A 222,705-nucleotide genomic window follows, 5' to 3' on the forward strand; every position below is an offset into this window, starting at 1 on the left:
ACGACCTGCCGCGCGCGGCCGCGTACTACGACACTTTGCTCGCGCTCATCGGCGGAAAGCGCGAGATGGAGCAGCCCGGCTACTTCATCGCCTACGGCACCGGCGGACACGGCGCCGGCCTCGGCGTCACCGTGCCGTTCGACAAGAACGCCGCGACCGTCGGCAATGGCGTGATGGTCGCGCTGGAAGCGAAGGACCGTGCGCAGGTCGACGCGGTGCATGCGAAGGCGCTGGAACTCGGCGGCACCGACGAAGGCGCGCCGGGCGAGCGCTTCCCCGGCTTCTACGCCGGCTACTTCCGCGACCTCGACGGCAACAAGCTCAACATCTGCCACATGACGTTCGACCAGTCGGATCACGCGCCGGCCGCGTGACCGTCGATACGTCGTCGCCCGAAGGCGTCGCGACTTGCGGCGCCTTCGTCGTTTCCGGGACTGACCGGCCGTCGACATGTGCGCTGCCAGCCTTCGTGCAGGAGGCGGCCATGCACACGAAGAAGCTCAGGTTCGGCGAAGGGTTCCGCGTCGCGTTCGAAGTCCGCCGCGCGCAGTGCGCGGAGATGGTGCTGGCGCCGGGCGACACCGAAGGTGGCGATGACAACTATCACCGCGGCGCGGATCAGTGGCTGTACGTGGTCGACGGCCGTGGTGTGGCGACGGTGGAAGTCGACGGACGCAAGCGTCGCATCACGCTGGAGCCGGGCCGACTGCTTGTCATCGAGAAGGGCGAGCGCCACGAGGTGCGCAATACCGGCAGCGGACTGCTGCGCACGCTCAACTTCTACTACCCGCCAGCGTTCGCGCGCGACGGCGATCCGAAAGGCCCCGGCCGCAAGCGCGGCTGAGGCTCAGTCCACCGCGCCCTTGGCTTCCGATGCGGCGAGCATCTCCGGATGCTCGATGCGACGCAGCCGATGCAGCAGCGGATACGCCAGCACCGCGCCGAGGATGATCGCCACGCCCGCATAGAACGTAATGCTCAACTGGCGCTGCTCGCCTAGCAGCACGATCGCCAGCACGATCGCGTACACCGGCTCCAGGTTCACCGCGAGCTGCGCCGCGAACGCGCTCATGTGCCGCAGCGCGACCAGCGACAACGCGTACGGCACCAGCGTGCAGCCGATCGACAGCACCAGCAGCAGCCCGATATCGCGCAGCGGGGGCAGGGCGAGTGCGAGCCCTTCGCCCGGCATCAGAACGCTTATGAGCGGCGACAGCAGGGTCAGCGCGACCGTGCCCGCGGCAAGTTCGATCGCCGTCACCGTCAATGCATCGCCATGCTCGACGAGTCGCTTGTTGAGCGAACCGAACAGCGCGACCAGCAACGCCGACAACGTGCCGACTGCGACACCCGCACGCATGCCATGCGGAATGCCTCCAACGACGAGTGCGACGCCCGGCAGCACCGCGACGCCGAGCAGGAAATCACGCGGCTGGAAGCGTGTGCGCGCGAGCCACGGCTCGACCATCGCGGTGAATACTGTGCCGAGCGCGATGCAGGTCGCGCCCACCGATGCGTTCGACAACTTGATCGAGCCGTAGAACGTCAGCCAGTGCAGCGACACCAGCACGCCGATCCCGCCGTACGCGGCGATGAGGCGGCCCGGCATCGCACGCAGGCCGCGCCACACGCGCGGCACGCAGGCGAGCACCGCGACCACGAACAACATGCGCCACCACACCAGCGGCAGCGCGCGCAGGCTGATCAGCTTTCCGAGGATGGCAGTGAAGCCCCATAGCACCACGCAAGAGTGGATCTGCAGGAAGGCGCGGCGGGTTTCGGGTGTCGACATCGCGCCATTATCGACGCTGCATGCGTCGACGCCGCGCCGCGGTCGTCACGGAACACGCGGCTCAGCCGGTGTGTGTGCGAGCTTCGTCGATCACCCAGTCGACGAACGTCTGCGCGGCGGGGCGCAGGCGGCGATGCGTCGGCGTCACCACGTAGTACGCCCAGCGCGCGGTAAGCGACGGTCCCGGCAGCTGCACCAGTCGGCCGCTGGCGAGATAGGGCGCGACGATGTGCTCGCGTGCGAGCACCGCGCCTAGCCCCGTCGCCGAGGCTTCGAGCGCACCGGTGGAATCGGTGAAGCGGAAGCGCTCGTCCGGCGTAATGCCCAGCACCTTCGCCGCGCGGAACCAGTCGTGCCAGCCCTGGCGTGCGTTGTCGGCGACCAGCGGAAGGCTGGCGACGTCGCGCGCCGTCTTGGTTTCCGCGATGCCGGGCATCGTCGGTGCGGCGACGGGGAAGAGATGTTCGTCCATCAGCTTCGTGGCCTGCGCGCCGGGCCACTGGCCGCCGCCGTGACGGATCGCGAGGTCCGGCCCGCTGTCGTCGAAGCGGGCAAGGGCGAAGCCGGTTTCGATGCTGAGGCGTACACCGGGGTGCATCGCGGCGAAGCGCGGCAGCCGCGGCATCAGCCAGGCGCAGGTGAAGGAATGCAGCGTCGCGATGCGCACGATGTCGTGGTCCTCGCTCGACGCCTTGAGCCCGCGCAGCACGTCCTCGAGGTCGGCCAGCGAACTGCTCGCCGCGTCGGCCAGCTGGCGCCCGGCCGCGGTCAGCGCCACGCCGCGCGCATGGCGCTGGAACAGCGGCAGCCCGAGCCGCGATTCCAGCTTGCGCACGTGGTGGCTCACCGCGCTGGCGGTGAGGTGCAGCTCCTCGCCGGCGTGGGCGAAGTTCTGGTGGCGCGCTGCCGATTCGAAGGCGGCCAGCGCCGACAGCCATTCCGCGCGGGTACTCATGCGAGCCTCAAGCCAGATTTGGGTCGGACCTCGAAAGTATGCGCTTGTGCCGCCCCGCGTCGCACGGACAATAGGCTTCGACACCAACTTCGCTCGTGGCCAGTGGTGCGCAAGACGCGGATAGCGTCGACGCCGCACCGGGCCCAGCCTGCGCTTTCCGGAGGAAACGCCATGTCCGCCAATGCATCCGCCACCGCCAATGCGGTCCCATCCGCCGCGTCCTGGGTGACGCCGCTGGAGATCGGTGTGCTCGGCGCGATCTGGGGCGCGTCCTTCCTGTTCATGCGTGTCGCCGCATCGGAGTTCGGGCCGGCCGCGCTGGTCGAGCTGCGTCTCGCGCTCGGCGCGATCGTGCTGATGCCGTTCCTGTGGAAGGCGCGGGCATCCTTCCCGCTGCGCATGTGGCCGAAGCTCGCGGTGATCGGCGCGATCAACTCGGCGATCCCGTTCCTGTTGTTTGCGTGGGGTGCCGAACGCGCGCCGGCGGGCGTCGGCGCCATCTGCAATGCGATGACCGTCCTGTTCACCGCGCTGGTCGGCGCGATGTTCTTCCGCGAAAAGATCGGCTTGGCGCGCAGCGTGACGCTAGCGACCGGTTTCGCCGGCGTGGTCGTACTGGCGAGCGGTCGCATCGCCGGCGCCGACATCGGCCCTGCGGTGATGGCGGGTTCGGCCGCCGCGTTGCTCTACGGCGTCGGCATCAACCTCGTGCGTCGACACCTGACCGGCCTACCGGCCAGTGCGGTCGCGCCGGCGACGCTGCTGTGTAGCTCGATCCTCGTCGCGCCGTTCGGCATGGCGCAATGGCCGTCGCGGATGCCGTCCGCGCATGCGTGGCTGTCGGTGATCCTGCTCGGCGTGATGTGCACCGGCATCGCCTTCGTCATGTACTACCGGTTGATTGCGCGCATCGGCGCGGGCCGCGCGTCGACAGTGACCTACCTCGTTCCGCTGTTCGGCGTGGCATGGGCGTGGATGCTGCTCGGCGAAGTGCCGACGCTGCGGATGGTGATCGCGGGTGCGCTCATCCTCGGTAGCGTGGCGATGAGCCAGCGCGCGAACTGATGTCGACGTTCGCGGCTGCGTATCTCGCGTCGCGTTACGGCACCGCGGAGCAGCTTGCGGCGGATCGCGGGACCAGCATCGCGACTTGATTCATTCGATCGGTGCATACGCGAACGCGGCGATAAGGTTCGCGTCCGCCAGTATGCGTCGAGCAGTCATTGTCGATCGGGCGAGGACTTGGCCGCAATCGTTCGGTCAACGCCCGCGATGACCCTCGCGAAACATCCAAGATTCACCACGGAGCTTTCCGATGGCAGTACATAAGGATCTCGTCGCTCTTGCCTCGACGCTGCCAGAAGCGTGGTGTTCGACCGTCGTCGGTCGCGCCGCGGGCGCCAACGTCAAGGTGACGCGCATGGACGGCCGTGCCTATCCGAACGAGTCGCATGCGGTCGACGAAGCGTTGCTGGTGCTGGAAGGACAGATGAACCTTGAGATCGGGGGCGCGATCACCCACGTGCGCGCCGGCGAGGTGTACATCGTTCCTGCCAACGTTCCGCATGCGGTTGCTGAAGGCAGCCACGGCACACTGGTGATCATCGACGCCTGACGGCTCGTCGAAGCGCGGTCGTTACGCGGCTCTAGTGGATGTCGGGTAGTGCAGCGATCGCCCATGTGCGGCGGTGACGCGGCGACGTTTAGGCGTTGCAGGTCAGCGACGCAGCAACCGCGAGATCATCGCCATGCCCGCAGCCGGATTGCGCTGCTTCGCACCGCCGATGAAGTAGACATAGACCTCGCGCTTTCCCAGCAGCGTTGCCGGTTCGACGAGATGCGGCACGTCGCTCGGCTCTTCGCCACGCGCCCATTCGCGCGCGCGCTCGAGCCAGGTATCGAGTTCCGCACCTTCATAGCCTTCGGCGAGATCGACGCGCGAGCGCATCAGTCGCAGGTAGACGATGCGACCGGTCACGTCGCCGAACACCGGCATGTCGGGCGCGTCGGTGAATACGGTGCCGGCGCCGAAGCCGCGTGCGATCTCGATGAAGCGCGGGTCGACGAAACTCGGATGACCCGGTTCGATGACATGACGCAACGGTCGCCCGTCCAGCGTGCGCGGCAGCAGGTCGAGGAATGCAGCGAGATCGTCGGCGTCGAACAATCGGCTCGGCGGCATGTGCCAGAGCACGGGGCCGAGTCGATCGCCGAGTTCGGCGAGTCCACCATTGAGGAACGCCCACGCGGCCTTGCCGCATTTCGCCAGCGGCCCGCGCTGCGTTATGTGCTGCGGCGCCTTGACCGAGAACACGAAGCCTTCCGGCGTCTGCTCGCGCCACTGCGCGTACTCGGATGCACGACGCGCACCGTAGAACGTGCCGTTGATTTCGACGGTCGAAAAACGGCGGCTCGCATATTCGAGTTCGCGACGCGTCACCAGACCCGGCGGATAGAACGTGTGCCGCCACGGCGCGTACGTCCAGCCACCGATGCCGATGCGAATGCCGTCGACGGCGGGCACGCCGCTACCGAACATCGCGGGTGCGCCGGGCAGATACGTGCTCGTCCGCGGAGAGAGGTCCGACAGCAGCGCTTCGTGCAGCCGGCCTTGCATGATCAGGCTCCCGTCGGGCCGTGGACGCGCGCGGGCTCACGCACCATCGTGCGCGGGCTCGTCATTCGCATCAGGGGCGCGACACGGGGCATCGTTCGCTCAGCTGTTCCAGTCGTTGTCGTTCTCGAACTCGACCATCACGTCGAGGTCGTGGGCCAATGCTTCAACGGCATCGCGCACGCGCTGCACGGTGTAGTCGTTGCCAGCTTCGACTTCGAGTTCGTGCACGCCGGGGCCCTGGTCGTCGGGCAGGCCTGCTGAACTCGAATCGTCGTCGTCGGCATGCGGCATCAGATCCGCCACTTCTTCGACGTGCTCGATGCCGTCGATGCTCTGCAGCAGATTGCCGATGGCGCGGGCGTGGTGGTCGCTGCCTGTCACTCGCATACGCATCACGGGCATGGCATTTACGTCCGGTGTTTGGGGCGATTTCGAGGCTAGGCACGCAGCGGCAAAGGCCGTGTGATGGGCTGCGCCCTGCAGCTGAGCGGTTCATCGCGTAGACGGGGTGACGCGTCCCGGCTAGATTCCGCGCGGGGGATCACTTCTTGGGGAAACACAGATGCAGGGACACTCGATCGACCATCCGCGTCGCGCCGTTCTGAGTTCGACGATCGCCGTCGTGCTCGCGCTCGCCGCCATGCCGAACGCATACGCACAGGACGCGACCACCGCACCTGCCGACGCCGCCACGCCGCAGCTCGACACCGTGAGCATCGTCGGCTCGCGCCGCGTGCAGCGCTCGTCCGAAACCACCACGCCGGTGCCGGTGGACGTGCTGCCGATGCAACGCCAGGCCGAGACCGGTGCGCAGTTCGACCTCGCGCAGTCCCTGCAGGCCACGGTGCCGTCCCTGATTTCCACGCGCCAGACCGGTGCCGATGGTGCCGACCTCGTCGACGGTGCCGCGCTTCGCGGCTTGGGTTCCGACCAGACGCTCGTGCTCGTCAACGGCAAGCGCCACCACACGGTGTCGCTGGTGAACATCTACGGCGCGCGCAACCGCGGCAACACGGGTACCGACCTCAATTCGGTCCCGGTGATGGCGATCGACCGCATCGAAGTCCTGCGCGATGGCGCGGCGGCGCAGTACGGCTCCGACGCGATCGCCGGCGTCATGAACATCGCGCTCAAGCGCCGCGAAGGCTGCGAAACCGCGCTCGGCTGGGGGCAGTACTCGCGCGGGGACGGCGAGAACTGGCTGGCGTCCGCGTACTGCGGCATGAAGCTCGCGACCGGTGGCACGCTGGCTGTGACCGGTGAATGGCAGGACCGCGGCCGTTCCAATCGCGCCACCGCCGAGAACCCGCTGCGCATCATCGGCGACTCGCAGGTGATCAACCGCACGCTGTTCTTGAACGGCGACCAGCCGCTGGGCGACGCTGCGACCGTCTACTTCACCGCCGGCATCCAAAGCCGCGCCGCGTCGTCGGCCGCGTTCGCGCGCGGGGGCGTTGGCAGCGACGACATCCCGTCGCGCAACTCGCCCGACATGTACCCCGATGGCTTCGTGCCCTTCATCGATGCCGACATCGAGGACCGCTTCGGCATCCTGGGCGTGCGCGGTGATGCCGGGCTCTGGCATTGGGACCTGTCGCAGACGCATGGCTACAACGAGCTGCGCTACGACATCAACCACACGCTCAACGCGTCGATCGCCAATGCCGAGGCCACCGCGGGCCGCCCGGCGATCAGCCCGTCGCGCTTCGACGCCGGCGGCTTCTCGTTCGAGCAGAACACCACCAACCTCGACTTCTCGCGCTTCTACGACGGCGTGCTCGACGGCATGAACCTCGCGTTCGGCGCCGAGCATCGCGACGAGCGCTACCGCATCCGCGCGGGCGAACCGAATTCGTACCGCGATGCGGACGGCGCGGGCGTCGGCGGCAACGCGGGCAGCCAGGGCTTCCCGGGCTTCCAGCCGGCCGACGTCACCAACCGCACGCGTTCAAGCGATGCGCTATACGCCGACGTCGAGCTCGACCTGTCGCCGCGCTGGACCACCGACCTCGCCGTGCGCTGGGAAGACTTCAGCGACTTCGGCTCGACCGTCGACGGCAAGATCGCCGCCGCGTTCAAGGCCACCGACACGTTGCTGCTGCGTGGCTCGTACAGCACCGGCTTCCGCGCGCCGTCGCTGCAGCAGAAGTACTTCTCGTCGACGATCACCGACTTCATCAGCGGCCAGCCGGTCGACATCGTGATCGCGTCGAACGACAGCCCGCTCGCGCAGGCCGCGGGCATTCCGGCGCTGACCGAAGAGAAGTCCAAGAGCGGCACGCTCGGCCTGACGTGGACGCCGTCGCGCGCGCTGTCGCTCACCGTCGACGCCTACCGTATCGACATCAGCAACCGCATCATCCTCACCGGCGAGTTCGGCACCGACGATCCGAACATCGGCGCCATCCTCGAGGCACGCGACGTGGGCGTGGCGCGCTTCTTCGTCAACGCGGTCGACACCAAGACCACCGGGCTCGACGTCACCATGTCGAACCACGCCACGCTGTGGGGCGGTGCGCTCGACACGTTCCTCGCCGCGAACTTCAACCGCACCGAAGTGACGCAGGTGAACGCGCCGGCATCGCTGGCCGGTCGCGAAGACACGCTGCTGCCGGAGCGTGATCGCCTGTTCGTCGAGAACGGCGCGCCGCGTCGCAAGGCGGTGCTCGGTTTCGACTGGACGCGTGCGCAGTGGAACGCGAACCTGAAGATCATCCACTTCGGCCCGCAGGAACTCGGCACGTTCTCCGGCACCGAGGCCGGCGTTCCGAACCAGCACTACGACGCCAAGACCTCGGCCGATATCAGCGGCACCTACTCGTTCACGCCGAAGGCCAAGCTCACGCTCGGCGTCACCAACCTGTTCGACGTGTTCCCGACGCGGCAGGACCCGAACGAGACCGACAACGGCCACATCTACGAGAGCGTGCAGTTCGGCCTGAATGGCCGCGCCTACTTCGCGAGGATGTGGTTCGCCTTCTGATCCAACTCGTACCTGTGATGCGAAAACGCCCGCGCGATGCGGGCGTTTTCGTTTGCGGCGGTCGCGGCGTCAGTCGACCCGGTTGTCGCGCGGCTGCCAGTCGGCATTCGGCGGCGAGCTGGAAAACCCGCTGCCCGGCTGGTTCAGGCCGCTGCGCACCGCGCCGCCCGTGCCGAACGAAGCGACGCCGTTGTCGACGCGGATGCGGTTCTCGACCTCGGCCACGCCGCGGACGGAATCGGCGATGTCCTCGGCGCGATGCTTCATCCAGCGCTGCGGCACTTCGCCGGTCAGCAGCACGCGGCCGCTGTCGACGCTGATGAGGATCTCCGACGCGTCGAGCAGTTCGTCGTGCATGAAGCGCTCGTTGAGTTCCTCGGTGAGCGTCGAGTCCGAGCGGCTGGCGTTCTTCGGCCCGCGACGCGCGTGCATGGGCGCGGTGCGTCGACCGGGTCAGCGCGCGGTCCTCGTCGCTCTGCACGTCGCGGCCGTAGCGTGGTTCCTCGGGGCCGCCGATCTCGGGCGGGCCGAACGAGTCGTCGGCGCGGCCGGTGTCGGCATCGCCACGGTCGGTGATCGAGGGCATGTCCTCGTACAGGCGGGCGCCGGCGTCGCGGTTGCGGCCGTGCTGCGGGGTGGTGGGATTCATGGCGTGCTCCTGCGGGGTCCGGCCCCGATGCTGGCCGCGCGGGCGTGACCGAAGCGCCAACACGAAGCGGCCGTAATGCGACGCAGGCCCCGCGCCACGGCCGCTTTGCTCAAGATCGCCGGGCCATCGCCGATACGGTCGGTGTCGAATCCGCCGCGTCGGGAGCAAACACGGATGTATCTGATCATCGGCGCCGTCGTCGTTCTCGCCAGCGTGCTCGGCGGCTTCACGATGGTGGGCGGGAAGCTGCTCGCGTTGTGGCACCTCAACGAAATCATCGTGATCGTCGGCTGCGCCGCCGGTTCGTGGGTGGTCGCGACCCCGATCAAGGTGATCAAGGCCTCGCTCGCCGGCGTCAAGGGCGTGATGAAGGGCCCGAAGTACAAGCGCGAGGACTACGTCGACCTGCTCAAGCTCATCTACGAGCTGCTGGTGAAGATGCGTCGCGAAGGCATGATGGCCATCGAAGCGCACATCGAGCAGCCGCAGGACAGCTCGATCTTCCAGAAGTATCCGAAGGTCCTCGCGGACCATCACATCCTCGACTTCATCACCGACTGCCTGCGCCTGATCGTCGGCGGCAACATGGCACCGCATGAACTCGAGTCGCTGCTCGAGTACGAACTCGAGACGCACCACCACGAATCGCTCGAGCCCGCGCATTCCATGCAGAAGGTGGGCGACGCGTTGCCGGGCTTCGGCATCGTCGCGGCCGTGCTCGGCATCATCAATACGATGTCGATCGTCGGCAGCGCATCGCCCGCGGAGATCGGCGAGAAGGTCGCGTCGGCGCTGGTCGGTACGTTCCTCGGCATCCTCGTGTCGTACGGTTTCGTCGGCCCGATCGCCAGCGCGATGGAAAACCGCGCGCACGAAGACGGCAAAGCGTTCGAAGTGGTGAAGATGGCACTGATCGCGTCGCTGCGCGGCTACGCGCCGAGCGTGGCGATCGAATTCGCACGCAAGCTTCTGTTCTCCGACGTGCGCCCGACGTTCCAAGACCTCGAAGCCGACCTCAAGGCCGCGAAGGGCTGATCGATGTCGGCGCAACCGGCTCCCATCATCATCGTCCGACGTCGCAAGAAGAGCGGCGGCGGGCATCACGGCGGTTCGTGGAAGGTGGCGTACGCCGACTTCGTGACCGCGATGATGGCGTTCTTCATGGTGATGTGGCTCGTCGCGCAGATGCCGCAGGAACAACTCGGCGGCATCGCGGATTACTTCAAGAACCCCAGCGCCGTGCAGGGCCGCACCAGCACGATGGTGCAGGGACGCATGGGCCCCGGTGGGGCTGGCGACACGCCGATCAAGATGTTCTCGCAGGTGCGCAATCCGCCCGGCGCGGGCGCTGCGAAAGTTCCAGGTCTGGGCAACGGCAAGAATGCCGACGAAGCCGCACGCAAGGCGCTCGAACAGGCGGACAAGAAGAAGCTCGAACTGCTGAAGCAGCAACTCGAGAAGGCGATCGCGCAGAGCCAGGCGCTCAAGCCGTTCAAGGATCAGCTGCTGATCGACATCACGCCCGAAGGCCTGCGCATCCAGATCATCGATGCGATGAACCGCCCGATGTTCGACTCGGGCTCGCCCGAGCTGAAGGGCTACACGAAGCAGATCCTGGTCGAGCTCGCGAAGTACGTCGACCAGGTGCCGAACCGCGTCGCGATCACCGGCCACACCGACACCGCGCAGTACGCCGCGAAGATCGGTTACAGCAACTGGGAACTGTCGGCCGAGCGCGCCAATGCCGCACGTCGCGCACTCATCGAAGGCGGCATGCGCGAGGAGAAGCTCGCACGCGTCGTCGGTCTGTCGTCGTCGGTGCCGTTCAATCGCAATGATCCGGCGGATGCGCGCAATCGCCGCATCTCGCTGGTGGTGCTGAGCCAGGAAGCCGAACGCATCGCCGCGGAAAGCGATGAGCCGCGCCTCGCCGGCGATGGTCGGCCGAACGATCCACCGCCGGTGCCGCGTTCTATGGATGCTGGCCCGCTCAGGCCGCGCACGACGGGCGTCGCATCGAACGTTACGCCCGACATCGTGCCGATTCCGGGCGTTGCGACCGCACCCAAGAATGCGACGACGAAAACCGACGGCGCGACTTCGGCCGCGGAGGCCGCGCTCAAAATCGCGAACGACCACCCGACGCAACCGGCGGCGCGCGCCAGCGTCGCGCCGCCGATGATCACGCGCTGATCGTTACTTCTTCGCTTCGCGCGAAGGCAGCGGCACGTTGCACAGGTCGATGTGGTGCGCCTGCACCTTGTAGAACGCGTCGCGACGATTGCGGCGCGATTCGACCAGTTCCTTGAACAGCGGCGAATCGGTGCGCATCAGCTCGATGTTGGTGCGCTCGCTCGCCGGCACGTCGGATGCAAGCCGGATCGACGTGATGCCGACGCGCTGTTCGGGCTTCTCGAAGAAGCCGAGCGCGCCAGTGCCGCGCGGAATCGTCGACAGCCATTCCATGCCCTGCACGACGCGGCCGACCATCGACATGTTGCGATCGAGTTGTCGCGGCGATTGCCCGGTCACGACATAAAGCTCGGTGGCGTCGCTGGAATCGGCTTCATTGTTGCGGCCCGCGCCGACCGCGCCATAGCAATGCGCCATCCAGTACGTGCCGGCCTTGGGGTCGTGACCGACCGGCATGCCATCGGCGAAGCCCACCTGCGGCGCCCAGCCGTCGACGTCGGGAAGTCGCGTCCATGTCTTCGTCAACGATGCGTCGCGACTGGTGAACTCCGCCGGCAACTTCGCCTTCGCGCTGCCGATCGGCTTGCGCTTGGCGGCGTCCTCTTCCGGATCGCCCCACTGCACGACGAAGTTGTCCTGCGAACGCACGATGCTCAGCCCGTTCCAGTAGCCCTCCTTCGCGAACGTGCGCACGTTGCCGACGTGCTGCGGCGAGAAGTGCGGCGCGAGTTCGATGACGACGCGGTGCCCGTTCGCGAGATCCATGTACAGCGCGTTCTGCGGATCCAGCGCGCGCCAGTCGGACGGCTTGGACGCGTCGATGATTTCCTGCATCGAACGCACCGCCGCGGGCTTGGCGGGCGTCGCGGCCTGCGTGGCGAGCGCACAGCAGGCGAGGGCGATGGACAGCGAGAGGGCGAGCGGGCGCGACGTCGGCATGGCGGGTTTCCCGGAGTGGTCGGCCGATTCTGGCGCAGCGGCCGCTTCGAGGGTGGGCCGACCCCTGTCTTCGGTCCGCATGACCTCCGGCAGGTTCGCTATAGCGGAGTTCGCACTAGATTGAACTCGACACCAGGCCGAGCCTCCGTCATGTCCGCCCAACCCGACATCGATCCCGACATCCACCTGCGCAAATTCCAGAAGGAGCTCAGCGCCGGAACCGTCTCGCTGGCGCTGCTGGCCGTGCTCGCGGACGCCACCGAGCCTATGTACGGCTACCAGATCGCCAAGCGGCTGGAGCAGCTCGAGGGCGTGCTGTCCGGCAAGCAGAGCGCGTTGTACCCGGTGCTGCGCGGGCTGGAGGGCAGCGGGCTGCTCGAGAGCTTCGTCGAGCCGTCCGTGTCCGGCCCGCCGCGCCGCTACTACCGCATCAATGACGCCGGCCGCTCCGTGCTCATGCGCTGGGCCGACGCCTGGCGCGGCACGCGCGATTCGGTCGACGCCGTGCTCGGGCCGCTCGCCCGCGCGACTTCCACTTCCACTTTCCCGTCCGTCTCCCGGGGAGACCTCGCATGAACGCCGCCCACTCCTTCACCGACCTGCGCGCGCCGGCCACCATCGCCGAATACCTCGAACGCCTGCGTGCCGCGCTCGCCGGCGCCGACCCGGCGCTGATCCAGGACGCGCTCTACGACGCCGAGGATTACCTGCGCTCGGAAATGGCCGCGAACCCCGGTCGCTCCGAGGCCGAAGTGATCGCGGATGTCGCCGGCAGTTACGGCGCACCGTCGGAAGTCGCGGACATCTATCGCGACACTGAGGTGCGCGTGCAGACCGCGCTGCAGCCGCCGAAGGTGGTCAAACGACGCACCGCGCTCGGCCGGTTCTTCGGCGTCGCCGCCGAACCACGCACGTACGCGGCGCTGTTCTACATGCTGCTCTCGCTCGCCACCGGCATCTTCTACTTCACGTGGGTGGTGACCGGGCTGTCGATGACGGCCGGCATGTCCATCCTCATCATCGGTATTCCGCTGGCGATCCTCTTCTTCGGATCCGTGCGGGTGCTCTCGCTGGTGGAAGGGCGACTGGTCGAAGTGATGCTCGGCGAACGCATGCCGCGTCGCCCGCGTTACATCACGAAAGACGCGCCGCTTCTGGAGCGCATCCGCACCATGTTCACCGACCCGCGCACGTGGAGCACGATGGCGTACATGCTGCTGATGCTGCCGATCGGCATCGTCTACTTCACCCTCGCAGTGACGCTGCTGTCGCTCTCCGCAGGCTTCATCGCTGCACCGGTGGTCGCCGCGCTCGCATGGTTCGGCTGGGTGCCGTTCAACGAGGTGCAGGTCAACGGCATCGATGCATGGGGCCTGCCGTTCGTGTTCGTCGGTGGCGTGTTCCTGCTATTCGCGACGCTGCACCTGGCGCGTGGCGTCGGCCGCCTGCACGGGCAGATCGCCAAGCACATGCTGGTCGAATCCTCGACGACCGCCTGACGCATCACCGTCGTGAAAACAAAACGGGCGCCTCGAAGGCGCCCGTTTTTCATTGCGATATCGCGATCAGTTCGTCGAATACTTCGCGAAGAAGTCGCGCACCTTCGGATACACCTGCGTGCGCCAGCGACGCCCGCTGAAGATGCCGTAATGCCCGGCGCCCTCGACGACGAGGTGCTGGCGGTCCGCTTCCGGAATTCCCGTGCACAGCTTCTGCGCCGCGCGCGTCTGGCCGCGGCCGGAAATGTCGTCCAGCTCGCCTTCGATGGTGAGCAGCGCGATGTTGTGGATTTTCGACGGATCCACGCGCTGGCCGCGCACTTCCCACTCGCCCTTCGGCAGCAGGTGTTCCTTGAACACGACGCGCACGGTGTCGAGGTAGTACTCGGCCGGCATGTCGAGCACCGCGTTGTACTCGTCGTAGAAACGGCGATGCGATTCGGCGTCTTCGAGATCCCCTTGCAGCAGATTCTCGTAGAAGTCCCAGTGCGACTGGAAATGCCGCTCCGGATTCATCGCGACGAAACCCATGTGCTGCAGGAAGCCCGGATACACGCGACGCCCGGCACCCGGAAACGGCGGCGGCACCGGATGGATGAGCTGCGATTCGAACCACCACATCGGCTTGTGCGTGGCGAGGTCGTTGACCTGCGTCGGGTTCTCGCGCGTGTCGATCGGGCCGCCCATCATCACCAGCGACTTCGGCGTCGGCTCACCGCGCGCAGCCATCAGCGACACGGCGGCAAGGACCGGCACGGTCGGCTGGCACACGCTGATCACGTGCAGGTTGCCGGTGCCGATGTGGCGGATGAACTCCTCCACGTACAGCACGTAGTCGTCGAGATGGAACGGGCCTTCGGAGGCCGGCACCATGCGTGCGTCGACCCAGTCGGTGATGTAGACGTCGTGGTCGCGCAGCAGCGTGCGCACGGTGTCGCGCAGCAGCGTGGCGTGGTGGCCGGACAGCGGCGCCACAACCAGCACCTTCGGCGACGCTGCGAGCGTCTGCACGCCGGCGACGTCGTCGGCGAAGCGCTTGAAGTGCAGCAGCCTGCAGAACGGCTTGCGCAGCGACTCGCGCTCCATCACCGAATACACGCGGCCGTCGACTTCGACGTCGTGGATATCGAATTCGGGCTTCTCGTAGTCCTTGCCGAGCCGGTAGAACAGCTCGTAGCCGGCGGACAACTGCGACGAGCCGGGCATGCCGTGCAACCAGCTGCCGGGTGCGCCGAAGGCCTTGCTCATCGCGTCGGCCCAATAGGTCATCGGCGCGAGCCAGGCGCGGCCGAGTTCATGCATCTGATAGAGCATTTATTCCCCCTGTCGCAGCGCAGCATAGCGCAGGGGCTTGACGGCAGAATGTGAAGCGTGTCCGCCTCGTTCAGCCCGGAATTTCCAGCGCCGCGGCCTGGTCGGCGAGGGCCGGCGACAGCCACAGGTGCGAGGCGAGCTGCACGAATCCGGCGCCTTCCAGCCGCGCGCGATAGAAGCGCGCCGGTCGACGACGGAAGCCCGCGGTGTCGCCTTCCACCTCGTCCTCGCGGGTGAAGGTTTCGAGAAACGCGACGCCGCCGCACAGCTCGGCCAAGCCGGGTAGCCCCGCATCGAGTTCGCGCGCTTCGAGGTAGTGCATGACATCGCTGCAGACGACGAGGTCGGCCGGCGCGCAGGGGCGCAGCGACGCGAAATCACCGAACGACGCGAGATGCAGGTTGCGGCGGCGACCGAAGCGTTCAATCGCATACGCGCTGCTGTCGAAGCCGATGTAACTCGCCTTCGGCCGCAGCTTTTTGACGGCCGGCTGCCACGCGCCTTCGCCGCAGCCCACGTCGAGCACGCTGCGCAGCGGACGTTCGAGCCAGTACTCGGCGGTGGCGACCGCCAGCGCCACCTTGCGCGACAGCCGCGCGGCGCCGCCGATCGCCTCGCGCTTGAGCACGGGGTCGCGGTACCAGCGTTCGAAATAGTCGCGGTCGTAGTGCTTGGTCATTTCGCTGCTCGTCGATCGGCGCGTGATGCGCGTGGCATCCTACCGGCCCCGCCCGAACCGTGATGCGCCATGGCCTATCTCTGGATCAAGACCGCCCACGTCGTGTTCGTCATGGCGTGGATGGCGTCGGTGTTCTACCTGCCGCGCATCCTCGTCAACATCGCCGAAGCCGGCGACAACGCCGCCGTGCGCGAGCGCCTGGTGCTGATGGGACGCAGGCTCTATCGCTTCGGCCACACGATGTTCGGCATCGCGTTGGTGCTCGGCCTGCTGCTCGCGTTGGCAGGCAAATTCATCGCGGGCGCGCCGGTGTGGTTCGCGCCGGGCAACGGCTGGCTGCACGCGAAGATCGGTGCCGTCGTGCTGATGCTCGTGTTCTTCATCATGAGCGGGCGCTGGCTCAAGCGCGCCGCGGCCGGCGACGCGATTCCGTCGTCGCGCACGCTGCGCATGGTCAACGAGCTGCCGGTGCTGCTGCTCGTCGCGATCGTCTACCTGGTGCTCGCCAAGCCGTTCTGATCGACGACGGCGGCATCGCGCCGCCGTCGTGGTGCATCGTCAGTGCGATGGAACGAGCGATGCTGGCATCGACACCGGCACCCCGTGTGCATCGCAGCCGCCGGCCTTGCACACCGCGTTGCGGAGCCGCGGCGTGGCCTGCAGCAGGATGTGGAAGATCGAGTTCTCTTCAAGGCTTCCGCGCACCGCTTCGCTGCCCGGCCCGCGCGCCCAGATGCCGACGTCGTCGCCACCGTGCGTTTCCGACGCCATCGGCACCAGCGCTTCCTGCATGTAGTTCGGTAATGCGGTATCGACGTGGGTCAGGTCGGGTCGGCCCTCTTTCGCGTCCTGCGCGCCGCTGACCAGATGCGGGTAGTGCTTGATGCCTTCGGGCTGCTGGTCGGTCGCGCCGACGTAGCCCGGCCCGTTGCTGTAATTGAGCGTGGTGTACGGATGCCCGGCGGCGTCGAGCGCGTATTCCGTCTTGCCGTCGCCTTCGCCGCTGCTGCCTTTCACCTTGCCGAGGATGGGATTTCCGCGCACCGGATAACCGACGAAGCTCAGCGTGTGCGAGTGGTCGGCGGTGACGAGGATCAGCGTGTCGTCGGCGGATGTCGCGTTCATCGCGGCACGCACCGCATCGCTGAATTCGACGGTTTCGGTCAGCGCGCGATACGCGTTGCCTTCGTGGTGCGCGTGGTCGATGCGCCCACCTTCGACGAGCAGCACGTAACCGTCGCGACTCTTCGACAGGCGCGAGATCGCGGCCAGCGTCATCGTCGGCAGATCTGGCTCGCCAGCTGCATCACTGGCGCGATCGGTGACGTAATGCATGTGGCTGGGATCGAACAAGCCGAGCAGCGGCGCGTCCGCCGGCGCCTGCGCGAGTTGCTTCGCATTCCACACGTAGGCGCCACCGGGATGGCGCTGCGACCATTCGTTGACGAGGTCGCGGCCGTCGAGTCGCAGGCCATGCTTGTCGGCATATTCCGGATCTTCATCCGCGGCAGGCAGGAAGTTCGAACGTCCGCCGCCCATCAGCACTTTGACGTGGCCGGCGAGCGGCGATTCCACGAGCTGCCGCGCGATGTCGATGCAGCCCGCAGCCAGCGCGTCCTGCGGCATCTCCTCGTCGACTTCCCAGTTGCGATCGGGCACGTGCGTGAACGTTGCGGCCGGCGTCGCATGCGTGACGCGCGTGGTGGTGACGATGCCGACGTCCATGCCCTGCGACGCGGCGACTTCCCACAGCGTCGTCGTCGGATGCAGCTTGGCCTGCTCGCAGTTGCCGCGCGGCACTTCCGGGCCGACCGAGATCACGCCGATGCGCGTTTTCACGCCCGTCGCGATCGCACTCATCGTGCCGGCCGAATCGGGCGTCTGCGAATCGGTGTTGTAGGTCTTGCTGAGCGCGGTGTACGGGAAGTCTTCCCAGCTCAGGCGGTTTTCCTCGCCGGGATGACCGCGGCGCTGGCCTTCGAGAATGCGCGCGGCCGCGACCGTCGGCAGGCTCATGCCGTCGCCAAGGAATACGATGACGTTCTTCGCATGCCCACCCATCGCGCCGCGCGCGGCGGCCTGCGAGGCGCCATTGCGGAACCACCATGCGCTGGTTTCGCCGGTCGGGCGGTCGATGGCGGGAACGTCGACGGTGTACTGCGGAGCGGTGGTCGAGGTGGTGGAGCAGGCGGCGCAGAAAAGCGTGGCGGCGAGCGAGAGGCCCGCGGGCAGGAGACGGTGCATGGACGGAACGGCAGTCGTGAGGCGGCCGATTATGCCGACGCGACTTGTCGATTCGTGTCGGCCGGACGGATGCGTGCGGTCGGTCACGCCAGCGGGACGCTGAGGCGTCATCGGGAGCATCGTTCCACGACGCGCACTTCGCTATGGTGCGGTTCTGACCTTTCCGGCCCGCCCCATGTCCCTTGTCCACGCCTGGCTGAAGATCCGCTTCTGGAAGCGCGTGCTGCTCGGCTTCGTGCTGGGCGCGTTCGCCGGCTGGGCGATGGGCCCGGCCGCCGCGACCTGGTTCGGGCCGCTCGGTGATGTCTACGTCCGCCTGATCAAGATGATCGCGGTGCCGCTGGTGTTCTTCGCGGTGGTCAACGCCGTCGCAGCGCTGAGCGGGCAGAAGTCGATGGCCAAGCTCGGCGGGCGCACGTTCCTGTGGTTCGCGCTGACGGCGATCATCGCGGTCGGCATCGGGCTGGGCGTCGGCACGATCATGCAGCCGGGCGTCGGCGTCGCGCATCTGGCCGTCGACCCCGATTACGTGCCGAAGGACGTGCCGAGCGTCGCCAACGTTCTGCTGTCGGTGGTGCCGGACAACCCGTTCGCGGCGATGACCGGCATCGGCGAGAAGAAGAACGCGGCGGGCGAAGTGGTGCTCGCGCTCGGCAAGGGTTCGATCCTTCCGGTGATCTTCTGGGCCGGCCTGCTCGGCTTCGCGATGGTGAAGCTGGGCGACCGCGTGCCGCGCATGCGCGAGCTGATGGGCGAGGGCCGCGACCTGATGGTGCAGGTCACCCGCTTCGTGCTCGAGATGACGCCAGTCGGCACGTTCGGCCTGATCGCCGCGCTTGTCGGCGAGTTTGGGTTCTCGAAGCTGCTGCCGCTCGGCAACTTCGTGCTCGCGCTGTACATCGCCTGCGCGCTGCACATCGTCGTCAGCTACAGCGGGCTGCTGCTCGCGCATCGGCTCAATCCGCTGCGATTCTTCAAGGGCGCGTTCCCGGCGATGCAGGTCGCGTTCGTCAGCTCGTCGAGCTTCGCTGCGATGCCGGCGTCGCTCAATGCGGCCACGCGCAACCTCGGCGTCGACAAGGATTACGCGGCGTTCGCGGTGCCGCTCGGTGCGTCGATCAAGATGGACGGCTGCGGCGCGATCTATCCGGCGCTGTGCGCGCTCTTCATCTCGCAATACACCGGTACGCCGCTCAGCGCGGATCAGTACTTCATCGTGCTCATCGCATCGGTGCTCGGCAGCTTCGGCACCGCGGGCGTTCCGGGCACGGCGGTCGTGATGGCGACGGTGGTGCTGAGTGCCGCGGGTCTGCCGCTCGAAGTCATCGGCTACCTGTATGCGATCGACCGCGTGCTCGACATGATGCGCACGATGACCAACGTGACCGGGCAGGTGCTGGTGCCGGTGCTCGTCGCGCGCGCGAAACCGGTCTGCTCGACATCGACGTCTACAACGCCGGGCGTTCGGACGTCAGCAATCTCGGCGCGGACACCGAAGCGGCCTGATCGCAGCGGCTGTGCTACACAGGCGCGCATGAGAGATCGCGAACTGACGCTGCGCTTCCTCGCGCAGCCCACCGACGTCAACTACGGCGGCAAGGTCCACGGTGGCGCCGTGATGAAGTGGATCGACCAGGCCGGTTACGCCGCGGCGGTCGCATGGAGCGGGCACTACTCCGTGACGGTCGCGGTCGGCGGCATCCGCTTCCTCGCGCCGATCCGCATCTCCGATCTCGTCACCCTGCAGGCCAAGCTGGTGCACACCGGCACGACGAGCATGCATTTCGCCGTCGAGGTGCGCGCACGCGACCCGAAGGACCCTGAAACCGGCGATCGCCTGTGCACGCACTGCGTGATCGTGTTCGTCGCGCTCGATGCGCCCGAAGGCAAGCCGGTGCCGGTGCCGTCGTGGACGCCGACCGACGAGGAAGACCGGCGGCTGGCGGAGTATGCGGAGCAGGTGATGGCGCTGAGTCGCGGCATCGAACCGCTGCTCGAAGACGTGCTGGGCGCGCCCGCGAAGCCCTGAAAGCAGAAGGCCGCCCGGAGGCGGCCTTCGTAACGATCACTTCGCGCGGATCAGATGCCGGCGACGCGGCGCGCCTGCACGAACTTGCCGTTCCAGTAGCCCGTGTCGAGCTCGGAGACGGTGACGTCGCGACCGGTGCGCGGCGCATGCAGGAACTTGCCGTTGCCGATGTAGATGCCGACGTGGTCGACGCCGCTGCTGTGCGTGCTGAAGAAGACGAGGTCGCCGGCGGTGAGCTGGCTGCGATCGACCATCGTGCCGGTCTGCGCCTGGTCGCGGGCAACGCGCGGCAGTTCGACACCGAGGGCGTTACGGAAGACGTAGCCGACCAGACCCGAGCAATCGAAGCCTTCAGTCGACGTGCCGCCCCAGCGGTACGGCGTGCCGAGCAGGGCGAACGCGCGGGCCAGCACGCTCTGCGCACGGCCGGTAACCGGGGTGGCAGTGGCGCTGGTGCTGCGCGAGCCCGGAACGATCAGGCGGTTGATGTCCGAGGCGAGCATGAGCGCGCGATCGGAGAGGGACATCGAATCGGGAAGCGCTGCGCGCGAGTCGGCCGGCGCGTCGGCGCTGTCCGCACCCATGCCCACGGTGGTCGCCGGGTCGGCGAACGCCGGGGCCGCCGCCAGCGCCAAAAGGGCAGCCAGGGCAGCGCGAGTGAAGGAGCGGTCGAAAATGTTTCCGGTCATCACCGGGGCCTCACTAGTTCGTCACGGGGGCATCATGCCCGCCGAACGGACCCGTTTGGTTAGTAAGACGTTAGCTGCCCGTTAATTCGCGGGGCCCGTGTCCCAGAAACGGACTTCAGCGTTGTGATGGCGGCAGTAACGGAAGAATCGCTTCCCGCCGCTTGGCTTTCACATCAGGACGCGTCGCGCCCCGCGGAAATGGTCCCGCCAGTAGGGGCCATCCAGCCGGTCCAGGCGCACCGTTCCGCCCGTGCTCGGCGCGTGCACGAAGCGGCCTTCGCCCACATAGATGCCGACGTGGCTGACGCTGGCAGTGTCACCGAAGACCACGAGGTCGCCGGTCGCCATGCGGTCGAAACCGACGCCTTGGCCGAGGCGTGCGAGGTCGCCCGAATTGCGCGGCAGCTGCTGCGCGAGCGTGTCGTGGAAGACGTAGCCGACCAGACCGCTGCAGTCGAAGCCGGCGTCCGGCGTATTGCCGCCGTAGCGATATGGCGTGCCGACCAGCGACAACGCGCGCATGAGCACGGCATTCGCGGCGTCGGGATTATCAGGCGTGGTGGTCGGCCAGACCGCGGGAAACACGACGTGCGGGAGCGAGGCACGGCGGACCACCGGCGCTGTTCCGCCGCAGGCGGCCAGCAGCAAGGGCAGCAGCAGCGCCACGCTCGCTGGCGCGAGCAAACGCTTGCCGGGATAATGCGGCGGTTTCATTGTCGGCAAGCTTGACGGCTCATTCACGCCGCTTCAATGCCGCTCGTCCCGCCAGCCGCCGCGCCCACGCGCGGGCCGCCGGCTTCGCTCCCTTCCGCCGCCGGCGGGTTCCAGGATTTCCATGAAGATCGAGAAGAACAGCGTCGTCCGCTTCCACTACACCGTCTCCGAGCAGGGCCAGGAGTCGATCGAGTCGTCCGAGGGCCGCGAGCCGCTGGCCATCATGACCGGCCACGGCAACATCATCCCGGGCCTCGAAGAAGCCATGATGGGTCACGAGGACGGCGACAAGTTCGACGTCGACGTGCCGGCCGCGCAGGCCTATGGCGAGCGTCGCGATGGCCTGAGCCAGCGCATCCCGAAGAAGCATTTCGAAGGCCAGCCGCTGCAGCCCGGCATGCAGGTCGTGCTCAACACGAACTTCGGCCCGCGCGCGGTGACGATCCAGAAGGTCGGCATGACCGTGGTCGACGTCGACCTCAACCATCCGATGGCGGGCAAGGACCTGCACTTCGCGATCGAGATCGTCGACGTGCGCGAAGCGACCGCGGAAGAGCTCGAGCACGGCCACGTGCACGGCGAGGGCGGTCACCAGCACTGAGCCACCGCACTCATATATATATGTGTGCAAACGAAAGGCCCGCCAAGGCGGGCCTTTCGCGTTTCCGGCGCCGGGATCAGCGGGTGGACGAGGTGACGTTAGCCCCGGCCCAGGCGCGGTTGACCGCGTTGTACTCCGGCGAGCTCGCGCCGTAGAGGTCGCGCGCGGCGTTGAGCGTGTAGGTGCGCGCCTGCGCGTAGGTGGTGCCGGAGGTGAAGTACACGTCCATCGCGCGGTACCAGATGGCGGCCGCCTTGGTCCGGCCGATGCCGACGATGCCGGTGTCCGCATTGCAGACCAGCGACGCCGGCGTCAGGTTGTAGCTGGTGCCCGCGCCGAAGCCTGCCGGCACCACCGCGCCTTCGGCCAACAGATAGAAGAAGCGATTGGCGACGCCCGAGGTGTAGTGCGGGTCGTCGAAGAAGGTGAAGCGGCGGTTGCGCGGATAGCAGGCGTACGACGCGCCATCCATGTCCTGCTTGAACATGCGGCGCAGCGCCTTGGTGTTGTCGGGATTCGAGTTGTAGATCTTCTCGCCGATCAGGTAGTCGCCCGCATCGTTCGGATTGGCGACCGAGAACTCGACCATCGTGCCCATGATGTCGGACGAGCCTTCGTTGAGGCCGCCGGCATCGCGCGAGTACGCGAGGCCGTTGACCGAACTCGTCACGCCGTGCGTCATCTCGTGGCCGGCGACGTCGAGCGCGACCAGCGGGCGGTACGTCGTGCCGTCGCCATCGCCGTAGCGCATGCAGAAGCAGGAGTCGTCCCAGGACGCGTTGACCCAGTTCGTGCCGACATGCACGAGGCTCTTCGCGCCCTTGCCGTCGTTCTTGATGCCGTTGCGGCCGAACGTGTTCTTGTAGAAGTCCCAGGTCGCGGCGACGCCGTAGTGCGCATCGACCGCCGCGCTTGTGCGATCGCTTACCGCGCCATTGCCCCATGCGTTGTCGGCGTCGCTGAAGATGGTGCCGGTGGTCGAGCTCGTCGAGCCGTTGTGATTGTCGAGCGTCGTGCCGCCGCCGCGCACCGTGTCGCGCAACTCGTAGCCGCCGGTAACCGAATCCGTATTGATGGACACGCTGCCCAGCGTCAGCGAATTGCCGGTGCCGACGGCTGCGGCGGTTTCAATGGCGTCCCAGCGATCGAGCATGCGACCGGTGCGCGCGTCGACCACGTAATGCATTTCGGTCGGCGTGTTGTCGGGCTTCAGGCCGCGCATGACGACTTCCCAGCCCAGCGACGGCAGCGCGTCGCGTGCGAACACGACCTTGCGCGCGGTCGGCATGCCCTGGAAACCGGTGCCGAAGTCGCCGCCGGCGATGACCATGGCGTCCTGCGAGCTGATGCGTGCGGCGATGTCAGGGCGAAGCGTCGTCGACAGCGTCAGCGATGCGGCCTGCAGCTGGCCGTTGCGCGAATGCGTCACAAAGTCGCCGCCGATCACGGGCAGGCCGAGGTAGCTGCGGGTGAACCGCACGTGCTCGGTGCCGTCGCGGTCGACGATGACGTTGCGTACCGCGAACTCGTCGCCATCGGTGGCGGCGATCGCGGCGTGGTGGCTGTCGAGCAGCGCGCGTGCGCGGCTGGCGACGGGCGAGGAGTCGGCCGCGACGACGGCCCGCGTGGAGGCGCCGAGCACTGCGACGACCGCAAGGCAGAGGAGGGACGGGCTGTTCGACATGGCAGGCACCTGTGGGTTCGGGGGAGGCCGCGCAAGGCGGAACGCGCCGGCCTCCATGGCCGGCACGGCGACAGTCCCGAACAGGCGTCCTGCGACCGACCTGCGCGGAAACATCCATGTGCTTCCGATCCGCGCAGGCCCGGACGAACGATCCGGGAATGTGACGCGCGTCAAAAAATAACCCGATCGCGGGTGCAGCGGGTCGGTCCCGGCCGCATTTGCGGGCCCGTTCGTCGGACGCCGCACCAACGAAAACGGCCCGCCGAAGCGGGCCGTTCCGGAACTGCCGACGTGGGCGGATCAGTTGACGCTGGTGGCCGTCCAGGCGCGGGCGACCGCGTTGTACTCGGGCGAGTTGAGGCCGTACAGGTCCTTGGCGGCGTTGAGCGTCGCCGTGCGGGCCTGCGGGTAGGTCGTGCTGGAGGTGAAGTACACGTCCATCGCGCGGTACCAGATGGCCGCGGCCTTGGTGCGGCCGATGCCGGTCACGCCGGTGTCGCCATTGCAGACCAGCGAGGCCGGCGTGAGGTTGTAGCTGGTGCCCGCACCGAACCCGGCCGGAACCACCGCACCTTCCGCGAGCAGGTAGAAGAACCGGTTGGCCACGCCCGACGTGTAATGCGGATCGTCGCGACGGGTAAACCCACGGGCCGTGTAGCAGACGTACGACGCGCCATCGAGGTTCTGCTTGAACATCCGGCGCAGCGCCTTCGTGCCGTCGTTGACGTTGTAGATCTCTTCGCCGATCAGGTAATCGCCCGGATCGTTCGGGTTGGCGACCGACCACTCGACCATCGTGCCCATGATGTCGGACGAGCCTTCGTTGAGGCCGCCGGCGTCGCCCGAATACGCGAGCCCGTTCACCGCGCTGGTCACGCCGTGGGTCATTTCGTGGCCGGCGACGTCGAGCGCGACCAGCGGCTTGTACGTCGCGCCGTCGCCATCGCCGTAGCGCATGCAGAAGCACGCGTCCGACCACGACGCATTGACCCAGTTCGTGCCGACGTGCACCAGGCTCAGCGCACCCTTGCCGTCGTTCTTGATGCCGTTACGGCCGAACGTGTTCTTGTAGTAATCCCACGTGGCTGCGACGCCGTACGCCGCATCGACCGCCGCCGTCGCGCGATCGCTGTTGCTGCCGTTGCCCCAGGTGTTGTCGGCATCGGTGTAGATCGTGCCGGTGGTCGAGGTCGTCGCGCCGTTGTGGTTGTCCTCGCTCAGGCCGCCACCGCGCACGGTGTCGCGCATCTCGTAGCCGCCGGTGATCGAGTTGGTGTTGATCGACACGGTGCCGAGCGTCAGCGAGTTGCCGGTGCCGGTTGCCGCGGCGGTTTCCACCGCGTCCCAGCTGTCGAGGATGCGGCCGTTGTTGGCGTCGACGAAGTAGTGCATCTCGGTTGGCGTCTGGTCGCGCTTGGCGCCGCTCATCACGACTTCCCATGCCAGCACCGGCGCAGCAGCGCGTGCGTACACGACCTTGCGTGCGGTCGGCATGCCCTGGAAGCCGATGCCGAATTCGGAACCCGCCGCGACGATCGCATCGTCGGAGCTGATGCGGGCGGCGATGTTCGGACGCAGCGTCGAGCGGAAGCTCATGGTCGCGCCGCGCATCTGGCCGTTGTGCGAATGGGTGACGAAGTCGCCGCCGATCACCGGCAGGCCCAGGTAGGTGCGGTTGAAGCGGACGTGCTCGGTGCCGTCGCGGTCGACGACCACGTTGCGAACCGTGTAGTTGTCGCCATCGGCGCCGGCGACGAGCGCGCGGTTGCTATCGACCAGACCACGCGCGCGATCGGCAGCGGGCGAGGTGCCGGTGGCGGCGATGGAGTAGGCGGAGACACCGAGCGCGGCCAGGACGGCAGCGGCGAGGACGCGGGACTTCGTATTCGACATGGAAACCCTCGGGAGAACGGGAGAGAGATGAGTCGTACGCACCGCAGCACGCTGCGGGTCACCTCACGGGTCGGCGGCGTCCTGTCGGCGCGGCGCATGGGCTAACGTCGAACATATGAAAACCGGACGCGTGACCAGCCCCGATTTTTCGAAGTTGTGACCGCCGTCGAACAAGCTGGCTGAAGCGGACAGCGTGCGCGGTCCGAACCGGTTCCGAACGTTGTTCCGCGTCACGAAATTCGCGGCATCGGCGGCCGACGAAAGCGCGTGAAGCGCATGCGAAGGCGCGATTCGGGCATGGAACGGGCCGGTGCGCAGGCCGCGGCGGTGCATGTCGAACGCCATGCGAGACTTGCCGCACGGTTCGGCGGGACGCCAACCGGTTCCGCGATCAGCTGCCCCAGGACCCGACCTTTCGTGACCGACGCGACGCCGACCTCGACCGACATTCTGATCATCGGCGGCGGCGTCATCGGGCTGGCCTCCGCTCTGGCCGTGGCCGAAAGCGGACGCGCGGTGCGGGTGATCGACGCGGGCCGCATCGGCGGCGGCAGCTCGCACGGCAACTGCGGAACGATCACGCCGAGTCATGCGCCACCACTCGCGGCGCCCGGCATGGTCCGGCGCGCGCTGTCGATGATGCTGACGCCCGACGCGCCGCTCTACATCCGTCCACGCGTCGATCCGGCGTTGTGGCGCTGGCTGTGGGCGCTGCGTGGGCGCTGCAACCCCGCGCACTGGCGCGAGAGTGCGGTCGCCAAAGCCGCGCTGCTCGACGATTCGCGTCATCGCCTCGAGGAATGGGTGACGCGATACGGGCTCGACTGCGAGTTCCAGCCGACCGGCGAGGACTACGTCTTCCGCGATGCGCGCCGGTTCGAAGACGGCCAACACGAAGTACCGCTGCTGCGCGAATTCGGCATCGACGTCACCCTGCTCGACGGTGCGGACTACGAACGCGACGAGCCGTCGATGCTTCCCGGCGTTGCAGGCGCGATTCGTTTCGATGGCGATGCGGCGTTGCGGCCCGATCGTTATGTCGCGGAACTCGCACGCGTTGCGCGCCAACGCGGTGTCGTGATTGACGAGCATCGCGCACTGACGGGACTGATCGATGGCGCGAACGGTTACGTCGCACGCACGGCGAATGGCGACATCGAAGCACGCGAAGTCGTGGTCGCGACCGGCGCGTGGTCGCCACGACTCGCGGAGTCGCTCGGCCTGCGCTGGCTCGCACGCACCATCCAGCCCGGCAAGGGCTATTCGATCACCTACGACCCGCCGGCACTCGTGCCGCGTCGGCCGCTGGTGCTGCGCGAACGCGCGGTCTGCGTGACGGCGTGGGCGAGCGGCTACCGGCTCGGCAGCACGATGGAATTCTCCGGTTACGACGAACGCCTCGACGAGCGACGCCTCGGTGCGCTCGAACGCGGCGCGCGCGAATACCTGCGGGATCCGGTCGGCCCGCGAGTGCGCGAACGCTGGTTCGGCTGGCGGCCGATGTCGCTCGACGATGTGCCGATGATCGGCGCAGTGCCGGGGCGTCGCGGCCTCTGGCTTGCGACTGGGCACGGCATGATGGGCGTCGGCATGAGCGCCGGCACCGGCCAGCTGCTCGCCGACCTCGTCAGTGGCCGCGCGACCGCGATCGATCCCGCGCCGTATCGCCCGGACCGCTTCGTGCGTTGAACGACCGCAGCGACGTAACGCGCGTCGCGGCCTAATGCGCGTCCACTTCTAGCGAGAACACCATGACCGACACGCCCGCACGCACCGACTTCGACCTGATCGTGATCGGTGGCGGCTCGGGCGGGCTCGCGGGTGCATTCCGCGCGGCCGAGCACGGCGCGCGCGTCGCGCTGCTCGAGCCGAACGCGCTCGGCGGCACCTGCGTCAATGTCGGTTGCGTACCGAAGAAGGCCATGTGGCTCGCCGCGAACGTCGCCAGCACGTTGCGTCACGCCGAATCGCTCGGTTTCGAATCAGCCTCGTGCACGCTCGACTGGCCGACCTTCATCGCGCATCGCGAGCGCTACATCGAAGGCATCCACGCAAGCTATCGACGTCGCCTCGACGCAGCTGGCATCGCGCTCATGCCGGTGCGCGGCACGATGCTCGACGCACGCCGCGTGCGCACGTCCGACGGTGTCGTGCTCACCGCGTCGCACGTGCTGATCGCGACGGGCGGTCGACCGGTGAAGCCCGACATTCCGGGCGCGGAACTCGGCGGCGTGTCGGACGACTTCTTCGCATGGCGCGCACCGCCGGCAAGCGTCGCGGTGATCGGCGGCGGCTACATCGCGGTGGAACTCGCCGGCGTGCTGCAGGCGCTGGGCAGCCACGTCACCCTGCGCGTGCGCGGCCGACTGCTCGAGAGCTTCGACGACGAGATCACCGCGCAGCTCGTCGAGGATTACCGGCATCTCGGCGTCGACGTACATCTATCGACGACGACGACCGCGCTGGAGCGCGTCGAAGGCGGCATTCGCCTGCGCAACGCCGACGGTTCATTGACCCATCCGGTCGAACAGGTGCTGTTCGCAACCGGTCGTTCGCCGAACGTCGAAGGACTCGGTCTCGACGCGGCAGGCATCGAGCTCGACGCGCGGGGCTTCGTTCCGGTCGATGCGTACAACCACACGATCGTCGAAGGGATATTCGCGGTCGGCGATGTCACGCCGTCGCCCGCACTCACGCCGGTTGCGATCGCTGCGGCGCGTCGACTGATGGATCGTGTGTTCGGCGGACGCACGCGCGCGCCGCTCGACCTGGTCGACGTGCCCACCGTCGTGTTCTCGCATCCGCCGATCGGGCGCATCGGTCTATCCGAGCGCGCGGCACGCGACACCTACGGTAATGACGTGCACGTGCTGCGCGCCGGTTTCCGCCCGATGTTGAACGCGCTCGCCGAATCGCCGCAGCGCAGCCTGTTCAAGATCATCTGCACGGGCGAGGAGCGGCGCGTCGTCGGCCTGCATCTGCTTGGCGATGCTGCCGACGAAATGCTGCAGGGCTTCGGCGTCGCGATGCGTCGCGGCCTGACGCTCGACGACGTGCACGATACGATCGCCATCCATCCGACCAGCGCCGAGGAAGTCGTGCTGATGCGTTGAGCATCGCGCGGATCGATCATGAGCGACGACGTCCTGACCACCGACACGTTCACCCTGTATCGCGGCCGCGCGCCCTTGCTGGTGAGCCTTCCGCACGACGGCAGCGCGATTCCTCCGGAGCTCGCTGCGCGCATGACCGAGGAAGCACGTCGCGCGCCCGACACCGACTGGCACGTCTCGCGTCTCTACGCGTTCGCACGCGATGAACTCGGTGCGTCCGTACTGGTTCCACGCTATTCGCGCTACGTCGTCGACCTCAATCGGCCGCCGGATGACACGTCGCTGTATCCCGGGCAGAACACGACGGGGTTATGCCCGACGCGACGGTTCACCGGTCATGACGTGTATCTCGACGGCGCGCAACCGGACGAGGCCGAAGTGCACTCGCGTGTCGACACGTACTGGCGTCCGTACCACGACGCGTTGCAGTCGGAACTCGCGCGACTGCGCGCTGTGCATGGTCGCGTCGTGCTCTGGGACGGCCATTCAATTCGCGGCGACAGGCTGCCGTTCCTGTTCGAAGGTCGGTTGCCCGATCTGAATCTCGGAACATCCGGCGGTGTGAGTTGCGCGCCCGAATTGCAATCGTCACTGGAAGACGTGCTCACCAAACAGCCCGCATTCGACTGGGTCGCGAATGGACGTTTCCGCGGCGGATACATCACGCGTCACTACGGGCAACCGGCGGACGGCGTGGATGCCGTGCAGCTGGAAACCAGCCAGCGCACCTACATGGACGAAGACAGCTTCGCCTACGACGACGTCAAGTCGCTCGCGTTGCAGACGGTGCTGGAACGGCTCCTGCGCGCTGCGCTCGACCACGCGCGGCGCTGAGCCTCACCACAGACAATCCTTGCAACGCTTCTCGACGTTAGAGACGACGCGCTTGAGGCCATCGACCGTACGTATCAGGTCGCGCGGCTTGCCGTGCAGCGTGGGGTCTTCCGTATCCAGCCACTCGTCCATGCGCTCGGTCGAACCGTAGACGTCACCCAGCCCGCGGTGCAGGCGCACGAGCAACAACATGCGCGTCGCCGCGGGATCGGTGCCCGGCGGGATGCGCGCGCTGCCGGCCTGGATCTTCGCGACCGTGTCGCGATCCACGTCCAGCAGTTCGCTTACTTCACCCGCACCGAAGCCCAGCGCCGTGATCGCACGACGCGCGTCGAGCGCGAGTGCTTCCGTTGATGAACGGGCGTCGCCGGGGCTGACGTCGACGGCGTGATGGTGGGAGTTGGCAGTGCCCATGGCGTCACCCTCCATGAAGCGGCATGACGGGGAGGTACAGGCTGCATCCCGACCGTCATGTCCCGGCGCAACAATCGTCACGTATCCGTCGCGCTGAGCGACGGAGCGCGGGCGCTTTGGACCGCCCGCGCTCAATTTCGGCGGTCGCAATAGCTACGGCGAAGGGAGATGCTTCGACAGAAAGTCTTCGAGGCGCCGGTACAGCTCCGCCTGCGAGTCGGGGCTGTAGAAGCCGTGGCCTTCGCCGGCGACCACGTATGTCTCTGGAACGTTGCCTGCGGCGGTAAGGGCGTCGAGCATCGCCTTGTACTGATCGAAGTGCGCGGTCTGGTCATCCTTGCCGTGAATCAGGAAGACCGGGACCTTCACATCGGACGCGTGGCGTGCCGGCGAAACGCGCGCGAGCTCCGCGTCGTCGGCGCCCATCGTTCGCGCGAAGAAGCGCTTGGATGCGACGTTGGTGACCTGCTTCTGATCGAGCGGGAGGTCATAGACGCCGGCGTATCCGATCGCGCACTTGAACAGTGTCGGCGCAACGCGTACGGCCTGCAGCGCTGCGTATCCGCCGTAGCTGGCGCCATACACGCATGCGTCTCCGGGTTCCGTCAGTTTCTGCGTTGCGGCCCACTTGACGCCGTCGACCATGTCGTCAATGAGGCGCCCGCCCCACTGGCGCCAGCCTTCTCGTTGGAACGCCGTTCCCCGATCGCCGGAACCTCGGTAGTTGACCTGGAGGACGCCGTAGCCGCGACTCGCGAGGAACTGTGCGTCCGCGTCGTAACCCCAGCGGTCGGCGATGCCGAACGGCCCACCATGCGGGTAAAGCACCAGCGGTCGCGGACCGTCCCCGCTAGCGGTATAGAAGCCGTAGATCTTCCGGCCGTCGCGCGCCGCGAACTCGATGGGCACCGTCGTCGCCATGGCGTCGGGCGCGATCCATGGCTTCGTTTCGCCGATGAGCATGACCTTGTTGGCGGTGCGATCCATGACGTAGTAGGCGCCGGGGTGACGATCGGACATCACCGTAAATAGCAACCGCTTGCCGTCCCGGCTGACGTCGCGAATGTCCACCAGCTGCCCCGGGAATGCCTTTAGCAGTCCCGCGTGGAGCCGTGCCCATTCGGAGGTTGGATCAAAATATTTAATCGACGGCTTTCCGGCCGTGTAGATCACGCCGAACGGGTCGCCGGTGTCACCGACGCGCAGCAATACCGAGTGCTCAAGTTCGGGGTTCGACGTCACGAACGTGCGCGTCCCATTCTTGAAGTCCACCCGATAGAACTTCGGTGGCTCGCCTGCGTCGCTGATCTCCAGGAATGCGATGTCAGGATTCGAGGTGAATGCGCCGCCGGATACGCGATAACCGGCGATCGACTTCGGCATCGGCTGCCAATCAGCACCAGGCGTGGGGCGATAGGCAAGCACGGGCTCGTCCTGTGCGTCCCGTGTCGTACGCACGCGGGCGCGACCACCGGCGTCGAAGATGAAGGCCCCGGGTCCCTCGGACCGCTCGATCTCGGATCGTTCGCCGGTCACGCTGTCGACCTTGTAGATCGTGCTATCGGGTTCGTCGCCGCAGTTCCAGCAATTGAAGCGCACCAGGATCTTGCCCGGCTCGGCGGGAAGCACCGTCTCGACGCTGGCAAACCCTTGGTCCTTGCGCCGGCCCGGATAGTTCATGCCGTCGGGCTGGTACCCGAACAGCAAGTCCTGGTTCTTGCCGTGAATGTCGGTAGTGAGCAGCTCTCCGTAGCTCGTCGGCAGCGGCTGGAAGGGAAACGTGCGAGCCCGGGACATCACGATCTGTTCGTCGGAGGTCCAGAAGATGTTGATGACGTGCTGCTTCTGCGGGAACCGCAGCACCTGTGTCTTACCCGTGCCATCGAGCTTGAGAATTTCGAGCTGCGTCTCGCGTCCGTCCTGCGACGGCACGGCCAGCGCGACGTAGTCGCCGTTCGGAGACAGGCTTGCCTCGTTCAACTCGGCGTGGCGGGCGAGATCTTCGATCCGTATCGGATCGGCAGATGCGTGAAAGCTCAACAAGAGCGCCACAGCGATGGCGCATCGACCCCACGTCGACATAGTGCTTCCCCGTTTGTTGGAAAAATCCCCACGTCGAGTCTAAACGGGGCCGCGGGCGGCGTCAGCGTGCGTGGTCGAGGCGCTCAGACAATCAGGTGGATACGCGGTTTGCCGTTTGCTGGCGAGGCGATTCAGCAGGGGCGCAAAAGGAAGGCCCGCCGAAGCGGGCCTTGAACGCCGAGTTGCCGATGACGTCAGACCTCGAGCGTCGCCAGGTCGCCCTTGCTCTCCAGCCACGCTTTCCGATCGGAGGCACGCTTCTTCGCGAGCAGCATGTCCATCAGCGCCGAGGTGGCGTCCTGGTCATCCACGGTGAGCTGCACCAGGCGGCGCGTATCGGGATGCATGGTGGACTCGCGCAGCTGCTCCGGATTCATCTCGCCGAGGCCCTTGAAGCGGGTGACGGAGATGGCGCCCGTTGGCGTGCCCTTCTTCTTGGCCGCGCGATCACGCTCGATGCGATCGATGAGGATGCGCTTCTCTTCTTCGTCGAGCGCATAGAACACCTGCTTGCCCACGTCGACGCGGAACAGCGGCGGCATCGCCACGAAAACATGACCGGCAGCGACGAGCGACGGGAAATGCTTGAGGAACAGTGCTGCGAGCAGCGTCGCGATGTGCAGGCCGTCGGAGTCGGCGTCGGCGAGGATCACGACCTTGCCGTAGCGCAGGCCCGCGAGATCGTCCTTGCCCGGATCGCAACCGATGGCGACGGCGAGGTCGTGCACTTCCTGCGACGCGAGCACGCCGCTCGACGCGACCTCCCACGTGTTGAGGATCTTGCCGCGCAGCGGAAGGATGGCCTGGAAGTCTTTCTCGCGTGCCTGACGCGCGCTGCCGCCTGCCGAATCGCCTTCGACAAGAAAGAGTTCCGTGCGCGAAAGATCCTGCGATGCACAGTCGGCGAGCTTGCCGGGCAGCGCCGGACCCTGCGTCACCTTCTTGCGCAGAACAATCTTCTCGGTCTTCAGGCGCGCCGCAGCGCGTTCGATCGCGAGCTGCGCGATGCGCGTGCCTAGTTCGACGTGCTGGTTGAGCCACAGCGAGAACGCATCGTGCGCGGCGGATTCGACGAAGCCCGCGGCCTGTCGCGACGACAACCGTTCCTTGGTCTGGCCTGAAAACTGCGGGTCCGTCATCTTGATGGACAGCACGAACGCGACGCGGTCCCACACGTCTTCCGGCGCCAGCTTCACGCCGCGCGGCAACAGGTTTCGGAAGTCGCAGAACTCGCGCAGCGCGTCGGTGAAGCCGGTACGCAGCCCGTTGACGTGCGTGCCGTGCTGCGCGGTCGGGATCAGGTTGACGTAGCTCTCTTGCACCAGTTCGCCTTCCGGCACCCAGGCAGCGGCCCAGTCGACCACTTCGGTTTCCTTCGACAACGAACCCGAGAACAGATTCGGCGGCAGCAGTTCGCGTTCGCCGAGTTCGCCCTTCAGGTAATCGCGCAGGCCGTTCTCGAAGTACCACTCGTCGCGCTCGCCGGTCGCTTCGTCGAACAGGCGAACGGTCAGGCCCGGGCAGAGCACGGCTTTCGCGCGCAGCAGATGACGCAGCGCGCGGATGTTGAACTTCGCGGTGTCGAAGTAGCTCGCGTCAGGCCAGAAGTGCACGCGCGTTCCGGTGTTCTTCTTGCCGACCGTGCCGATCACTTCGAGCGGCGAATCGCGGAAGCCGTCCTTGAACGTCATCCGGTATTCGTTGCCGTCGCGCTTGATGCGCACGTCGACCTTGGTGCTCAGCGCGTTGACCACGCTGACGCCGACGCCGTGCAGGCCGCCGGAGAACGTGTAGTTGTTGCCGCTGAACTTACCGCCGGCGTGCAGGCGGGTGAGGATCAGCTCGACGCCCGGAATCTTCTCTTCAGGATGGATGTCGACCGGCATGCCGCGGCCGTCATCGGAGACCGATGCGGAGCCGTCGCTGTGCAGCGTGACCTCGATGGTCCGCGCATGGCCGCCGAGGGCCTCGTCGACGGAGTTGTCGATGACCTCCTGCGCCAAGTGGTTGGGGCGGGCGGTGTCCGTGTACATGCCCGGGCGGCGCTTGACCGGGTCCAGCCCGGAGAGCACCTCGATGTCGGCGGCGTTATATCGCTTGTTCATTAGTCGAAATGCTAACAGAGCGCGTCGCAGAGGCTTGGACGGCTGAATCCTGAACGACCGAACGCGGCCTTAGCGCCGTTTTCACGAGCGGCCCACGTAGGCCGCCAGTAGGGTCGCGGGCCGGATGACGGCACTCCCCCGAGCCGTCCCGGTTTCCCTTATGGAGGCTCCATGAAGAAGCGAATCCTCGCCCTTTCGATCCTGGCCACGATGGCCATCCCCGCATTCGCGCAGGTGTCGGTGCCGCCGGTGTCCGTCCCGGCAACCCCGGTCACGACGCCGACCGTCCCGACCACCACCGGCTCCGCGACGGGTGGCGTCACCGGTTCGGTGACCGACTCCACCACGCTCCCCGCCGGCAAGGCGCGCAGCAGCGCGGTCCACACCGCGAAGACCACCGCCCGCAAGGCGGGTGACAAGGTCGGCCCGGCCGTCAGCGACGCGGCGCATGCGCCGATCAACGCGACCACCGGCGCCGGCGTCGATGGCAGCGTGACCGCCGGCACCTCGGGCGTCGACTCGTCGGGTTCGGTGTCGGGCAACGTCGCCGCCTCGACCGCGGGCACGTCCGCCACGGGTTCGACCGGTGCGACCGCCGGCGCGACCGCGCCGGCGCTGCCGGTCGCCGGCGCCACCAACGCCGCGACCAATGCCGTCAACGCCGTCTCCGGCAACGCCAACGCCGCAACGCACTCGGCCGTCACCGCCGGCAAGACGGCGACCTCGACCGCCACCACGGCGACCGACGACGCGCTCGCCGGCACCGGCCAGATGACGGACGACGCGCAGGTCAGCGCCGACGCCAAGGCCGATGCGAAGGCCGAGGCGGATGCGCGCAAGGCCAAGCGCGACGCGCACAAGCGCAAGTAATCGTTCGCGGCTGATCCAACCAGCGCCCCGGCTAGTCCGGGGCGCTTCTTTTGTGCATGGCGCGCAGGTCGATTCGCGGGACGCGCGTCACGCCTGTAAACTACGACTTTCCAGCGCACCCCACGCCCATGACTTCCGCAAGCCATGTAACGCCGCTCGTGTTCGTCACCGGCGGCGTGGTGTCCTCGCTCGGCAAGGGCATCGCGGCGGCATCGCTCGCGGCCATCCTCGAATCGCGCGGCCTGCGCGTCACGATGATGAAGCTCGATCCGTACATCAACGTCGATCCGGGCACCATGAGCCCGTTCCAGCACGGCGAGGTGTACGTCACCGACGACGGCGCCGAAACCGACCTCGACCTCGGCCATTACGAGCGTTACGTCCGCACGCGGCTGTCGCGCAAGAACTCGATCACCACCGGCCGCATCTACGAGTCGGTGATCCGCAAGGAACGGCGCGGCGACTACCTCGGCGGCACCGTGCAGGTCATTCCGCACATCACCGACGAGATCAAGCGCTGCATCGTCGACGCCACCGACGGCTACGACATCGGCATGGTGGAAGTCGGCGGCACGGTAGGTGACATCGAATCGCTGCCGTTCCTCGAGGCGATCCGCCAGCTGCGCAGCGAGCGCGGCCCCGAATCCACGTTGTTCATGCACCTCACGCTGGTGCCGTGGATCGCGGCGGCCGGCGAGCTAAAGACCAAGCCGACGCAGCACTCCGTCAAGGAACTGCGCTCGATCGGTATCCAGCCCGACATCCTGCTCTGCCGCAGCGAACAACCGCTGCCGGATTCCGATCGTCGCAAGATCGCGCTGTTCACCAACGTGCCCGAGCGCGCGGTGATCTCGGCCGTCGACCTCGACAACATCTACAAGCTGCCGCGCTTCTTCCACGAGCAGGGCCTGGACGACATCGTCATCCGTCGCCTCGGCCTGCAGGCCGGTCCGGCCGATCTGTCGGAATGGGATGCGGTGCTGGATGCCAGCGAACATCCGGTCGACGAAGTCACGATCGGCGTGGTTGGCAAGTACGTCGATCATCAGGACGCATACAAGTCCGTCGCCGAAGCCCTCAAGCACGGCGGCCTGCGCCAACGCACGCGCGTCAACTTGAAGTGGCTCGAATCTAGCGATGTCGAGAAGCAGGGCGTGTCCGCGCTCGATGGCGTCGACGGCATCCTCGTGCCCGGCGGCTTCGGTGATCGCGGTTTCGAAGGCAAGGTTGCGACGTCGAAGTTCGCACGCGAACATGGCATTCCGTACTTCGGCATCTGCTACGGCATGCAGGCCGCGGTGGTCGACTACGCGCGCAATGTCTGTGGCCTCGACGGCGCGAACAGCACCGAGAACGACAAGGCGACGCCGCATCCGGTCATCGGCCTGATCACCGAATGGCGCACGCAGACGGGCGACGTCGAGCGTCGCAGCGAAGCCAGCGACCTCGGCGGCACCATGCGCCTGGGGCTGCAGGACCAGCGCCTCAAGCCCGGCACGCTCGCGCGCGAAACCTACGGCCGCGACGTCGTCGGCGAACGCCATCGACATCGCTACGAGTTCAACAACCGCTACCGCACGCAGCTCGAGGACGCGGGTCTCGTCGTGTCCGGCAAATCGATGGACGACCTACTCGTCGAGATGGTCGAACTCAAGCGCGACGCGCATCCGTGGTTCCTCGCCTGCCAGGCGCATCCCGAATTCCTGTCGACCCCGCGCGACGGACATCCGCTTTTCATCGGCTTCATCCGTGCCGCGCGCGAACACAAGGCGCAGGCGGGTGGTCGATTGCTGAAGGAAGTGCGCAACTGATGCGTGCTGCGCCTTCGTCGTCTCGAGTGATGCGCGAACCGCGCGTCGCCTCGCTTTGGAGTACCCCATGAAACTCTGCGGATTCGAGGTCGGCCTCGACAAGCCGTTCTTCCTGATCGCCGGCCCCTGCGTGATCGAGTCGATGGAGCTCCAGATGGAGACCGCCGGCAAGCTCAAGGAAATCACGACCGAACTCGGCATTCCCTTCATCTTCAAGTCGAGCTTCGACAAGGCGAATCGCACCTCGCTCAACGGCTTTCGTGGTCCGGGCGTCGAGGAAGGTTTGAAGGTGCTGTCGGAAGTGAAGCGCCAGCTCGGCCTGCCGGTATTGACCGACGTGCACGAGTACACGCCGATCGACGAAGTCGCGAGCGTGGTCGACGTGCTGCAGACGCCGGCCTTCCTCGTGCGCCAGACCGACTTCATCACCAAGGTCTGCAGCGCCGGCAAGCCGGTCAACATCAAGAAGGGCCAGTTCCTCGCACCGTGGGACATGAAGCCGGTCGTCGAGAAAGCGAAGTCGACCGGCAACAACGACATCATGGTCTGCGAGCGCGGCGCGAGCTTCGGTTACAAACAACCTCGTGAGCGACATGCGCTCGCTCGCGGTGATGCGCGAAACCGGTTGCCCGGTCGTGTTCGACGCGACGCATTCGGTGCAGCTGCCGGGTGGGCAGGGCTCGTCGAGTGGCGGCCAGCGCCAGCACGTGCCGGTGCTTGCGCGCGCGGCGATCGCAGTCGGCATCGACGGCATCTTCATGGAAACGCATCCCGATCCGTCGAAGGCGTTGTCCGACGGCCCGAACGCTTGGCCGCTGCCGAAGATGCGCGCGCTTCTCGAAACGCTGAAGGCGCTCGACGAAGTGACCAAGCGCAACGGCTTCCTCGAATCCACTGTCTAAGGACGACGTTCCAACGATGACCACGATCGCCAAGATCCACGCCCGCGAAATCCTCGACAGCCGCGGCAATCCCACGCTCGAAGCGGAAGTCACGCTCGCCGACGGCAGCTTCGGCCGCGCGATGGTGCCGTCGGGCGCGTCCACCGGCACGAAGGAAGCCGTGGAGCTGCGCGACGGCGACAAGACGCGCTACCTCGGCAAGGGCGTCACGCACGCGGTTGCGAACGTCAACACGACAATCGCGCAGGCGCTTGTCGGTTTCGACGCGAACGACCAGGCCGGCCTCGATCGTCGACTGATCGATCTCGACGGCACCGACAACAAGGGACGTCTTGGCGCGAACGCGCTGCTCGGCGTTTCGATGGCGAATGCGCACGTGGTCGCGGCGTCGAAGAAGATGCCGCTGTGGCAGCACCTCGCGAACGGTCGCGACGTGTCGCTGCCGGTGCCGATGATGAACATCATCAACGGCGGTGCGCATGCCGACAACAATGTCGACCTGCAGGAATTCATGGTGTTGCCGGTCGGCTTCGACAGCTTCCGCGAAGCGCTGCGTGCCGGCACCGAGATCTTCCACGCGCTCAAGAGTGTGCTGAAGGGTCGTGGCCTGAGCACGGCGGTCGGTGACGAAGGCGGCTTCGCGCCGGACCTTCGCAGCAACGAGGAAGCGCTGGAAACCATCCTCGAAGCGATCGGCAAGGCCGGTTATCGCGCGGGTGAGGATGTGCTGCTCGGTCTCGACGTCGCGTCCAGCGAGTTTTTCGAGAACGGCAAGTACAACCTCACTGGCGAGGGCAAGCGCCTGACCAGCGAGCAGTTCGTCGACTTCCTCGCCGACTGGACGCAGCGCTACCCGATCATCACGATCGAAGATGGCATGGGCGAGCACGACTGGGCCGGCTGGAAGCTGCTCACCGAGCGCGTCGGCAACAAGGTGCAGCTGGTCGGCGACGACCTGTTCGTCACCAATCCGAAGATCTTCCGCGAAGGCATCGACCAGAACGTCGCGAACGCGATCCTGATCAAGGTCAACCAGATCGGCACGCTGACCGAAACGCTGGAAGCCATCGCGATGGCGGATGCCGCCCGCTATGCGGCAATCGTGTCGCACCGTTCGGGCGAAACCGAGGACACGACGATCGCCGACATCGCGGTCGCGACGACGGCGACGCAGATCAAGACCGGCTCGCTCTGCCGCAGCGATCGCGTCGCCAAGTACAACCAGCTGCTGCGCATCGAAGAGCAGCTCGGCAGCGCCGCGCGTTACGCCGGCCGCGACGCGTTCGTCTCGCTGGCGCGCTGACCGATGGCGCGAACGCGCTACGGCCTGCTGATCCTGATCGGCCTGCTGGCGATGCTGCTGGCAGTGCTGCAGGTGCGGCTGTGGCGCGGTGAAGGCGGGCGTGAAGCGGTCGGTACGCTGCAGCTGCAGGTCGACGCGCTCGCACACGACAACGGCGGTCTGCAGCAGCGCAATGCCGCGCTGGCCGCTGAAGTCGAAGACCTGAAGTCGGGCGAGGCCGCGGTCGAGGATCGCGCTCGCAGCGAGCTCGGCATGATCAAGCCCGGCGAAGTGTTCTATCGCGTGGTCGAGAACACGCGGCCCGTGCAGAAGCCGGCCGACGCGCCGGCCGCGCCCGCGACGCCATGACGCGCATCTGGGCCGTCGTGCCCGCCGCCGGCACCGGCAGCCGTTTCGGTGGCGAGGTTCCCAAGCAATACCTCGACGTCGCGGGCAAGCCGCTGATCGCGCATGCGCTGGATGCATTGCTGCGTCATCCGCGCGTCGAAGGCGCGATGGCCGCGATCGCGGAAGACGACCCGCACTGGCCGGGCTGGGCTTCGCTGCACGGCAAGCCGGTGCTGACCTGCACCGGACGTGCTGATCGCGCCGGGTCCGTGCTCGCGGCGCTGGACGCGCTGGCGGCGCACCTTGATTACGACGACAGTGTCTTGGTGCTCGTGCACGACGCGGCGCGTCCGAACCTGGACGCAGCGGATCTCGAGCGTCTCATCACCGCCGCGTCCGACAGCGACGACGGCGCGCTGCTCGCCGCCCCGGTACGCGATACGCTGAAGCGCACCGACAGCCACGGATGCAGCGCGGGAACCGAGCCACGCGAGCGGTTGTGGCGCGCGTTCACACCACAGGCGGCGCGCCTGCACGTATTGCGCGATGCCCTCGTCGCGGCGCACGCCGCACGCGTCAATGTCACGGATGAATCAATGGCGCTCGAACTCGCGGGCTGTCGGCCGCGTCTGGTCGAGGGACGCGAGGACAACATCAAAGTGACGACGCGCGCGGATCTTGCGCTCGTCGAATTCCTGCTGTCGCGCCGGTCGAGCGAGGTCAATGCATGACGGTCCGTATCGGACAGGGTTTCGACGTGCACGCCTTCGGTGATGGTGACCACGTGATGCTCGGCGGCGTGCGTGTTCCGCATTCGCACGGGGTCGTGGCGCACTCGGATGGCGACGTCGTGCTGCACGCGCTGTGCGACGCGATTCTCGGCGCGCTCGCGCTCGGCGACATCGGTCGCCATTTCCCGCCGAGCGATCCGACATGGCGTGACGCCGACAGCCGCACTTTCGTGCGTCACTGCGTCGCGCTCGCTGCGGACCGCGGCTTTCGCGTCGTCAACATCGATGCCACCGTGATGGCGGAGCGCCCGAAAGTCGGGCCGCATGCGCAGGCCATGCGCGCATGCATCGCGCAGGATCTCGGCGTCGACATTGACGCGGTCAGCGTCAAGGCAACCACCACCGAGCGACTGGGCTTCGCCGGGCGCGAAGAAGGCATCGCTGCGATGGCGGTCTGCCTGCTCGAGTCGCTGGCATGACGACATCGCTGCCGCGTGCGCACGGCGATGCCGTGCTGACCGCCACGTTCCGTGCGCGCCCGGAGGATTTCGTCGTCGAGGAGATCGCGGGTTTCGAACCGACGGGTACGGGCGAGCACCTACTGCTCGAGATCGAGAAGCGCGGGATGAACACCGCGTTCGCCGCGCGACGCATCGCCGAGTGGGCGGGCGTCAAGGACGTCGCGATCGGCTATGCGGGCCTCAAGGATCGACACGCGGTGACGCGACAGCGCTTCACCGTGCATCTGCCGGGTCGTGAATCGCCCGACATCGCGACGCTCGAAAACGATTCCCTGCGCGTCCTGTCGTCCACGCGGCACGCGCGCAAGCTGCCGCGCGGTGCGCTCGCCGGCAATCGTTTCGTCATCACCCTGCGCGATGTCGAGGGCGATGCCGCGGCGATCGATGCGCGCCTCGAAGCGATCGCGGCACGCGGCGTACCGAACTACTTCGGCGAGCAGCGTTTCGGTCGCGCCGGCGACAACGTCGAGCAGGCGCTCGCGATGTTCGCGGGGCGTCGCGTGCGTCGCGAGGAACGCAGCCTGTTGCTGTCGGCTGCGCGTTCGGAGCTGTTCAATCGCGTGCTTGCAGAACGCGTTCGTCGCGGCTGCTGGGACACTCCACTCGACGGTGAGGTATGGATGCTCGACGGCCGCCGCAGCGTGTTCGGCCCCGAGCCATTCAACGACGCACTCGCGCAGCGGCTCGCCGAGTTCGACATCCATCCGACCGGGCCGCTGTGGGGCCGCGGCGAATTGCGCAGCGCAGGCGACTGTCGGGAGCTGGAAGGAGCCTGCATGGCCGTGGACAACGGTCCGGCGCTGCAGGCCGGGCTCGAACGGGCAGGGCTCGAGCAGGAACGTCGCGCGTTGCGATTGCGGCCGTCGGCGCTGACGTGGCTTCGTCCGGATAAAACGTCACTGGAGCTCACGTTCGGCCTGCCGCCGGGCGCTTATGCGACCTGCGTTCTGGAAGCGTTGGGCGACGTGCGATCGACGGCCGGGCGGCTGGACTGACCGTTCGTCGAACGGCCCGCGAATCGCGCGAAACGCATTCAGTGGCGGGCGTATAAGGAAGTCGACGCCCGCCATGGGGGCGGATGTCGATCGACGTCCGAAGGAGGGTTTATGTCCGCAATGCGTTCCGCATTCCTGGTCGTTCTCCTCGCAGGCGCTGCCACTGGCTGCGCGAGCATGCACGATTCGTCTTCAACCACGTATGTAGCGCCGCGCGCCTCCAGCTCTGTTCTGGGGCAGCAGGACGGCGAGTTCATCGCGCGGATCAATCAGCAGGCTGTCGCACGCGGGATCCATGTGGAGTGGGTGAATCCGCCACTGAAGCACGCAGCTACGAAGACTCCGCGCTAACGCTTCGCCAGCAACACCACGACCGCGCCCGTCCCGCCTTGTGCGGGCGGCGCGGAATGGAAGCCCAGCACGTCCGCGCGGTGTCTAAGCACGCGGTCGACGAGATTCTTGAGCACCGGCGCGCCGCTGCTGTCGAGTTCGTCCGCACCGCGGCCCTTGCCGTGGATCACGCGCACGCAGCCGATGCCATGACGCCGCGCATCCGCAAGGAATTCGCGCAGCAGTGACTGCGCCTGGCGCGCATCCAGGCCGTGCAGGTCGATCTCTTCCTGCGCGGACAGCTCGCCGCGCTTGAGCCGCTGGAAGGTGTGCGGCGGCAGGCGCTCGGTGCGATGACTGAGCACGTCGCCCGCGCCCAGCAGCTGCTCGTCCAACGCCAACCTGAACTCGGTCGCTGCCGCGGCTTCGTCGCGTTCGGCCATGCGCGCGCGCGGCTTCGGCTTCGGTGCCGCGGGCGGCAGCGGTTGGGCATCGACCGGGCGCACGGGTCCCACGGCCTGCCGGAACAGTTCGAGGTCCTCGTCGCGCGGATCGTTGTCGCCCATGCGGCCAGCGTAACGGGACGGCGTGCGCATCGTTGCGACAGCGTCTTCATTGCGCGAATGGGCGCCCTGATCGTTCGGCTATCATGAGTGCCCGCCGTCGCCGGCGGTTCCTCCACACCGGCGCAACGACCCCGAATGCGAGTTCTTGTCAGTAACGACGACGGCGTCGACGCGCCGGGCATCCGCGTCCTCGCGGACCACCTGCGCGCCGCCGGCCATAGCGTCATCACCGTCGCGCCCGACCGCGACCGCTCCGGCGCGAGCAATTCCCTGACCCTCGACATGCCCGTGCGCGTGGTGCAGCGGGACAACGAGACGTTCCGCGTGTTCGGCACGCCGACCGACTGCGTGCACGTCGCGCTGACCGGCATGCTCGACGAGGAGCCGGACATCGTGGTGTCAGGCATCAACAACACCGCGAACCTCGGCGACGACGTCATCTATTCCGGCACCGTCGCCGCGGCGATGGAAGGCCGCTTCCTCGGGTTGCCGGCGATCGCCGTGTCGCTGGCGACCGTCGACCACGTCGGGCGTCATTACGAGACAGCCGCCCGTGCGGCGGTCGAGTTGGTCGCGCGTCTGGCGGTGGATCCGTTGCCTGCCGACACCATCCTTAACGTCAACGTGCCCGACGTGCCGTGGGACGAACTCGCGGGCTTCGAAGTCGGGCGCCTCGGTAACCGCCATCGCGCCGAAGCCTGCGTCTCGCAGGTCGATCCGCGCGGCCGCCAGTGGTACTGGATCGGCGCCGCCGGCCCCGAGCAGGACGCCGGCCCCGGCACCGATTTCCATGCGATCCGCCGAGGCTGCGTTTCGATCACGCCGATCCACGTCGACCTGACGCGCTTCCAGGCGCTGGAGCAGGTCGCCGGCTGGGTGGGTGGTCTCGCCGACACGCTGCGCCTGCGGACGGAGTCCTGACGGTGCGCATGCATCTCAAACCCGAGGCGACGGGCAGCGGGCTCACCTCGCAGCGCGTGCGTGACCGCTTGGTTGAACGCCTGCGCGCGAACGGCATCGTCGACGAACGCGTGCTCAATGCGATCCGCACGGTGCCGCGCCACCTGTTCGTCGACGAAGTGCTTGCGACGCGTGCGTACGAGGACACCGCGCTGCCGATCGGTCACGGGCAGACCATCTCGCAGCCATGGGTCGTCGCGCGGATGACCGAAGCGCTCATCGAAACGAACCCGAAGAAGGTGCTGGAGATCGGCACCGGTTCCGGCTATCAGGCTGCGGTGCTCGCGGCGCTGGGTCTCGAAGTGCACACGGTGGAGCGCATCGGCGAACTGCTGCGCATCGCGCGCAAGCGCCTTCGCCAGCTCGGCCTGACAGTCCGAACGAAGCATGACGACGGTCGCATCGGCTGGCCCGAGAACGCGCCGTTCGATGCCATCCTCGTGACCGCTGGCGCACCCGCGCTGGTCGATGCGTTGAAAGCGCAGCTGGTTCCGGGCGGCACGCTGATCGCGCCGGTCGGCCCGGCGAACGCGCAGTCGCTGGTGCGTATCCGCCAGCGCGAAGACGGCACGTTCGACGAGCAGGTGCTGGCGCCGGTCGTGTTCGTGCCGCTGCTGTCGGGCATCGTGGATTGAGACGGAGAACCGCTTGAAGCTTTTCGCCCCGCTGTACGACCGCGCGATCGGATGGGCCCGTCATAAACATGCGGTGCGTTACCTCGCAGCGTTGAGTTTCTTCGAGGCGATCATCTTTCCCGTCATGCCCGAAGTGATGCTGGCGCCGATGTGCGTCGCCGAGCCGCGTCGCGCATTCCGCTACGCGGGGTTGAGCCTCGCGTTCTCGCTGCTCGGCTCGCTCGTCGGCTACGCGCTGGGTCATTACGCGTTCGAAGCGATCAAACCGTTGTTCGCCGCGATGGGCATGCTTCCGGCGATCGAATCGGGCATCCACACGGTGCAAGCGAAAGTCGCCGAATCGCCGTGGGCGGTATTTACGTTCCTCGTGCTGGGCGGTTTCATGCCGATCCCGATGAAGATCTTCACCTGGGCGTCGGGCATCGTCGGCGTACCGATGCTGCAATTCATCCTTGCGATGGCGATCGGGCGAGGCAAGCGCGTGTTCCTGGTCGCCGCGGTGATCCGCGTAGGCGGCGAGCGTGCGGAAGCGACGCTGCGTCGCTACATCGAACCGATCGGCTGGGTGGCGATGGTGCTCGTCGCGGTCGGCATCGGCGTGCTGGTCTGGAGGGCGCACGGCGCATGAATCGTCTTGGCATTCGTTCCCTGATGGCGATGAGCGCTGTTGCGCTGATCGCCGGTTGCTCGAGCACGGTGGTGCGCGAGTCGTCCGGGTCGCGCACGTCGAGTGCACCGCACGTGTCGACGGGGAAGCCCGGCGGGACCACGATCGTGCAGCGCGGCGAGACGCTTTATTCGATCGCCACGCGCAACGGCATCAGCGTGCTCGACCTCGCGTCGTGGAATGCATTGCCGCCGCCGTACACGATTTATCCAGGCCAGCGTTTGCGCCTGTATCCGGGCGGCACCCGCGCGCCGTCGGTTCCAACGCCAGCGCCCTCGCGCGGCACGACCGCACATACGCCGACCACGCCACCGCCGGTTGTGCATGACACGCGTCCGGTGCCGCCGCCCGTCGTGGTCGCGCCACCTGCGAGCGGGTTCGCATGGAAATGGCCGGCGGATGGATCGCTCGTCGGTCGCTTCGTGCCCGGCGAGCCGACGAAGCAGGGCGTCGACATCGGCGGCAGCGAAGGCGCACCGGTGCGTGCTGCAGCGGATGGCACCGTCGTGTATTCCGGCGCCGGGCTGGTCGGTTATGGCGAGCTGGTGATCATCAAGCACAACGAACAATGGCTGTCCGCGTACGGACACAACCGGCGTCGACTGGTGAACGAAGGTCAGCTGGTGAAGGCGGGCGACGCGATCGCCGAAATGGGCCACAGCGGCGCACCGCGCGACATGCTGCACTTCGAGATCCGCTACACCGGCAAGCCGGTCGATCCGCTGCTGTACCTGCCGGCGCGCTGATCGATCGTTCGGCGCCTACGTCGGCGCGAGCGCGAATCAGCTGCCCAGAATGAATCCCGCGACGACGCGCCGGCCTTCGCCCGCCAGCACGCTGTAGGTGCGCGCCGCGGCATCGTTCCCCATCACTTCGAAGCCGACGCCCGCCTGCAGGCAGGCGGCCTGCGTCGCCGCCGGCGCGAACGCCTGACGGCCACCGCTGCCGATCACGATGACGTCCGGCTTCAGCGCGAGCAGCGGTTCCAGCAGCTCAGGCGTCAATAGCCCGACCGCGACCACCGGCCATTCCTCGATCAGCGTGTCGGGCGAGACGGCGAAGCTCGTCGTCAGGCGCCGGTCGTTGACCAGCGCCGAGCTGCCGTCGGCGCTGCGCAGCACGTAAGCGTGTTCAGGGGTTTCGAGCGTCAATTGCATGCCGGCTCCTCGTTACGACGAGTGTCGACGCGCCGCCGTCGGGGCGGCGTCAGGCGCGGGGAAGGACGATCTGCCGCTTTTCCTGGCTCTGGCGGAAGAGCACGGCGGTATGGCCGATGCGCTGAACCAGTGCGGCGCCGGCGCTGTCGGCGAGCGCGTCGATCAATGCATCGCGCGCCTCGCGATCCTCGGCGGCGACCTTCACCTTGATCAGCTCGTGGTCCTCGAGCGCCTGCGCGACTTCGGCGATGACCGCGGGCGTCACGCCCTTGCCTCCGACCTGCAACATCGCCTTGAGGCCGTGGGCCTGCCCGCGGAGAAAACGGATCTGGGCATTCGTAAGGCGGGGCGCGGTCAAGCGGAGGTACCGGGAGCGTGGGGAGGCGCAGGGTATCATGCGGCCTTGCGCCGCCTTTTCCGGCGCGTGCACACGACGATGCCGACGCGCAGCAAGTCCAGCCAACGCTGGCTCAAGGAACATTTCTCCGACCCGTACGTGAAGAAAGCGAAGGCCGAGGGCCTGCGCTCGCGTGCCGCGTACAAGCTCGAGGAGCTCGTCGAGCGTGACCGCCTGCTCAAACCCGGCATGGTCGTCGTCGACCTCGGCGCCGCGCCCGGTGGCTGGTCGCAGTGGGTCCGCCAGGCGATGGGCGACAAGGGCCGCGTGATCGCGCTCGACATCCTCGAGATGCCCACGCTGGCCGGCGTCGAATTCCTGCTGGGCGACTTCCGCGAAGACGAAGTCCTCGCCCGGCTCGAAGCCTCGCTCAACGGACTGCCGGTAGACCTTGTGCTGTCGGACATGGCCCCCAACATGAGCGGTATGGACGCGGTGGATCTGCCGCGTTCCATGCACCTGGCGGAGCTCGCCATGGATTTCGCCGACCGGCACCTGCGTGTCGGCGGCAACTTCCTGATCAAGCTGTTCCAGGGCGTGGGGTTCGACGAATACGTGAAGGAGCTGCGGCGGCGCTACGACAAGGTCGTGATCCGCAAGCCGGCAGCGTCGCGCAAACGGTCGCCGGAGGTCTATGCGCTCGCGCAGGGTCGACGATCGGAGATGAAGTAAGGTGGCTCGAGGCCGTTAATGGCCGAAGGCAGGCGCCGCGGAAACGTGGCGATGCGATCGCGGTGCAGCAAGCGGCCGTTGTCGATCCGGGTCCGATGTGATCCGTGCTTGAAGGCGCGTACAGGATGTGCGTGCTTCAATGACACACAAGGTATGAAGATGAACGACTTGGCCAAGAATCTTTTGCTGTGGGTGGTGGTCGCCGTCGTATTGATGGTGGTCTTCCAGGCCTTCGGGCCGCGCAGCGCGCAGACGGAAACGCTGGCCTACGACCAGTTCATCCAGCAGGTGCAGTCCGACCGCGTCCAGAAGGTGCAGATCGCCGAGGACCGCACGACGATCGCCGGCGAGCGCAAGGACGGCACGAAATTCGTGACCTACGCGCCCGAAGACAGCGGCCTGATGTACGACCTGCTGCACCACCGCGTGTCCGTCGCCCAGCAGCCGCCGCAGAACGGCCCGTCGATGTGGGCGATCCTGCTCAACTTCCTTCCCATCCTGCTGATCGTCGGCGCGTGGATTTTCGTCATGCGGCAGATGCAGCAGGGCGGCAGCAAGGGTGCGATGAGCTTCGGTAAATCGCGCGCGAAGATGCAGGGCGAGGACCAGGTCAAGGTCACGCTGGCGGACGTCGCCGGTTGCGACGAGGCCAAGCAGGAAGTCGGCGAACTCGTCGAGTTCCTGCGCGATCCCACGCGCTTCCAGAAGCTCGGCGGCAAGATTCCGCGCGGCGTGCTGATGGTCGGCCCGCCGGGTACCGGCAAGACGCTACTCGCACGCGCCATTGCCGGTGAAGCCAAGGTGCCGTTCTTCTCGATCTCCGGTTCGGACTTCGTCGAGATGTTCGTCGGCGTCGGCGCGAGCCGCGTGCGCGACATGTTCGACCAGGCGAAGAAGCACGCGCCCTGCATCATCTTCATCGACGAAATCGATGCGGTCGGTCGTCATCGCGGCGCCGGTCTCGGCGGCGGTCATGACGAACGCGAGCAGACGCTCAACCAGCTGCTCGTCGAGATGGACGGTTTCGAAGGCGGCGAAGGCGTGATCGTGATCGCCGCGACGAATCGTCCCGACGTGCTGGATCCCGCGCTGCTGCGCCCGGGCCGTTTCGACCGTCAGGTGACGGTCGGCCTGCCGGACGTGCGCGGTCGCGACCAGATTCTGAAAGTGCACATGAAGAAGCTGCCGCTCGGCGACGACGTCGACGCGATGGTGGTGGCACGCGGCACGCCGGGCTTCTCGGGCGCCGACCTCGCGAACCTCTGCAACGAGGCCGCGCTGTTCGCCGCGCGCGACAACGCCAAGCAGGTGCACATGGAGCACTTCGACAAGGCGCGCGACAAGATCCTGATGGGCGCCGAGCGCCGCTCGATGGCGATGAGCCTCGAGGAAAAGACCAACACCGCGTACCACGAAGCGGGCCACGCGATCGTCGGTCGCCTCGTGCCGGAACACGATCCCGTCTACAAGGTGACGATCATTCCGCGCGGCCGCGCCCTCGGCGTGACCATGTACCTGCCCGAAGGCGACCGCTACAGCTACAACCGCACGATCATCGAGTCGCAGCTGTGCTCGCTGTACGGCGGCCGCGTCGCCGAAGAGCTGATCTTCGGTGCGGGCAAGGTCACCACTGGTGCGTCGAACGACATCGAGCGCGCGACGAAGATGGCCCGCAACATGGTCACCAAGTGGGGCCTGTCGGAACTCGGCCCGATCACGTTCGGCGAGGAAGAGGACGAGGTGTTCCTCGGTCGCTCGGTCACGCAGCACAAGAACGTGTCCGACGAGACCGCTCGCAAGATCGACGAAGTGGTGCGCGGCATCCTCGACAATGCCTACGCCCGTTCGGTGAAGATCCTCACCGACAACGTCGACAAGCTGCACGCGATGGCGAAGGCGCTGCTCGAGTACGAGACCATCGACGCGACGCAGATCGACGCAATCATGGAAGGCCGCGATCCACCGCCGCCGTCCGGGTGGGGCCGTGGCGGCCCGGCGAACGAGGAGCCCAAGCGCCTCACGCTCGGCGGCCCCCAGCCCACCGGCACCTGATCCGCGTTGCCAGCGACACCCGAAAAGGCCAGAGTCCGCTCTGGCCTTTTTTGTTGGGTGACGCATGAAGCAGTCGGGTCGGATGGGCGCCTTTCTCGCCATTGGTATCGCCGTCGGCGTGGGGATCGGTGTGGCGATGCACCAGGTCGCCATGGGCGTGGCGCTCGGCGTCGCGTTCGGTGTGGTGCTGAGTCGTATCGCGGCACGCCGGGGCCAGCCCTGATGTTCGACATCGCGCCGTCACTCGACTGCGGCGGCCGTCGCCTCGTGCTCGATCGGCCGCGCGTGATGGGCATCGTCAACGTCACGCCGGATTCGTTTTCGGATGGCGGTCAGCATTTCGATCTCGAAGCCGCGGTCGCGCACGGGCGGAAGCTGGTCGACGAAGGCGCGGACCTGCTCGACATCGGCGGCGAATCGACGCGTCCCGGTGCGGATGAAGTGGATGCGGACGAAGAGATCCGCCGCGTCGTGCCCGTCATCGAACGGCTCGTGCGCGAGACCGGTGTGCCCGTCGGCGTCGACACATCGAAGCCCGAGGTGATGCGCGCGGCCGTCGCCGCGGGCGCGGGTTTGATCAACGACGTGTATGCATTGCGGCGCGAAGGCGCGCTCGATACCGCGGCGTCGTTGGGCGTGCCCGTCGTGCTGATGCACATGCTCGGCGAGCCGCGTTCGATGCAGGACGATCCGCGCTATGACGACGTCGTCGCGGACGTGCATCGTTTTCTCGCAGAACGCATTTTCGCCGCGGAAATGTCGGGCATCGACAAGAAGCGCATCGTCGTCGATCCCGGCTTCGGCTTCGGCAAGATGCGCGATCACAACCTGCATCTGCTCGCGAATTTCGACCGCTTCACCGATCTCGGCGTTCCGGTGCTGGCCGGCCTCTCGCGCAAGCGCACGATCGGTGACATCACGGGTCGCGACAAACCTGCGGAACGAATTTTCGGTTCCGTCGCCGCGCACCTGATCGCGGTGCAACACGGCGCGCGCATCGTGCGCACGCATGACGTCGCTGCGACCGTCGATGCGATCAAGGTGTGGAGCGCGGTGGACTCGCAGCCACGACCGAAGGCACGTAGCGCGGCACCGACGATCCGCTGGCCGGACGAGGATTGAGGCGACGATCCCGTCGTCCACGCACGTCGCGAGACTGCGCAGCGACTGTCCGCGCCGGACATCCGCGCGCGACATCGACACCGACGAGATCGCTTCTTCGTATTGACTTTCGGCACCACGCAACATCGCGCCGAACGGGCGCGACGCCGCTTACCCACACATGCTGTGGATAACCTGCGGGAGTCGATTGTGGATAAGCATGCGAAGCCGCATGGCGTCGGGGCTGCGCCCCACCATGGCGAAATTTTGACCGCGGCGGCGGGCGCATCGCATCGCGGTCGCGCTTGCTCCACACTTCGGCGATCGTTCGCCGCCCCGAGGCATGCATGTCGACCTGGCTCCGTCGCAAGGACATCGATCGCATCACCGTGCACGAGGAGGGGCGTCGCCTCGTCCGGACGCTGAGCTGGCCGCACCTGGTCGCGCTCGGCATCGGCGCGATCGTCGGCACCGGCATCTACACGCTGGTCGGTGTCGCGGCGAATCTCGCCGGCCCGGCGGTGCTGCTGTCGTTCGTGGTCGCCGGCGTGGTCTGCGCCTGCGCCGCGCTCGCGTACGCCGAGATGGCGACGATGATGCCGGCCGCCGGCAGCGCCTATACGTACAGCTATGCGGTGCTGGGCGAGAGCATCGCCTGGGTCGTCGGCTGGAGCCTGATCCTCGAGTACTCGCTGGTGGTAAGCGCGGTGGCGGTCGGGTGGTCCGGCTCCGTCGTCGAGTTCCTGCGCGGGCTCGGCGTCGCGCTGCCGCAGGCATTGATCGCCGGGCCGCACGCGGGCGGCATCGTGAATCTTCCGGCGGTGCTGATCGTGTTCGTCGTCGCCGGCCTGCTGATGGTCGGCACGCGCGAAAGCGCGACGCTCAACGCTATCCTGGTCGCGGTGAAAGTCGTCGCGCTCGGCGTGTTCGTCGCGATCGCGATGCCGCATTTCGACGCGAGCAACCTGCATCCATTCATGCCGTACGGCTTCGAGAAGTCGGCGGGGCCGGATGGCGTCGAACGCGGCGTGATGGCTGCGGCCGCGATCATCTTCTTCGCGTTCTATGGTTTCGACGCCATCTCGACGGCCGCGGAAGAAGCGAAGAATCCGGGACGCGACCTGTCGATCGGCATCGTCGGTTCGATGATCGGCTGCACCGTGATCTACCTGCTCGTCGCGGTGGCCGCAGTCGGCGCGATGCACTACACGGTGTTCGCGCAGAGCCCGGCGCCGCTGGCGCTGATCATGCGCGAACTGGGGCAGGGCGCTGCGGCGAAGATCGTCGCGGGTGCGGCGGTGGTTGCGCTGCCGACGGTGCTGCTCGCGTTCTTCTACGGGCAGAGCCGCATCTTCTTCGTCATGTCGCGCGACGGTCTGTTTCCGCGCGCGCTGTCGAAGGTCAATCCGCGCACCGGCACGCCAGTTGCGATCACGTTGTTCACCGCGGTGATCGTCGCGGCGCTTGCGGGCATCGCGCGACTGGACGAGATCGCTGCGCTCGCGAATGCCGGCACGCTCGCTGCGTTCGTCGCGGTCGCGACCTGCCTGCTGGTGTTGCGACGCCGCGATCCGCAGCGCCCGCGTGTATTCCGCACGCCGGCGGCGTGGCTCGTCGGGCCGGTCGCGATCCTCGGCTGCCTGTATCTGTTCTACAGCCTGCCGCATCGCACGCAGTACTGGTTCCTGATCTGGAACGCGATCGGCGTGGTCGTGTACCTGCTGTTCGGTCGACGCGGCAGCGTGCTGGCGCGCGGCGAACACGCCTGACGTCGCGACGTCGTCGATGGCCGACCCGCGCCCGCTCGCAATCGCATTGATGGGCCCGACCGCGTCGGGCAAGACCGCGCTCGCGGTCGAGTGGGCGCAGCGGTTGGGCGGCGAAGTGGTGAGCGTCGATTCGGCGCTCGTGTATCGCGGGCTCGACATCGGCGCGGCGAAACCCACTGCGGAGGAACGCGGCGGCGTCGCGCATCACCTCGTCGACGTGCGCGAGCCGTGGCAGCCGTATTCGGCGGCGGAGTTCGCGACGGATGCGCTCGCAGCCGTCGAGGACATCCTCGCGCGCGGTCGGCTGCCGATCCTCGCGGGCGGCACCGGTCTGTACTTCCACGCGCTGCTTCGTGGCCTTGCGCCGATGCCGGAAGCCGATGCCGACGTCCGCGCGACGCTCGAAACCGAAGCCGCCGAGCGCGGCTGGGCGATGCTGCACGCCGAACTCGCGACGGTCGACCCCGAAGCGGCGTCGCGCATCCACGTGACCGACGCGCAGCGCATCCAGCGCGCGCTCGAGGTCTGGCGCATCAGCGGCCGCACGATTTCCGACTGGCGCCGCGAACGGCCCGCGCATCGTTTTCCGTGTCGCGTGCTGAAGCTCGTTGTCGCACCGCCGTCGCGCGAGGTGCTGCACGACCGCATCGCGCGTCGCTTCGACGCCATGCTCGACGCCGGCTTCCTCGACGAAGTCCGCCGCCTTCGCGCCTTGCCGGAACTCGCCACGCACCCGCGTCCGCTCGACCTGCCGGCCATGCGCGCGGTCGGCTATCGCCAGGCTTGGGAACACCTCGACGGCCAGTTCGACGCGGCGACGCTGCGCGACCGCGGCGTCTTCGCCACGCGCCAGCTCGCGAAGCGGCAGCTCACCTGGCTGCGCGGCGAGCTCGACGCGCTGTGGGGCGACCCGCTGGCTGGCCGCGCCCGGCTCGACCGACTCGTGACGGACTTCGTCGAACGGCGCTGATCGTCGCGTTCGTCCACGCCGTCGCCACGGGAAATCAGCCACTTTGCGATACCATCGGGCCGTCGCTGCCGTGGGGACAACCGCGGCGACACGGCCTGCATCAGCGGGCCGCCCAATAACAACAAGAGCAAAAGGTGGGGAACAGCAATGTCGAAGGGGCAATCTCTCCAGGACCCGTTCCTGAACGCACTGCGCCGCGAGCGCGTGCCGGTGTCGGTGTACCTGGTCAACGGCATCAAGCTGCAGGGGACCATCGAGTCCTTCGACCAGTTCGTGGTGCTGCTGCGCAATACCGTGAGCCAGATGGTCTACAAGCACGCCATTTCGACCGTGGTGCCGGCCCGCAATGTGCGCGTGGGCCCGGGCGGCGGCTACGTGCAGCCGGGCGATGGCGACGTGTCGTCGGAGCCGGTATCGGAATGACCGAACTGCGGTTGGAGGTGCGGAGTGTTTGAACGCTCACGCGGGGGCGAGAACGCGCTGCTGATCCAGCCGCATGCCGGCCCGCTCGACGAGGCGGTGCTGGAGGAGTTCCAGGAACTCGCGCGGTCGGCCGGGGCGACCGTCGCCACGGTGCTGACCGCGCGCATCGATCGCCCGAACGCGGCGACGCTGATCGGCAGCGGCAAGCTCGAGGAAGTGCTCGCCGCGGCGGAAGCCAGCGGCGCCGACCTGATCCTCGTCAACCATTCGTTGTCGCCGGGCCAGGAACGCAATCTCGAGAAGCTGCTCAAGCGTCGCGTGGTCGACCGCACCGGGCTGATCCTTGACATCTTCGCCCAGCGCGCGCGCAGCCACGAAGGCAAGTTGCAGGTCGAACTCGCGCAGCTGCGGCACATGGCCACGCGCCTCGTGCGCGGCTGGACGCACCTGGAGCGCCAGCGCGGTGGTTCGATCGGCCTGCGCGGCCCGGGTGAAACGCAGCTGGAAACCGACCGCCGCCTGCTGCAGAAGCGGCTCGAACAATTGTCCAAGAAGCTCGACAAGGTCGAAGTGCAGCGCACGCAGATGCGCCGCGCGCGCACCAAGGGCGAGCTGCCCCGCGTCGCGCTGGTCGGCTACACCAACGCCGGCAAGTCGACGCTGTTCAATTCATTGACCGGTGCGGAGGCCTACGCCGCCGACCAGCTGTTCGCGACGCTGGATCCGACCGTGCGTCGCATCGATGTCGCCGGTGGCGGCGTCGTGCTGGCGGACACCGTCGGCTTCGTGCGCGACCTGCCGCACGACCTCGTCGCCGCCTTCCGCTCGACGCTGTCCGAAGCGCGCGAAGCCGACCTTCTGCTGCACGTCATCGACGCCGCCGACCCGCTGCGCACCGATCGCATCGCGCAGGTCGACGCCGTGCTCAAGGACATCGGCGCCAGCGACATCCCGCAGCTGCTGGTGTTTAACAAGATCGACCGGCTCGAGGACATGGCGCCGCGTTACGACCGCTTCGTCGAGGAACGCCCGCGCGTGTGGTTGTCGGCGCGCGACGGTACCGGCCTCGACCTGCTGGGCGAAGCGCTCGGCCAGATGCTCGGGCTCGAACGCGTTACCGGGCGCATCCACCTGCCCAGCGCATCGGCGCGCCTTCGTGGCCGCCTGTACGAACTGGGTGCGATCCGCGCCGAGCGCATCGAGGACGACGGCTGGTCGCTGGACGTCGACCTTCCGCAGGTCGATGCGCGCCGAATCGCCGACAGCGCGGGCGGTCATCCGCTGGCGCCGCTGCTGCCGCCGCCGACGGACGCCTCGCCCCTTGGTTGAGGCGGCCGGACCCCCCACCTAGAATCCGAACATCCCCGCGCCGGCAGTTGCCGCCCGCGAAGGCGCGATCGACGCGCCCGCGGCGGCCCGCAGGTGCACCCCTCAGGAGTCCGCATGGCCTGGAACACGCCCGGCAGTGACAACGGCGACCGCGAGCCGCGATCGCGCGGCCCGCGCCGTGGTTTCGCGCCGAACGATCTGCTCGACCGGCTGCGCGGCATGGCCGACGGCAACGGCCCGGCGCGCTGGGTCGCGCTGGTGCTCGGCGCATGGCTGGTGTTCTCGACGTTCACGCTGATCTCCGAGCAGCAGCGCGGCGTGGTGCTGCGCTTCGGACAGTTCGCGCGCGTGCTCACGCCCGGCCCGCACCTGAAGATGCCGTGGCCGATCGAGAGCGTGACCAAGGTCAATGCGACCGAGATCAAGACATTCACGCAGACCGTCCCGGTGCTTACGTCGGACGAGAACATCGTCTACGTCGACTTGAACGTGCAGTACCGCATCGCCGATGCGCAGCAGTACCTGTTCGGCACGCGCGATGCCGATGAAGTGCTGAAGGAAGCGTCGCTGTCGACGGTGCGCGAGATGGTCGGCCGTTCGAACCTCGATACGGTGCTCGGTTCGCGCAACCAGCTCGCGGTCGCCGCACGCACGCGTCTCGAGAAGTCGCTGCTTGCGTATCGCACCGGCCTGACGGTCACCGAACTCAACCTGCCGAATGCGCGTCCGCCGGAAGAAGTGAAACCCGCGTTCGACGACGTCAACAGCGCGCAGCAGGACAAGGATCGCGTGATCAGCGAAGCGCGCGCGTACGCCGCCAAGGTGATCCCCGAAGCGCGCGGCGATGCCGCACGCGTTCGCGCGACGGCCGAAGGCGAGAAGGCATCGGCGATCGCGCGTGCGACCGGCGATGCGAACCGCTTCTCCCTGCTCGTCGAGCAATACAAGGCCGCGCCGGATGTCACCCGCAAGCGCCTTTGGCTGGAAACCGTGCAGCGCGTGCTGTCGGAGAACCGCACGATCGTCGGCGGCGATTCGCGCCAGCTGATCTACGTGCCGATGTCCGATGCGAACACGACGCAGCCGACCGTGCCGCCGTTGCTCGCGCAGCCGCAGGCGCAGACGGCGCCATCGATCATTCCCGACGTGATGTCGCCGGTCACCGCATCGGGTGATTCGGGCGCGAACGCCGGTCGCGGACCGCGTTCACCGCGTGAGCCGCGCAGCGCAGGAGCCGAACGATGAGATATCCCGTCCTGATCGCACTGGTCGTCGCCACGCTGCTCGCGCTGATGGGTTCGGTGTTTATCGTGCCCGAAGGCCATAGCGCGATCGTGCTCAACCTCGGTCGCCTTGCGCGCACCGATCTCGGCCCGGGCCTGCACTTCAAGTTCCCGCTGGTCGAAAGCCAACTGGTGTTCGACCGTCGACTCAACGTGCTTCCCGCGGAACCGGAGCGTTACCTGACGTCCGAGCGCAAGGACATCAGCGTCGACTTCTTCGGCGTCGGCCGCATCGAGAACCTGCGCGCGTTCTACCGCGCGACGGGCGGCGATGAATCCGTTGCGATCGAACGCCTCGCGCCGATCATCAAGGACGCGCTGCGCAACGAGATCAATACGCGCACGTTGTCGGAAGTGGTGTCGGGCGATCGCAGCCGCATCGTTGCGGCGCAGCTGGCAGCGATCAACACCGGCGCGTCGACGCTGGGTGTTCGCATCCTCGACCTGCGCATCAAGCAGATCGACCTGCCGACCGACAGCAAGGTGATCGCCGACGTCTACAGTCGCATGAGCGCGCAGCGCAAGCAGGTCGCGAGCCAGTTGCGCGCGGAAGGTGCCGAAGCCGCGCAGCGCATCAAGGCCGATGCCGACCGCGACGCCGCGGTGATCGTCGCCGAAGCCGAGCGCGATGCGCAGGAACAGCGTGGCCAGGGTGATGCACAGGCCGCGCGCCTGTACGCCGATGCCGCACAGAAGGATCCGGGCTTCTACGCGTTCCAGCGCAGCCTCGAGGCGTATCGCAACGCGTTCGGCACCGGCCAGACGGTGATCGTCGTCGACAAGAACGATCCGTTCCTGCAGTACCTCAAGTCCGACCATTGATGGCGAGGGAGTTGCTGTCGGCACTGTGCCTGGTGGCGGTGCTCGAAGGCCTGTTCCTGTTCCTGACGCCCGAGGGCTGGAAGCGCACGGTGGAGCGGCTGTACGTGCTGACGACGCCGCAACTGCGTGCGTTCGGCGCCGCGATCGTCATCGTCGGACTGCTTTCGCTGTGGGCCGTGCGCGCCTGAACGACAGGCGGGGTGGCCCCGCTGTACCGAAACCCGGATAATGCACAAAAGCCGGACGGGGACACCCGCCGGCTTTTTCCATGTCTGCGATCCGCCACGGTGGATCGGTCGGCCGGAGTGCGCCCGAGGGCGCCATCACGCGCGCTGCCGCGTGCCGCCGATGTCGCGTGTCCACGCGGCCGGACGTCTGCATGCAGCGCATCTGGAGAGCGGTAATGGGTCAGTCGGTGGTGGTGTTGGGCGCCCAGTGGGGCGACGAAGGCAAGGGCAAGATCGTCGACCTGCTGACGCAGGACATCGGCGCCGTCGTGCGCTTCCAGGGCGGCCACAACGCCGGCCACACGCTGGTCATCGGCGGCAAGAAGACCGTGCTGCACCTGATCCCGTCGGGCGTGCTGCGTCCCGATGCGCTGTGCCTGATCGGCAACGGCGTGGTGCTGCATCCCGGCGCGCTGCAGAAGGAAATCGCGGAACTCGAAGGCAACGGCGTCGAAGTGCGTTCGCGCCTGAAGATCAGCCCGGCGACGCCGGTGATCATGCCGTACCACATCGCGCTGGATCAGGCGCGCGAGAAGGCCGCCGGCGGCAAGGCGATCGGCACCACCGGTCGCGGCATCGGCCCGGCCTACGAGGACAAGGTGGCGCGTCGCGGCATCCGCATCGCCGACCTGCATTACCCGCAGGAAATGGCCGAGAAGCTGCGCGCGGCGCTGGACTATCACAACTTCGTGCTGACCAAGTATCTCGGCGTCGACGGTGTGGACTACCAGCAGACGCTCGACGAAGCGCTCGCGTTCGGCGAATACGTCGAGCCGATGAAGGCCGACGTCGCGGGCATCCTTCACGAGCTGCGCAAGCAGGGCAAGCGCGTGCTGTTCGAAGGTGCGCAGGGTTCGCTGCTCGACATCGACCACGGCACCTATCCGTACGTTACCTCGTCGAACACGACGGTGGGCGGTGCGCTCGCCGGCACCGGCGTCGGCGCGGACGCGATCGACTACGTGCTCGGCATCGCCAAGGCGTATGCGACGCGCGTCGGCGGCGGCCCGTTCCCGACCGAGCTCGACGACGAGATCGGGCAGGGCATCCGCGACCGCGGCCAGGAATACGGCGCGACTACCGGCCGCCCGCGTCGCTGTGGCTGGATGGATATCGTGGCGCTCAAGCGTGCGGTTGCCATCAACGGCATCAGCGGGCTGTGCATCACCAAGCTCGACATCCTCGACGGGATGGAGAAGCTCAAGATCTGCATCGCGTACGAATACCGCGGCAAGCGCACCGAGTACGCGCCGCTGGACGCCGGCGGCTGGGAAGAATGCACGCCGGTCTACCTCGAATTCCCGGGCTGGGAAGAGAGCACGGCGGGCATCACCGAATGGGACAAGCTGCCGCCGGCCGCGCGCGCCTACCTGCGTTCGCTCGAGGAACTCGCCGGTTGCCCGCTCGCCATCGTGTCCACCGGGCCCGACCGCGACGCGAACATCGTGCTGCAGGATCCGTTCGCCTGAGATCGATGCGATTTGCTGCATGACACGGGCCGCCTTCGGGCGGCCCGTTGCGTTTCAGCGCGCGTCGATGCGGCCTGCACGGTCGATATGCGACGAAGGCGTCGTGAGCACACCTGCGGCCAGCGTCATCTTGATGTCGATCGGTCGAGGCCGCGCATGGCGTCGATGAATCTCCGGCAGGCGCGCAAGCGCCTTTCGCAGTGGCGGCTCGGGCTGACGTCGAGCCGTTACGAGTCGTCGGGACGCGGCGCGGGTGTCATCTCGACCGGGCAGGGCGATGCGGGCGGCAAGTCGTACGGCGAATACCAGCTCTCATCGCGCGCCGGCACGTTGCAGGCCTACCTCGCGCAGTCGAGTTACGGGCCGCGCTTCGCAGGACTCAAGCCCGGCACGCCCGCGTTCGATGCCATGTGGAAGCGCATCGCTGCCAACGAACCGGGCTTCGCGCAGGACCAGCACGATTTCATCGGGCGCACGCACTACGACGCGCAACTCACGCGCCTTCGCGAGGCGGGCGTCGATTTGGCCGCGGCCGGTTACGCCGTGCACGACATGCTGTGGAGCACGGCGGTGCAATACGGCGCGCTGACGCTGTCGATCGTTACCAAGGCGCTGCGCACGGCGTTCGGCGCGACGGTGGATGCATCCACGTTGACCGACGCGCAGATCGTCGCCGCCGTGCAGGACTACAAGCTCGCGCACATCGATACGCTGTTCGCGCACTCCAAGCCGCTATGGCCCGGCCTGCGGCGCCGCATCGGCGACGAGAAGCGCGACCTGCTGCGCCTTGCCGATGCCGAGCGCATAGTCTCCGAAGCAGACCGCAGCGCGACCGACCGTGCGGCTCGGAGCGCGTGACCGTCTGCACCTGCGGCTAACGTCCCGCGCCTACGCTGTCGGCCTGTTGCAAGGAAGCCGACCGATGCGCAAACGCCCCGCAATTCCCGTCTCCGCATTCGTGCTCGCGACGACGGCATCGCTGCTGTGCACGGGCTGCCACATGCTTGGCGCACTGTTCGACATGCATCCGCTGCGCATCGTGGTGGCGATGGTGGTGATCGTCGCGATCCTGGGCTTCTTCGCGCTGAAGTCGAACCGGCGCTAGTCGGCGTCGATGCGGTGCACGTCCTGCGCGATGCGAGCGACTTCCGCGGGTACATGGCTGACATAGATCATCGGCAGGCCGCTCTCGTCGCGCACGCGCTGCAGATAGGGCAAGAGTTCGTCGCGACGATCCGCGTCGAGCATCGACAGCGGCTCGTCGAGCAGCAGCAGTCGCGGCTGTGCGAGCAGGGCGCGGCCGAGTGCGATGCGTTGCACCTCGCCGCCCGATAGGCCGTTGCTTCGACGCGCGAGCAGGGGCGCGAGTGCGAGCAGCTCGACGACATCGTCGAAGCGTGTCGCAGCGTTCGATGGTGACTGCCTCGCGCCGTAGAGCAGGTTGGCGCGAACGTCGAGGTGCGGAAACAGGCGGCCGTCCTGGAACACGTATCCGATGCGGCGGCGATGCGCGGGCACGTCGATACGTCGCGACGAATCGAACAACGTTTCGCCCGCGATTTCGACGCGGCCTTCGAGCGGTGTGACCAACCCCGCGACCGCATGCAGCAGCGACGTCTTGCCGCTTCCGGACGCGCCGACTACCGCGACCACGCGCGACGCGCTCTGCAGTCGCACGTGTCGTTCGAAGCCGCCGCGTCGCAGCACTACGTCGATGTCGTGGACGATGCCGGTCATGTCGGCGGATCCGTGCGGCCGCGCTGCAGCAGCGCTTCCGCCGCCAGCATCGCGATGAATGAGATCGCGACCGAAACCGCGCAAAGCAACCAGACGCGCGACTCCGCACCCGGCACCTGCAACAAGCCGTAGATCGCCGACGACAGCGTGCGCGTTTCGCCGGGGATGCTGGAAACGAAGGTGATGGTCGCACCGAATTCGCCGACCGCTTTGGCGAAGCCGAGTACAGCGCCCGCGACGATGCCCGGCCACGCGAGCGGCAGGGTGATGCCGGTGAACACGCGCCACGGCGACGCGCCAAGTGTGGACGCTGCGTTCTCGAGTCGGCGGTCGACGCCTTCGATCGACAACCGGATCGCGCGCACCATCAGTGGGAAAGCCATCACCGCGCATGCGAGCGCGGCGCCCGTCCAGCGGAATGCGAACGTGATGCCGAGCGCGTCGTGCAGCCACGCGCCGATGAGCCCGCGTCGGCCGAGCAATGCGAGCAGCGCGTAACCCGTGACAACCGGCGGCAGCACCAGCGGCAGGTGCACGAGCGCATCCACGAGCAATCGCCCCGGGAAACGGCGTCGCGCGAGCAGCCAGCCGACTGCGATCGCGACCGGCAGGCTCGCGACTGTCGCGACGGTCGCAACCTTCAGGCTCAGCAGGACCGCCGAGGCTTCGTCGGCGGTGAGCATGCTCATTTGGGTGCCGAGAATCCGTGGCGACGGAAGATGGCCTGCGCCGCCGGAGATGCGAGCCACGCGACGAAACCCGCCGCCTGCGGATTCGTGCTGTCGGCGACGCGTGCGGCCGGATACACGATGCGCGGATGCGTGGACGCCGGGAACCGCGCGACGACACGGACACGCGGTTCCGCGAGCGCATCGCTACCGTAGACGACGCCGAGCATCGCTTCGCCTCGCGCGACCAGCTGCAGCGCCGCGCGCACGTTCTCCGACTCGACCACGCGCGGCTGCACGCCGTTCCATGCGTCCAGCGATTCGAGTGCCGCGCGGCCGTACTTGCCGGCTGGAACGCTGGTCGTAAGCGCGAGGGCGATACGGCCGTCGCTGCCGAGCAGCGGTCGCAGGTCGACGCCGCGCTTCAGCGTAATCGGCGGCGTCTTCGAATTGGCCGGCGCGATCAGCACCAGCGAATTGCCGGCGATATCACGACGCGTCTTCGCGTCGATCAGCCGCTTCGTCTGCAACTCGTCCATCCAGTCGAGATCGGCGGACACGAACACGTCGGCCGGCGCGCCGTCCTCGATCTGTCGCGCGAGTGCGGAACTCGCGGCGTACGACGTGCGCACCGTCGCGCCATGCGTGCTGTCGTAGAGCGCGCCCGCTTCGTCCAGCGTCTCCTTCAGGCTCGCCGCGGCGAACACCGTGATCGGCTGCGCGGCAAACGCCGGAAGCGCGGCGAATGCGAGTACGAGCGCGGCGAGGAAGCGGATCGGCAGGCGCATGGGGCGGTCGGTTACAGGGCTGGCGGCATTAGACCAGAGCGCGTCTTCACCCGGCGAGCGCTGGCGGCATCGTCCAATTCAGGCGGTTCACGACGAGCACGGCATGGACGGCGATTCCGGGCACAAGACTCCCAAGCGGCAGGCCAGGCGCGACGACGCCTTCGTGCGCGTCCGCGGCGCGCGCGAGCACAACCTCAAGGATGTCGACGTCGACATCCCGCGCGATGCGCTGGTGGTGTTTACCGGCGTGTCGGGTTCCGGCAAGTCGTCGCTGGCATTCGGCACGTTGTATGCGGAAGCGCAGCGACGCTATTTCGAATCCGTCGCGCCGTATGCGCGCCGCCTGATCGATCAGGTGGGCGTGCCGGACGTCGACGAGATCGAAGGCCTGCCGCCCGCGGTGGCGCTGCAGCAGCAGCGTGGCACCGCGAGCGCGCGGTCGACCGTCGGCAGCGTCACCACGCTTTCGAGCCTGGTGCGCATGATGTATTCGCGCGCCGGTACGTATCCGCCGCGGCAGGCGATGCTGTACGCCGAGGATTTCTCGGCGAATACGCCGCAGGGCGCGTGCCCGAACTGCCACGGGCTCGGCTATGTCTATGACGTCACCGAAGCTTCGATGGTGCCGGATCCATCGCTGTCGATTCGCGACCGCGCGATCGCATCGTGGCCGCCCGCATGGCACGGACAGAACCTGCGCGACATCCTGGTGACGCTCGGCTACGACGTCGAAACGCCATGGAAGAACCTGCCGAAGAAGGATCGCGACTGGATCCTCTTCACCGAGGAAACGCCGACCGTGCCGGTGTATCCGGGTTTCACGCCCGCGGAAACGCGCGCCGCGCTGAAGCGCAAAGCCGAGCCCGCATACATGGGCACATTCACCGGTGCGCGCCGCTACGTGCTGCACACGTTCGCGTCCACGCAGAGCGCGTTGATGAAGCGCCGCGTCGCGCGCTATCTCACCGGCACGTTGTGCCCGGTCTGCGATGGCAAGCGACTCAAGCGCGAAGCGCTGTCGGTGAAGTTCGCGGGACTCGATATCGGCGAGTTGTCGCAGTTGTCGTTCGATCGACTGGCCGACGTATTGCGGCCCGTCGCGGAAGGCCGCTTAGAAGCCGCATCACGCAAGGCACATGGCGACGCGCGCGGGGCCGAGGCGACGAAGCGCGATCGCGCCACGCGCAAGGCGGCCGGCCATGCCACGCACGCCGCCGCACCGGACGTGCACCGCACCGGCAACATGTCGGAGGAAAAGCGCATCGCCGCGCAACGCATCGCGGCCGATCTCGTCGCACGCATCGGCACGCTGCAGGGCCTGGGGCTCGGGTATCTCGCGATGGATCGAGCAACGCCGACGCTGTCGCCCGGCGAACATCAACGGCTTCGGTTGGCGACGCAGATCCGATCGAATCTGTTCGGCGTCGTCTACGTTCTGGACGAGCCGTCCGCAGGCCTGCACCCGGCCGACAGCGAAGCGCTGTTCGAGGCGCTGCTGCAGTTGCGTGAGAGCGGCAATTCGATTTTCGTGGTCGAGCACGACCTAGACACCATGCGTCGCGCCGACTGGCTGGTCGACGTCGGGCCCGCCGCCGGCGAACGCGGCGGGCAGGTGCTCTACAGCGGCCCGCCGCCGGGACTCGAAGCGGTGTCGACGTCGGAAACCGCGCGCTATCTCTTCGATCGTGTGCCCGCACCGGCGCGCGTCCGTCGCGATCCGACCGGCTGGCTCGAACTGCGTGACGTGCACCGCAACAATCTGCATGGTCTCGACGCGCGCATCCCGCTCGGCGTCCTCACTGCAGTGACCGGCGTGTCGGGCTCGGGCAAGTCCAGCCTGATCAGCCAGGCACTGGTCGAACTCGTCTGCGGTCACCTGGGTCACGAACCGGAGGACGACGAGCCCGAGCCCGAGGACGGGCCCAGCATCGTGCAGCGCACGCGCGGGCATCTCGGTGGCGACGTCGATGCGATCCGTCGACTGGTGCGCGTCGACCAGAAACCCATCGGCCGCACGCCGCGGTCGAATCTCGCGACGTACACCGGCCTGTTCGACCACGTGCGCAAGCTGTTCGCGGCGACGCCCGATGCGCGACGTCGTCGCTACGACGCCGGGCGCTTCTCGTTCAACGTCGCCAAGGGGCGTTGCGAAACCTGCGAGGGCGAAGGCTTCGTCAGCGTCGAATTGCTGTTCATGCCGAGCGTCTACGCGCCATGCCCGACCTGCCACGGCGCGCGCTACAACGAAGCGACGCTGAAGGTGCAGTGGAACGGCAAGAACATCGCGCAGGTGCTCGCGCTCAACGTCGAGGAAGCCTGCGAGTTTTTTGCCGACGAGTCGACGGTGCTGCGGCCGCTCGAACTGCTGCGCGACATCGGCCTCGGCTATCTGCGCCTCGGGCAACCGGCGACGGAACTGTCGGGCGGCGAAGCGCAACGCATCAAGCTGGTGACCGAGTTGCAACGCAGCCAGCGTGGGCGTGGTCTATACGTACTCGACGAACCGACAACGGGCCTGCACGCCGCTGACGTCGATCGACTGATGGCGCAGCTGCACGGCCTCGTCGATGCGGGCAACACCGTCGTACTCGTCGAGCATGAGATGCGCGTGGTCGCGCAGAGCGACTGGGTGATCGACATCGGCCCCGGCGCGGGCGAGGAGGGCGGTCGACTGGTCGCCTGCGGGCCGCCGGCCGAGATCGCGCGCTCCGCTGAAAGTCGCACCGCGCCTTATCTCGCCGAAGTCATGGGCCGCCGACGCCCGTAGCTTCCTCGTCGCAGCTCGCGACATCCGCCACCGGCGACGGTGGCATCGCCGGCACTTCTGCCGGCACCGCGATTTCGGTATGGCCGGCCGGCAGCATTCTCGCCTTGCGCCAGCCGCCGAACAGGTAATACGCGCCGGATGCGAGCATCGCGACGATCGCGCTCGCCGGGAAACTCCACCAGATCGCGTCCGCACCCAGGCGCGGCTGCAGCATCGATGCGAATGGCACGCGCACGCCCCACAGTGCGAACGCGAGGATCAGCAGCGGCGGAATCACCGCGCCGGTCGCGCGCACGACGCCGGAAAGCACGAACGTCACGCCGAAGAACAGGAACGAGACGATCACGATCGGGTCGAGGTGCTGTGCGATCGCCAGCGCCGGGCTCGACTCGGGAAGGAACAGCGACAAGGTCTGTCGGTCGAACACGATCAACGGAATGATCAGCGCGCCGGTCATGAGGAAGTTGAACAGCACGCCGGACTTTGCGGTCGAATGCACGCGGTCCCAGCGATTCGCGCCGACGTTCTGCGCGGCCATCGACGAACACGCCGCACCGATCGCCATCGCCGGCATCTGCACGTAGGTCCACAGCTGCAGCGATGCACCGTAAGCCGCTGTCGTTTCGACGCCGTGCTTGTTGACCATCGTCATCATCGCCAGCATCGCGACCGAGATCAGCATCATCTGCAGGCCGATCGGAATGCCCTTGACGATCAGCGACTTCAGTACCTCGAAGTTCGGTTTGTAGAGATGCCGCTCGTTGCGGCTGATCCACAGACGATGCTTCTTGTGGCGCAGCCACAGCAGCAACGCGGTGAGGCTGGTGGCGTTCGCGATCAAGGTCGCCGTCGCCGCGCCGGAGATGCCCATCTTCGGGAACGGGCCGATGCCGAACAGCAGCAACGGGTTGAAGCCGATGTCGAGCACGACGGTCAGCAACAGGAAGATGAAAGGCGTGCGTGTATCGCCGGAGCCGCGAAGGATCGCGGTGATGAACGTAAACGCGTAGAGGAATGGCAGCGCAAGGAAGATGATGCGCAGATAGGCCTCGGCGAACGGCAGTGCGGCGGCGGGCGTGTCCATCCACGAGAGCACGTGTCGCGACAGTGGCAGGCCGACCGCCGCGATGATGATCGACAGGCTGATGAAGAACGTCGCGCTGGTGCCGATCACGCAGCGTGCCTGCGTCAAATCGTTGCGACCGATGGACTGCGCGACCAGGATGCTCGCCGCCATGCCGACGCCGAACACCGCGCCGAGCAGGAGGAACATCACGTTGTTGGCGTTTGCGGTCGCGGTGAGCGCCTGCTCGCCGAGGAACCGACCCACCCATACCGCGTTGATCGAGCCGTTGAGGGACTGCAGTACGTTGCCGCCGAGGATGGGCAGCGCGAACAGGAACAGAGTGCGGGCGATTGGGCCTTCGGTGAGGTTGTGACGTTGCGGCATTCGATCCTCCGGAAGCGCACCAGCCTACCGAGCCGGCGTGACCGCGATGCGCACTGCAGGCGCGCCGCGACGACGAACGGAATGCAGATGTGAACGTCCGGTTGGCGCGCCGATAACAATCGTGTCGATAACCTGTGAACGCTCCCGGCCGGTGCACGGACCCGTCGGGCAGCGCGGACCGTTGCTGACTGCCCCCCGCAGCAGCCACGGAATGGAACGGCGTCGACGACGGCGCCGCCGCCAATCGAGGAAGCAGACATGACCAGCAGCAACCGCGGCGGCCGCCACGGAGGTGGCTTCGGCAGCATGGATCCGGATAAACAACGTGCAATCTCATCGATGGGCGGCCGTGCCGCACACGAGAGCGGCCACGCCCACGAGTTCGACTCGGCGGAGGCCCGCGAGGCCGGCCGCAAGGGCGGCGAGGCGGTGAGTCGCGATCGCGCGCACATGGCGCAGATCGGCCGGCTGGGTGGCGAGGCCAGCCACGGTGGCGGTAAACGCACCGCGGCAGTCGCCATCGTCTCGAACGAACGACGGGCCGACCCGCTGATGGGCGACGTCGTCTGACGGATGCAGCAAAGAAAAAGCCCCGCAGATGCGGGGCTCTTTCCGGCCGTTTTCCGGCTTACATCACGTTTGGTTCGCTGAAGGCTTCCGGCTCGCCGTCGAAGGCCTCGATCGGCACGCACGAGCAGAACACGTTCTTGTCGCCGTAGACGTTGTCGACGCGCGCCACGGGCGGCCAGTACTTGTGCTGCTTGAGCACGGGCAACGGGAACGCGGCCAACTCGCGCGGATACGCGTGCGTCCATTCGCTGCCCGCGACCATCGTCGCGGTGTGCGGCGCGTTCTTGAGCGGGTTGTCCTCGCGATCCAGGCGACCGTCCTCGATCGCACGGATCTCGTCGCGGATCTGGATCATCGCGTCGATGAAGCGATCGAGTTCGTGCAGCGACTCGCTCTCCGTCGGCTCGACCATCAGCGTGCCCGCGACCGGGAAGCTCAGCGTGGGCGCATGGAAACCGAAGTCGATGAGGCGCTTGGCCACGTCCTCTGCGCTGATACCGGTCGCGTCCTTGATCGGGCGCAGGTCGAGGATGCACTCGTGCGCGACGAGTCCATTGCGACCCGTGTAGAGCGTCTCGTAATGCGGCTCGAGCTTCTTCGCGATGTAGTTCGCGTTGAGCAACGCGACCTGTGTCGCGCGACGCAGGCCGGACGCGCCCATCATCGTCACGTACATCCAGCTGATGGGCAGGATCGACGCGGAACCGAAGCTCGCCGCCGACACCATGCCGACGCCGCCTTCGCCGACGCCCGACGTGCGCATGCCGTCCTTGTGCAGCGCGCCCGGCAGGAACGGCGCGAGGTGCGACTTCACCGCGCACGGGCCCACGCCCGGGCCGCCGCCGCCGTGTGGAATGCAGAACGTCTTGTGCAGGTTGAGGTGCGAAACGTCCGAGCCCCACTTGCCGGGCTTGGCGACACCGACCAGTGCGTTCATGTTCGCGCCGTCGGTATAAACCTGGCCGCCGTGCTTGTGCACGATCTCGCAGATCTCGACCACGTCTTCCTCGAACACGCCATGCGTGGACGGGTAGGTCATCATGATCGCCGCGAGCCGGTCGGAATACTTCTCCGCCTTCGCGCGGATGTCGCCGACGTCGACGTTGCCGTTGGCATCGCACTTGGTGACGACGACCTGCATGCCGCACATCTGCGCCGACGCGGGATTCGTGCCGTGCGCGGATTCCGGGATCAGGCAGATGTCGCGATGGCCTTCATTGCGCGACAGGTGGTACGCGCGGATCGCGAGCAGGCCCGCGTATTCGCCCTGCGCACCGGAATTCGGTTGCAGGCTCACCGCGTCATAGCCGGTGCATTCGACCAGCATGTCCTCGAGGCCGGCGATCAGCTCGCGATAGCCTTCGGCCTGGTCGGCCGGCGCGAACGGATGGATGTTCGCGAACTCCGGCCACGTCACCGGGATCATCTCGGCCGTGGCGTTGAGCTTCATCGTGCACGAGCCCAGCGGGATCATCGTGCGGTCGAGCGCGAGGTCCTTGTCGGCCAGCATGCGCATGTAGCGCAGGATTTCGTGTTCGCTGTGATGCGTGTTGAACACCGGGTGCGTGAGGAACGCGCTGGTGCGCTGCACTTCGGCCGGAATCAGCGACGGCGCCTTCGCGTCGAGCGTGTCGATGTCCGGCAGCGTCGCGTCATCGCCGCCGAAGATGCGCCACAGCAGTTCGAGGTCCGCGCGCGTCGTCGTTTCGTCGAGCGAGATGCACAGGTACTCGTCCCACGCGATGCGCAGGTTCGCGCCCATCGAACGTGCACGTGCGGCGATCGCACCGGTGCGGTCGCCGGTCTTGAGGCAGATCGTGTCGAACGCCGTGTTGTGGTGATGGCGGTCGAAGCCGAGTTCGGCGAGACCGGCAGCGAGGATCGCCGTCATGCGCGCCACGCGCGAGGCAATGCGCGTCAGACCTTCCGGGCCGTGGTAGACGGCGTACATCGACGCCATCACGGCGAGCAGAACCTGTGCGGTGCAGATGTTCGACGTCGCCTTCTCGCGACGGATGTGCTGCTCGCGCGTCTGCAGCGTCAGGCGATAAGCAGGTTTGCCTTCTGTGTCGATCGACACGCCGATCAGGCGGCCCGGCATCGAGCGCTTGAACGCATCGCGGCAGGCCATGAACGCGGCATGCGGGCCGCCGAAACCGAACGGCACGCCGAAGCGCTGGCTGTTGCCGATCACGATGTCCGCACCCATTTCGCCCGGCGGCTTGAGCAGCGTCAGCGCAAGCAGATCGGTGGCGAACACGACGAGCGCGCCGTTCGCGTGGATCGCTTCTGCGTCAGCCGTCCAGTCGGCGAGCCAACCGCTCGACGCCGGGTACTGGATCAGCACGCCGAAGAAGTCGCCCTTGGCGAGCGCGGCCTTCCAGTCGTCGTTGCCGTTGGCCAGCTCGACGTTGATGCCGAGCGGCTCGGCGCGCGTGCGCAGCACTTCGATCGTCTGCGGATGCGTGTCGCCGGACACGAGGAACGTGTTGGACTTCGACTTGGCCGAACGCTTCGCAAGCGTCATCGCCTCGGCGGCCGCGGTGGCTTCATCGAGCAGGGATGCGTTCGCGATCTCCATGCCCGTGAGCTCGGCAACCATCGTCTGGAAGTTGATCAGCGCTTCCATGCGGCCCTGCGAGATCTCGGCCTGGTACGGCGTGTACGCCGTGTACCAGGCGGGGTTCTCGAGGATGTTGCGCAGGATGACGTTCGGCGTCTGCGTGCCGTAGTAGCCCTGACCGATGAAGCTGCGGTAGACGCTGTTCTTCGCTGCGATCGCGCGGATCTTGGCGAGCGCCTCGACCTCGCTGATCGGCTCGGGCAGCGCGAGCGGATTGCCGGATGCGATGGAGCCGGGGACGATCGCGTCGGTCAGTGCATCGAGCGAATCGTGGCCGACGGTGCGCAGCATCTGCGCGATCTCGGCGTCGTTCGGGCCGATGTGGCGTTCGATGAAGCCGTCGTGGTGCTCGAGGGCGCGCAGGGAGGTGGGCTGGGTCATGGCGGGCATCAGTGCGCGGCGCACGGCCGCGGGAAGGTGCCCCTCTGTCCTTTTGCCTGAGAGTTTGGACACGCGGGGGAGGATGCGTGTCTTGCCCCTTCGGCGCCGGCGCGTACCCGAAGGCAGGCCGATCTCTCCAGAGTGTGTGCAGCCGGCGGTGTGGGGGCCTGAGCGATTCCGGGCGATTGCGCCTTCGGCAGCGGGTCGAAACCCGCTTCTCCCACCGGGTGCGTCGACGCCAATTGTACCGCGAGGGCTGGGCGCGCCGCAGGCGTCGGGCTACGCTGACGGCCGCTCATTGGGGAATGCGCATGGCCCGGTTCATGGTGACGTCGCTGGCGTCGGCTCTGCTCATCGCGGGTGCCGCTGGCGCCGAGGAACGGGAACTCGTGATTCCCGACGTCGCGACGCCGACGTTGCCGGCGAAAGCCTCGACGGTGCGGGCCTTCGTGCCCGCCGGCTGGACGATCGAAAGCAGGCTCGACGGGCCGATCGACGCCGACGCCAAGGCCGATGCCGTGCTGCTGCTGCACAACGCCGATCCGCGCAACGTCCTGCACAACGACGGCTTTGGCGTGCAGGAGCTCGACACGAATCCGCGCCTGCTGGTCGTGCTCGTTGCCGACCCCGCGGGCGGTTGGCGGCGCGTCGCGCAGTCGGACCGGCTGATCCGCCGCAATGACACGCCCACATTGGACGACCCGCTCGAAGAAGGCGGCATCGAACTGAAGAACCGCGTGCTCGACGTCACCGTGGGCTTCTTCGCCAACGCCGGCTCGTGGACGATGAGCCATACCAGCTACAAGTTCCGCTGGCAGGACGGCTGCATGCGCATGATCGGGTTCGACGAGAACAGCGTGCAGCGCAACAGCGGCGAGATGACCGACGTCAGCGTCAACCTGCTCACCAACAAGGCGTCGCGCACGGTCGGCAGCATCGAAGACGACCGCACGCACATTCGCCGTTACACGCTCAAATCGCGCGCGCCGGTCTGTCTCGAAACCGTCAACGACGAGTTCGATCCCGTCGTGCCGGGCGAGTAACCGTTACGCCGCGGCGGCTTCGTCCGCGGCCTGCAACTGCAGCTGCCACAGCTGCGCGTAATGGCCGAGCGCGGCGATGAGCTCGTCGTGCGTGCCCTGTTCGACGATGCGGCCGGCGTCCATCACCAGGATGCGGTCGGCATTCATCACGGTCGACAGGCGGTGCGCGATCACCAGCGTCGTGCGGCCTTCTGCGATGCGTTCCAGCTCGGCCTGGATCGCTTTTTCCGAACGCGAATCGAGTGCGGAGGTCGCTTCGTCGAAGATCATGATCGCCGGGTTCTTCAGCAGCGCACGCGCGATCGCAACGCGTTGCTTCTCGCCGCCCGAGAGTTTCAGGCCGCGCTCGCCGACTTCGGTTTCGTAACCGTCCGGCATCGCGAGGATGAACTCGTGGATGTGCGCCGCCTTCGCCGCGGCTTCGACTTCATCGCGCGTCGCTTCGGGGCGGCCGTAATGGATGTTGTAGAAGATCGTGTCGTTGAACAGCACGGTGTCCTGCGGCACCGTCGCGATCGCCGCGCGCACGGAACCCTGCGTCAGGTCACGCAGGTCGTGGCCGTCGATGGTGATGCGGCCGTGGTCCGGGTCGTAGAAACGATAGAGCAGGCGCGCGAGCGTCGACTTGCCGGAACCGGAATGGCCGACGACGGCGACAGTTTGTCCCGGACGGATCTCGAAGTTCACGCCCTTGAGGATCTCGCGACGCCGGTCGTACGCGAATCGCACATCCTCGAAGCGCACGTGCGCCCTGCGCGTGTGCAGCGGCTGCGAGCCCGCCTTGTCCTGCACGTCGAGCTTCTCGTCGAGCAGGCCGAACAGGCGCTCCATGTTGGTGATCGACTGCTTGATCTCGCGATACATCATGCCGAGGTAGTTCAGCGGGCCGGCGAGCTGCAGCAGATACGCGTTGACCAGCACCAGGTCGCCCAGCGTGAACTGCCCGGCGACGACGCCCGCCGCCGCGCGCCACATCAGTGCGGTGACGCCGAGCGACACGATCGCGGTCTGGCCGACATTGAGCACGGCGAGCGACTTCAGGCTCATCACCGTCGCTTCCTCGACGTGCTTGAGGTTCTCGTCGTAGCGGCGTGCCTCGTGCTCCTCGTTGTTGAAGTACTTCACCGTCTCGTAGTTGAGCAGCGAGTCGACCGCGCGCGAGTTCGCCTTGGTGTCGGCTTCCACCTTCGCGCGGTAATAGCGCGTGCGCCATTCGGTGACGGCGAACGTCCAGCCGATGTAGCCGGCCAGCGTGAGGAGAGTGATCCCGCCGAACGACCAGCCGTACTTGTAGACGAGGAAGCCGGTGACCAGCGTCACTTCGATGACCGTGGGGATGATCGTGTAGATCGTCCAGTCGAGAAGATCGGTGATCGCGGTGCCACCGCGTTCGACATCGCGTGATACGCCGCCGGTGCGTCGCGACAGGTGGAACTTCAGGCTCAGCGCATGCAGGTGGCGGAACACCTTCAGCGTGACTTCGCGCGCGGTGCGCGCCATCACGCGCGCGAACACGACTTGGCGCAATTCCGTGAACAGGTTGACGCCCACGCGCGCCGCGCCGTACGCGGTGAGCAGCAGCACCGGCAGCACGCGCAGCGACGCCTGGATGTTCAGCGAGTCGACGATGTGCTTGAGCAGCATCGGCACGGTCAGCCCGAGCAGCTTGGCGACCAGCAGGCAGCCGATCGCGAACGCGATGCGCGCGACGTGCGGTTTGAGGTAGGGAAGCAGCGAGGCGACGATGCCGTAATCGCTGCGCTGCGTGCCGCGCGTGGCGACGCTCAGGGGGTCGGGGGAGGCCATGCGGTCAACGTAAGGGCGCGGGCGCGGCGGAACAACCCGCGGCCGGTCCACGGCCCGTTCCATTGGTCGCGACGAAGCGGCCGTCGGGCACGCCGCGGCGGCTGGCGATGTCGCGCCGGTTACCCTAGTCCGCCGCCACGCGCCTCGACCATGACGCCGAACGTCCGCCCCTCGACGCGACGCCTCGCCCTGCTGCTGGGCGGGCTGGCGATGTTCGGCCCGTTCTCGATCGACACCATCTTCCCGGCGTTCCCGCAGATCGGTGCGCGGCTGGGCGCGGACGCCGTGGCGATGCAGCAGACGATCAGCGTCTACCTGATCGCCTACGCGCTGATGAGCGTGGTGCACGGGCCGCTCTCGGATGCGATCGGTCGGCGGCGCGTCATCATCGGCGGGCTGATCGTGTTCGCGGCGGCGTCGGCGGGGTGTGCGCTCGCGAAGGACCTGCCGACGCTGCTGGCCTTCCGTGCGCTGCAGGGGCTGTCGTCGGGCGTCGGCCTCATCGTCGGGCGCGCCGTGATTCGCGACGTGCTGCACGGCCCCGATGCGCAGCGCCTGATGAGCCAGGTGTCGATGATCTTCGGGATCGCGCCCGCCATCGCGCCCATCATCGGCGGCTGGCTGCTGGGCTGGAGCCGCTGGCCGATGATCTTCTGGTTCCTGGTCGCGTTTGCGCTGGTGCTGCTGGCGATGACGTCGGCGGTGTTGCCGGAGACCCATCCGCCATCCTCGCGACTCCCGTTCGTGCCACGCACGCTGTTGCGCGACTACGTCGCGATCTTCACCAACCCGCGCTTCCAGCGGCTCGCTGCTGCAGCTTCGTTCAACTTCAGCGCGCTGTTCCTGTACATCGCGTCGGCGCCGGTGTTCGTGCTCGAGATGTTGCGACTGCACGGCCGGCACCTGGGCGAAACGCAGTTCGGCTGGTTCTTCGTGCCGACCATCGGCGGCATGGTGATCGGCGCGTTCGTATCGGGACGCGCGGCGGGAAAGCTCAGTGGCGATCGCCTCGTACGCATTGGGTTCGCCGCGACCGCGATGGCGATGGTGTTCAACGTCGCCTACAACGCGATCGTCCCGGTGCCGCAGATTCCGTGGGCGGTGCTGCCGATGACGCTGCATGCGTTCGGCATCGCGCTGGTGTTCCCGGTGCTGACACTAGCGATTCTCGACATGTATCCGCGTCAGCGTGGCTCGGCGTCGTCATTGCAGGCATTCACCAGTCTGGTGATGAACGCCCTGGTCGCGGGCGTGCTGTCACCGCTGCTGTCGCATCACGCGCTGTGGCTCGCCGCGGCAGCGACCACGATGACGCTCGTCGCCTACGCGTTCTGGAGCTGGGAAGTCGCCGTGTCGAAGAAGCAGGCGTTGCGCTGCGAAGGCGCGGACGTGCCGGCGCCGTAACCCATAACGAAGAAGGGCCGGCGATGCCGGCCCCTCGGTTCGATCACGCCTTGGCAGGCGATGTCGCGGGTGTGGACGGTGCAGGTGCAGGCGGCGCGGACGTCACCGCATCGGGCTGCCAGCCGCAGGTCTTGCCTTCGTTCTGCTGCTTCAGCCACTGCTGCAGCGGTGTGAAGTACTCGAGCACGGCGGACGCATCCATCTTCTCGCTGCCCGTCATTTCCTTGAGCGTCTTCTGCCACGGCTGGCTTGCGCCGTGCGACAGCATCGTCAGGTAGCGACGTCCCGCTTCCGGATTGCCGTAGAAGCTGCATTCGTACAGCGGGCCCTTGTAGCCCGACGCATCGCACAGCGACTTGTAGAACTGGAACTGCAGGATGTCGGCGAGGAAGTAGCGCGTGTACGGCGTGTTGGCCGGCACGTGGTACTTCGCGCCCGGGTCGAAGAAGGTTTCGCCACGCGGCGTCGGCGGCGCGACACCCTGGTACTTCGCCTTCAGCTGCCACCACGCGGTGTTGTAGTTCTCCGGCTTGATCGAGCCATCGAACACGCCCCAACGCCAGCGGTCGATCATCAGGCCGAACGGCAGGAACGCGACCTTCGCCAGCGCCATCCGCATCTGCGCGTTGATCAGCGCCTCGTTGCTCACCTGCGGCTGGTCGACCAGCCCGATCTGGTGCAGGTACGACGGCGTCATCGACAGCACGATGGTGTCGCCGATCGCTTCGTGGAAGCCATCGTGCGCGCCCGACTGGAACAGCGGCGGCTGCTTGTTGTAGGCCAGGTAGTAATACACGTGGCCCATCTCGTGATAGATCGTGGTGAAGTCTTCTTCCGTCGGCTTCGTGCACATCTTGATGCGCACGTCGCCCGCCATGTTCATGTCCCACGCGGACGCGTGGCAGACCACGTCACGATCACGCGGCTTGATGAACTGCGTGCGCTCCCAGTAGCTCGCCGGAAGCTTCGGCATGCCGATCGACGTGTAGAAATCCTGCGCACGCTCGTTCATCTGCTTCGCGGTGACGAGCAATGCGTCGTGCTCGGCCTGCGACGTCGCCGATGGCGAACGCTCGCCGCTGATCTTCGCGGTCTCGGCCGTCAGGTTCTTCTGGTACTGCGCTTCCAGCGACGCATTGACGTCGAGGCTGCCCGCGCCCGGATACGGCGCCAGCATGTCCCAGAGATTGCTCCAGTCCTGCTGCCACATGTTGCCCATCAGGTGCGCCGGCAGCATGTGCCCGGCGACGTGGCCGCGTTGCGCGCCGTACTTCGCGTCGAGCTTTGTGCCCGCGTAGCAATGCAACTGTTCGTAGAGCGGTTTGACCTGGCCCCACAGTCGATCGGTTTCCGCCGACAGCTCTGCAGGCGTCATGTCGTAACCCGAACGCCACAGCTCGCCGGCATCGGCATAGCCCATGTCGCGCGCGCCTTCGTTGATCAGGCTGGCGAAACGCGTGTAGTCCTTGCGCTGCGCGGACGCCGTCGAATGCCAGCCCTGCCATGCATCGAGTTGTTCGTCGTAATCGCGGCTCTTGGCCAGCACTTCCTCGAGATCACCGAGTTGGCGACAGGTCTTCGCCGGGCCTTCGCCGGTGCAGTACTCGCCCTTGCCGTACGCACCTTCCATGCGCGTGGCGATGCCGGTGAGTTCAGCGAGCTTCTTCGGATCCTTCGGCGGCGGCATCGCGGCCTGCAGCTTGAGCAGCTGGATGGCGCGCGCGGTATCCGGCGACATCTTCTGGCCTTCGAAACGACGCGACTGTTCGATCCAGCGGTTGAGCTGCGCCAGATAGCGCTCGTTCGCCTTCGCCGAAACGAGTTCGCTGTCTTCGTTGATGTACGTCGAGGACAGCCACTGCGCCGACGTCAGCTCCGGATACATCGCGCGGTATTCGTCGTTGACGCGTGCGACGAACTGATCGGCGGTTTCATTTTCCGGCGGCGCGGCGGTGCCGGACGCGGTGGGCGCGGTCGTCGAGGACGTGCCGGGCGGTGCCTTGCAGCCGGACAGGCCGAGGACGGCGACGATGCTCAGTGCGAGCAGGGCGCGGACGGGTTTCATGGGGGAACTCCGGTAGGGCGTGTCCGGAGGCTAGAGGCGGCCAACCGCCCGCGCAAGGCGGCCGTTCGACAGGTCGGTTCAGCCCGGCAGGCGCAGACGTCGCGTGGTGGCGTCGGCCAGCCCCGCACGGTCGAGCCATGCCCAGGCTTCCGCGGCATCGTTCTCGACATAGGCCTTCGCCGAGCCCAGCCGGAATGTGTAGCCCCAGGTGTCCATGTCAGCGAGCACGCGGTCGGCGCCGACGCCGGGCAGGGCATCCGCCAGCAAGGACTGCAGCACGCAGACGGCGTCTTCTTCCTCGACCGAATCCGTCGCATCCGTATGCACCAGCGAACGACGCTCCGGCGGCAGCACGATCAGGTGCGCGGCTTCGTGCAAAAGTGAATGCACCGGCGTGTCGCTGCGCGCGTACACGCTCGAACCGATCAGCCCGGCCTCGCGCTCGCCCCAGTAGCTGCCGGGAATCGGCTCGCCGTCGGCCACGCGCACGAGTTCGAGCCCGTAGCGCGCGAGCAGCGCGGACGTGGCGTCGAAATCGATGTCGGCGAGTGTGAGCATGGGCCGGAGACGACGATGCCCCCGCGCGGGCGAGGGCATCGAAGTGGAAACGACATGTGGATCAGGACTGCACGGGGCCTTCCGGCAGCGCGACGGAGATGTCGAGCACCTTGTTGTCGCCGTCGCCGATCAGGTCGACCTTGACCGCCTCGGCGTCGACGTTGACGTACTTGCGGATCACCTCGAGCAGCTCGCGCTGCAGCATCGGCAGGTAATCCGGGCCGCCGCGGGTGACGCGCTCATGCGCGACGATGATGCGCAGGCGGTCCTTCGCAACCGAGGCCGTCTGCTTCTTCGTCGTCAGGAAATCGAAGATGCCCATGGCTCAGCCTCCAAAGAGCTTGCCGAAGAAGCCCTTCTTCTCGACCTGCACGAACCGCAGCGGGCGGCTCTCACCGAGCAGGCGCGCGACGGAATCGTCGTAGGCCTGCGCCGCGTCCGACGTGGTCTCGAGGATGACCGGCTCGCCCTTGTTCGACGCGTTCAGCACGTCGCCCGATTCCGGGATCACGCCCACCGCCTTGAGGCCGAGGATTTCCTCGACGTCGCCGATGCTCAGCATCTCGCCGGTCTCGACGCGCTTGGGGCTGTAGCGGGTGAGCAGCAGGTGTTCCTTGACGCGCTCGCCGTTCTCGGCGCGGCGCGTCTTGGACGCCAGCAGCCCGAGGATGCGGTCGGAGTCGCGCACCGACGACACTTCCGGGTTCACCACGACCACCGCCTGGTCGGCGAAGTACATCGCGAGGAACGCGCCCTTCTCGATGCCGGCCGGCGAGTCGCAGACGATGTAGTCGAAACCGTCGGCGGAAAGATCGTCGAGCACCTTCTGCACGCCTTCCTTGGTCAGCGCGTCCTTGTCACGCGTCTGGCTGGCGGCGAGCACGAAGAGGTTGTCGAAACGCTTGTCCTTGATCAGCGCCTGCTTGAGCGACGCTTCGCCATGGACGACGTTCACGAAGTCGTACACCACGCGACGCTCGCAACCCATGATCAGGTCGAGGTTGCGCAGGCCGACGTCGAAGTCGATGACGGCGACCTTGTGGCCGCGACGCGCGAGGCCGCAGGCGAGGCTGGCGCTGGTGGTGGTCTTGCCCACGCCACCCTTGCCCGACGTGACTACGATGATTTCTGCCAACTGAGGTTCCTCCGGATTCGTACTCAGGTCCCCGCCGGCAACGCCGGTGCGGGCGACAGCATGCCCTAAAGCATGCGGATGTGTGACGGCTTACGCGTCCAGTGCTTCGATCCGCAACTGGCCCGCTTCGAGCCACACCTGCACGGGCTTTCCGAGCAGATGGGCGGGGATGTCTTCCGACACCTTGTAGTGACCGGCGATCGCGACGAGTTCGGCGTGGAATTCGCGACAGAAAATGCGCGCCTGCTCGTAACCCTGCGCACCGGCAAGCGCGCGACCGCGCAATGCGCCGTAGATATGAATCGAGCCGTCCGACATCACTTCCGCGCCAGCACCGACCGATGCGAGCACGGTGAGGTCGCGGTTGTCGGCATAGACCTGCTGGCCCGAGCGCACGGGCGCGGACTGCACCATGCCGGGCTGTGACGTCGACGCTGCTGCGGGTGCCGCGACGGGCGCGGCCACAGGCTCCGGCGCGCGTTCGTGACGCGGCGTAGGCGCGGGTTCGGCGGCTGCACCGTCGGCGCGTTCGTACTGCGCGCGGAACTTAGCGAGCAGCGGAAGGCCGAGCTCACGCGACAGCGCTTCGATCTCTGTCGTGCCGTAGGCGAGGGCGACGGGCAGCACGCCCGCATCGCGCAGCGCATCGACCAGCGCCCGCGCAGTGGCGACATCCGGCGTTCGCGTCAGCCCGCCGAAATCCAGCACCACGGCGGCGCGCGCAAAAAGATTGGGCGCGCGCTGCACACGTCCGCGCATTTCCTCGGCGAGCTTTTCGACGTCCAGCGTGCGAACACGCAGATTCGCGATGCCGACCTGGCCGATCTTCAGTTCGCCCGCGGGCTCGAAATCCATTTGCGCGCTCATGCGCGGCCTCCTGCGGCGCGCGTACGCGTAGCGATCGGCGTGCGCGGCGTGTGGATCCAGGGTTCGGACGGCAGGTCGCGACCGTACGTGTCGCGCACCCACGGATAGCTGCACAACGGTTTCATTAGCATCGACGCACGCAGGCCCGTTTCGTCCATCACGTGCTGCCCGACCTCGTTGAAGCCGAACGTGCCGTGGAACAGCAGCACCGGGTCGTTGCCACCCTGCATCAGCACTTCGCAGGCCATCTGCGGATAGCGCAGTTCGGCGTAGGTCTGCGCATCGGCATAGAACGCGCGACCGACACCGCCACCGCGACGCCGGCTCGCGACCACGATGCGGTCGATATAGAAGAACTCCGAATGACGCTCGCGGAACCAGCGGAAGTTCGAGCTGTCGTGATCCGACGCGTCGCCCATGCCGATGAGGAAACCGGTGAGCGACCCGTCGCGTTCGGCGACACGGAAGTACTCGGCGGTCTCGTAGAAGTGCTGAAGACGGGTGGCATCCAGCGGAAGGATCGCGGGGCCGGCGGCGTTGTTCAGGGCTAGGACGGAATCCAGCTCGTGCTCGCGCACGTCGCGGACGACGATCGACATTCTTCCGGCTCCGGGGAGGGCAGCCGAGCCAGTGCGGCGCGGCGCGCGATTATCGCACGCCCGCCCCGCCGGGCCAGCGCCGCTTGCCATGACTTTCGGCCGGAGGGCGCTGCGGAAACGCGGCGTAGGATGCATTGATGCCGGTCCAACTGAACCACACCCGACTCCTGCGGTACGCCGGCCTGTCCACCTGGGCAATGGTGGGCCTGCCCCTGGTGTATGTCGCCTTCGGCGCCGGCGTCTCCTCCGAGGAACTGGGCGACGACTCGTTCGGCCCGCAGGCGATGTCGGTACTGGGCTGGGTCGCCTACCTTCTGTTCGGTGTCAGCTACGCATGGCTGACCGACGGGCTTGGCCGCCGAAACGCGCGGCCTGTCGAAGTCGCCGGCCTCCTTGTGCTGACTGCAAGCGCGATCGGCGTCAGCTACTACAACCGAAGTGGTCTCGGCAGCGTGCTGCTGATGACCGGTGCATGCCTGTTGCCGTGGCTCCTCAGCCTGCGCGCCGGCATCGCATGGCTGATCGTCAGCCAGTTCGCGGTGATGCCGGTATTTATTTACGGCCTGCACTTTCCACCGCTCGAAGCGCTGATGCAGTCGCTGCTGTACACGGGTTTCTCGGTGTTCGGCTTCGCCACCAGCCTGATCGCGCGTCAGCAGGCCGATGCGCGCGAGGAACAGCGCCGGCTCAACGCCGAATTGCGTGCGACGCGCCTTCTGCTCGCAGAAAGCGCGCGCGTCAACGAACGCACGCGCATCTCGCGCGAACTGCATGACCTGCTCGGGCACCACCTGACGGCGCTGAGCCTGAATCTCGAAGTCGCGGGCCATCTCGCCGAAGGTCGCGCGAAAGACCACGTTTCGCAGGCGCACACGCTCGCGCGACTACTGCTCACCGACGTTCGCGAAGCGGTGAGCCAGCTGCGCGACAGCGGTGCCATGGACCTCTCGCTCGCGTTGCGTCCGTTGGCGGAGAACGTTCCGTCGCTCGACATCGCGATGGATATCGAGTCTCCGCTGATGATCGACGACCCCGAACGTGCGCACGTGCTGCTGCGCTGCACGCAGGAAATCATCACGAATGCCGTGCGTCATTCGGGCGCTCGCCACCTGTGGATCTCCGCGCGGCGCGAAGGCACCAACATCATCGTGACCGCGCGCGACGACGGCCGCGGCGCCGACCTGCTCGTCGCGGGCAACGGCCTGCGCGGCATGCGCGAACGCCTGGCGCAGCAGGGCGGCACGCTCGACATCGACACCCGGCCCGGTGACGGCTTCCGTCTCCGGCTCGTTCTACCCATCGCGGCCGCCGAGGCCGTCCGAGAAGGAGTTGCCGCATGACCGCGCCATCCGATCGTCGCATCCGCGTGATGCTGGTCGACGACCAGAACCTCGTCCGACAGGGCGTGCGCTCGCTGCTCGCGCTGGCCGACGGCATCGACGTGATCGCAGAGGCCGCCGACGGTCGCCAGGCGGTCGAGCAGATCCCGCAGATCAAGCCCGACGTCGTGCTGATGGACATGCGCATGCCGGTGATGTCCGGCCTGGAAGCCGTGCAGACGCTCGCGCGCCTGGGCCAACTGCCGCCCACCATCATCCTCACCACCTTCGACGACGACCAGCTCGTGCTGGCGGGCATCAAGGCCGGCGCCAAGGGCTACCTGCTGAAGGATGTCTCGCTGGACCAGCTGGTCGGCGCGATCGTCGCCGTCGCCGACGGCGGTTCGCTGGTGCAGCCGGCGGTCACCCAGCGCCTGCTGTCGGGCCTGGAGCACATGCGCAACGATTTCGTCAGCCTCGACCGCCCGGACCCGCTGACCGAGCGCGAGACCGAAATCCTGCGGCTGATGGCGGGCGGGTTCTCGAACAAGGAAATCGCGAATTCGCTCGGCGTGGCAGAGGGCACGATCAAGAACCACGTGTCGAACATCCTGTCCAAGCTCGGCGTGCGCGACCGCACGCGCGCCGTGCTCAAGGCGTTCGAGCTGCAGCTGGTCTAGCAGCGTTTCGCCTGCGCCGCGGTCCGGCCCGCCGGATCCGGTGCTTTTGCGCCGAGAGTAGGTGTGAAGGCGGCTGTAGCAGCTTGGCTGCCGGGCGCAACGTGGCCCGGCACATCGGCAGGCCAGCGGCACGCCGAAAACGCGGCCTGCTTCACGCCGTCGAATTCGATCCGCATTCGGCATTCACGCCAGTGCCGCTGTCTTGCTACGATTGGCGGTCTGCGCCTAGGTCCTGCGAAGGGTGGCGCGGGCCAGGCCCCGGAGAACTCCTGAATGACCCGTTTGCTCGAGATCCTGATTTCCATCGCGATCGTCTTCGCACTGTTCGTGATCGTGGGCATTTTCCTGCCCAGCAGTCGTCACCTGTCCGAGTCGGTCCAGTCGAACCGCAAGGTCTCGATCGCGTACGACCTGCTAAACAACACCCGTCGTTTCACCGACTGGAACCCCGTGCTGCTGCACGACCCGGCCGCCCAGGTTCAGACCTCGGGCAAGGACGAGGGCGTCGGCGCCAAGATCGCGTACCAGTCCAAGGTCCGCGGCGTCGGCAACGGCAGCTGGGAGATCACCCAGAGCGAGCGCAACAAGCGCATCGCCTACGCGATCGAAACCGGCTCGCCGGGCAACAACAAGCGCAGCGAGTTCAAGCTGCAGCCGGTCGGCAACCACGGTCGCAATACGCAGATCACGCAGACCTACGACGTCGACTACGGCTTCAATCCGATCGCGCGCTACGCCGGCCTGTACGTGAGCAACAGCGTGGGTGAGGACATCAAGCTCGGCCTGGGCCGCCTGTCTAATGCGCTGGCCGGCGTGCCGAACATCGACTACAGCCAGCTGCCGACCGAGTACAAGTCGCCGCTTCCGAGCCTGACCAACCGTCCGGTCGAGACGCTGCTGACTGTAGGCGCCGTCGTGCCGATCGACCGCGACAAGATCCGCGGCCAGATGAACTCGAACCTCGAGTGGATCAAGAAGGTGATCGCGTCGAATGGCCTCGAGCAGGCCGGCCCGGTGCGCATCATCACCAACGAGCAGGGTTCGGCGAACTACTCGTTCGACGTCGCGGTTCCGGTCAAGAAGGCCGGCGCGGGCGACAAGATCGAGGGCATCACCACCACCGGCACGCCGGTCAAGGTCGCCTACAACGACGCCTCGAAGGTCGTGGGTACGACGTTCACTGGCGACATGGGCAACCTGCAGCATCTGCGCGACGCCATCCGCGCGTGGTCGCTGACGCACGGTTACGCCACGGTCGATCGCCCGTACGAAATGTGGACCGGCGGCATCGATGCCGGCTTCACCGACCAGGGCCAGTTCACGGTCCAGTGGGCGGTCAAGTAATCCCGACCGACTTCGAAAACGCGCCGCTTGCGGCGCGTTTTTCGTTGGGCGGCGGAAATGTTGGCGCGCTCGTGTTTCGAGGCTGCGCATGAGTCGTGATGCGCGCTGGCCCGGTGTCGTCGGTGCGCTGTTCGGCGCTTCGGGCGTCGCGCTCTCCGCTTACGCGGCGCACGGCGCGACCGGTGATGCGCAGCGTTGGCTCTACACCGCCGCGGCGATGGCGCTGGCGCATGGCATCGCGCTGGTCGCATACATCCCGAGCCGCGGGCGCGTCGGCGGTCTCGCGCGGATCGCCTTCGTGATCGGCGTGCTGTTGTTCTCGGGCAGTCTCGTCGTTGCGCAGCTGATGGGCTGGCCGACGCGACTCGCGCCTGCGGGCGGGATGCTGCTCATCGTCGGTTGGCTGCTCGTCGCCGTCGAACGGGTAGGGCGCTGACATGCCGCGCTGGTCCCGTGGATTCGATGTCGACGCGGCGACCAAGCATCTGCGCCGCGCCGATCGTGCGCTCGGGGCTTGGATGCGGCGCATCGGCCCGATCGTTGCGGAGCCGCGCTGGCGCAAACCATTCGATCCGGTCGACGCACTGGCACGCGCGATCCTTTACCAACAGCTGTCGGGCAAGGCCGCGGCGACCATCGTGTCGCGCGTCGAGGTCGCGATCGCCAGCGATCGACTGCACGCCGACACGCTAGCCCGTTGCGACGACGCGACGCTGCGCGCTTGCGGCGTATCGGGCAACAAGCTTCTCGCCCTGCGCGACCTCGCGCGTCGCGAAGCGCTCGGCGAGATCCCGACGCTGCGTCAGATGTCGGTGATGGACGAGGACGCGATCATCGCGGCGCTGGTGCCCATCCGCGGCATCGGGCGCTGGACCGTCGAGATGATGCTGATGTTCCGGCTCGGCCGGCCGGACGTGTTGCCGGTCGACGACCTCGGCATCCGCAAGGGCGCGCAGCTGCTCGACGAACTCGAGGCAATGCCGACGCCGCGTGCGCTCGCCGAACGCGGCGAAGCATGGGGTCCATATCGCACGTACGCGAGCTTCTATCTCTGGCGCGTCGCCGACTTCGCGGCACCGGCGCCCGCGAAACCCGTCAAGCGTTCGCAGAGCTGACGCGCTCAGTGCGCGATGCGCGGGTCCAGGGCCTGCGCGAGTACGAGCCGATTGTCGTCCGGGTCACGCAACGTGATGGTGCGTACCGCATCGGCGTCGGTCGAATCCACTATCTCCACGCCGAGCGTCGCGAGTCGTTCGCGCTGCGCGTCGATGTCGTCGACCGCGAGCGTGGCGGACGACGAGCCGGCACGCAGCGGATCGCGAAACAGCTGCAGGCCGCCGCCACGCGGCAGCGACCATTCGGCCACCTCGGGCATCGGGCTCGACGATGGCGATTCCAGCAAGGCTTCGTACCAGCCGCGCGAAACGGCGAGGTCCTGCACGGCGATGCCGGCGAGCGCGTTGGCGATGGGCATGGCGGTCCTCCATGGAAAACGCGGAGGGTTGCGGCGCGGCGGTGATCGACGGGTGAGCGGGCTCAGCCGCGATAACACCAATGCCACGGCTCGTAGACGATGCCGTGGGGGTTGTCGCGCGGGTAGCTCATTACGAAGCCGTAAGCGCTCGCGTTGCGCTGCAGCCAGTCGAACGCGGCCGTCGTTTCGAACGATTCTTCCGCTGGCGGCTGGCCCGGCGCGGAGATGTCGAGCGCCCGACCGGCGTGATGTTCGCTGTAACCCGGCGCCGCGTTGACGGTCAGGATTTCGTCGACGGTCTGACCGCGTGCGAGCTTGCGATCGAAGATGCCGAGTTGGTAGTCGTGGCTGCGATAGCCCGAGATCGCTTCGAGCATGACGCCTTCGCGTTGCGCCGCATCGTGCAGGCTGCGCCACGCGCGCGCCGCCGCCGGTCTCAGCCACAGCGGACGGCGATAGCGATCGAAACCGGCGAACGTGAGCGCAGCCGGTTCGGCGACGAGATCAAGACCGGTGCGATCGCGATAGGCGTTGGCGTCGAGTCCAAGGATTTCGAGCCGCTGCGTGATGCGTGCGAGCGGCAGGTCGCGATCATCGACATGCGCCGTTCGTGCGGTCGAAACGAGCGCGCGCAGCGCGTTGTCGACGCCCGCTTCGCGCCGCCAGTTCCAGCTCAGCGGTTCGATGCCCGTCGGCGTCGCAGCAGCGAGGAAGCGGCCGTCGCGCTTGCGTCGCAATACGTGGCTCGCGCGCGCAACCGCGCGCGCATCGGCGTTCGAGCGTGCGCGCAGCAGGTGCGCCGGCCAGAGCTCGATGTCGGGTGTGTTGACGAGGATGTCGGGTCGCGCGCGCATGCCGGCAGGTTAGCGGGGTGGCGCCGGCGAAACCATGCTGCGCAGCGCGTTCAGCAGCATGTCGGGCTCCGATGGCGTGAGCACGAACGGCGCGGCGTCACGCACCGGCAGGCGCAGCACGCGGCCGCGCGTGGCCAGCACGAACGCGCGGTGGCCGTCGAGCATCACGAACCAGCCGGCGCGATAGCCGGGCAGGCGTGCGCCGAAGAGTTTGAGCGCAGCGCGGGTGTCGGCCTGCTCGCCTGCAGCCGCGATGCGTGCGGACGCGACGTCGAGTTGTTCGCGCGGAATGCGTCGCGTGAACGGTCCCGCCTTCACGACCAGCTGCGATGGCGTGAGTTCGATGCGGCGTCGACGCAACGAAAGGACTGCGAAACCGGCGGCGATCGCGCACGCCAGAAGCGCTGCGCTGATCGTGACGACGGCGCCTTCGCGATCCGCGGCCCTGTCCATTCCCGCAAGCAGGACGGCAACGACCAGCATCGGCAACACGGCGGTGACCGCGAGCATCGCGACCGTCATGCCCGCCGGCGGCTCGATCTCGAACGTGCGCGTCCCTTCCATCAGATCAGGTGCGTGCCGGCGGCGACGGCGATCAGGATGACGATAAACACGACGGCGACGGATGCATTGCGCTTGCGCATGTCAGATTTCCTTCTTGAGGTAGAGCCACGAATACATCCCGACCTGCACGGCATTGACGAGCTCCCAGCCCGCCTGCCCGTGCTGGGCCAGTACCGCTTCCACATCGGCCGCGCGCGCGCCGAACAGCTTCGGCTTCACCTGCACGACCTTATACGACCAGCGACGTCCGCTCATGTTTCTTCGCCCTCCGCGGGCGTGTCATCGCCGGGCTTGGGCAGCCGGCCCGCCTTGCGCAGTGCGTCGCGCAATACGTATTCGATCTGTGCGTTGAGGCTGCGCAGTTCGTCGTCGGCCCAGCGCTGCACGGCCGAAAGCACTTCGGCGTTGATGCGCAGCGGATAGGCTTTTTTCTCGCTCACCGGCGACGCCCGCGTACCACGGCGACCAGCATCGCGATCGCCAGTGCATTCACCGCAAGCGCGACGCCGAGCGCGACGATCACGATGTGGCTTACGTCGTCGCGTACCGCATACATCGCCGCCGCGCCGACCAGCATGGTCGCGCCGACGATGCGCATGAACCGAACCAGCACCAGTGCGAGATGCGATTCGCGCGTGTCCGGGTCGCGTCGCTGTGCACTGCGTGACAGCGACTGCGCGACCAGGAACGCCGGCACGCTGGTGAGCGCGAAGGCGAGGGCGATACCGGTGCCATCCATCAGTAGATCGAACCCGCGTTGACGATGGGCTGCGTGCCACGTTCACCGCAGAGCACGACCAGCAGGTTGCTGACCATCTGCGCCTTGCGCTCTTCATCGAGATGCACGACGCCGTTCTTCTCGAGCTCGGCGAGCGCCATCTGCACCATGCCGACCGCACCCGCGACGATCCGCGTACGCGCCGCGATGATCGCGTTCGCCTGCTGGCGCTGCAGCATGGCCTGGGCGATTTCCGGTGCGTAGGCGAGGTGGCTGATGCGTGCGTCGACCACCTGCACGCCGGCGTCGGCGAGACGTTCGGCGAGTTCCTCGGCGAGATGCTTGCTGATCTCGGCCGCGTGGCTGCGCAGCGCGAGCTGACCTTCCTCGTGCTGGTCGTACGGATAGCTCGTCGCCATTGCGCGCAGCGCCGACTCGGCCTGGATGTGCACGAAGCTCTCGTAGTCGTTGACGTTGAACACGGCCTCGGCGGTATCCGCCACCTGCCAGACGATCACGGCCGCGATTTCGATCGGCGAGCCGTCGAGCTCGTTGACCTTGAGCTTGCCGCTCTCGAAGTTGCGCACGCGCAAGCTGACCTTCTTCTTCGAATAGAAGGGGTTGTTCCAGCGCAGGCCGTTCTGGTGGTCGCTGCCCACGTAGCGGCCGAACAGGCTCAGCACCGCGGCCTGGTTGGGCTCGAGCATGTAGAGGCCGAACAGGCAGAGGAACAGCAGGCCGCCGATCACGGCCGCGATGGCCATGCGCGCCGGCAGGGCGTCGGCCGCGGCGTTGATGAAGAACGCAACGTCGGCGAAGCCGGCGACCAGCAGCGCGAGCAGGACCGGGATTCCGGGCAGCGAACGGGCTTGGATCTCTTTCATGGGTGTTCCCTCAATGGTAAGGAAACGATATCAGATCGATATCACTCTCTAATGCCGCTCGTCGGCCGCGTCCACGTCGATGCGGTAGAGCGGGGCCGGAACGAACTCGCCAGTCGCGAACACGTGGTGACCATCGCGGTCCCAGCCCATCGCCTCTGCTTGCGGCAGCCACGGCAGTGTCAGCACCTGCGGCGGATGGGTGACGGCGCGCGCCCAGTCCTCGTCGGACAGGCGCGTGTAGATGAGCAGGTAGCGGTAGGTCAGAACGGCGAGGCGCGTGCCGTCGGGCGAAATGCTGGCAGCGGTGACCTGCGCGGACAGCGGCGCGCGTTCCTCGGTGCCGCTCTGCGGCGCCAGCTGCGGCGGCATGCGCAGGCGCGCGATGCGTTCGGCGACGGCGGGCGGGTCCAGCTGCGGATGCAGCGGCAGGCGAAACAGCTCGGGCGGCTGGCGACGTTTGGAGATCAGCAGCACCTCGCCGCGTCGGGCATCGACCGCCACGGCCTCACAGTCGCGCGGGCCGTCCGGCCAGCGGAACACGATCGACCAAGCTGGTTTCAGGCGCGCGTTCTCGAGCGTCGCCGGCTCCTCGATCGCGTGCAGTTGGAGCGTGCGACGCAGGCCGCCGTTGTCGCCGGTGTCGGCCAGCATCAGGTAGTCGCGGCCCTGCATCTGGAACGCCGCGATGTCTTCCCAGTCGGTCTTGGGCACGCCTTCGACGCGGAAGGTGGCGACGCGATCGCCGCTGCGGTCGATCGCGAACAGCCGCGGCGGGTTGCCGCCGTCGTCGTGCATCCACAGTGTGTCGGCATGGCGGTTGGATACCGCGAGCCCGCTGATCTCGCTGAGCTGCGAATCCAGCATCAGGCCACTCACGCGCGCATCGCCATCGGCGGGCGCCTGCGAGCAACTCGCAAGCACGATCGCCAGCGCGCAGGCGAGGCCGCCGCGCAGTCGGATGGGCAGCCCCGGTCGACGCATGGCCACAGGATCGCACGTGCATCGCCATCGTTCGACGACGCGACGACCACGCAGTGGTGCGCCATCGGTGCCGACCGCGCCGACGCCGCCTAGACTGTGCGCTTTCCGCAGGACGCCCGCGCCATGCCCACGATCGGAACGCCGCTGTCTCCTTACGCCACGCGCGTGCTCCTGTTGGGCTCGGGCGAGCTGGGCAAGGAAGTCGCGATCGAGCTGCAGCGCCTGGGTTGCGAGGTCATCGCCGCCGATCGCTATGCCGACGCGCCGGCCATGCAGGTCGCGCATCGCAGCCATGTGCTCGACATGCTCGACGGCGACGCGGTGCGCGCGCTGATCGACCTCGAGAAGCCGCACCTGATCGTTCCCGAGATCGAGGCCATCCACACGCCGACGCTGGTGGAACTGGAGCTGCAATACCAGCAGGACGGCACGCCCACGCGCATCGTGCCGACCGCGCGTGCGGCATGGCTGACGATGGACCGCGAAGGTATCCGTCGCCTCGCGGCCGAAACGCTGGAACTGCCGACGTCGCCGTACCGCTTCGTCGATACGTACGAGGAATACGTCGAGGCGATCGCGGCGGTCGGCATGCCCTGCGTGGTCAAGCCGGTGATGTCGTCATCGGGCAAGGGCCAGTCGACGGTTCGCGCGGAAGGCGAGATCGACAAGGCGTGGGAATACGCGCAGACCGGCGGCCGCGCCGGCGCCGGGCGCTGCATCGTCGAAGGCTTCGTCGACTTCGACTACGAGATCACGCTGCTGACCGTGCGCCACGTCGGCGGCACCACGTTCTGCGCGCCCGTCGGGCATCTGCAGCGCGACGGCGACTATCGCGAAAGCTGGATGCCGCAGGCGATGAGCACGCGCGCGCTGGCGACGTCGCAACGCATCGCGCGAGCGATCACCGACGAACTCGGCGGCTGGGGCATGTTCGGCGTCGAGCTGTTCGTGCGCGGCGACGATGTGTGGTTCAGCGAAGTCTCGCCGCGTCCGCACGACACCGGCCTGGTGACGCTCATCTCGCAGGACCTTTCCGAATTCGCGTTGCATGCGCGCGCCATCCTCGGCCTGCCCATTCCGGCCGTGCGCGAATACGGCGCCGCTGCATCGTGCGCGGTGCTGGCCGAAGGCCACGGCGTGCCCGTGTTTTCCAATCTCGGCGATGCACTGGCGCATCCCGATGCCGCGCTTCGACTGTTCGGCAAGCCGCGCGTGGCGGGGCAGCGGCGCGTGGCCGTCACGCTCGCTCTCGGCGCGGACGTCGAGGATGCCCGCGAACGTGCGCGGCAGTCCGCCGCCGCGTTGAACATCGACCTGAAGTGAGAATGCGCACATGACCGAGCACACCAGCGGATACGCCGTCTTCCTCTTCGAGCAGGCGTGGGAAGCGCTGGGCGAGGCCATCAAGCCGTACGTGCAGGAAGGCGCGACCGGCCCGCACATTCCGTGTCACATCGTCGATACCGGCGGCGCGTTCGTCGAGATGACGCTGCGCGCGAAGGACGATGCGGGTGGCGACGCCGAGATCGAACTCATGATCCCGATGGCGATGGTGCGCATGATCGTGTCGATGCACAGCGACATCGCATTCGGTTTCGCACGCAGCCGCGAGCCGCGTCCGAATGCGTTGCCGGTGGTCGGCCCGGGCGCGCCGTCGCCCAAGGAACCATCGAGCGCGATGCCGCATTCGGCGGAGCCGTCGGGTGCGAACGCGTCGGTCGACGACGATCACCGGCGCCCGCCGGAAGGCTGATTCGATCGCGCTTTAGCGCGGCGCGAGATCCAGCCAGACGAGGTGGTGATCGCTGGCGTCGAGCAGTTCGCTGCCGGGCGCACCGGCCTTCGGCCAGAAGATGCCGCCGCCGCGCACGGGCAGGTTCTTCGACGGCAGCACGTAATCCAGGCGCAACGTGCCGGCCTGCGGGCCGAAGTCGCCGGTATGCGTGGTGACGTCGCCCTTGCGCGCGATGCCGTACTGCGCGGCTCGCTCGGGGCCGCCTTCGCTGGTCGGCGGCACGCTGCCGTTGACGCGCGGATGGTTCACCAGTTGCAGGATCGCGCCGGGCTCGCCGTCGCCATCGACCGGGTCCGCGTTGTGGTCGCCGACGATGACGAACGACGCATCCTGCGCGTGGCCGCCGCAATGCCCGCGGTCGTCGCAGAGCCACGGCTTGTCGCCCGGGGACAGGTATTCGGCCCACAGGCGAATTTCGTCGTAGTTTCGCAGGCCGTTGCGGTTCTCCGGGCCGTCGAACACCGGCGGCGTCGGATGCGCGGCGAGCACGTGGATACGACCCAGCGGCGTTTCGATCGGCACGTCCCAATGCGATTTCGACGACAGCGGGAACCGTGCCCAGGCGTCGGCCGAATACCAGGGCTCGCCGGTCTTCGGATCATGCGGCGCGCGAGCGTTCGGCAGGTTCTTCCAGAGGAAATTCTGGAAGGTGCGGACGTCCTTGGTGTCGATCGGGTAACGGGACAGCACGAGCATTCCGTACTGGCCGGGATGCAGCCCGAAGCCCCACGAATCGTTTCCCGCAGCGCGACCTTCGCCACCGACCTTACCGTTGCGATCGAGATCGAAACCGCTCGGCACGCCGGTGTTGACCGGCGCGAGATAGCGATACGGATAGGTCAGTGCATCGCCGCCACCGGCCTGTGCAACGGCGAGGTAACGCTGCTGGAACAGATCCGCGGCGCGATGCTGTGCGTCGAAATCGAACTCGTTGAGCAGCACGATGTCGGGACGCACGCGCTGCAGTACCGCGGCGACCTTGCGTGCATTCGCGTCGTCGCCTTCGAGGCGCGCGATCAGCCCGCCGGCGCGATCGTCGTTGAGCGAGGTGTTGTATGTCGCGATGCGCAGCGCGGCGGCGCCATTGGCGCGGATGTCGCGCGCCCACTGGTCCCGGTCGCCCTGCACGCGCACGCGAACGCAGGCCGCAAGAACGAGCAGCGCCGCGATGAGCAGCGCAGCAGTCAGGAATCGGGTCATGGGGTCTCGTCGGGAAAGGCCAGCCACTGGCGGCCGTCGAAAGCTTCGAGCGGACGGAAATTGCGCTTGTAATCCATCTTGCGATGGCCGGCGATCCAGTAGCCCAGATACAGGTGCGCGCGGCCTCCCTCGGCCGCCCACTGCAGTTGGCGGAGGATCGCGTAATTGCCGAGCCCGCGATCGGCCTGCGCGGGGTCGTAGAACGTGTAGACCGCCGACAACGCGTCCGGTGTCATGTCGGTGACGGCCACCGCGAGCAACGTGTGGTCGGGCGTCGACGTGCGGAATTCGAGGAAGCGCGTGCGGCTCCAGCGTCCGACCAGGAACTGGTCGAACTCCGGCGCGCCGTGCATGTCCATGCCGCCGCCGGCGTGGCGCGTCGACAGGTAGCGTCGATACAGATCGAGATGTTCTTCGGTGCGCTCGGCCGGGCAGACGCGCATGACGAGGTCGGCATTGCGACGAAGCGTCTTGCGCTGCGTGCGGTTCGGATGGAACTCGGCGACCGGGATGCGCACCGGCGTGCACGCGCGACACGACGCGCAATGCGGGCGGTAGACGATGTCACCGGATCGGCGGAAACCCCAGCCCAACGCGAGCGCGTACCAGTCGGGCAGGCGCGGGTCGCGCGGATCGAGCACGAGGTCGCGCGCCTGCCGCTCCGGCCAGTAGCCGCAGTCGTGCAGGCCTGTGTGGAACAGGCGGAGATCCTCGCCTTCGCGCGCCGGGGTATTGCCCATGACCGGAGCATACCGCCCGTTGCGGCTGGCCCGCGGCTGAACACGGGCCGGAAGACGTCAACCGCGCGACCAGTCGGGCGTTTCCCCTGCATCGGCGGCAACGCCTGACACCCGGAGTTACACACGTGAAGCACACCCAGATCCTCGCCCTCGCTGTCGCCTCGGTCCTCGCCGCCGGTGCGGCGTTCGCGGCCCAGCCGACGACCGCGTCGACGACCGCCACCGCCGGCGCGCGCACCCATGCCCGCATCGACGCCAACGGCGACGGCGTGATCGATCGCGCCGAAGCCGCAGCCCGTCCGGGCTTCGCGGCCAAGTTCGATCAGCTCGACAAGAACCACGACGGCCGCCTCGACGCGTCCGAGCGCCCGCAGCGGGATGGCATGCGCGGCGGCCGCGAAGGCGGCTGGAAGAAGATCGACGCCAACAACGATGGCGTGATCGACCGCGCCGAAGCCGCCAAGATGCCGCGCTTCGCCGAGCACTTCGACCAGCTCGACAAGAACAAGGACGGTCGCATCGATGCGTCCGAGCGTCCGCAGCACGACGGCATGCGTGGCGGCCATGAAGGTGGCTGGAAGAAGATCGACGCCAACAACGACGGTGTGATCGATCGCACCGAAGCGGCGAAGATCCCCGGCTTCGCGCAGAAGTTCGACCAGCTCGACGTCAACCACGACGGCCGTATCGACGCGAACGAGCGTCCGAAGCACGAAGGCCGCGGCGGTCTCGCCAAGCTCGACACCGACAAGGACGGCCGACTGAGCCGCGCCGAAGCCGGCACGTCGCCCTTCGCGTCGAAGTTCGACCAGATCGACGCCAACCGCGACGGCTTTGTCACCCGCGACGAAATGCGCGCCGCGTTCAAGCGCATGCATCCGGAGCGCGCGAACGGCGTGGGCTCGGGCGGCACCGGCAAGTCCTGATTTCCCCAAAGCAGCATGACTTGCCCCGCGTCTCCGGACGCGGGGCATTTTTTTGCGTGATGTGTTTTGCGGCGCGCGACAGTTACGCGCGCTACGGGGCTTAAGGCGAAACGACCTTCAGCGTCTTCGTCACCTGCCACACGCCGTTGACGCGTCGCACTTCCAGCGTCTTGTACTTCGCCCACATGCGGTGGTGATACGCGCTGTATTCGATCGTGCCTGCATCCGGCGACGTCGGCCGGAAATGGTCGACATCGACCATCGTGGCCTTCTTCTTCGACGGCGGATGCACTGATCCCGTGTCCTCGTCGGCGATGCGCTGGCAATGCGACGCCGGCACGATGGTCATGCCCGCGGGCGGGCGCAATGCGTCGCGCACTTCGCGCGGGGCGTCGGCGTGGTCGACGGCGAGGCAGGCGACCGGCGTGTCGATGTCCGGCAATTCCTTCTCGATCACGGCCTGCGCGATCGGGATCAGCGTCGCCGCGACATGGCCGTCGAACGGGCCGCTCGCGACGCTCGGCGGCGCCGGTGTCCGTCCGGCGCGGATAAACGCCATGACGACCACGATGACGATGCCGAACAGCAGCGCGACCTTCACCTTCGTCGCGCGGCGCTGCGCCGGCGTGCGCGTGGTTTCGTCGCCGAATTCCGAGCGGAAGCTGAGCTTGGCGTCGCTCGGACGCGTCGAGTCGAGCAGGCCCGCACCGCGCAGGATTTCGCGCGCACGTCCACTGTCTTCCGATCGCACGACCCACACCGCGGGACGCGCCGCATCGCCCTGGTCGCGATAGCTAACCGTCGAACGGCGGCCGCCCTTGTACGAGCGGCCGTCGGTGATGCGCACTTCGATGTCCGCTTCGCGCAGCAGCGCGGCGACGCGTTCGACGTTCTCGAGTCGCGCGCTGGAAAAGACCTGACGCATCAGCCCACCATCGGGCCGCGCGCGGCCTTGTCGTCGAGCACGCGGATCATGCCTTCCTGCGCGGTGCTGGCCACGAGTCGGCCATGGCGGTCGTAGATCATGCCGCGCGCCAGGCCACGCGCATGCTGCGCACTGGGGCTGTCGATCGAATACAGCAGCCAGTCGTCCGCGCGGAACGGGCGGTGGAACCAGAGCGCGTGATCGAGCGATGCCATCTGCACGTTCGGCTGGTAGTAGCTGATGCCGTGCGGGAACGTCGCGGTGCCGAGCAGGTGGAAGTCGGACGCATACGTCAGCAATGCGCGATGCAGTTCGGGTTCGTCGCCGACCTTCTCGCTCAGGCGGAACCACACCTGCTGGTAGGGCGGGCGCTTGGGCGGCTTGAGCTCGTCGCGCGGATACACGTGGCGGAACTCGAACGGCCCTTGGCGCGACAGCCAGCGCTGCACCTTGGTCGGTAGGCGCGCGAGCACTTCGGGCGGCACGGTGTGGTCGTGTTCGACGTCTTCCGGCTGCGGAACTTCCGGCATCGACAGCTGGTGTTCGCTGCCCGATTCCTCGTGCTGGAACGACGCGGCGAGGAACAGGATCGGCTGGCCGTGCTGGATCGCTGTCACCCGGCGTACCGAGAAGCTGCCGCCGTCGCGCGTGCGGTCGACCATGTACAGGATCGGCGCATCGATATCGCCGGCGCGGAGGAAGTAGGCGTGCAGCGAATGCGCGGCGCGCGGATCCTTGGCCGAATCCATCGTGTTCTGCGCGGCGGCGAGTCCCTGGCCGAGCACCTGGCCACCGAAGACGTACTTGGTGCCGATGTCGCGGCTCTGGCCGCGGAACACGTTGTCTTCGAGCCGCTCGACCGCCAGCAGGTCGACCAGCTCGGAAACGGGGGAAGTCATGCGCGGCAAATCCTTGCGGAACGGCCGCGAAGTATACCGGCCGGTCTTTTACGGCCCCGCGGCAGGCGCCGGCGCGTTCAGGCGCTGCAGCGGCACGTCGGCCAGCACGTGGTCCCACGGGAACAGCGGGCCGGGGTCGCGCTTGCGGTGCACCTGCTTGGTCGGGTCGTCGGTGGCCTCGACCATCGTGGTGTCGAGGTCCTCGTGCCCGGCGATGAAACGCAGCGCCGGATGCTGGGCGACGAGCCGCTTCAGCAGTGCGATGAGCGTGTCGATCTGCGCCGGCGTGTACGGCTCGGTCATCGCCTGATGATCGGCGTCGAGCCAGCGAGGGTAGCGGCCGGTGTTGACCAGCTCGATGCCGATCGAGCGCGGGTTGTAGCCGCGCGTGTGGTGCGCGACGCGGTCGGTCGCGACGTACTGGTGCAGCGAGCCGTCGCGGTCGATGTAGAAATGCCCGCTGTTGCCGGTGCCGCTGTCCTCGTACAGCACCTTTTCGCCGAACGTGCGCGATTCCGCGAGCGTCGGCACTTCGGTGCAGTGGATGACGACGACGTCGACCTGCGACAGCGGGCGCGCGGCGAGGCGCGACTCGTAGGGCAGGGGATCGACGTCGATGGGCAGCGGCGGGAGGTCGGGCAGCATGCGGCGATGCTAACCGGTCGTGCGCGGCGCGCGTTCGCTTCACCCGGCGACGCTAGGATCGACGGATGAATCGATTTCCCGACCGATCGCTGCTCGGCGTATTGATGGCGCGTTTCCCGCGCGAGGGCCGCGTCGAATGGCTGGGCGTTCGGCCCGCGCGCGATGCACCGGTCGTCCCGCGCGATGCCGTCGAAGCGGTGGCCGACAAAGGCCTCGTCGGCGATCGCTACGCGGGCGGTAGCGGAAAGCGTGGCGTCACCCTGCTGCAGGCCGAGCACCTGCCGGTGATCGCGCAGCTCGCAGGGCTGGATGCGATCGATCCGTCGCTGCTCCGCCGCAACGTGGTCCTGAGCGGCATCCCGGTGATCGCGCTGAAGGGGCGGCGTTTCCGCATCGGCGATGTCGTGCTGGAAGGCACCGGCCCCTGTGACCCCTGTTCGAAGATGGAAGCGGCGCTGGGCGAGGGCGGCTACAACGCCATGCGCGGCCACGGCGGGCTCTGCGCGCGGATCGTCGAAGGCGGCGCCATACGCTTGGGCGACGCCGTCATCGCGCTCGACTGACACGCCGCAAGCGCGGACCGGCGACAATGGCGGCCTTTCCCGGCACGGCCCCCGCATGCGCGGACACTGCATCCTCTCCCACGGCTTCGAAAGCGGCCCCGACGCCACCAAGGTGACGGCGCTGGCCGACGTCGCGGCGCGCCTGGGCTTCACGCACGAGCGGCCCGACTACACCGACCTCGACGCCAAGCGCGACGTCAGCCCGCTGGGCGACGTGGCCGCGCGCGTCGAACGCCTGCGCGATCGCGTACGCGACGCGGCGTCGCGTGGGCTGGTCGTGCTCGCCGGCTCGAGCCTGGGCGCGTGGATCAGCGGGCATGTGTCCCAGGAGTTCGACATCGCCGGCCTGTTCCTGATGGCGCCGCCGGTGCGGCTGGATGCGAAACATCCACTCGAAGCGGCGCACGTGCCGATGTCCGTCATTCACGGCTGGGACGACGAACTTATCCCGGCCGACGACGTGATCGCGTGGTCCCACAAGCGCCGCGCCGCGCTGCTGCTGGTCGACGATACGCACCGGCTGTCCAATCACGTCGAGGCCAGCGCGCAGGCGTTCGCCGCGCTGCTCGCGAGGCTCTGACCGATGCGTTTCTTCGCCAGCTGCGGCAAGGGCCTCGAATACCTGCTCGTCGACGAGCTCATTGCGCTCGGCTGCACGCATGCGACTGCGACCGTCGCCGGTGCGAACGTCGAAGGCACGCCGGCCGACGCGCAGCGCGCGGTGATGTGGTCGCGCCTCGCGAGCCGCATCCTGTGGCCGATCACCGAATTCGAATGCGCCGACGAGCACGCGTTGTTCGCCGGCGCATCCGCCGTCGACTGGACGCAGCACGTGCCGCCCGGCGCGACGATCGCGGTGGATGCGCACGTCGGCGGCAGCGGCCTGAACCACGCGCAATACGCGGCGCAGCGGGTCAAGGACGCCGTGGTCGATACGCTGCGTGCGAAGACGGGTTCGCGTCCTGACGTCGACCTCGAATCGCCGGACGTTCGCCTGAACCTCGTCGTGCGAAAAGGCCGCGCGATCCTGTCGATCGATCTCTCCGGCGCGCCGATGCACCGACGCGGATGGCGTCGCAAGCAGGTCGATGCACCGCTGAAGGAAAACCTCGCGGCCGCCGTGCTGATGCGTGGGCGGTGGATGGATTCGTATCGCGACGGCGGTGCGCTGCTCGACCCGATGTGCGGCAGCGGCACGCTGATGATCGAAGGCGCGCTGATGGCGGCCGACGTCGCACCGGGGCTGTTGCGGCATGGCGACGAGCTGCCGACGCGCTGGCCCGGCTTCGATACGACATCGTGGGCCGACGTGCGCGTCGATGCGATCCGCCGCGAGGCGGAAGGTCGTGCGTCGCTGCGCAACGTGTTCTTCGGGCGCGATATCGATCCGCTCGCCATACGTGCCGCGCGCGACAACGCGATCACCGCGGGCCTCGTCGATGTCATCGACTGGCAGGCTGTAGACGTGCGCGACGTTGGCACCACGTTGCCGCCGGAGATCGCGTCTGGCACCGGCGTCGTCGCATGCAATCCGCCCTACGACGCGCGACTCGAGGCCGATCCCGCGCTGTATCGCGCGCTCGGCGATGCATTGCGAAAAAGCCTGCCGACATGGCGCGCCAGCCTGCTATGCGGTGACGAGTCGCTTGCGCGCTCGACCGGCCTGCGCGCGAAGAAGACCTATCGCATGTTCAACGGCGCGATCGAGACGGTGCTGCTCACCGTCGATCCGATCGGCCCGGCACGCGGCGCCGCGAACGTCGAAGCGCCGATCGCGTTGTCGCCTGGCGCGGAGATGGTCGCGAACCGCCTGCGCAAGAACCTGCGCAAGCTGAAATCCTGGCGCGAGCGCGAAGGCATCACCTGCTTCCGCGCGTACGACGCCGACCTGCCCGAATACTCCGCCGCGATCGACGTCTACACCACCGACGAACGCGAGCCGCGCACGTTCCTGCACGTGCAGGAATACGCGGCGCCCGCCGACATCCCGGAAGCCGATACGCGCCGTCGTCGCAATGAACTGCTCAACGCCGCGCGCGAAGTGTTTGCCGTGCCGCGCGACAACGTCGCATTGAAGACGCGCGAGCGCGGCAAGGGCGGCAGCAAGTACGGGCATTTCGATCGGCGCGGCGAGTTCATCGTCGTACGCGAAGGCCGCGCGCACCTGCGCGTGAACCTGTTCGACTACCTCGACACCGGCCTGTTCCTCGATCACCGCCCACTACGCCTGCGCATCGCGGAGGAAGCACGCGACACGCGCTTCCTCAATCTGTTCGCATACACCGGCGCGGCGACCGTGCATGCGGCACTCGGCGGTGCGCGCTCGACAACGACGGTCGATCTGTCGGCGACGTACCTGCAGTGGTGCGCCGACAACCTGCAGGAAAGCGGCGTCGGCGGTTCGCGCCACCGGCTGGTGCAGGCGGATGCGATCGCGTGGCTGGAAGGCGACAGCGGCCAGTACGACCTGGTGTTCTGCGACCCCCCGACGTTCTCGAACTCCAAGCGAGCGAGCGATTTCGACGTGCAGGCCTCGCACGTGCGGCTGCTGCGCGCGGCGGTCGCGCGGCTGGCGCCTCGCGGCGTGCTGTATTTCTCGAACAACTACCGCCGCTTCAAGCTCGACGAGGCGCAGCTTGCGACATTCGCGAATGTCGAAGACATCAGCGCGAGCACGATTCCGCCGGATTTCGTGCGCGACGCACGCATCCACCGCTGCTGGAAGATCACCGCGCTGGGCTGACGGGCTGGCGTCACCGATGGAACGAAACGTGCGCCTCGTGCGCACTTCGGTTTCCGCTACGCGCCGCCATCCTTGTCGGATCGAATTCCGCTGGAGCCGCCGATGTCCCGTCCCGCACGTATTTCCCGCCTCGCGACCGGCATGCCGGCGTCCGACGGCGCCGGCGTCAAGCTCACCCGCGTGATCGGCACGCCGCAGCTCGATCATCTCGATCCATTCCTGATGCTCGACGAGTTCGGCACCGACCGGCCGCAGGATTACCTCGCCGGCTTCCCGGATCACCCGCATCGTGGCTTCGAAACCGTTACCTACATGCTCGACGGCCGCATGCGGCATCGCGACAACCACGGCAACGAAGGCGTGCTGGTACCGGGCAGCGTGCAGTGGATGACCGCGGGTCGCGGCCTCGTGCATTCGGAGATGCCGGAGCAGGAATCCGGCCGCATGCGCGGTTTCCAGCTGTGGGTGAACCTGCCGGCGCGCGACAAGATGGGCGAGCCGAAGTACCAGGAATTCGCGCCGGAACTCATTCCGGTCGCGCGGCCTGCTGCGGGCGTCAGCGTGAAAGTGATCGCGGGCGAAGTCGGCGATGCGGTCGGGCCGATCGCGCAGCCGGCGACGTCGCCGGTCTATCTCGACATCGCGCTCGACGCCGGTGCGTCGTGGACGTACGAACTGCCCGAAGGCCATGCCGGCTTCGTGTACGTGTTCGAAGGCGATGCGGAGATCGCCGGGCAGCTCGTGCGTACGAAGCAGCTCGGCGTGCTCGACGGCGAAAGCATTGCGTTCGAAGCGAAAGGTGCTGCGCGCGTATTGCTGGTCGCAGGGCGCCCGCTGCGCGAACCGGTCGCGCGCTATGGCCCGTTCGTGATGAACACGCGCGCGGAACTCGAGCAGGCCTTCGCGGACTACCAGGCCGGCCGATTCTGAAAACGTCCGGGCGGGCGCCCGGACGTCGCCGTCACTTGCTCGACAGTTGCGCGCCGCCGCCGGCGCCGAAGCGCAGCGTGCTGCTCTGCGTGATCGCCTGCGTCAGGTCGTCTTTCGAGTTGGCCTGGATCCACAGGTACGCGACGCGGCCGCCGGGCAGCGAGATCGATGTCTCGCGCGCCTGCACGTCCGGCTGGCCCGCGAGTTCGCTGCGATACCAGTAGGTGTCGCGGCCGTCGATCTTCACTTCTTCGGCGCGATCGCTGCGGTTCGGTTTGAACGGCGTCTGCGCGGCCATGTAAAGGCCGAAGGCTTCGCTGCCGTCCGACCGCATCGCGCGGCAGAACTGCGTGTCGCCTGCAGTCTTCGTTTCCCAGGTGAGGCCGCTGTCGGCGGGCAGCGTCGGGCAGGTCGTCGTGGCCTGTGCGTGCGCGAAGCCCACCATCGCGAGCAGCGCGAAGCCGATCGATGCGCGATTGGTCTTGACCATGTTGTTCCCCATGCGTATCGCGGCGACGGCCGCGACCACAGCCCGAACATAGTCCGATCCAGAGCGCTTGACAAATGATCCGTGTTCGGGCTTGGGATGTCCCGGCCTGTCATGTCGCAGTGCGTCAAAAAAAGACGCGCCGCGTCAGGTGAACGCGGCGCGCCCTGGGTTTTTCGCGGCGATCAGCGGCGGTCGACTCGCACCGTGGCGTTGGGCGGCGAGGCGAAATCGAGCGTGATCAGCGTGAGGCGCCACGTGGCGTCCACGTCGGCCGAAGGCGCCTTGCCCGAATCGAGCACCACATCGTGCGACGCGGTACCCGCGCCATGGCGGAACGCGACGATCGCGGTGCCGGCCTGGATGCACTGCACGTTCGGCGGGCAGCGCGAATCGCTGTTGACGTCGACGTAGGTGAGCGTGGACGCGTCGGGCAGGGTGATCGTCTCGCCCTTGGCGAGCGTGACCGGCGTGCCGGCCGCGACGGTGTGGCCGCTGCCGGCGCCTGCGGACGCGCAGCCGGCAAGCAGGAGCAGGGGAAGGAACGCGCTGGCGAAACGGGGCATGGCGACTCCGGTCGAAGGGGCAACCCGCCGAGCCTAGCCGGCCGTATGTGTCGGCCTGTTCACGGCTCGCGGCGGTCGTCGACCGTCGCGCGGCCGTCCGGCAGCACCTCGATGGTGATGCGTCGGCCGTATTCGCTTTCCGCCGTCGGGCCGATTTCGCAGCGGCACAGCGCCTGCGTGAGTGCCGGGATCGTATTGCTGTGGCCGACGACGAGCACCGTGCCGGTCGGATGCGCACTACGCAGCGCCGCGGCGAATTCGGCGGCCGGACGCGCCGCGTCGTAGGTGATGACGGTCAGATGGTGCGCGGCCGCGATCGGCGCCGCGGTCTGCTGCGTGCGTCGAAAGTTGCTGGCGTAGACCGCCGTGAGCCGCGTATCGCGCAGCCGTGACACCAGCCGTTCGACGCGCTTGCGGCCGGCCTGCGACAGCGACGGATCGCGCGCATCGTCGTCGCCCTTTTCGGCGTGGCGGATGAGCACGAACGCGGCGCCCGGCTCGACGTCACTGCGCGCGGTGGCGCAGGCAGCGAGCAGCACGAGCATGGACAACGCGACGAGCCGGATCAGCAGGCTGCGCATGGCGACGGTTTCCCCAACCGGAATCCGCCCATCACAGCGCGCCGGGGCTCGGCGCGCATGTGCAGCTGGTCATGTCATCGCGCGGCCAGCGTGATCAGCAACCCGCGCGCGGCGGCGATGCGCTGCGCGCCCTCGGGCAGGTCGAGCGTCAGCTTCAACTTGTCCGAGCCTTCCATCTTGTAGAGCTTGGGCTGGCCCTGGATGAGCCGGATCACCGCCATCGCGTCGACGTTGGGCTTCTCCAGGAACTGCACGCGGCCGGTCTTCTCCGCGAGTTCCAGCTTGCGGATGCCGAGCGTGGTCGCGTCGAGCTTGAGCTCCGCGATCGCGAACAGGTTCTTCGCGGCATCGGGCAGCAGGCCGAAGCGGTCGATCATCTCGACCTGCAGTTCGCGCAGCTCATCCGCGTTACGCGCGCTGCTGATGCGCTTGTAGAGCGTCAGGCGCGTATGCACGTCGGGCAGGTAGTCGTCCGGAATCAGCGCCGGCACGTGCAGTTCGACGTCGGCGCCGCGCGCTTCGACCATGTCGACGTCGGGCAGCTTGCCCTGGCGGATCGAACGCACCGCGCGCTCGAGCAGCTCGGTGTAGAGGCTGAAGCCGACTTCCGCCATCTGCCCGCTCTGCTCTTCGCCGAGCAGTTCGCCGGCACCGCGGATTTCCAGGTCGTGGGTCGCAAGCGTGAAACCGGCGCCGAGTTCGTCCATCGCTTCGATCGCGTCGAGTCGCTTCTTCGCATCCGCGGTGATCGTCTTGCGATCGGGAATGACGAGATAGGCGTAGGCGCGGTGATGCGATCGACCGACGCGCCCGCGCAGCTGGTGCAACTGCGCAAGGCCGAACTTGTCGGCGCGGTTGATGATGATGGTGTTCGCGTTCGGGATGTCGATGCCCGACTCGATGATCGTCGTCGACAGCAGCACGTTGAAGCGCTGCTTGTGGAAGTCGAGCATGACCTTCTCGAGTTCGCGTTCCGGCATCTGCCCGTGCGCGACGCCGATGCGTGCGTCCGGCACCAGCTCCTGCAGCTGGCGCTGCATGCGGCCGATGCTTTCCACGTCGTTGTGCAGGAAGTAGACCTGGCCGCCGCGCGACAGCTCGCGCTGGAACGCTTCGCGCAACTGTGCGTCATCCCAGGGCACGACGAAGGTCTGCACTGCCAAGCGATGCGCGGGCGGCGTAGCGATGATCGAGAGATCGCGCAGGCCGGCCATCGCCATGTTGAGCGTTCGCGGAATCGGCGTCGCGGTCAGTGTCAGCAGGTGCACGTTCGCACGCAACGCCTTCAGTGCCTCCTTCTGGCGCACGCCGAAGCGCTGTTCCTCGTCGACGATGACGAGGCCGAGATCCTTGAACTTGACGTCGGGCTGCAGCAGGCGATGCGTGCCAACGATGACGTCGATGGTGCCTTCCGCGACCTTTTCGAGTTCCGCCGCGATTTCCTTCTTGGACTTGAAGCGCGACAGCACTTCGACGCGGATCGGCCAGTCGGCGAAGCGGTCGCGGAAGTTGCGGTAGTGCTGTTCGGCGAGCAGCGTCGTCGGGACGAGCAATGCCACCTGCTTGCCGCCGGCGGCAGCGGTAAACGCGGCGCGCACCGCGACTTCCGTCTTGCCGAAACCGACGTCGCCGCAGACCACGCGGTCCATCGGCTGGCTGCTCTGCAGGTCGCGCACGACCGCGCTGATGGCGGAGGCCTGGTCCGGCGTTTCCTCGAACGGGAACGCGGCGGCGAACGGTTCGTACATCGTGCGGTCGACATCGATCGCAAGACCCGCGCGCGCCCGGCGCTTGGCCTGGATTTCGAGCAGTTCGGCCGCGACGTCGCGAACCTTTTCCGCAGCCTTCTTCTTCGCCTTCTGCCACTGCTCGCCGCCCAGCGAATGCAGCGGCGCGGTCTCTTCCGACGCGCCGGAATAGCGGTTGATGAGATGCAGCTGCGCGACCGGCACGTACAGGCGGTCGCCCTTCGCGTACTCGATGTCGAGGAACTCGCCCGGCATGCCGCCGACGTCGAGCGTCACCAGACCGCGATAACGGCCGACGCCGTGGTCCTCATGGACGATTGGCGAGCCTTCGTTGAGCTCGCCGAGGTCGCGGATGATCGCTTCGGGCTCGCGGCCGGCGCGCTTGCGCCGACGCGGCTGCGATGCGCGCTCGGGGAACAGCTGGCGTTCGGTGAGGACGGTGAACGTCGGCGTGCTGATCGCGAAGCCGTCGTCGAGCGGTGCCACCGCGATCGCGAAGAACTTGGTATCCGGCGTCTTCGCCGCCGGATCAACTCGCGCCGATCGACCGTCGTCTTCGCGACGGTCATCGCTGCGGGCGTTACCGCGTTTGGCGGTAACGCCATTGGAGGTGTGGGTCGATGTGCTGTCGGCGGGGCCTTCGCGGGTGGCGGGGCCGCGCTCGTAGAACGTCGTCCAGTCCGGCAGCACTGTTGGCGCTAGGCCGACGGCGTCGAGGAGTTCGAGCAGGGCTTCGCGACGGCCTGCGGAATCCGCTGCGATCAGGACGTCGCCCGGGTATGTGCTCAGGAAGGACTTCAGCGAATCCGTCGCCGCGGGATCGCGTGGCGCCAGCGGCAACGGCATCGCTGGCTGATCGCCGAGCGGTTGCGCGCGGTCGAGCTGCGCGTGGTTTGCTCCGCAGACTTCGACGCGCGAGGTTTCGTTGAACACGCCACGCAGCGCGTCCGGAGAGAGATACAGCTCGGACGGCGGCAGAACGGGGCGCTCGACGTCATGGCGTCGCTGCTCGTAGCGGTCGCCGGTCTGCGACCAGAACTGTTCGGCGGCTTCGAAGCTGCCTTCGGTGACGATCGGCAGCACGCCTTCCGACAGGTAGTCGAACAGCGTCGCCGTCTCGTCGAAGAACAGCGGCAGGTAGTACTCGACGCCGCTGGGCGCGAGGCCCGACTTCAGGTCCTGATAGAGCGAGCTGCGGCGCGTGTCGACGTCGAAGCGCTCGCGCAGGCGTTCGAGGGCGCCCTTGAGCGCGGCGTCGTCCAGCGGAAGCTCGCGGCCGGGCAGCAGATGGATGCGATCCATTTTTTCCAGCGAACGCTGCGACTCGGGGTCGAACACGCGGATGGTGTCGATCTCGTCGTCGAGCAGCTCGATGCGGAAGGGTTGGTCGGAACCCATCGGATACACGTCGAGCAGCCCGCCGCGCACGGCGAAGTCGCCCGGATCGAGCACCTGCGGCACGTGGCGATAGCCGGCGGCTTCGAGGCGACGCTTTTCGGAATCGAGATCGAGACGCTGGCCGACGCGCACGTCGAAGCTTCCGCCGACCACGTGCCGCGGCGGGGCGAGACGCTGCATGAGCGTCTGCACCGGCAGCACGACCACGCCGCGCTTGAGCTGCGGCAGGCGGTGCAGGGTGGCCAGGCGCTGGCTGACGATGTCCGGATGCGGGCTGAAGGCGTCGTAGGGCAGCGTTTCCCAGTCGGGGAAGGCGAGCACGGGCGTGTCGCCTTCGACGCCGGCGCGCGGGCCGAGCAGCGTGCGCAGGTCGCCTTCGAGCTGGTGCGCGGACTGGTTGTCGCGGGTGATCGCGAGCAGCGGGCCACTGTGGGCGGTCGCGGTGGCGGCGATATGGAAGGCCAGCGCGGACGGCGAGACCGGCGCGCGCCACCAGGCGCGCTGCTGGCCGGCCTTCGGCAGCGGCGGAACGGGAAGAAGAGGGGTCGGCATGAGGCGCGCGATTCTACTGAACCGCGTCGCATGTCCTGAGTGCGGTCATCGGCGCGGCAGTTCCAGCGAGACGCGCACCAGCGACGGATCACGGCCGCCGTCGCCCGCCTGGAAGCCCAGCGACTCGGCGAGCCCGAGCACGTCCGGGTCCTGCGGCAGCTCGCCGCGCAGCACGCCCAGGCCGCGGCTGCGCGCCCATTTGGCGACGCGGGTCAGCAGATAACGGCGCATGCCCATGCCCGCGACGAAGCGGCTGACGAGGATGGTGAAGTCGCCGACCTGGCCTGCGCTGTCGGTATGGACATAGGCGATCGCGCCGATCAGCGCTTCGCCCGGCGCGTCGAGGTCGGTGGCGACCAGCGTGAACTCTGTGCGCGGATTCGGACGGGCGAGGCGTTCGGCGTCCGCCGTTGACAGTTCGGTGCCGCGTACCAGCGTCGACCGCACCGCCTCGGGCTCCAGCAGCGCGAAGCCTGCGCGCAGCGGTTCGGCGTCCTCCGGGCGGATGGGACGGATCAGCACCTCACGGCCGTTCGGAAGACGATGGCGTTCGTGCCAGGGCGGGAGACGGTCGCGCGCTGCCATGGCGGGATCGTTCCAGAGTCGACGTGAGCCTTTCGTTGTCCGGCGCGGTGTATTTGCGTTGCGCGCGGCCGCCTCGTCATGCGCCGTTCGGTTCGCCCGCATCTACGGTCGCTTGGATGGGACAATCGCGCACTGCGAGCCGTTGCACGGCCGATTGGTAGACTCGCCGGCCTATTCGAAACAGGACGATCCATGGCTGGCGGCGATTCCACTCGCGCGATCTTCTTCGCGCTCGGCGCGAACCTGGCGATTGCGATCGCGAAGGGCGTGGCGGCGTTCTTTACGGGCTCGAGCGCGATGCTCGCCGAAACCGTGCATTCGTTCGCCGACTGCGGCAACCAGGTGCTGCTGCTGGTCGGCGTGCGCCAGTCGCAGAAGCCGCCGTCGCCGAACTATCCGCTGGGCTATGGCAAGGCGATCTACTTCTGGTCGTTCCTGGTCGCGGTGATGCTGTTCACCATCGGTGGCATGTTTTCGCTGTACGAGGGCATCCACAAGCTGTCGAGCCCCGAGCCGCTGAAGCAGTGGTGGTGGGCGGCGGGCGTGCTGACCTTCGGCGTGATCGCCGAAGGCATTTCGATGCGTGCCTGCATGCAGGAAGTGAACAAGGCGCGCGGCGGCCGTTCGCTGTTCCAGTGGTTCCGCGAGACGCGTCAGGGCGAGCTGCTGGTGATCTTCGGCGAAGATCTCGCGGCGCTCGCCGGCCTCGTGCTCGCACTGGTCGCGGTGATGCTGTCGGTGGTCACCGGAAATCCGATCTGGGACGCCGTGGGCACCATCGCGATCGGCGTGCTGCTGATCGTGGTCGCGATCATGGTGGGCATCGGCATCAAGGCCATGCTGATCGGTCAGAGCATGGATCCGCTGCGCGAAACCCAGCTCTGCGAGTTCCTGAAGGCGCGGCCCGAGATCGAGCGCGTGCTCAACCTCATCACCGTGCAGCTCGGCAATCACGCAGTAGTGTCGGTGCAGGCGCAGATGCACGAGGCCGGCAGCGCGACGGCGATGGTCCACGCGATCAACACCGTCGAGCGCGAGATGAAGGTGGCGTTTCCCGAGGTGCGCTGGAGCTTCTTCGAGCCGGACCTCGTCGACAGGAACGGCGTCGCGACGAACGACTGATCAGGCCGGCGCTTTCAGCCATTCGACGCGCCAAGCCGAACCCGCCGGCTCGCCGAGCACATCGGCGAGCACAGGCAACAGCTCGCGCATGCGCTGGTCGAAGCGGTAGGGCGCATTGAGCAGCAACAGGCCGCTGCCGTTCATGCGCAGCGGCGAGTCGTCGGGTCGCACAAGCAGCTCGGCGAGCATCACCGACTTCGCCGGGATCGTCGCCATCGAGCGATAGGCGCGCTGCAACGCGCGTCGCTGCTTGATCGGGTACCAGAACGCGTACGTGCCCTGCGGCCAGCGCTCGATCGCATCGCGCAGCGCGCGCAGCGCCGTCTCGAATTCCTGCAGCTGCGCTTCGAACGGCGGGTCGATCAGCACCAGTCCACGAGCGAAGCGTTCGTTGCCGATGCGCGGCGGGAGCAGGGCATGCATCGCGCCGTAGCCGTCACGCGCATGCACGGCGACGCGTGCGTCCGGCGCCATCGCGGTTTTCAGTGCTTCGGCTTCTTCAGGCAACAGCTCGCAGCAGGTGATGCGGTCCTGCTCGCGCAGCGCATGCGCCAGAAGCCACGGCGAGCCGGGGTAGGCGTTCGGGCCGTGCGCATTGCGGCAGGCCGTGATCGCGTCGACATAGGCCCGCAACGGTGAGGGCGCGGTGCCCGGCTGCAGGCGATCGACCCCACCAACGCCGCCCGACGCCTCGCCCGTGCGCTTGGCCTGCGCTGCATCGAGGTAATACATGCCGCGACCGGCGTGCGTGTCCATCGCGAATAGCGGCGCCGGCTTGGCGACGAGGGCATCGCAGAGCGCGAGCAGCGCAGCGTGCTTGAGGACGTCGGCGTGGTTGCCGGCATGGAAGGCGTGGCGATAGTTCATGCCGGATAGGGTACGCGGGTACACGGTGGCACACTGATGGCGGCATCGGAGGGGGCACATGGGGCGGATCCTGCTGGTCGAGGACGAGAGCGCGATCGCGCGGACCGTTGAGTTCGCGCTGCGCGAGGACGGCTTCGATGTCGAGCACGCGCTGACCGGTGGGGACGCGCTGCGTCTTGCCGCGGCCGGCACGCATGATCTCGCCATCCTCGATGTCGGCCTGCCCGACGTCGGCGGCTTCGCGCTCTGCCGCGAACTGCGCCGCGGCCGCGACCTGCCGGTGATCTTCCTCACAGCGCGCGATGCCGAAGCCGATCGCGTGCTCGGCTTCGAGATCGGTGCCGACGACTACGTCGCCAAACCCTTTTCGCCGCGCGAACTCGTCGCCCGGGTTCGCGCGGTGCTGCGACGCAGCCGCGGTGCGGCGCCGGTCGGCGGATTCGTGCACGACGCCGAAGGCCATCGCATCGCCTGGCGTGGCCGCGCGCTGGACCTGACGCGTTACGAATACGGTCTGCTCGCCGCACTGCTGCAGCGGCCCGGCGCGATCCTGACCCGCGCGCAGCTGATGGACCGCGTCTGGGGCACGGACAGCGACAGCACCGATCGCACCGTCGACACGCACATCAAGACGCTGCGCGCGAAGCTGCGGGACGTCGAGCCGGACGCCGACCCGATCCGCACGCAACGCGGGCTCGGCTACTCGCTGCACGTCGACTGACATGCGCATCGGGCTGCGGATCTTCCTTGGCTACTTCGCGATCGTCGCGCTCGCCGGCCTGCTGCTGACGAAGGTGTTCGTCGCGCAGGTGAAGCCCGGCGTGCGGCAGGCGATGGAAGACACGCTGGTCGATACCTCGAACGTGCTGGCTGAACTAGCGGCTGACGATCTCGCCGCGGGCCATATCGCGGATGGCCGCTTTGCGCAGCATGTGCGCGCACTGCACGGGCGCGACCCCGGCGCCGCGATCTGGGGCTTTCCGAAGCGCGTTACGACGTATCGCGTGTACGTGACCGACGCGCGCGGCATCGTCGTGTTCGACAGCACGGGGCGTGATATCGGGCGCGACTACTCGAAGTGGAACGATGTCTATCGCACGCTGCACGGCCAGTACGGCGCGCGATCGACTGCGGAGAATCCGAAGGATCAATTGTCGACGGTGATGCACGTCGCCGCGCCGGTGCGCGACGCGAGCGGCCAGCTGATCGGCGTGCTCACCGTCGCCAAACCCAATCGCGCGCTGCAGCCGTTCATCGATCGCAGCCAGAACATCATCACGCGCTGGGGCGCCGTACTGCTTGGCGTCGCGTTGCTGACGGGGCTCGCCGCCGCGTGGTGGCTGTCGCGACAGCTCGGATTGCTGCGTCGCTATGCGCAGTCAGTGACGGAAGGTGAGCGCGCGACGCTCCCCTCGACCGCCGGCGAATTCGCGGAACTCGGCCAAGCGCTGGAAACCATGCGCACCAAGCTCGAAGGCAAGCAGTACGTCGAGCAGTACGTGCACTCGCTGACGCACGAGATGAAGAGCCCGCTCGCGGCGATCCGCGCCAGCGCCGAGCTGCTCGAGCAACCGCTGGCCGACGCCGACCGTGCGCAGTTCGCCGCCGGCATCCGTGCGCAGAGCGATCGCATGGCGCAGATGATCGACAAGCTGCTCGCGCTCGCAGCGGTCGAACATCGCCAGCGCATCGAATCGCCGCAGCCGGTCGATATCAACGCGCTGGTCGACGGCGCATTGTCGGACTGCCGCGAACGGCTTCGTGCGCGTGGGCAGACGGCCGAAGCGGCGATCGCGACCGGTCTTCCGCAAACTGCAGGCGATGCGTTCCTACTGCGCCAGGCGCTCGCCAACCTCATCGAGAACGCATCGGATTTCGCGCCGGACGACAGCACGATCGAGCTGCGGGCCGAACACGATGACGGCGGCGTCGTACTTCGAGTTCTCGATCGTGGCGCCGGCGTTCCGGACTACGCGACCAGCCGCGTCTTCGAGCGCTTCTACTCGTTGCCGCGCCCGGGCGGGGCCAGCCGCAGCAGCGGCCTTGGACTTTGTTTCGTTGCCGAGGTTGCCGCCCTGCACGGCGGCACTGCCACGCTCCGCAATCGCGATAGTGGCGGCGCCGAAGCACGCATAGACCTTCCGGCCTGACTTCATTTTCGCTTCACCGTCCGGCCATCGCCGGCGCACGCGCATGCGCGAGCCTCGTCGCACCTTCATATGGATGGGCGACATGCGCATCGGATTCAAGCTGGTGTTGGTAGCGGTGATGACGTTGCTGATTCTCATACCGCTCGCGATGGTCAACGGGCTGATCGGTGAAAGGCAGCGCTATCGCGAACAGGCGGTCACGGATATCGGCCGCATGTACGCGGGACCACAGACGGTGATCGGGCCCGTATTGACGGTGCCGTATTCGGAGACCGTGGACGTCCAGGAGACCGGAGCTGACGGTGTCGTTCGCAGCGTGCGCAAGCGCCAGGCGTCGGAGTGGACGTTCTTCCCGGCGCGGCTTGATGCGGCCGGCGCACTCGCGACCACGACGCGCCGTCGTGGCCTGTATCGCGTGCCGGTGTACGAATGGAACGGGGCGATCACCGGCGACTTCGACGTGCAGATCCCGGCCGAATCGCCCGGTGCCGAACGCGTCATCGGCGTGCCGGTGCTTGGTTATGCCCTGTCGGATGTTCGCGGCCTGCACGGCACGCCGCGCCTGCGCATCGACGGCCGGGACGCCGCGCTGCAGGAGGGCGCGGGTGCACGCGACGACGCGGGCATGCACGCCTCGCTCGCGGTGCCGGCATCCGGTGCGCATTTCTCGCTCACGTCGCGGCTGGACGTGCAGCTCGCGGGCACGCAGTCCATCGCGTTCGTGCCGGTCGGCAAGCGCAACAACATCGACATCCATTCGACGTGGCGGCATCCGAGCTTCCAGGGGCTCTCGCCTTGGCGTAGTGATGTTTCCGACGGGGGCTTCAAGGCGCAATGGCAGGTCGCGTCGATCGCGACGGATGCGCAGCGCCAGTACCTCGCGGGACGCGCTGCATCACTACGAGGCGCATCGGGCACGGTGCTTGACGCCACCGCTCCGGCAACCGTCGGCGTCGTGCTCGACGACCCCGTTGATGCCTACACCATGGCCGACCGCGCGACGAAGTACGGCGTGCTGTTCGTCGCGATCACCTTCGTCGGCTTCTTCATGTTCGAAGTGATCCGCCAGCTGCCGATCCACCCGATCCAGTACGGACTCGTCGGCCTCGCACTGGTGATTTTCTTCCTGCTGCTGGTCAGCCTCAGTGAGCACATTGCGTTCCCGGCGGCATACGCGGTCGCCAGTGTGGTCTGCATCGGACTGATCGGCTTCTATCTCAGCGCAGCATTGCGTAGCGCACTACGCGGCACCGCGTTCGCAGCGATGCTCGGGCTACTGTACGCGGCGCTGTACGGGCTGCTGATTTCAGAAGACAACGCGTTGGTGATGGGGTCGGTACTGCTGTTCGCGATCCTCGCCGCCGTCATGATCGCGACGCGTCGGCTGGACTGGTATCGCGTCGGTACACCCGCAGCGCGGACTGCCTGATGCGAACGGGCGCGACGATACGAATCGTCGCGCCCTATTCGTCAGAGCGTATCGATCACCAGCTCGATACCGAGCCCGCCGAAGTAATCCTGTTCGGTGCGGACGTCGGCCTTCAGCAGCGGGCGACTGTCGAACCACGGCCGCGACAGGGCCAGCGTCAGCAGATCGCCTTCGGCACGTGCGCCGAGCTGCGGAATCGGCTCGGGGTCGTGACCGCGATGCAGCACCACCGCGACACGCAGCAGCGCAGCGAGTCGGCGCGCGGAGGCGAGCAGTCGGTCGGGCAGGGCATCGAAATCGCTCTTGTGCAGGCGACGGCGATGGGTGCGCACCAGCGCGGCGAGGAACTGCTGCTGCTGCTGCGAGAAGCCGGAGATGTCCGAGTTCTGGATTACGTATGCGCCGTGCAGGTGGTACTTGCTGTGCGCGATGGTGAGGCCAAGTTCGTGCAGGCGCGAGGCCCGCGCAAGCATCAGACGGTCGTCGTCGTCGAGCGACCAGTCACGTGCGACCTGGTCGAACAAGCGAAGTGCCGTGTCCTCGACGCGCTGCGCCTGCGCACGGTCGATGCCGTAGCGCTCCATCAGCGCAACCACGGACGCTTCGCGCGGATCATCGAGCCCGCCGCGGCCGATCATGTCGTACAAGATGCCTTCGCGCATCGCGGCCTTGCTGACGGCGACGCGCGTGAGTGCCAGCGCGTCGAACGTCGCTTCCATCACCAGCAGGCCGCCCGCGATGATCGATTGACGATCGGGCGACAGCCCGGGCAACTGGATGTCTTCGATGCGCTCGGCCTGCAGCATGCGGTCGCGCACCAGCGGCAAGGCTTCGGCGGTGATTGCACCCTTGGTGAGCTTCATCGCGGCGCAGATCTCGCCGATCGCGCGCGCCGTGCCCGATGAGCCCAACGCCTCGTCCCAGCCCAGCGAGCGATACGTGCCGGCGAATTGCTGCAGCTCCGCGCTCACCGCCGCAACACCCGCACGCCAAGCCTTGCGCGAGAGCTTACCGTCGCTGAAGAACCGCCGCGTGGTGGCGATCGCGCCGACCTGCACGCTCTCGCGCTCGATCGCCTCGAAACCGCTGCCGATGATGAATTCGGTCGAGCCGCCACCGATGTCGATCACAAGGCGCAGATGGCCGGACTTCGGCGGCTGTTCGTGCGCGACACCCAGATAGATCAGTCGCGCCTCTTCGCGGCCTGCGACCACTTCGATCGGGTGGCCGAGTGCGCTTTCCGCGGGCGCCAGGAACGCTTGCGGCATCGCGAGGCGTCGCACGGTGTTCGTCGCGATCGCGCGCACATGCTGCGGCGGAATGTCGCGCAGGCGCTGACCGAAACGCGCGAGGCATTCGAGCGCGCGTTCGCGCACCGGCGCCGACAGCCCGCCCGCGGAATCCAGGCCTTCGGCTAGCCGTACGGTTTCCTTGATGCGATCGACGATGCGCAGCTGCCCGAGCACGTAACTCGCTACGACCATGTGGAAGCTGTTGGAGCCCAGGTCCACGGCCGCGAGCAGGTCGCCGTCCTGCAGCGGAAGTCGCGCGGTATGAAGCAGTCCGTTCATCACCGCATCAGCCGCAGAACTTCGTCAGCAATTTGGCCTGCGCGGAATACGGCGCCTCGCCTTCGGCCGGCACCACGCGTTCGTAGCGACCGTCGGCCTGCAGTTCCCAGGCGTTGCAGTTGTCGGCGAGGTAGTTCTCGAGCGCTTCGGCGTACACGCGGCGCGCGACGCGCGGGTCCACGATCACGAAACCCGTTTCCACTCGACGCAGCAGGTTGCGTTCCAACCAGTCCGCGCTGCCGCAGAGAAGCTCTGGCTCGCCGCCGTTCTCGAACCAGTAGACGCGCGAATGTTCGAGGAAGCGCCCGACGATCGAACGCACATGGATGTTGTCCGACACACCGGGCACGCCGGGACGCAGCGAACACGCGCCACGCACGATCAGGTCGATGCGTACGCCCGCCTGCGAGGCCTTGTACAGCTCGCGGATCACCTGCGGCTCGTTGAGCGCGTTCATCTTGGCGATGATTCGCGCCGGCTTGCCCGCACGTGCGTTGCGCGCCTCGCGTTCGATGCGCATCAGCATGCCGCTGTGCAGCGTAAACGGCGCCTGCAGCATGCGGCGCAGTTCCAGCGACGGCGCAAGGCCCGAGATCTGCTGGAACATCAGGTGCACGTCGTGCCCAATGTCGGCGTCCGCCGTCAGGAGACCGATGTCCGTGTATGCACGCGCGGTGCCCGGGTGGTAGTTGCCGGTGCCCAGATGCACGTAGCGCATCAGCGTCCGGCCTTCGCGCCGCACGATCAGCATCATCTTCGCGTGCGTCTTGTAACCGACGACGCCGTACACCACCTGCACGCCCGCGGCCTGCAGGCGGTCGGCGAGCCCGAGGTTCGCTTCCTCGTCGAACCGTGCACGCAGTTCGACGACCACCGTGACGTCCTTGCCGGCGCGCGCCGCCTGGATCAGGTGCTCGACGATCTGCGAATCCTTGCCGGCGCGATACAGCGTCTGCTTGATCGCGAGCACGTTCGGATCTTCCGCCGCCTGCCGCAGCAGTTCGAGCACGGGCGTGAATGCATCGAACGGGTGGTGCAGCACCACGTCGTGCTCGGCAATGGTCTCGAACATCGATTCCACACCCGGCAACATGCGCGGCGTGAACGGCGGGAACTTGAGGTCGGGCCGGCGCACCAGGTCGTACACCTGGATCGCACGATTGAGATTCACCGGCCCGTTGATGCGATAGACCGCGGACGCGTCGAGTTCGAAGTTCTGCAGCAGCAGGCCGACGATGTCGTCGGGGCACTGCTCGGCGATCTCCAGACGCACCGCACGCATATAGCCGCGACCGAGCAGCTCGTCGCGCAACGCCAACGCAAGATTCTCGACTTCTTCCTCGTCGACCAGCAGTTCCGAATTGCGCGTCACGCGGAACTGGTACGCGCCCTTCACCGTCATACCGGGGAACAGTTCGTCGACGAACGCGGACAGCATCGCCGACAGGAACACGAAGTCCGTCGGCCCGCCTGAGACGCCTTCGGGCAACTGGATGATGCGCGGCAGCGAACGCGGTGCACGCACGATCGCGAGGTGACCGGCGCGACCGAAGGCATCGCGGCCGTCGAGCACGACCACGATGTTCAGCGACTTGTTGAGGATCTTCGGGAACGGGTGCGCGGGGTCGAGGCCAAGCGGCGACAGCACCGGAAGGATCTCGTCGCGGAAATGCGCGCGCAGCCATGCGGTCTGCTCGTCCGTCCATGCATCGCGATGCAGTACGCGAACGCCCGCGTTGGCGAGCTGCGGACGCAGCACGTCGTTCCAGCATTCGTACTGCGATTTGACGAGGTCGGCGGCGCGCTCGTGGATGCGCGCAAGCGTCGCGGACGGCACCAGGCCGTCGGGACCTGCAGCGAGGCCGAGTTCCTGCGCATGCTGCAGCGTGCCCGCACGGATCTCGAAGAACTCGTCGAGATTGGTGCAGCTGATGCACAGGTAACGCAGGCGTTCGAGCAGCGGCACCGAGTCGTCCTGCGCCTGCGCGAGCACGCGGAAGTTGAAGTCGAGCTGCGACAACTCGCGGTTGAAGTACAGCGACGGATCGCGGAGGAGCTCCTCGGAGACGTCGGTTTCGGCATTCATGCGATCTGCTCCAAGGGCTGCCGATCGCGCACGCGCGCCGCGCCGAAATGACAGGAAAACGTGCTGCCCACGCCGACTTCGCTGCGGATGTCGAGCCGCGCCTGGTGCAGGTGGAGCACGTGTTTGACGATGGACAGGCCGAGCCCGGTTCCACCGCTCTCGCGCGAGCGGCTGGTCGAAACCCGGTAGAAGCGTTCGGTGATGCGGGGCAGGTGCGCGGCCGGGATACCGTAGCCGCTGTCGGTGACCGAGAGCATCACGTCGGTCCCGCCGTCGGCGTCACGTTCGAGTTCCCAGCCGATACGAATGCGACCGCCAGCCGGTGTGTAGCGCACCGCATTCGCCACGAGGTTGGAAAACGCGCTGTGCAGTTCCTTCGGCGAACCGTACAGGTCGACCTCCGCACGATCGTCGACTTCGATCTCATGCCGCGACTGTCCGATCGCCAGCGCTTCACGCCGCAACGCAGCGAGCATGCCAGCCATCGGCACGACTTCTTCCGATGGCAGCTCGTCGCGCGATTCAAGGCGCGACAGCGTGAGCAGGTCTTCGACCAGCTGCGTCATGCGCGACGACTGCCGCTGCATCTCCGCGACCATCGGCGCCCATTCCGGCTGGTCGGCCGGGTCGAGCATGTCGAGGTAACCGTGAAGCACTGTCAGGGGCGTGCGCAGTTCGTGCGACACATTGGCGACGAAGTCGCGGCGCACCTGTTCGAGCTGCAGCAGGCGGCTGACGTCGCGCGCGACCAGCAGCCACAGCTCGTCGGAGTAGGGCAGCAGGCGCAGGCTCAGCGTCACGTTCGCGTTGAGCGGTGATGCGACCTCGAGCGGCTCGGCGTGCCGGCCGCGCGCCAGCCACGACGCGAGCGGCAACGCGGGCAGGCTCTCGACGATGGATCGATCGACGTCGGACGGGTAGCACAGACCGAGCAGCGTCGTGCCGGCCTCGTTGAACCACACGACGCGCTGCGTATCGCGTTCGACCACGATCACCGCATCCGGCAGAACCGTCGCGGCGGCGCGGTATGCGCGCAGCATGCCGACCAGGCGACGCTTGCGAACGCGCGCGCTCGCCTGTCGACCGTGCAGCAGGCGTTCGATTTCGCCGTAGATGTCGGCTGACGCATCGGGTCGCGCATGGCGGCCGTCCGTCAGGCGTGCGACGAGGCCCGCGATGCGCCACATCTGCCAGGCGATCGCGACCATTGCGCCGATCGCGAGTCCCGCCGCCGGGTGATGCGCGATCGCGCCGCACAGCAGGCCCGCGCCGGTCGGGATCGCGACCAGTCCGAGCGTGCGCAACCAGGCGGATCGGGCGCTGGACGTCATGCCGAGCAGTCTAAACGGCAGCGGCCGCCGCCCGGCCGCGGAATACGTTGCCAAGACCGCGGTACTCAGATTTCGGGCGAGGCGGAGAACCGGTAACCCGCGCCGCGCACCGTCTGCACCATGCCGTCGAGCAGATAGGGCTCGAGCGTCTTGCGCAGGCGGCGGATGTGCACGTCGATCGTGCGTTCCTCGACGTAGACCGAGCCGCCCCAGACGTGGTCGAGCAATTGCGACCGCGAATACACGCGATCGGGATGCGTCATGAAGAAGTGCAGCAGGCGGTATTCGGTCGGGCCGATCTGTACCGGCTGGTCGCCGGCGTCGGAACGCGCGATTACGCGATGCGCCGCACCGTCGATGCGAAGCGAGCCGACCGCGATGGAGCCGTCCTCGTCGTCCTCGCGCGTGCGGCGAAGCACGGCGCGGATGCGTGCGAGCAGTTCGCGCGCGGAAAACGGTTTGACGACGTAATCATCGACGCCGGCTTCGAGTCCGCCCACGCGATCGTTCTCCTCGCCGCGCGCGGTGAGCATGATGATCGGCACTTCGCGGGTCAGCGTTTCGCGGCGCCAGCGACGGGCGAGGTCGAGTCCGCTGGTGCCTGGAAGCATCCAGTCGAGCAGGATCAGGTCGGGCACGCGGTCGGCGATGGCCTCCTGCGCCTGGCGCGCGTCACCGGCATGCACGGGGTCGAATTCGCCCTTGCGCAGGGCGAACGCGACCATGTCCCGGATCGCGGGTTCGTCTTCGACGATCAGGATGCGCTTGTGCATTCGGCCACCGGGTCCCTCGGATGACCGCACTACACTACCGTTTGGTTACACGTCCATGACAGTGCGGAACGTCAGCGCCTGAGGTCCTCGTCGCGGATGCCCTGCCGCTTGAGCTCGAGCACGGTCGGCGTGATCTCCGCGATCCGGGCGTCGATGCGAGAACGCGCGTAGTAGTCGAGGTCGCCGCGCTTCTTCAGGTTGTTCAGCTGTGCCAGCGCGAGCTCTGGCCGACCGCTCAGGTATGCCGCTTCTGCATGCGCTTCGCCCGCGCGGACGGGATCGCCGGCGAGTTCGCTGGCGCGCGCGAAGGTGCGCTGGAACAGCGGATCGTCCGACAGCGTCGGCATCAGCGGTCGAAGGATTGCCTGGGCGCGCTTGCCGGCAGTCGCGCTGCCGCGTTCGGCCAGCACCTTGGCGTACGTCAAAACGATTGCGCGGCTGGTTGGCGCTTTTTTCACCAGCGCCTCGAAGCGGGCGTCGGCCAATGTCGAATTGCCGGTCGCGGCTTCCGCCTCGCCGAGCGCGAGTTGCGGCCATATGTCCGCTGGGCGCTGGTCAGCAACGCTGGTCAGCAGCGGCAACGCGGCCTTCGCCTGGCCCGCCTGCAGATGCGCGACGGCAAGGCCGTACTGCTCGGGCACCGTCAGCGCGCGCGCATGACGCACGCCCTCGTATTCGCGCATCGCCTGTGCCGGCGTGTCCGCGCTCATGACGCGCAGGCGCTCGCGTGCGTAGTCGAAGAGGCCGGTCGGGCCGGTGCCGGTGCTGGCGTCGACATGCAGGCCGCCGGGAAGAAGCGGGTTGTCGGTGGTGAACGTGCCGCCGTAGTTCGGCTGCGTGCGCAGTCGCTCGGCGCGGTCCTTCGCTTCGGTAATGCGCGACAGCGTGACCGGGTGGCTGCGCAGGTAGTCGGGCGATTCGTCGCCGTAAGCGCTGGCTTCGTTGGTGCGTGAACGGGTTTGCAGTTTCTCGAAGAAGTCCGCCATACCGCGCGGATCGAAATGGCTGCGCGCGAGCACCTGCATGCCGACGCGATCGGCCTCGGCTTCGCTGGCGCGGGTGAAGTTGATCGCGCGCTGTTGGGCCAGGCCCATCGCAGCGACGACAGCGGCCTGGCTCGCATCGCCCGACGAATTGCCGTGTGCCTGCTGCGCGACGACGATCGCGCCGAGCATCGCCAGCAGCGTCGGCAGCTGGTCCTGCTTCTGCTTCTCGACCGCGCGCAGCACGTGCTGCTGCGTGATGTGCGAGATCTCGTGCGCGAGCACGCTGGCGACTTCGTCTTCGCGATCGGCAGCGAGCACCAGTCCCGAGTTCACCGCGACGTAGCCGCCCAGTGTCGCGAACGCATTGATCTGCCGCTCGCGCAGCATGAAGAAGGTGTAGTGGCGTTTGGTGTCGTCGCTGGCGCCCGCAAGCCGATGGCCCAGCGTGTCGAGCCAGCTGTCGATCAGCGGGTCTTCCAGCACGTAGTCCATGTGGCGCAGCTGCGCGAGCGTCATCGCGCCGTAGTACTCCTCCTGCGCGGGCGTGATGAGTTCGCCCGCTGACGAGCCGATGTCGGGCAGGCGTGTCTCCTGTGCATGCACGGGAGCGAGGCCGAGGACGGCGACCAGGGCGGCAGACAGGAGCGAGATGCGACGCAAGCGGAATTCCCCATGGGCGCGCGACGGTGCCGCCGCGCATCGCGAGGATGCCGCGACGGCGGCCGTCAGGCGTGAATCGTCTGTTAAGCGGGATGTTGGACCCCGCCGCCGCTGGATCGTTCCATCGCTGTGTTCCACCGCGAGGGGTGGAAATGGCCCGTCGCGGCGTCCATAGTCCTCCGCGATTCCTGCAGGAGAGCCGTTTTGAGCAGCGCCAACATCGTCATTTACACCACCGCGGTCTGCCCCTACTGCGTGGCCGCGAAGAACTTCCTGCAGAGCAAGGGCCAGACCTGGACGGAAGTGCGCGTTGACACCGACCCGGCCCAGCGCCAGAAGATGATGTCGACCACCGGGCGCACCAGCGTGCCGCAGATCTTCATCAATGACACCCACGTCGGCGGCTACGACGACATGATCGCGCTGCATCGTAAGGGCGGGCTCGAGCCGTTGCTGGAAGGCCGCGCATGAGCGCGCCGACCGAGAAGGACCGCGTCGCCGAGTTCACCGCGTTCCGCAAGCGCATGAACGAACGCATCCTCGCCGAGCCGAACCAGGTCGTGCGCCGATTCTTCGCGCTCGACACGCAGACCTACCAGGCCGGCGCGCTCGACGTGAAGACCAAGGAGCTGCTGGGCCTGGTCGCGTCGATGGTGCTGCGCTGCGACGACTGCATCAGCTACCACGTCGCGCAATGCAAGGAAGCCGGCGTCACCCGCGATGAGATGTTCGAGACGTTCTCGGTCGGCCTGGTGGTCGGTGGATCGATCGTCATTCCGCACCTGCGTCGCGCCGTCGATTTCCTCGATCGGCTGGAGCAGGGCGAGGCCGCGCCGGCGGTGCACGACCACGGTTGAGCCGCCCCGAGCGGCCGTATGCGACGAGGGCCCGGGCTTTGAACCCGGGCCTTCGGCATAATGGGCGGCTCAATTCGGCGCCGTACAGCCACGTTCGGCCGCCATTTCCCGGAAATCAGAAATGACGCAAACGATCACGGTCATCCGCGGCGACGGCATCGGCCCGGAAATCATGGATGCCACGCTCAAGGTTCTCGATTCGATGAACCTCGGGCTGACGTACGAGTTCGCCGACGCCGGCCTCGTCGCCTACGAGAAGACCGGCGAGCTCCTGCCCGCCGCGACGATGGAGTCGATCCATCGCAACCGCATCGCCCTCAAGAGCCCGCTGACCACCCCGGTCGGCGAAGGCTTCAGCTCGATCAATGTCGAGCTGCGCAAGCGCTTCGACCTGTACGCGAACGTGCGCCCGGCGATCTCGTTCCCGAACACCAAGTCGCGCTTCGGCAGCGGCGTCAACCTGATCACGGTTCGCGAGAACACCGAGGGTGCCTACATCGGCGAGGGCCAGTCGGTGTCGGAAGATGGCGAAACCGCGCTGCTCACGCAGAAGGTCACGCGCCGCGGTTCCGAGCGCATCGTGCGCTACGCGTTCGAACTCGCGCGTCGCACCGGCCGCAAGAAGGTCACGGTGGTGCACAAGGCGAACATCCTGAAGTCGACGTCGGGCCTGTTCCTCAAGACCGCCCGCATCGTCGCGCAGGAATACACCGACATCGAATGCAACGAGATGATCGTGGACAACTGCTGCATGCAGCTGGTCATGAAGCCGGAGCAGTTCGATGTGATCGTGACCACGAACCTGTTCGGCGACATCATTTCGGATCTGTGCGCCGGCCTGGTCGGCGGTCTCGGCCTCGCGCCGGGTGCGAACATCGGCACCGACGCGGCGATCTTCGAAGCCGTGCACGGCACCGCGCCGGACATCGCGGGGCAGGGCAAGGCGAACCCGTGCGCACTGCTGCTGGGCGCCGCGCAGATGCTCGATCATCTCGGCAAGGTCGAGGACGCGGAGCGCCTGCGCAAGGCGATCGTCGCGACGCTGGAAGCCAAGGATTCGCTGACGCCGGATCTCGGTGGCACCGGCACGACGACCACGTTCGCCGAGGCGATCACGCGTCGCCTGTGATTCGGTGTCGCGTATGAAAAAGGCCGCCTTCGGGCGGCCTTTTTTTGTTTCGTCGCGCGCGATGTCAGCGTCGCGACAACTTCGACAGCAGTCGCAGCATTTCGAGGTACAGCCACACCAGCGTCACGAGCAGGCCGAACGCGCCGTACCACTCCATGTACTTGGGCGCGCCCTGCTCGACGCCCTGTTCGATGAAGTCGAAGTCCATGACCAGATTGAGCGCGGCGACCACGACGACGAACAGCGAAAAGATGATTCCGACCGTGCCGCTGTCGTGGATGAACCCCATGCCCGAGAAACCGAACAGTCGCATTCCCATGTTGATGAGGTAGAGCAGCGCGATACCGCCGGTCGCCGCGACGACGCCGAGCTTGAAGTTCTCCGTCGCGCGGATCAGTCCGCTTCGGTACGCCACGAGCAACGCCGCGAGCGTCGCGAACGTCAGCCCGACCGCCTGGATCACAATGCCCGGGTAGCGCTGCTCGAACACGGCGGAGATCGCGCCGATGAACAGGCCTTCGAGCAGCGCGTACATCGGCGCCGTCACTGGCGACCACTGCTTGCGGAAGATCGTGACCATGGCGACCACGAATCCTCCCAGCGAGCCGCCGAGCACGAATGGCATCGGGTTGAATGTCGTCGGTGATGCGAAGAGCTGCGTCCACGGATACAGCGCGGCACCGAGCGTGAGCACCAGCAGCAGTGCCGTGCGGTTGACCGTTCCGTTCAGGGTCATGCGCTCGGCGGGCGAGCTGACCACGCTGCCGGATGCGATGTCGAGGAATGCCGACGATTGCAGTGCGGGATTGCCGCTTCGCATGGTGGAGCCCTGTGATGGAAAGCACGAGGATAGCCCGCGTCGCGACGCCTTCCGCGCATTGACAGCGGCGGGGTGCCCGTCGAGAATGCTCAGCCTTTCGCTGCGCTGGCGCGCGACGGAAGGTCCGGCCGGGGCATAGCGCAGTCTGGTAGCGCATCTGGTTTGGGACCAGAGGGTCGGGGGTTCGAATCCCTCTGCCCCGACCATCCGGCCTCCGGGCCTGCAGACGGTACCGCTCGGGATACGCGCCCGTAGCTCAACCGGATAGAGCACCGGCCTTCTAAGCCGGTGGTTGCAGGTTCGATTCCTGCCGGGCGCGCCACGCAGTAATGAAATTCGGAGCGCTGGCGGGAACGAAACACGCCGCGCGATGCGATACTGATTTGCCGGTGTGCCGTTGCAGTTCGACGGCGCGCCACACGTTCTACGGTGGCTGTAGCTCAGCTGGTTAGAGTACTGGATTGTGATTCCAGATGTCGGGGGTTCGAGTCCCCTCAGCCACCCCATTTCGTTGTCGCGGTTGTGTCTTTTTCGCGATAGCTGTTAAAATTGCAGTGCGGGCCGTTAGCTCAGTTGGTAGAGCAGTTGACTCTTAATCAATAGGTCCAAGGTTCGAATCCTTGACGGCCCACCATCTTGAAAGCACCCGGTTCGCCGGGTGCTTTTTTCTTTTGCGGCGAGCCTTGCCGCATGCGCGAAAGTGGCGGAATTGGTAGACGCACTGGATTTAGGTTCCAGCGCCGCAAGGCGTGCGGGTTCGAGTCCCGCCTTTCGCACCAGCCCGCGAGGAGTTTCAGGTCGCGGCTCAACCCAAGGCGCGCTGGCGCGGGACGGCACTCGCTTCCCAGATTGCCGAGTGCGTCCTTGCCGGAGACTGTGCACGTGGCGTCCGTCGCGCGATGCGCGGCCGCACGGTCTGGTCTGCCGCGCCCGTCGTAAAACACGCCAGCTGGCGCGCCCCCGCCCGATCCGCCAAACTATCCCGTTCTTACCTTGACGGCCGGCGATCCCGCCTGTCGTCCCGAATGGTCAGTCAGATACGTGCCGTGGCGGAGCCGCGGTCGCAGGAGTGGATATGCAAGTTTCGGTCGAATCCGTCGGCAACCTCGAGCGCCGCATGACCCTCAGCCTCCCGGCCGACCAGCTCGACTCGGCGGTCGAGGCTCGCCTCCGCGAAATCGCGCGCACGGCCAAGCTCAAGGGCTTCCGCCCGGGCAAGGTGCCGGCGAAGGTGATCGAGCAGCGCTACGGCTCGCAGGTCCGCTCCGAAATCCTCGACGGCATGCTCGGCGACAGCTTCCGCAATGCGGTGCGCGACAACCAGCTGCAGATCGCCGGCCAGCCGCGCATCGAGCCGTCCACCGATGACGACGGCAAGATCGCGTTCGTCGCCAACTTCGAAGTCGTGCCGGACTTCGGCGACATCGACGTGACCAAGCTCAACGTGCTGCGTCACACCGCTGAGGTCAGCGACGTCGACATCGACACGATGATCGAGAACCTGCGCCTGCAGCGCCGCACCTGGCAGAACGTCGAGCGCGGCGCGCTCACCGGTGACCTCGTCGAGTTCCAGACCTGGTCGCAGGCCGGCGAGGAGCGCGTGCCGGCCGAAGGCGTCGAGCACGGCGCCGACGTGATCGGCTCGGGCATGATGTTCGAGACGATCGAGCAGCAGCTCACCGGCATGCGCGCCGGCGAGAACAAGGCGTTCGACGTCGATTTCCCGGCCGACTGGCGCGTTGCCGAGTTCGCCGGTCGCACCGTGCAGGTCAACGTTTCGGTCGACCGCGTCGCCGAAGCGGTGATGCCCGAGATCGATGCCGACTTCATCAAGAGCTTCGGCGTGAAGAGCGGCGACCCGGAACATTTCCGCACCGAGATCCGCAGCAACCTCGAGCGCGAGCTCAAGGGCGCACTGATGAATCGTCTGCGTCGCGAGGTCGGCGACCAGCTGATCGCGGCGTATGAGCACCTCGAGCTTCCGCCGCGCCTGGTCGAGAACGAAGCCCGCGCCATCGCCGCGCAGGCGGTCGACAACGCGCGTCGTCAGGGCCAGCCGGCTGAGCTCAATGACGAGCTGATCGCGCAGGTGCAGGATCCGGCGCGCAAGCGCGTGCTGGTCGGCCTGCTCGTCGGCGAGATCGCGCGTCGCAACGAGCTCCGCCTCGACCCGCGCCGCGTCAACGAGACGATGCGTCTGATCGCGTCCACGTACGAAGAGCCGCAGCAGGTCATCGAGCTCTACCGCAATGATCAGAACCTGATGCAGAGCCTTCAGAACCGCGTGATGGAAGAGCAGGTGATCGACTGGATCGCAGAACGCGCCCAACACACGGAACAGTCCCTGAGTTTTGCGGACGCGATCCGCCAGTAAGGCCTTGTGTCGCGGTCCGGCCGGCCCCACCCTTGGCCGGACCGAACACATAGTTGAGAGATCGACGCACCCATGGACAATCGCCCCCACGCCCTGAATCTCGTGCCGATGGTGGTCGAACAGACCAGTCGCGGCGAGCGCGCGTACGACATCTATTCGCGCCTGCTCAAGGAGCGCGTGATCTTCCTCGTCGGCCCGATCGACGACCACATGGCGAACGTGATCGTGGCGCAGATGCTCTTCCTCGAGGCCGAAAACCCCGAGAAGGACATCAACCTCTACATCAACTCGCCGGGTGGCGTGGTCACCGCCGGCATGGCGATCTACGACACCATGCAGTACATCAAGCCGGACGTGAGCACGATCTGCGTCGGCCAGGCGGCCTCGATGGGCGCGCTGCTGCTGGCATCGGGTGCGGCGGGCAAGCGTTTCGCGCTGCCGAACTCCCGCGTGATGATCCACCAGCCGCTGGGCGGCTTCCAGGGCCAGGCGTCGGACATCGACATCCATGCCCGCGAGATCCTGACCCTGCGCCAGCGCCTCAACGAGATCCTGGCCAAGCACACCGGCCAGCCGATCGAGACGATCGCCCGCGACACCGAGCGTGACAACTTCAAGAGCGCCCAGGCGTCGAAGGAATACGGCCTGGTCGACCAGGTGCTCGAGCGTCGTCCGGACGAATCGATCCAAGCAAGCTGAGGACTCGTCCGCAACGCATGCGGACCGCCTTCACATCCCCCGGAAATGCCGGTGTCCCGGGCCCCCAAGGGCCTCGGGACGCTGTGCTATCCTCGGGCCGCCATTCAGCGGTGTGGCTCCACACTGCTATTCCGAGTAAGCCAGGCAGAACATGAGCGACGACCGACAGGGCCGCACGGGCGAAAGCAGCAAGATCCTCTACTGCTCGTTCTGCGGAAAGAGCCAGCACGAGGTGCGCAAGCTCATCGCCGGCCCGAGCGTGTTCATCTGCGATGAATGCGTCGAACTGTGCAACGACATCATCCGCGAGGAGCTCCAGGAGAAGGCGCAGTCCACGCGCAGCCATCTTCCGAAGCCCAAGGAGATCCTCGACGTCCTCGACCAGTACGTGATCGGGCAGTCGCGCGCCAAGCGCACGCTCGCCGTCGCGGTCTACAACCACTACAAGCGTATCGAGAGCCGTCAGCGCAACGACGACGTCGAGCTTGCGAAGTCGAACATCCTGCTGGTCGGCCCGACGGGCTCCGGCAAGACGCTGCTCGCCGAGACGCTCGCGCGACTGCTCAATGTGCCGTTCACCATGGCCGATGCGACGACGCTGACCGAAGCCGGCTACGTCGGCGAGGACGTCGAGAACATCATCCAGAAGCTGCTGCAGAAGTGCGACTACGACGTCGAGAAGGCGCAGCAGGGCATCGTCTACATCGATGAGATCGACAAGATCTCGCGCAAGTCGGACAACCCGTCGATCACGCGCGACGTGTCGGGTGAGGGCGTGCAGCAGGCGCTGCTGAAGCTCATCGAAGGCACCGTCGCCAGCGTGCCGCCGCAGGGCGGCCGCAAGCACCCGCAGCAGGAGTTCCTGCAGGTCGACACGCGCAACATCCTCTTCATCGTGGGTGGTGCGTTCGCCGGCCTCGACAAGATCATCCAGCAGCGCAGCACCGACTCCAGCGGCATCGGTTTCGGCGCGAAGGTGAAGAGTTCGGAGCGCAAGGCCGAGATCGGCAAGGTGCTGGCGGAAGTCGAGCCGGAAGACCTGATCAAGTTCGGCCTGATCCCCGAGTTCGTCGGTCGCCTGCCGGTGATCGCGACGCTCGAGGAGCTCGACGAGCCTGCGCTGGTGAAGATCCTCACCGAGCCCAAGAACGCCATCACCAAGCAGTTCAAGAAGCTGTTCGAGATGGAAGGCGTCGAGCTCGAGTTCCGTGCGGACGCGCTGTCGGCGATCGCGAAGAAGGCGCTCAAGCGCAAGACCGGCGCGCGCGGCCTGCGTACGATCGTCGAGCAGGTGTTGCTGGACACGATGTACGACCTGCCGTCGCAGGAAAACGTCAGCAAGGTCGTCGTCGACGAGACGGTGATCGAGCACAAGGCCGAGCCGTACCTGATCTACCAGACGCCGCCCGCGCCGCAGGCGAAGGCCGCGTCCGGCGAGTGACCGGACCGGCAGCAGAAGTAAACGGACGGGCGGCCCACTGGGTCGCCCGTTCGCGTTCTGGCGGCCGCATCCGCGCAGATCGCGCGGTCGTAACGTCAGAGACGCATGCGCGTGAAGATGGTTCGGCCGAATCGCGTCGCGCAAACGCGTTGTCGGAAAGTCGCGGCCGCTGGGCGATCGCCCTCACGAATCAGCGACTTGCGGCGCGTCGCAGCGTGGTATGACGCTTGCAACACCCCTGTCGAGCCCCATTAAGGGCGTAAGCGTGATCCTCCTCCACGCACCTTTTTCGGCGCCGGTCTCATGCTGGCCAGCGCCATGACCCCGGGAGCACTTTCAATGACCGAATCCACCGCCCGCGAGAACCTGGACCTGGCGGTCCTGCCGCTCCGCGACGTCGTGGTCTTTCCGCACATGGTCATCCCGCTGTTCGTCGGGCGCGAGAAGTCGATCCGCGCGCTGGACTACGCGATGGAGTCCGACAAGCGGATCCTGCTGGTCGCGCAGAAGTCCGCGGATGTCGATGACCCGTCGGGAAGCGACCTGTATTCGGTCGGCACGCTCGCGCATGTGCTGCAGTTGCTGAAGCTTCCGGACGGCACGATCAAGGTGCTGGTCGAAGGCGTGTCGCGTGCACGCGTCGACAAGGTGAGCGAGCGTAACGGCGCGCTGCTTGGCCGCGCGCGCGTGGTCGAGCCCGATCAGGATCGGGACGAACGCGAAGTCGAAGCGGTGACGCGCACGTTGCTCGGCCTGTTCGAGCAGTACGTGAAGTCGAACCGCAAGCTGCCGCCGGAGCTGATGCAGACGCTGTCGGGCATCGATGAGCCGGGCCGCTTGGCCGACACTATTGCCGCGCATCTGTCCGTGCGTATTTCCGAGAAGCAGCGACTGCTCGAAGCCAACGGCATCGGCGCGCGGCTGGAAATGCTGGTCGGCTTCGTCGACGGCGAAATCGACGTGCAGCAGCTGGAAAAGCGCATCCGTGGCCGCGTGAAGTCGCAGATGGAACGCAGCCAGCGCGAGTACTACCTCAACGAGCAGATGAAGGCGATCCAGAAGGAACTGGGTGAGCTGGACGATGCGCCGAACGATATCGATGAGCTGACGCGGAAGATCGCGGAAGCGGGCATGCCGAAGGATGTCGAGGCGAAGGCGAAGGCCGAGCTCAACAAGCTGAAGCAGATGTCGCCGATGTCGGCGGAATCCGCCGTCGTACGCAACTATCTCGACTGGCTGCTCGGCGTGCCGTGGAAGAAGCGCACGAAGGTGCGCAAGGAACTCAAGGCCGCGCAGGAAGTGCTCGACGCCGATCACTTCGGCCTCGAGAAGGTCAAGGAACGCATCCTCGAATACCTCGCGGTGCAGACACGCGTGCAGAAGATGCGCGGCCCGATTCTCTGCCTCGTCGGTCCGCCCGGCGTCGGCAAGACGTCGCTCGGTCAGTCCATCGCGAAGGCGACGAATCGCAAGTTCGTGCGCATGTCGCTCGGCGGCGTGCGCGACGAAGCCGAGATCCGTGGCCATCGCCGCACGTACGTCGGTTCGATGCCGGGTCGCATCGTGCAGAACCTCAACAAGGTCGGCAGCAAGAATCCGCTGTTCGTGCTCGACGAAATCGACAAGATGGCCATGGACTTCCGTGGCGATCCGTCGGCCGCGTTGCTCGAAGTGCTCGATCCCGAGCAGAACAGCGCGTTCAACGATCACTACCTCGAAGTCGATCTCGATCTGTCGGAAGTGATGTTCGTTGCGACGTCGAACTCGCTCAACATTCCGGGTCCGCTGCTCGATCGCATGGAAGTCATCCGCATTCCGGGTTACACGGAAGAGGAGAAGCTCAACATCGCCGAGCGTTACCTGCTGCCCAAGCAGATCAAGGCGAACGGTCTTCGCGACGACGAGATCAAGGTCACCGAGGACGCGCTGCGTGACACCGTGCGCTACTACACGCGCGAATCGGGCGTGCGAAACCTCGAGCGACAAATCGCCAAGATGTGCCGCAAGGTCGTCAAGGAAGTTGCGCTCGCAGGCGCGAAGGTCCGCAAGGGCCCGATGCTGATCAACACCAAGAACCTCGAGAAGTATCTCGGCGTGCAGCAGTTCGACTTCGGCCGTGCGGAAGAGCAGAGCGAAGTCGGTCTGGTGACGGGCCTTGCGTGGACGCAGGTCGGTGGTGACCTGATGCAGATCGAAGCCGCGCTGGCGCCGGGCAAGGGCGCGATGCTGCTCACTGGTCAGCTCGGCGACGTGATGAAGGAATCGGCGTCGGCAGCGTTGTCGGTGGTGCGCGGTCGTGCGGAACGCCTCGGCATCGACATCGACTTCCTGACCAAGCACGACCTGCACGTCCACGTGCCGGAAGGTGCGGTGCCGAAGGACGGTCCTTCCGCCGGTATCGCGATGGTCACTGCACTGGTGTCGCTGCTCACGCGCAATCCGATCAAGGCGGATGTCGCGATGACGGGCGAGATCACGCTGCGCGGTCGCGTGCTGCCGATCGGTGGACTTCGCGAGAAGCTGCTCGCCGCGCTGCGCGGTGGCATCAAGACCGTGATCATTCCCGACGAGAACAAGAAGGATCTCGTCGACATGCCGAAGTCGGTCACCAAGGGCCTACGCATTGTTCCGGTGAAGTGGATCGAGGAAGTGCTCGACGTCGCGCTGGAGCATCCGGTAACGCCCGCTGCGGCGCCTACGCCGACGCCGGAAGAAATGCCCGTGCTCGAGCCGCCCGTCGCGTCGACGCCCGTGGAAATAACGCACTGAGACATACGTAACGGACATGCGCACATAGCCGGAAAGCCGCGTCGTTATTGGCTTTCCGGCTTGCGCCTGTCGCGAGCGCGCTGGTATAACGAGCGCCGTCCGCGTCATGGCCCGGTGAAGGGCATCGCGGCAAGGTCGAACAGGGGACTCTGCCGGTCAGGGGTTTGTCCGGTTCTCAGTACATCTGCGGCTTCGCGCCGCCCACGGAGTAGAAGAATGAACAAAGCCGATTTTGTTGCGGCCGTCGCTGACGCCGCCGAACTGTCGCGCACGGAAGCTGCGAATGCCGTCGATGCGATGGTCAGCGTCATCACCAAGACCCTCAAGAAGGGCGACACCGTGACCCTCGTTGGCTTCGGCACGTTCGAAGTACGCGCGCGTGCTGCGCGTCAGGGTCGCAACCCGAAGACGGGTGAGACGATCAAGATCGACGCTTCGAAGAATCCCGCGTTCAAGGCTGGCAAGGCCCTTAAGGACGCTGTAAACTAAACAGCTCGCCCGCCAGCGCCGGTTGTGGCTGGTAAGACCGGGTGCTTAGCTCAGTGGTAGAGCGTCTCCTTTACACGGAGAGGGTCGGGGGTTCGAAACCCTCAGCACCCACCACACAGCGGCCCGGCAGGCGAAAAGTTTTGAACGCGGAGCGGTAGTTCAGTCGGTTAGAATGCTGGCCTGTCACGCCGGAGGTCGCGGGTTCGAGTCCCGTCCGCTCCGCCATGTTTTTCCGAAGGCGCCGCTCGCGGCGCCTTCGTTTTCCGGATCGCAGCACCGGGCGCATTTCGCGAATGCTGCGGACAACTTCGGTTGTCGCTTCAAATGGAGCGGTAGTTCAGTCGGTTAGAATGCTGGCCTGTCACGCCGGAGGTCGCGGGTTCGAGTCCCGTCCGCTCCGCCATCTTCGAAAAGCGCCGGAAACGGCGCTTTTCTTTTGTCCGAAAGGTTCATGCACGGCGGGCGAGGCGTTCACGGCGCATGCAAGCGGCTACACTGTCGGGCTTCGCCCAACGCCGTCTCCGCAATGCTGCAGACCCTACGCGACAAGACTTCCGGCTGGTTCGCCACCGTGGTGCTCGGCCTGATGGTCATTCCGTTCGCCTTCTTCGGCGTCCAGGATTACTTCCAGCGCTCGCGCGAGATGCCCGTTGCAATCGTCAGCGCGCCACCGACGTGGTGGGCCGGTGCGCCGTCGTTCTGGCCGGTGTCGCTGCTGTGGCAGCACGAGGACGTCAACCAGCGTGACTTCCGCGAGCGCTTCGAGCAGGAGCGCCAGCGGGCGCGTCAGGAGCAGGGCGCGCAGTTCGACGCGCGCGAATTCGAAAGCGCCGCGAGCAAGCGCAAGGTGCTCGAAGACCTGATCGACGAGCGCACGCAGTCGCTGTGGGCGAAGCGCCAGGGCATCGTCGTCAGCAACGCGATGGTGCAGCAGGAAATCATGGCGGTGCCGGCCTTCCAGGCGAACGGCAAGTTCGACATGCAGCAGTACCGCCTTGCGTTGCGCAACCTCAATCCGCCGCGCAATGAAACGCAGTTCGAACAGATCATCCGCGAAGGGCTCGCGCAGTCGTTGATGCGCACGAGCGTCGGTGCCTCGGCATTTGCGACGCCGTCGGAAGTCGATCGCATGGTGGCGCTGCTCGGCGAGAAGCGTGATCTGTCGATCGTCGAGATCCCTGCACCTGCGGCGGACGTGGCGCCGGTAAGCACTGCGGAAATCGACACCTGGTATCGCGCCCACGGCACTGACTACCGTGCACCGGAGACGGTGAACCTCGAGTACGTCGACCTCGACGCGTCGACGTTGCCGCCGCCGGTCGTCGACGAGGCCGCGCTTCGTCAGCGCTACGAGCAGGAAAAGACGCGCTTCGTCGCGGCCGAGCAGCGTCAGGCCGCGCACATCCTCATCGCCGTTCCGGCTGGTGCGAGCGCCGCGGTCGAAAAGGCGGCGAAGGACAAGGCCACGCAGCTCGCTGCACAAGCCAAGGCGCCGGGCGCCGATTTTGCCGCGCTCGCACGCGCCAACAGCGACGACACCGGCTCGAAGGCCGCGGGCGGCGACCTCGGCTTCGTCGCCAAGGGTGCGTTGGCGCCTGAGTTCGAGAAGACGCTGTTCGCGATGCAGCCCGGCCAGGTCAGCGATCCGGTGCGGACCGAGTTCGGCTGGCACGTCATCCAGCTGCGCCAGATCCAGCAGGGCAACCAGGAAACCTTCGAGCAGGCGCGCGCCACGCTCGAGAAGGAGCTGGTCGACACGGGCCGCGAGCACCAGTTCAACGAAACGACGTCGAAGATCGTCGACGCCGTGCTCAAGAATCCGTCGTCGCTCGGCCCGTCGGCACGCGTCGTCGGCGTTCCGGTGCTGACCGCCGGCCCGATCGCACGCGGGCAGGGCACTGGCGTGCTCGCCAACCCGATGGTCCAGCGCACGGCGTTCTCGGAGTCGGCGATCGGGCAGGGCATGGTGTCCGACCCGATCGACGTCGGTACCAACCACAGCGTGCTGCTGCGCGTGACCGCACATTCCGCTGCGCGCCAGCTGACGCTCGCCGAAGTGCGCGATCGCGTGATCGCCGCGATCCACGCCGATCGCACGCTCAAGGCGGCCCAGCAGCGCGCTGCGGCGGTGCTGGCGCAGGTCCGGGCCGGCCAGCCGCTCGCGCAGGTCGCGGCGGCGCAGGGCCTGGCCGCACCGAAGCCGGTGATCGGCGTGCCGCGCAATGCGCAGGTCGCCGCGCCGGGCGTCGCCGACGCGTTCTTCGCCGCCTACGCGCCGAAGGGCAAGGTCGCCGCGGGCTCGAAGGTGCTGCCGGACGGCCGCGGACTGGTGTTCGTGGTCGATGCGGTCAAGCCGGGCACGGCTGCGGAGGCCGGCGGCGACATCTCGATGCTCGGCCGCCAGATCGCGCAGCTGCATGGGCTGGTCGACTTCGACGCCGCGGTTCGCACGCTGCGTCGCGGTTACAAGATCGAGGTCAACGAGTCCAACCTGTAACGGTCAGGACTCCGCTCATCCGGACGGCCCGCTCATGCGGGCCGTCCGCGTTTTCGGCAAACGGTTGCCGCGCGCAAGGCGAAAAAAAGCCCGGTCGAAACCGGGCTTTCGATGAAACGTATTAATAAGAATCGCGACGATCAGTCGTCGTCGCCGATGCCGGTCATGCCGAGGATGTTGTAGCCCGAATCCACGTACGTGACTTCGCCGGTGATGCCGAGCGCAAGGTCCGAGCACAGGAACGCGGCGGTGTTGCCGACGTCTTCGATCGTGACGCTGCGGCGCATCGGCGCGTAGGTTTCGAAGTGGTGGAGCATCTTGCGGAAGTTCGCGATGCCGGCGGCCGCGAGCGTCTTGATCGGGCCGGCCGAGATCGCATTGACGCGAGTGCCTTCCGGACCGAGGTTGAGCGCGAGGTAGCGAACCGTCGCTTCCAGGCTCGCCTTGGCAACACCCATGACGTTGTAGTTCTGCAGCGCGCGCTCGGCGCCGAGGTAGCTCAGCGTCAGGATCGAGCCGTTGCGGCCGGCCATCATCGGGCGGGCGGCCTTTGCGAGCGCCGCGAGCGAGTACGCGGAGATGTCGTGCGCGATGCCGAAGTTCTCGCGGGTCAGGCCGTCGAGGAATTCGCCTTCGATCGCCTCACGCGGGGCGTAGGCGATGCAGTGGACGAGGATGTCGAAGCCGTCCCAGCGCTGGCCGAGCTGCTCGAAGCACTGGGCGATCTGCTCGTCCGAGGTCACGTCGAGCGGAAGCACGATGTCGCTGCCGTATTCGGCGGCGGCGGACTCGACGCGCGACTTGAGCTTGTCGTTCTGGTACGTGAGCGCGAGCTCCGCGCCCTGGTTCCGCATCGCCTCGGCGATGCCGGTGGCGATCGAGCGCTGGCTCGCGATGCCCGTGATCAGTGCGCGCTTGCCCTGCAGGAAACCCATGTGCTCTCCGTTCTGGCGCCCGCCAGGCGGCGGGCGGGCGCCGTAGTGTGCCCGCGGCGGCGCCGGGAGGCTACTTCGCGGCGAGCGAGTCGACCGCCAGCACCATGCCGGGTGCGAGCAGCTTGCCGGTCTTCAGGCCGTTGCGGCTGACCAGGTCGGCCACCGAAATGCCGTAGCGACGGGCGATGGTCCAAAGGTTCTCGCCGACGGCGACGGTGTGCTTGCGCGGGCCGTTCGAGATCGCGACGACCGCGGAGGTCAGCGCAGCGATCGGTGCGGCGACCGTCGGCGCAGGCGCCGATGCGGTGGCGACCGGCGCGTCAACTGCAGCCGAGGTCGTGGCGACCGTGACAGGCGCGGGCGTCGCGGCGGGCGAGGGTGCCGGCGCGCCGAGTGCTGCGGCGGCCGAACCCGGTGCAAGGATCGACGGCGTCGACAGCCCCGCGAGCATCGCGGTCGGGGCAGGCTTGCTCGGCACCATGGCGATCATCGTGTCCGACGCCGGCGTCGGGCCCAGCGTGCGGATCGGGTGGTCGAGCGCGGCCAGGAAGCGCGGCTGCTGCTGCGCCTGCGCGATCACGCAGGAAATCGCGTGCAGCTTGTCGTCGTAGGAATTGGTGATGCCGGACAGGCCAGCGAGCGTCTGCGGGTTCGCGGTGCGCGGCGTCTGGCCGGCGCGCTTGATCGCGCCGAAGACGCGGTACTCGCCGGCGTTGTAGGCCATGACCGCCAGGCGCCAGTTGCCGCCGAACATGCCGTGCAGGGTCTTGAGGTAACGGACCGCCGCCTTGGTCGAGTCGACCGCCGACATGCGGCCGTCGTAACCGGCGCGCATCGGGACGTCGTGGTTGCGTGCGGTCGTGGCGATCATCTGCCAGAGACCGGCCGGGCCGGCGCCGCTGCGGGCGCTGGGCTTGTAGCCGCTCTCGACGAACGGGATCAGCGCGTATTCGCTGGGCAGGTGCGCGGCGCGCACCGACTCGACCACGTGACCGAACAGCTCCAACGTATTGGAGTTGCGATCCGTAAGGCGGTCCGGAGCGCCGGAGAACTGCTTCGTCCAGCGCGAGGGCTCGGCCGGGCAGGTGGGTTCGGCGAGGCCGGCGCGGAAGTGCTCGAACACTTCGCGGCCGTTGCGGGAATCGGCGGCGTGGGCGGCGGTCGTCGCCAGGCCGAATGCGGCCGCGAGCGCCAGAGCGCCCGTCTTCATCGAAGAGGTATTCATGCCGCGAACCCGTCCTTCCACGCACGGAGCGCGGCAAAGGTCTCGACACGGTCGGCCGGTGCACGGCCGAGGCGGCGCGTGGCGGCATCGACGACCGCGGGCTGGTCGCAGCGAAGGAACGGGTTGCACGCCAGTTCGTTACCGATGGTGCTCGGCAGCGTGGGCTGTTGGGCGTTGCGCATGGTCTGGGCCTCCTTCATGCGGCGCCGGAGCGCCGCGTTGTCGGGATCGACCACCGCCGCAAAAGCAGCATTGGCCAGCGTGTACTCGTGCCCGCAGCAGACCCGGGTTTCGGGTGGTAGCGCTGCAAGCCTCCCCAACGAGGTCTCCATCTGGGCGGCGTCCCCTTCGAACAGGCGGCCGCATCCCAGGCTGAAGAGCGTGTCGCCGCAGAACAGCACCGGGTCGTTGCCGGCCGTCTCGACGAAAAAAGCGATGTGCGTGCGCGTATGCCCGGGAACGTGCATCACGCGGATGGACCAGTCGTCGACTTCGAACGTGTCCCCGTCAGCGGGGCGCTTCATCGCAAGATCGACGCGGTCGTCGTCCGGTCCGTAGACCGGGGTGCCCTGCCAGCGCTCGAGGAGAGGCGCGGCGCCACTGACGTGGTCGGCGTGGTGGTGCGTGAGGAGAATCGCCGCCGGCGAGAAATCCTCGTTGTTCGCTGCATCGACGACTGGGCCGGCTTCGCTGGGATCGACCACCAGCGCTCGGCCCTGATCGTTGCGAAGTACCCAGATGTAGTTGTCGACGCGCGCAGACAGCGGCTGCAATCGCATTGGCAAACACCTCCGTTCGGTTAGTGCCACCTCAGCGTGATGCCTCCTGAATACGCTGAACGGCTGCGGTGCTGGTCCCGAGGAAGCGGCGACCTTGCCGACCTCGGTCCACCCCGTCAACCCGCGGTGACCGTGACGAACGCCCCTCACCGGCCGGAGACCTTGAGCAATCGTCCCTAAATGACTGATTCCTAGGCGCCGAATCGCATACTGAAGCGTATGGTTCCGTCCCGACGAGCGGTCGAGGCCGGGGTCCGTGCACAATGCCCGATGCGTCAAATTCCGATGAACGACTAGATGAACGAGCTGAAGGCCATCCAGATCCACACCGACGGCGCCTGCCTGGGGAATCCCGGGCCGGGCGGCTGGGGTGCGCTGCTGCGCTACAAGGGCCGAGAACGCGAACTTTCCGGCGGCGAAGCGGCGACCACCAACAACCGCATGGAGCTGATGGCGGCGATCCAGTCGCTCGAAACGCTGACCGAAGCGTGTGCGATCGACCTCTATACGGACTCGCAATACGTGCGACAGGGCATCACCGAATGGATGCCGGGTTGGGTGCGTCGCAACTGGAAAACAGCGGGCGGCGATCCGGTCAAGAACCGCGACCTGTGGGAACGGCTGCACGCGGCGACGCAGCGGCATCGCATCGCTTGGCATTGGGTAAAAGGCCACAGCGGCGATCCCGACAACGAACGCGTCGACGTGCTCGCGCGCACGCAGGCGCTCGCCATCAAGCAGGGCGCGAGCGCACCGATCGAATCGTGACGCGCGCGTCGTTCGCGCACACGTCTCCGAGACGCGGCCCGGCTACGCTTACATGCAACGACGTACGGACTTATCGATGCGCCAGGTCATCCTCGACACCGAAACCACCGGCCTGAGCTGGGAACGCGGCTGCCGCGTGGTCGAAATCGGATGCGTGGAATTCGTCGAACGTCGTCCGACCGGTCGCACGTTCCATCGTTACTTGAATCCCGATTGCGACTTCGAGCCGGGCGCGTCGGAAGTCACCGGGCTGACGCTCGAGTTCCTTGCCGACAAGCCGCGCTTCCACGAAGTCATCGAGGAATTCCTCGAGTTCATCGACGGCGCCGAGCTCGTCATCCATAACGCGTCGTTCGACGTCGGCTTTCTCGACAACGAACTGCGCAAGTGCGGGCCGCACCACGGCAGCATCGCGTCGCGCTGTCGCGTCGAAGATACGTTGCTGCTTGCGCGTAAGCGCTACCCCGGGCAGCGCAATTCGCTTGATGCGTTGTGTCGGCGTCTCGGTGTCGACAATGCGCATCGCCAGCTGCACGGTGCACTGCTCGACGCGCAGCTTCTCGCAGAGGTCTACATCGGCCTGACGTCGGGCCAGACGGATCTGGGTTTCGGCGAAGCTGTTGCGGAATCGTCGGGTGATGCGCTTCCGTTCGAGATCGACCTGAGCCGTCCGCGTCCGCGCATCGTGGTGTCGGAGGAAGAACTCGCTGCGCATGAATCGCGCCTAGCGGTGTTGCGCAAGAAGGCGGGCAGCGCCGTGTGGGATCGGGTGATCGAGAACGCGATGGACGACGACGGCGCATTCGCGCCCGCGTGAATCAGCCGCGGCGGATCAGGACCGCCGTGATGTTGTCCGAGCCGCCGCCATCAAGCGCCGCGGCGACCAGCGTGTCGGCGCATTCCTGCGCGCTGCAGTCCACGCGCGCGAGCACCTTGCCGATCGAACGATCGTCTACTTCTTCCGTCAGGCCGTCCGAGCAGAGCAGCAGCTGCATGCCGGGGCGCAACTCGCCCGTCATCGTCTCGACGTTGAGGCTCTTCGGGTCGGTGACACCGAGCGCCTGGGTCACCACGTTGCGGTGCGGATGGCTGCGTGCCTGTTCCTGCGTCAGCGCACCGTTGGCGATGAGTTCCTGCACGTAGCTATGATCCTGCGACAGCTGCAGCAGCTGGCCTTCGCGCCAGAGATAGACGCGACTGTCACCGACCCATGCCACCTCGAAGCGCTCACCCTTGATGCGCGCAGCGACGACGGTGGTGCCCATCGGCAGCGCATCGTTGCGACGACGCGACATCGCGATGATTTCCTCGTCGGCGATGCGGATGGCCTGCGCGAGCGGCGTGCCGTCGCGCACTTCACGGACGATCGTTTCGCGCGCGAGCGCGCTCGCGACTTCGCCGTACTCGTGACCGCCCATGCCGTCCGCAACGAGCCACAGGCCGAGCTCACCGTCGGCGTAGTAGGTGTCCTCGTTGAGTTCGCGACGCAATCCTGCGTGGGTCAGATGTCCGTATTCGATCATTGGGTCACGCGCGGGCGGTGGCCTGTCGAATCATCGGCGCGACGGTCGAATAGGGCAAGGCGGGGAAACACCTAATGCCTCGGGCGGTGGTTCGCGGCCGGTATTCGTGGGGTTTGACGTGGTGCGTTGCGGCGGTGCGCGGAGTACCTCGCGTCGGGTGGGATGGATGCGGGCCATCCATGGCCCGCACCCGCGCGTCGCGCGGGCGGCCATGCGGCCGTCCAAATCGGCTGTCCTGCCGATTTGTCGAACCCGGTGGGTGCTCGTGCTACCACCCTCTCCGCCAGACATGAAAAAAGGCCCCCTTTCGGGAGCCTTTTTTCATGTCTGGCGGAGAGGGTGGGATTCGAACCCACGTTACGGCGAAACCGTAAACCGGATTTCGAATCCGGCGCATTCGACCACTCTGCCACCTCTCCGTGGTCCCCACCGGCGTACCGGCGGGCCGCGAATGATACGGCGGCGGTGGGGCGGCCGACAAGGGCGACCGTGTCACGGGTTTACACTGTCGCCCCCTGAATTCGAGGCTGCCCATGTCCGAGATCCTCGTGCCGGTGTCGTTCGGCGAGCTGCTCGACAAGATCGCCATCCTGCAGATCAAGTCCGAGCGCATGAAGGACGAAGCCAAGCTCGCCAACGTCCGCAAGGAGCTGTCGGCGCTCGAGAAGACCTGGATGGCGCATCCGGCGGCCGGGCACGACATCGTCCGCCTGCGCGCCGAACTCAAGGCCGTCAACGAGCGGCTCTGGGAAATCGAGGACGACATCCGGGTCAAGGAAAAGCGGCAGGAGTTCGACGGCGAGTTCGTCCGCCTGGCGCGCGCCGTTTACTTCGAGAACGATGAGCGCGCACGCATCAAGAAGGACATCAACCTCGCGCTGGGCTCGTCCTACGTCGAGGAGAAGTCGTACGAGGACTATCGGCAGCCGTCGGCCTGACGAGCGTCAGCCGTTGTCGGCGACGTAGCGCTCGAACGCCGCGATCGCGTCATCGACGGTGACGAGGTCCATGACCCCGTCGTACTCGATCTTGGTGCCCCACTTGATCTCGCTCGCCGGGCGCTTGAGACGCTGGCGAGCCGCGTCGTCGTAGCGATCGACGCAGTAGCGGACGTCGCTGTACGGGCCGCTGCGCAGTGGGTTGCTCGCCGCATGCAGGCCCAGCACCTTGGTGCCCATCGCGTTGGCGATGTGCATCGGCCCGGAGTCCGGCGTCATCACCAGGTCGGCGCGTGCGAGGAGCGCGGGCAATTGTTTGAGCGTGTCCTTGCCGATGAGGTCGAGCGCCGGGTGCTTCATCGACGCGAGGATCGCGTCGCCCGTCGTGCGTTCGAGTTCGCTGCGACCGCCGCATAGCACCACGCGCCATCCGCGATCGACCGCGTGGTCCGCGACCGCTGCATAGCGCTCGCTGCGCCAGTTGCGTCGCACATGACTCGAGCACGGCGAGATCATCAGCGTGCGACGGCCGTCGCCGGGCCATTGTGCCGCGGCCCATTCGAACGCGTCGGCGGGCACAGGCATGTCCCAGCGCACGGGCCGAGGCGTCAAGCCGAGCGGTTCGGCGAAGCTGCCGATCGCATCGAGGACATGGATGCCGGGGCGATCGGCGATGCGCTCGCGCACGAAGAGTCCGTGCAGGTCCTTCGACCGCGAACGGTCGTAGCCGATGCGTCGTCGCGCGGGCACGAACGCGGACAACAGGTTTGCACGCGCGGCGACCTGCATCTGAAGCAATGCATCGAACGGTTGGTCGAACGCGCGCCGCATCGCGCGCATGCCCGCCAGCCCGCTCTTCTTGTCGTACTCGACGAACTCCACGCCCGGCAGACCGTGGAGCAGGCGATGCTCACCGCGCCCGATGATCCACGTGATGCGCACATCCGGAATGCCCGCGCGCAGCGTGTTGATCAAAGGCAGCACGTGGGTGACGTCGCCCAGCGCCGACAGGCGCAGCAGGCAGACGCGCGCGCCGGGCGGAAGCGAAAGGGGGCGTGTCATGCGCTGATAGACTCCGGTCATGGCGACCGCGCATGCCAACGACGCACGGATCGAGTTCTACGGCCCCAAAGGCCGTGGCGTGATTGTGTTCGACCCCGAGCGCACGGGACAAGCGAAGCCCGAATGGTTCTCGCCGGTGGCATGGGGCGAGGGTGCCCGACCGGTCGCAACCGGGGGCCGCGGTGCAGCCTGGTTCGTCGACGCGCCGTTCGGCGCCTGCGTGCTGCGACAGTACCGGCGTGGCGGACTCGCCGCACGTGTCAGCTCGGCGGGTTACCTCTGGAATGGCGAGGACCGCGTGCGCAGCGTCGCCGAATACGAACTCACGCGCGAAGCGCAGCGTCGTGGTGTTCCGGTGCCGACGCCGCTTGCGGCGATGTACGAACGTCGCGGGCTTCGTTATCGCGCGGCGATCCTTGTGGAGCGCTTGCTCGGCGTGGAGACGCTCGCGGCGTTGGCGATCGAAGGTGCGGCGCCGTGGCGCGACGCGGGACGGCTCGTCGCGCGCATGCATCGCGCGGGACTTGATCACGCGGACCTCAACGCCGACAACCTGTTGTTCGACCGCAACGGCGGCGGCTGGGTGATCGACCTCGATCGCGGCGTGTTCCGCACCATCGGTGATGGTTGGCGTCACCGCAATCTTTCGCGCCTGCATCGCTCGTTGCTGAAGCGAAGAGGCGTGCGCGACGTCGGCGAAGTCGAAGAAGATTTCACCCGTCTACAGGAAGCCTACGAAGACGCGTGGAGCGCTGCATGAGCGAGTGGTCGCTGCGCCTGCACGGCGTCGGCAATGCATCGGCGGTGACGCTGGGTTCGGCGATGGCGACCATCGAACGCGGCGGTCGCCCGTGGCTCACGATCGACTGCGGCGGCGAAGGGCTGACGGCGTATCAGTCGACCTACGGCGAATCGCCGCGCGCGTTGTTCGTGACGCACACGCACTTCGATCATGTCGCCGGTTTCGAACGCCTGTTCGTCGACACGTTTTTCAACGATGCACGGCGCGGCAATGTCGTGATCTATGCGCCGGCGCCGCTGGTACCGCTGCTGCAGCAGCGCGTCGCCGCGTATCCGAACGTGCTCGCCGAAGGTGGTGTCAATTTCTGGGATGCGTTCCGGCTGGTGCCCGTCGGCGGTGCGTTCTGGCACGACGGCATTCGCGTCGACGTGTTCCCGGTGCGTCACCACTGGCCCGACACCGCATTCGGACTGCGCCTGCGCGGCAGCGTGGTGTGGACCGGCGATACGCGCCCGATTCCCGAGATGCTCGCCTGCCATGCAGGCGAGGGTGAGCTGGTCGCGCACGACTGCGGCCTTCACGGGAATCCGTCGCATAGCGGCATCGACGATCTCGAACGCGAGTACCCGCGCGAGCTCCTAGACCGCTGCGTGCTCTACCACTACGCAAGCGTCGCTGATGGCCAAGCGCTTGCTGCACGCGGCTACCGCGTCGGGCAACCGGGCGAGGTGATCCCGCTCGCCGAGCCGACCGCCGAGCGCGCGACGCCGTGGACCGGCTGACCGTCGCACCGTTCTTACGGGCGGCCGGTTAGTCTTCGCGATCCGATCTGCGAGGTTGCCATGTCCAAGCGTCGCCACCGCCTGCGCGTGTTCCTCACCGAGCCCGGTCGAATCGAGCTGGGCACCCTGCTGACGCCTTGGATGCGTGTGGGTTCCGCGTTCGGCGCGTACGTCGAATGCCGCAAGGTCGACCTGGACGGCGCGTACGTCGAACTGAGCCTGGACTTGCAGGGCGATGATGACGAGAGTCTCGACGTACGCCTGTCGGTGCCGCATCACTGCATTTCCGCGGTGCTGGAAACCGCCGACTTCGAAGCGTTCGGGTCGCTGTACGCCGATTGATCGCGAAAGGCCGTCGCCCGAATGGGCGATGACCCCGCCGGCTTGCCTCGGCACCCGCGTCAGTCGATACCGTTGCTGCCTTCCGGCCCTGGCGGGGTTTTCGACCTAGCGTCGCGAGGGGCCGACGGGGCCACCATAGAGACTTGCATGGAGCGCACCGCAAGCGCTGCGGTGTTATGGCGGAGAGAGGGGGATTCGAACCCCCGAAGCGCGGTTTAGACGCTTACACACTTTCCAGGCGTGCTCCTTCAACCACTCGGACACCTCTCCGCACCTGGGCCTGAGTCGGGCGTCCGGCCGTCTTCAGGGCCGGTGATTCTACGCCGCGGGGGTCGGCAGCCACAAGGCGCGCACGGCGTGCGACGGGGCTCTGGCACAATCCTTTCACCACGCCGGAGACGCCGGCGGCACGCGCCGGAATCGAATGTCCTACCTCGTCCTCGCCCGCAAATGGCGCCCGAAGCGCTTCGCCGAACTGGTCGGGCAGGAACACGTCGTACGCGCGCTGACTAATGCGCTGGACAGCGGCCGCGTGCACCACGCCTTCCTGTTCACCGGCACCCGCGGCGTCGGCAAGACGACCATCGCGCGCATCTTCGCGAAGTCGCTCAACTGCGAACGCGGCACGTCCGCGGACCCCTGCGGCGAGTGCAATTCCTGCCGCGACATCGACGCCGGCCGCTTCATCGACCTGCTCGAGATCGACGCCGCCAGCAATACCGGTGTCGACGACGTGCGCGAGGTCATCGACAACGCGCAGTACATGCCGAGCCGCGGTCGGGTGAAGGTCTACCTGATCGACGAAGTGCACATGCTGTCGAAGTCGGCGTTCAACGCGCTGCTGAAGACGCTGGAAGAGCCGCCGGGCCACGTGAAGTTCCTGCTGGCGACCACCGACCCGCAGAAGCTGCCGGTGACCGTGCTCTCGCGCTGCCTGCAGTTCAACCTCAAGCGCCTGGACGAGGAACAGATCCGCGGCCAGATGCGCAAGATCCTCGAGGCCGAGGACATTGCCGTGGAAGACGGCGCGGTGAAGCAGCTCGCGCGCGCGGCCGATGGCTCGTTGCGCGACGGACTTTCCTTACTCGACCAGGCCATCGCGTACACCGGTTCGCAGCTGACCGACGAAGGTGTAGCGGCGATGCTCGGCACGGTCGACCGTGGCCGCGTTGGTGCATTGCTCGATGCGTTGTCGTCCGCCGACGGCGCGGCGCTGATGGCTGAAGTGGAACGGCTCGGCGAGTTCTCGCCCGACTGGGACGACGTGTTGGAAGCAGTGGCTGAAGCGCTGCACCACGTGCAGTTGCGCCAGCTGGTGCCGGGCGCCGCGATCGAGGTCGACGGCGTCGATATCGATGCGCTGGCCGATGCATTGCCGGCCGAAGTCGTGCAGCTCTGGTACCAGATGGCGTTGAACGGACGTCGCGATCTTCCGCTCGCGCCGAGCCCGCGCGCCGGGTTCGAGATGGTGATGCTGCGCATGCTGGCGTTCCGTCCGGGCGCGAGCGGTGCGGCGTCGACGGGTGAATCGCGTCCGGAGCGTGCGTCGGTGCCGACGCGGGCTTCGGGTAATGCAGCAGCCGCGGCACGTGCGGCGCTCGATGCATCGCCATCGCCATCGCCATCGCCGCGTGCGACCGAGCCCGCGATACCGACACCACGTGCGCCTGCGATTGAAACCAAGGTCGCGCCGCCGGTCACCGAATCGAAGCCCGCACCGGTCGTCGAGGCAAAGGTCGAGCCTGTCTCCGCACCGGTTGTGGAAGCTCCGCGCGCAGCGACGCCGGAACCCGCGGCGGCGTCCACTGCATCCGCGACGACAAGTGATGGCGGCTTTTCAGACGCCGATGCATGGCGCGACTGGGTCGAAACCTGCGACCTGCGTGGCCCGGCGCGATTGCTTGCGGAGCACGTCGGCTTCGTCGGATGTCGCGATGGCGTGTTGAGCCTGTCGATCGAGCCGTCGGACGAGCACCTCAAGGGCCCGTTGATGGTGAAGATGCTCACCGACGCGCTGACGCCGCGTTTCGGCCAAGCGCCGCAGCTTCGCTTCGAAGCGCCAGCGCGTCCGGTCGACTCGGTGCGTGTGCATGTCGAGCGCGCGCGCGATGCAAAGCAGGCCGCCGCGCAGCGCGACTTCGAACAGCATCCCGACGTGCAGCGCCTCGTCGCCGCGGGCGGCCGCATCGTCCCCGAATCCGTGCGTCCGCTCGAACGCTGACGCCACAACTTCGCTACGGAGAAAACCTCATGCGTGGAAACATTGCCCAGCTGATGCAGCAGGCGCAGAAGATGCAGGAAAACCTCGCGAAAGCGCAGGAAGACCTTGCCAAAATCGAAGTCACCGGTAACGCCGGCGCGGGCATGGTGAGCGTCACCATCACCGGCCGCATGGAGTGCCGCAAGGTGCGCATCGATCCGAGCGTGATCAGCGATCCCGAGATGGCCGAAGACCTGATCGCCGCCGCGTTCAATGACGCGGTGAACAAGGTCAATGCCGAATCGCAGTCACGCATGTCGGCGGCGACCGCGGGCATGCCGATTCCGCCGGGCATGAAGATCCCGGGCTTCTGAAGCAGGTGTTCGCGTTGAGCTTCCACCGTTCGCGGAACGTATCGCGATGAGCACGCTGCTCGACCAGTTGATCGAGGCGTTCCGTGTGTTGCCGGGCGTCGGCACCAAGTCGGCGCAACGCATGGCGTATCACGTGCTCGAGCGCGAACGCGCGGGCGGGCGCCAGCTGGCACAGGTGCTCGCCGAAGCAGTGGAGCGCATCGGTCACTGCGAACGCTGCCGCGATTTCAGCGAGAGCGCGGTCTGCAACGTCTGCTCCAGTGCATCGCGCGACGCCGACCAGCTCTGCGTGGTCGAGACGCCGGCCGATCGCCTCGCGATCGAACAGGCAACGGGCTATCGCGGTCTGTACTACGTGCTGCAGGGGCGCTTGTCGCCGCTCGATGGCATCGGGCCGCGCGAACTCGGTCTCGATCGCCTCAGCGCGCGACTCGGCGAAGGCGAGGTGCGCGAGTTGATCATTGCGACGAACCCGACGGTCGAAGGCGAGGCGACCGCGCACTACGTCGCGCAGCTCGCACGGCAGCAGGGCGTCGTACCGAGCCGTCTTGCCTATGGCGTGCCGCTGGGCGGCGAACTGGAATACGTCGACCGCGGCACGCTGTCGCATGCGTTCGGCAGCCGCAGCGAAATCAAGGAATGAGTCCATGACCGATACCGACACGACCATCTTCGGCAAGATCATCCGTCGCGAGATTCCGGCTGACATCGTCTACGAGGACGACGACCTCATCGCGTTCCGCGACATCGCGCCGAGCGCGCCGGTGCATGTGCTGTTCGTGCCCAAGACGCCGATCGCGTCGCTCGATGAGGCGAGGCCCGAGCATGCCGAACTGCTCGGAAAACTGATGCTCGCCGCGGCGGCTTACGCGCGTCGGGAAGGGTTTTCGCAGGACGGCTATCGCGTCGTCATGAACACCAATGCACATGCGGGGCAGACGGTGTTCCAGGTGCATCTGCATCTGCTGGCGGGTGCGGCGCTCGGTGGGTTCGGAACGCATCGCTAACGAAAATGCATCGCCGTGTGCGCGATCGCCGCCACAACGAAAAACGCCCGGAAATCCCGGGCGTTTTTGCTTTCGACGCTAGCGCGTGGCACTCACCACCAACCCCACCATGGCCACGGCGCCGGACGTTCGACGACATCGACGTGCTCGCGAACCGGCCACAGGTAGACCACGTCGGCGGCGACGCGCGGCACGCGGTAGTCGTAGGCGCCGATGCGGCGGTTCTCGTAGCCGTCGATGTGGCCGGTGAAGGTCACTTCGCGGTTCTTCTCGAACACCGCCGGGTCGTAGAACCCGTTGCGGCAGGCGATGAAGCGGCCACCGACGTCGTCGCTCGCCCAGTACGGGCGACCCGATTCGTCGAGGTGCGTGGAGATCATCTGGAAGCAGGTGCGATTGCTCTGCGGCTCGACCTCGACGATGCGGCCGCCCCAGCGCACGGTGGTGCCCGCGCTGTCGTGGTCGGACGCCTCGCGCGGCGTGATCGGTGCGTACTGGCCCTGCAGCGGTTGCGGCAACGTCGCGCAGGCCGCGAGGGCCATGGCGAGCGCGCCGGGAACGAGTGTGTTGCGTAGTTTCATTGCGGCCTCCGGACGGGAGCGCGTCCAGCGCATGAGTCTTATGAAGAAGGCCGATGCGCGCGTAGATCGCGTGCCAGCCTCCGCGCGGACGCCTCGTCCGCGACACCGGCAGCGTATCGCGAATCCGTGAAGCGGGCGGTGAGATCCAGTAACTCGTGAGCGCCATCGCCACGCGCCTTTGAAATCCGTTCAGCCCACGCGCTCGCCGGCTCGTGTGGGGCGCGTCCGAGGCCGGCACGTGCGTAGCGTCGACCGAGCACGTGCCATGCGCGCATCACCGGGTCCTGCTCGCGCGGCGCACGCAGGCTCAGCCAGACCATGAGGCCGACCGCGAGCGACGCAGCGACCGCGAACATCAGCACCAGCTGCATGCCGCTCAGGCGGCCGAGGCCGAAGGGTGCGAGCAGGCGTTCCTGGCGGTCCGCATTGAAGCCGAGCACCAGGTCGTTCCAGTTCTGCCGCATCCAATCACCGACCTGCGCGAACCCGCGCGGGCCCTGCAGGGTTTCGAACAGCCCGCCGGCGGGAAGGCGATCGTCGACGGTGTCGTAGATGCGCTCGGGCGCGACCGCAGCAGTCGGATCCACGCGCACCCAGCCGCGCTCGGGCAGCCACACTTCGGCCCACGCATGGGCATCCATGCGACGGATCATCCAGTAGCCGCCGAGCCGGTTCCATTGCCCGCCGACATAGCCGGTGACCACGCGCGTCGGAATGCCCGCGGCGCGCATCAACATCGTGAAGCCGCCGGCAAAGTGTTCGCAGTAGCCGGTATGCGTCTGGAAGAGGAACTCGTCCATGGTGTCGCGGCCGAGCGGTGGCGCGGAGATCGAGTACGAGAAGTCGCGGCGGATCCACTCAAGCGCGTACTGCACGATCGCCTTGTCGTCATGCAGGCGCGTGCGCAGGTCGCGACCGAGTGCGACCGTGCGCGGGTTGTAGCGCTCGGGCAATGCAAGCGCGCGACGGCGCAACGCATCGGGCAGGCGCGTCTGCATGACGGCCGGCGGCGACGACGTCATCTGCCAGCGCGTGAGGCTGGCGAGCGGTCGCGCTGCGTGCAGGCTGTAATCCCAGGTCAGCGATGCGCCGTCGGGCGCGGCGAGCGGCAGGTCGAGCGCGACGAGCTGGTTCCGATCGGTGGGCTCGACTTCGAGTGTGTAGGTCCAGCGCGTGGCCGACGGCTGCGCGCGGTCGAGCGACCATATGCCGATGTCACGCGCGCGCCGCCATGTGCGGCCGTCGAAATCCCAGAGCACCGGCCCGCGCCAGTACATCGCGCTTTTCGGCGGCGTCGGCCCGATGAAGCGCGCGCGCACCGCGACGCTGTCGTCGGCGAGCAGGTCGACCCAGTCGCCGGGCGACATGGAATCGGACAGCCCGACCTTCGCGGCGGCGCGATCGGGTACGCCCCACATCGGTGAACCGACACGCGGGAACAGCCAGAAGATCGCGAGCGCGAGCGGGATGCCGAACATCAGCAGGCGCATCGCTTGTCGCATCGGCGGCAACAGGCCGGGCGCGGGCATGTCGCCTTCGAGTGCGGCGAGGCGTTGCAGCGCACCGAGCCCCAGCATCGCGCCGATCAGGCCGAGCGCGAGCGTCCATGGCCCCTGGTCGAGCAGGAACGTGGAGAACGGCGCGAACAACGCGAAGCCGACCAGGCTTCGACCGTCGCGCAATGTCGTCGTCTCGGCCGGCTTCAGCGCGAGCATCGCGCCGAGCATCGCGCAGCCGGTGTCGCGGCCGAAGTGGAAACCGAACTGCGCGGCGATGGCGACGACGATCGTGATCGCGAGCAATGCACGAACGAGGTTCGACAGCGGCTTGCGCCACGACAGCATCGCAATCACGACGGCCGTCGCGCCAATCGCGAGCGCAGTCGGCCCCGGCAGCTGCAGCAGCAAGGGCAACAGGCAGAGCGCGGCGACCAGCAGCGTCCAGCGACGGCTGCCTTCGTCCAGCGGGCGGGCGATCGCGTCAGCCATGCGGCATCAGCGCGAGTGCGCGCAGGCAGGCATGGCGTTGCGCGGGGCCACGGTCGGGGCCGATCACCGCCTGCGTTGGCAGCCACAGGCGATAGCGGCGGCCATCGCGTTCGGCGTCCTCGACCCAGCGTGCGAGTCGCGCAATGCGGGTTTCATGCGGCAGCCCGTGCAGCTCTCGCCAATCGAGTTCGATGTCGGTGCCGGTTGGTTGCTCGAACTCACGCACCAGCAGCGTGCCGCGCCGCGCGGAAGGCTTCCATGCGATCGCGCGCTGCGGGTCGCCGGCGCGATAGTTGCGCAGATGATGGACGTCGTCGCCGGCCGCATGCAGTCGACGCGCGGCGGGATCGCCCGAGCCCGTAGGTAACGGCGGCGACATGGCTTCGGGCGCGGGATACACCAGCACCGGCGTGTCCGGCCAGACGTACGACCATGCGCGCGCGAGCCCCAGCGGCCACGTCGTGTGCACGCGAATGCGCGGCACGTCGAGCCAGCCGCGATGCTCGGTCGGGATGTCGAGCACGACTTCGCCGGAGCCTTCGCGTAGCGTGAGCGGGAGTGCGCCGATGTCCTCGTAATCGACCATCAGGCCCGATCGCGGGCGCGCGTCAGGGACGCGCGCATGCACGCGCAGATGCAGCGTGCGACCCGCGTGCACCGGTTCGGCGTCGACCGCGACGATCGACACACCGCTCAATTGCAACTGCGCGGAAACCAGGCTCGCCATTCCGGCGCCTGCGAGCAGGAAGGCCATCAGCAGTGCGGGATTGTTGTTGTAGTTGAGGCCGCCCACCGACATCGTGGCGATCAGCAGGGCATAGAACAGGCCGAAGCGCGTCGGCAGCACGTAGATGCGTCGGCGGTCGAAGCGGACGGGCAGCGATTCGGGATCGCGCGGTCGCGCCAGCGCGAGCAGCCGCCGACGGAGGCCACGCGCCTTTGCCATCAGTCGACCGGCACCGAATGCAGGATGGATTTCGCCGCCGCGTCGTCGCTCCCGGCGTCGGCATCGATCACCAGGCGATGCGCCGCGACCGGTGCGAACAACGCCTGCACGTCTTCCGGCACCGCGTGCGCGCGACCCAGCAGAAGCGCATGCGCGCGCGCCGCACGCAGTAGCGCGAGCCCCGCGCGCGGCGAGAGCCCGACGCGCACGCCCGGATGCCGGCGACTGCGCGCGAGCAGCGCCTGCACGTAGGCGATCAGCGCTTCACTGGCATGGACCTGTGACACCGCATTGCGCGCGGCGTCGAATTCGCCGTCGGCGAACTGCGGCGTGAGTTCGGCGATCAGCTGACGGCGATCCGCACCCGCGAGCAGTTCGCGTTCGGCGTCCTCACCCGGATAGCCGAGCGAGAGCCGCAGCAGGAAGCGATCGAGTTGCGAATCCGGTAGCGGATACGTGCCCGACAGGTCCACCGGGTTCTGCGTGGCGATCACAAAGAAGGGCGAGGGCAGCGGACGCGTGACGCCGTCGACCGTCACCTGATGCTCGGCCATCGCTTCCAGCAGCGCGCTCTGCGTGCGTGGCGGCGCGCGGTTGATCTCGTCGGCCAGGAGCACCTGCGTGAACACCGGGCCGGGATGGAATTCGAACGCCTGCCGCGTGGTGTCGTAGATCGATACGCCGAGGATGTCGGCGGGCAACAGGTCCGACGTGAACTGCACGCGCTGGAACTTGAGGCCGACGGTCGCGGCCAGCGCGTGCGCCAGCGTGGTCTTGCCGAGGCCCGGGAGATCCTCGATGAGGATGTGCCCATCGGACAGCAGCGCGACGAACGCGAGACGCACTTCATGCGCCTTGCCGAGCACGAGCGTATTGACCTGCGTCTGGGCGCGGTCAAGGGCATCGCGATGTCGTTGCGCTAGCATGCTCGCCGTCGTGCCTGAGGCCATGTTGTCTCCGCGCAATGGAATCGGGCGGCATCCCGCCGCAACCCGAGTGTAGCGAGGTCGGATGAGGATGCAGTCGGAGCCCGTGGCGACGCGTGCGCGGCGCCAGTTCTGGGCGCTGTGGGCGGTCGTGTTCGTCGTCAAGATCGTCGTCGCGGCGCATTTGCCGCTGTTCGTCGACGAAGCCTTCTACTGGCAGGAAGGCCAGCACCCCGCGGCGGCGTATTCCGATCTGCCCGGCCTGACCGCGTGGTTGACGCGACTGGGCGTCGCGATCGGCGGCGCGCATACGCTCGCGCTACGCATGCCGTTCCTCGTCGTGGCCATGCTGGTGCCGTTGCTCGTCATGCGCATCGCGCGACGCACCTTCGGCGAGACCGAAGGCTGGCAGGCCGGTGCGTTCACGCTGCTGCTGCCGCTGGTGGGCACGCTCGGGCTGCTCGCCGTGCCCGATCCGCTGCTCGCGCTGGCGACGCTGCTGTGCATGGACGCCGGCGCCTGCCTGCTGCGCCGCGTCGACGCAGGGCACGCGCTCGAACTCGCGGCCGGACTCGCGATCGGCGCACTGAGCCACTACCGCTTCATCGCGGTGATCGGCGTCGGCTTCCTCGTTTTGCTCGCGACGCCCGACGGCCGCCGCCTGCTAAAGGACGTGCGCGTCATCATGGCCGTCATCCTCGGCGCGGCCGCGTGGTCGCCACTGGTCTGGTGGAACTACGACAACGCCGACGCCGGGCTGCGATTCCAACTGGTCGAGCGCCATCCGTGGGCGTTCCATACGAGCGGCCTGTGGTTCATCGCGATCCAGGCGCTGCTGGTCACGCCACTGCTGTTCGTCGCGCTGCTCCAGGCGGGCCGCAATGGCCTGCGTAGCCCGCTGCTGACTGCGCGCTGGTGCGCGATGCTGGGGCTGCTCGTCGTCGCCGGCTTTTTCGTGCTGGGTTTCTTCGCCGACACCGAGCGCGTGAGTTTCCACTGGCCGGTGCCCGGTTTCGTCGCGTTGATGCCGCTTCTGCCGCGCTTCCTCGCCGGCTGGTCGCCGATGTGGCGACGCGCGACCGCGGTGGTCGCGGGGCTCGGTTTGATTTCGGTGATGGGCTACTACGTCGCCGTTTCGATTCCCGACGTGCGCGCCCGAACCGCGGCGGAGAAGTGGTATCCGTCGAACTTCGCCGGTTGGGACGAAGTCGGCGATGCGGCGCGCGCGCGATTGCAGCAGATGCCGCCGGGGACACGCGTCGTCGCCGACAACTTCAAGCTCGGCGCAGAACTAGGTTTCGCGCTAGGGGATCCCGGCATCGTCGTGCTCGATCATCCGCTCAACCGCAAGCACGGCCGCGCGCCGCAGTTGCATCTGTGGGGCCTCGACGCCGATCCGCGTACGTTGCTCGCGCGTGGCCCGGTGCTGCTCGCGGTCGGCATCAGCGAGGTCGACTTCAAGGACCTGCATCATCGCTATCTCGAACTGTGTCAGCGCGTCGGCCCGCTGCCCGCGCCGCAGGTTCTGAATGTCGATCATGGCCGCCAGCGACTCGCGCTGTTCCGCCTCGACAAGCCGACGGAGGGCGCGTGCACGACGCCGGCGATGGCGTGGATCGATCGTCCGGCAATCAACGCGAAAGTCGGCCGCACGTTCGAGGTGTCCGGTTGGGCGTTCCGCCACGGCGTCGGGTTGCAGCGCGTGGAGGCGACGCTGGACGGTCACGTCGTCGGCGAAATGCGCTACCGCCTGCCGTACGAGGGTTTGACGAAGTCGTGGCCCGGACTCGTCGAGCCGAACGCTCCGGCACTCGGTTTCTCGGGGTCAGTCGATGCAGGCATTGCGCATCCCGGCCGTCACTGGCTCGGACTTCGCCTTCAGGGGGAGGACGGCGCGGTCGAAGAGTGGCCGGAAGTTCCGGTCGCAATCTCGCGCTGAGTCAGGGCAGGGCGAAGCCGGCGTCGCGCAGCAGGCGCGTCGTCGCGATCAGTGGAAGCCCGATCAATGCGGTCGGGTCATCGGTTTCGATCGCGTCGAACAGCGCGATGCCGCGACCTTCCGACTTGAAGCTGCCGGCGCAGTCGAGCGGCCGTTCTGCGTCGACGTAACGCTCGATCTCGGCGGTCGACAGCGCGCGGAAGCGCACCCGCGTGCGATCGATGTGCAAGCCGAACTCGTGCTCGCCGCGCATGACGCACAGCGCGGTAAGGAACGTGACGCTGCGGCCTGACATCGACGCGAGCTGCGCGACCGCGCGCTCGGCCGAGCCGGGCTTGCCGAGGCTGCGACCGTCGAACTCGGCGAGCTGGTCGGAACCGATGACGCAGGCTTCGGGGACGGCACGAGCCACTGCGCCGGCCTTTGAGCGTGCGAGCCGCTCGACCAGCGTTTCCGGTGACTCGTCGTCCAAAGGTGTTTCATCGACGCCAGGCGCGATGCAGTCGAAGGTCACGCCGAGGCGCTCCAGCAGTTCGCGCCGATAGCGCGACGTCGAAGCCAGGACGAGCCGCGACTCAGTCACGCGGCAGCCTCGCTTCCTCGATCTGCACCAGCTGATGGTCGATGCGAGTGCGCGCCTCGTCGATCGCATCGCGCACGCGGGCGAGCTGCTGGGGCGTCGCGTCGTGGCCGTGGTCCCGAAGCCACAGGCGCTGGCGGAGCATTTCGCGCATGGCGTCGCCGACGGCGTTGGGGCTGTGTTCGCCCGCAACCGCCTCGATCTCGGCCTTGGCGACGCGCAGGCGATCTTCCAGGGCGTCGGCTGCGTCGAGGACGTCGCGCACCGCGCGCTGGTGCGGCGAGAGGCGGCGGGCACGCAGCAGCAGGAAGATGGCGGCGAGGACCGCGACGACGGCAAGCAGGGACACAACAACGGTCACGGCGATCTCCGGCTGAGGCCTCGCAGTCTGACCCGCGGCCCCGGCGCGCGGCAACGCACGCGGCGTGACGGCCGTCGCCGGTTTGACACCGCGCGGGCGCCTCTCTAACATTTCGCGGCTTATGTCCGCGGAAGCGCCACGCCAGTCTGTACCCGCGACCCTGGACGCCTGGCGCCAGGTCACCGCGCGGTCGGGTTACGAGGGTCGCGTTCCGCTGGCGTCGCTTCGCAGGCTCGCGAGCCTGCTCGAGTCGCCCGACGGGCATGCAGTGTTCTCGCTCGATTTCGATCGTGACAATTTCGGCATCGCGTATGTCGAGGTTCGCGTCGAAACCGAACTGCCGCTGGTCTGCCAGCGCACACTCGAACGGTTCATGTTGCCGGTCCATATCGACCAGCGCATGGGTCTGATCCGCGACGAGGCCGAGGAATCGGCCCTGCCGCCGGGCTACGAGGCGCTGCTGGTCGACGAGTCGGGCGAACTGGAAACGCTCGCGCTGGTCGAGGACGAGCTGATCCTGGCGGTGCCGGTCGTACCGGTAAAGCCGGGGTCGGAAGCGGTCGAAAGCGAATGGGGTGAGGGTGAGCGGGAGGAAACCGGCCGTCCCAATCCCTTCGCCGCTCTCGCCGCGCTGAAGAACAAGCCGGAGTAACGCTCCGGACAGGTCCGCCGGTGGCATGAGCCGCCGGGCTGGGCGATAATTTCCCTCTTTCGGCCCGGGCGAGCTGCCCGACGCCGCCACACGTTTCACCGGAGCACCCCGATGGCCGTTCAGAAGTCCCGCGTTTCTCCCTCCCGCCGTGGCATGCGCCGCGCCCACGACGCGCTGAGCCCGAAGCAGCTGGCGACCGACCCGACCACCGGCGAGACGCACCTGCGTCACCACGTCACTGCCGACGGCTATTACCGTGGCAAGAAGGTCATCGACGTCCGCTCGAAGGTCGCCGACGAGGAGTGATCGACGGGCGCCCCGGCGCCTGACGACACGGTCCGCGTCGATGGCTTGGCCTCCGGCGCGGGCGGCGGTTGATCCCGCCACCGATCTCGATGCGACCTCCGGGTCGCATCGCCGTTTTTCAGGCCGCCGTGCATACGGCGGCGTCCGTGGAGGCTTCATGCTCCGCGGACCCCGGCGAGGCAGGGGATGACCCAGACCATTTACGCGCGCATCGCGGGCACCGGCAGTTACCTGCCGGAGAAAGTGCTGACCAACGCCGACCTCGCGAAGTTCGTCGAGACCAGCGACGAGTGGATCGCGTCGCGCACCGGCATTCGCGAGCGCCACGTCGCCGCCGAAGGCGAAACGACCTGCGACCTCGCATTCCATGCGGCCACGCGCGCGATGGAAGCCGCCGGCGTCACCGCCGCCGACATCGAGCTGATCATCCTCGGCACCACCACGCCGGACATCATCTTCCCGTCGACCGCCTGCCTGCTGCAGGCGCGGCTCGGTGCGGTCGGTTGCCCGGCGTTCGACGTCAACGCGGCCTGTTCGGGCTTCGTGTACGCGCTGACGGTGGCCGACAAGTTCATCCGTTCGGGCGCCGCGAAGACCGCTCTGGTCATTGGCGCCGAGACGCTGACGCGGATGCTCGACTGGAACGACCGCTCCACCTGCGTGCTGTTCGGCGATGGCGCGGGCGCGGTCGTGCTCAAGGCCGACACCGAGACCGGCATCCTCAGCACGCACCTGCATGCTGACGGCACCAAGCGCGACCTGCTTTACAACCCGGTCGGTGTGTCCGTGGGCTTCAAGCCCGAGGAACACAACGCCGGCGTACGCGTGATGATGACCGGCAACGACGTCTTCAAATACGCGGTGAAGGCCTTGGATTCCGTCGTCGAGGAAACGCTCGAAGCCAATGGCCTCGACCGCCACGACATCGACTGGCTGATTCCGCACCAGGCCAACCTGCGCATCATCGAAGCGACGGCCAAGCGCCTCGACATGCCGATGGAGCGCGTCATCGTCACCGTCGACAAGCACGGCAACACGTCGTCCGGCTCGGTGCCGCTGGCGCTGGACGAGGCGGTGCGTTCGGGGCGCGTGCAGCGCGGCCAGCTGCTGCTGCTCGAAGCGTTTGGCGGCGGTTTCACATGGGGCAGCGCGCTCGTTCGCTACTGATCGGGTAGCGCGCCGCAGCCATCGAACGCCCGCCGCATTCCGGCGGGCGTTCGCATTTTCGGCAAACGGCTGTGGGATGCGCCGATCAGCGGCGTACGCCGGAGTACAGACAGCGCGAAGCCTTCGTCCGTATGATGGCGCGTTCCTCTAAACGGGCTGTCGCGTGACCGGTACGCCACTCGCATTCGTCTTTCCCGGCCAGGGCTCGCAGTCCGTCGGCATGCTCGCGGAGCTCGCAGCGGCCGATCCGCTCATCGCCGCCACGTTCGCCGAGGCCAGCGAGGGCGCCGGTGTCGATCTCTGGGCGCTCAGCCAGAACGGTCCCGACACTGGGCTCAACACCACCGAATTCACCCAGCCGGCGTTGCTCACTGCCGGTATCGCCGTGTGGCGCCTGTGGCAGGCCCGTGGCGGCGCGATGCCGTCGCAGCTCGCGGGTCATAGCCTTGGCGAGTACAGCGCGCTCGTCGCTGCCGGTGCGTTGCCGCTGGCCGACGCTGCGAAGCTCGTGCGCTTGCGTGGTCAGCTGATGCAGGCCGCGGCGCCTGCGGGTACCGGTGCGATGGCCGCGGTGCTCGGTGCGGACGACGCGCTCGTGCTCGAAGTCTGCGAGGCCTGCAGCGGTCGCGAAGTCGTGGTCCCGGCCAACTTCAATTCACCGGGGCAGATCGTCATCGGTGGACATGCGGATGCGGTCGAACGCGCGCTCGTGATGCTCGCCGAACGCGGCTGTGCGCAAGGCCGTGAAGCTGGCCGTCAGCGTGCCGTCGCATACGCCTCTCATGCGCGAAGCGGCGAACCGTCTTGCCGAAGCGATGAACGGCCTGCAGTGGTCGGCCCCGCAGTTGCCGATCGTGCAGAACGTCGACGCCGAAGTGCGCACCGACATCGCATCGATTCGCGATGCGCTCGTGCGCCAGCTCTACCTGCCGGTGCAGTGGACACAGTGCGTCGAAGCGCTCGTCGCGCGCGGTGCAGGGCGCATCGCCGAATGCGGGCCGGGCAAGGTGCTGACGGGCCTGGTGAAGCGTATCGACAAGTCGGTCGACGCACGCGCGCTCGGGAACACCGCCGACCTCGACGCCGCACTCGTCGAGTGGCGCGCCTGATTCCACGACGTCGCCGCTAGCGGACGACACGCATTACGCGACCGGCGCGACCGAGCGCAGCAACGGAGACACACGATGACGGAAGCACTGAAGGGCGAGATCGCGCTGGTCACCGGCGCAACGCGCGGTATCGGCGCGGCGATCGCGGACGAACTCGCAGCGCAGGGCGCGACGGTGATCGGCACGGCGACGTCCGAGTCCGGCGCGGCGTCCATCGGTGAACGCCTCGCGTCGAAGGGCGGCCAAGGACGCGTGCTCAACGTGACCGCGCCCGGCGCCATCGAAGAACTCGTCGATGCGATCGCGAAGGACATCGGACCGATCTCGATCCTCGTCAACAATGCCGGCATCACGCGCGACAACCTGCTGATGCGCATGAAGGACGAGGACTGGCAGGCGATCATCGACACCAACCTGACCAGCGTGTATCGCTCGTCGAAGGCGGTGATGCGCGGGATGATGAAGGCGCGCAAGGGCCGCATCGTCAACATCGCGTCGGTGATCGGCGTGACCGGTAACGCGGGCCAATCGAACTACGCGGCAGCGAAGGCCGGCATCATCGCTTTCAGCAAGTCGCTCGCACGCGAGATCGGCTCGCGCGGCGTCACCGTGAATGTCGTCGCGCCGGGCTTCATCGATACCGACATGACGCGCGGGCTGCCCGAGGATGCGAAGAAGGGCATGCTCGACCAGATCGCGCTGGGTCGCCTTGGTGAGCCTGCCGACATCGCACGTGCGGTGGTGTTCCTGGCCGGCCCGTCCGCGTCGTACATCACCGGCGAAACCATCCACGTCAACGGCGGCATGTACATGCCGTAAGGCCGCGGAACCCGTAGTTCCAACGACTTTTTCACGCGGCACCGGCCGCTATACTCCGGCCCGCCGCGATTCATTTAGACTTGTCCATCTAGCATCCCGTCCCGGGAGGAGAGAGATCCAATGAGCACCATCGAAGAGCGCGTCAAGAAGATCGTCGTCGAACAGCTCGGCGTGAAGGAAGAAGACGTCACCACCAACGCCTCGTTCGTTGACGATCTGGGCGCCGACTCGCTGGATACCGTCGAGCTCGTCATGGCGCTCGAGGAAGAGTTCGAGTGCGAGATCCCGGACGAAGAAGCCGAGAAGATCACCACCGTGCAGCAGGCCATCGACTACGTGAAGTCGCACGTCAAGTCGTAAGCCGCTGACGGGAAGACGGAAGGCCGTGGCGCTTCCGTCCTCCGCGCAATACCGACGGGGCCGCATTGCGGCCCCGTGTTTTTGACGCCACGCCCTACGGCGACGTATCGCCGGCCAGCCATCTACCGGGCAACCGGTGCAGTTCGAGGTCGAAGTCATGTCCAAACGCCGCGTCGTGGTCACGGGTCTCGGTATCGTCTCTCCGCTGGGCAACGACCTGGCGGCGACGTGGGACGGCATCGTCAATGGACGTTCGGGCATCGGCCCGATCACGCATTTCGACACCACCAACTTCACCACCAAGATCGCCGGTGAAGTGCGCGACTTCGACATCACCAAGTGGGTGAATCCGAAGGACGCGAAGAAGATGGATCCGTTCATCCACTACGGCGTGGGCGCATCGCTGATGGCGATCGAGGATTCGGGTCTCACCATCGACGACAGCAACGCCGAACGCATCGGCGCGCTGATCGGCTCGGGCATCGGCGGCATCCTCGGCATCGAGGAAACCGCGATCAAGTACAACGAGGGCGGCCCGCGCAAGATCTCGCCGTTCTACGTGCCCAGCACCATCATCAACATGTTGCCGGGGCAGGTGTCGCTGCTCACCGGCATGAAGGGCCCGAATTTCTCGGCCGTTTCCGCCTGCGCGACGTCGAATCATTCGATCGGCATGGCGATGCGCATGATCCAGTACGGCGATGCGGATGTGATGATCGCGGGCGGCGGCGAGCGCGGTTCGTCGCCGACGTCGGTCGGTGGCTTCTGCTCGATGAAGGCGATGAGCACGCGCAACGACGACCCGACGCGCGCATCGCGCCCGTGGGACAGTGAGCGCGACGGCTTCGTGCTCGGCGACGGCGCCGGCATTCTCGTGCTCGAGGAATACGAACATGCCAAGGCCCGCGGCGCGCGCATCTATTGCGAGCTTGCCGGCTTCGGCGCGACGTCCGATGCATTCCACATGACCGCGCCCAGCGAGGACGGCGAAGGCGCCGCGCGCTGCATGACGATGACGCTGAAGGACGCCGGCATCGCGCCGGGCGAGGTCGGCTACGTCAACGCGCACGGCACGTCGACGCCGCTGGGCGACCTCGCCGAGACGATGGCGATCAAGCGCGCGCTGGGCGACCACGCATACCGCACGATGGTGAGCTCGACCAAGTCGATGACCGGCCACCTGCTGGGCGCGGCCGGCGGCGTGGAAGCGATCTTCTCGGTGATGGCGCTGCACACCGGGATCATCCCGCCGACCATCAACCTCGAAAATCCGTCGGAAGGCTGCGACCTCGACTACGTGCCGAACGCGGCGCGCGAGGCGAAGGTCGATGTCGCGCTGTCGAACGGCTTCGGCTTCGGCGGCACCAACGGCTCGCTGGTGTTCCGCCGGATCTGACTGCGCGTAAGCATGGACGATCGAAGCCCGCGCCCGTCGCGGGCTTCGTCGTTTGTGGTGATCGGACGCCGCGGGCGTTACCCGGCGATAATCACGACCCCGACGTCTCCGCACCGACGCATGCCTTCGCCGCCTCCCGTCCGACGCGTCCTCGAGCGCGCCGGAGACCTGCTCGACCTGCACCGGCTCGCGCCTGCGCGCTACCGCGTGCTGCTTGAGTCCAGCGCGTCGGGCACGCGCATCGGGCGCCGCGACCTGCTGCTCGCGACGAGTGGCGAACAGATCGTGCTGGACCACGACGGTCGCGTTCGCGACGGTGGCGGGCGCGACCTCGGCCACGATTTCTTCGCCGCGCTGGATGACGCGTTCGCCGCGACATCGAGGACGCATAGATCACCCGTCGGCGGCTGGGCATTGCTGATCGCGTACGAAGCTGCGGCGCAGGTCGAGCCGATTCTCCATCTGCCGTCTGCGCCCGGCTCGCTCCCCATCGCGATCGCATTGCGTATCGACGCCGCCATCGAGCGCGATCGCGTCGACGGCAGCTGCGTTCTGCACGCTGTCGACGACGCGACCGCCGACACCGTCCAAGCGGACCTGCAACGCGCGAGCGATATGTCGGCGCTACCCGAATGGCGCAAGCCCGTCGCGATCGACGAAGACGCGCCACATCACTTCACCGACGGCGTCCGCCGCATCCTCGACTACCTTGCCGCGGGTGACGTGTTCCAGGCCAACCTCTCGCGCGCGTGGACCGCGCGTTTCGACGCGAGCTTGGAACCCGCGGCCTTGTTCGCGCAGCTGCGTCGCAACAATCCCGCGCCGTTTGCGGGACTGTTTGCCGGGGATAGTTGGTCCGTCGTTAGCGCGTCGCCCGAACGACTCGTGTCCGTTCACGGCGACCTCGTCGAGACGCGACCCATCGCCGGTACGCGTCCGCGTATTGCCGGTGACGATGACGCATCGCGTGTGCAGGAACTCGTCGGCCATCCGAAGGAACGCGCCGAACACGTGATGCTGATCGATCTCGAACGCAACGACCTCGGCCGCGTATGTCGCGCGGGTACGGTCGAGGTCGACGAGTTGATGACGGTCGAAAGCTATGCGCACGTGCACCACATCGTCAGCAACGTGCGCGGGCGGTTGCGCGATGGCGTAACGCCGGGCGAGGTAATCCGCGCGGTGTTCCCGGGCGGCACGATCACGGGCTGCCCGAAAGTGCGCTGCATGCAGATCATCGCGGAACTGGAACGCGTCGGTCGCGGCGCGTACACCGGTGCGATGGGTTGGCTCGCGCCCAATGGCGACATGGACCTCAATATCCTGATCCGCAGTGCGGAAGTCGAGGGACGCGAAGTGCGTTTCCGCACCGGCGCCGGCATCGTCGCCGACTCGGATCCACAGCGTGAGCTCGACGAGACCCGAGCGAAGGCGCGCGGCATGTTGCGTGCGCTCGGCGTCGAGGGCTGACGTGGAGGTGCGCATGTTCTCGGGCTCGACGCGCATCGATGCGATCGCGCCGAACGATCGCGGGCTCGCGTACGGCGACGGGCTGTTCGAGACGATGCGCGCATTCGACGGCGACGTGCCGTGGTGGGATCGCCACTGGGCGCGCCTGCGTCGCGGGGCGGAGGTGCTTGCGTTACGTCTGCCAGACGAATCGCAGGTGCGCGTGGAACTTGCCGGGTTCCTCGACGGCCGCGACGGCTTAGCCAAGCTGATCGTGACGCGAGGCGCCGGCGGCCGCAGCTACGCCCCGTCGCATGGCGAACCGTTCTGGATGCTGTCGCGCCACGACGCACCGGTATCGCCTCAACGCATCACCCTTCGCTGGTGCGAGACGCGCCTCGCGATCCAAGAGCGACTCGCCGGCATCAAGCACTGCAATCGCCTCGAACAGGTGCTGGCGCGCAGCGAATGGGCGCCGGACGAAACCGCCGATGAAGGCCTGATGCTCGACACCGACGGCCACGTCGTCAGTGCGGTCGCTGGCAATGTGTTCCTGCTGAACAGGGACGGCTGGTCGACGCCGATGATCGATCGCTGCGGCGTGCGCGGCGTCTGTCGCGACTGGGCCGTCGTGGCGCTTGGCGCACGCGAGGTCCACATCGTGCCGCAGGACATCGAATCCGCCGACGCCCTGTTCGTCTGCAATGCCGTGCGCGGTATCCTCGAAGTCGCGCGACTAGGCGATCGCGTGTGGTCGCCGCATCCGCAGGTCGCCCGGCTTCGGGGCCGTCTGGCGACCGAACATCCTGCCTTCGCACACACACCGGAGTCGCCGTGAGCCGTTCGCGCAAGCGCCGAAGTGGTTGTTTCAGCCTGCTGTTGCTCGTCGCGCTGGTCGCTGCGCTCGCCGGCGCCTGGTACCTGTACGCGGACTTCGCCGACGCGCCGATGCGCGGCGTCAAGCCCGGCAGCAGCCTCGTCGTGCGGCAGGGCGATTCGCTGCCGAAGGTGTTGCGCAAGCTGCACGACGCGGGCGTGGAAGGCTCGACGCTGGAATGGACCGCGCTTGCGAAACAGCTCGGCGCAGCGGGTCGCATCCAGGTCGGCGAATACCGCCTCGAACCGAACATGACGGCGCGGCAGTTGCTGATGGACATGCGCGACGGCCACGTCATCCAGCACAAGGTGACGATCGTCGAAGGCTGGAACATCCGCGACGTGCGCAATGCGCTGGCCAAGGCTGATGCACTGGTGCACGACAGCGCGCAGCTCGACAACACCGCGCTGATGGCGAAGCTCGGCCATCCGGGCCAGCATCCGGAAGGTCGTTTCCTGCCGGAGACGTACATCTACACGCGCGGCGACACCGATCTCGACGTGCTCGGTCGCGCCTACAAGTCGATGCAGAAGGCGCTCGATGCCGCGTGGCGCTCGCGCAGCGCCGACAGCGTGGTGAAGACGCCGGACGAGATGCTGACATTGGCGTCGATCGTCGAAAAGGAAACGGGTATTGCCGAGGAGCGCCCGGAGATCGCGGGCCTGTTCTCGCGCCGCCTCAAGCTCGGGATGATGCTGCAGACCGACCCCACCGTGATCTATGGCATGGGCAGCACGTACGCCGGCAACATCCGCAAGGTCGACCTGCTGACCGACGGCCCGTACAACACCTATACGCGCGCCGGCCTGCCGCCGACGCCGATCGCGATGCCGGGCGTGGCTGCATTGCAGGCGGTCGCGAATCCCGCGCCGGGTGATGCGCTGTATTTCGTCGCGCGTGGCGATGGTAGCGGCCACCACTTCTTCGCGAAGACGCTCGCCGAGCACCAGCAGAACGTGCAGAAGTACCTCGTCAATTACCGCGCCGCGCAGGCCGCACCGCAATGACGGAAGCGGTCGTGCTGCGTCGCGAGCCGAAACTCGTGACGCTGGAAGGCGGGGAGGGCGCGGGCAAGTCGACCGTGCTGGCCGCGTTGCGTGCGGAGCTCGAACGCGACGGCGCGGTGACCTGCACGCGTGAACCGGGCGGCACGCCGCTCGCCGAGCGCATCCGAGAGTTGCTGCTCGACCCGACGCATGAAGCGCCGTGCGACCGCACGGAATTGCTGATGATGTTCGCCTCGCGCGCGCAGCTGGTTGCGCAGGTGATCGCGCCCGCACTCGAACGAGGCGACTGGGTGCTGAGCGATCGCTTCACCGACGCGAGCCATGCCTACCAGGGCGGCGGACGCGGCTGCGATCCGCATCTCATCGACGTGCTCGAACGCGAGTTCGTCGGCATCGAGCCCGGGCTGACGCTGCTGTTGGATGTCCCGGTCGACGTCGGCCTCGCACGCATGCGCGGCCGCGGCGACGCGGATCGCATCGAGTCCGAGCAGGTCGGGTTCTTCGAGCGCGTGCGCGCCGCGTATCTCGCGCGTGCGAAGGCGCATCCGCATCGCTTCGTGGTGATCGATGCATCGCAGTCGCCGGAAGCGGTAAGTGCTGCCGCCGTCGACGCGCTGCGTCGTCATCGCGCGTCGCTCGCATGAGCGCAATGGCGCCCTGGCAGTCGCGCATGTACGCGCAGGTGGCGGCGACGCTGGAGTCGGGCCGCCTCGGTCATGCGCAGCTGTTCTGCGGCCCCGCGCAATTGGGTAAGCGCGACGTCGCAATCCGTCTCGCGCGGCGCGTGCTCTGCGAAACGCCGAACGGCATCGACGCCTGCGGCGTCTGTCGCAGCTGTCGCCTGCTGGACGCCGGCACGCATCCGGACTACCGCTTCATCAGCTTCATCCCGAATCGCGAAGGCACCAAGCTGCGCAGCGAGATCGTCATCGACCAGATGCGCGAGTTGTCCGCCGCGCTGGCGCTGACGCCGCAGTACGGGCGCGCGCAGGTCGCGATCGTCGACCCGGCCGATGCGATCAATACGTCTGCCGCGAACGCGCTGCTGAAGACGCTCGAAGAACCGATGACGGGCCGCTACCTGTGGCTGGTGTCCGCGCATCCCGCGCGGCTGTCCGCGACGATCCGCAGCCGCTGCCAGCGCGTGGAATTTCGCCTGCCACCGGCCGACGAAGCGCGCGCCTGGCTGCTCGCGCAGGGCCACGCGGCAAAGGATGTCGACGAGGCCCTGCAGGCCGCGAACGGGCATCCCGGCCTCGCCAACGACTGGCTGCGCAATGGCGGGCTCGAAATCCGCCGCCGCGTCGCCGCCGACCTTCAGAAGCTCGCGCGCGGCGATGCCACCTCGCAGGAAATCGCCCAGCAATGGGCCGCAGACGACCAGGCCGCCCTGCGCCTGCGCCACGCGGCCGACCTGGCGGTCGAACGGGTGCGCGGCTTGACCGACCCGCACGCCGCGCGCAGTCTGGCGACCTGGTTCGACCAAGCGAACCGCAGTCGCGACCTGTTGCGGACCACGGTCCGCGCGGACCTCGTGCTGATCGAACTGTTGACGGCCTGGCGCGCGGCATCGCGTGCGGGCCAGGAGATCCGCGACCGATGAGTGCTACTCCCGGCGGCGCGCGACAGGGAATCCTGTCGCTGGTCCTCAAGGACAAGTCCCAGCTGTACCAGGCATACATGCCGTTCCTGAAAGGCGGCGGCATTTTCGTGCCGACGCCGAAGCGCTACACGCTGGGCGACGAAGTCTTCCTGCTGGTCACGCTGCCGGAATCGGGCGAGCGCCTGCCGGTGGCGGGCAAGGTCGTCTGGCTGACGCCGGTCGGCGCGCAGGGCGGGCATCCGGCCGGCATCGGCGTGCAGTTCCCGGAAACGCCGGAAGGCGATTCGGTGAAGGGCAAGATCGAGACGCTGCTGGCCGGCCTGCTCACCGGCGACCGCTCGACGCACACGATGTGATCGGCGCGACGCATCGCTTGCGTCCGTCCGCTATGCATCGTCCGTTTGCGATTGCGCTAGTCGTTGCGCTCGCGGCATGCGCGCCTGCGCCGGAGCCATCGACGCCGGCCGCACCATCCACGACCGCAGCGGTGTCGCCGTCCGCGCGCGAGCCGCGTGCGCCGCGCTCGACGATCGCCGAACAGCGCGAACCATCCTCCGCATCGACGCCGCCCGCGCGGCTCGACGACGTCGCATCCGCCACCGACACCTACGACACGCTGCGCGAACGCTACGGCGATGCGGCGATCGCGCACGAGACGTTGCACGGCGCCGAAGGCGCGGAAGCGCCGGGCTGGGTGCTGTTTCCGAAAGACGCGACGCGCCGCATCGAAGTGCACCTCGACGAGAAGGCCGAGCATCCGTCAGCCCTGTACGTGCGCAAGCCATCCGTGTGGACACGCGCCGACGGCGTGCGTACGGGCATCACCACGGTCGAACTCGAGCGACTCAACGGTCGGCCGTTCGAATTCGCAGGTTTTGGCTGGGATTACGGCGGTGTCGTCACCGACTGGAAGGGCGGCAAGCTGTCGAATGACGGGCGCTTCGTCGGCCCGGTGACGCTGTGCGAACCGTCGGATTCGCCGGATGATTATCCGATCGGCGACGCCGACTTCATGTCGGACCTGCCGATCGTTCGCAAGCTGCCGCCGACCGTGTGCGAAGTCGGCATCGATCTGTCGCGACCGACGACGAACTAGTTTCGCTGCGACGGTGCAGCACACCGTCGCGTTCGATCATCGATTTACGAACCAGGCGAAGTCCGCCGCGCGCAATGCAGCGCGACGGACTCTCGATTACGCACGCAACGCCGGATTGTCCCAACCCAGACGCGGCGCGAACCGCGCGCCGTGCCTGGCTTCGAGCTGGCGCAGACGCTGCAGCAGAACGTCGACACCGGTCTCGCGGACGTACTGGATCGGGCCGCCGCGGAATGGCGCGAAGCCCGTGCCGAAGATCACGCCCGCATCGAGCAGGTCGGCGTCAGACACCACGCCGTCGTGCAGGCAGGCGACCGCCTCGTTGAGTAGCGGCAGGATCAATCGATCCTCGAGATCGTCCGGCGCCGTGTAGCCCTGCGGAATCTCAGGTTTGACGGCCTTGCCGTTCTCCCACTTGTATAGGCCCTGGCCGTCCTTCTTGCCGCGACGTCCCGCTTCCGGCGGCGTCGCCAGTGCGGCAGGAACCGGCAGGCCGAGGAAAGGCGCTAGTTCGCGACCAACGCCCGCGGCAACGTCGAGACCGACCGTGTCGACGAGTTCGATCGGCCCCATCGGCATGCCGAAGTTCACCGCGGCCTTGTCGATGATCGGGCCCGGAATGCCTTCCGCATATGCCGTCGCGGCTTCGAGCATGTACGGGAACAGAACGCGGTTGACGAGGAAGCCCGGCGTGCCCGCGACCGGCACCGGGAACTTGTCGATCGCGCGACAGAAGCCGGCGAGGCGTTGCTCGGTGCGAGGATCCATGCCGTCGTGGCGGATGATCTCGACCAGCGGCATCAGCGCGACGGGATTGAAGTAATGCAAGCCGGCGAACTGCGCCGGGCGATGCAGGCCTTCGCGCAATTCGTCGAGCGGAATAGACGACGTGTTGGTCGTCAGCAATGCATCGGGCTTCATGCGCGGCTCGACCTCGCCGTACAGCGCACGCTTCGCGTCGGGTCGTTCGACGATCGCTTCGATCAGCAGGTCGGTATCGGCCACGCCTTCGCCCGCGACGTCGCTGCGCAAACGCGCCGCGACTTCGGGGCGCTTGCTGTCGTCCTTGACGCGCTTGGCGAAGAGTTCCGACGCACGCTGCATCGCCGCGTCGACGAAACGCTGCTCGCGATCGGCCAGCGTCACCTCGAAACCCTTGTAGGCCGACCACGCCGCGATGTCGCCACCCATCACGCCGGCGCCTACGACATGCACGCGCTTGATGCCGTGGTTCCTGTCGCCCTGCGACTTCAGACGCTCCTGCAGGAAGAACACGCGGATGAGGTTGCGTGCGGTCGGCGTCGACGACATTTTCACGACGGCGCGGCGCTCGTTGTCGAGCAACTGCTTCGTCGAACCACTGCCGCGGCGCCAGCTTTCGATCAGTGCATACGGCGCGGGGTAGTGCGCCTTTCTCGCCTTGCGCGAAACCTGCTTCACGAGCTGCGGCGCGATCGCTTGTCGCGCCGGCCACGTGTTCGTCGCCCACGCGAGCGCGCGCTGCTGGAACGTGCGTTCCGTGCCGCGCGTCGCGAGCTTGATTGCCGCCTCCATCAGTTGATCGACCGGCACGACGCGGTCGACCAGGCCCATCGCCTTCGCCGCCTTGCCGCTGACGGTGCGGCCGGTGAGCATCAGGTCGAACGCGGCGGGTGCGCCGATCAGGCGCGGGAGGCGAACGCTGCCGCCCCAGCCCGGGAAGATGCCGAGCTTCACTTCGGGTAGGCCGATGCGCGTGGACGCATCGTCACTGGCGACGCGGTAGTCGCAGGCGAGCGAGATCTCGGTGCCGCCGCCCATGCAGAAGCCGTGGATCGCCGCGACGGTGCGGAAGGGCAGGTCGGCGATGCGCTGGAAAACGCGCTGGCCGCGCGCGATCGCGTCGTTCACCGTGCCGCGCTGGTCGAAGACCTGGAATTCCTTGATGTCGGCGCCGGCGATGAATCCGCTGGTTTTCGCCGAGCGGATCACCAGGCCTTTCGGCGGCTCGAGCTGCAGCCGCTCGAGCAGGCCGTCGAGCTCGATGAGCACGTCCTGCGAGAACGTATTGACGGAACTTTCCGCCTTGTCGAACGACAGCACGACGACGCCGTCGTCACGGGACTCGGCGCGCCAGTGGTGCATCGGCAGGCCGTCAAAGCGGGAGGGGGCAGGCATTACGACCATCCGTTCACGTATGGAGCATCCGGCTATCATGCGAGTTGTTTCGCGTGCGTCAATCCGCGCCCTGTTCCGCGCCCCGCGCCTGCCGCGGCCGATGAACTTTTCCGCGATGGCGTTGTCCCAGTGCTCGGCGATGCCGGGCCGATACAGGAGTGCCGGCCCGACATGGCCGAAGAGGAAGGGTCTGCAATGGAATCCGGCCCGGGACGCGAGTCCCTGGACCGGGAGCTGGTCGAGCGCGTGCAGCGCGGCGACAGCTCCGCGTTCGATGTCCTGGTGCGCAAGTACCAGCATCGGATCGTCGGGCTGATCGGGCGCTACGTGCACGACTGGAGCGAATGCCAGGACGTCGCACAGGAAGTCTTCATGCGTGCTTACCGCGCGCTGGGCAACTTCCGGGGTGACGCCCAGTTCTCCACGTGGCTGCACCGGATCGCCGTGAACACCGCCAAGAATCATCTCGTCGCGCAACACAGAAGGCCGCCGACCGACGACATCGACGTCATGGACGCCGAGCAGTTCGACGCGTCGCTGCGCCTGCGCGATACCGACACGCCCGAGCACGAGTTGCTGCGGCAGGAGATCGAAACCACGGTGATGGACGCGGTGAACCGGTTGCCCGCGGAGCTGCGCGAAGCGATCACGTTGCGCGAGGTGGAAGGCCTCAGCTACGACGAGATCGCAGAGCGCATGGGTTGCCCGATCGGAACGGTTCGCTCGCGCATTTTCCGCGCCCGCGAAGCGATCGACGTTCAGCTCAAGCCCCTTCTCGACCCCGAACGCGAAACCCGAACCCGGGAGCGGCAGCGATGAAGCCGAACGACAAGCAAGACCGTGAATCCCTGAGCGCGCTGTTCGACGGCGAGCTGCAAGGCGAAGCGCGCCTGTTCGCGATGCGTCGCCTGTCGCACGACAACGGCTGGCAGGACGACTGCGGCCGTTGGCAGCTGATCGGCGACGCGATGCGCAAGCAGGCACCGATCGCCGCGCCAGCGGACCTTGCGTGGCGTGTTCGCGCTGCGGTCGCGAGCGAGGCTCCCGTGCTCGCGCCGGCGCCAGCGGTTGCAACGATCGCGGCCCCGACGCGTCGTCCGGCCCGTCTGTGGGTGGGCGGTGCGCTGGCCGCGTCGTTGGCACTGGTTGCAGTGGTCGCAACGCGCGGGCCTGAGCGTGCTGCCGCGCCGTCCGTGCCTGCGGTTGCGACGACTGCAGTGCCTGCGGTGACGCCGAGCGTGCCGGTAGCGACGACTCCGGCGGTCGAAACCCCGGCAGCGGTTGCGTCGACGACGGCAGACGATCTCGCGCCGACCGCGCCACGTGCGCAGCTAGCGTCGGTCGACCGCCCGCCGGTGCGCAGCTCCCTGGCGCGTCCCGCACGTCGCATCGACACCGTCGCGCGTGGCGAAGCCGAAGCGCCGACCCGCGTCGCCGTCGCCGCGTTCACGCCGCCGGACGCGGCGAACCCGTTCCACGTGCCCGCGACCGACCCGCTGACGTCGCGTCCGTGGCCGCGCGCCGCGCTCGGCACCGGCGCGCTCACTGCCAGCTATGGCACCGTGAGCGAGACTCGCGGCGAGTCGCCGTCGTTCTACCCGTTCGAGCCGCGCCTGCACGGCGAAGCGAACGGGCAGGCCGCTACGCCCTGATCCCTTCTACGTATCGAGGCCGGCGCTGCCGGCCCTCCCGACTGTTTTCGAGGCCGATTCGATGAACCGACCGCTCCACACGCTCGCCCTCGTCGGCGCGATCGCGCTCGCGCTGCCCGCCGCCTGCACGGCCCAGCAGCCGCAAGCCGCCGCGTCGCTGCCCGTCCCGTCGACCGCGCCGCCGGCCGTGTCGATGGTGTCCGGCCTGCCGGACTTCACCAACCTCGTCCAGCAGGTCGGCCCGGCCGTGGTCAACGTTTCGGCCGAGATCCGCGGCGGCAACAACCGCCGCCTCGGCGATGAAGACGACGAGATCCCCGAATTCTTCAAGCGCTTCTTCGGCGAGGACCCGCCGGGTGCAGGTGCCGGCGCCGGCCCGAAGCAGCCCGCGCGTCCGGACGACAGCCTGCAGGGCATCTCGCTCGGCAGTGGCTTCCTCATCTCCGACGACGGCTACATCCTCACCAACCACCACGTGGTCGACGGCGCCAGCACGATCACCGTGCGCCTGTCCGACCGTCGCGAGTTCAAGGCCAAGCTGGTCGGCAGCGACGAGCAATCGGACGTCGCGCTGCTGAAGATCGAGGGCAAGGGCTTGCCGGCGCTGCGCACTGCGACCGACGCGCCCAAGCCCGGCCAGTGGGTGGTCGCGATCGGTTCGCCGTTCGGGCTGGATCACTCGGTGACGGCCGGCATCGTCAGCGCGGTCGGCCGCTCGAACCCGTACGCCAACCAGCAGTACGTGCCATTCATCCAGACCGACGTCGCGATCAATCGTGGCAATTCCGGCGGCCCGCTGCTCAACACGCGCGGTGAGGTGGTCGGCATCAACTCGCAGATCTTCTCGAGTTCCGGCGGCTACCAGGGCGTGAGCTTCGCGATCCCGATGGACCTCGCGGCCTCCGTCGTCCAGCAACTGCGCACGACGGGACGCGTATCGCGCGGCCAGCTCGGCGTGCAGGTGCAGCAGATGACCGCGAGCCTCGCGAATTCGATGGGCCTGCCGAGCGCATCGGGTGCGCTCGTCGCCGACGTGCTGCCCAACAGCGCCGCGGCGCGTGCCGGCCTGCTGCGCGGCGACGTGATCCGCGCAGTGAATGGTCGCGCGGTCAACGATTCCGGCGACCTGCCTCCGCTGATCGGCGCGCTTCCGCCCAAGAGCAAGGCGCAGCTCACCGTCATTCGCGAAGGCAAGACCGTGCAGGTTCCGGTGGTGCTCGATGCGCTCAGCGTCGCAGCCGCGGATGCGAGCGACGAGGCGCCGGCGCGCGCGCCCGTCGCCGAGCCGTCATCGAACGCCAGTCTCGGCATCGCTGTGCAGGACCTGACGCCTGCGGAGCGCAAGCGTCTCGGCCTTGGCAACGGGGAAGGCGTCAAGATCGGTCGCGTCGATGGCACGCCGGCTCGCGATGCGGGCCTGCAGCCGGGCGACGTGATCCTGCAGGTCGGCCGCAGCCCGGTCGGCAGCGCAGCGGACCTGTCGCGCGCCGTATCGGCGCTGCCGCGCGGCCAGGCGATCATGCTTCTCGTCCGACGCGGCACTTCGACGCAGTTCGTCGCGGTCGATCCGACCGGCAGCTGACGTTTCCCTGCGGCGACCGCGGAAATCCCGCGGTCGCCGGGGCGGGACCGGGCGCTATGCGATAATTCCGCGTTATTTCGCCTTGGCGCAGCCCGCTTCATGCAGCAGATCCGCAACTTTTCCATCATCGCGCACGTCGACCACGGCAAGTCGACGCTCGCCGATCGCATCATCCAGATCTGCGGCGGCCTCGAAGCGCGCGAAATGGAAGCGCAGGTGCTCGACTCGAATCCGATCGAGCGCGAGCGCGGCATCACCATCAAGGCGCAGTCCGTCTCGCTGCCGTACACCGCGAAGGACGGCAAGACCTACTTCCTGAACTTCATCGACACGCCGGGCCACGTCGACTTCAGCTACGAAGTCAGTCGTTCGCTCGCCGCGTGCGAAGGCGCGCTGCTCGTCGTCGACGCCGCGCAGGGCGTGGAAGCGCAGTCGGTCGCCAACTGCTACACGGCCGTCGAGCAGGGTCTCGAAGTGGTGCCCGTGCTCAACAAGATCGACCTGCCGACCGCCGATATCGAGCGCGCGAAGGCGGAGATTGAAGCGGTGATCGGCATCGACGCCGAGGACGCCGTCGCCATCAGCGCGAAGACCGGGCTCAACGTCATCGACGTGCTGGAGGCGATCGTCCTGCGCATCCCGCCGCCGAAGCCGCGCGATACCGACAAGCTGCAGGCGCTGATCATCGACTCGTGGTTCGACAACTACCTCGGCGTGGTGTCGCTGGTGCGCGTCATGCAGGGCGTGATCAAGCCGGGCGACAAGTTGCTCGTGATGTCGACGGGGCGCTCGCACCAGGTCGAAGGCGTCGGCGTGTTCACCCCCAAGCGCAAGCCGCTCGACGCGCTGCGCGCGGGCGAGGTGGGCTGGGTTACCGCATCGATCAAGGACGTGCATGGCGCGCCTGTAGGCGACACGCTGACGCATACCGCGCAGCCGGCGCTGTCGCCATTGCCGGGCTTCCAGGAAATGCAGCCGCGCGTGTTCGCGGGACTGTTCCCGGTCGACGCCGAGGACTATCCGGATCTCCGCGAAGCGCTTGAAAAGCTGCGCCTCAACGACGCCGCGCTGCGCTTTGAGCCGGAAAGTTCGGAGGCGATGGGCTTCGGTTTCCGCTGCGGCTTCCTCGGCATGCTGCACATGGAAATCGTGCAGGAGCGCCTCGAGCGCGAGTACAACCTCAACCTGATCACCACCGCACCCACGGTGATCTACGAGGTGCTCAAGACCGACGGCTCGATCATCCCCATGGACAACCCGGCCAAGCTGCCGGCGGTCAACATGGTCGACGAGATCCGCGAGCCGATCATCCGCGCCAACATCCTCACGCCGCCGGATTACGTCGGCAACGTGATCACGCTGTGCGAGGAAAAGCGCGGCGTGCAGATCGGCATCACCTACATGGGCCAGCAGGTGCAGATCAGCTATGAGCTGCCGATGGCCGAAGTGGTGCTCGATTTCTTCGACAAGCTGAAGTCGGTGTCGCGCGGATATGCGTCGCTGGACTACCACTTCCTGCGTTTCCAGGCCGGCCCGTTCGTGCGCGTCGATACGCTCATCAACGGCGACAAGGTCGATGCGCTGTCGATCATCACGCATCGCAGTCACGCCGACCGCCGCGGGCGTGACCTGACCGAGAAGATGAAGGAACTGATCCCGCGCCAGCAGTTCGACGTCGCCATCCAGGCGGCGATCGGCGCGCAGGTGATCGCGCGGACGACGGTCAAGGCATTGCGCAAGAACGTGCTCGCCAAGTGCTACGGCGGTGACATCTCGCGGAAGAAGAAGCTTCTCGAGAAGCAGAAGGAAGGCAAGAAGCGCATGAAGCAGGTCGGGCGCGTCGAGATTCCGCAAGAAGCCTTCCTCGCGGTTTTGAAGGTCGACCAGTAACGCAAGTGCCGTCGGGCAGGCCGGGACTTCGGGAACCCCGGCGGCCGTCCACGATCCAAGCTCCCGTCACGAATTCCGTTTGCAGGGACTGCCATGCGCTGGTTCGAAATCATCCTCGTCGTGCTGACGCTCGCCAGTGGCGTCATCTGGCTGCTGGACAAGCTGTTCTTCGCCGAGCGCCGCACCGCGCGTGATGGCCTGCTCGAGACCGACGACGAGCCCATGCTCGTCGACTACGCGAAGTCGTTCTTCCCGGTGCTCGCGGCGGTGCTCCTGCTGCGGAGCTTCGTCGCCGAGCCGTTCCGCATCCCGTCGAACTCGATGATGCCGACGCTGCTCACCGGCGACTTCATCCTCGTCAACAAGTTCAGCTACGGCCTGCGCCTGCCGATCACCAACGCGAAGGTGGTACCGATCGGCGAGCCGCAGCGTGGCGACGTCGTGGTGTTCAAGCCACCGCACCATCCGGAGCAGGACTGGATCAAGCGCATCATCGGCTTGCCCGGCGATCAGATCGCGTATCACGACCATCAGCTTTTCCTCAACGGCAAGCCCGTGCAGGCGCAGCCGATCGGCGTGTACCAGGGCGTCGCCAATGGCGCGGAGATGACCGGCGCCGAAGAAATGCAGGAAGCGCTGCCGGGCCGTCCGCACCACATCCTCGCGCGCAGCGACCTGATCCGCACCGACGGCGACGGCGAGTGGACCGTGCCGGCCGGGCACTATTTCGTGATGGGCGACAATCGCGACAACAGCGAAGACAGCCGATACTGGGGCTTCCTGCCGGAAGCGAACCTGCGCGGCAAGGCCTTCCTGATCTGGTTGAACTGCGAAGGCTGGGTTTGCTCGGGTGCGTTCGATGCCTCGCGCATCGGCACCCCGATCCGGTGATATCGTCCGCGTGAAGACCCTTGGGGAGAGAGTCATGAGACGCCAACAGCAGGGCATGACCCTGGCCAGCTTCATCGTCGTGCTCGGGATCGTCGGCGTGTTCATCTACGTCGGCATGAAGCTCATCCCGATGTATTCGGAATATTTCTCGGTCAAGAAGGCTTTGGAGGGCATGGCCAGCGAAGCCGGCATGTCCGACAACGATCCGGCGAAGATCAAGGACCTTTTCTTCCGTCGCATGGACGTCAACTACGGTGACGACGTGAAGCCGGAGAACGTGACCTTGAAGCGCAAGGACGCGGGCTGGGTGATGACGGTCGATTACGACGTGCAGCGTCCGCTGATCGCGAACCTCGACGTCATCGGCCACTTCCACTCCGAGAAGGAATTCAAGCGCATCACGGATTGATCGTGGGCGTTATTGGTCATTCGTTCCGGCAGCCTGCGTTGCTGGAACAGGCCCTGCGGCATCGCAGCGCCGGCACGCCGCATAACGAGCGGCTCGAGTTCCTCGGCGACGCGCTGGTCAACCTGTTCGTCGCCGAGGCGCTGTACCTGCGATGGCCGAAGGTCGACGAAGGCGCGTTGACGCGCGCACGCGCCGAACTGGTCCGTGAGTCGTCGCTGGCGCAGATCGCGCGTAACCTCGACCTCGGCACGAAGCTCACGCTCGGGCCCGGCGAGATGAAGTCCGGCGGGCATCGCCGCGATTCGATCCTGGCGGACGCGGTCGAGGCGCTGGTCGCGGCGATCTATCTCGACTCCGATTTCGAAACATGCCGCGCCGCGGTGCTGCCGTGGTTCGAGCCTGCGATGGCCGCACTGCCGCCGCCGAACAAGGTCGGCAAGGACGCCAAGACGCGGCTGCAGGAGTGGCTGCAGGCCCGCCAGCGGCCGTTGCCGGTCTACGCACTGCTGTCGGAGGACGGCGAGGAACACGCGCGCATCTTCCATGTCAGCTGCACGCTTGCGCAGCCCGCACTGGTGACGGAAGGCGAGGGCACCTCGCGCCGCATCGCCGAGCAGGCGGCCGCCGAGGCCGCGATGGTGCAGATCGAAGCCGTGCAGGCCGACCGCAAGGCCTGAGATCGCGCCGTTTCCACGGGCTGCGACGCACGGCCCGTACAATCGCGGCATGAATGCCAAATCCCACCGCGCGGGCCACGTCGCCGTCATCGGCCGCCCGAATGTCGGCAAATCGACGCTGGTCAATGCGCTCGTCGGCGCCAAGATCTCGATCACCTCGAACCGCCCGCAGACCACCCGTCATCGCCTGCTGGGCATCGCGACCTTCCCCGAAGGTCAGCTCGTGCTGCTCGACACGCCGGGCCTGCATCGCGAGCAGAAGCGCGCGATGAATCGCATGATGAATCGCGCCGCGCGTGGCGCGCTGGAAGGCGTCGATGCGGTGATGCTGGTCGTGCAGGCCGGTCGCTGGGATGACGAGGACGGCCTCGCCTACGACGCGATCAAGGCGGCGGGCGTGCCCGTCGTGCTGGTCGTGAACCAGGTCGACCGCATGAAGGACAAGACGGCGCTGCTGCCGTATCTCGCCAAGGTCAGCAATGGGCGCGACTTCGCGTCGGTGCATCCGGTGTCCGCGCTGAAGGCGCAGGGCCTCGAGGGATTGGTCCGTGCCGCGCTCGCGCTGGTGCCCGAGCAGGACGCGCTGTACGGCGAGGACGAGATCACCGACAAGAGCCAGCGCTTCCTTGCGGGCGAAATGGTGCGCGAGCAGTTGATGCGCCAGCTCGGCGATGAACTGCCGTATGCGACGACGGTCGAGATCGAGAATTTCGAGGTCGACGGCGCGCTACTGCGTATCGGCGCGGTGATCTGGGTCGAGCGCGCGGGGCAGAAGGGCATCGTGATCGGCAAGGGCGGCGAACGCCTGCGCGAGATCGGCGCGCGTTCGCGCCAGCAGATGGAAAAGCTGTTCGATTCGAAGGTCTTTCTCGAGACCTGGGTGCGCGTGCGCGAGGGCTGGTCGGACGACGAGGCGGCGCTTAAGTCGCTGGGTTATCACGACTGATCGTCGCGCCATGGCATTCGCGTTGACTGCGCCACGTTAGGCCGACGTCCGGACGCCGCCATGCGCTACGCCCAGGAAAACGCCTTCGTCCTGCACGCGCGGCCGTATCGCGAGACCAGCCTGCTGCTCGAGCTGCTGACCGCGCAGTACGGCCGCATCGGTATGCTCGCGCGCGGCGTCACCGGACCTCGTCGACAACTGCTTCGTGCGGCGCTGCAACCTTTGCAGTGGATCCGCTTCGACGCCGTGCAGCGCGGCGAACTCGCGCAGATGGCGAATGCCGAGGCTGTCGACGCCGCACCACGACTGATCGGCGATGCCGCGCTCGCGGCGTTCTACCTCAACGAATTGACGCTGCGCCTTGCGCCGCGACACGATCCGCAGCCCGACCTGTTCACCGCCTACGCCCGCGCTCGCGAGCGACTGCGCGCAGGCGAGCCATTGGCGTGGACGCTCCGTCGCTACGAACGTGACCTGCTCGAAGCATTGGGTCTTGGGTTCGACTGGTCATTCGACGGCGATGGTCAGCCGATCGATCCCATGGCGCGGTATCGGCTCGATGCCGAGAACGGTCCGCGACGTTTGCTCAGTGATCGCGGCGCCGCCGATCGCAGCGATGCGCCGAGCGGGCAGGCATTGCTCGCGCTTGCACAGGATGAAATGCCGGCACCCGGCGACCTCGCCGCGTTGCGACGCGGCATGCGTCGCGTGCTCGAGCACCATGTCGGCCCGCGCGGACTGACCTCGTGGCAGATGCTCGGCGAGTTGTCGCGCGTCGGTGCGGGTGGTCAGCCTTCGGGGAACTGATCGCGCGTTGCACGTAGGACGGCGTCGAACGCGGCCCAGCCGTCCTGCGGCTCCTGCGTTGCGAGTCGCGCGGCCGCATCGCCGAGGCGCGCGGCGCCGACGAAACCACAACTCGCGCGCAGGCGATGCAGCAGCGAGCGGATTTCCGCGCGGTCATCTGCATCGACCGCATCCGCGAGCGAGCGATGCACGACGTCGAGCTCCGGCCGGAATAGCCCGCGCAACGCAGTGAGATGGCCGCGATCGCCGAGCAGCGCGGACAGCGCCGATGCGTCGTCCCAGAGCGGCAACGTCGGGTCGGCCGGGGTGGGCGACGGCAACGCGGCATCGAGCCCCAACGCCATGCGGGCGGCAGCCGCGGTTTCGGCGGTCGACAACGGTTTGACGAGAACTTCGAGAAACCCGGCTGCGAGCAGGCGTTCGTGTTCTTCGGCCTCGCGCGCGGCCGTGTGTGCGATCGCAGGCGTCATCAGCCCTTGCGCACGCAGTGCGATGAGCAGCGCGTCACCCCGACCATCCGGAAGATTCGCGTCGAACACCCAGAGGTCATGCTTGGTCGACGCTGCCAGCTCACGCGCCGCGGCGCAGTTGCGCGCGACGTCGACGTGAAGCGGTACGCGGGCCAGCGCGGCTTCGAGGAAGGCGGCGCTGACGGCATCGTCCTCGACGAGCAGCGCGCGGTGGTGTCGATGGTCCGTCATCGTGAGTCGGCGTCCTGTCGGTATGCTCGCGGCGATGCCCATCGTACGCGCGATCGTCGCGGTGCTGCTGGCCGCCACGTTGCTGGCGGCCGCGCCTGCGCACGCGCGTTCGGCGCATGCCCGCGTCGCGCGCATGACGCTGCCCGGTGGCGAGATGCGCGGCGTTCGCATCGATCTCGATTGGCCGCCGACTGCGAAGCAGGGCGCGCTGCGCCTTCGTGCCGAAAAAGTCGATGCGCCCGACCTCGGCTATCACTTCACGGCTGTCGACTGGCATTGCGCACTGCGTCGCGACGGTTGGAGCGGTTGGCATTGCGACGGCCCGGCGGTGACGCGACAGGGCGCGATGCAGCTGCGCCTCGATCTCGCCGACGCCGGCGTGCAGGCGCAGCTCACGCGCGGCGGCACGGCGATCCGCGTTCGACACGACGACACGACCGGCGACGCCACGCGCGTCGAGCTCACCGCCGTTCCGCTCGCCTGGATACGCAGCCTGCTCGCAAAGGCTTGGCCCGCCGCGCAGCTCAAGGCAGGCGCTGGTGACGCGACCTTCGCCGTCACCACGCCGGACCACGACCTGCGCATCGTCGGCCCGATGACATTGCGCGATGTTTCGTTCGACACGCCCGACGGCACGATCGCGGCGGAAGGTCTCGACGCGCGTCTCGACCTCGACATGACATTGGGCGCGACCGATCGCGTCGCACTGCGAGGCCGGCTCGGCGGCGGCGAAGCACTGTTCGGCACTGCGTACCTCGCACTCGCTGGTCGCATGGGCGACATTTCCATCGATGCCGTGCAGCACGGCGATTGCTGCTGGCAGGTGCCGCATTTCGAGTGGCGCGACGACGGCGTGCTGCGGGCGTCGGGCAGCGCTGCGTTCGGTCCGGATGCAAGCGTGCGCGCGTTGCAGGCGGACGTGCGCAGTGCAGATCTTGCGGGATTGAAAGCGCCGTACCTGACCGGTTGGCTCGGTGCAGCGGGCCTCGGCGACCTAGCGTTGCGTGGCGGCGTCGATGCGCACGTCGACATGGGCGACGGCGCGCTGCACGCGGTGGACGCACGCTTCAACGCCGTCAAACTCGACGATCCGAAGGGACGCTTCGCATTCCACGACCTCGCCGGCGACGTGCGTTATTCGGCAGCGGCGCCGGTCGACAGCGAACTACATTGGACGTCCGGCCACCTATACGGGCTCGCGTTCGGCGCATCCACGCTGCCCATGCGCAGCGAACAGGGGCGTCTGGCCTTCGCGCAGCCCGTCGACGTGCCCATGCTCGGCGGTCGCCTGCACTTCGACCACCTCGCGATCCAGCCGTCGAGCGGCGCGACCGGCGCGAGCGCGGACTTCGGCCTCGACGTGCAGAACCTCGACATCGGCGAGCTCGCGAAGGCGCTCGGGCTGCCCGCGTTCACCGGCCAGCTCTCCGGCCGCATCCCCAGCGCGCATTACGCGGCGCAGCAACTCGTATTCGACGGTGGCCTGTCGATGGCGTTGTTCGGCGGACGGCTCGACGTCTCCGCGTTGTCGATGGAACGCCCGTTCGGCGTCGCGCCGACGCTGAGCGCGGACATCGCGTTCGACGACCTCGACCTCGAATCACTCACCGGCGTGCTCGGTTTCGGCAGCATCACCGGCAAGCTCGACGGCCACATTGGCGGCCTGCGCCTGGTCGACTGGCAGCCCGTCGCCTTCGACGCGCACCTGCGCACTGATCGCCACATCGGCACGCGCCAGCGCATCTCGCAGCGCGCGGTGCAGGACCTGTCGAGCGTCGGCGATGCGTCGTTTGGTGCCGGCCTGCAGGCGCGCCTGATCGGGTTGTTCGACGACTTCGCCTACTCCGCGATCGGTATCGACTGCCGGCTCGCGGACGAGGTCTGCGAGATGGGCGGGCTCGGCGATCGCGGCCCGAACAGCTTCACCATCGTGCAGGGCGGTGGCATCCCGTGGCTGACGGTGGTCGGCATCAACCGTCGCGTGGACTGGCCGACGCTGGTCGAACGCCTCGTGGCGGTGGGGAAGGGTGAGGCCAAACCGGTGGTGCAGTGACACCCCTGTTCACGTTTCGCCTCGCTTCACGCATGCTTCGGCACGATCGCCTCAACCGACTGGAGAAACACCCATGCGCCGCTGGATGATGCTGCCGCCCCTCGCCGTCGCGCTCACCGCGTGCGTGACCATCAACGTGTATTTCCCGGCCGCCGAGGCGCGTGAGGCGGCGAAGCAGTTCGTCGAGAAGGTGATCAACGATCCGGACGCCAAGACCGTGGAGCCAGTGAAGCCGGGTGGTGGCAGCGCGTCGATCCAGGCGCCGTGGTCCGAGCGCGTCACCTCGCAGCTCGCGCGCGTCGACCTCGCGTCGGTCATGGGCATCGGCAGCGCGTACGCGCAGTCGCAGCCCAACTTCAAGATCCAGACGCCGGCCATCCAGGCCATCCAGGCGCGCATGGAGCAGCGCTTCGACAGCCAGCTGCGGGCCGCATTCGACGCCGGTGCGCTCGGCTTCACCGCCGACGGCATGGTCACCGTGCGCGACGCGGCCAAGCTCGCGCTCAAGGATCGCGTCGCGGTGAACCAAGCCGTCGCGGACGAGAACCGCGACCGCGCCGCGGTGTATCGCGAGATCGCCGTTGCCAACGGGCACGCGGAGTGGGAATCGCGCATCCGCGAGGAGTTCGCGCGGCAGTGGATCGACAGCGCACACGGCGGCTGGTGGTACCAGTCCGGCGGGGCCTGGAAGCAGAAGTAACCCGTTTTCGAGAGGCGCCCCGGGGCGCCGAACGGCGGCCCGCTTCGGCGGGCCGTCGCCTTTTGCGGACCCGGTTCAGGGCGCGGCGGGCGTTTCTGGGACAATTCGCGGCTGTCTTCCCGTTGCGCACGCCGTGGCCCGTCTCGATCTCACCCCGTTTTCCGTCGACATCACCGACCTCACGCATGACGGCCGCGGTGTCGCGCGCCTGCCCGACGGCAAAGCCGTCTTCGTTGCTGGCGCACTGCCGGGCGAAAAGGTCGTCGCCGTCCGCACCGGCAAACACCGCACGTTCGACGAAGCGCGCACGGTCGAAGTGATCGACGCCGCCGGCGAGCGCGTTGCGCCGCGCTGCGCTCATTTCGGCACCTGCGCCGGCTGCGCGCTGCAGCACTACGACGAAGCGAAGCAGATCGTCGCCAAGCAGCGCGTGCTGATGGAAAACCTCGAGCGAATCGGCCACGTCACGCCGAAGTCCGTGCTCGACCCGCTGACGCACGACGCTTGGGGCTATCGCCGCAAGGGGCGGTTCTCGGTGCGGCGCGTCGAGAAGAAGGACAAGACGCTGGTCGGCTTCCGCGAAACCGATCCGCGGTTCGTCGCCGACATCGCCGAATGTCACACCGTGATTCCGTCGATCGGTTCGAAGATCGGCGCGCTGTCGGCACTGATCGACGGCATGGACGGCCGCCGCGACATTCCCCAGATCGAATTCATCGCCGGCGACGACGCCATCGCACTGACGTTCCGCCACCTCGCACCGCTGAGCGAAGGCGACCGCGCGAAGCTCGCCGCATTTGGGCGCGAACAGGGCTTCTCGATCTACCTGCAGCCGGGCGGCCTGGAGACCGTGCATCCGCTGGAGCCCGACGAGCCGAAGCTCGCGTTCAGACTGGACGAGTGGAACGTCGAGCTGGTGTTCCGGCCGCTGGATTTCATCCAGGTCAACGCGGGCCTTAACCACCGCATGATCCAGCGCACCATCGAACTGCTCGACCCGCAGCCGGAAGAGCGCGTGCTCGATCTGTTCGCGGGACTCGGCAACTTCACCTTGCCGCTGTCGCGTTATGCACGCGAAGTGGTGGGCGTCGAAGGCGACGCGGGCCTTGTACGTCGCGCGCGCGAGAACATCACGCATAACGGAATCACGAACGTCGAATTCCACGCCGCGGATCTTGCGAAGGATCTTTCCGGCGAACCGTGGATGCGCGAGTCGTTCGACAAGCTCCTGCTCGACCCGCCGCGTTCCGGCGCGGACTTCGTCCTCGCGCATCTGCCGTTGAAGCAGTTCAAGCGGATCGTGTATGTCAGCTGCCATCCGGCGTCGCTCGCGCGCGATGCCGGCTTTCTCGTGAAGGAGAAGGGCTGGACGTTGAAGGCCGCGGGTGTGATGGACATGTTCCCGCACACGGCGCACGTCGAGTCGATTGCCGTGTTCGAGAAGAAGTAGTCGTTCCGCTGGCGAACCGCGCAGCGTTTGGCGACGTAGTGCGCGGTCAAGGGCTTTGCTTTCGCTTCGACAGCCAGACCAGCCGTAAAGACCCCGAAGGGGCGGCCGACACGACGTCGGTCGTCGCCACCCGAGGCAGGATGCCGAGTGTGGCGATCGCGACATACCACCCGATCACGAGCTGTAGATCCGTCGGGGAAAAGTGCTTTCTTTTGGTTACTTTTCTTTGCACGAGCAAAGAAAAGTGACTCGGGCGCTTTAGCGCACGAAACGCCTTTGCCTTCGATCGCGACGTTCTTCAGAAGCAACATCAACAGCCTTTCGGACGCTAACGCGCCCGAGGTACTTTTCTTTGTTGGCGCAAAGAAAAGTACCCAAAAGAATGCGCCTTCCCCGATCAGATCTACAGCCAGCGATCGGACGTTCGGTCGCGATCGCCACACCCGCCATCCATGGCTCGGGTGGCGACGGCGCGCTTCCTGCGCGCCGCCCTCCGCGTCTCACGATTTCGCTTGGCTCGCGAAGTCGCGCTAAGGCAAGGTAGACGGCCACGTCCGGCCGCCGATCGCCCATGCCCCTCGAAATCGAACGCAAATTCCTCGTCACCTCCGACGCTTGGCGCGCGCGAGCGTCGAAGCGCGTCGAAATGGCGCAGGCCTACCTCAACGACCTCGCCACGCTCGACGCCGGCGCGATGAACGTCTCGGTGCGCGTCCGCATCCAGGGCGACGAGGCCTTCCTCAACATGAAGTCGCGCGAGCTCGGCACCACGCGGCAGGAGTTCGACTACCCGATTCCCGTCGACGACGCCCGCGCGCTACTAAAGCTGTCGGTCGGCGGCAAGATCGAGAAAGTGCGGCATTACGTCGAGTTCGGTGGCCGGACGTTCGAGGTCGACGAGTTCCTCGGCGACAACGCCGGCCTCGTTGTCGCCGAACTCGAGCTCGACGACGCCGATGCCGCCTACGAGCGTCCAGACTGGCTGGGCGAGGAGGTCACCGACCAGCCGCGCTACTACAACCTCGCGCTCGCCAGCCGGCCGTATTCGGCCTGGTAGGCCCGCCGCTGCGCGTCGACGCCGTCCGGGGCACAATGCCGGCCCGAATCGAAAACCGGAGTGTTGCGACATGCTCGTAATCGGCGTGGCCGGCACCGAACTCACCGCGCAGGAACGCGACTGGCTGCAGCACGATGCCTGCGGTGGCGTGATCCTCTTCAGCCGCAACTTCGCGTCCAAGCAGCAGGTCGCCGAGCTCAGCCAGGCGATCCGCGAGGCCGCGCCGCGGCCGCAGCTGGTCTGCGTTGACCAGGAAGGCGGGCGCGTGCAGCGCTTCCGCGACGGCTACTCCGCGTTTCCGCCGCTGGAGAAATTCGACGAGCTGTATCGCCGCGATCCCGAGGGCGCGACCAAGCTCGCGACCGAGCACGCATGGCTGATGGCCAGCGAAGTGCGCGCGACCGGCGTCGACCTCAGCTTCGCGCCTGTCGTCGACCTCGGCCGCGGCAATCGCGCCATCGGTGACCGCGCGTTCTCCGCCGACCCGCAGGTCGTCGCCGAGTTCACCCGTGCGTACGTCGAGGGCATGCACGCCGCCGACATGGCCGCGACGCTCAAACATTTCCCCGGCCACGGCTCGGTGCTCGAAGACACGCATTTCGACGACGCCGTCGATCCGCGCCCGCTCGAAGAAATCCGCGCGCTCGACCTCGTTCCGTTCGTCGCTGGCATCGATGCAGGCGCCGACGCGGTGATGATGGCGCACGTCAAATATCCCGCCGTCGACCCCGATCCGGCCGGCTATTCGAAGCGCTGGATCGAGGACATCCTGCGCAAGGAAATGGGTTTCCGCGGCGTCGTGTTCTCCGACGACATCGGCATGGCCGCGGCGTTCTCCGCGGGCGGCATCAAGGCGCGCATCGATGCGCATCTGGATGCCGGTTGCGACGTCGTGCTGGTCTGCCATCCGGAACTCGTGCCCGAATCGCTCGCGGCGGTCGAAGGTCGCAAGCTCAACACCGCGTCCATGGCGTCGCTGATCGGGCGCGGTCCGTTCGGCTGGCGCGAGCTGCTGGCGGACGATCGCTACGGCACCACGAAGCAGCGCATCGAAGGCCTCGCCTGACATGGCGCGTGACCTCGCCTGGGCGCTGGCCAACAGCGACGTCATCCACGATCGCGACACGCTCGAACAGGCCATCGCGCGCATGGCGCAACCGATCGCGCGCGACTTCGCCGGCAGCGTGCCGGTCTACCTCACGGTGATGCACGGCGGCCTGCCGTTCGCGGGGCGGCTTGCAATGGAAGTCGGCGCGCTCGGCGTCGACTTCGAGTTCGACTACCTACACGCCACGCGCTATCGCGGCGCGACGAGCGGTGGTGATCTCACGTGGAAGCATCGTCCCGCGACGCCGCTTTCCGGTCGTCGCGTTCTGCTTGCCGATGACATCCTCGACGAAGGCCACACGCTGCGCGCGATCGTGCAGTGGTGCCGCGAGGAAGGCGCGGTCGACATCCGCATCGCTGCGCTCGCGGTGAAGCGCCACGACCGCTGCGTCGAAGGCGTGCGCGCGGACTACTTCGGCGTCGACGTGCCGGACCGTTACGTCTTTGGCTACGGCATGGATTTCCAGGAGCAGGGCCGCAACCTGCCGGCGATCCACGCGCTGACCGACGAGGCGCTGAAAGCGCTCTGACGCCGCACCGCTTCGCATCACGACTTCGCACGGACACGACATGAGCGACATCGCACTCGCCGTCATCGGCGGCACCGGGCTGTATCGACTCGCCGAACTGCACGACGTCGAATCGCACGAGCCCGACACGCGCTTCGGTCGCGCCTCCGGCCCGGTGCGCGTCGGCACAATGGCGGGGCATCGCGTCGCGTTCCTCGCCCGCCACGGCGAAGGTCATTCGGTACCGCCGCACCTCGTCAACTACCGCGCGAACCTTGCGGCGCTGCAGGCGCTCGGCGCAAAGCGCGTGCTCGCGCTCAACACGGTAGGCGGCATTACCGACCGCTTCGGCCCGCGCGTGCTGGCCTGTCCCGATCAGGTCATCGACTACACCTGGGGTCGCGTCTCGACGATCTGCGAAGAACCGGGAACCGAAGTGCTGCACGTCGACTTTGGCGAGCCGTACACGCCGTCGCTGCGCAACGCGGTGCTTGCCGCCGCGCAGGACGCGGGCGTTCCACTCGTCGACGGCGGGTGCTACGGCGCGACGCAGGGCCCGCGCTTGGAAACGCGTGCGGAGATCGCGCGCATGCGGCGCGACGGCTGCGACCTCGTCGGCATGACCGGCATGCCCGAAGCCGGGCTCGCGCGCGAAATGGAACTCGACTACGCGTGTCTGGCGATCATCGCGAACTGGGCGGCGGGTGCAGGCCCGCAGGTCGATGAAGTGATCACGCTGCAGGACGTGCTCGACAACGTCGCCGCGGCGTCGGCGCATCTGCCTGCGCTGCTCGGCGCGTTGCTCGACCGCACGTCAGGCGATACCCGCTAGGACGATTGTCAACCGGCTGCGGCGTTTGCATACTCGGCCGCGCGGCTGCGACCCATACGGGCCACCGCGGCGCGCCTACGCTCACAGCATGAGGTCATCAAGGATATGCAGTACGGCACCGTGAAATGGTTCAACGATGCGAAGGGATTCGGTTTCATTTCGCCCGAAGACGGAACTGCGGATGTGTTCGTGCACTACTCGGCGATCAGCTCCAAGGGTTTTCGTAGTCTCAAGGAAGGGCAGCGCGTGTCTTACGAGGTCAGTCAGGGCCCGAAGGGCATGCAGGCATCGGGCGTCGTTCCGGCCTGACGGTTTGCTGCGTACCGTTTCCCGAGGCCCCGCTCCGGCGGGGCCTTTTTATTGCCCCCGCGATGTGGTTCGTCGCGCGGATCTCTTCACTCACGCGGCGCTGCGGTGCCCGGGTATATCGACATCGTGAACCCTCGCGCTATTCAGGGCAGTCCACCTTCGCGTATGTCCAACGCCACCGCCACGTCGACGTTCGGTGCACGCGACGCCGCGTGGGCGGCGGCGACCGTGGTTGGCGCCGTGGTGCTGTCGTACGCCGCGGTGGCACTGAGCTGGATCCACGCGACGCAGGTGCCGGCGATCCGCCTCGCGGGTGCGTGGCTGGTCGGCATGCTGCTGCTGCGCCGTGCACCGCCGAGGCTGGCCGCTACGGTGCTGCTCGCCTGCGCGGTCGTGCTCGGCGCGCTGGTGTTCGTGTTTGTGCCGTCCGCACGCGTGCCGGTGGTGCTCGCACACAGCATGCTGCGGGTCGCCGAGGCCGCCGTCGCCTACGTGTTGCTCGTGCGGGCCGGTTGCGACCCGCGTGGCCTGCGCCGCGTATCGGACCTCGCGTGGCTGGCCGGCATCGCGGTGGTCGCGGTGCCCGCGGCAACCGGCTTGGTGGCGACGTTGATCCCCGGTGCGCAGGCGGATGCGTGGTCGATCTGGCGCGACTGGGCACTCGGCGGCGCGTTCGGAATGCTGACGTTGCTGCCGGCAGTGCTCGCGTCGACGCCGGACGAGTGGCGACGCTTCCGCCAGCCGCGTTCGCTCGCGCTGTTCGCACTGCTGGCGGCGCTATCGATCGCGGGCGCGGCAGCGGCGTCGCTGTGGTTGCGGCAGCCCTTGATCGTGCTGCTGCTGCCATTGCTCGTCGCAGGCCTGCGCCTCGGCATCCTCGGTACCGCGCTGCTCGACCTCGTCGCGATCCTCGCGCTACTCGCGGTGCATCGCTGGCTGCCCGGCGCGCACGAAGGTGCGCTGGCCGGGCTCGGCTTCACCGAACTTGCGGCGTCGGCGGCATTCGGCCTCTTCGCGCCGTTGCTGGTCGCCGTGCAGACCGAACGCCGGCGCGCCACGGCACGCGAGCTGCGCGAGACGGCACATCAGCTGCGTGTGTTGCACGACCACGTGCCCGCAGCGATCGGCCTCATCGACGCCGAGGGCCGCTACCAGCTGATCAATCGCCGCTACGCCGAATTCCTCGGCCGCGAACCCGCCGCCATGCTCGGGCGCACGCAGCGTGAGGTGCTGGGTGATGCGTACGCCGAGAGCGTCGATGCGCCCGTCAGTCGCGCGCTGGCCGGTGAGCGCGCCACGTTCGAGACGCACGTCCTCGGCCGCGACCTCGAAATCCACTATGTCCCCAATTTCACCGACGACGGCCGCGAAGGCTTCTTCGTGCTCGCGATCGACGTGAGTGCGCGTGTCAAGGCCGAGCACGCACTGCACGAGGAAAAGGAGCGAATCCGGGTCACGCTGGATTCGATCGGCGACGCCGTCGTCGCCTGCGATACGCAGCTGCGCATCACGTTGCTCAATCCTGTGGCGGAAGAGCTGACCGGGTGGGCGGAAGGCGACGCCCTCGGCCGTTCGATTGACGAGGTGATTCGCCTCGTTGATGACGACAGCGGCAGCGAAGTCGCATCACCGATGCGCACCGCGCTGTCCGACGATCGCATCGTATCGTCGCAGTTCGATCGCGCGCTGCTGCGGCGCGATGGCGAGCGCTTCGCGGTGGAGGACTCCGCCGCGCCGATCCACGACAGCGATGGGCGCGTCATTGGCGGCGTCATGGTCATCCACGACATCAGCGAAACGCGCGCGATGGCGCTGCGCATGACGCACCAGGCGCAGCACGACCATCTCACCGACCTGCCGAATCGTGTGTTGCTGCAGGATCGCTTGGAGCACGCCGTCGCCGCGATTCCGCACGGCGGACGCGGTGCGCTGATGTTCGTCGACCTCGACCATTTCAAGACGATCAACGATTCGCTCGGCCACCAAGTGGGCGACGTCGTGCTGCAGGAAGTCGCCAAGCGCCTGCAGTCGACCGTGCGACCCGAGGACACGGTGAGTCGACAGGGCGGCGATGAATTCGTCGTGCTGCTCGAACGCCTTCCCGATCCGGAGGGCGCGGCGCGCATCGCCGAACGCATGATCGAGGTGATGCGTCGGCCGATCGAAGTAGAAGGAAATCGACTGCATGTGTCGCTGAGCATCGGTATCGCGCTGTATCCGCAGGACGCCACCGATCGGCGCGGCCTGATGCGCCATGCCGACGCGGCGCTATATCACGCCAAGCACGCCGGCCGCGCGCGGCACAGCTTCTTCGCGCGCAGCATGAGCGAGCGCGTCGAGCGTCGTTTGCGCATGGAACACGACCTGCGCGACGCGCTCGCCCATGGCGGGCTGTTCCTCGTTTACCAGCCCAAAGTGCGGCGCCCCGACGGCACGATCATCGGCATGGAAGCGCTGGTGCGCTGGCGCCGCACGGACGGCACGCTCATCCCGCCGATGGAGTTCATCCCGATCGCCGAAGAGAGCAGCCTGGTCACCGAAGTCGACCGCTGGGTGATGCGCGAAGCGTGTCGACAGGCGCAGACCTGGCGCGCTGCGGGGCAGCTGCCGGGGCCGGTGTCGGTCAACGTATCGCTTGCGCGCTTCGACGCGGACCGCCTGCTTGCAACCGTCGCCGATGCATTGCGCGACACGCAGCTTCCGGGCGAACTGCTCGAAGTCGAGTTCACCGAAAGCCAGATGTTCGCCGACCGCGAGCGTGCCGAGCGACTCATCACCGGGCTGCACGCGCTCGGCGTGCGCATCGCCATCGACGATTTCGGCACCGGTTATTCAAGCCTCGGCTACCTCGCCAACCATCGCTTCGACACGATCAAGATCGATCGGTCGTTCGTGAGCGGACTGCCGGGCGACGCGAAGCAGGGCGCGGTGGTGCAGGCGATCATCGCGATGGCCAACGCGCTGGAAGCCCACGTCGTGGCCGAGGGCGTCGAGACGCTGGCGCAAGCGTCGATGCTCGATGCGCACGGTTGCCGCGACGTGCAGGGCTATCTCTACAGTCGTCCGCTGGAAGTTCTGGACTTCGAGACGTTGCTCGCGCTCGGCATCCTGCCCGCCGCGGATGCGGCGTGACGTACGTCAGTCGATGAACTGAAGGCGCGCGAGTTCCGCGTAGAGCCCGCCCTGCGCCATGAGGTCGGCGTGCGTGCCTTCCGCGACGATGCGACCGCCATCCATCACCACAATGCGATCGGCCTTCAGGACGGTGGCGAGGCGATGCGCGACGACCAGCGTCGTGCGGCCGTCCATCAATTCGTCGAGCGCGGCCTGTACCGCAGCCTCGCTCTGCGCGTCGAGCGCGCTCGTGGCTTCGTCGAGCAGCAGGATCGGCGCGTCGCGTAGTACGGCGCGTGCGATCGCGATGCGTTGCTGCTGTCCGCCCGACAGGCGCGCGCCGCGTTCGCCGACCGTGGCGTCGAGGCCCTGCGGCAGTGCGCGCACGAAGTCCGCCGCGTGCGCGGTCTTGAGCGCGCGTTCGATCGCGGCGTCGTCGGCATCAAGCCGACCGTAGCGCACGTTCTCACGCACGCTGGTCGCGAACAGGGTCGGATGCTGTGCGACCAGTGCGATCGCGGCGCGCAGGCCCGCCGGGTCGACGCTGTCGATCGGCACGCCGTCGATGCGGATCGCGCCGGCAGTAACGTCATGGAAGCGCATCAGCAACGAGAACACGGTGCTCTTGCCGGCGCCCGACGGACCGACCAGCGCGACGGTTTCGCCGGGTCGCACGCGAAGGCTGAAATCGCGCAACACCTCGCGACCCAATTCGGCCGGATACGCGAAACCGACATGATCGAATTCGATGTCACCCGTGACCGGCGCGGGAAGTGCGCGCGGCGATGCGGGAACGGTAACCGTCGGTGTTTCTTCCAGCAGTTCGGCAATGCGACCCATGCCGCCGGTCGCGCGCTGCAACTCGTTCCACACTTCCGCGAGCGCGCCGACCGAGCCGCCGCCGACCACCGCGTACAGCAGGAACTGCAGCAACGTCCCGGCCGTCATGCGATGCGCGAGCACGTCGTGCGCGCCGAGCCACAGCACGGTGACGATCGCGCCGAACACCAGCGTGATCGCGACCGCGGTGACCAGCGACTGCGCGCCGATGCGCTTGCGAGCGACACCAACCGCAGCGGTCACGGCGTCGACGAATCGTTGGCGCTCGTACGGCTCGCGCGCATGCGCACGCACCGTCGCGACGGCGCCCAGCGTTTCCGCGGCGATAGAGTTGGCGTCCGCCACGCGGTCCTGGCTGGTGCGCGCGATCTTTCGCAGGCGTCGTGCGCCGATCACGATTGGTGCGACCGCGAGCGGAATGCCGATCAATGCATACGACGCCAGCCGCGGGCTGGTCGCGAACAGCATCACCAGGCTGCCGACCACCGTGACCGCGCTGCGGAGCGCGATCGACATCGTCGAAGCGACGAGGCTGCGCAGCAGTTCGGTGTCGGCGCTCAGGCGCGAGACCAGCTCGCCGGATCGCGTGCGGTCGTGGAATGCGGCGTCGAGACTCAGCAGATGCGTGTAGAGACGATCGCGCAGATCCGCGACCACGCGCTCGCCCAGCAGCGACACGAAGTAGAAGCGCGCGGCGGTGAACAGCGCGAGCAGCAGCACCACGCCGCCCAATGGCAGGAACGCGACGTTGATCGAATGCGCCGTGCCGTTCGCGAAGCCGTGGTCGATGACGCGACGGAAGGCGACGGGCAGCGCGAGCGTGGCGGTCGACGAAATGCCGAGCGCGACCAGCCAGCTCACGAACAGCGAACGATGGCGCTGCACGAAGGGCCACAGCGCGCGCAGGCCGGCGAAGCGCGAAACGGGGGCGGCGCCGGCGGGGGCGTCAGGCATCGGAAGGATTTTCCAGCAGGCGGACCCGATCCCGGGTGGCGTCGCGCAGGTGCGCTTTCAAGGTGTCCGCGCGGTCGGCGGGCAGGCGGATCGCGAGTTCGACGCCGTCGCCATCGAAGCTTTCGTCGATGCGTTCGACACCCGCGGCCGCCAGCACCGAGTGTACGGCGCCGGTGTCGGCGAACGCGAAGCGCAGCCGAAGCATGGTGTTTTCGACGAGTTCGACCTTCTCGGCGAGACGCAGGCATTCAGCCGCGCAGCCGCCGTACGCGCGCACCAGGCCGCCTGCGCCGAGCTTGATGCCGCCGTACCAGCGCGTCACCACGGCCACCACGCCGTCGACCTTCTGCCCGCCGATCGCGGCGAGGATCGGTCGGCCTGCGGTGCCCGACGGTTCGCCATCGTCACTCGAGCGGTAGTCCTGACCGATGCGGTACGCCCAGCAGTTATGCGTGGCCGCGTCGTCGCGAACCTCTGCGAGGAAGGCGAGCGCGGCGGCGGGCGACGTCACCGGCGCCGCGTGCGCGATGAACCGGCTGTGCTTGACCTCGAGCGTGGCCGACGCGGGGCCGGCGAGCGTCAGCATCGACGCGTCACGGCGACCAGGGATCGTCGTCGCGCAGCAGCGGACGCAGGTCGGCGGGCACGGCGACGCGCGGGTGCGCGATGACGAAGCGGGCGAGGCTGGCGCGCGCACCGGCGACGTCGCCGGCGTCGCGGCGAGCGCGGATACGGGTCAGCCAATCGCGCGTCGGAAGACGCGCGTCCGTGGAGACGTCGGGAAGCGGGGCGGCGACGGCTTCGCGTCGTGCCCGCGAGGCTACAGCGGCGGCCTGCGGCATGACGCCCGCATCGGCTTCGGGTTTGGCGGACGTCGCGGAGAACGCACGGGCGTTTTGCGCCGGTGGTGGTGCAGGAGGCGGCGGAGGCGGCATCGCCTCGTCGACGAAATCGTGCACCGATGGATGCGCGGCGGCCTTGCGCGCCGGGGCGGGTGCATTCGCGACACGGGGTGCGCCACCGCCCGCAACCGGCGACGCCTTGCGCGCGGCCGCAGCGGGTGCGGCCTGCGCAGGCGCGTTGCCGACCGCCGCCACCGGTGCTTCGCGACGCGGCACGCTTTCGACCTGCACGACCGTTTCGGACTCGGCACCGGCGCCGTTTGCGTCACCGGCGTGTTCGGCATGCGTCACCAGCGGCGGCGGCAGCTCGAACATCGGACGCAGCTGCCAAGCGAGGCCGACCGCTGCGACCAGCACCGCGGCGGCGCCGACCGCGCTCGGCCAGCGACGCGTGCGTCGCATCGTCGTGGAGACGACCCGCGCCGGCGTCGCCGCACGCGCGGCCGCGAGGATGCTCGCGTCCAGCGCGGCCGACGGCCCCGACGCGGCGTCGAGCCGGGCCAGGCGCGCGGCAAGCTCGCGTTCCTCGGCGGACAGCGCGTCGTGGTCGGGCTCGGGCGGGCGGGCAGTCATGTCGAGAGTCTCGTGCGCAGCTTGTCCATCGCGTATCGAAGGCGCGACTTCACGGTCTCGCGGCCGGCACCGGTGATCTCCCCGATCTCCTCGAGGGTGAGCTCCTGCTCGAGCCTGAGCAGCACGACCTCGCGCTGTTCGGGCGGCAGCTCGTCCAGCGCCATGCGGAGGCGACGGCGCTGCTCGAAATCACTCAACGTCCGTTCGGGCGATTCGGGGTCCGCCAGCGCCTCGATCCGGGCTTCGGCATCGGCCGGCGCGGCGGGGCGGTGCTTGGCCGCGCGCCAGTGATCACCGAGCCGATTGTGGGCGATCCGGTAGAGCCACGTGCTGAATGCCGCGTCCGGACGCCAGCTCTCGCGGGCCGCGATGACCCGCTGCCAGACGTCCTGGAAGATCTCGTCGGTGGTGGCCGCATCGCGCAGCTGGCGCAGCACGAACCCGTAGAGCGGGCCCTTGTGTCGGCCGTAGAGCTCCTCGAACGCGCGCACGTCGCCGGCGCACCAGGCGCGCATCAGCTCGTCGTCGGTGGCTGCAGGCGCGCCATTCATCGGCGGCAGCGTACGGGGGCGGCCGGTTGCGGTACAGCCCGGCGTGCGGCCGCCCCTTTGGGCAAGGCCCTTCAAAGCGCGCTGCGATCACGTATTCTCGTCCGGGCCCGCCCCGCGGGCGGGAACCGGCAGCCGGCTGAAAGGTCGACCCGGAGCGTGGGTCGGGCGCAGGCCCGGCATGGCGACAGGGGGAGTCGGCGTTGCGGAAACCCGATCCAACGGACAATGGGATGCGTCGCGCCCGACGGCGTGAGCTCGTTGCTGCGTTGGAAGCGGGATTGCCGAACGACGCAGCGGTTGCGGCCGGTTGGCGCGAGCGCGAAGGCGTCACCGTCTACACGTCCGACGATGCCGACGACACGCTCGCCGAGGTCGTCCGCAATTCACTTCTTGGTGCGACGCCGATCGACGTCGCCGACGGCTGCGTGATCGAACGCTGGCCGTTGCCTGGCGGTCGTCATGGCGCCGTCGCCGCGCGCGTACACGGCGGACTGGATGCCGACGTGCGCATGACCTGGTCGGAGATGTCGCGCGCATTGATCGCCGCGTATCTCGATGCCGACCGCGTGCAACGTCGTGCGGACTCCCTGGAAAAATCCGAACGTCTGCAGCAGGCGCTGTACGAGATCGCCGACCTCGCGGGCTCCGGGCTCGAACTGTCCGCGATGCTGCGGATGATCCACCACGTGATCGGCGGCCTGATGTACGCCGCGAATTTCTACATCGTGCTGTACGACGACGCGCTCGACACCGTGCGCTTCGTGTATTTCGCCGATGAGCGCGACGACTACGTCGCCGAACCCGATCGCGAAATTCCCGCGTCGGAAATGCCGAACAGCCTGACGCTCGCGCTGCTGCGCCGTGGCGAGCCGGTGCGGGGCGCGTCCGATGCGGTGCGCGACCAGCTCGGCGTCGTGCGCGACCCGACGCACGGCCCCGACAGCGAAGACTGGCTCGGTGTGCCGATGCGTCGCGACGATCGCGTCTGTGGCGCGATCGTTGTGCAGAGCTACGACCGCGCCGGTGTGTATGGCGAGGAAGAACGCGCACTGCTCGCCTTCGTCGCGCAGCACATCCTGACCGCGCTCGAACGTCATCTCGCGCGGCAGGATCTCGAGCATCGGGTCCGCGAGCGCACGCATGCGCTGGAGCGGCTCAATAACGACATGCAGGCGGAGATCGAGGAACGCCAGCGCGCCGAACAGTTGCAGAGCGCGCTGTTCCGCATCGCCGAGCTGTCGATGAGCGCGCCGTCGCTCGACGATTTCTATCGCGAAGTGCATGCGATCGTCGGCGAGCTGCTGTACGCGCGCAATTTCTACATCGCGATGATTTCCGAGGATGGCGAGCGCCTCGAGTTCCCGTATTCGATCGACGAACGCGACGGCCGCCGCGTCGCGCGTCCGCTCGGCTTCGGCCTCACTGAATACGTACTGACGCGCCGCAAGCCGTTGCTGGTCGAACGCGCGGACATCGAAACGCTGACGCACGAAGGCGAACTGATCAGCCGCGGCGCACTAGCCTGCTGCTGGCTCGGCGTGCCGCTATGGCGGGACGACCAGGTGGTCGGCGTGATCGCGGTGCAAAGTTATTCGCACACCATCACGTTCAGTCGTCGCGATCAGGAACTGCTGACGTTCGTCGCGCACCACATCGGCATCGGCCTGGAGCGCAAGCGCTCGCAGGACGCGCTGATGCATGCGCACACCGAACTCGAAGAACGCGTCGAAGCACGTACTCGTGAGCTCGCGCGCGCAAACCGCGAACTCGTGTCGCAGATCGGCGAGCGCCTGCGCGCGGAACAGCGGCTCACCCACCAGGCGCGGCACGATTCGCTCACCGGCCTGCCGAACCGCACGCATCTTGTCGACGCGCTGAGCGAATCGATCGAGCTCACGCACGCGCATCCGCATTCGGTGTTCGCGGTGCTCTACCTCGACCTCGACCGCTTCAAGCTGGTCAACGACAGCGCCGGCCATTCCGCGGGCGATGAATTGCTGATGGAAGCGGCGCGGCGCATCGCGGCCTGCGTGCGTCCGGGCGATGTTGTCGCACGCTTGGGCGGTGACGAATTCGCGGTGCTCGTGCACCAGCTCGACAGCGTGGCCAGCGTCGAGCGTCTGGCAAGCCGCATCCTCGAAACGCTGGGCCAGCCGTGGTGGGTCGCGGGTCGCGAAGTCTTCCCGTCGGCCAGCATCGGCATCGCGCTCTGGCATCAGCGCTATCGCAGCGGCAGCGAACTGCTGCGCGACGCCGACGCGGCGATGTATCGCGCCAAGGCGGCCGGCCGCGGACGCTGGGCGACGTTCGACGAAGCCATGCGCGAGGAAGCGATGCGCATCCTCGACCTCGAAGCCGACCTGCGCCGCGCGATCAATGGCGACGGTTTCGTTGCGTTCTACCAGCCGATCGTCCGGCTCTCCGATCGCAGCATCATCGGCCACGAAGCGCTGCTGCGCTGGAGTCATTCGAGCAGTGGCCTGTTGACGCCGGCTTCGTTCATCGGCGTCGGCGAGAACAGCTCGCTGATCGAGGAAGTCGACTGGCTGGTATACGCGCAGGTCGCCGACCGCATCGCACACACCGAGGGCGGCTACATCTCGGTCAACGTGTCACCGCGCCACTTCCGTGACAGCGCGTTTGCGGACAGGCTTCTGCGAATGATGGACAAGGCGAAGGCGGACCCGCGCCGGCTGCGCATCGAGATCACCGAGGTCGCGTTGCTCGACGAAGCGCCGCGTGTGATGAACATGCTCAACCATCTGCGCGGACACGGCGTGCTTGCGCAGCTCGACGACTTCGGTACGGGCTTCTCCGCGCTGTCGTACCTGCACCGTTTCCCGATCGAGTGCCTGAAGATCGACCAGAGCTTCATCGCCGGCCTCGGCAGCGAGACGCGCGTGGAAAGCGAAGCGGTGGTGCGTGCAATCCAGGCGCTTGCGGGATCGCTTGGCATCCACACGGTGGCGGAAGGCATCGAGAACCTGCACCAGCAGCGCGTCGTGCGCGAGCTGGGCTGCACGCTCGGCCAAGGCTATCTTTACGGCCGGCCGTTGCCGGAACTCGTGCACGAGATCGACGCGGTCGCCAGCCTCGTCGGCTGATCGCCGACGCGCATCACTGCGTCGGCGGATCCTTGATCACGAGCAGCCGCACTTCGGTCATTTCTTCGATGGTCGAGCGCACGCCTTCGCGGCCGATGCCGGAATCCTTGACGCCGCCGTAGGGCATGTTGTCGACGCGTACGCTCGGCACGTCCCCGACGACCACGCCGCCGACCTCGAGTCGATCCCAGGCCTTCATCGCGTGATCGACCCTCGCGGTGAACATGCCGCACTGCAGACCGTAGTGCGAGTCGTTGGCGCGATCGAGTGCGGCGTCGAACGTGTCGACGGTTTCCACGACCGCAACCGGGCCGAACGCTTCCTCGCGATACAGCTTCGCGTCATGCGCGACGTCGGCGAGCAGCCACGGCGCGAGCATCGTGCCGTCGCGACGACCTTCCGTGAGCACACGTGCACCGCTCGCGCGAGCCGCATCGACCCACTCGGTTAGGCGCTGCGCCGATGCGTCGTCGATGACGGGACCGATGTCGGTGGACTCGTCGTGCGGATCGCCGCAACGCAGCGCGCGCACTGCGTCGGCAAGCGCTGTCGACAGGCGTTCGACGATGGCGCGGTGCGCAATGATCCGCTGCACGCTGATGCAGCTCTGTCCGCTCTGGTAATACGCGCCGAACACGAGGCGCTTGATCAGGTGGTCGAACGGAACGCCGGGGTCTTCGTCGACGATGCAGGCCGCATTACCGCCTAGCTCCAGCGCGACCTTCTTGCGACCTGCGCGGGCACGCAGGTCCCAGCCGATCGGGCCGCCGGTGAAGCTCAGGAATGCGATGCGCGGATCGTCGACCAGCGGCGCGGACGTGGCGGTGTCGCAGACGAGGACAGACCAGGCTTCGCGCGGCAGATCGGTTTCCGCGAGTATTTCGCCCATCACGCGTGCGCCAAGCGGCGTACGTTCCGACGGCTTGAGCACGAACGGGCAGCCCGCAGCGATCGCGGGCGCCACCTTGTGCGCGACAAGGTTGAGAGGAAAGTTGAACGGCGTGATCAGGCTGCACGCGCCGATCGGAACGCGTCGCGTCATGCCGCGGAAGCCGCGTGCGCGCGGCGACACCTGCATCTCCAGCACATCGCCACCGATGCGCGTGGCTTCGCCAGCGGCGATGCGGAACGTGTCGATCAGTCGGTCGACCTCGCCGCGCGAATCGCGGATCGGCTTGCCGGCTTCGGTGCAGAGCAGATCGGCGAGTTCGTCGCGACGCTCGGTGAACCGCTGCACGCAATGCTCCAGCACGTCGCGACGTGCGTCCGGCGGGAACGCCGCCATCGAGCCTCGCGCGCCGTGTGCGGCGGCAATCGCCTGCTCGACGTGCGCGGCGCCTGCACGTGCCACCTGCGCGGCGACCTTGCCGCTGTACTTGTCGGTGACGTCCAGCCAGTCGCCCGTGCTGACGGGCTGGCCGGCGATGTAGATCGGGAGGCGCGGAGCAGACATGGCGGCACCGGTCGGTCGCGAAGCGCCGATGATGCGCCTGTCGTTGTTGGATGGCGTCAAGCCGCGGACGTCATTTCGGAGCCGTGCGCGATTCCACGCGGAGGCCGAGTTCGCCGTCGCGCACGCGCGCGGTAATCGCTTCGCCGTTCGACACATCGGCAACGTGGCGGACGATGGTCCCATCCGTTCGTCGAAGGATGCTGTAACCGCGCGCGACCGTCGCCAGCGGGCTCACCGCCTCCAATGAGCGTGCAATACCGCGCAGGCGCATCGCCTCGTGCGAAAGGCGACGTGCGATCGCGACCTGCGGCCGATTCGCGACCGCGGCCATGCGTTCGCGCAACCGCGTAAGGCGGCGCTCCGGATGCCGCGCCCGCAGGATCGCATCGGCATGGCGCAACCGCGCATGTTCGCGCTCGAGTCGGCGCTTCCACGCGACGTCGAGGCGACGAAACGCTTCGGCCTGTCGACGACACAGCATCTGCACGTAGGCCTGCGGTCGCAGCGAATTGAGCTTCAGCGCCGCGCGATCGGTGCGCTGCATCGCGTCGCGCAGCGTCTGCGCCTGTCGCGCGTGCAGGCGACGCTGCAATGTGTCGACGCGACGCGCAACGTCGTCGCGATTCGGGACGAGCAATTCCGCGGCGACCGATGGCGTCGGCGCGCGTCGGTCGGACGCGAACTCGGCCAGGCAGAAATCCGTTTCATGTCCGACCGCGCAGATCACCGGCACCGGGCTCGCAGCCACGGCGCGCGCGACGATCTCCTCGTTGAACGACCACAGGTCTTCGAGCGAACCGCCGCCGCGCGTCAGCATCAGCACGTCGTAGCGGCCGCTCGCGCCCGCACGCTGCAGCATCTCGACGATCTGCGGCGCAGAGCCCGTGCCCTGCACCTGCACCGGAAGCACGTCGACCTCGACCAGCGGAAAGCGTCGCGCGAGCACGCTCAGCACGTCGCGGATCGCCGCGCCGCTGGGCGAGGTCACCACGCCGATGCGCGCCGGGAAGGCGGGCAGGGGACGCTTGCGGTCGGGGTCGAACAGGCCTTCGGCGGCAAGCCGCGCCTTCATCTCGTCGAACGCGCGACGCAGCGCGCCTTCGCCGGCTTCCTCCATGTGGTCGAGCACCAGCTGGTACTCGCCGCGCGCTTCGTACAGCGTCAGCCGGCCGCGGCCGAGGACATGCAGGCCCTCGCGCGGCTGGAACTTCAGCCACGAGCTCTTGGGCTTGAACATCGCGCAGCGGATCTGCGCGCGCGCATCCTTGATCGTGAAGTAGAGATGCCCGGACGCCGGCTTCGACACGTTGCCCAGCTCGCCTTCGATCCACACGGAGCCGAACGTCGTCTCCAGCATGTCGCGCGCCAGCGTGTTGAGCTGGCTGGGGGTGAAGACGTCGCGCGGGGCCGGGGCCGCGTCGTCGGCCGGGGCGTCACGCCACATCCGGCTCTCCCGGCTGCCAGTCGATCTGCAGCGGCTGCTCGGCGCGCGCCATGCGCTGCAGGTGCTCGGCGACGACCTCCTGTATCCGCGCGAGCCGTTCCGCGTCCTCCGCCTCGACCCGCACGTCCAGCTGCCCGTCGCGGGCGTTCAGGGTCGCGGTGGTCGACGCATCGAACGGGACGCGGCCGTGCGTTTCGTCGAATTCGACCGCGAACTTGTGGCTCCAGTGGATGCAGAGCCGCTTGATCAGGCGGCTGGCTTCCTCGGTGGCGATTCGGGCGTGGGCGGCGGGCATGGGGCACCTGATGCGAGCCGCAAGGATAGGTCGGGCGGGCGTGAGGGCAAGGCATCGGGTGTGACACACCGTTCAAGCTGCCAGCGGGCGGCGACTTACAATTGCGGGATGAGCCTGACGCCCGCCCCGCACGATTCCTCCGCCTTCGGTCCCCAGCCGCGACGCGTCACGCGCGACGTCGTGATCGGCGGCGTGCACGTGGGTGGCGGGGCGCCGGTGGTCGTGCAGTCGATGACGAACACCGACACCTCGGACATCGCGTCGACGACCAAGCAGGTCGCCGAACTGTGGCGTGCGGGTTCGGAGCTGGTGCGCATTACCGTCAATACCGCCGAGGCCGCCGCCGCGGTGCCGCGCATCCGCGAGCGTCTCGACATGATGGGCGTCGGCGTGCCGCTGATCGGCGACTTCCACTACAACGGCCATCAGCTGCTCGCGGGCGAGCCGGCGTGTGCGGAAGCGCTCGCGAAGTACCGCATCAACCCGGGCAACGTCGGCTTCGGCAAGAAACGCGACACGCAGTTCGCGCAGCTGATCGAGTTCGCGATCCACTACGGCAAGCCGGTGCGCATCGGTGCGAACTGGGGCTCGCTCGACCAGTCGTTGGCTGCGGTGCTGATGGACGAGAACGCACGGCGCGCCGATCCTTGGGATGCCGGCCGCGTGTTGCGCGAAGCGCTGATCCGCAGCGCGCTCGATTCCGCCGCGCGCGCCGAGGAACTGGGCCTGCCGCGCGAACGCATCGTGCTCAGCGCGAAGGTCAGCGGCGTACAGGAACTCATCGCCGTGTATCGCGAGCTGGCGACGCGCGGCGATTACGCGCTGCACCTAGGCCTGACCGAAGCCGGCATCGGCAGCAAGGGCATCGTTGCATCGAGCGCGGCGCTCGCTGTCCTGCTGCAGGAAGGCATCGGCGACACCATCCGCATTTCGCTGACGCCGGAGCCGGGGCAGTCGCGTACGAACGAAGTCATCGTCGCGCAGGAACTGCTGCAGACGATGGGCCTGCGCGCGTTTACGCCGATGGTCACCGCGTGTCCGGGCTGCGGGCGCACGACCAGTACGTTCTTCCAGGAGCTCGCGCAGAAGGTGCAGTCGCACGTGCGCGACAAGATGCCGGAATGGAAGATCACGCATCCCGGCGCGGAAAACCTCACGCTCGCAGTGATGGGCTGCGTCGTGAACGGTCCGGGTGAGTCGCGCCACGCCAACATCGGCATTTCGCTGCCGGGCACGGGCGAAGCACCGTCCGCGCCTGTTTTCGAGGACGGCGAAAAGACCGTCACGCTCCGCGGTGATCGCATCGCCGACGATTTCGTCGACCTGATCGATCGATACGTGGAGCGTCGTTATGGAGTCACCGCCGAAGGCTGAGGCGCCGCGTCCCGCCGCAGCCGTGGCCGAACAGGCCGAGGTCGGCAAGAAGGTCGTCCAGCGCCACGGGCTGCGGCTCGCGCTCGTGTTCGCCTGCGTCGCGCTGCCCCTGTGGGGCTTCGGCGAATTGGCCGAGGATCTCGCGGCCGGCCAGCCGTTCTTCTTCGACGTGCCGATCCTCGAAGGGCTGCATGCGATGTCGAGCCAGGCAGCGGACCGCGTGTTCCTCGCGCTGTCGGCCGTCGGCTATTCCGGCGGCGTCGTGCCGTTCGACATCGCGCTCGTACTGTTCCTCGCGTTCCGACGACATTCGCGCAGTGCGACCTTCGCCGCCATCGCGCTCGGCGGCTCGGCGCTGTTGAACGTCGCGGCCAAGCACGTGTTCGCGCGCGCGCGTCCGTCGCTGTGGATCCCCATCGCGCCCGAAGCGACGTACAGCTTCCCCAGCGGACACGCGATGGGCTCGGCGACCTTGGCCTGTGTGCTCGCCTGCCTCGTTTGGGACACGCGCTGGCGATGGCCGGTCGTCGTGCTCGGCACGCTGTTCGCCATCGGCGTCGGCGTGTCGCGCGTGTATCTCGGCGTGCATTACCCGTCAGACGTGCTCGCAGGGTGGTCGGCTGCGATCGCCTGGACCCTAGGCGTGCGGTTCATCGCGTTTCGGCGAGGGCTGCTGACGGGAACCGCGCAGGTCTGACCCCGCATCGCCGCAATTAGCCGAGTTCACCCCGTCAAAACGGCACTTGCTGCAGCGCAGCAAGCAAAATTCGGGCAGCCGTCATATTTTCGGGGTGACCGGTTCGGGAATCCGAATGCGTTGAAGGTCCCAGATCGGTCGGGGGACGGGCGCCGCGGCGCCATCATCAATTCAGGGGAAAACACATGTCTTTGAAGCAAAGGCGCATTGCCGTCTGGGTGGCGGCTGCCCTCGGCACGGCCGCGGCGGGTGCCACGGTGCTCCACATGGCCGGCATCCAGCCGGCACAGATCGTCGCTGGTGCGCGGCAAATGGTCGCGGCGTCGCAGCCCGCCATGCCGGCGGCCACGTTGTCGGATGAAGGCGTGACACGGCGCGAGCAGTACATCGTCGTGTTCGGCGAATCGCCCCTCGCCACGTATCGCGGGCAGATGCAGGGCTTCGCGGCTCCCGCGACGCTTGCGACCGGTCCGGCCCGTGGTCGCATCGACGTTCACAGCGCTGCCGCGGTGAGCTATGTACGCCACCTGGAGCAGATGCAGATCGGCCACGAGTCGGACATCGCCCGTGCGATCGGCCGTCCGCTTCGCGTTCGCGGCCGCATGCAGCACGCGCTCAACGCGATCATCGTCGAGCTCACGCCGGACGAGGCCGAGAAGGTCAAGGCCCAACGTGTCGCGCAGATCGTCGAGAAGTATCGCGAAATGCAGACCGACACCGATGTCGGTCCGCGCCTGATCGGCGCCGAAACGCTGTGGCTCGGCCAAGCGCCGGGCTATCCGTCGAAGTACCAGGGCGAAGGCACTGTCATCGCCGACATCGACACCGGCATCAACTTCGGCAGCCCCTCGTTCGCGGCCGTGGGTCCGATCGATGGCTACCAGCACATCAATCCGCTCGGCACCGGCCATTACCTCGGCACATGTGCCCCGGGCGGCGTCGACGAAGGCCGTTGCAACGACAAGCTCATCGGCGGCTACGACTTCGTCTGCGATCAACTCGCGGACGCGACGCACACGTATTGCCAGTTGAACGGCGCGGGCACGTATCGCGAAGAGCCGGGTTTCGGCGACACCAACAGTCACGGCAGCCACACCGCATCGACTGCGGTCGGCAACCGTCGCGACGTCAGCTACAAGGGCGCCACGCTGCGCATCTCGGGCGTCGCGCCGCACGCGAACATCATCGCGTACGACGTCTGCTACACGAACGTGACGACCGGTGGCGGCTCGTGCCCGAACACGTCGTCGGTGCTGGCGGTGAACCAGGCGGTCGCCGACGGCGTCGTCAACGTCATCAACTTCTCGATCGGCGGCGGTGTAGATCCGTGGACCGACGCCGTTTCGCAGGCGTTCCTCAACGCGAGCGATGCGGGCATCTACGTGGCGACCTCCGCCGGTAACAGCGGCCCGGGTCCGAACACCATGGGCCACCACGAGCCGTGGACGTCCTCGACCGCCGCCGCACAGCACGGCCGCGGCGATTTCGCCTACCAGCTTTCGGCCACGGGCCCGACGCCAGTGCCCGCGACGATGCAGGGCATCAACCTGACGGAAGGCTCCGGTGGCGTCTCGATGACGCAGACGTTCCCGGGCACCACTCCGCTGGTGATCAGCTCGGGCATCAATGCCCCGGACGACGCATGCAACGCGCTTCCTGCGGGTTCGCTCAATGGCGCCATCGCCGTCGTCCGTCGCGGCACGTGCAGCTTCTCGATCAAGGTCAACAACGCGAGCGCCGCAGGCGCCGTGGCCGTGGTGATCGCCAACAACCAGGCCGGCACGCTCGCGCCGTCGGTGCCGGGCACGACGATCCCCGCGTTCTCGGTAACGCAGGCCGTGGGTGACGCGATCCGCAACTTCGGCGTCGCCAATCCCACTGCGACGGCAACGATTCCGCTGTCGCCGGTCGCGCTGTCGAACACACCCGACCAGCTGGCGGACTTCAGCTCGCGTGGACCGGCCGGCAGCTACAACCTGCTGAAGCCGGACATCACCGGACCGGGCGTCAACATCCTCGCCACGATCGCGGGGACGACGATCAGCGGTTCGGAAAATGCGGTCGGCCTGCTGAGCGGTACCTCGATGGCGTCGCCGCACAATGCGGGCTCGGCGCTGTTGATCCACCAGGCGCAGCCGACGTGGAAGCCGGCCGAGATCAAGTCGGCCCTGGCCATGACGGCTAAGCAGACGGTGCTGATGGAAGACGGCGTAACGCAGGCGAATGCGTTCGCTCGCGGCGCAGGCCGCATCCAGGTCGACCAGGCGGTCCGCGCGGGCCTCGTGCTCAATGAGACCAAGGCGAACTACCTCGCAGCCAATCCGGCCGCGAATGGCGACCCGATGACGCTCAACCAGCCCAGCCTGATCAATGGTTCGTGCTTCGAGCGTTGCGTGTTCACGCGTACGTTCCGCAACACGCTGACGTTCCGTCAGGCGTGGTCCGTGAAGGTGGACGGCCTCAGCGCCACCGTGTCGCCAGCGCTCTTCACGGTGAACCCGGGCGAGAGCAAGGCGGTGACGTTCACCATCAACGCGTACCAGCTGCCGGCGAACTCGCAGTTCAACTTCGGCACCGTGGTGCTCACGCCGCAGTCGGTCGGTAACCCGAACCAGCCGGTGCTGCGCATGCCGGTGGCGATCGCGGTCAAGCCGGCCATCGCGTCGGCGCCGACGACGGTGAGTGCAACCGTGGCGACCGGAGCGACCGGCACCGCGACGTTCTCGCTTGCTAACGCCGGTGGCTCGCCGCTGAGCTTCAGCGTCGACAACACCGGCACGGGCGTGGCTAACATCGTCAAGGCGTTGTCTACCGGCGTCACGTCCGGCTACCGCGGCACGATGTTCTCCGACGCCGCAACGGTCGGCGCGGGCGGCCAGTACGCAGCGGACGACTTCACGCTGGACACCGCAACGACGATCAAGTCGCTGTCGGCCGAAGGCTTCGTGGTCAGCGGGCAGACGTTGGCGAGCACCGCATCGCAGCTCACGTGGACGATCTACTCGAACTCGGCGGGCAACCTGCCGGCGGGTAATCCCAACACGAACCCGACCGGAGCCGTCTGGACGTACACGTCCACGCCGACCGGCGCCGGCGTCACCGCCGATGCCAATGGGATCTCGTTGAACCTGGCCGCGGCCGGACAGGCACCAAACCTGCCGCCGGGCAAGTACTGGTTCGTGGTCAACGTGCGGGCGACGCTGGCCAACAGCTGGGCGTGGCTGCGGTCGCTCACCGGTAATGGGTCGCACGCGACGATCACGCCTGCAACGAACGGCGCGGGCAACTGGGCACTGGCATCGGGTGGCGCGGCATGGGCCGGCCTCGCATGGCAGGCAGACGGCGCCGTGGGCTGCGGCGCACCGTGGATCGGTGCAGGCACGCCGACGGTGGGCAAGGTGTCGCAGGGCATGTCGACCAACGTGCAGATGCAGCTCAGCGCCGCAGGGCTCGCGGCCGGCAACTACGTTGGCTACACCTGCGTCAGCACCAGCGACCCGGCGCGACCCAAGGTCGCGGTGCGTATCGCGCTGACCGTTACGCCTTGACGAAAACGGGGCGGCGAACACCGCCCCGTTTCAATCCAATCGAATCGAAGGGCCGACCAAGGTCGGCCCCGCACCAACTCGGGAAATTTTCATGCAGACCATCCATCGCAACACCCTCAGCGCCGCACTTCTTCTTGCGATCGCGGCGTTCTCGCCGGCGTATGCCGGCACCACGTGTGTCATAGACGACGGAGTTGGCGGCCCCACCAGCGGCGGTGCGACTGCCGCCGGTGGCGACGCACTCGCGTGCGGCAATCGCGCGAATGCTGCTGGTGACGTCAGCACGGCGATTGGCGCCGACAGCGCGGCGACGGGAACCGGCAGCACTGCCGTGGGCGACGCCGCCGTGGCGTCAGGCGATCAGAGCACCGCGATCGGCCAAGGCGCGTCCGCAACGGACATCTTCTCGACCGCGGTCGGTAGCGGCGCGACCGCTAACGATGCGTTCGCGTCTGCTTTTGGCGTGTCGGCCGTCGCGTCGGGCGAAGGCGCTACGGCGAACGGCGGCGGCGCGACTGCGGTCGGCGACTTCACCAGCGCGTTTGGCGCTTTCAGTGGCGCAGCAGCCGAAGGCGCGTCCGCGTTTGGCTACAACAGCGTTGCGAGCGGCGTGGGCAGCTTGGCGTCGGGCTGGAATAGCCTAGCGTCGGGAATCTATTCCAACGCCTTGGGCGCGGGGACGATGGCTTCGGGAAACTACGCCCTCGCCGCCGGCGCGGAAAGCAATGCTGCCGGGGACGGCGCGATCGCAGTGGGAGCCGGTACGAGCGCGACCGGACAGGGCAGTACCGCCATCGGCGGTTGGGCTGATCGAAACGGTGACGGAATCGTCGATCCGTCGGAGAGTGCATCAGCTTCGGGTCTCTATTCCACTGCGGTTGGCGGTGCGTCCCAGGCCTCCGGGGATGAAAGCATTGCGATTGGACTCGCTAGCGAAGCAACAGGCTTCAATGGGCTGGCCATCGGCACAGGTGCCCGCGCCTTCGATGAGGGAGCAGTTGCCGTGGGTGCGGTCTCGACGAGCGCCTTCGGGGGCACGGCAATAGGTTATGGAAGTGACGCGTTCATCCATGGCACGGCTGTTGGCCACGAAGCGCAGGCAAGTGGCAGTGCTGTCGGTATCGGCTTTCAGGCGCATGCGATCGGCGGTGTTTCCGTGTCGATCGGTACAGCGAGTGCTGCTGGCGGGCTCGGAAGCGTGGCGCTCGGCACGGGAGCCGAAGCAGACGGTCCTGACTACACGATGGCCCTTGGCGCGTACAGCCGCAGCTTTAGCTTCAACGCGATCGCCCTAGGCGCGAACTCGATCGCCGATCGCGCGAATACCGTGTCGATCGGTTCGGCGGGTGCAGAGCGCCAGCTGACGAACGTCGCCGCGGGCACGCAGTCGACCGACGCCGTGAACCTGCAGCAGCTGCAGGCCGTCGAGACAAAGGCCGACACTGCGCTCGCGAATGCCGCAACTGCGCAAACGACGGCGAATAATGCTCAGACGGCGGCCAACAATGCACAGACGACGGCAGACACAGCGCTTAACGCCGCGAACAACGCGCAGTCGACCGCTGATACGGCCCTAACCACCGCCAACAACGCGCAGACTACGGCCGATACCGCGTTGACCGCCGCGAATACGGCGCAGACCACAGCAGACAACGCGCAGTCGACGGCGAACACGGCGCTCAGCACAGCCAACACCGCGCAGACCACGGCTAATACGGCGCTGTCCACCGCTACCAATGCCATCGGCGTGGCGAACACGCATGCGGACGCAGGTGACGTCGTGACGCTGCAGTCGGCCAAGAACTACGTCGACAACAAAGCCACTACGACGCTCGGTTCGGCCAATAGCTACACCGACCAGAAGAGCACACAGACGCTCGCCTCGGCGAACGCCTATACGGATGCCAAGCTCAATGGCCTCGTGCTCGATTTCGGCGGACTGCGCACGGAGATGAACGATCGCTTCGAGCAGCAGGACCGTCGCATCGATCGCAACGGCGCGATGTCGGCCGCGATGATGCAGATGGCGGCGAACGCTGCGTACGCAAAGCCCGACCACGGTCGTCTGTCGATGGGCGTCGGCACGCAGCACGGCGAGAGCGCCGTGTCGGTGGGCTACGGTCGTCGCTTCGGAGACAACATCTCGATGAGCATCGGTGCCGCGTTCTCGAGCGATGACAGCTCGGCGGGCGTCGGCTTCGGCGTCGACCTGTAATCAGCGAAAGTATCGAACGGCCCGGGCGACCGGGCCGTTTTTTTTTATTCCTGCGGATGCGCAGCTTCGACGGGCGCCGTCGTCGCGGCGCGGCGCGCCAACTGCGCTTCGCGATGCGCGATGTAGGCGTTCGCGCCGAAGATGATCAGCGCGCCGATGACGGTGTACCGGTCGAGCTTTTCGCCGAACAGGAAATACGCGGCGACGCTCACCACCGGTAGCTGCATGAAGCTGATCGGCGTCAGCGCGGAGACGTCCCCGATCTTCAATGCGCGCGCCCACAACAGCTGCCCTCCGGTGCCGAACAGGCCGGTCAGGATGAGCCAGACCCATACGTCCGGCGCGGGCCACACCCATACGAACAGCGCCGGAATCAGCGACAGCGGGACCCAGAACACGTACGTGTAGAAGACGATGGTGTCGGGCGAATCGATGCGCGAGAGCTGCTTGATCTGGATCGCGACCACCGCGCTCAACACCGCGGCCGCCAGCGCGATCAACGAGGCATGAGTGAATCCGCTGGTGCCGGGGCGCACGATCACCATGACGCCGATGAAACCGAGGATGACGGCGGTCCAGCGACGCCTGCGCACGACTTCGCCCAGCCAGATCACCGCGGCGATCGTCACGAATAGCGGCGTCGAATACGACAGCGAAATCGCCTGCGACAGCGGCAGATGACCGATCGCCCAGAACGAACACAGCATCGACCCGATGCCGATCGCGCTGCGCACGAGGTATTTGGGCAGCTGACGCGTGCGCATCGACGCGCCGCTTCGAAGCAGCAGCGGCATCAGCGCGATCAGGCCGAACGTATTGCGCCAGAACGCGATCTCGAATGCCGGCAGCGTGCGCGACGCATAGCGGATCGTGATCGCCATCAGACCGAAGAACAGCGTGCTCACCAACATGAGCAGCGCGGCGCGCATGACCGGCGTGGTGCGGGGGGAGGGCGTCATGGGCGGCAAGGATGGCTGATACGCGCCGCGCGATCGCGACGGTGCATCACGTTGTGGGATTCGGGGGTGTTGAAGGGAACCGGACGCCGCGGCGTTGCGTCGATGCCGCGCGCGGGTCGTGGCGTCATTGCGCCCAGCTGCTGCCGATCAATCGCGGTTCGGGCTCGAGCGAAATTCCGAAGCGGTCGAATACCGTCGCAGCCACGTGCCGCGCGACACGCAACAGGTCCGCACCACTGGCGCCGCCGTGATTGACCAACACCAGTGCGTGGCCCGGCGACACACCCGCGTTGCCATGGCGGTAACCGCGCAGGCCGGCGCTGTCGATCAGCCAAGCGGCCGACAACTTGCTCAGCCCGTCACCCGCCGCGAAAACCGGTAGCTGCGGATGCTCGGCGAGCAGCGTGTCGGCGGCATCCGCCGGAACGATAGGGTTCTTGAAGAAGCTGCCTGCGTTGCCAACGACCGCGGGGTCCGGCAGCTTGCGACGGCGAATGGCGATGACCGCCTCGGCCACATCGCGCGCTGTCGGCGAGTTGACACCGCGCTCCGCAAGTTCGTCCGCGATGCCGGCATAGCTGAGGTTCGGCGCGCCGCCGCCGCGCAACCGGAACTCGACCGCTGTGACGATGTATCGCGACGGCTCGTGCTTGAACACGCTGTCGCGATACGCGAAGCCGCATTCCTCGTTCGACAGCCGCACGTGCTGACCGGTCGCTGGTTCGAACGCATGCACCGCGTCGATCAGTTCGCGCACTTCGACGCCGTACGCGCCGATGTTCTGGATGGGCGCGGCACCCGCGGTTCCTGGTATGAGCGCGAGATTTTCGAGGCCGGCAAGCCCGTCATCGAGCGTGCGCATGACGAGCTGGTGCCAGCCGAAGCCTGCGTCCACCTTGATGCGCACGGTCGTGCCGTCATCGTCGATCAGGCGGATGCGCGTACCTGTAAGCCGCAGAACAGGCTCGCTGGGCGCGCCCACGAACAGCACATTGCTGCCACCGCCGAGCACCAGCGGCGTCGTACCGGACAACGGAATGTCTGCGAACACGTCCGCGAGGCGCGAGGCGTCGTCGACTTCGACGAGCCACGGCGCGCGCGCGTCGACGCCGAACGTGTTGAGCTTGCGGAGATCGGCGTCGCGCGAGACGCGCACGCCGGGGATCGGATCGGTCATGTCGGCGGCATGTGCCCGCGGCTTGGCGCTTCCTTGCGACGACGGATCGCGGCGACGCATTCGCGCACGAGGATCGGACCGCGATAGATGAAGCCTGTGTAGCACTGCACCAGGCTCGCGCCCGCGGCCATTTTTGCGACCGCGTCGGCGCCGGAAAGAATGCCGCCGACGCCGATCAGCGGGATCGACTCCGGCATGCGCGTGCGAAGCCGGCGCAGCACGTAGGTCGCCTGCGGCATCAGCGGCGCACCCGACAGGCCGCCGGTCTGCTCTGCATGCGGCGAATCCTCGACACCTTCGCGCGAGATCGTCGTGTTGGTCGCGATCACACCGTCGACCTGCAGGTCCGCCAGCACGCGCGCCGCGGCTTCGATGTCGTCGTCAGAAAGGTCCGGGGCGACTTTCACCAGCATCGGCACGCGCTTGCCGTGTTTCGCGCCGAGACGTTCCTGCTCGTCACGCAGCGTGCTGATCAGGCGGCGCAGCTGTTGTTCTTCCTGCAGCTCGCGAAGGCCGGCGGTATTCGGCGACGAGATGTTGATGGTGATGTAGTCGGCGAGCGGATACACGCGCTCGAGGCAGTGCAGGTAATCGTCCTGCGCGGACTCGTTGGGCGTGTCCTTGTTCTTGCCGATGTTGATGCCGAGGATGCCGCGACGACTGCGCAACGCCTCGACGTTGCGCACCAGCGCGTCGACGCCGAGGTTGTTGAAACCGAGGCGATTGACGATGCCGCGATGCTGCGGCAAGCGGAACATGCGCGGCTTCGGGTTGCCCGCCTGCGGCCGCGGCGTCACCGTGCCGACTTCGACGAAACCGAAGCCCAGCCCGAACAATGCGTCGATGTGCTCGCCGTTCTTGTCGAGGCCCGCTGCGAGTCCGACCGGGTTCGGGAAGTCGAGACCGAACACGTTGACCGGGTAGGGCGACTGCGCGGGACGTCGCGCGACGAGGCCGAGCAGCCCCGCCTGTTCCAGCGCGTCGAGCCCGCGCAGCCCGATGCCATGCGCGGTCTCGGCGTCGAGCCGGAACAGCAGGGGACGCAGCAGGCCGTACATCAGTGCGCGAAGTGGGCCAGCATGGCGAGCAGGCCGCCGAAGAACACCAGCGCGATGATCACGCCGACGATCAGCACGACGAGATGCAGGTAGCCGAGCACGAGGCCCGCGACCGCCATTCCGTCACCGCCGAGCGCGCCGCGGGCGGCACGAATATCGCGCCGCGCCATGTGCCCGCAGATCACCGCGCCGAAGCCGCCCAGCACCGGTATCAGCACCCACGACAGCAGGCCGAGCACCAGACTCGCGATGGCGAGTTGGCTGGACGGCGCATTGATCGACTGCGAGCTCATGCGATGGCCTCAGAGGTCGAACTTGATGCCCTGCGCGAGCGGCATGGAGTCGGAGTAGTTGATCGTATTCGTCTGGCGGCGCATGTAGGCCTTCCACGCATCCGAACCCGACTCGCGACCGCCGCCGGTTTCCTTCTCGCCACCGAACGCGCCGCCGATTTCCGCACCGGACGTGCCGATGTTGACGTTGGCGATGCCGCAATCCGAACCCCATGCCGCAAGGAACTGCTCGGCGGCCTTGAGGTTGGTGGTGAAGATCGACGACGACAGGCCCTGTGGCACGGCGTTCTGCAGTTCGATGGCTTCGTCGAGCGTCGAATACTTCATGACGTAAAGAATCGGCGCGAACGTTTCGTGCTGGACGATGGCAGCGTCATTCGTAAGGCCCGTAACGATCGCAGGCAGCACGAAGTTGCCCGGACGATCGAGCGCGGTGCCACCGGTTGCAATGGTGCCGCCCGCGGCCTTCGCCGCAGCGATCGCGTCGAGGTAGGCCTGCACGCCGTCGCGCGAATTCAGCGGCCCCATCAGGTTCGACGGGTCGGTCGGGTCGCCGATCTTGGTCTCGACCTGCTTGTACGCGGTGACGAGCTTGGCGAGCACGTCGTCGTAGATCGACTCGTGCACGAACAGGCGGCGCGTGGTGGTGCAGCGCTGGCCCGCGGTGCCGACCGCGCCGAACACGATCGCGGGAATCGCGAGCTTCAGCTCGGCGGTCGGGTCGACGATGATCGCGTTGTTGCCGCCGAGTTCCAGCAGCGAACGGCCCATGCGGCGCGCGACGCGCTCGCCGACCATGCGGCCGACCTTGGTCGAACCGGTGAAGCTGATCAGCGCGACGCGCGAATCGTCGACGAACTGCTGCGCGAGATCCGAGCCGGCATCGTTGAACAGGAAGAAGATGTCAGGGAAACCGCCGGCCTTCAGCGCGTCGTTGCAGATCTTCATCGACGCGATCGCGGAAAGCGGCGTCTTCGGCGAAGGCTTCCAGATCGAGATGTCACCGCAGACCGCCGCGACGAACGCGTTCCACGCCCACACCGCCACCGGGAAGTTGAACGCCGAGATGATTCCGACGATGCCGATCGGATGCCATTGCTCGTACATGCGGTGGCCGGGGCGCTCGGAATGCATGGTCAGGCCGTAGAGCTGGCGCGATAGGCCGACGGAGAAGTCGCCGATGTCGATCATCTCCTGCACTTCGCCGTCGCCTTCGGCCTTCGACTTGCCCATCTCCAGCGCGACCAGTGTGCCGAGCGCGTCCTTGTTCGCGCGCAGCGCGTCGGAGCACAGGCGGATTGCTTCGCCACGACGCGGCGCAGGCACCGTGCGCCACACCTTGAACGCCGCCTGCGCACGCTCGACGATCGTGTCGTAGTCGTCCTGCGAGGACGCTTGCACGCGCGCGAGCACGGTGCCGTCGGTGGGGCTGACGGACTCGAGCACGCCGGCGTCGCGCGTGGTCGACCACTCGCCGCTGCCGATGTACGTGCCGGATTCGAGCTCGGTCAGGCCGAGGGCGGTGAGGACGGGATGGGTCATCGTGGTGCTCCATGATCGGCCGACGCATGCCGCCGAGCGACGTGGACGTCGGCATCGGCTGCAGGCGCGGCAAGGCGGCGAGGGTTCCTGTGGCGGCCCCGACACGATTCGAACGTGCGACCTTCCCCTTAGGAGGGGGACGCTCTATCCAGCTGAGCTACGGGGCCCCAAGCGGCGGATTTTCGCACGGACGCGGACTGTGCCGGTAATCACAGGCCACGACAGGCGCACGGCCGCTGCACGCTTGGCAGGACAGCCGCCGTGCCGCTACACTGCGCGTCCTTTCGTGGGGCGGTAGCTCAGCTGGGAGAGCGTCGCGTTCGCATCGCGAAGGTCAGGGGTTCGATCCCCCTCCGCTCCACCACGAAGTTGGAACGGCGCCCTCGGGCGCCGTTTTTTTATGCGCGAAACGGGTCGCTCAGCGCTTGGCGAGCAACGGCGCCAGCGCCGGTTCCAGTTGCTCGCGACGCCAGCCTTCGAGCGACTCCGGCCATTCGCCGGTATCCAGCAGCGGCTCCAGCATGCGGCGCGACGCCAGCACCGCATCGGCGACGCCGAGTTCCGCCGCGCGCTTCGACACCGCGTCCTGCAGCGCCTTGATACGGCTCTTGTCGCGACGCTCGGCCTGCGCGGCATCCGGCGCGTCGCCTTCATCAGGCAGCGGTGTCACCAGCGCGTTCCAGATCGCGTCGACCAGCTTGCGCGGGCGCTTGGGATGCGCGCGGATCGTTTCGGCGATGACATCGCGATCGGTCGGTTCCGGGCGGGCGAGGGCAGCGGCGAGTTCGTTGTCGAGCACCCAGCTGCGCGGCAGGTCGGCGACGCGTGCGTGCGCATCGCGCCAGCGCAGCAGGCGGAGCAGGCGGGCCTGGCCGTCGCGGTCGAGGAACTGCGCGCTGCGCATCGACACATGCGGCCACGGGTCGGTCGGATCTTCGATCGCCAGCGCGACGGTGCGCGCCATGTCGGCATCGAGCCATTCGCGACGGCCCAGCGCATCGAGTTTGCCGACCAGCGTGTCGTGCAGCTCGAACAGATGCGCGACGTCTTCTGCGGCGTACTGAAGCTGCGCTGCCGACAGCGGACGACGCATCCAGTCCGAACGCGTCTCGCCTTTTTCCAGCGCGACACCGGTGATCTCGGCGACCAGCTTCTGGTAACCCAGGCCCGCGCCGACGCCTGCAAGCGCCGCGGCGGCCTGGGTATCGAACAGTGGGCGCGGCACCTGGCCGCAGGTCTCGCGCAGCGCGATCAGGTCCTCGCTCGGGCTGTGCATGATCTTCAGCACCGACTCGTCGGCGAGCAGCGGCGCGAGTGCTTCGTTCATGCCCGGCACGAGCGGGTCGACCAGCAGGATGTCGATGCCGCCGTCGTCGGTGGGCAATGCGATCTGCACCAGCGCGAGCTTCGGCCAGTAGGTGCGTTCGCGGACGAATTCGGTGTCCAGGCCCACGCGCGAGGGCGGTGAAGCGAGGCGCGCGCGGAGTGCGTCGGGGCTGTCGATCCAGTGGGCCAAGACGGGTGCCGGGTTTGCGGGAGCGGGCGACAATAGCCTACTTTCCGTGGACCCGGCGGCAGCGGCCGCAGGCAGGAGGCGACTTGCGCAGTAAGGCCCGGACGAGGCTCGCGAAGGCCGTCACGCTATGCGTCGCGATGGGCGCGTCGCTGCTCGTCGGCTGCCATGGCGACCACGACGCCGGCCCCGCGAAGCCCCGCAGCGCGCCGACCGTCACAGTGGGCGAGGCCGATGCGCGACTGCCGACGTGGCGAGCGCCGCAGATCGCGGTCGATCGTCGCAATGCGCAGGCGCTGGCGAAGCAGGCCGACACGGCGTTGGCCGCGGGTCGTTTCGCCGATGACGACACATCCTCGCTGCCCATCTTTATGGCGCTGCGCGACTACCCGCCGATGCGCGAGCGGGCGGAAGCCGGTGTCGATCATTCGATCACCGGGCTGGTGCTGCAGGCGCGCGAGTCGCTGGCCGACATCGATGACGATCCCGATGCATTGCAGCGCATACGGCACGCGGCGTCGGTGCTGCGCGTGGTCGCGCTGGATCGGCCGGACGTGGAACGCTTCCTGCAGCAGGTCGATCGCGTCGAAGACGGACAGCGCGACAGCGAGCGCGGCGAAGCTGAACTCGCGGCGGGCCGCATCGGCGAGGACGGCGGCGACGGCGCGATCGCATGGTTCCGTCGCGCGATCGCGCTGCGTTCGACGGACGCGCGCGCACGACAGGGTCTCGCGGCAGCCGAGAGCGCGCTGATCCGTCGAGCCGAAGACGCGGCGTCGCGCGAGGACTACGCGGGTGCCGAGCATTGGCTTGTGCTCGCCGGTCGCGTGCGGCCGCAGGCGGGCGTCGTCGCCGAAGCACGTGCGCGCATCGCGTTCGAGCGTGCGGCGCGCATCGGTGAACTGCGTGACGCCGGCATCGCGGCACTTCCGGAATTGCACGGCATCGAGACCGCACGAGGCTTTCTCGCGCACATCCTGCGCATCGCGCCCGCGGCCGATCCGACGGCGGCGGAGCTGCGTCGACGCATCGATTTCGCGGTGCACTACGGGCTCTTCCAGCCCGGCCAGCGATTCACCGACGGCCTGCAGGGCGGCGGCCGCTCGCCGACGATGGTCGTCATTCCGTACGGCGACTTCACGATGGGCGCGGCGCCCGGCGAACGCGGCGCGACCGATGCGGAACGACCGACGCGCGCGATCCATTTCGAGCGCGGACTGGCGGTGTCGATGACGGAAGTGACCGTCGGGCAATTCCGCCGTTTCGTCGACGCCACCAAATACCGCGCGCGTTCAACGCGTCGCGGTTACTCGATCGTCTACGACCTGCGCAGCGGCAACTTCGTGCGACGCGGCAACGTCGATTGGCAACACGATTACCTCGGCCGACCCGCGACGGACGATCTGCCCGTCGTGCACGTCAGCGCGAAGGACGCGACGGCGTATGCCGAATGGCTCGCGGAGGAAACGGGTCATCGCTATCGCCTGCCGAGCGAAGCGGAATTCGAATACGTGGCACGTGCGGGCTCGAAGGCGCCGTATCCGTGGGGCGCCGGAACGCCGCCGGCGCGGTCAGGCAACTACACCGGTGCCGGCGATCGATCGCCGACGGGACGCCCGTGGCAGAACGCGTTCGCGGGTTATGCCGATGGCGCCTGGGGGCCGACGCCGGTCGCGCGTTATGCGGCCGGTCGATTCGGCCTTCACGACGTAACCGGCAATGTCAGCGAGTGGGTGGCGGATTGCTGGCATTCCAGCTACCGACGCGCGCCACGCGATCAGCGGGCCTGGTTCAACCCGGGCTGCAGGCAACGCGTGCTGCGCGGCGGTTCCTGGGCCAGCGCACCGGCACAGACGCGGTCGGCCTGGCGTAGCGGGCTGGACGCGGACACCACGAACGCGCGCATCGGCTTCCGGGTGGTGCGCGACCTCTGAAGTCGCAATCGGGAGTTCAATTGATGCGCATCGATCCGTTGGGACAGGGTGCCGGCATGCAGCGCCGCGGCTTCGGCTTCGGCGCGATCCGCTGGGTGATCCTGCTCGGCTTCGCGATCTACGCCGCCGTGTCGTGGATGGGCAGTGCGCAGAAGGACCCGTACACCGGCGAGACCGCGCACTACGGCGCGTCCACCGACGAGGAAGTGCAGCTCGGTGACCAGGCCTTCCAGCAGGTGGTCGGCGACGCGCAGGCGCAGAACGCGCTGCTGCCGGAAAGCTCGCCTTTCAGCCAGCAGATCCGCGACATCGCGCAGCGCCTGATCCAGCGCGTGCCCGATGTCACCAACGATCTCGCGCAGCAGAACGGCACGGCGGCGCCGGACAACTACAAGAGCTTCCAGTGGCAGGCGGTCGCCATCCAGTCGGACGAGGCGAACGCGTTCTGCCTGCCGGGCGGCAAGATCGCGGTCTACACAGGCCTGCAGCCCGTCACCCAGAACCAGAGCGCGATGGCGGTGGTGATGGGCCATGAGATCGCGCACGCACTGCTGCGCCATGGTTCGCAGCGCATGGAGCAGCAGAAGCTGGTGCAGATGGGCCAGATGGCGGCGGGCGCCGCGCTGGGTGGCATGGACCCGAACCAGCAGCGTGCGGTGATGGGCGCGCTGGGCGCCGGGGCGCAGTACGGCTTCCTCTTGCCGTACAGCCGCAACCACGAATCGCAGGCCGACCAGGTGGGCCTGATGCTCGCCGCGGCCGCGTGCTTCAACCCGCACGAGGCGATTCCGCTGTGGGAGCGCATGGAGCAGGTCGGTGGCGGCCAGCGTCCGCCGGAATTCGCGTCGACGCACCCGGATCCGGAGAACCGCATCGCCCACCTGCAGGCGCTGATGCCGCAGGCGGAGGCGTTCTACAAGAAGTTCTGCGGCGCGAATCCGCCGCAATGATCGACAGGCCGCATCGCGCGGCCTGTTTTTACTTCTGCGTCTCGCTCTTGCGCGTGGTCGGCGCGCCCATGCTGCCGGCGAGGTTGTGCTGGAAGTCCTTCCACATCTGAAGGTTGCGCTCGGTGAGCTGGTTCATCAGCGTCCATGGCGTCTGGCCGAGAAGCCCGCCCATCTGCGTGCGGAACTGCTGTTGCTGGTCGAGGAAGACCTGCATCGACTTCTCGAGGTACGTGGCCATGAAGCCCTGCATCGAGTCGCCGTAGAACCGGATGATTTGGCTGAGCAGCTGCGTCGACAGCAGCGGTTCGCCGTCCTGCTCGTGCTCGGAGATGATCTGCAGCAGCACCTGGCGGGTGAGATCGTCGCCGGAGCGTGCGTCGCGTACTTCAAACTCTTCGCCGTCGATGATGAGCTGGCGAACGTCCTCGATGGTGATGTAGCTCGAGATTTCCGTGTCGTAGAGCCGTCGGTTCGGATACTTCTTGATGACGCGCGGAGAAGCCATCTGCGGAACACCGGAAAGCGGGATGTCCCGAGAATGACGCAGTGCGGCAGGCCACGCAACCGCGACGCCGGAGCGGCCCGCCACAGGGGCTGACCGCTTCAGCGGCGGCGGTCACCAGCCCATGTACTGCCCGCCGTTCACCGCCAGGTTCGCGCCGGTGATCCAGCCCGCTTCGTCGGGAATGAAGAACGACACCGCGTAGGCGATCTCCTCCGGCGAGCCGAGGCGACCCGTCGGGATCTGCTGGATGATCTTGTTGCGCACCTCTTCCGGCACGGCCATCACCATGTCGGTACCGATGTAGCCGGGCGAGACCGTGTTGACGGTGATGCCGAAGCGCGCGTTTTCCTGCGCCAGCGAAATCGTGAAGCCGTGCATGCCGGCTTTCGACGCCGCGTAGTTCGCTTGGCCGTACTGGCCCTTCTGGCCGTTGATCGAGCTGATCTGGATGATGCGGCCCCACTTGCGTGCGCGCATGCCGTCGATGACCGGGCGCGTGACGTTGAACACCGAGCCCAGGTTCGTCGCGATGACCTCGTTCCACTGCGCCGACGACATCTTGTGGAAGGTCGTGTCGCGCGTGATGCCGGCATTGTTGACGACGATCTCGACCGGGCCCAGCGCGCCTTCGATCTCGCTCACCATCGCTTCGCACTGGTCGGGATGGGCGACGTCGGCCTTCGCCAGGAACACTTCGATGCCCTTGTCGCGCAGCTTCTGCTGCCAGGCGCGGGCCTTGGCCTCGTCGCGGTAGTTGGTGGCGACCCGATGGCCCTTGTTGGCGAGGCTTTCGATGATCGACGTTCCGATGCCACCGGTGCCGCCGGTGACGAGTGCTACGCGACTTTGCATGAGTTGCTCCGTGCCGGCGCGACCTGCGCCTCTCACGCGATTCTAGGCACGAATGCTTTAAGCGCGTGTTGCGATGCGCGGGATTTTCGCGGGATCGAACGCCGCGACGGCGCGTTCGAGCCAGCCGCGCGGCGTGTCGTCGCTGGAATGTTGCAGTGCAACCTGACCCAGCGCCTTCCATGCGCGATGCAGCGCGGGCAGCGGATCGCGCGGGTCGACCGGATTCGACGCCAGCGACTTCGACAGCTTGCGGCCTTCCTCATCGACAACCACGGGCAGATGCGCGTAGCCGGGCGTCGACAGGCCGAGCGCACGTTGCAGCAGGATCTGTCGCGGTGTCGAATCCAGCAGGTCGGCGCCGCGTACGACGTGCGTGATGTCCTGCGCGGCGTCGTCGACTACCACCGCGAGCTGGTACGCCGACAGCCCATCGGCGCGATAGAGCACGAAGTCGCCGACCTCGACGTCGACGTCCTGCACCTGCGGGCCGAGCAGGTCGTCGTCGAAACGGACGCGCGTTTCGTCGGCGACGCGCAGGCGGATCGCTGGGCTGCGATTCGCATCAGGCGCACGCACGCAGGCGCGATGCACGCCGCCGGACGCAGCCAAGTCGCTGCGGCTGCACCAGCACGGAAACGCGAGGCCGCGGTCCGCGAGATCCTCGAGCGCAGCGCGGTAGAGCGCGTATCGATCGCTCTGGAACTCGACCGGCTCGTCTGCGTGCAGGCCGAAGGCTTTCAGGGCGTCGAGCTGGCGTTGCGCGGCACCCGGCGCTTCGCGCGGCGTGTCCACATCCTCGACGCGCACCAGCCAGCGGCCACCGGCGCGTCGCGCGAACAGCCAACTGCCGAGCGCGGCAAGCAACGAGCCCGCGTGCAGGTCGCCGGTGGGCGAGGGCGCGAACCGGCCGCGATATCCGCTGCCCGTCATGCGGATGAAGCGTCGCTGCACGATGCGTCGCGCGGGGATTGAAAAGCGGCCGTGCACGCGCCACGTTCAACGGGACGTAACGCCAACCTTTCGACCCTCGACGCCATGCTCAAGCGCCTGACCCTGTTCCTCGCGACCAACCTCGCCGTCCTCCTGCTGCTCAGCGTGGTCATGCGCCTGCTCGGCGTGAATCCACAGACCGGTGGCGGCCTGCTCGTCATGGCGACGCTGTTCGGATTCGGCGGCTCGTTCATCTCGCTCATGATGTCCAAATGGATCGCCAAGCGCACCACCGGTGCGCAGGTGATCGCACAGCCGCGCAACGAATCCGAACGCTGGTTGCTCGACACAGTGCGTCGCCAGGCCGACGCCGCAGGCATCGGCATGCCGGAGGTCGCGATCTACGACGGCCCGGAAATCAACGCCTTCGCGACGGGTCCGGGTCGCAACGATGCGCTCGTCGCCGTCTCGACCGGCCTGCTGCGCAACATGGATCGCGACGAAGCCGAAGCAGTGCTCGGCCACGAGATCAGCCACGTCGCGAACGGTGACATGGTCACGATGATGCTGGTGCAGGGCGTGCTCAACACGTTCGTGATCGTGCTCGCGCGTGTGGTCGGGCGCATCGTCGACGGCTACCTCGGCGGCAACAACCGCAACGGCGGCATCGGCTATTTCATGACGGTGATGGTGCTCGACATGGTGTTCGGCTTGCTCGCGAGCGTCATCGCGATGTGGTTCTCGCGCCATCGCGAATTCCGTGCCGACGCCGGCGGCGCGCGCCTTGCCGGTCGCGACAAGATGATTGCGGCGCTCGAAAAGCTGTCGCGCACCTACGGCGCGACCACGCTGCCCAAGCAGGTGCAGGCGTTCGGCATCAGTGGCGGCGTCGCGCACGGCCTGCGTCGCCTGTTCATGACGCATCCGCCGCTGACCGAGCGCATCGAAGCGCTGCGCCGCATGCCGGCGGAAACACCATCGGTGCGCGTCGTGCGCTAAGCGTCATCGCTGCAACGAAAAAGCCCGCCGATCGGCGGGCTTTTGCTTTTCGGGACGGGCGATCGATCAACCGAACTCGTAGTCCATCGTCGTGCTGACGCCGGCAAGGAAGAAGCCCTGCGCGTAGTCGACACCTGCGCCGAACAGCACGCTCATGCTCTGCGCATCCCGCACATGCTCGGCGATGGTGTGCTTGCCGAGCGCGCGCGACTTGTCGGTGATGTCCCGCAGGCGCTTCTGGTGCTCGACGCTGGTGCCGAGGTTCTCCATGAAGGTGCGGTCGATCTTGAGGAAGTCGGCGTCGAAGTGCGCGAGCAGCTGGAATGAATTGAGGCCAGCACCGAAGTGCTCCAAGCCCACGCGCACACCCGATCGCGCCGCACGTGCCTGGAACTCCTGCGCCGCACGCAGGTTGGTGAACACCTTCGACTCGGGAAGCTGCACGACCAGCAGGCTGCCGTCGGCGCCGTGGCGCGTGATCTGCTCCTCGATGTGCTTGAGCAGGCTGTCGTCCTGCAGCGAGCTTTCGGTGATCTTGACCAAGAGCGTGGTGCGCTTGCCGGCGCGGATACGCTCGCCGATGACCTCCAGCGCGCGGCCGACGACCCAGCGATCGATCTCCCACAGCAGGCCGTTCTCCTCGGCGATCTGAAGGAAGGCGAGCGGCGCGACGAGCTCGCCCTGATCGCCCTTCATGCGCAGATAGGCCTCGTAGATTTCCCCGGACTCGCCGTGCAGGCTCACCAGCGGCTGGTAGGCCATCGCGAAACGGTCGGAATCGAGTGCATCGCGGATGCGATCCACCCACGCCTGAACGCGCTCTTCCTCGGCGCGATCGGCCGCGCCGGGGTCGAAGATTTCCGACCGGTTGCCACCCATGCCGACCGAGGACTGGATGCCCTGCGTCGCACGTGCGAGCACCGCGGTGACGCTGGCGATCTTCTCGCCGATCTGCACGCCGCCGATGCTGATGGTGGCGTTGAGCGAACGGTTGCCCGCGTCGACCACGTGCTCGGAGAACGCATTGCGCACGCGTTCGGCGAGCATCTGCGTGACTTCGTGGTTCGCGCCGCGCGACAAGGCCGCGAACTGGTGCTCGCCGAAGCGCGCGAGCACCACGTCTTCCGGCACGCTGTCGCGCAGTCGGCGCGCGCAGGCGGCGACCAGGTCGTCCGCGGCATCGAGGCCGATGTCCTGCAGCAGCTTGGCGTAGTAGTCCGGCTCGATCAGCAGGAAGCCGTGATGCGTGGAGTTCTGCGCGGCGTCTGCAACCGCATCTTCCAGCGCACGCAGGAACGTCGCGCGATTGAGCAGGCCGGTGACCTGGTCGCGCTGGCGCAGCTCTTCCACTTCGCGCTGCAGATCGGGATCGAGTTCCTGGCGGCGCAGCACCAGCTGCAGGCAGTGCTCGCCCTCGTACATCGCGGGCGTGAATTCCATGACCGCGGCGAACTGGTTGCCGTCGGGTGTGCGCGCTTCGACTTCCACGCGCGGCGGCGGCGCTTCGCCCTTCGACAGCTTCTTCAGCAGCGCCTTGAATGCTTCGACGTGCGACGGCGCGATCATGTCGAGCAGCGACATGCCCTCGACTTCGTCGAATGTCTCGTAGCCGAACATCTCGAGGTAGGCCGAGTTGGCCCGGATGTGCATGCCTTCGTGGATGTAGGCGATCGGATCGCGCGAGGACTCGATCAGCGAGTCGCAGCGGCGTTCCGTCTCACGCACCTGGAACTCGAGCTTGCGCAGCGCGCGTCGTGCTTCGAGGTCGGACCACTCGGTCTGGACGATGTTGACGATGTGGTCGTTGCGACGGCGCAGCACCACGCCGCGCGCGCCAAGCGACATCGCCTCCAGCACGCCGGCCTCGTCGATCTCGTCGACGAGCAGAAGTACGGGGAGATCCTTGCCGCTGGTCGCGACCTGCTGCAGCACGGCGTCGGCGGAGACCAGCTTGGCCTTGCGATCGAGCAGCACGAGGTCCGGCGATTGCTGGCCGACCTGGTGCGCGAGCTCGTCGGCGTTCTCCGGCCGCGACGGGCGGACCGCGATGCCGGCGTTGCGCAACGTGCTGACGACGGCCTCGGCCGCCTCCACGCTGTCGTCGACGATCAGAAGTCGCAGGGCCGCGTCTTTCCCGAACTGCATTCGCATCTCCTGGCGGTCGCGCTCTTTTATGACATGCCGGCCGTGTCGGCGTCATCCCCGAGCGGTCGTTCCCGGGCGACGAATGGTGCCCCGGGCGCCCGGATTGTGACGGAGAGACGTACTTCGGCGTACGGCTATCTACCCATCGGCCGGTCCGGCCGAAACTTTCAGAGCGGGCGCTTGCCCGGATCGCCCGCTACTTCGCGGACCAGTCGCGGGACCAGATAGCCGGACAGCCGCGCCGCCAGCGCACGGTGCAGCTCGCGGGCGCGGCCGTCCTCGATCTCGAAGTGTGCCGCGCCCTGCACGCGGTCGAGCTGGTGCAGGTAATAGGGCAGCACGCCGGCCCGGAAGCCGCGCTCGGACAGGTCGGCCAGCGCGTCGACCGAGTCGTTGACCCCACGCAGCAGCACGGCCTGGTTGAGCAGCGTCACGCCGACGGCGCGTAGGCGGGCCAAGGCGCCGTCGACCGAAGCATCGAACTCGTTGGCGTGGTTGGCGTGCAGCACGACGGTCACCGGCCAAGGCAGGCTGCCGAGCCATGCGACCAGCTCGTGGTCGACCCGCTCGGGCAGCACGACCGGTAGCCGGGTATGCACCCGAAGGCGGCGCAGGTGCGGGATCGCGGCCAGCGCGTCGGTGAGTTCGGCGAGCTTGGGCGTGGACAGCGACCACGGGTCGCCGCCGGACACGATGACCTCGTCGATGGACGGATCGGCGGCGATCAGCGCGACCGCCTCCCGCCAGCCCGCCGCCGCCGCGGTCTCGTCGCCGTACGGGAAATGGCGTCGGAAGCAGTAGCGGCAATTGATCGCGCAGCTGCCCGTGGCGACGAGCAGCGCGCGGCCGCGGTACTTGCGAATGACGCCCTGGCCGGCGCGGGCCAGCGAATCGCCCACGGCGTCCAGCGCGAAGCCAGGGGATGGCTGCATCTCGGCATCGAGCGGAAGCACCTGGCGGAGCAGGGGGTCGTTGGGGTCGCCGTGGCGCATGCGGGCGACGAATCCGCGCGGCACGCGCAGCGCGAACTGCGCGGCCGCGTCCTCCGACACCCCCGTCGCGACCTCGTCCAGCCCGACCATCGCGAGCAGCTCGCGCGGGTCCCGCACGGCGTCGCGCCAGAGCTGTTGCCAGCGCACGGCCGGGGGCGCGTGCGGCGGGGAGAGGGCAGCGGGTATCATTGCGGGCTGATCTGCTCGATTCGCCGGTCGCATCCGCGTCCCGGCACCGACCCATTCTAGCTGGCGCCCATGAGCCCCGGCCCGCATCCGCAGGAGTTTTGCATGGCCAGCCTCGGCATGAACGACGTCAAGACCGGACAGAAGATCCTGGTCAACAACGACCCGTGCGTCATCACGGAAACCGAGTACGTCAAGCCGGGCAAGGGCCAGGCCTTCACCCGCATCAAGTACCGCAGCATCAAGTCCGGCCGCGTCGTCGAAATGACGATGAAGGCGACGGACAACCTCGAGCAGGCGGACGTCGTCGACACCGACATGCAGTTCCTCTACGCCGACGGCGAGTACTGGCACTTCATGAATCCGGAGTCCTTCGAGCAGTTCCAGTCCGACAAGAACGGCATGGGCGGCGCGGAGAAGTGGCTCAAGGGCGAGGAAGAGTGCGTGGTCACGCTGTGGAACGGCACGCCGATCATGGTGCAGCCGCCGAACTTCGTTGAGCTCAAGATCACCGAGACCGACCCTGGCGTGCGTGGCGACACCTCGGGCGGCGGTGGCAAGCCGGCGACGCTGGAAACCGGCGCTGTCGTGCGCGTGCCGCTGTTCGTGAACCAGGACGAGATCATCAAGGTCGACACGCGTTCGGGCGACTACGTCAGCCGCGTGAAGTGACCAACGCGCGACCGGGCGACCGGTCGCCGCCATGACGAAGCCCGCGGCCCGCCGCGGGCTTCTCTGTATCGGGCCGGCGCTTTCGCAGCGGTAACGCGTCAGCGGCTAGCCTTCGGCAACCGACACGAGGTGATGGGATGGGCGAGGACGCCAAGCAACCCTGCGATGTCCTGATCGAAGCCGGCTGGGTCGTGCCGGTCGAGCCGCATGCGGAAGTCTGGGACGACCACGCGGTCGCGATCGAAGGCGACCGCATCGTCGCCATCGGCCCGCGCGCCGAGATGCGCGAGCGGTTCGCGCCGAAGGAAGTCGTGTCGCGCCCTAACGCCGCGCTGATTCCCGGCCTCGTCAATTCGCATACGCACAATCCGATGACGCTGCTGCGCGGCATCGCCGACGACCTGCCGCTGATGGAATGGCTGCAGGGCCATATCTGGCCAGTCGAAGGTGCGGTGATCGGGCCTGATTTCGTGCGCGACGGCGTGGCGCTGGCGATCGCCGAGATGCTGCGCGGCGGTACCACCTGCGCCAACGAGAACTACTTCTTCCCCGACGTGCAGGCCGAGACGTACAAGCGCTACGGCTTCCGCGCGCTGGTCGGCCTGCCGGTCATCGATTTTCCGACCGCGTGGGCGAAAACGTCGGACGAATACTTCGGCAAGGCCGCGGACGTGCACGCCGCATGGCGCGACGATGCGCTGGTCGGCACCGCCATCGCGCCGCACGCGCCGTACACCGTCAACGACGCGAACTTCGAACGCGTGCGCGACTTCTCGCGCGACCGCGACGTCCGCGTCCATCTGCACACGCACGAGACCGCGCAGGAAATCCGCGATTCGATCGCGCAGTTCGGCATGCGCCCGCTGGCGCGTCTCGATCGCCTTGGGCTGGTCAACGACCGCCTGATCGCGGTGCACATGACGCAGCTCACCGACGAGGAAATCGCGCTGTGCGCCGAGCGCGGTGTGTGCGTCGCGCATTGCCCCGAGTCGAACCTCAAGCTCGCGTCGGGCTTCTGCCCGGTCTGCAAGCTGCAGCGCGCCGGAGTGACGTTCGGCCTCGGCACCGACGGCTGCGCGAGCAACAACGATCTCGACATGGTGGGCGAAACGCGCACCGCGGCGCTGCTCGCGAAGGCGGTTGCGGACGATGCGTCCGCGCTCGACGCCGCAAGTGCCTTGCGCGCCGCGACGTTTGGCGGCGCGGTCACGCTCGGCCTCGGCTCGAAAATCGGTTCGATTCGCGCTGGCAAGCAGGCCGATCTTGTCTGCATCGACCTCGACGACATCGAAAGCCAGCCGCTGTACCACGTCATCTCGCAGCTCGTGTACGCGACCGGCCGCCATCAGGTCACCGATGTCTGGATCGCCGGCCGCCGCAAGCTGCGCGATCGCGAACTCGTCGACATGGACCGCGATGCGCTGCGCGCGAATGCGCGACAGTGGCGCGATCGCATTCGCCAGATCCGGACCGCCTGATGACCACCTCCACCGCCGGCAATTTCCGTCAATCCGAACTCGACCGCTTCGGCGCGCTCGCTGCGCGCTGGTGGGATCCGCACGGCCCGCAGAAGCCGCTGCATGCGCTGAATCCGGTGCGCCTGCAGTACGTGGCCGATCGCGTGCCTTTGTCGGGTGCGAACGTGCTCGATGTCGGCTGCGGCGCGGGCCTGCTCAGCGAAGCGATGGCGATCGCGCGTGCGAACGTCACCGCGATCGACCTCGCGCCGGAGCTGGTCAAGGTGGCGCGGCTGCATGCGATGGAAAGCGGTGCGACCGTCGACTACCGCGTGCAGGCCGTCGAAGAAGTCGCTGCAGCCTCGCCTGGCACATTCGATGCGGTCACCTGCATGGAAATGATCGAGCACGTGCCCGATCCGTCCGCGGTCATTCGCGCCTGTGCCGACGCCCTGAAGCCGGGCGGCCGCCTGTTCGTTTCGACGATCAACCGCACGCCTGCGGCGTTCGCGTTCGCCATCGTCGGCGCCGAATACGTGGCGCGCCTGCTGCCGAAGGGCACGCACCAGTACCGCGACTTCGTGCGGCCGTCCGAGCTGGGTGCATGGCTGCGCGCCGCCGGCATGGAGCTCGAGGACGTCAGCGGCCTCATGTACCTGCCGATGCTGCAGTCGGCGCGCCTCACGCGTCGCACCGAGATCAACTACATCGTCAGCGCGCGCAAGCCCGGATGAGCGACGTTCGATTTCCCAAGGCCGTGCTGTTCGACCTCGACGGCACGCTGCTCGACAGCGCGCCGGACATGCTCGCTGCGGTGAATGCAATGCGTGCCGCGCGTGACGAGCCGCCGATGAGGCTCGACGCGTTGCGTCCGCATGTTTCGAAGGGCGCGCGCGCGATGGTCGGCGCCGCGTTTCCACAGGTCGACGCCGCGACGCGCGAGACGTGGATTCCCGAATTCCTCGAGCACTACCGTCGCGAGCTCG

The 222,705-nt window shown here is 67.4% G+C and carries 211 protein-coding genes, 12 tRNA genes, 1 other RNA gene, 6 pseudogenes and 1 riboswitch (2 of these 231 only partly in view); of the genes and pseudogenes, 138 read left to right on the plus strand and 92 right to left on the minus strand.

All coding sequences use genetic code 11. The annotated features are described in order from the left end of the window. Together ACVWZN_RS00915 and ACVWZN_RS00920 are read left to right on the plus strand one after the other, a co-directional pair. Nucleotides 1-374 carry the 3' portion of a VOC family protein gene (locus ACVWZN_RS00915; RefSeq protein ID WP_456952230.1) on the plus strand. It extends 28 nt beyond the left edge of the window, so the window shows 374 of its 402 coding nt (coding positions 29-402); its start codon lies off the left edge, out of view; it ends in the stop codon at nt 372-374. Nucleotides 375-484: 110 nt separating this feature from the next. Continuing rightward, entirely contained in the window at nt 485-844 is a 360-nt protein-coding gene (locus ACVWZN_RS00920; RefSeq protein ID WP_456952231.1) for a cupin domain-containing protein, read from the plus strand. Between the two features lie 3 nt (nt 845-847). On the opposite strand, the gene ACVWZN_RS00925 is transcribed toward ACVWZN_RS00920, so the two are convergent. Then, the gene (locus tag ACVWZN_RS00925; protein WP_456952232.1) at nt 848-1,792 is read right to left on the minus strand and encodes a DMT family transporter; all 945 of its coding nucleotides are present in this window, start codon (nt 1,790-1,792) and stop codon (nt 848-850) included. A gap of 61 nt (nt 1,793-1,853) precedes the next feature. After that, on the minus strand, nt 1,854-2,747 hold the full coding sequence (locus ACVWZN_RS00930) for a LysR substrate-binding domain-containing protein (RefSeq protein ID WP_456952233.1): 894 nt from the start codon (nt 2,745-2,747) through the stop codon (nt 1,854-1,856). A gap of 171 nt (nt 2,748-2,918) precedes the next feature. Here ACVWZN_RS00930 and ACVWZN_RS00935 point away from each other — a divergent pair, with 171 nt between their 5' ends. After that, nucleotides 2,919-3,812, plus strand: coding sequence for a DMT family transporter (locus ACVWZN_RS00935; protein WP_456952234.1), 894 nt, complete (start codon nt 2,919-2,921; stop codon nt 3,810-3,812). Nucleotides 3,813-4,062: 250 nt separating this feature from the next. Continuing rightward, nucleotides 4,063-4,362 (plus strand): cupin domain-containing protein, encoded by a 300-nt coding sequence (locus tag ACVWZN_RS00940; RefSeq protein ID WP_456952235.1) that lies wholly within the window; start codon nt 4,063-4,065, stop codon nt 4,360-4,362. A 102-nt stretch (nt 4,363-4,464) separates the two neighbouring features. Here the strand turns inward: ACVWZN_RS00940 and ACVWZN_RS00945 are convergent, their stop codons facing one another. Then, nucleotides 4,465-5,286: a DUF72 domain-containing protein gene (locus ACVWZN_RS00945; protein ID WP_456954673.1), complete on the minus strand. Its 822-nt coding sequence runs from the start codon at nt 5,284-5,286 to the stop codon at nt 4,465-4,467. A 177-nt stretch (nt 5,287-5,463) separates the two neighbouring features. After that, nucleotides 5,464-5,766 carry a hypothetical protein gene (locus tag ACVWZN_RS00950; RefSeq protein WP_456952236.1) on the minus strand — a complete coding sequence of 101 codons (303 nt, stop codon included), beginning with the start codon at nt 5,764-5,766 and terminating at the stop codon, nt 5,464-5,466. Nucleotides 5,767-5,926: 160 nt separating this feature from the next. On the opposite strand from ACVWZN_RS00950, the gene ACVWZN_RS00955 reads away from it, so the two are divergent. Further along, nucleotides 5,927-8,347, plus strand: a complete 2,421-nt coding sequence (locus ACVWZN_RS00955) for a TonB-dependent receptor plug domain-containing protein (RefSeq protein WP_456952237.1) — start codon at nt 5,927-5,929, stop codon at nt 8,345-8,347. Between the two features lie 69 nt (nt 8,348-8,416). On the opposite strand, the gene ACVWZN_RS00960 is transcribed toward ACVWZN_RS00955, so the two are convergent. Beyond that, complete coding sequence (locus ACVWZN_RS00960; RefSeq protein WP_456952238.1) at nt 8,417-8,704, minus strand: BON domain-containing protein; 288 nt, start codon at nt 8,702-8,704, stop codon at nt 8,417-8,419. Between ACVWZN_RS00960 and ACVWZN_RS00965 the strand changes: the two genes are divergently transcribed. The 3 genes from ACVWZN_RS00965 to motB all read left to right on the plus strand — a co-directional run bounded on the left by ACVWZN_RS00965 (nt 8,703) and on the right by motB (nt 11,189). Beyond that, nucleotides 8,703-9,044 (plus strand): hypothetical protein, encoded by a 342-nt coding sequence (locus ACVWZN_RS00965; RefSeq protein ID WP_456952239.1) that lies wholly within the window; start codon nt 8,703-8,705, stop codon nt 9,042-9,044. The two genes, ACVWZN_RS00960 and ACVWZN_RS00965, sit on opposite strands and share 2 nt — an antisense overlap. 126 nt (nt 9,045-9,170) lie before the next feature. Beyond that, complete coding sequence (gene motA / locus ACVWZN_RS00970) at nt 9,171-10,031, plus strand: flagellar motor stator protein MotA (protein WP_027082494.1); 861 nt, start codon at nt 9,171-9,173, stop codon at nt 10,029-10,031. A gap of 3 nt (nt 10,032-10,034) precedes the next feature. Further along, nucleotides 10,035-11,189, plus strand: coding sequence for a flagellar motor protein MotB (gene motB / locus ACVWZN_RS00975; RefSeq protein WP_456952240.1), 1,155 nt, complete (start codon nt 10,035-10,037; stop codon nt 11,187-11,189). Nucleotides 11,190-11,192: 3 nt separating this feature from the next. Here the strand turns inward: motB and ACVWZN_RS00980 are convergent, their stop codons facing one another. Beyond that, a complete protein-coding gene (locus tag ACVWZN_RS00980) occupies nt 11,193-12,128 on the minus strand; it encodes a peptidylprolyl isomerase (RefSeq protein WP_027082495.1) in 936 nt (311 codons plus the stop codon). A gap of 150 nt (nt 12,129-12,278) precedes the next feature. Here ACVWZN_RS00980 and ACVWZN_RS00985 point away from each other — a divergent pair, with 150 nt between their 5' ends. Both ACVWZN_RS00985 and ACVWZN_RS00990 read left to right on the plus strand, forming a co-directional pair. Then, nucleotides 12,279-12,704, plus strand: a complete 426-nt coding sequence (locus ACVWZN_RS00985; RefSeq protein WP_456952241.1) for a PadR family transcriptional regulator — start codon at nt 12,279-12,281, stop codon at nt 12,702-12,704. Beyond that, complete coding sequence (locus ACVWZN_RS00990) at nt 12,701-13,627, plus strand: sensor domain-containing protein (protein WP_456952242.1); 927 nt, start codon at nt 12,701-12,703, stop codon at nt 13,625-13,627. Before ACVWZN_RS00985 ends, ACVWZN_RS00990 begins: the two co-directional genes overlap by 4 nt. A gap of 66 nt (nt 13,628-13,693) precedes the next feature. Here ACVWZN_RS00990 and ACVWZN_RS00995 read toward each other — a convergent pair whose 3' ends face one another. Both ACVWZN_RS00995 and ACVWZN_RS01000 read right to left on the minus strand, forming a co-directional pair. Then, nucleotides 13,694-14,941 (minus strand): polyhydroxyalkanoate depolymerase, encoded by a 1,248-nt coding sequence (locus ACVWZN_RS00995; RefSeq protein WP_456952243.1) that lies wholly within the window; start codon nt 14,939-14,941, stop codon nt 13,694-13,696. A gap of 70 nt (nt 14,942-15,011) precedes the next feature. Further along, entirely contained in the window at nt 15,012-15,620 is a 609-nt protein-coding gene (locus ACVWZN_RS01000) for a class I SAM-dependent DNA methyltransferase (protein ID WP_456952244.1), read from the minus strand. Nucleotides 15,621-15,689: 69 nt separating this feature from the next. Between ACVWZN_RS01000 and ACVWZN_RS01005 the strand changes: the two genes are divergently transcribed. Then, the gene (locus ACVWZN_RS01005; protein ID WP_456952245.1) at nt 15,690-16,139 is read left to right on the plus strand and encodes a CopD family protein; all 450 of its coding nucleotides are present in this window, start codon (nt 15,690-15,692) and stop codon (nt 16,137-16,139) included. 39 nt (nt 16,140-16,178) lie between these two features. Here the strand turns inward: ACVWZN_RS01005 and ACVWZN_RS01010 are convergent, their stop codons facing one another. Then, nucleotides 16,179-17,864 carry an alkaline phosphatase gene (locus ACVWZN_RS01010; protein ID WP_456952246.1) on the minus strand — a complete coding sequence of 562 codons (1,686 nt, stop codon included), beginning with the start codon at nt 17,862-17,864 and terminating at the stop codon, nt 16,179-16,181. 175 nt (nt 17,865-18,039) lie between these two features. On the opposite strand from ACVWZN_RS01010, the pseudogene ACVWZN_RS01015 reads away from it, so the two are divergent. Together ACVWZN_RS01015 and ACVWZN_RS01020 are read left to right on the plus strand one after the other, a co-directional pair. Further along, nucleotides 18,040-19,370, plus strand: a pseudogene (locus ACVWZN_RS01015) (dicarboxylate/amino acid:cation symporter). 28 nt (nt 19,371-19,398) lie between these two features. After that, nucleotides 19,399-19,893, plus strand: a complete 495-nt coding sequence (locus ACVWZN_RS01020) for an acyl-CoA thioesterase (protein ID WP_051234940.1) — start codon at nt 19,399-19,401, stop codon at nt 19,891-19,893. A 50-nt stretch (nt 19,894-19,943) separates the two neighbouring features. Here the strand turns inward: ACVWZN_RS01020 and ACVWZN_RS01025 are convergent, their stop codons facing one another. Next, on the minus strand, nt 19,944-20,582 hold the full coding sequence (locus tag ACVWZN_RS01025) for a C40 family peptidase (protein ID WP_456952247.1): 639 nt from the start codon (nt 20,580-20,582) through the stop codon (nt 19,944-19,946). 168 nt (nt 20,583-20,750) lie between these two features. Beyond that, entirely contained in the window at nt 20,751-21,296 is a 546-nt protein-coding gene (locus ACVWZN_RS01030) for a C40 family peptidase (protein ID WP_456952248.1), read from the minus strand. A 121-nt stretch (nt 21,297-21,417) separates the two neighbouring features. On the opposite strand from ACVWZN_RS01030, the gene ACVWZN_RS01035 reads away from it, so the two are divergent. Further along, nucleotides 21,418-21,897, plus strand: a complete 480-nt coding sequence (locus ACVWZN_RS01035; protein WP_456952249.1) for an FKBP-type peptidyl-prolyl cis-trans isomerase — start codon at nt 21,418-21,420, stop codon at nt 21,895-21,897. Nucleotides 21,898-21,973: 76 nt separating this feature from the next. Here ACVWZN_RS01035 and ACVWZN_RS01040 read toward each other — a convergent pair whose 3' ends face one another. The 3 genes from ACVWZN_RS01040 to ACVWZN_RS01050 form a co-directional block, all read right to left on the minus strand. Beyond that, on the minus strand, nt 21,974-23,581 hold the full coding sequence (locus tag ACVWZN_RS01040) for a M4 family metallopeptidase (protein ID WP_456952250.1): 1,608 nt from the start codon (nt 23,579-23,581) through the stop codon (nt 21,974-21,976). 300 nt (nt 23,582-23,881) lie between these two features. Next, nucleotides 23,882-25,474: a M4 family metallopeptidase gene (locus tag ACVWZN_RS01045; RefSeq protein WP_456952251.1), complete on the minus strand. Its 1,593-nt coding sequence runs from the start codon at nt 25,472-25,474 to the stop codon at nt 23,882-23,884. A gap of 63 nt (nt 25,475-25,537) precedes the next feature. Beyond that, entirely contained in the window at nt 25,538-25,819 is a 282-nt protein-coding gene (locus ACVWZN_RS01050; protein WP_456952252.1) for a hypothetical protein, read from the minus strand. Between the two features lie 72 nt (nt 25,820-25,891). On the opposite strand from ACVWZN_RS01050, the gene ACVWZN_RS01055 reads away from it, so the two are divergent. From ACVWZN_RS01055 to hutG, 3 genes are all read left to right on the plus strand, one after another. After that, nucleotides 25,892-27,163 (plus strand): NAD(P)/FAD-dependent oxidoreductase, encoded by a 1,272-nt coding sequence (locus ACVWZN_RS01055; protein ID WP_456952253.1) that lies wholly within the window; start codon nt 25,892-25,894, stop codon nt 27,161-27,163. 62 nt (nt 27,164-27,225) lie between these two features. Continuing rightward, nucleotides 27,226-28,587 carry a glutathione-disulfide reductase gene (gene gorA, locus ACVWZN_RS01060; protein ID WP_456952254.1) on the plus strand — a complete coding sequence of 454 codons (1,362 nt, stop codon included), beginning with the start codon at nt 27,226-27,228 and terminating at the stop codon, nt 28,585-28,587. Nucleotides 28,588-28,605: 18 nt separating this feature from the next. After that, on the plus strand, nt 28,606-29,421 hold the full coding sequence (hutG, locus tag ACVWZN_RS01065) for an N-formylglutamate deformylase (RefSeq protein WP_456952255.1): 816 nt from the start codon (nt 28,606-28,608) through the stop codon (nt 29,419-29,421). 3 nt (nt 29,422-29,424) lie between these two features. Here hutG and ACVWZN_RS01070 read toward each other — a convergent pair whose 3' ends face one another. The 3 genes from ACVWZN_RS01070 to parE form a co-directional block, all read right to left on the minus strand. After that, nucleotides 29,425-29,835 carry an antitoxin Xre/MbcA/ParS toxin-binding domain-containing protein gene (locus ACVWZN_RS01070; RefSeq protein ID WP_456952256.1) on the minus strand — a complete coding sequence of 137 codons (411 nt, stop codon included), beginning with the start codon at nt 29,833-29,835 and terminating at the stop codon, nt 29,425-29,427. 153 nt (nt 29,836-29,988) lie between these two features. Then, nucleotides 29,989-31,917 (minus strand): alpha/beta hydrolase family protein, encoded by a 1,929-nt coding sequence (locus ACVWZN_RS01075; RefSeq protein ID WP_456952257.1) that lies wholly within the window; start codon nt 31,915-31,917, stop codon nt 29,989-29,991. A 194-nt stretch (nt 31,918-32,111) separates the two neighbouring features. After that, the gene (gene parE / locus ACVWZN_RS01080; RefSeq protein ID WP_027082510.1) at nt 32,112-34,022 is read right to left on the minus strand and encodes a DNA topoisomerase IV subunit B; all 1,911 of its coding nucleotides are present in this window, start codon (nt 34,020-34,022) and stop codon (nt 32,112-32,114) included. 171 nt (nt 34,023-34,193) lie between these two features. Here parE and ACVWZN_RS01085 point away from each other — a divergent pair, with 171 nt between their 5' ends. From ACVWZN_RS01085 to truD, 8 genes and pseudogenes are all read left to right on the plus strand, one after another. Then, entirely contained in the window at nt 34,194-34,892 is a 699-nt protein-coding gene (locus ACVWZN_RS01085) for a hypothetical protein (protein ID WP_456952258.1), read from the plus strand. Nucleotides 34,893-35,020: 128 nt separating this feature from the next. Then, a complete protein-coding gene (locus ACVWZN_RS01090) occupies nt 35,021-36,703 on the plus strand; it encodes a CTP synthase (protein WP_456952259.1) in 1,683 nt (560 codons plus the stop codon). Between the two features lie 67 nt (nt 36,704-36,770). Next, a pseudogene (gene kdsA / locus ACVWZN_RS01095) lies at nt 36,771-37,605 on the plus strand (3-deoxy-8-phosphooctulonate synthase). 16 nt (nt 37,606-37,621) lie between these two features. Then, complete coding sequence (gene eno / locus ACVWZN_RS01100; protein WP_456952260.1) at nt 37,622-38,908, plus strand: phosphopyruvate hydratase; 1,287 nt, start codon at nt 37,622-37,624, stop codon at nt 38,906-38,908. 3 nt (nt 38,909-38,911) lie between these two features. Continuing rightward, nucleotides 38,912-39,256: a cell division protein FtsB gene (ftsB, locus tag ACVWZN_RS01105; RefSeq protein ID WP_456952261.1), complete on the plus strand. Its 345-nt coding sequence runs from the start codon at nt 38,912-38,914 to the stop codon at nt 39,254-39,256. After that, nucleotides 39,253-39,966, plus strand: coding sequence for a 2-C-methyl-D-erythritol 4-phosphate cytidylyltransferase (gene ispD, locus ACVWZN_RS01110; protein WP_456952262.1), 714 nt, complete (start codon nt 39,253-39,255; stop codon nt 39,964-39,966). Before ftsB ends, ispD begins: the two co-directional genes overlap by 4 nt. Continuing rightward, the gene (gene ispF / locus ACVWZN_RS01115; protein WP_456952263.1) at nt 39,963-40,445 is read left to right on the plus strand and encodes a 2-C-methyl-D-erythritol 2,4-cyclodiphosphate synthase; all 483 of its coding nucleotides are present in this window, start codon (nt 39,963-39,965) and stop codon (nt 40,443-40,445) included. Before ispD ends, ispF begins: the two co-directional genes overlap by 4 nt. Beyond that, complete coding sequence (truD, locus tag ACVWZN_RS01120; RefSeq protein WP_456952264.1) at nt 40,442-41,482, plus strand: tRNA pseudouridine(13) synthase TruD; 1,041 nt, start codon at nt 40,442-40,444, stop codon at nt 41,480-41,482. The genes ispF and truD overlap by 4 nt, the downstream gene beginning before the upstream one ends. Before the next feature lie 347 nt (nt 41,483-41,829). On the opposite strand, the gene ACVWZN_RS01125 is transcribed toward truD, so the two are convergent. Next, nucleotides 41,830-42,378, minus strand: coding sequence for a Smr/MutS family protein (locus ACVWZN_RS01125; protein WP_456952265.1), 549 nt, complete (start codon nt 42,376-42,378; stop codon nt 41,830-41,832). Between the two features lie 135 nt (nt 42,379-42,513). On the opposite strand from ACVWZN_RS01125, the gene surE reads away from it, so the two are divergent. From surE to ACVWZN_RS01145, 4 genes are read left to right on the plus strand one after another with little or no spacing between them, the layout of a single operon-like run. Next, nucleotides 42,514-43,299 (plus strand): 5'/3'-nucleotidase SurE, encoded by a 786-nt coding sequence (gene surE, locus ACVWZN_RS01130; RefSeq protein ID WP_456952266.1) that lies wholly within the window; start codon nt 42,514-42,516, stop codon nt 43,297-43,299. Continuing rightward, a complete protein-coding gene (locus tag ACVWZN_RS01135; protein WP_456954674.1) occupies nt 43,296-43,973 on the plus strand; it encodes a protein-L-isoaspartate(D-aspartate) O-methyltransferase in 678 nt (225 codons plus the stop codon). The genes surE and ACVWZN_RS01135 overlap by 4 nt, the downstream gene beginning before the upstream one ends. Nucleotides 43,974-43,986: 13 nt before the next feature. Beyond that, the gene (locus ACVWZN_RS01140; protein WP_456952267.1) at nt 43,987-44,601 is read left to right on the plus strand and encodes a YqaA family protein; all 615 of its coding nucleotides are present in this window, start codon (nt 43,987-43,989) and stop codon (nt 44,599-44,601) included. Beyond that, nucleotides 44,580-45,386: a peptidoglycan DD-metalloendopeptidase family protein gene (locus ACVWZN_RS01145; protein ID WP_456954675.1), complete on the plus strand. Its 807-nt coding sequence runs from the start codon at nt 44,580-44,582 to the stop codon at nt 45,384-45,386. The genes ACVWZN_RS01140 and ACVWZN_RS01145 overlap by 22 nt, the downstream gene beginning before the upstream one ends. A 36-nt stretch (nt 45,387-45,422) precedes the next feature. On the opposite strand, the gene ACVWZN_RS01150 is transcribed toward ACVWZN_RS01145, so the two are convergent. Together ACVWZN_RS01150 and yhbY are read right to left on the minus strand one after the other, a co-directional pair. Then, complete coding sequence (locus ACVWZN_RS01150; protein WP_456952268.1) at nt 45,423-45,797, minus strand: Mth938-like domain-containing protein; 375 nt, start codon at nt 45,795-45,797, stop codon at nt 45,423-45,425. Nucleotides 45,798-45,846: 49 nt separating this feature from the next. Beyond that, entirely contained in the window at nt 45,847-46,194 is a 348-nt protein-coding gene (yhbY, locus tag ACVWZN_RS01155; RefSeq protein ID WP_051235413.1) for a ribosome assembly RNA-binding protein YhbY, read from the minus strand. A gap of 39 nt (nt 46,195-46,233) precedes the next feature. On the opposite strand from yhbY, the gene rlmE reads away from it, so the two are divergent. The 14 genes from rlmE (at nt 46,234) to ACVWZN_RS01225 (ending at nt 59,416) form a co-directional block, all read left to right on the plus strand. Next, complete coding sequence (gene rlmE, locus ACVWZN_RS01160) at nt 46,234-46,866, plus strand: 23S rRNA (uridine(2552)-2'-O)-methyltransferase RlmE (protein ID WP_027082527.1); 633 nt, start codon at nt 46,234-46,236, stop codon at nt 46,864-46,866. Between the two features lie 159 nt (nt 46,867-47,025). Then, nucleotides 47,026-48,918, plus strand: a complete 1,893-nt coding sequence (ftsH, locus tag ACVWZN_RS01165; protein ID WP_036142282.1) for an ATP-dependent zinc metalloprotease FtsH — start codon at nt 47,026-47,028, stop codon at nt 48,916-48,918. Nucleotides 48,919-48,982: 64 nt separating this feature from the next. Beyond that, nucleotides 48,983-49,141 (plus strand): hypothetical protein, encoded by a 159-nt coding sequence (locus ACVWZN_RS01170; RefSeq protein ID WP_456952269.1) that lies wholly within the window; start codon nt 48,983-48,985, stop codon nt 49,139-49,141. Continuing rightward, nucleotides 49,141-50,040 carry a dihydropteroate synthase gene (gene folP / locus ACVWZN_RS01175; protein WP_456952270.1) on the plus strand — a complete coding sequence of 300 codons (900 nt, stop codon included), beginning with the start codon at nt 49,141-49,143 and terminating at the stop codon, nt 50,038-50,040. Before ACVWZN_RS01170 ends, folP begins: the two co-directional genes overlap by 1 nt. 326 nt (nt 50,041-50,366) lie before the next feature. Beyond that, a complete protein-coding gene (locus ACVWZN_RS01180) occupies nt 50,367-51,788 on the plus strand; it encodes an amino acid permease (protein ID WP_456952271.1) in 1,422 nt (473 codons plus the stop codon). Nucleotides 51,789-51,804: 16 nt separating this feature from the next. Then, the gene (gene miaA, locus ACVWZN_RS01185; RefSeq protein ID WP_456952272.1) at nt 51,805-52,758 is read left to right on the plus strand and encodes a tRNA (adenosine(37)-N6)-dimethylallyltransferase MiaA; all 954 of its coding nucleotides are present in this window, start codon (nt 51,805-51,807) and stop codon (nt 52,756-52,758) included. A gap of 147 nt (nt 52,759-52,905) precedes the next feature. Further along, nucleotides 52,906-53,181, plus strand: coding sequence for an RNA chaperone Hfq (hfq, locus tag ACVWZN_RS01190; RefSeq protein WP_027082531.1), 276 nt, complete (start codon nt 52,906-52,908; stop codon nt 53,179-53,181). Between the two features lie 24 nt (nt 53,182-53,205). Further along, nucleotides 53,206-54,510 carry a ribosome rescue GTPase HflX gene (gene hflX / locus ACVWZN_RS01195; protein ID WP_456952273.1) on the plus strand — a complete coding sequence of 435 codons (1,305 nt, stop codon included), beginning with the start codon at nt 53,206-53,208 and terminating at the stop codon, nt 54,508-54,510. Between the two features lie 114 nt (nt 54,511-54,624). Further along, the gene (gene hflK, locus ACVWZN_RS01200; RefSeq protein ID WP_456952274.1) at nt 54,625-55,755 is read left to right on the plus strand and encodes an FtsH protease activity modulator HflK; all 1,131 of its coding nucleotides are present in this window, start codon (nt 54,625-54,627) and stop codon (nt 55,753-55,755) included. Continuing rightward, a complete protein-coding gene (gene hflC / locus ACVWZN_RS01205) occupies nt 55,752-56,615 on the plus strand; it encodes a protease modulator HflC (RefSeq protein WP_456952275.1) in 864 nt (287 codons plus the stop codon). The genes hflK and hflC overlap by 4 nt, the downstream gene beginning before the upstream one ends. After that, on the plus strand, nt 56,615-56,803 hold the full coding sequence (locus tag ACVWZN_RS01210; RefSeq protein ID WP_027082535.1) for a DUF2065 domain-containing protein: 189 nt from the start codon (nt 56,615-56,617) through the stop codon (nt 56,801-56,803). Before hflC ends, ACVWZN_RS01210 begins: the two co-directional genes overlap by 1 nt. Nucleotides 56,804-57,018: 215 nt before the next feature. After that, nucleotides 57,019-58,311: an adenylosuccinate synthase gene (locus tag ACVWZN_RS01215; RefSeq protein WP_456952276.1), complete on the plus strand. Its 1,293-nt coding sequence runs from the start codon at nt 57,019-57,021 to the stop codon at nt 58,309-58,311. A gap of 156 nt (nt 58,312-58,467) precedes the next feature. Further along, complete coding sequence (locus ACVWZN_RS01220; RefSeq protein ID WP_456952277.1) at nt 58,468-59,169, plus strand: VgrG-related protein; 702 nt, start codon at nt 58,468-58,470, stop codon at nt 59,167-59,169. Nucleotides 59,170-59,233: 64 nt separating this feature from the next. Further along, on the plus strand, nt 59,234-59,416 hold the full coding sequence (locus ACVWZN_RS01225) for a hypothetical protein (protein WP_456952278.1): 183 nt from the start codon (nt 59,234-59,236) through the stop codon (nt 59,414-59,416). Here ACVWZN_RS01225 and ACVWZN_RS01230 read toward each other — a convergent pair. From ACVWZN_RS01230 to modA, 3 genes are read right to left on the minus strand one after another with little or no spacing between them, the layout of a single operon-like run. Beyond that, on the minus strand, nt 59,413-60,048 hold the full coding sequence (locus tag ACVWZN_RS01230; RefSeq protein ID WP_456952279.1) for an ATP-binding cassette domain-containing protein: 636 nt from the start codon (nt 60,046-60,048) through the stop codon (nt 59,413-59,415). The two genes, ACVWZN_RS01225 and ACVWZN_RS01230, sit on opposite strands and share 4 nt — an antisense overlap. After that, nucleotides 60,045-60,731, minus strand: coding sequence for a molybdate ABC transporter permease subunit (modB, locus tag ACVWZN_RS01235; protein WP_456954676.1), 687 nt, complete (start codon nt 60,729-60,731; stop codon nt 60,045-60,047). The genes ACVWZN_RS01230 and modB overlap by 4 nt, the downstream gene beginning before the upstream one ends. Before the next feature lie 2 nt (nt 60,732-60,733). Continuing rightward, nucleotides 60,734-61,504 carry a molybdate ABC transporter substrate-binding protein gene (gene modA, locus ACVWZN_RS01240; RefSeq protein ID WP_456952280.1) on the minus strand — a complete coding sequence of 257 codons (771 nt, stop codon included), beginning with the start codon at nt 61,502-61,504 and terminating at the stop codon, nt 60,734-60,736. A 103-nt stretch (nt 61,505-61,607) separates the two neighbouring features. Between modA and ACVWZN_RS01245 the strand changes: the two genes are divergently transcribed. Next, nucleotides 61,608-64,271: an excinuclease ABC subunit A gene (locus tag ACVWZN_RS01245; protein WP_456952281.1), complete on the plus strand. Its 2,664-nt coding sequence runs from the start codon at nt 61,608-61,610 to the stop codon at nt 64,269-64,271. Here ACVWZN_RS01245 and ACVWZN_RS01250 read toward each other — a convergent pair. After that, nucleotides 64,249-65,721: an MATE family efflux transporter gene (locus ACVWZN_RS01250; protein ID WP_456952282.1), complete on the minus strand. Its 1,473-nt coding sequence runs from the start codon at nt 65,719-65,721 to the stop codon at nt 64,249-64,251. The two genes, ACVWZN_RS01245 and ACVWZN_RS01250, sit on opposite strands and share 23 nt — an antisense overlap. Nucleotides 65,722-65,979: 258 nt before the next feature. On the opposite strand from ACVWZN_RS01250, the gene ACVWZN_RS01255 reads away from it, so the two are divergent. After that, a complete protein-coding gene (locus ACVWZN_RS01255; RefSeq protein ID WP_081671999.1) occupies nt 65,980-66,291 on the plus strand; it encodes a KGG domain-containing protein in 312 nt (103 codons plus the stop codon). Nucleotides 66,292-66,349: 58 nt separating this feature from the next. Here the strand turns inward: ACVWZN_RS01255 and gcvP are convergent, their stop codons facing one another. Then, complete coding sequence (gene gcvP, locus ACVWZN_RS01260; RefSeq protein ID WP_456952283.1) at nt 66,350-69,304, minus strand: aminomethyl-transferring glycine dehydrogenase; 2,955 nt, start codon at nt 69,302-69,304, stop codon at nt 66,350-66,352. Nucleotides 69,305-69,329: 25 nt separating this feature from the next. Continuing rightward, nucleotides 69,330-69,445, minus strand: a riboswitch (glycine riboswitch). 161 nt (nt 69,446-69,606) lie between these two features. On the opposite strand from gcvP, the gene ACVWZN_RS01265 reads away from it, so the two are divergent. Further along, complete coding sequence (locus tag ACVWZN_RS01265; RefSeq protein ID WP_456952284.1) at nt 69,607-70,338, plus strand: hypothetical protein; 732 nt, start codon at nt 69,607-69,609, stop codon at nt 70,336-70,338. Nucleotides 70,339-70,341: 3 nt separating this feature from the next. Here ACVWZN_RS01265 and ACVWZN_RS01270 read toward each other — a convergent pair whose 3' ends face one another. Further along, entirely contained in the window at nt 70,342-72,144 is a 1,803-nt protein-coding gene (locus ACVWZN_RS01270; RefSeq protein ID WP_456952285.1) for an ABCB family ABC transporter ATP-binding protein/permease, read from the minus strand. Between the two features lie 150 nt (nt 72,145-72,294). Here ACVWZN_RS01270 and ACVWZN_RS01275 point away from each other — a divergent pair, with 150 nt between their 5' ends. Further along, on the plus strand, nt 72,295-73,548 hold the full coding sequence (locus ACVWZN_RS01275) for a multidrug effflux MFS transporter (protein ID WP_456952286.1): 1,254 nt from the start codon (nt 72,295-72,297) through the stop codon (nt 73,546-73,548). Nucleotides 73,549-73,591: 43 nt separating this feature from the next. On the opposite strand, the gene ACVWZN_RS01280 is transcribed toward ACVWZN_RS01275, so the two are convergent. The 6 genes from ACVWZN_RS01280 to ACVWZN_RS01305 form a co-directional block, all read right to left on the minus strand. Further along, complete coding sequence (locus tag ACVWZN_RS01280) at nt 73,592-75,613, minus strand: M2 family metallopeptidase (protein WP_456952287.1); 2,022 nt, start codon at nt 75,611-75,613, stop codon at nt 73,592-73,594. A gap of 78 nt (nt 75,614-75,691) precedes the next feature. Next, nucleotides 75,692-76,171: a hypothetical protein gene (locus ACVWZN_RS01285; RefSeq protein ID WP_456952288.1), complete on the minus strand. Its 480-nt coding sequence runs from the start codon at nt 76,169-76,171 to the stop codon at nt 75,692-75,694. A 61-nt stretch (nt 76,172-76,232) separates the two neighbouring features. Further along, on the minus strand, nt 76,233-76,493 hold the full coding sequence (gene minE / locus ACVWZN_RS01290; protein WP_027082547.1) for a cell division topological specificity factor MinE: 261 nt from the start codon (nt 76,491-76,493) through the stop codon (nt 76,233-76,235). 3 nt (nt 76,494-76,496) lie between these two features. Beyond that, nucleotides 76,497-77,306: a septum site-determining protein MinD gene (minD, locus tag ACVWZN_RS01295; protein WP_456952289.1), complete on the minus strand. Its 810-nt coding sequence runs from the start codon at nt 77,304-77,306 to the stop codon at nt 76,497-76,499. Between the two features lie 90 nt (nt 77,307-77,396). Beyond that, the gene (gene minC / locus ACVWZN_RS01300; protein ID WP_456952290.1) at nt 77,397-78,173 is read right to left on the minus strand and encodes a septum site-determining protein MinC; all 777 of its coding nucleotides are present in this window, start codon (nt 78,171-78,173) and stop codon (nt 77,397-77,399) included. Then, nucleotides 78,170-78,772, minus strand: a complete 603-nt coding sequence (locus tag ACVWZN_RS01305) for a GNAT family N-acetyltransferase (protein WP_456952291.1) — start codon at nt 78,770-78,772, stop codon at nt 78,170-78,172. Before ACVWZN_RS01305 ends, minC begins: the two co-directional genes overlap by 4 nt. A gap of 137 nt (nt 78,773-78,909) precedes the next feature. Here ACVWZN_RS01305 and ACVWZN_RS01310 point away from each other — a divergent pair, with 137 nt between their 5' ends. The 5 genes from ACVWZN_RS01310 (at nt 78,910) to ACVWZN_RS01330 (ending at nt 83,230) form a co-directional block, all read left to right on the plus strand. Further along, entirely contained in the window at nt 78,910-80,112 is a 1,203-nt protein-coding gene (locus tag ACVWZN_RS01310; RefSeq protein WP_456952292.1) for a sensor histidine kinase, read from the plus strand. Further along, nucleotides 80,109-80,771, plus strand: coding sequence for a response regulator transcription factor (locus ACVWZN_RS01315; RefSeq protein ID WP_036141786.1), 663 nt, complete (start codon nt 80,109-80,111; stop codon nt 80,769-80,771). The genes ACVWZN_RS01310 and ACVWZN_RS01315 overlap by 4 nt, the downstream gene beginning before the upstream one ends. 273 nt (nt 80,772-81,044) lie before the next feature. Further along, nucleotides 81,045-82,115, plus strand: coding sequence for an SRPBCC family protein (locus ACVWZN_RS01320; protein WP_456952293.1), 1,071 nt, complete (start codon nt 81,045-81,047; stop codon nt 82,113-82,115). Between the two features lie 88 nt (nt 82,116-82,203). Then, the gene (locus ACVWZN_RS01325; protein WP_456952294.1) at nt 82,204-82,551 is read left to right on the plus strand and encodes a DUF423 domain-containing protein; all 348 of its coding nucleotides are present in this window, start codon (nt 82,204-82,206) and stop codon (nt 82,549-82,551) included. A 1-nt stretch (nt 82,552) separates the two neighbouring features. Continuing rightward, a complete protein-coding gene (locus tag ACVWZN_RS01330) occupies nt 82,553-83,230 on the plus strand; it encodes a DNA-3-methyladenine glycosylase family protein (protein WP_456952295.1) in 678 nt (225 codons plus the stop codon). Nucleotides 83,231-83,235: 5 nt separating this feature from the next. Here the strand turns inward: ACVWZN_RS01330 and ACVWZN_RS01335 are convergent, their stop codons facing one another. From ACVWZN_RS01335 to ACVWZN_RS01370, 8 genes are all read right to left on the minus strand, one after another. Then, on the minus strand, nt 83,236-83,589 hold the full coding sequence (locus ACVWZN_RS01335) for a VOC family protein (RefSeq protein WP_456952296.1): 354 nt from the start codon (nt 83,587-83,589) through the stop codon (nt 83,236-83,238). Nucleotides 83,590-83,651: 62 nt separating this feature from the next. Then, nucleotides 83,652-84,443, minus strand: coding sequence for a M15 family metallopeptidase (locus ACVWZN_RS01340; protein WP_456952297.1), 792 nt, complete (start codon nt 84,441-84,443; stop codon nt 83,652-83,654). Between the two features lie 9 nt (nt 84,444-84,452). Continuing rightward, on the minus strand, nt 84,453-85,007 hold the full coding sequence (locus ACVWZN_RS01345; RefSeq protein ID WP_456952298.1) for a PH domain-containing protein: 555 nt from the start codon (nt 85,005-85,007) through the stop codon (nt 84,453-84,455). An 81-nt stretch (nt 85,008-85,088) separates the two neighbouring features. Continuing rightward, nucleotides 85,089-85,262, minus strand: coding sequence for a DUF4177 domain-containing protein (locus tag ACVWZN_RS01350; RefSeq protein WP_456952299.1), 174 nt, complete (start codon nt 85,260-85,262; stop codon nt 85,089-85,091). Continuing rightward, entirely contained in the window at nt 85,259-85,447 is a 189-nt protein-coding gene (locus ACVWZN_RS01355; RefSeq protein ID WP_456952300.1) for an Arc family DNA-binding protein, read from the minus strand. The genes ACVWZN_RS01350 and ACVWZN_RS01355 overlap by 4 nt, the downstream gene beginning before the upstream one ends. Beyond that, on the minus strand, nt 85,444-85,746 hold the full coding sequence (locus ACVWZN_RS01360) for a hypothetical protein (RefSeq protein WP_456952301.1): 303 nt from the start codon (nt 85,744-85,746) through the stop codon (nt 85,444-85,446). The genes ACVWZN_RS01355 and ACVWZN_RS01360 overlap by 4 nt, the downstream gene beginning before the upstream one ends. Further along, a complete protein-coding gene (locus ACVWZN_RS01365) occupies nt 85,746-86,609 on the minus strand; it encodes an SPFH domain-containing protein (protein WP_027082559.1) in 864 nt (287 codons plus the stop codon). Before ACVWZN_RS01365 ends, ACVWZN_RS01360 begins: the two co-directional genes overlap by 1 nt. 48 nt (nt 86,610-86,657) lie before the next feature. Continuing rightward, nucleotides 86,658-87,590, minus strand: a complete 933-nt coding sequence (locus ACVWZN_RS01370; protein ID WP_456952302.1) for a hypothetical protein — start codon at nt 87,588-87,590, stop codon at nt 86,658-86,660. 123 nt (nt 87,591-87,713) lie between these two features. On the opposite strand from ACVWZN_RS01370, the gene purT reads away from it, so the two are divergent. Both purT and ACVWZN_RS01380 read left to right on the plus strand, forming a co-directional pair. Beyond that, the gene (gene purT / locus ACVWZN_RS01375; RefSeq protein ID WP_456952303.1) at nt 87,714-88,913 is read left to right on the plus strand and encodes a formate-dependent phosphoribosylglycinamide formyltransferase; all 1,200 of its coding nucleotides are present in this window, start codon (nt 87,714-87,716) and stop codon (nt 88,911-88,913) included. A gap of 10 nt (nt 88,914-88,923) precedes the next feature. Continuing rightward, a complete protein-coding gene (locus ACVWZN_RS01380) occupies nt 88,924-89,343 on the plus strand; it encodes a hypothetical protein (RefSeq protein WP_456952304.1) in 420 nt (139 codons plus the stop codon). Nucleotides 89,344-89,355: 12 nt separating this feature from the next. On the opposite strand, the gene ACVWZN_RS01385 is transcribed toward ACVWZN_RS01380, so the two are convergent. Both ACVWZN_RS01385 and ACVWZN_RS01390 read right to left on the minus strand, forming a co-directional pair. Continuing rightward, complete coding sequence (locus ACVWZN_RS01385) at nt 89,356-90,585, minus strand: endonuclease/exonuclease/phosphatase family protein (protein WP_456952305.1); 1,230 nt, start codon at nt 90,583-90,585, stop codon at nt 89,356-89,358. Further along, nucleotides 90,582-91,325 carry an arginyltransferase gene (locus ACVWZN_RS01390; RefSeq protein WP_456952306.1) on the minus strand — a complete coding sequence of 248 codons (744 nt, stop codon included), beginning with the start codon at nt 91,323-91,325 and terminating at the stop codon, nt 90,582-90,584. Before ACVWZN_RS01390 ends, ACVWZN_RS01385 begins: the two co-directional genes overlap by 4 nt. Nucleotides 91,326-91,594: 269 nt before the next feature. Between ACVWZN_RS01390 and ACVWZN_RS01395 the strand changes: the two are divergent. Both ACVWZN_RS01395 and ACVWZN_RS01400 read left to right on the plus strand, forming a co-directional pair. Next, a pseudogene (locus ACVWZN_RS01395) lies at nt 91,595-91,858 on the plus strand (hypothetical protein); the annotation flags it as partial. A 48-nt stretch (nt 91,859-91,906) separates the two neighbouring features. Further along, nucleotides 91,907-92,251, plus strand: a pseudogene (locus tag ACVWZN_RS01400) (EF-hand domain-containing protein); the annotation flags it as partial. A 100-nt stretch (nt 92,252-92,351) separates the two neighbouring features. Here the strand turns inward: ACVWZN_RS01400 and ACVWZN_RS01405 are convergent. The 3 genes from ACVWZN_RS01405 to ACVWZN_RS01415 are packed head-to-tail and all read right to left on the minus strand — an operon-like array spanning nt 92,352 to nt 94,720. Continuing rightward, nucleotides 92,352-93,176, minus strand: a complete 825-nt coding sequence (locus ACVWZN_RS01405; protein WP_456952307.1) for a hypothetical protein — start codon at nt 93,174-93,176, stop codon at nt 92,352-92,354. After that, nucleotides 93,176-94,075, minus strand: coding sequence for an acyl-CoA thioesterase (locus tag ACVWZN_RS01410; RefSeq protein WP_036141794.1), 900 nt, complete (start codon nt 94,073-94,075; stop codon nt 93,176-93,178). The genes ACVWZN_RS01405 and ACVWZN_RS01410 overlap by 1 nt, the downstream gene beginning before the upstream one ends. Before the next feature lie 48 nt (nt 94,076-94,123). Continuing rightward, nucleotides 94,124-94,720 (minus strand): N-acetylmuramoyl-L-alanine amidase, encoded by a 597-nt coding sequence (locus tag ACVWZN_RS01415; protein ID WP_456952308.1) that lies wholly within the window; start codon nt 94,718-94,720, stop codon nt 94,124-94,126. Nucleotides 94,721-94,785: 65 nt separating this feature from the next. Here ACVWZN_RS01415 and ACVWZN_RS01420 point away from each other — a divergent pair, with 65 nt between their 5' ends. The 4 genes from ACVWZN_RS01420 to ACVWZN_RS01435 all read left to right on the plus strand — a co-directional run bounded on the left by ACVWZN_RS01420 (nt 94,786) and on the right by ACVWZN_RS01435 (nt 98,956). Continuing rightward, entirely contained in the window at nt 94,786-95,283 is a 498-nt protein-coding gene (locus tag ACVWZN_RS01420; RefSeq protein ID WP_456952309.1) for an MOSC domain-containing protein, read from the plus strand. Nucleotides 95,284-95,338: 55 nt separating this feature from the next. Beyond that, nucleotides 95,339-95,863, plus strand: a complete 525-nt coding sequence (locus tag ACVWZN_RS01425) for a YqiA/YcfP family alpha/beta fold hydrolase (RefSeq protein ID WP_456952310.1) — start codon at nt 95,339-95,341, stop codon at nt 95,861-95,863. A gap of 3 nt (nt 95,864-95,866) precedes the next feature. Then, entirely contained in the window at nt 95,867-98,026 is a 2,160-nt protein-coding gene (rlmKL, locus tag ACVWZN_RS01430; RefSeq protein WP_456952311.1) for a bifunctional 23S rRNA (guanine(2069)-N(7))-methyltransferase RlmK/23S rRNA (guanine(2445)-N(2))-methyltransferase RlmL, read from the plus strand. A gap of 90 nt (nt 98,027-98,116) precedes the next feature. Beyond that, nucleotides 98,117-98,956 (plus strand): pirin family protein, encoded by an 840-nt coding sequence (locus tag ACVWZN_RS01435; RefSeq protein ID WP_456954677.1) that lies wholly within the window; start codon nt 98,117-98,119, stop codon nt 98,954-98,956. A gap of 31 nt (nt 98,957-98,987) precedes the next feature. Here ACVWZN_RS01435 and ACVWZN_RS01440 read toward each other — a convergent pair whose 3' ends face one another. From ACVWZN_RS01440 to ACVWZN_RS01460, 5 genes are all read right to left on the minus strand, one after another. Continuing rightward, nucleotides 98,988-99,446, minus strand: a complete 459-nt coding sequence (locus ACVWZN_RS01440) for a hypothetical protein (RefSeq protein ID WP_155914215.1) — start codon at nt 99,444-99,446, stop codon at nt 98,988-98,990. A 182-nt stretch (nt 99,447-99,628) separates the two neighbouring features. After that, nucleotides 99,629-100,009, minus strand: a complete 381-nt coding sequence (locus ACVWZN_RS01445) for a hypothetical protein (protein ID WP_456952312.1) — start codon at nt 100,007-100,009, stop codon at nt 99,629-99,631. 59 nt (nt 100,010-100,068) lie between these two features. Continuing rightward, nucleotides 100,069-100,590, minus strand: coding sequence for a SixA phosphatase family protein (locus tag ACVWZN_RS01450; protein ID WP_456952313.1), 522 nt, complete (start codon nt 100,588-100,590; stop codon nt 100,069-100,071). A 74-nt stretch (nt 100,591-100,664) separates the two neighbouring features. Beyond that, nucleotides 100,665-104,288 (minus strand): transcription-repair coupling factor, encoded by a 3,624-nt coding sequence (gene mfd / locus ACVWZN_RS01455; protein WP_456952314.1) that lies wholly within the window; start codon nt 104,286-104,288, stop codon nt 100,665-100,667. Between the two features lie 45 nt (nt 104,289-104,333). Then, complete coding sequence (locus tag ACVWZN_RS01460) at nt 104,334-104,873, minus strand: N-acetyltransferase family protein (protein ID WP_456952315.1); 540 nt, start codon at nt 104,871-104,873, stop codon at nt 104,334-104,336. A gap of 192 nt (nt 104,874-105,065) precedes the next feature. Here ACVWZN_RS01460 and ACVWZN_RS01465 point away from each other — a divergent pair, with 192 nt between their 5' ends. Further along, nucleotides 105,066-105,995 (plus strand): cation diffusion facilitator family transporter, encoded by a 930-nt coding sequence (locus tag ACVWZN_RS01465; protein WP_456952316.1) that lies wholly within the window; start codon nt 105,066-105,068, stop codon nt 105,993-105,995. Here ACVWZN_RS01465 and ACVWZN_RS01470 read toward each other — a convergent pair whose 3' ends face one another. Continuing rightward, entirely contained in the window at nt 105,996-106,862 is an 867-nt protein-coding gene (locus ACVWZN_RS01470; RefSeq protein ID WP_456952317.1) for a 23S rRNA (adenine(2030)-N(6))-methyltransferase RlmJ, read from the minus strand. It abuts the gene before it with no gap. A 58-nt stretch (nt 106,863-106,920) separates the two neighbouring features. On the opposite strand from ACVWZN_RS01470, the gene creB reads away from it, so the two are divergent. Genes creB through creD form a run of 3 tightly spaced genes read left to right on the plus strand, consistent with a single transcriptional unit; the run spans nt 106,921 to nt 110,441 of the window. Continuing rightward, nucleotides 106,921-107,583, plus strand: coding sequence for a two-component system response regulator CreB (gene creB / locus ACVWZN_RS01475; RefSeq protein ID WP_456952318.1), 663 nt, complete (start codon nt 106,921-106,923; stop codon nt 107,581-107,583). 1 nt (nt 107,584) lies between these two features. Next, a complete protein-coding gene (creC, locus tag ACVWZN_RS01480) occupies nt 107,585-109,012 on the plus strand; it encodes a two-component system sensor histidine kinase CreC (protein ID WP_456952319.1) in 1,428 nt (475 codons plus the stop codon). Nucleotides 109,013-109,055: 43 nt separating this feature from the next. Then, a complete protein-coding gene (creD, locus tag ACVWZN_RS01485; RefSeq protein ID WP_456952320.1) occupies nt 109,056-110,441 on the plus strand; it encodes a cell envelope integrity protein CreD in 1,386 nt (461 codons plus the stop codon). A 41-nt stretch (nt 110,442-110,482) separates the two neighbouring features. On the opposite strand, the gene ppx is transcribed toward creD, so the two are convergent. The 5 genes from ppx to ACVWZN_RS01510 form a co-directional block, all read right to left on the minus strand. Beyond that, complete coding sequence (gene ppx / locus ACVWZN_RS01490) at nt 110,483-112,012, minus strand: exopolyphosphatase (RefSeq protein WP_456952321.1); 1,530 nt, start codon at nt 112,010-112,012, stop codon at nt 110,483-110,485. A 7-nt stretch (nt 112,013-112,019) separates the two neighbouring features. Then, nucleotides 112,020-114,098, minus strand: coding sequence for a polyphosphate kinase 1 (gene ppk1 / locus ACVWZN_RS01495; RefSeq protein ID WP_456952322.1), 2,079 nt, complete (start codon nt 114,096-114,098; stop codon nt 112,020-112,022). After that, entirely contained in the window at nt 114,095-115,429 is a 1,335-nt protein-coding gene (gene phoR, locus ACVWZN_RS01500) for a phosphate regulon sensor histidine kinase PhoR (protein WP_456952323.1), read from the minus strand. Before phoR ends, ppk1 begins: the two co-directional genes overlap by 4 nt. A gap of 65 nt (nt 115,430-115,494) precedes the next feature. Continuing rightward, complete coding sequence (gene phoB, locus ACVWZN_RS01505) at nt 115,495-116,202, minus strand: phosphate regulon transcriptional regulator PhoB (protein ID WP_027082581.1); 708 nt, start codon at nt 116,200-116,202, stop codon at nt 115,495-115,497. A 71-nt stretch (nt 116,203-116,273) separates the two neighbouring features. Next, entirely contained in the window at nt 116,274-117,848 is a 1,575-nt protein-coding gene (locus tag ACVWZN_RS01510; RefSeq protein ID WP_456952324.1) for a M48 family metalloprotease, read from the minus strand. A gap of 204 nt (nt 117,849-118,052) precedes the next feature. Between ACVWZN_RS01510 and grxC the strand changes: the two genes are divergently transcribed. The 3 genes from grxC to ACVWZN_RS01525 all read left to right on the plus strand — a co-directional run bounded on the left by grxC (nt 118,053) and on the right by ACVWZN_RS01525 (nt 119,834). Continuing rightward, the gene (grxC, locus tag ACVWZN_RS01515; RefSeq protein WP_456952325.1) at nt 118,053-118,319 is read left to right on the plus strand and encodes a glutaredoxin 3; all 267 of its coding nucleotides are present in this window, start codon (nt 118,053-118,055) and stop codon (nt 118,317-118,319) included. Further along, complete coding sequence (locus ACVWZN_RS01520; protein ID WP_456952326.1) at nt 118,316-118,705, plus strand: carboxymuconolactone decarboxylase family protein; 390 nt, start codon at nt 118,316-118,318, stop codon at nt 118,703-118,705. The genes grxC and ACVWZN_RS01520 overlap by 4 nt, the downstream gene beginning before the upstream one ends. Nucleotides 118,706-118,826: 121 nt before the next feature. Then, nucleotides 118,827-119,834 carry an isocitrate dehydrogenase gene (locus ACVWZN_RS01525; RefSeq protein ID WP_456952327.1) on the plus strand — a complete coding sequence of 336 codons (1,008 nt, stop codon included), beginning with the start codon at nt 118,827-118,829 and terminating at the stop codon, nt 119,832-119,834. A gap of 64 nt (nt 119,835-119,898) precedes the next feature. On the opposite strand, the gene ACVWZN_RS01530 is transcribed toward ACVWZN_RS01525, so the two are convergent. Next, nucleotides 119,899-120,654 carry a Bax inhibitor-1/YccA family protein gene (locus tag ACVWZN_RS01530; RefSeq protein WP_456952328.1) on the minus strand — a complete coding sequence of 252 codons (756 nt, stop codon included), beginning with the start codon at nt 120,652-120,654 and terminating at the stop codon, nt 119,899-119,901. A 129-nt stretch (nt 120,655-120,783) separates the two neighbouring features. Between ACVWZN_RS01530 and ACVWZN_RS01535 the strand changes: the two genes are divergently transcribed. The 14 genes from ACVWZN_RS01535 (at nt 120,784) to ACVWZN_RS01600 (ending at nt 130,923) form a co-directional block, all read left to right on the plus strand. Further along, nucleotides 120,784-120,860 (plus strand) — tRNA-Pro (locus tag ACVWZN_RS01535). A 39-nt stretch (nt 120,861-120,899) separates the two neighbouring features. Then, a tRNA-Arg gene (locus ACVWZN_RS01540) sits at nt 120,900-120,976 on the plus strand. Nucleotides 120,977-121,083: 107 nt separating this feature from the next. After that, nucleotides 121,084-121,160: transfer RNA gene (locus tag ACVWZN_RS01545), tRNA-His, on the plus strand. A gap of 52 nt (nt 121,161-121,212) precedes the next feature. Further along, nucleotides 121,213-121,288, plus strand: a tRNA-Lys gene (locus ACVWZN_RS01550). A gap of 60 nt (nt 121,289-121,348) precedes the next feature. After that, nucleotides 121,349-121,433, plus strand: a tRNA-Leu gene (locus ACVWZN_RS01555). A 296-nt stretch (nt 121,434-121,729) separates the two neighbouring features. Further along, complete coding sequence (gene tig, locus ACVWZN_RS01560) at nt 121,730-123,028, plus strand: trigger factor (RefSeq protein ID WP_456952329.1); 1,299 nt, start codon at nt 121,730-121,732, stop codon at nt 123,026-123,028. 72 nt (nt 123,029-123,100) lie between these two features. Then, the gene (clpP, locus tag ACVWZN_RS01565; RefSeq protein WP_027082588.1) at nt 123,101-123,727 is read left to right on the plus strand and encodes an ATP-dependent Clp endopeptidase proteolytic subunit ClpP; all 627 of its coding nucleotides are present in this window, start codon (nt 123,101-123,103) and stop codon (nt 123,725-123,727) included. A 151-nt stretch (nt 123,728-123,878) separates the two neighbouring features. After that, nucleotides 123,879-125,168: an ATP-dependent Clp protease ATP-binding subunit ClpX gene (gene clpX, locus ACVWZN_RS01570; RefSeq protein WP_027082589.1), complete on the plus strand. Its 1,290-nt coding sequence runs from the start codon at nt 123,879-123,881 to the stop codon at nt 125,166-125,168. A gap of 339 nt (nt 125,169-125,507) precedes the next feature. Then, on the plus strand, nt 125,508-127,937 hold the full coding sequence (gene lon / locus ACVWZN_RS01575) for an endopeptidase La (RefSeq protein WP_456952330.1): 2,430 nt from the start codon (nt 125,508-125,510) through the stop codon (nt 127,935-127,937). A 216-nt stretch (nt 127,938-128,153) separates the two neighbouring features. Continuing rightward, entirely contained in the window at nt 128,154-128,426 is a 273-nt protein-coding gene (locus ACVWZN_RS01580) for an HU family DNA-binding protein (RefSeq protein WP_027082590.1), read from the plus strand. 39 nt (nt 128,427-128,465) lie between these two features. Next, nucleotides 128,466-128,540 (plus strand) — tRNA-Val (locus ACVWZN_RS01585). A 34-nt stretch (nt 128,541-128,574) separates the two neighbouring features. Next, nucleotides 128,575-128,651, plus strand: a tRNA-Asp gene (locus tag ACVWZN_RS01590). Between the two features lie 101 nt (nt 128,652-128,752). Next, nucleotides 128,753-128,829, plus strand: a tRNA-Asp gene (locus ACVWZN_RS01595). 123 nt (nt 128,830-128,952) lie between these two features. After that, nucleotides 128,953-130,923 (plus strand): peptidylprolyl isomerase, encoded by a 1,971-nt coding sequence (locus ACVWZN_RS01600; protein ID WP_456952331.1) that lies wholly within the window; start codon nt 128,953-128,955, stop codon nt 130,921-130,923. A 140-nt stretch (nt 130,924-131,063) separates the two neighbouring features. Here the strand turns inward: ACVWZN_RS01600 and ACVWZN_RS01605 are convergent, their stop codons facing one another. From ACVWZN_RS01605 to gloB, 3 genes are all read right to left on the minus strand, one after another. Beyond that, nucleotides 131,064-131,858, minus strand: coding sequence for an enoyl-ACP reductase FabI (locus ACVWZN_RS01605; protein ID WP_027082592.1), 795 nt, complete (start codon nt 131,856-131,858; stop codon nt 131,064-131,066). A 70-nt stretch (nt 131,859-131,928) separates the two neighbouring features. Further along, nucleotides 131,929-133,083, minus strand: a complete 1,155-nt coding sequence (locus ACVWZN_RS01610; protein ID WP_456952332.1) for a transglycosylase SLT domain-containing protein — start codon at nt 133,081-133,083, stop codon at nt 131,929-131,931. Beyond that, nucleotides 133,080-133,862, minus strand: coding sequence for a hydroxyacylglutathione hydrolase (gene gloB, locus ACVWZN_RS01615; protein ID WP_456954678.1), 783 nt, complete (start codon nt 133,860-133,862; stop codon nt 133,080-133,082). The genes ACVWZN_RS01610 and gloB overlap by 4 nt, the downstream gene beginning before the upstream one ends. Nucleotides 133,863-134,168: 306 nt before the next feature. On the opposite strand from gloB, the gene rnhA reads away from it, so the two are divergent. Next, entirely contained in the window at nt 134,169-134,630 is a 462-nt protein-coding gene (gene rnhA / locus ACVWZN_RS01620; RefSeq protein ID WP_456954679.1) for a ribonuclease HI, read from the plus strand. 76 nt (nt 134,631-134,706) lie between these two features. Beyond that, nucleotides 134,707-135,447, plus strand: coding sequence for a DNA polymerase III subunit epsilon (dnaQ, locus tag ACVWZN_RS01625; protein WP_456952333.1), 741 nt, complete (start codon nt 134,707-134,709; stop codon nt 135,445-135,447). A 1-nt stretch (nt 135,448) separates the two neighbouring features. Here dnaQ and ACVWZN_RS01630 read toward each other — a convergent pair whose 3' ends face one another. Continuing rightward, nucleotides 135,449-136,153 (minus strand): PP2C family protein-serine/threonine phosphatase, encoded by a 705-nt coding sequence (locus ACVWZN_RS01630; protein WP_456952334.1) that lies wholly within the window; start codon nt 136,151-136,153, stop codon nt 135,449-135,451. A gap of 328 nt (nt 136,154-136,481) precedes the next feature. After that, nucleotides 136,482-136,572: transfer RNA gene (locus tag ACVWZN_RS01635), tRNA-Ser, on the minus strand. A gap of 114 nt (nt 136,573-136,686) precedes the next feature. On the opposite strand from ACVWZN_RS01635, the gene ACVWZN_RS01640 reads away from it, so the two are divergent. Next, on the plus strand, nt 136,687-137,091 hold the full coding sequence (locus ACVWZN_RS01640; protein ID WP_027082597.1) for a DUF6165 family protein: 405 nt from the start codon (nt 136,687-136,689) through the stop codon (nt 137,089-137,091). A gap of 6 nt (nt 137,092-137,097) precedes the next feature. On the opposite strand, the gene ACVWZN_RS01645 is transcribed toward ACVWZN_RS01640, so the two are convergent. Next, nucleotides 137,098-138,153 (minus strand): glycosyltransferase family 9 protein, encoded by a 1,056-nt coding sequence (locus ACVWZN_RS01645; RefSeq protein WP_456952335.1) that lies wholly within the window; start codon nt 138,151-138,153, stop codon nt 137,098-137,100. 19 nt (nt 138,154-138,172) lie between these two features. Between ACVWZN_RS01645 and ACVWZN_RS01650 the strand changes: the two genes are divergently transcribed. Genes ACVWZN_RS01650 through ACVWZN_RS01660 form a run of 3 tightly spaced genes read left to right on the plus strand, consistent with a single transcriptional unit; the run spans nt 138,173 to nt 140,019 of the window. Then, complete coding sequence (locus ACVWZN_RS01650; RefSeq protein ID WP_456952336.1) at nt 138,173-138,913, plus strand: 3-deoxy-D-manno-octulosonic acid kinase; 741 nt, start codon at nt 138,173-138,175, stop codon at nt 138,911-138,913. Then, the gene (locus ACVWZN_RS01655) at nt 138,910-139,677 is read left to right on the plus strand and encodes an MBL fold metallo-hydrolase (protein ID WP_456952337.1); all 768 of its coding nucleotides are present in this window, start codon (nt 138,910-138,912) and stop codon (nt 139,675-139,677) included. Before ACVWZN_RS01650 ends, ACVWZN_RS01655 begins: the two co-directional genes overlap by 4 nt. A 60-nt stretch (nt 139,678-139,737) precedes the next feature. Then, nucleotides 139,738-140,019, plus strand: a complete 282-nt coding sequence (locus ACVWZN_RS01660; protein ID WP_456952338.1) for a hypothetical protein — start codon at nt 139,738-139,740, stop codon at nt 140,017-140,019. A gap of 31 nt (nt 140,020-140,050) precedes the next feature. Here the strand turns inward: ACVWZN_RS01660 and ffs are convergent. Beyond that, nucleotides 140,051-140,147, minus strand: an RNA gene (gene ffs / locus ACVWZN_RS01665) — signal recognition particle sRNA small type. A 49-nt stretch (nt 140,148-140,196) separates the two neighbouring features. Next, nucleotides 140,197-140,289 (minus strand) — tRNA-Ser (locus tag ACVWZN_RS01670). Nucleotides 140,290-140,443: 154 nt separating this feature from the next. On the opposite strand from ACVWZN_RS01670, the gene dnaX reads away from it, so the two are divergent. The 4 genes from dnaX to ACVWZN_RS01690 are packed head-to-tail and all read left to right on the plus strand — an operon-like array spanning nt 140,444 to nt 143,600. Then, on the plus strand, nt 140,444-142,240 hold the full coding sequence (dnaX, locus tag ACVWZN_RS01675) for a DNA polymerase III subunit gamma/tau (protein WP_456952339.1): 1,797 nt from the start codon (nt 140,444-140,446) through the stop codon (nt 142,238-142,240). Between the two features lie 29 nt (nt 142,241-142,269). Then, nucleotides 142,270-142,593, plus strand: coding sequence for a YbaB/EbfC family nucleoid-associated protein (locus tag ACVWZN_RS01680; RefSeq protein ID WP_027082603.1), 324 nt, complete (start codon nt 142,270-142,272; stop codon nt 142,591-142,593). A 46-nt stretch (nt 142,594-142,639) separates the two neighbouring features. Further along, complete coding sequence (recR, locus tag ACVWZN_RS01685) at nt 142,640-143,236, plus strand: recombination mediator RecR (protein ID WP_456952340.1); 597 nt, start codon at nt 142,640-142,642, stop codon at nt 143,234-143,236. A 4-nt stretch (nt 143,237-143,240) separates the two neighbouring features. Then, nucleotides 143,241-143,600, plus strand: a complete 360-nt coding sequence (locus tag ACVWZN_RS01690) for a histidine triad nucleotide-binding protein (RefSeq protein ID WP_456952341.1) — start codon at nt 143,241-143,243, stop codon at nt 143,598-143,600. A gap of 92 nt (nt 143,601-143,692) precedes the next feature. Here ACVWZN_RS01690 and ACVWZN_RS01695 read toward each other — a convergent pair whose 3' ends face one another. Genes ACVWZN_RS01695 through ACVWZN_RS01710 form a run of 4 tightly spaced genes read right to left on the minus strand, consistent with a single transcriptional unit; the run spans nt 143,693 to nt 148,041 of the window. Next, nucleotides 143,693-144,181 (minus strand): Slp family lipoprotein, encoded by a 489-nt coding sequence (locus ACVWZN_RS01695; RefSeq protein ID WP_456952342.1) that lies wholly within the window; start codon nt 144,179-144,181, stop codon nt 143,693-143,695. Between the two features lie 38 nt (nt 144,182-144,219). Then, on the minus strand, nt 144,220-146,169 hold the full coding sequence (locus tag ACVWZN_RS01700; RefSeq protein WP_456952343.1) for a transglutaminase TgpA family protein: 1,950 nt from the start codon (nt 146,167-146,169) through the stop codon (nt 144,220-144,222). Beyond that, a complete protein-coding gene (locus ACVWZN_RS01705) occupies nt 146,162-147,118 on the minus strand; it encodes a DUF58 domain-containing protein (protein WP_456954680.1) in 957 nt (318 codons plus the stop codon). Before ACVWZN_RS01705 ends, ACVWZN_RS01700 begins: the two co-directional genes overlap by 8 nt. Then, nucleotides 147,115-148,041, minus strand: a complete 927-nt coding sequence (locus ACVWZN_RS01710; RefSeq protein ID WP_456952344.1) for an AAA family ATPase — start codon at nt 148,039-148,041, stop codon at nt 147,115-147,117. The genes ACVWZN_RS01705 and ACVWZN_RS01710 overlap by 4 nt, the downstream gene beginning before the upstream one ends. 91 nt (nt 148,042-148,132) lie before the next feature. Between ACVWZN_RS01710 and ACVWZN_RS01715 the strand changes: the two genes are divergently transcribed. After that, on the plus strand, nt 148,133-149,980 hold the full coding sequence (locus tag ACVWZN_RS01715) for an ArnT family glycosyltransferase (RefSeq protein ID WP_456954681.1): 1,848 nt from the start codon (nt 148,133-148,135) through the stop codon (nt 149,978-149,980). Between the two features lies 1 nt (nt 149,981). Here ACVWZN_RS01715 and ACVWZN_RS01720 read toward each other — a convergent pair whose 3' ends face one another. Next, the gene (locus ACVWZN_RS01720; RefSeq protein WP_456952345.1) at nt 149,982-150,563 is read right to left on the minus strand and encodes a Maf family protein; all 582 of its coding nucleotides are present in this window, start codon (nt 150,561-150,563) and stop codon (nt 149,982-149,984) included. Then, the gene (locus ACVWZN_RS01725) at nt 150,556-150,921 is read right to left on the minus strand and encodes a hypothetical protein (protein ID WP_196804343.1); all 366 of its coding nucleotides are present in this window, start codon (nt 150,919-150,921) and stop codon (nt 150,556-150,558) included. Before ACVWZN_RS01725 ends, ACVWZN_RS01720 begins: the two co-directional genes overlap by 8 nt. Before the next feature lie 121 nt (nt 150,922-151,042). Between ACVWZN_RS01725 and ACVWZN_RS01730 the strand changes: the two genes are divergently transcribed. The 14 genes and pseudogenes from ACVWZN_RS01730 (at nt 151,043) to ACVWZN_RS01795 (ending at nt 162,762) form a co-directional block, all read left to right on the plus strand. Further along, nucleotides 151,043-151,573, plus strand: a complete 531-nt coding sequence (locus ACVWZN_RS01730) for a YceD family protein (RefSeq protein WP_456952346.1) — start codon at nt 151,043-151,045, stop codon at nt 151,571-151,573. A 111-nt stretch (nt 151,574-151,684) separates the two neighbouring features. Next, nucleotides 151,685-151,879, plus strand: a complete 195-nt coding sequence (gene rpmF, locus ACVWZN_RS01735; protein WP_027082614.1) for a 50S ribosomal protein L32 — start codon at nt 151,685-151,687, stop codon at nt 151,877-151,879. 186 nt (nt 151,880-152,065) lie between these two features. Next, nucleotides 152,066-153,046, plus strand: a complete 981-nt coding sequence (locus ACVWZN_RS01740; RefSeq protein ID WP_456952347.1) for a beta-ketoacyl-ACP synthase III — start codon at nt 152,066-152,068, stop codon at nt 153,044-153,046. Nucleotides 153,047-153,209: 163 nt separating this feature from the next. Further along, nucleotides 153,210-154,155 (plus strand): annotated as a pseudogene (fabD, locus tag ACVWZN_RS01745) (ACP S-malonyltransferase). Nucleotides 154,156-154,230: 75 nt separating this feature from the next. Next, complete coding sequence (gene fabG, locus ACVWZN_RS01750; protein WP_456952348.1) at nt 154,231-154,974, plus strand: 3-oxoacyl-ACP reductase FabG; 744 nt, start codon at nt 154,231-154,233, stop codon at nt 154,972-154,974. Between the two features lie 120 nt (nt 154,975-155,094). Beyond that, on the plus strand, nt 155,095-155,334 hold the full coding sequence (acpP, locus tag ACVWZN_RS01755; RefSeq protein WP_027082618.1) for an acyl carrier protein: 240 nt from the start codon (nt 155,095-155,097) through the stop codon (nt 155,332-155,334). Nucleotides 155,335-155,491: 157 nt separating this feature from the next. Then, on the plus strand, nt 155,492-156,730 hold the full coding sequence (gene fabF / locus ACVWZN_RS01760) for a beta-ketoacyl-ACP synthase II (RefSeq protein ID WP_456952349.1): 1,239 nt from the start codon (nt 155,492-155,494) through the stop codon (nt 156,728-156,730). 120 nt (nt 156,731-156,850) lie between these two features. Further along, complete coding sequence (locus tag ACVWZN_RS01765; RefSeq protein WP_456952350.1) at nt 156,851-158,200, plus strand: aminodeoxychorismate synthase component I; 1,350 nt, start codon at nt 156,851-156,853, stop codon at nt 158,198-158,200. A 13-nt stretch (nt 158,201-158,213) separates the two neighbouring features. Then, nucleotides 158,214-159,017 (plus strand): aminodeoxychorismate lyase, encoded by an 804-nt coding sequence (gene pabC / locus ACVWZN_RS01770; RefSeq protein WP_456952351.1) that lies wholly within the window; start codon nt 158,214-158,216, stop codon nt 159,015-159,017. Further along, complete coding sequence (gene mltG, locus ACVWZN_RS01775) at nt 159,014-160,063, plus strand: endolytic transglycosylase MltG (RefSeq protein WP_456952352.1); 1,050 nt, start codon at nt 159,014-159,016, stop codon at nt 160,061-160,063. Before pabC ends, mltG begins: the two co-directional genes overlap by 4 nt. Continuing rightward, nucleotides 160,060-160,707: a dTMP kinase gene (gene tmk / locus ACVWZN_RS01780; RefSeq protein ID WP_456952353.1), complete on the plus strand. Its 648-nt coding sequence runs from the start codon at nt 160,060-160,062 to the stop codon at nt 160,705-160,707. The genes mltG and tmk overlap by 4 nt, the downstream gene beginning before the upstream one ends. After that, nucleotides 160,704-161,666, plus strand: a complete 963-nt coding sequence (locus ACVWZN_RS01785) for a DNA polymerase III subunit delta' (protein WP_456952354.1) — start codon at nt 160,704-160,706, stop codon at nt 161,664-161,666. The genes tmk and ACVWZN_RS01785 overlap by 4 nt, the downstream gene beginning before the upstream one ends. Next, on the plus strand, nt 161,663-162,022 hold the full coding sequence (locus ACVWZN_RS01790) for a PilZ domain-containing protein (RefSeq protein ID WP_027082623.1): 360 nt from the start codon (nt 161,663-161,665) through the stop codon (nt 162,020-162,022). Before ACVWZN_RS01785 ends, ACVWZN_RS01790 begins: the two co-directional genes overlap by 4 nt. A 131-nt stretch (nt 162,023-162,153) precedes the next feature. Then, a complete protein-coding gene (locus ACVWZN_RS01795; RefSeq protein WP_456952355.1) occupies nt 162,154-162,762 on the plus strand; it encodes a hypothetical protein in 609 nt (202 codons plus the stop codon). 96 nt (nt 162,763-162,858) lie between these two features. On the opposite strand, the gene ACVWZN_RS01800 is transcribed toward ACVWZN_RS01795, so the two are convergent. Continuing rightward, on the minus strand, nt 162,859-164,919 hold the full coding sequence (locus ACVWZN_RS01800; protein ID WP_456952356.1) for a 3-hydroxyacyl-CoA dehydrogenase NAD-binding domain-containing protein: 2,061 nt from the start codon (nt 164,917-164,919) through the stop codon (nt 162,859-162,861). Nucleotides 164,920-165,114: 195 nt separating this feature from the next. On the opposite strand from ACVWZN_RS01800, the gene rpoE reads away from it, so the two are divergent. From rpoE to recO, 9 genes are all read left to right on the plus strand, one after another. Continuing rightward, on the plus strand, nt 165,115-165,738 hold the full coding sequence (gene rpoE, locus ACVWZN_RS01805) for an RNA polymerase sigma factor RpoE (RefSeq protein ID WP_456954682.1): 624 nt from the start codon (nt 165,115-165,117) through the stop codon (nt 165,736-165,738). Further along, a complete protein-coding gene (locus ACVWZN_RS01810; protein ID WP_456952357.1) occupies nt 165,735-166,571 on the plus strand; it encodes an RseA family anti-sigma factor in 837 nt (278 codons plus the stop codon). The genes rpoE and ACVWZN_RS01810 overlap by 4 nt, the downstream gene beginning before the upstream one ends. A gap of 61 nt (nt 166,572-166,632) precedes the next feature. Continuing rightward, nucleotides 166,633-168,153: a DegQ family serine endoprotease gene (locus ACVWZN_RS01815; RefSeq protein ID WP_456952358.1), complete on the plus strand. Its 1,521-nt coding sequence runs from the start codon at nt 166,633-166,635 to the stop codon at nt 168,151-168,153. A 99-nt stretch (nt 168,154-168,252) separates the two neighbouring features. Continuing rightward, nucleotides 168,253-170,043 (plus strand): translation elongation factor 4, encoded by a 1,791-nt coding sequence (lepA, locus tag ACVWZN_RS01820; RefSeq protein WP_456952359.1) that lies wholly within the window; start codon nt 168,253-168,255, stop codon nt 170,041-170,043. Between the two features lie 93 nt (nt 170,044-170,136). Continuing rightward, nucleotides 170,137-170,934 (plus strand): signal peptidase I, encoded by a 798-nt coding sequence (gene lepB / locus ACVWZN_RS01825; protein ID WP_456952360.1) that lies wholly within the window; start codon nt 170,137-170,139, stop codon nt 170,932-170,934. A gap of 34 nt (nt 170,935-170,968) precedes the next feature. After that, nucleotides 170,969-171,343 (plus strand): DUF4845 domain-containing protein, encoded by a 375-nt coding sequence (locus ACVWZN_RS01830; protein ID WP_456952361.1) that lies wholly within the window; start codon nt 170,969-170,971, stop codon nt 171,341-171,343. Next, the gene (gene rnc, locus ACVWZN_RS01835; RefSeq protein ID WP_456954683.1) at nt 171,322-172,020 is read left to right on the plus strand and encodes a ribonuclease III; all 699 of its coding nucleotides are present in this window, start codon (nt 171,322-171,324) and stop codon (nt 172,018-172,020) included. The genes ACVWZN_RS01830 and rnc overlap by 22 nt, the downstream gene beginning before the upstream one ends. A 49-nt stretch (nt 172,021-172,069) precedes the next feature. Further along, the gene (era, locus tag ACVWZN_RS01840; protein ID WP_456952362.1) at nt 172,070-172,966 is read left to right on the plus strand and encodes a GTPase Era; all 897 of its coding nucleotides are present in this window, start codon (nt 172,070-172,072) and stop codon (nt 172,964-172,966) included. Nucleotides 172,967-173,026: 60 nt separating this feature from the next. After that, on the plus strand, nt 173,027-173,773 hold the full coding sequence (gene recO / locus ACVWZN_RS01845; RefSeq protein ID WP_456952363.1) for a DNA repair protein RecO: 747 nt from the start codon (nt 173,027-173,029) through the stop codon (nt 173,771-173,773). Here recO and ACVWZN_RS01850 read toward each other — a convergent pair. Further along, nucleotides 173,755-174,474 carry a response regulator gene (locus tag ACVWZN_RS01850; RefSeq protein ID WP_456952364.1) on the minus strand — a complete coding sequence of 240 codons (720 nt, stop codon included), beginning with the start codon at nt 174,472-174,474 and terminating at the stop codon, nt 173,755-173,757. The two genes, recO and ACVWZN_RS01850, sit on opposite strands and share 19 nt — an antisense overlap. Before the next feature lie 34 nt (nt 174,475-174,508). On the opposite strand from ACVWZN_RS01850, the gene ACVWZN_RS01855 reads away from it, so the two are divergent. The 9 genes from ACVWZN_RS01855 to ACVWZN_RS01895 all read left to right on the plus strand — a co-directional run bounded on the left by ACVWZN_RS01855 (nt 174,509) and on the right by ACVWZN_RS01895 (nt 185,623). Next, entirely contained in the window at nt 174,509-176,527 is a 2,019-nt protein-coding gene (locus tag ACVWZN_RS01855; protein WP_456952365.1) for a hypothetical protein, read from the plus strand. 73 nt (nt 176,528-176,600) lie between these two features. After that, a complete protein-coding gene (locus tag ACVWZN_RS01860; RefSeq protein WP_456952366.1) occupies nt 176,601-177,227 on the plus strand; it encodes a DUF1318 domain-containing protein in 627 nt (208 codons plus the stop codon). 133 nt (nt 177,228-177,360) lie between these two features. Next, nucleotides 177,361-178,677, plus strand: coding sequence for a 23S rRNA (uracil(1939)-C(5))-methyltransferase RlmD (gene rlmD / locus ACVWZN_RS01865; protein ID WP_456952367.1), 1,317 nt, complete (start codon nt 177,361-177,363; stop codon nt 178,675-178,677). A 571-nt stretch (nt 178,678-179,248) separates the two neighbouring features. Continuing rightward, entirely contained in the window at nt 179,249-179,734 is a 486-nt protein-coding gene (locus tag ACVWZN_RS01870) for a CYTH domain-containing protein (protein WP_456952368.1), read from the plus strand. A 70-nt stretch (nt 179,735-179,804) separates the two neighbouring features. Then, on the plus strand, nt 179,805-180,800 hold the full coding sequence (gene nagZ, locus ACVWZN_RS01875) for a beta-N-acetylhexosaminidase (RefSeq protein ID WP_456952369.1): 996 nt from the start codon (nt 179,805-179,807) through the stop codon (nt 180,798-180,800). A 1-nt stretch (nt 180,801) separates the two neighbouring features. After that, entirely contained in the window at nt 180,802-181,371 is a 570-nt protein-coding gene (locus ACVWZN_RS01880) for a hypoxanthine-guanine phosphoribosyltransferase (RefSeq protein ID WP_456952370.1), read from the plus strand. Nucleotides 181,372-181,411: 40 nt separating this feature from the next. Continuing rightward, a complete protein-coding gene (locus ACVWZN_RS01885; protein WP_456952371.1) occupies nt 181,412-182,182 on the plus strand; it encodes an S-methyl-5'-thioinosine phosphorylase in 771 nt (256 codons plus the stop codon). 105 nt (nt 182,183-182,287) lie between these two features. Next, nucleotides 182,288-182,491, plus strand: coding sequence for a cold-shock protein (locus tag ACVWZN_RS01890; protein WP_027082641.1), 204 nt, complete (start codon nt 182,288-182,290; stop codon nt 182,489-182,491). A 165-nt stretch (nt 182,492-182,656) separates the two neighbouring features. Beyond that, nucleotides 182,657-185,623: an EAL domain-containing protein gene (locus ACVWZN_RS01895; RefSeq protein ID WP_456952372.1), complete on the plus strand. Its 2,967-nt coding sequence runs from the start codon at nt 182,657-182,659 to the stop codon at nt 185,621-185,623. Nucleotides 185,624-185,629: 6 nt separating this feature from the next. On the opposite strand, the gene ACVWZN_RS01900 is transcribed toward ACVWZN_RS01895, so the two are convergent. The 4 genes from ACVWZN_RS01900 to ACVWZN_RS01915 are packed head-to-tail and all read right to left on the minus strand — an operon-like array spanning nt 185,630 to nt 189,425. After that, complete coding sequence (locus tag ACVWZN_RS01900; protein WP_456952373.1) at nt 185,630-187,399, minus strand: ABC transporter transmembrane domain-containing protein; 1,770 nt, start codon at nt 187,397-187,399, stop codon at nt 185,630-185,632. Beyond that, entirely contained in the window at nt 187,392-187,985 is a 594-nt protein-coding gene (locus ACVWZN_RS01905) for an IMPACT family protein (RefSeq protein WP_456952374.1), read from the minus strand. Before ACVWZN_RS01905 ends, ACVWZN_RS01900 begins: the two co-directional genes overlap by 8 nt. Nucleotides 187,986-187,992: 7 nt before the next feature. Next, nucleotides 187,993-188,874, minus strand: a complete 882-nt coding sequence (locus ACVWZN_RS01910; protein ID WP_456952375.1) for a hypothetical protein — start codon at nt 188,872-188,874, stop codon at nt 187,993-187,995. Beyond that, nucleotides 188,871-189,425, minus strand: coding sequence for an RNA polymerase sigma factor (locus ACVWZN_RS01915; RefSeq protein WP_456952376.1), 555 nt, complete (start codon nt 189,423-189,425; stop codon nt 188,871-188,873). Before ACVWZN_RS01915 ends, ACVWZN_RS01910 begins: the two co-directional genes overlap by 4 nt. Before the next feature lie 230 nt (nt 189,426-189,655). Between ACVWZN_RS01915 and ACVWZN_RS01920 the strand changes: the two genes are divergently transcribed. Beyond that, complete coding sequence (locus ACVWZN_RS01920) at nt 189,656-192,529, plus strand: EAL domain-containing protein (RefSeq protein ID WP_456952377.1); 2,874 nt, start codon at nt 189,656-189,658, stop codon at nt 192,527-192,529. A gap of 13 nt (nt 192,530-192,542) precedes the next feature. On the opposite strand, the gene ACVWZN_RS01925 is transcribed toward ACVWZN_RS01920, so the two are convergent. The 3 genes from ACVWZN_RS01925 to ACVWZN_RS01935 all read right to left on the minus strand — a co-directional run bounded on the left by ACVWZN_RS01925 (nt 192,543) and on the right by ACVWZN_RS01935 (nt 195,721). Further along, the gene (locus tag ACVWZN_RS01925; RefSeq protein WP_456952378.1) at nt 192,543-193,982 is read right to left on the minus strand and encodes an aldehyde dehydrogenase family protein; all 1,440 of its coding nucleotides are present in this window, start codon (nt 193,980-193,982) and stop codon (nt 192,543-192,545) included. Between the two features lie 70 nt (nt 193,983-194,052). Then, nucleotides 194,053-195,426 (minus strand): exodeoxyribonuclease VII large subunit, encoded by a 1,374-nt coding sequence (xseA, locus tag ACVWZN_RS01930; protein WP_456952379.1) that lies wholly within the window; start codon nt 195,424-195,426, stop codon nt 194,053-194,055. Further along, complete coding sequence (locus ACVWZN_RS01935; protein WP_456952380.1) at nt 195,416-195,721, minus strand: DUF2218 domain-containing protein; 306 nt, start codon at nt 195,719-195,721, stop codon at nt 195,416-195,418. The genes xseA and ACVWZN_RS01935 overlap by 11 nt, the downstream gene beginning before the upstream one ends. A 108-nt stretch (nt 195,722-195,829) precedes the next feature. Between ACVWZN_RS01935 and ispG the strand changes: the two genes are divergently transcribed. From ispG to ACVWZN_RS01960, 5 genes and pseudogenes are all read left to right on the plus strand, one after another. After that, nucleotides 195,830-197,095: a flavodoxin-dependent (E)-4-hydroxy-3-methylbut-2-enyl-diphosphate synthase gene (gene ispG / locus ACVWZN_RS01940; RefSeq protein WP_456952381.1), complete on the plus strand. Its 1,266-nt coding sequence runs from the start codon at nt 195,830-195,832 to the stop codon at nt 197,093-197,095. Nucleotides 197,096-197,117: 22 nt separating this feature from the next. Continuing rightward, a complete protein-coding gene (locus tag ACVWZN_RS01945; protein ID WP_456952382.1) occupies nt 197,118-197,792 on the plus strand; it encodes a phosphatase PAP2 family protein in 675 nt (224 codons plus the stop codon). Between the two features lie 185 nt (nt 197,793-197,977). Next, nucleotides 197,978-201,340, plus strand: a complete 3,363-nt coding sequence (locus ACVWZN_RS01950; protein WP_456952383.1) for a S8 family serine peptidase — start codon at nt 197,978-197,980, stop codon at nt 201,338-201,340. A gap of 91 nt (nt 201,341-201,431) precedes the next feature. Beyond that, nucleotides 201,432-201,716, plus strand: a pseudogene (locus tag ACVWZN_RS01955) (YadA-like family protein); the annotation flags it as partial. Nucleotides 201,717-201,803: 87 nt separating this feature from the next. Next, nucleotides 201,804-203,555, plus strand: coding sequence for an alanine-zipper protein (locus tag ACVWZN_RS01960; protein WP_456954684.1), 1,752 nt, complete (start codon nt 201,804-201,806; stop codon nt 203,553-203,555). A gap of 44 nt (nt 203,556-203,599) precedes the next feature. On the opposite strand, the gene ACVWZN_RS01965 is transcribed toward ACVWZN_RS01960, so the two are convergent. The 6 genes from ACVWZN_RS01965 to ACVWZN_RS01990 all read right to left on the minus strand — a co-directional run bounded on the left by ACVWZN_RS01965 (nt 203,600) and on the right by ACVWZN_RS01990 (nt 208,751). After that, complete coding sequence (locus ACVWZN_RS01965; protein WP_456954685.1) at nt 203,600-204,484, minus strand: DMT family transporter; 885 nt, start codon at nt 204,482-204,484, stop codon at nt 203,600-203,602. Between the two features lie 154 nt (nt 204,485-204,638). After that, nucleotides 204,639-205,691 carry a UDP-N-acetylmuramate dehydrogenase gene (gene murB, locus ACVWZN_RS01970; RefSeq protein ID WP_456952384.1) on the minus strand — a complete coding sequence of 351 codons (1,053 nt, stop codon included), beginning with the start codon at nt 205,689-205,691 and terminating at the stop codon, nt 204,639-204,641. Further along, on the minus strand, nt 205,688-206,749 hold the full coding sequence (locus ACVWZN_RS01975; protein ID WP_456952385.1) for a quinone-dependent dihydroorotate dehydrogenase: 1,062 nt from the start codon (nt 206,747-206,749) through the stop codon (nt 205,688-205,690). Before ACVWZN_RS01975 ends, murB begins: the two co-directional genes overlap by 4 nt. After that, nucleotides 206,749-207,042: a DUF4190 domain-containing protein gene (locus ACVWZN_RS01980; protein WP_456952386.1), complete on the minus strand. Its 294-nt coding sequence runs from the start codon at nt 207,040-207,042 to the stop codon at nt 206,749-206,751. The genes ACVWZN_RS01975 and ACVWZN_RS01980 overlap by 1 nt, the downstream gene beginning before the upstream one ends. Before the next feature lie 9 nt (nt 207,043-207,051). Beyond that, on the minus strand, nt 207,052-208,584 hold the full coding sequence (gene amaB / locus ACVWZN_RS01985) for an L-piperidine-6-carboxylate dehydrogenase (protein WP_456952387.1): 1,533 nt from the start codon (nt 208,582-208,584) through the stop codon (nt 207,052-207,054). A gap of 90 nt (nt 208,585-208,674) precedes the next feature. Next, nucleotides 208,675-208,751: transfer RNA gene (locus ACVWZN_RS01990), tRNA-Arg, on the minus strand. Nucleotides 208,752-208,872: 121 nt separating this feature from the next. Between ACVWZN_RS01990 and ACVWZN_RS01995 the strand changes: the two genes are divergently transcribed. After that, a tRNA-Ala gene (locus ACVWZN_RS01995) sits at nt 208,873-208,948 on the plus strand. A 54-nt stretch (nt 208,949-209,002) separates the two neighbouring features. Here ACVWZN_RS01995 and rnd read toward each other — a convergent pair. After that, entirely contained in the window at nt 209,003-210,100 is a 1,098-nt protein-coding gene (gene rnd, locus ACVWZN_RS02000) for a ribonuclease D (RefSeq protein ID WP_456952388.1), read from the minus strand. A gap of 83 nt (nt 210,101-210,183) precedes the next feature. Here rnd and ACVWZN_RS02005 point away from each other — a divergent pair, with 83 nt between their 5' ends. Together ACVWZN_RS02005 and ACVWZN_RS02010 are read left to right on the plus strand one after the other, a co-directional pair. Continuing rightward, entirely contained in the window at nt 210,184-212,031 is a 1,848-nt protein-coding gene (locus ACVWZN_RS02005) for an SUMF1/EgtB/PvdO family nonheme iron enzyme (RefSeq protein ID WP_456952389.1), read from the plus strand. Between the two features lie 23 nt (nt 212,032-212,054). Next, nucleotides 212,055-212,981, plus strand: a complete 927-nt coding sequence (locus ACVWZN_RS02010; protein WP_027082657.1) for a M48 family metallopeptidase — start codon at nt 212,055-212,057, stop codon at nt 212,979-212,981. A 28-nt stretch (nt 212,982-213,009) separates the two neighbouring features. Here the strand turns inward: ACVWZN_RS02010 and phaR are convergent, their stop codons facing one another. The 3 genes from phaR to gluQRS form a co-directional block, all read right to left on the minus strand. Further along, a complete protein-coding gene (phaR, locus tag ACVWZN_RS02015) occupies nt 213,010-213,486 on the minus strand; it encodes a polyhydroxyalkanoate synthesis repressor PhaR (protein ID WP_036141815.1) in 477 nt (158 codons plus the stop codon). A gap of 111 nt (nt 213,487-213,597) precedes the next feature. Further along, nucleotides 213,598-214,338: an acetoacetyl-CoA reductase gene (gene phbB, locus ACVWZN_RS02020; protein ID WP_027082658.1), complete on the minus strand. Its 741-nt coding sequence runs from the start codon at nt 214,336-214,338 to the stop codon at nt 213,598-213,600. Nucleotides 214,339-214,395: 57 nt separating this feature from the next. After that, complete coding sequence (gene gluQRS, locus ACVWZN_RS02025) at nt 214,396-215,268, minus strand: tRNA glutamyl-Q(34) synthetase GluQRS (RefSeq protein ID WP_456954686.1); 873 nt, start codon at nt 215,266-215,268, stop codon at nt 214,396-214,398. Nucleotides 215,269-215,373: 105 nt separating this feature from the next. Here gluQRS and htpX point away from each other — a divergent pair, with 105 nt between their 5' ends. Then, a complete protein-coding gene (gene htpX, locus ACVWZN_RS02030) occupies nt 215,374-216,267 on the plus strand; it encodes a protease HtpX (RefSeq protein ID WP_456952390.1) in 894 nt (297 codons plus the stop codon). 66 nt (nt 216,268-216,333) lie between these two features. Here htpX and ACVWZN_RS02035 read toward each other — a convergent pair whose 3' ends face one another. Together ACVWZN_RS02035 and epmB are read right to left on the minus strand one after the other, a co-directional pair. After that, entirely contained in the window at nt 216,334-218,412 is a 2,079-nt protein-coding gene (locus tag ACVWZN_RS02035) for an EAL domain-containing response regulator (RefSeq protein ID WP_456952391.1), read from the minus strand. Between the two features lie 167 nt (nt 218,413-218,579). After that, entirely contained in the window at nt 218,580-219,593 is a 1,014-nt protein-coding gene (epmB, locus tag ACVWZN_RS02040; protein ID WP_456952392.1) for an EF-P beta-lysylation protein EpmB, read from the minus strand. A 102-nt stretch (nt 219,594-219,695) separates the two neighbouring features. Between epmB and efp the strand changes: the two genes are divergently transcribed. The 4 genes from efp to gph form a co-directional block, all read left to right on the plus strand. After that, on the plus strand, nt 219,696-220,262 hold the full coding sequence (gene efp, locus ACVWZN_RS02045; protein WP_027082663.1) for an elongation factor P: 567 nt from the start codon (nt 219,696-219,698) through the stop codon (nt 220,260-220,262). Between the two features lie 137 nt (nt 220,263-220,399). After that, nucleotides 220,400-221,740, plus strand: a complete 1,341-nt coding sequence (locus ACVWZN_RS02050; RefSeq protein ID WP_456952393.1) for a TRZ/ATZ family hydrolase — start codon at nt 220,400-220,402, stop codon at nt 221,738-221,740. After that, entirely contained in the window at nt 221,740-222,453 is a 714-nt protein-coding gene (gene ubiG, locus ACVWZN_RS02055; RefSeq protein ID WP_456952394.1) for a bifunctional 2-polyprenyl-6-hydroxyphenol methylase/3-demethylubiquinol 3-O-methyltransferase UbiG, read from the plus strand. Before ACVWZN_RS02050 ends, ubiG begins: the two co-directional genes overlap by 1 nt. Continuing rightward, nucleotides 222,450-222,705: the beginning of a phosphoglycolate phosphatase gene (gene gph / locus ACVWZN_RS02060; RefSeq protein ID WP_456952395.1), read on the plus strand. The gene runs 419 nt beyond the window's last position; the window shows 256 of its 675 coding nt (coding positions 1-256); the start codon lies at nt 222,450-222,452; its stop codon lies off the right edge, out of view. Before ubiG ends, gph begins: the two co-directional genes overlap by 4 nt.

It is taken from the genome of Lysobacter sp. HA35 (genome assembly GCF_054061195.1).

What these genes read in the sequence shown, in the direction of transcription:
- ACVWZN_RS01340 (WP_456952297.1), bottom strand. Translation starts at nt 84,443, where the DNA reads ATGCGCGCGCGACCCGACATCCTCGTCAACACACCCGACATCGAGCTC.
- ACVWZN_RS00945 (WP_456954673.1), bottom strand. Translation starts at nt 5,286, where the DNA reads ATGTTCGGTAGCGGCGTGCCCGCCGTCGACGGCATTCGCATCGGCATC.
- lepB (WP_456952360.1), top strand. Translation starts at nt 170,137, where the DNA reads ATGCGCTGGTTCGAAATCATCCTCGTCGTGCTGACGCTCGCCAGTGGC.
- ACVWZN_RS01880 (WP_456952370.1), top strand. Translation starts at nt 180,802, where the DNA reads ATGGCGCGTGACCTCGCCTGGGCGCTGGCCAACAGCGACGTCATCCAC.
- clpX (WP_027082589.1), top strand. Translation starts at nt 123,879, where the DNA reads ATGAGCGACGACCGACAGGGCCGCACGGGCGAAAGCAGCAAGATCCTC.
- ACVWZN_RS00925 (WP_456952232.1), bottom strand. Translation starts at nt 1,792, where the DNA reads ATGTCGACACCCGAAACCCGCCGCGCCTTCCTGCAGATCCACTCTTGC.
- ACVWZN_RS01325 (WP_456952294.1), top strand. Translation starts at nt 82,204, where the DNA reads ATGAGTCGTGATGCGCGCTGGCCCGGTGTCGTCGGTGCGCTGTTCGGC.
- ACVWZN_RS01830 (WP_456952361.1), top strand. Translation starts at nt 170,969, where the DNA reads ATGAGACGCCAACAGCAGGGCATGACCCTGGCCAGCTTCATCGTCGTG.
- ACVWZN_RS01380 (WP_456952304.1), top strand. Translation starts at nt 88,924, where the DNA reads ATGACCGAGCACACCAGCGGATACGCCGTCTTCCTCTTCGAGCAGGCG.
- ACVWZN_RS01220 (WP_456952277.1), top strand. Translation starts at nt 58,468, where the DNA reads ATGGCGTCGATGAATCTCCGGCAGGCGCGCAAGCGCCTTTCGCAGTGG.
- ACVWZN_RS01345 (WP_456952298.1), bottom strand. Translation starts at nt 85,007, where the DNA reads ATGGAAGGGACGCGCACGTTCGAGATCGAGCCGCCGGCGGGCATGACG.
- clpP (WP_027082588.1), top strand. Translation starts at nt 123,101, where the DNA reads ATGGACAATCGCCCCCACGCCCTGAATCTCGTGCCGATGGTGGTCGAA.
- hutG (WP_456952255.1), top strand. Translation starts at nt 28,606, where the DNA reads ATGAGCGACGACGTCCTGACCACCGACACGTTCACCCTGTATCGCGGC.
- ACVWZN_RS01150 (WP_456952268.1), bottom strand. Translation starts at nt 45,797, where the DNA reads ATGCAATTGACGCTCGAAACCCCTGAACACGCTTACGTGCTGCGCAGC.
- ACVWZN_RS00995 (WP_456952243.1), bottom strand. Translation starts at nt 14,941, where the DNA reads ATGCTCTATCAGATGCATGAACTCGGCCGCGCCTGGCTCGCGCCGATG.
- ACVWZN_RS01245 (WP_456952281.1), top strand. Translation starts at nt 61,608, where the DNA reads ATGGACGGCGATTCCGGGCACAAGACTCCCAAGCGGCAGGCCAGGCGC.
- ACVWZN_RS01695 (WP_456952342.1), bottom strand. Translation starts at nt 144,181, where the DNA reads ATGAAACTACGCAACACACTCGTTCCCGGCGCGCTCGCCATGGCCCTC.
- ACVWZN_RS02035 (WP_456952391.1), bottom strand. Translation starts at nt 218,412, where the DNA reads ATGCAGTTCGGGAAAGACGCGGCCCTGCGACTTCTGATCGTCGACGAC.
- ACVWZN_RS01700 (WP_456952343.1), bottom strand. Translation starts at nt 146,169, where the DNA reads ATGGCTGACGCGATCGCCCGCCCGCTGGACGAAGGCAGCCGTCGCTGG.
- ACVWZN_RS01410 (WP_036141794.1), bottom strand. Translation starts at nt 94,075, where the DNA reads ATGACTTCCCCCGTTTCCGAGCTGGTCGACCTGCTGGCGGTCGAGCGG.
- ACVWZN_RS01915 (WP_456952376.1), bottom strand. Translation starts at nt 189,425, where the DNA reads ATGAATGGCGCGCCTGCAGCCACCGACGACGAGCTGATGCGCGCCTGG.
- ftsB (WP_456952261.1), top strand. Translation starts at nt 38,912, where the DNA reads ATGGCGCGAACGCGCTACGGCCTGCTGATCCTGATCGGCCTGCTGGCG.
- ACVWZN_RS01680 (WP_027082603.1), top strand. Translation starts at nt 142,270, where the DNA reads ATGCGTGGAAACATTGCCCAGCTGATGCAGCAGGCGCAGAAGATGCAG.
- phaR (WP_036141815.1), bottom strand. Translation starts at nt 213,486, where the DNA reads ATGGCTTCTCCGCGCGTCATCAAGAAGTATCCGAACCGACGGCTCTAC.
- ACVWZN_RS01920 (WP_456952377.1), top strand. Translation starts at nt 189,656, where the DNA reads ATGCGTCGCGCCCGACGGCGTGAGCTCGTTGCTGCGTTGGAAGCGGGA.
- nagZ (WP_456952369.1), top strand. Translation starts at nt 179,805, where the DNA reads ATGCTCGTAATCGGCGTGGCCGGCACCGAACTCACCGCGCAGGAACGC.
- ACVWZN_RS01320 (WP_456952293.1), top strand. Translation starts at nt 81,045, where the DNA reads ATGACCCGTTTGCTCGAGATCCTGATTTCCATCGCGATCGTCTTCGCA.
- ACVWZN_RS01660 (WP_456952338.1), top strand. Translation starts at nt 139,738, where the DNA reads ATGTCCAAGCGTCGCCACCGCCTGCGCGTGTTCCTCACCGAGCCCGGT.
- ACVWZN_RS01715 (WP_456954681.1), top strand. Translation starts at nt 148,133, where the DNA reads ATGCAGTCGGAGCCCGTGGCGACGCGTGCGCGGCGCCAGTTCTGGGCG.
- miaA (WP_456952272.1), top strand. Translation starts at nt 51,805, where the DNA reads ATGGCCGACCCGCGCCCGCTCGCAATCGCATTGATGGGCCCGACCGCG.
- ACVWZN_RS01360 (WP_456952301.1), bottom strand. Translation starts at nt 85,746, where the DNA reads ATGGATGGCACCGGTATCGCCCTCGCCTTCGCGCTCACCAGCGTGCCG.
- ACVWZN_RS01765 (WP_456952350.1), top strand. Translation starts at nt 156,851, where the DNA reads ATGCCTTCGCCGCCTCCCGTCCGACGCGTCCTCGAGCGCGCCGGAGAC.
- ACVWZN_RS00960 (WP_456952238.1), bottom strand. Translation starts at nt 8,704, where the DNA reads ATGCACGACGAACTGCTCGACGCGTCGGAGATCCTCATCAGCGTCGAC.
- ACVWZN_RS01335 (WP_456952296.1), bottom strand. Translation starts at nt 83,589, where the DNA reads ATGCCCATCGCCAACGCGCTCGCCGGCATCGCCGTGCAGGACCTCGCC.
- ACVWZN_RS01280 (WP_456952287.1), bottom strand. Translation starts at nt 75,613, where the DNA reads ATGAAACCCGTCCGCGCCCTGCTCGCACTGAGCATCGTCGCCGTCCTC.
- ACVWZN_RS01950 (WP_456952383.1), top strand. Translation starts at nt 197,978, where the DNA reads ATGTCTTTGAAGCAAAGGCGCATTGCCGTCTGGGTGGCGGCTGCCCTC.
- gorA (WP_456952254.1), top strand. Translation starts at nt 27,226, where the DNA reads ATGACCGACACGCCCGCACGCACCGACTTCGACCTGATCGTGATCGGT.
- folP (WP_456952270.1), top strand. Translation starts at nt 49,141, where the DNA reads ATGTTCGACATCGCGCCGTCACTCGACTGCGGCGGCCGTCGCCTCGTG.
- ACVWZN_RS01655 (WP_456952337.1), top strand. Translation starts at nt 138,910, where the DNA reads ATGAGCGAGTGGTCGCTGCGCCTGCACGGCGTCGGCAATGCATCGGCG.
- xseA (WP_456952379.1), bottom strand. Translation starts at nt 195,426, where the DNA reads ATGTGGCGTGACGCCCCGGCCGACGACGCGGCCCCGGCCCCGCGCGAC.
- gloB (WP_456954678.1), bottom strand. Translation starts at nt 133,862, where the DNA reads ATGCGATTGCAGCCGCTGTCTGCGCGCGTCGACAACTACATCTGGGTA.
- ACVWZN_RS01610 (WP_456952332.1), bottom strand. Translation starts at nt 133,083, where the DNA reads ATGAATACCTCTTCGATGAAGACGGGCGCTCTGGCGCTCGCGGCCGCA.
- ACVWZN_RS01365 (WP_027082559.1), bottom strand. Translation starts at nt 86,609, where the DNA reads ATGAAAGAGATCCAAGCCCGTTCGCTGCCCGGAATCCCGGTCCTGCTC.
- ACVWZN_RS01025 (WP_456952247.1), bottom strand. Translation starts at nt 20,582, where the DNA reads ATGACCGGAAACATTTTCGACCGCTCCTTCACTCGCGCTGCCCTGGCT.
- ACVWZN_RS01885 (WP_456952371.1), top strand. Translation starts at nt 181,412, where the DNA reads ATGAGCGACATCGCACTCGCCGTCATCGGCGGCACCGGGCTGTATCGA.
- creB (WP_456952318.1), top strand. Translation starts at nt 106,921, where the DNA reads ATGGGGCGGATCCTGCTGGTCGAGGACGAGAGCGCGATCGCGCGGACC.
- motA (WP_027082494.1), top strand. Translation starts at nt 9,171, where the DNA reads ATGTATCTGATCATCGGCGCCGTCGTCGTTCTCGCCAGCGTGCTCGGC.
- ACVWZN_RS01850 (WP_456952364.1), bottom strand. Translation starts at nt 174,474, where the DNA reads ATGACGGACCATCGACACCACCGCGCGCTGCTCGTCGAGGACGATGCC.
- ispD (WP_456952262.1), top strand. Translation starts at nt 39,253, where the DNA reads ATGACGCGCATCTGGGCCGTCGTGCCCGCCGCCGGCACCGGCAGCCGT.
- ACVWZN_RS01710 (WP_456952344.1), bottom strand. Translation starts at nt 148,041, where the DNA reads ATGCTAGCGCAACGACATCGCGATGCCCTTGACCGCGCCCAGACGCAG.
- ACVWZN_RS01860 (WP_456952366.1), top strand. Translation starts at nt 176,601, where the DNA reads ATGCGCCGCTGGATGATGCTGCCGCCCCTCGCCGTCGCGCTCACCGCG.
- ACVWZN_RS01075 (WP_456952257.1), bottom strand. Translation starts at nt 31,917, where the DNA reads ATGTCGACGTGGGGTCGATGCGCCATCGCTGTGGCGCTCTTGTTGAGC.
- ACVWZN_RS01905 (WP_456952374.1), bottom strand. Translation starts at nt 187,985, where the DNA reads ATGCTGACGCTCGCCGGCCCCGCGTCGGCCACGCTCGAGGTCAAGCAC.
- ACVWZN_RS01005 (WP_456952245.1), top strand. Translation starts at nt 15,690, where the DNA reads ATGGCCTATCTCTGGATCAAGACCGCCCACGTCGTGTTCGTCATGGCG.
- ACVWZN_RS01390 (WP_456952306.1), bottom strand. Translation starts at nt 91,325, where the DNA reads ATGGGCAATACCCCGGCGCGCGAAGGCGAGGATCTCCGCCTGTTCCAC.
- ACVWZN_RS01125 (WP_456952265.1), bottom strand. Translation starts at nt 42,378, where the DNA reads ATGGGCGACAACGATCCGCGCGACGAGGACCTCGAACTGTTCCGGCAG.
- ACVWZN_RS01965 (WP_456954685.1), bottom strand. Translation starts at nt 204,484, where the DNA reads ATGCGCGCCGCGCTGCTCATGTTGGTGAGCACGCTGTTCTTCGGTCTG.
- ACVWZN_RS01085 (WP_456952258.1), top strand. Translation starts at nt 34,194, where the DNA reads ATGAAGAAGCGAATCCTCGCCCTTTCGATCCTGGCCACGATGGCCATC.
- rlmE (WP_027082527.1), top strand. Translation starts at nt 46,234, where the DNA reads ATGCCGACGCGCAGCAAGTCCAGCCAACGCTGGCTCAAGGAACATTTC.
- ACVWZN_RS01090 (WP_456952259.1), top strand. Translation starts at nt 35,021, where the DNA reads ATGACTTCCGCAAGCCATGTAACGCCGCTCGTGTTCGTCACCGGCGGC.
- ACVWZN_RS01275 (WP_456952286.1), top strand. Translation starts at nt 72,295, where the DNA reads ATGACGCCGAACGTCCGCCCCTCGACGCGACGCCTCGCCCTGCTGCTG.
- ACVWZN_RS01525 (WP_456952327.1), top strand. Translation starts at nt 118,827, where the DNA reads ATGACGCAAACGATCACGGTCATCCGCGGCGACGGCATCGGCCCGGAA.
- ACVWZN_RS01605 (WP_027082592.1), bottom strand. Translation starts at nt 131,858, where the DNA reads ATGGGTTTCCTGCAGGGCAAGCGCGCACTGATCACGGGCATCGCGAGC.
- rpmF (WP_027082614.1), top strand. Translation starts at nt 151,685, where the DNA reads ATGGCCGTTCAGAAGTCCCGCGTTTCTCCCTCCCGCCGTGGCATGCGC.
- fabG (WP_456952348.1), top strand. Translation starts at nt 154,231, where the DNA reads ATGACGGAAGCACTGAAGGGCGAGATCGCGCTGGTCACCGGCGCAACG.
- ACVWZN_RS01425 (WP_456952310.1), top strand. Translation starts at nt 95,339, where the DNA reads ATGCGCGGACACTGCATCCTCTCCCACGGCTTCGAAAGCGGCCCCGAC.
- mfd (WP_456952314.1), bottom strand. Translation starts at nt 104,288, where the DNA reads ATGCCGACCCCTCTTCTTCCCGTTCCGCCGCTGCCGAAGGCCGGCCAG.
- phbB (WP_027082658.1), bottom strand. Translation starts at nt 214,338, where the DNA reads ATGCAAAGTCGCGTAGCACTCGTCACCGGCGGCACCGGTGGCATCGGA.
- ACVWZN_RS00985 (WP_456952241.1), top strand. Translation starts at nt 12,279, where the DNA reads ATGTCCGCCCAACCCGACATCGATCCCGACATCCACCTGCGCAAATTC.
- hflC (WP_456952275.1), top strand. Translation starts at nt 55,752, where the DNA reads ATGAGATATCCCGTCCTGATCGCACTGGTCGTCGCCACGCTGCTCGCG.
- amaB (WP_456952387.1), bottom strand. Translation starts at nt 208,584, where the DNA reads ATGACCCATCCCGTCCTCACCGCCCTCGGCCTGACCGAGCTCGAATCC.
- ACVWZN_RS01035 (WP_456952249.1), top strand. Translation starts at nt 21,418, where the DNA reads ATGAAGATCGAGAAGAACAGCGTCGTCCGCTTCCACTACACCGTCTCC.
- ACVWZN_RS02010 (WP_027082657.1), top strand. Translation starts at nt 212,055, where the DNA reads ATGCGCATCGATCCGTTGGGACAGGGTGCCGGCATGCAGCGCCGCGGC.
- ACVWZN_RS00980 (WP_027082495.1), bottom strand. Translation starts at nt 12,128, where the DNA reads ATGCCGACGTCGCGCCCGCTCGCCCTCTCGCTGTCCATCGCCCTCGCC.
- recR (WP_456952340.1), top strand. Translation starts at nt 142,640, where the DNA reads ATGAGCACGCTGCTCGACCAGTTGATCGAGGCGTTCCGTGTGTTGCCG.
- ACVWZN_RS01730 (WP_456952346.1), top strand. Translation starts at nt 151,043, where the DNA reads ATGTCCGCGGAAGCGCCACGCCAGTCTGTACCCGCGACCCTGGACGCC.
- dnaX (WP_456952339.1), top strand. Translation starts at nt 140,444, where the DNA reads ATGTCCTACCTCGTCCTCGCCCGCAAATGGCGCCCGAAGCGCTTCGCC.
- ACVWZN_RS01270 (WP_456952285.1), bottom strand. Translation starts at nt 72,144, where the DNA reads ATGGCCTCCCCCGACCCCCTGAGCGTCGCCACGCGCGGCACGCAGCGC.
- ACVWZN_RS01935 (WP_456952380.1), bottom strand. Translation starts at nt 195,721, where the DNA reads ATGCCCGCCGCCCACGCCCGAATCGCCACCGAGGAAGCCAGCCGCCTG.
- ACVWZN_RS01225 (WP_456952278.1), top strand. Translation starts at nt 59,234, where the DNA reads ATGCGCAAACGCCCCGCAATTCCCGTCTCCGCATTCGTGCTCGCGACG.
- ispF (WP_456952263.1), top strand. Translation starts at nt 39,963, where the DNA reads ATGACGGTCCGTATCGGACAGGGTTTCGACGTGCACGCCTTCGGTGAT.
- fabF (WP_456952349.1), top strand. Translation starts at nt 155,492, where the DNA reads ATGTCCAAACGCCGCGTCGTGGTCACGGGTCTCGGTATCGTCTCTCCG.
- ACVWZN_RS01640 (WP_027082597.1), top strand. Translation starts at nt 136,687, where the DNA reads ATGTCCGAGATCCTCGTGCCGGTGTCGTTCGGCGAGCTGCTCGACAAG.
- tmk (WP_456952353.1), top strand. Translation starts at nt 160,060, where the DNA reads ATGACGGAAGCGGTCGTGCTGCGTCGCGAGCCGAAACTCGTGACGCTG.
- ACVWZN_RS01910 (WP_456952375.1), bottom strand. Translation starts at nt 188,874, where the DNA reads ATGACTGCCCGCCCGCCCGAGCCCGACCACGACGCGCTGTCCGCCGAG.
- purT (WP_456952303.1), top strand. Translation starts at nt 87,714, where the DNA reads ATGCCCACGATCGGAACGCCGCTGTCTCCTTACGCCACGCGCGTGCTC.
- ACVWZN_RS01690 (WP_456952341.1), top strand. Translation starts at nt 143,241, where the DNA reads ATGACCGATACCGACACGACCATCTTCGGCAAGATCATCCGTCGCGAG.
- ACVWZN_RS01870 (WP_456952368.1), top strand. Translation starts at nt 179,249, where the DNA reads ATGCCCCTCGAAATCGAACGCAAATTCCTCGTCACCTCCGACGCTTGG.
- ACVWZN_RS01800 (WP_456952356.1), bottom strand. Translation starts at nt 164,919, where the DNA reads ATGCCTGCCCCCTCCCGCTTTGACGGCCTGCCGATGCACCACTGGCGC.
- ACVWZN_RS01250 (WP_456952282.1), bottom strand. Translation starts at nt 65,721, where the DNA reads ATGCCGCAACGTCACAACCTCACCGAAGGCCCAATCGCCCGCACTCTG.
- ACVWZN_RS01790 (WP_027082623.1), top strand. Translation starts at nt 161,663, where the DNA reads ATGAGTGCTACTCCCGGCGGCGCGCGACAGGGAATCCTGTCGCTGGTC.
- parE (WP_027082510.1), bottom strand. Translation starts at nt 34,022, where the DNA reads ATGAACAAGCGATATAACGCCGCCGACATCGAGGTGCTCTCCGGGCTG.
- ACVWZN_RS01210 (WP_027082535.1), top strand. Translation starts at nt 56,615, where the DNA reads ATGGCGAGGGAGTTGCTGTCGGCACTGTGCCTGGTGGCGGTGCTCGAA.
- ACVWZN_RS01600 (WP_456952331.1), top strand. Translation starts at nt 128,953, where the DNA reads ATGCTGCAGACCCTACGCGACAAGACTTCCGGCTGGTTCGCCACCGTG.
- ACVWZN_RS01815 (WP_456952358.1), top strand. Translation starts at nt 166,633, where the DNA reads ATGAACCGACCGCTCCACACGCTCGCCCTCGTCGGCGCGATCGCGCTC.
- lepA (WP_456952359.1), top strand. Translation starts at nt 168,253, where the DNA reads ATGCAGCAGATCCGCAACTTTTCCATCATCGCGCACGTCGACCACGGC.
- acpP (WP_027082618.1), top strand. Translation starts at nt 155,095, where the DNA reads ATGAGCACCATCGAAGAGCGCGTCAAGAAGATCGTCGTCGAACAGCTC.
- gluQRS (WP_456954686.1), bottom strand. Translation starts at nt 215,268, where the DNA reads ATGACGGGCAGCGGATATCGCGGCCGGTTCGCGCCCTCGCCCACCGGC.
- ACVWZN_RS01265 (WP_456952284.1), top strand. Translation starts at nt 69,607, where the DNA reads ATGGCCCGGTTCATGGTGACGTCGCTGGCGTCGGCTCTGCTCATCGCG.
- ACVWZN_RS01855 (WP_456952365.1), top strand. Translation starts at nt 174,509, where the DNA reads ATGCCCATCGTACGCGCGATCGTCGCGGTGCTGCTGGCCGCCACGTTG.
- ACVWZN_RS01020 (WP_051234940.1), top strand. Translation starts at nt 19,399, where the DNA reads ATGAGAGATCGCGAACTGACGCTGCGCTTCCTCGCGCAGCCCACCGAC.
- ACVWZN_RS01470 (WP_456952317.1), bottom strand. Translation starts at nt 106,862, where the DNA reads ATGAACTATCGCCACGCCTTCCATGCCGGCAACCACGCCGACGTCCTC.
- ACVWZN_RS01180 (WP_456952271.1), top strand. Translation starts at nt 50,367, where the DNA reads ATGTCGACCTGGCTCCGTCGCAAGGACATCGATCGCATCACCGTGCAC.
- creC (WP_456952319.1), top strand. Translation starts at nt 107,585, where the DNA reads ATGCGCATCGGGCTGCGGATCTTCCTTGGCTACTTCGCGATCGTCGCG.
- ACVWZN_RS01980 (WP_456952386.1), bottom strand. Translation starts at nt 207,042, where the DNA reads ATGAGCTCGCAGTCGATCAATGCGCCGTCCAGCCAACTCGCCATCGCG.
- ACVWZN_RS01740 (WP_456952347.1), top strand. Translation starts at nt 152,066, where the DNA reads ATGACCCAGACCATTTACGCGCGCATCGCGGGCACCGGCAGTTACCTG.
- ACVWZN_RS01000 (WP_456952244.1), bottom strand. Translation starts at nt 15,620, where the DNA reads ATGACCAAGCACTACGACCGCGACTATTTCGAACGCTGGTACCGCGAC.
- ACVWZN_RS00930 (WP_456952233.1), bottom strand. Translation starts at nt 2,747, where the DNA reads ATGAGTACCCGCGCGGAATGGCTGTCGGCGCTGGCCGCCTTCGAATCG.
- ACVWZN_RS01810 (WP_456952357.1), top strand. Translation starts at nt 165,735, where the DNA reads ATGAAGCCGAACGACAAGCAAGACCGTGAATCCCTGAGCGCGCTGTTC.
- ftsH (WP_036142282.1), top strand. Translation starts at nt 47,026, where the DNA reads ATGAACGACTTGGCCAAGAATCTTTTGCTGTGGGTGGTGGTCGCCGTC.
- ACVWZN_RS00955 (WP_456952237.1), top strand. Translation starts at nt 5,927, where the DNA reads ATGCAGGGACACTCGATCGACCATCCGCGTCGCGCCGTTCTGAGTTCG.
- ACVWZN_RS01645 (WP_456952335.1), bottom strand. Translation starts at nt 138,153, where the DNA reads ATGACACGCCCCCTTTCGCTTCCGCCCGGCGCGCGCGTCTGCCTGCTG.
- lon (WP_456952330.1), top strand. Translation starts at nt 125,508, where the DNA reads ATGACCGAATCCACCGCCCGCGAGAACCTGGACCTGGCGGTCCTGCCG.
- murB (WP_456952384.1), bottom strand. Translation starts at nt 205,691, where the DNA reads ATGACCGATCCGATCCCCGGCGTGCGCGTCTCGCGCGACGCCGATCTC.
- ACVWZN_RS01580 (WP_027082590.1), top strand. Translation starts at nt 128,154, where the DNA reads ATGAACAAAGCCGATTTTGTTGCGGCCGTCGCTGACGCCGCCGAACTG.
- ACVWZN_RS00920 (WP_456952231.1), top strand. Translation starts at nt 485, where the DNA reads ATGCACACGAAGAAGCTCAGGTTCGGCGAAGGGTTCCGCGTCGCGTTC.
- pabC (WP_456952351.1), top strand. Translation starts at nt 158,214, where the DNA reads ATGTTCTCGGGCTCGACGCGCATCGATGCGATCGCGCCGAACGATCGC.
- ACVWZN_RS01900 (WP_456952373.1), bottom strand. Translation starts at nt 187,399, where the DNA reads ATGCCTGACGCCCCCGCCGGCGCCGCCCCCGTTTCGCGCTTCGCCGGC.
- ACVWZN_RS01925 (WP_456952378.1), bottom strand. Translation starts at nt 193,982, where the DNA reads ATGTCTGCTCCGCGCCTCCCGATCTACATCGCCGGCCAGCCCGTCAGC.
- ACVWZN_RS01350 (WP_456952299.1), bottom strand. Translation starts at nt 85,262, where the DNA reads ATGAGCGGACGTCGCTGGTCGTATAAGGTCGTGCAGGTGAAGCCGAAG.
- ACVWZN_RS01285 (WP_456952288.1), bottom strand. Translation starts at nt 76,171, where the DNA reads ATGCTCACACTCGCCGACATCGATTTCGACGCCACGTCCGCGCTGCTC.
- creD (WP_456952320.1), top strand. Translation starts at nt 109,056, where the DNA reads ATGCGCGAGCCTCGTCGCACCTTCATATGGATGGGCGACATGCGCATC.
- ACVWZN_RS01010 (WP_456952246.1), bottom strand. Translation starts at nt 17,864, where the DNA reads ATGCACCGTCTCCTGCCCGCGGGCCTCTCGCTCGCCGCCACGCTTTTC.
- phoR (WP_456952323.1), bottom strand. Translation starts at nt 115,429, where the DNA reads ATGACGTCCAGCGCCCGATCCGCCTGGTTGCGCACGCTCGGACTGGTC.
- ACVWZN_RS01255 (WP_081671999.1), top strand. Translation starts at nt 65,980, where the DNA reads ATGACCAGCAGCAACCGCGGCGGCCGCCACGGAGGTGGCTTCGGCAGC.
- ACVWZN_RS01440 (WP_155914215.1), bottom strand. Translation starts at nt 99,446, where the DNA reads ATGGTCAAGACCAATCGCGCATCGATCGGCTTCGCGCTGCTCGCGATG.
- ACVWZN_RS01445 (WP_456952312.1), bottom strand. Translation starts at nt 100,009, where the DNA reads ATGCCCCGTTTCGCCAGCGCGTTCCTTCCCCTGCTCCTGCTTGCCGGC.
- hfq (WP_027082531.1), top strand. Translation starts at nt 52,906, where the DNA reads ATGTCGAAGGGGCAATCTCTCCAGGACCCGTTCCTGAACGCACTGCGC.
- ACVWZN_RS01975 (WP_456952385.1), bottom strand. Translation starts at nt 206,749, where the DNA reads ATGTACGGCCTGCTGCGTCCCCTGCTGTTCCGGCTCGACGCCGAGACC.
- ACVWZN_RS00950 (WP_456952236.1), bottom strand. Translation starts at nt 5,766, where the DNA reads ATGCCCGTGATGCGTATGCGAGTGACAGGCAGCGACCACCACGCCCGC.
- ACVWZN_RS01650 (WP_456952336.1), top strand. Translation starts at nt 138,173, where the DNA reads ATGGCGACCGCGCATGCCAACGACGCACGGATCGAGTTCTACGGCCCC.
- ACVWZN_RS01030 (WP_456952248.1), bottom strand. Translation starts at nt 21,296, where the DNA reads ATGAAACCGCCGCATTATCCCGGCAAGCGTTTGCTCGCGCCAGCGAGC.
- ACVWZN_RS02050 (WP_456952393.1), top strand. Translation starts at nt 220,400, where the DNA reads ATGGGCGAGGACGCCAAGCAACCCTGCGATGTCCTGATCGAAGCCGGC.
- ACVWZN_RS00940 (WP_456952235.1), top strand. Translation starts at nt 4,063, where the DNA reads ATGGCAGTACATAAGGATCTCGTCGCTCTTGCCTCGACGCTGCCAGAA.
- ACVWZN_RS01370 (WP_456952302.1), bottom strand. Translation starts at nt 87,590, where the DNA reads ATGCGTCGACCGGGGCTGCCCATCCGACTGCGCGGCGGCCTCGCCTGC.
- ACVWZN_RS01415 (WP_456952308.1), bottom strand. Translation starts at nt 94,720, where the DNA reads ATGCTGCCCGACCTCCCGCCGCTGCCCATCGACGTCGATCCCCTGCCC.
- motB (WP_456952240.1), top strand. Translation starts at nt 10,035, where the DNA reads ATGTCGGCGCAACCGGCTCCCATCATCATCGTCCGACGTCGCAAGAAG.
- ubiG (WP_456952394.1), top strand. Translation starts at nt 221,740, where the DNA reads ATGACCACCTCCACCGCCGGCAATTTCCGTCAATCCGAACTCGACCGC.
- ACVWZN_RS01040 (WP_456952250.1), bottom strand. Translation starts at nt 23,581, where the DNA reads ATGTCGAACAGCCCGTCCCTCCTCTGCCTTGCGGTCGTCGCAGTGCTC.
- ACVWZN_RS01895 (WP_456952372.1), top strand. Translation starts at nt 182,657, where the DNA reads ATGTCCAACGCCACCGCCACGTCGACGTTCGGTGCACGCGACGCCGCG.
- ACVWZN_RS01215 (WP_456952276.1), top strand. Translation starts at nt 57,019, where the DNA reads ATGGGTCAGTCGGTGGTGGTGTTGGGCGCCCAGTGGGGCGACGAAGGC.
- ACVWZN_RS01890 (WP_027082641.1), top strand. Translation starts at nt 182,288, where the DNA reads ATGCAGTACGGCACCGTGAAATGGTTCAACGATGCGAAGGGATTCGGT.
- ACVWZN_RS01520 (WP_456952326.1), top strand. Translation starts at nt 118,316, where the DNA reads ATGAGCGCGCCGACCGAGAAGGACCGCGTCGCCGAGTTCACCGCGTTC.
- yhbY (WP_051235413.1), bottom strand. Translation starts at nt 46,194, where the DNA reads ATGATACCCTGCGCCTCCCCACGCTCCCGGTACCTCCGCTTGACCGCG.
- ACVWZN_RS01785 (WP_456952354.1), top strand. Translation starts at nt 160,704, where the DNA reads ATGAGCGCAATGGCGCCCTGGCAGTCGCGCATGTACGCGCAGGTGGCG.
- ACVWZN_RS01305 (WP_456952291.1), bottom strand. Translation starts at nt 78,772, where the DNA reads ATGTCGATCGTCGTCCGCGACGTGCGCGAGCACGAGCTGGATTCCGTC.
- modA (WP_456952280.1), bottom strand. Translation starts at nt 61,504, where the DNA reads ATGCGCCTGCCGATCCGCTTCCTCGCCGCGCTCGTACTCGCATTCGCC.
- dnaQ (WP_456952333.1), top strand. Translation starts at nt 134,707, where the DNA reads ATGCGCCAGGTCATCCTCGACACCGAAACCACCGGCCTGAGCTGGGAA.
- ACVWZN_RS00935 (WP_456952234.1), top strand. Translation starts at nt 2,919, where the DNA reads ATGTCCGCCAATGCATCCGCCACCGCCAATGCGGTCCCATCCGCCGCG.
- rpoE (WP_456954682.1), top strand. Translation starts at nt 165,115, where the DNA reads ATGGAATCCGGCCCGGGACGCGAGTCCCTGGACCGGGAGCTGGTCGAG.
- ACVWZN_RS01045 (WP_456952251.1), bottom strand. Translation starts at nt 25,474, where the DNA reads ATGTCGAATACGAAGTCCCGCGTCCTCGCCGCTGCCGTCCTGGCCGCG.
- ACVWZN_RS01310 (WP_456952292.1), top strand. Translation starts at nt 78,910, where the DNA reads ATGCCGGTCCAACTGAACCACACCCGACTCCTGCGGTACGCCGGCCTG.
- ACVWZN_RS01170 (WP_456952269.1), top strand. Translation starts at nt 48,983, where the DNA reads ATGAAGCAGTCGGGTCGGATGGGCGCCTTTCTCGCCATTGGTATCGCC.
- ACVWZN_RS01230 (WP_456952279.1), bottom strand. Translation starts at nt 60,048, where the DNA reads ATGACCGGCATCGTCCACGACATCGACGTAGTGCTGCGACGCGGCGGC.
- eno (WP_456952260.1), top strand. Translation starts at nt 37,622, where the DNA reads ATGACCACGATCGCCAAGATCCACGCCCGCGAAATCCTCGACAGCCGC.
- ACVWZN_RS01630 (WP_456952334.1), bottom strand. Translation starts at nt 136,153, where the DNA reads ATGATCGAATACGGACATCTGACCCACGCAGGATTGCGTCGCGAACTC.
- ACVWZN_RS01530 (WP_456952328.1), bottom strand. Translation starts at nt 120,654, where the DNA reads ATGCGAAGCGGCAATCCCGCACTGCAATCGTCGGCATTCCTCGACATC.
- phoB (WP_027082581.1), bottom strand. Translation starts at nt 116,202, where the DNA reads ATGCACAAGCGCATCCTGATCGTCGAAGACGAACCCGCGATCCGGGAC.
- ACVWZN_RS01450 (WP_456952313.1), bottom strand. Translation starts at nt 100,590, where the DNA reads ATGCGCAGCCTGCTGATCCGGCTCGTCGCGTTGTCCATGCTCGTGCTG.
- ACVWZN_RS01420 (WP_456952309.1), top strand. Translation starts at nt 94,786, where the DNA reads ATGAATCGATTTCCCGACCGATCGCTGCTCGGCGTATTGATGGCGCGT.
- ACVWZN_RS01465 (WP_456952316.1), top strand. Translation starts at nt 105,066, where the DNA reads ATGGCTGGCGGCGATTCCACTCGCGCGATCTTCTTCGCGCTCGGCGCG.
- ACVWZN_RS01460 (WP_456952315.1), bottom strand. Translation starts at nt 104,873, where the DNA reads ATGGCAGCGCGCGACCGTCTCCCGCCCTGGCACGAACGCCATCGTCTT.
- minC (WP_456952290.1), bottom strand. Translation starts at nt 78,173, where the DNA reads ATGAGCGCGCAAATGGATTTCGAGCCCGCGGGCGAACTGAAGATCGGC.
- gcvP (WP_456952283.1), bottom strand. Translation starts at nt 69,304, where the DNA reads ATGCCCGCCATGACCCAGCCCACCTCCCTGCGCGCCCTCGAGCACCAC.
- ACVWZN_RS01050 (WP_456952252.1), bottom strand. Translation starts at nt 25,819, where the DNA reads ATGGCGTTCGACATGCACCGCCGCGGCCTGCGCACCGGCCCGTTCCAT.
- ACVWZN_RS01315 (WP_036141786.1), top strand. Translation starts at nt 80,109, where the DNA reads ATGACCGCGCCATCCGATCGTCGCATCCGCGTGATGCTGGTCGACGAC.
- htpX (WP_456952390.1), top strand. Translation starts at nt 215,374, where the DNA reads ATGCTCAAGCGCCTGACCCTGTTCCTCGCGACCAACCTCGCCGTCCTC.
- tig (WP_456952329.1), top strand. Translation starts at nt 121,730, where the DNA reads ATGCAAGTTTCGGTCGAATCCGTCGGCAACCTCGAGCGCCGCATGACC.
- surE (WP_456952266.1), top strand. Translation starts at nt 42,514, where the DNA reads ATGCGAGTTCTTGTCAGTAACGACGACGGCGTCGACGCGCCGGGCATC.
- ppk1 (WP_456952322.1), bottom strand. Translation starts at nt 114,098, where the DNA reads ATGAATGCCGAAACCGACGTCTCCGAGGAGCTCCTCCGCGATCCGTCG.
- hflK (WP_456952274.1), top strand. Translation starts at nt 54,625, where the DNA reads ATGGCCTGGAACACGCCCGGCAGTGACAACGGCGACCGCGAGCCGCGA.
- ACVWZN_RS01385 (WP_456952305.1), bottom strand. Translation starts at nt 90,585, where the DNA reads ATGACCCGATTCCTGACTGCTGCGCTGCTCATCGCGGCGCTGCTCGTT.
- ACVWZN_RS01330 (WP_456952295.1), top strand. Translation starts at nt 82,553, where the DNA reads ATGCCGCGCTGGTCCCGTGGATTCGATGTCGACGCGGCGACCAAGCAT.
- truD (WP_456952264.1), top strand. Translation starts at nt 40,442, where the DNA reads ATGACGACATCGCTGCCGCGTGCGCACGGCGATGCCGTGCTGACCGCC.
- ispG (WP_456952381.1), top strand. Translation starts at nt 195,830, where the DNA reads ATGAGCCTGACGCCCGCCCCGCACGATTCCTCCGCCTTCGGTCCCCAG.
- epmB (WP_456952392.1), bottom strand. Translation starts at nt 219,593, where the DNA reads ATGATACCCGCTGCCCTCTCCCCGCCGCACGCGCCCCCGGCCGTGCGC.
- recO (WP_456952363.1), top strand. Translation starts at nt 173,027, where the DNA reads ATGCGCTACGCCCAGGAAAACGCCTTCGTCCTGCACGCGCGGCCGTAT.
- modB (WP_456954676.1), bottom strand. Translation starts at nt 60,731, where the DNA reads ATGCTCACCGCCGACGAAGCCTCGGCGGTCCTGCTGAGCCTGAAGGTT.
- ACVWZN_RS00990 (WP_456952242.1), top strand. Translation starts at nt 12,701, where the DNA reads ATGAACGCCGCCCACTCCTTCACCGACCTGCGCGCGCCGGCCACCATC.
- rlmKL (WP_456952311.1), top strand. Translation starts at nt 95,867, where the DNA reads ATGCGTTTCTTCGCCAGCTGCGGCAAGGGCCTCGAATACCTGCTCGTC.
- ppx (WP_456952321.1), bottom strand. Translation starts at nt 112,012, where the DNA reads ATGAACGGACTGCTTCATACCGCGCGACTTCCGCTGCAGGACGGCGAC.
- minE (WP_027082547.1), bottom strand. Translation starts at nt 76,493, where the DNA reads ATGGGCATCTTCGATTTCCTGACGACGAAGAAGCAGACGGCCTCGGTT.
- efp (WP_027082663.1), top strand. Translation starts at nt 219,696, where the DNA reads ATGGCCAGCCTCGGCATGAACGACGTCAAGACCGGACAGAAGATCCTG.
- ACVWZN_RS01070 (WP_456952256.1), bottom strand. Translation starts at nt 29,835, where the DNA reads ATGGGCACTGCCAACTCCCACCATCACGCCGTCGACGTCAGCCCCGGC.
- ACVWZN_RS01405 (WP_456952307.1), bottom strand. Translation starts at nt 93,176, where the DNA reads ATGCGTCAGGTCTTTTCCAGCGCGCGACTCGAGAACGTCGAACGCGTC.
- ACVWZN_RS00965 (WP_456952239.1), top strand. Translation starts at nt 8,703, where the DNA reads ATGAAGCGCTCGTTGAGTTCCTCGGTGAGCGTCGAGTCCGAGCGGCTG.
- era (WP_456952362.1), top strand. Translation starts at nt 172,070, where the DNA reads ATGAATGCCAAATCCCACCGCGCGGGCCACGTCGCCGTCATCGGCCGC.